This is a genomic window from Limnobacter olei (genome assembly GCF_029087225.1).
Lineage (GTDB): Bacteria > Pseudomonadota > Gammaproteobacteria > Burkholderiales > Burkholderiaceae_B > Limnobacter > Limnobacter olei.
Genome location: NZ_JARFJD010000002.1, coordinates 172,640 through 402,425, shown reverse-complemented (window position 1 = coordinate 402,425; position 229,786 = coordinate 172,640). Strand labels below are relative to the sequence as shown.

At 53.2% G+C, this 229,786-nt stretch carries 216 protein-coding genes, 2 tRNA genes, 1 other RNA gene, 1 pseudogene and 2 riboswitches (2 of these 222 cut by a window edge); of the genes and pseudogenes, 105 read left to right on the top strand and 115 right to left on the bottom strand.

Going from position 1 to position 229,786, the window contains the following annotated elements; translation table 11 throughout:
- The 4 genes from PY990_RS02020 to purB all read right to left on the bottom strand — a co-directional run.
- A protein-coding gene (locus PY990_RS02020) for a PulJ/GspJ family protein (protein ID WP_275270188.1) crosses the window boundary here: on the bottom strand, positions 1 to 33 show its beginning. The gene continues 687 nt to the left of window position 1, outside the view; the window shows 33 of its 720 coding nt (coding positions 1-33); it begins with the start codon at positions 31 to 33; its stop codon lies beyond the left edge, outside the window.
- Positions 26 to 514: a pilus assembly FimT family protein gene (locus PY990_RS02015; protein ID WP_275270187.1), complete on the bottom strand. Its 489-nt coding sequence runs from the start codon at positions 512 to 514 to the stop codon at positions 26 to 28. The genes PY990_RS02020 and PY990_RS02015 overlap by 8 nt, the downstream gene beginning before the upstream one ends.
- Entirely contained in the window at positions 507 to 953 is a 447-nt protein-coding gene (locus PY990_RS02010; protein WP_275270186.1) for a type IV pilin protein, read from the bottom strand. Before PY990_RS02010 ends, PY990_RS02015 begins: the two co-directional genes overlap by 8 nt.
- Before the next feature lie 113 nt (positions 954 to 1,066).
- Complete coding sequence (purB, locus tag PY990_RS02005) at positions 1,067 to 2,443, bottom strand: adenylosuccinate lyase (RefSeq protein ID WP_275270185.1); 1,377 nt, start codon at positions 2,441 to 2,443, stop codon at positions 1,067 to 1,069.
- A gap of 191 nt (positions 2,444 to 2,634) precedes the next feature.
- Between purB and PY990_RS02000 the strand changes: the two genes are divergently transcribed.
- Entirely contained in the window at positions 2,635 to 3,246 is a 612-nt protein-coding gene (locus tag PY990_RS02000; protein ID WP_275270184.1) for a glutathione S-transferase C-terminal domain-containing protein, read from the top strand.
- Positions 3,247 to 3,338: 92 nt separating this feature from the next.
- Here PY990_RS02000 and mnmA read toward each other — a convergent pair whose 3' ends face one another.
- Positions 3,339 to 4,406: a tRNA 2-thiouridine(34) synthase MnmA gene (mnmA, locus tag PY990_RS01995; RefSeq protein ID WP_413789482.1), complete on the bottom strand. Its 1,068-nt coding sequence runs from the start codon at positions 4,404 to 4,406 to the stop codon at positions 3,339 to 3,341.
- A gap of 5 nt (positions 4,407 to 4,411) precedes the next feature.
- On the bottom strand, positions 4,412 to 4,927 hold the full coding sequence (locus PY990_RS01990) for an NUDIX hydrolase (RefSeq protein ID WP_275270183.1): 516 nt from the start codon (positions 4,925 to 4,927) through the stop codon (positions 4,412 to 4,414).
- Between the two features lie 58 nt (positions 4,928 to 4,985).
- Positions 4,986 to 5,194, top strand: a riboswitch (cobalamin riboswitch).
- 195 nt (positions 5,195 to 5,389) lie between these two features.
- Between PY990_RS01990 and PY990_RS01985 the strand changes: the two genes are divergently transcribed.
- The 4 genes from PY990_RS01985 to PY990_RS01970 all read left to right on the top strand — a co-directional run bounded on the left by PY990_RS01985 (position 5,390) and on the right by PY990_RS01970 (position 10,553).
- A complete protein-coding gene (locus tag PY990_RS01985) occupies positions 5,390 to 7,408 on the top strand; it encodes a TonB-dependent receptor (RefSeq protein ID WP_275270182.1) in 2,019 nt (672 codons plus the stop codon).
- Between the two features lie 240 nt (positions 7,409 to 7,648).
- Positions 7,649 to 8,776, top strand: a complete 1,128-nt coding sequence (locus PY990_RS01980; RefSeq protein ID WP_275270181.1) for a Re/Si-specific NAD(P)(+) transhydrogenase subunit alpha — start codon at positions 7,649 to 7,651, stop codon at positions 8,774 to 8,776.
- Between the two features lie 13 nt (positions 8,777 to 8,789).
- The gene (locus PY990_RS01975; protein ID WP_008249635.1) at positions 8,790 to 9,083 is read left to right on the top strand and encodes an NAD(P) transhydrogenase subunit alpha part 2; all 294 of its coding nucleotides are present in this window, start codon (positions 8,790 to 8,792) and stop codon (positions 9,081 to 9,083) included.
- Positions 9,084 to 9,107: 24 nt separating this feature from the next.
- A complete protein-coding gene (locus tag PY990_RS01970; RefSeq protein ID WP_275270180.1) occupies positions 9,108 to 10,553 on the top strand; it encodes an NAD(P)(+) transhydrogenase (Re/Si-specific) subunit beta in 1,446 nt (481 codons plus the stop codon).
- 52 nt (positions 10,554 to 10,605) lie between these two features.
- Here PY990_RS01970 and PY990_RS01965 read toward each other — a convergent pair whose 3' ends face one another.
- The 3 genes from PY990_RS01965 to PY990_RS01955 form a co-directional block, all read right to left on the bottom strand.
- On the bottom strand, positions 10,606 to 11,481 hold the full coding sequence (locus tag PY990_RS01965; RefSeq protein ID WP_275270179.1) for an alpha/beta fold hydrolase: 876 nt from the start codon (positions 11,479 to 11,481) through the stop codon (positions 10,606 to 10,608).
- Positions 11,478 to 12,554, bottom strand: coding sequence for a tRNA preQ1(34) S-adenosylmethionine ribosyltransferase-isomerase QueA (gene queA / locus PY990_RS01960; protein WP_413789481.1), 1,077 nt, complete (start codon positions 12,552 to 12,554; stop codon positions 11,478 to 11,480). The genes PY990_RS01965 and queA overlap by 4 nt, the downstream gene beginning before the upstream one ends.
- Before the next feature lie 26 nt (positions 12,555 to 12,580).
- Positions 12,581 to 12,667: transfer RNA gene (locus tag PY990_RS01955), tRNA-Leu, on the bottom strand.
- Positions 12,668 to 12,831: 164 nt separating this feature from the next.
- On the opposite strand from PY990_RS01955, the gene PY990_RS01950 reads away from it, so the two are divergent.
- From PY990_RS01950 to PY990_RS01940, 3 genes are all read left to right on the top strand, one after another.
- On the top strand, positions 12,832 to 14,412 hold the full coding sequence (locus PY990_RS01950) for a GGDEF domain-containing protein (protein WP_275270177.1): 1,581 nt from the start codon (positions 12,832 to 12,834) through the stop codon (positions 14,410 to 14,412).
- An 89-nt stretch (positions 14,413 to 14,501) separates the two neighbouring features.
- Complete coding sequence (locus PY990_RS01945; RefSeq protein WP_275270176.1) at positions 14,502 to 15,431, top strand: NAD(P)-dependent oxidoreductase; 930 nt, start codon at positions 14,502 to 14,504, stop codon at positions 15,429 to 15,431.
- Between the two features lie 119 nt (positions 15,432 to 15,550).
- A complete protein-coding gene (locus PY990_RS01940) occupies positions 15,551 to 17,170 on the top strand; it encodes a DEAD/DEAH box helicase (RefSeq protein ID WP_275270175.1) in 1,620 nt (539 codons plus the stop codon).
- Between the two features lie 29 nt (positions 17,171 to 17,199).
- Here PY990_RS01940 and gluQRS read toward each other — a convergent pair whose 3' ends face one another.
- Positions 17,200 to 18,120, bottom strand: a complete 921-nt coding sequence (gluQRS, locus tag PY990_RS01935; protein WP_275270174.1) for a tRNA glutamyl-Q(34) synthetase GluQRS — start codon at positions 18,118 to 18,120, stop codon at positions 17,200 to 17,202.
- Between the two features lie 3 nt (positions 18,121 to 18,123).
- On the bottom strand, positions 18,124 to 19,065 hold the full coding sequence (locus PY990_RS01930) for a LysR substrate-binding domain-containing protein (RefSeq protein ID WP_343075061.1): 942 nt from the start codon (positions 19,063 to 19,065) through the stop codon (positions 18,124 to 18,126).
- 67 nt (positions 19,066 to 19,132) lie between these two features.
- On the opposite strand from PY990_RS01930, the gene PY990_RS01925 reads away from it, so the two are divergent.
- From PY990_RS01925 to msbA, 4 genes are all read left to right on the top strand, one after another.
- Positions 19,133 to 19,843, top strand: a complete 711-nt coding sequence (locus tag PY990_RS01925) for a pirin family protein (RefSeq protein WP_275270173.1) — start codon at positions 19,133 to 19,135, stop codon at positions 19,841 to 19,843.
- A 26-nt stretch (positions 19,844 to 19,869) separates the two neighbouring features.
- Positions 19,870 to 20,430 (top strand): flavodoxin family protein, encoded by a 561-nt coding sequence (locus PY990_RS01920; RefSeq protein WP_275270172.1) that lies wholly within the window; start codon positions 19,870 to 19,872, stop codon positions 20,428 to 20,430.
- A 61-nt stretch (positions 20,431 to 20,491) separates the two neighbouring features.
- Positions 20,492 to 24,022: a DNA polymerase III subunit alpha gene (gene dnaE / locus PY990_RS01915; protein WP_275270171.1), complete on the top strand. Its 3,531-nt coding sequence runs from the start codon at positions 20,492 to 20,494 to the stop codon at positions 24,020 to 24,022.
- A gap of 392 nt (positions 24,023 to 24,414) precedes the next feature.
- On the top strand, positions 24,415 to 26,178 hold the full coding sequence (gene msbA / locus PY990_RS01910; protein WP_275270170.1) for a lipid A export permease/ATP-binding protein MsbA: 1,764 nt from the start codon (positions 24,415 to 24,417) through the stop codon (positions 26,176 to 26,178).
- 62 nt (positions 26,179 to 26,240) lie between these two features.
- Here the strand turns inward: msbA and rfaQ are convergent, their stop codons facing one another.
- A complete protein-coding gene (gene rfaQ, locus PY990_RS01905) occupies positions 26,241 to 27,299 on the bottom strand; it encodes a putative lipopolysaccharide heptosyltransferase III (RefSeq protein WP_275270169.1) in 1,059 nt (352 codons plus the stop codon).
- A gap of 148 nt (positions 27,300 to 27,447) precedes the next feature.
- On the opposite strand from rfaQ, the gene PY990_RS01900 reads away from it, so the two are divergent.
- The 3 genes from PY990_RS01900 (at position 27,448) to PY990_RS01890 (ending at position 30,798) form a co-directional block, all read left to right on the top strand.
- Positions 27,448 to 28,581 (top strand): glycosyltransferase family 4 protein, encoded by a 1,134-nt coding sequence (locus PY990_RS01900; protein ID WP_275270168.1) that lies wholly within the window; start codon positions 27,448 to 27,450, stop codon positions 28,579 to 28,581.
- Positions 28,582 to 28,598: 17 nt separating this feature from the next.
- Positions 28,599 to 29,405: a hypothetical protein gene (locus tag PY990_RS01895; RefSeq protein ID WP_275270167.1), complete on the top strand. Its 807-nt coding sequence runs from the start codon at positions 28,599 to 28,601 to the stop codon at positions 29,403 to 29,405.
- A gap of 292 nt (positions 29,406 to 29,697) precedes the next feature.
- Positions 29,698 to 30,798 carry a porin gene (locus PY990_RS01890; protein ID WP_275270166.1) on the top strand — a complete coding sequence of 367 codons (1,101 nt, stop codon included), beginning with the start codon at positions 29,698 to 29,700 and terminating at the stop codon, positions 30,796 to 30,798.
- Positions 30,799 to 31,002: 204 nt separating this feature from the next.
- Here the strand turns inward: PY990_RS01890 and PY990_RS01885 are convergent, their stop codons facing one another.
- Entirely contained in the window at positions 31,003 to 31,404 is a 402-nt protein-coding gene (locus PY990_RS01885) for a hypothetical protein (RefSeq protein WP_275270165.1), read from the bottom strand.
- On the opposite strand from PY990_RS01885, the gene PY990_RS01880 reads away from it, so the two are divergent.
- Positions 31,392 to 31,619 carry a hypothetical protein gene (locus PY990_RS01880; RefSeq protein WP_275270164.1) on the top strand — a complete coding sequence of 76 codons (228 nt, stop codon included), beginning with the start codon at positions 31,392 to 31,394 and terminating at the stop codon, positions 31,617 to 31,619. The genes PY990_RS01885 and PY990_RS01880 overlap by 13 nt on opposite strands.
- Here PY990_RS01880 and bioB read toward each other — a convergent pair.
- The 17 genes and pseudogenes from bioB to PY990_RS01795 all read right to left on the bottom strand — a co-directional run.
- Positions 31,614 to 32,594: pseudogene (gene bioB, locus PY990_RS01875) on the bottom strand (biotin synthase BioB); the annotation flags it as partial. The gene PY990_RS01880 and the pseudogene bioB sit on opposite strands and share 6 nt — an antisense overlap.
- 9 nt (positions 32,595 to 32,603) lie before the next feature.
- Positions 32,604 to 33,950, bottom strand: coding sequence for an adenosylmethionine--8-amino-7-oxononanoate transaminase (gene bioA / locus PY990_RS01870; protein WP_275270162.1), 1,347 nt, complete (start codon positions 33,948 to 33,950; stop codon positions 32,604 to 32,606).
- A 13-nt stretch (positions 33,951 to 33,963) separates the two neighbouring features.
- Positions 33,964 to 34,581 carry a dethiobiotin synthase gene (gene bioD, locus PY990_RS01865; protein WP_275270161.1) on the bottom strand — a complete coding sequence of 206 codons (618 nt, stop codon included), beginning with the start codon at positions 34,579 to 34,581 and terminating at the stop codon, positions 33,964 to 33,966.
- On the bottom strand, positions 34,578 to 35,378 hold the full coding sequence (locus tag PY990_RS01860) for a methyltransferase domain-containing protein (protein ID WP_275270160.1): 801 nt from the start codon (positions 35,376 to 35,378) through the stop codon (positions 34,578 to 34,580). The genes bioD and PY990_RS01860 overlap by 4 nt, the downstream gene beginning before the upstream one ends.
- Before the next feature lie 17 nt (positions 35,379 to 35,395).
- Positions 35,396 to 36,166, bottom strand: a complete 771-nt coding sequence (locus PY990_RS01855; protein WP_275270159.1) for a hypothetical protein — start codon at positions 36,164 to 36,166, stop codon at positions 35,396 to 35,398.
- The gene (locus PY990_RS01850; RefSeq protein WP_275270158.1) at positions 36,163 to 37,353 is read right to left on the bottom strand and encodes an aminotransferase class I/II-fold pyridoxal phosphate-dependent enzyme; all 1,191 of its coding nucleotides are present in this window, start codon (positions 37,351 to 37,353) and stop codon (positions 36,163 to 36,165) included. Before PY990_RS01850 ends, PY990_RS01855 begins: the two co-directional genes overlap by 4 nt.
- A 10-nt stretch (positions 37,354 to 37,363) precedes the next feature.
- Positions 37,364 to 38,839: a ribonuclease G gene (gene rng, locus PY990_RS01845; protein WP_275270289.1), complete on the bottom strand. Its 1,476-nt coding sequence runs from the start codon at positions 38,837 to 38,839 to the stop codon at positions 37,364 to 37,366.
- Positions 38,840 to 38,880: 41 nt separating this feature from the next.
- Complete coding sequence (locus PY990_RS01840) at positions 38,881 to 39,546, bottom strand: Maf family protein (protein ID WP_275270157.1); 666 nt, start codon at positions 39,544 to 39,546, stop codon at positions 38,881 to 38,883.
- Positions 39,547 to 39,554: 8 nt separating this feature from the next.
- On the bottom strand, positions 39,555 to 40,025 hold the full coding sequence (gene rlmH / locus PY990_RS01835) for a 23S rRNA (pseudouridine(1915)-N(3))-methyltransferase RlmH (RefSeq protein ID WP_275270156.1): 471 nt from the start codon (positions 40,023 to 40,025) through the stop codon (positions 39,555 to 39,557).
- A 15-nt stretch (positions 40,026 to 40,040) separates the two neighbouring features.
- Entirely contained in the window at positions 40,041 to 40,463 is a 423-nt protein-coding gene (rsfS, locus tag PY990_RS01830; protein ID WP_008249689.1) for a ribosome silencing factor, read from the bottom strand.
- Between the two features lie 42 nt (positions 40,464 to 40,505).
- Complete coding sequence (gene nadD, locus PY990_RS01825) at positions 40,506 to 41,156, bottom strand: nicotinate-nucleotide adenylyltransferase (RefSeq protein WP_275270155.1); 651 nt, start codon at positions 41,154 to 41,156, stop codon at positions 40,506 to 40,508.
- A gap of 217 nt (positions 41,157 to 41,373) precedes the next feature.
- Positions 41,374 to 42,000 (bottom strand): hypothetical protein, encoded by a 627-nt coding sequence (locus tag PY990_RS01820; RefSeq protein ID WP_275270154.1) that lies wholly within the window; start codon positions 41,998 to 42,000, stop codon positions 41,374 to 41,376.
- Positions 41,997 to 43,088 carry a DUF2515 family protein gene (locus PY990_RS01815; protein ID WP_275270153.1) on the bottom strand — a complete coding sequence of 364 codons (1,092 nt, stop codon included), beginning with the start codon at positions 43,086 to 43,088 and terminating at the stop codon, positions 41,997 to 41,999. Before PY990_RS01815 ends, PY990_RS01820 begins: the two co-directional genes overlap by 4 nt.
- Positions 43,085 to 43,600: a PAAR domain-containing protein gene (locus tag PY990_RS01810; protein WP_275270152.1), complete on the bottom strand. Its 516-nt coding sequence runs from the start codon at positions 43,598 to 43,600 to the stop codon at positions 43,085 to 43,087. Before PY990_RS01810 ends, PY990_RS01815 begins: the two co-directional genes overlap by 4 nt.
- A 100-nt stretch (positions 43,601 to 43,700) precedes the next feature.
- Positions 43,701 to 44,609: an oxygen-dependent coproporphyrinogen oxidase gene (gene hemF, locus PY990_RS01805; RefSeq protein ID WP_275270151.1), complete on the bottom strand. Its 909-nt coding sequence runs from the start codon at positions 44,607 to 44,609 to the stop codon at positions 43,701 to 43,703.
- Positions 44,610 to 44,623: 14 nt separating this feature from the next.
- Positions 44,624 to 45,895 carry a phosphoribosylamine--glycine ligase gene (gene purD / locus PY990_RS01800; RefSeq protein WP_275270150.1) on the bottom strand — a complete coding sequence of 424 codons (1,272 nt, stop codon included), beginning with the start codon at positions 45,893 to 45,895 and terminating at the stop codon, positions 44,624 to 44,626.
- 21 nt (positions 45,896 to 45,916) lie between these two features.
- Complete coding sequence (locus PY990_RS01795) at positions 45,917 to 46,642, bottom strand: YebC/PmpR family DNA-binding transcriptional regulator (protein WP_275270149.1); 726 nt, start codon at positions 46,640 to 46,642, stop codon at positions 45,917 to 45,919.
- Between the two features lie 142 nt (positions 46,643 to 46,784).
- On the opposite strand from PY990_RS01795, the gene mscL reads away from it, so the two are divergent.
- The 4 genes from mscL to PY990_RS01775 all read left to right on the top strand — a co-directional run bounded on the left by mscL (position 46,785) and on the right by PY990_RS01775 (position 52,784).
- Entirely contained in the window at positions 46,785 to 47,225 is a 441-nt protein-coding gene (mscL, locus tag PY990_RS01790; RefSeq protein WP_105029795.1) for a large conductance mechanosensitive channel protein MscL, read from the top strand.
- Positions 47,226 to 47,355: 130 nt separating this feature from the next.
- Positions 47,356 to 47,471: riboswitch (glycine riboswitch) on the top strand.
- Positions 47,472 to 47,525: 54 nt separating this feature from the next.
- Positions 47,526 to 48,815 carry a D-amino acid dehydrogenase gene (locus PY990_RS01785; RefSeq protein WP_275270147.1) on the top strand — a complete coding sequence of 430 codons (1,290 nt, stop codon included), beginning with the start codon at positions 47,526 to 47,528 and terminating at the stop codon, positions 48,813 to 48,815.
- 46 nt (positions 48,816 to 48,861) lie between these two features.
- A complete protein-coding gene (locus PY990_RS01780; protein ID WP_275270146.1) occupies positions 48,862 to 50,679 on the top strand; it encodes a glutamine--tRNA ligase/YqeY domain fusion protein in 1,818 nt (605 codons plus the stop codon).
- Between the two features lie 44 nt (positions 50,680 to 50,723).
- Positions 50,724 to 52,784, top strand: a complete 2,061-nt coding sequence (locus tag PY990_RS01775) for a site-specific recombinase (RefSeq protein WP_275270145.1) — start codon at positions 50,724 to 50,726, stop codon at positions 52,782 to 52,784.
- Between the two features lie 25 nt (positions 52,785 to 52,809).
- Here PY990_RS01775 and PY990_RS01770 read toward each other — a convergent pair whose 3' ends face one another.
- Positions 52,810 to 53,370, bottom strand: a complete 561-nt coding sequence (locus PY990_RS01770; RefSeq protein WP_105028216.1) for a cob(I)yrinic acid a,c-diamide adenosyltransferase — start codon at positions 53,368 to 53,370, stop codon at positions 52,810 to 52,812.
- 267 nt (positions 53,371 to 53,637) lie between these two features.
- Here PY990_RS01770 and thiC point away from each other — a divergent pair, with 267 nt between their 5' ends.
- Both thiC and PY990_RS01760 read left to right on the top strand, forming a co-directional pair.
- Positions 53,638 to 55,554 (top strand): phosphomethylpyrimidine synthase ThiC, encoded by a 1,917-nt coding sequence (gene thiC, locus PY990_RS01765; RefSeq protein ID WP_105028217.1) that lies wholly within the window; start codon positions 53,638 to 53,640, stop codon positions 55,552 to 55,554.
- 264 nt (positions 55,555 to 55,818) lie between these two features.
- Positions 55,819 to 57,129 (top strand): hemolysin family protein, encoded by a 1,311-nt coding sequence (locus tag PY990_RS01760; RefSeq protein ID WP_275270144.1) that lies wholly within the window; start codon positions 55,819 to 55,821, stop codon positions 57,127 to 57,129.
- 112 nt (positions 57,130 to 57,241) lie between these two features.
- Here the strand turns inward: PY990_RS01760 and PY990_RS01755 are convergent, their stop codons facing one another.
- From PY990_RS01755 to PY990_RS01745, 3 genes are all read right to left on the bottom strand, one after another.
- Positions 57,242 to 58,357, bottom strand: a complete 1,116-nt coding sequence (locus tag PY990_RS01755) for a CsgG/HfaB family protein (RefSeq protein ID WP_275270143.1) — start codon at positions 58,355 to 58,357, stop codon at positions 57,242 to 57,244.
- An 80-nt stretch (positions 58,358 to 58,437) separates the two neighbouring features.
- Positions 58,438 to 58,758, bottom strand: coding sequence for a hypothetical protein (locus PY990_RS01750; RefSeq protein ID WP_275270142.1), 321 nt, complete (start codon positions 58,756 to 58,758; stop codon positions 58,438 to 58,440).
- Between the two features lie 99 nt (positions 58,759 to 58,857).
- Positions 58,858 to 59,445 (bottom strand): hypothetical protein, encoded by a 588-nt coding sequence (locus tag PY990_RS01745; RefSeq protein ID WP_275270141.1) that lies wholly within the window; start codon positions 59,443 to 59,445, stop codon positions 58,858 to 58,860.
- A 209-nt stretch (positions 59,446 to 59,654) separates the two neighbouring features.
- On the opposite strand from PY990_RS01745, the gene nadA reads away from it, so the two are divergent.
- A complete protein-coding gene (gene nadA, locus PY990_RS01740) occupies positions 59,655 to 60,806 on the top strand; it encodes a quinolinate synthase NadA (RefSeq protein WP_413789478.1) in 1,152 nt (383 codons plus the stop codon).
- The gene (nadC, locus tag PY990_RS01735; RefSeq protein ID WP_275270140.1) at positions 60,803 to 61,669 is read left to right on the top strand and encodes a carboxylating nicotinate-nucleotide diphosphorylase; all 867 of its coding nucleotides are present in this window, start codon (positions 60,803 to 60,805) and stop codon (positions 61,667 to 61,669) included. The genes nadA and nadC overlap by 4 nt, the downstream gene beginning before the upstream one ends.
- 57 nt (positions 61,670 to 61,726) lie before the next feature.
- Here nadC and nadB read toward each other — a convergent pair whose 3' ends face one another.
- The 5 genes from nadB to thiS all read right to left on the bottom strand — a co-directional run bounded on the left by nadB (position 61,727) and on the right by thiS (position 67,265).
- Complete coding sequence (nadB, locus tag PY990_RS01730; RefSeq protein WP_275270139.1) at positions 61,727 to 63,328, bottom strand: L-aspartate oxidase; 1,602 nt, start codon at positions 63,326 to 63,328, stop codon at positions 61,727 to 61,729.
- A 105-nt stretch (positions 63,329 to 63,433) separates the two neighbouring features.
- On the bottom strand, positions 63,434 to 65,437 hold the full coding sequence (locus tag PY990_RS01725) for a bifunctional diguanylate cyclase/phosphodiesterase (protein ID WP_275270138.1): 2,004 nt from the start codon (positions 65,435 to 65,437) through the stop codon (positions 63,434 to 63,436).
- 90 nt (positions 65,438 to 65,527) lie between these two features.
- Complete coding sequence (gene trmB / locus PY990_RS01720) at positions 65,528 to 66,232, bottom strand: tRNA (guanosine(46)-N7)-methyltransferase TrmB (protein WP_275270137.1); 705 nt, start codon at positions 66,230 to 66,232, stop codon at positions 65,528 to 65,530.
- Positions 66,229 to 67,044 carry a thiazole synthase gene (locus PY990_RS01715; RefSeq protein ID WP_275270136.1) on the bottom strand — a complete coding sequence of 272 codons (816 nt, stop codon included), beginning with the start codon at positions 67,042 to 67,044 and terminating at the stop codon, positions 66,229 to 66,231. The genes trmB and PY990_RS01715 overlap by 4 nt, the downstream gene beginning before the upstream one ends.
- A gap of 20 nt (positions 67,045 to 67,064) precedes the next feature.
- Complete coding sequence (thiS, locus tag PY990_RS01710) at positions 67,065 to 67,265, bottom strand: sulfur carrier protein ThiS (protein ID WP_198006816.1); 201 nt, start codon at positions 67,263 to 67,265, stop codon at positions 67,065 to 67,067.
- A gap of 144 nt (positions 67,266 to 67,409) precedes the next feature.
- Here thiS and arsS point away from each other — a divergent pair, with 144 nt between their 5' ends.
- Positions 67,410 to 68,366: an arsenosugar biosynthesis radical SAM (seleno)protein ArsS gene (gene arsS, locus PY990_RS01705; protein ID WP_275270135.1), complete on the top strand. Its 957-nt coding sequence runs from the start codon at positions 67,410 to 67,412 to the stop codon at positions 68,364 to 68,366.
- On the opposite strand, the gene PY990_RS01700 is transcribed toward arsS, so the two are convergent.
- Together PY990_RS01700 and PY990_RS01695 are read right to left on the bottom strand one after the other, a co-directional pair.
- Positions 68,330 to 69,697: a hypothetical protein gene (locus PY990_RS01700; protein ID WP_275270134.1), complete on the bottom strand. Its 1,368-nt coding sequence runs from the start codon at positions 69,695 to 69,697 to the stop codon at positions 68,330 to 68,332. The two genes, arsS and PY990_RS01700, sit on opposite strands and share 37 nt — an antisense overlap.
- Before the next feature lie 23 nt (positions 69,698 to 69,720).
- A complete protein-coding gene (locus tag PY990_RS01695) occupies positions 69,721 to 69,885 on the bottom strand; it encodes a rubredoxin (RefSeq protein ID WP_008249735.1) in 165 nt (54 codons plus the stop codon).
- A gap of 92 nt (positions 69,886 to 69,977) precedes the next feature.
- On the opposite strand from PY990_RS01695, the gene thiD reads away from it, so the two are divergent.
- The 3 genes from thiD to hemL are packed head-to-tail and all read left to right on the top strand — an operon-like array spanning position 69,978 to position 72,794.
- The gene (gene thiD / locus PY990_RS01690; protein WP_275270133.1) at positions 69,978 to 70,808 is read left to right on the top strand and encodes a bifunctional hydroxymethylpyrimidine kinase/phosphomethylpyrimidine kinase; all 831 of its coding nucleotides are present in this window, start codon (positions 69,978 to 69,980) and stop codon (positions 70,806 to 70,808) included.
- Positions 70,789 to 71,484, top strand: a complete 696-nt coding sequence (gene thiE, locus PY990_RS01685; protein ID WP_275270132.1) for a thiamine phosphate synthase — start codon at positions 70,789 to 70,791, stop codon at positions 71,482 to 71,484. Before thiD ends, thiE begins: the two co-directional genes overlap by 20 nt.
- 14 nt (positions 71,485 to 71,498) lie before the next feature.
- The gene (gene hemL / locus PY990_RS01680) at positions 71,499 to 72,794 is read left to right on the top strand and encodes a glutamate-1-semialdehyde 2,1-aminomutase (RefSeq protein WP_275270131.1); all 1,296 of its coding nucleotides are present in this window, start codon (positions 71,499 to 71,501) and stop codon (positions 72,792 to 72,794) included.
- A gap of 57 nt (positions 72,795 to 72,851) precedes the next feature.
- On the opposite strand, the gene PY990_RS01675 is transcribed toward hemL, so the two are convergent.
- Both PY990_RS01675 and PY990_RS01670 read right to left on the bottom strand, forming a co-directional pair.
- Positions 72,852 to 73,256, bottom strand: a complete 405-nt coding sequence (locus PY990_RS01675; protein ID WP_275270130.1) for an MAPEG family protein — start codon at positions 73,254 to 73,256, stop codon at positions 72,852 to 72,854.
- 96 nt (positions 73,257 to 73,352) lie between these two features.
- Positions 73,353 to 74,855, bottom strand: coding sequence for a cryptochrome/photolyase family protein (locus PY990_RS01670; protein WP_275270129.1), 1,503 nt, complete (start codon positions 74,853 to 74,855; stop codon positions 73,353 to 73,355).
- Positions 74,856 to 74,951: 96 nt separating this feature from the next.
- Between PY990_RS01670 and PY990_RS01665 the strand changes: the two genes are divergently transcribed.
- The 6 genes from PY990_RS01665 to PY990_RS01640 are packed head-to-tail and all read left to right on the top strand — an operon-like array spanning position 74,952 to position 79,576.
- Positions 74,952 to 75,536: a YqgE/AlgH family protein gene (locus PY990_RS01665; protein WP_275270128.1), complete on the top strand. Its 585-nt coding sequence runs from the start codon at positions 74,952 to 74,954 to the stop codon at positions 75,534 to 75,536.
- Positions 75,537 to 75,539: 3 nt separating this feature from the next.
- Complete coding sequence (ruvX, locus tag PY990_RS01660) at positions 75,540 to 75,974, top strand: Holliday junction resolvase RuvX (protein ID WP_275270127.1); 435 nt, start codon at positions 75,540 to 75,542, stop codon at positions 75,972 to 75,974.
- The gene (pyrR, locus tag PY990_RS01655) at positions 75,971 to 76,477 is read left to right on the top strand and encodes a bifunctional pyr operon transcriptional regulator/uracil phosphoribosyltransferase PyrR (protein WP_275270126.1); all 507 of its coding nucleotides are present in this window, start codon (positions 75,971 to 75,973) and stop codon (positions 76,475 to 76,477) included. Before ruvX ends, pyrR begins: the two co-directional genes overlap by 4 nt.
- The gene (locus PY990_RS01650; protein ID WP_275270125.1) at positions 76,474 to 77,445 is read left to right on the top strand and encodes an aspartate carbamoyltransferase catalytic subunit; all 972 of its coding nucleotides are present in this window, start codon (positions 76,474 to 76,476) and stop codon (positions 77,443 to 77,445) included. The genes pyrR and PY990_RS01650 overlap by 4 nt, the downstream gene beginning before the upstream one ends.
- Positions 77,446 to 77,472: 27 nt before the next feature.
- Positions 77,473 to 78,789 carry a dihydroorotase gene (locus tag PY990_RS01645; RefSeq protein ID WP_275270124.1) on the top strand — a complete coding sequence of 439 codons (1,317 nt, stop codon included), beginning with the start codon at positions 77,473 to 77,475 and terminating at the stop codon, positions 78,787 to 78,789.
- Between the two features lie 28 nt (positions 78,790 to 78,817).
- The gene (locus tag PY990_RS01640; RefSeq protein WP_275270123.1) at positions 78,818 to 79,576 is read left to right on the top strand and encodes a lysophospholipid acyltransferase family protein; all 759 of its coding nucleotides are present in this window, start codon (positions 78,818 to 78,820) and stop codon (positions 79,574 to 79,576) included.
- Positions 79,577 to 79,578: 2 nt separating this feature from the next.
- Here PY990_RS01640 and PY990_RS01635 read toward each other — a convergent pair whose 3' ends face one another.
- Positions 79,579 to 80,424, bottom strand: coding sequence for a symmetrical bis(5'-nucleosyl)-tetraphosphatase (locus PY990_RS01635; protein ID WP_275270122.1), 846 nt, complete (start codon positions 80,422 to 80,424; stop codon positions 79,579 to 79,581).
- Between the two features lie 123 nt (positions 80,425 to 80,547).
- Here PY990_RS01635 and PY990_RS01630 point away from each other — a divergent pair, with 123 nt between their 5' ends.
- The 4 genes from PY990_RS01630 (at position 80,548) to PY990_RS01615 (ending at position 83,857) form a co-directional block, all read left to right on the top strand.
- Positions 80,548 to 81,939, top strand: coding sequence for a phosphomannomutase/phosphoglucomutase (locus PY990_RS01630; RefSeq protein WP_275270121.1), 1,392 nt, complete (start codon positions 80,548 to 80,550; stop codon positions 81,937 to 81,939).
- Positions 81,940 to 82,506 carry a DUF1415 domain-containing protein gene (locus tag PY990_RS01625; RefSeq protein ID WP_275270120.1) on the top strand — a complete coding sequence of 189 codons (567 nt, stop codon included), beginning with the start codon at positions 81,940 to 81,942 and terminating at the stop codon, positions 82,504 to 82,506.
- 353 nt (positions 82,507 to 82,859) lie between these two features.
- Positions 82,860 to 83,510 carry a 7-carboxy-7-deazaguanine synthase gene (gene queE, locus PY990_RS01620; protein WP_275270119.1) on the top strand — a complete coding sequence of 217 codons (651 nt, stop codon included), beginning with the start codon at positions 82,860 to 82,862 and terminating at the stop codon, positions 83,508 to 83,510.
- Positions 83,507 to 83,857, top strand: a complete 351-nt coding sequence (locus PY990_RS01615; protein ID WP_275270118.1) for a 6-pyruvoyl trahydropterin synthase family protein — start codon at positions 83,507 to 83,509, stop codon at positions 83,855 to 83,857. The genes queE and PY990_RS01615 overlap by 4 nt, the downstream gene beginning before the upstream one ends.
- Positions 83,858 to 84,358: 501 nt before the next feature.
- On the opposite strand, the gene PY990_RS01610 is transcribed toward PY990_RS01615, so the two are convergent.
- From PY990_RS01610 to PY990_RS01580, 7 genes are all read right to left on the bottom strand, one after another.
- Positions 84,359 to 86,755 (bottom strand): sensor domain-containing protein, encoded by a 2,397-nt coding sequence (locus PY990_RS01610; RefSeq protein ID WP_275270117.1) that lies wholly within the window; start codon positions 86,753 to 86,755, stop codon positions 84,359 to 84,361.
- On the bottom strand, positions 86,752 to 88,176 hold the full coding sequence (locus PY990_RS01605) for a methyl-accepting chemotaxis protein (protein WP_275270116.1): 1,425 nt from the start codon (positions 88,174 to 88,176) through the stop codon (positions 86,752 to 86,754). Before PY990_RS01605 ends, PY990_RS01610 begins: the two co-directional genes overlap by 4 nt.
- Positions 88,177 to 88,273: 97 nt before the next feature.
- A complete protein-coding gene (locus PY990_RS01600) occupies positions 88,274 to 89,014 on the bottom strand; it encodes a pseudouridine synthase (RefSeq protein WP_205882534.1) in 741 nt (246 codons plus the stop codon).
- Between the two features lie 349 nt (positions 89,015 to 89,363).
- Positions 89,364 to 92,420, bottom strand: coding sequence for an efflux RND transporter permease subunit (locus PY990_RS01595; RefSeq protein ID WP_275270115.1), 3,057 nt, complete (start codon positions 92,418 to 92,420; stop codon positions 89,364 to 89,366).
- A gap of 5 nt (positions 92,421 to 92,425) precedes the next feature.
- Entirely contained in the window at positions 92,426 to 93,472 is a 1,047-nt protein-coding gene (locus tag PY990_RS01590) for an efflux RND transporter periplasmic adaptor subunit (protein WP_275270114.1), read from the bottom strand.
- The gene (locus PY990_RS01585; RefSeq protein ID WP_275270113.1) at positions 93,469 to 94,860 is read right to left on the bottom strand and encodes a TolC family protein; all 1,392 of its coding nucleotides are present in this window, start codon (positions 94,858 to 94,860) and stop codon (positions 93,469 to 93,471) included. Before PY990_RS01585 ends, PY990_RS01590 begins: the two co-directional genes overlap by 4 nt.
- A 68-nt stretch (positions 94,861 to 94,928) precedes the next feature.
- Positions 94,929 to 95,594, bottom strand: a complete 666-nt coding sequence (locus PY990_RS01580; protein ID WP_275270112.1) for a TetR/AcrR family transcriptional regulator — start codon at positions 95,592 to 95,594, stop codon at positions 94,929 to 94,931.
- Positions 95,595 to 95,756: 162 nt separating this feature from the next.
- Here PY990_RS01580 and PY990_RS01575 point away from each other — a divergent pair, with 162 nt between their 5' ends.
- The 3 genes from PY990_RS01575 (at position 95,757) to PY990_RS01565 (ending at position 98,741) form a co-directional block, all read left to right on the top strand.
- The gene (locus tag PY990_RS01575; RefSeq protein WP_275270111.1) at positions 95,757 to 96,410 is read left to right on the top strand and encodes a response regulator transcription factor; all 654 of its coding nucleotides are present in this window, start codon (positions 95,757 to 95,759) and stop codon (positions 96,408 to 96,410) included.
- Between the two features lie 176 nt (positions 96,411 to 96,586).
- On the top strand, positions 96,587 to 97,936 hold the full coding sequence (gdhA, locus tag PY990_RS01570; protein WP_275270110.1) for an NADP-specific glutamate dehydrogenase: 1,350 nt from the start codon (positions 96,587 to 96,589) through the stop codon (positions 97,934 to 97,936).
- A gap of 100 nt (positions 97,937 to 98,036) precedes the next feature.
- Entirely contained in the window at positions 98,037 to 98,741 is a 705-nt protein-coding gene (locus PY990_RS01565) for an NAD(P)H-dependent oxidoreductase (protein WP_275270109.1), read from the top strand.
- 102 nt (positions 98,742 to 98,843) lie between these two features.
- Here the strand turns inward: PY990_RS01565 and PY990_RS01560 are convergent, their stop codons facing one another.
- The gene (locus PY990_RS01560) at positions 98,844 to 99,407 is read right to left on the bottom strand and encodes a hypothetical protein (RefSeq protein WP_275270108.1); all 564 of its coding nucleotides are present in this window, start codon (positions 99,405 to 99,407) and stop codon (positions 98,844 to 98,846) included.
- 229 nt (positions 99,408 to 99,636) lie between these two features.
- On the opposite strand from PY990_RS01560, the gene PY990_RS01555 reads away from it, so the two are divergent.
- From PY990_RS01555 to PY990_RS01520, 8 genes are all read left to right on the top strand, one after another.
- Positions 99,637 to 100,782 (top strand): sensor histidine kinase, encoded by a 1,146-nt coding sequence (locus tag PY990_RS01555; protein ID WP_171097703.1) that lies wholly within the window; start codon positions 99,637 to 99,639, stop codon positions 100,780 to 100,782.
- Positions 100,779 to 101,402 (top strand): response regulator, encoded by a 624-nt coding sequence (locus PY990_RS01550; RefSeq protein ID WP_275270107.1) that lies wholly within the window; start codon positions 100,779 to 100,781, stop codon positions 101,400 to 101,402. The genes PY990_RS01555 and PY990_RS01550 overlap by 4 nt, the downstream gene beginning before the upstream one ends.
- Positions 101,403 to 101,513: 111 nt before the next feature.
- On the top strand, positions 101,514 to 102,194 hold the full coding sequence (locus tag PY990_RS01545; protein WP_275270106.1) for a DJ-1/PfpI family protein: 681 nt from the start codon (positions 101,514 to 101,516) through the stop codon (positions 102,192 to 102,194).
- A 28-nt stretch (positions 102,195 to 102,222) separates the two neighbouring features.
- A complete protein-coding gene (locus PY990_RS01540; RefSeq protein WP_275270105.1) occupies positions 102,223 to 103,584 on the top strand; it encodes a CmpA/NrtA family ABC transporter substrate-binding protein in 1,362 nt (453 codons plus the stop codon).
- 5 nt (positions 103,585 to 103,589) lie between these two features.
- The gene (ntrB, locus tag PY990_RS01535) at positions 103,590 to 104,438 is read left to right on the top strand and encodes a nitrate ABC transporter permease (RefSeq protein WP_206018565.1); all 849 of its coding nucleotides are present in this window, start codon (positions 103,590 to 103,592) and stop codon (positions 104,436 to 104,438) included.
- 6 nt (positions 104,439 to 104,444) lie between these two features.
- Positions 104,445 to 105,428, top strand: a complete 984-nt coding sequence (locus tag PY990_RS01530; protein ID WP_275270104.1) for an ABC transporter ATP-binding protein — start codon at positions 104,445 to 104,447, stop codon at positions 105,426 to 105,428.
- The gene (cynS, locus tag PY990_RS01525; RefSeq protein WP_275270103.1) at positions 105,425 to 105,868 is read left to right on the top strand and encodes a cyanase; all 444 of its coding nucleotides are present in this window, start codon (positions 105,425 to 105,427) and stop codon (positions 105,866 to 105,868) included. Before PY990_RS01530 ends, cynS begins: the two co-directional genes overlap by 4 nt.
- Before the next feature lie 80 nt (positions 105,869 to 105,948).
- Entirely contained in the window at positions 105,949 to 106,317 is a 369-nt protein-coding gene (locus tag PY990_RS01520; protein WP_008250135.1) for an FKBP-type peptidyl-prolyl cis-trans isomerase, read from the top strand.
- 676 nt (positions 106,318 to 106,993) lie between these two features.
- Here the strand turns inward: PY990_RS01520 and PY990_RS01515 are convergent.
- From PY990_RS01515 to senB, 3 genes are read right to left on the bottom strand one after another with little or no spacing between them, the layout of a single operon-like run.
- Entirely contained in the window at positions 106,994 to 107,695 is a 702-nt protein-coding gene (locus PY990_RS01515) for a TVP38/TMEM64 family protein (RefSeq protein WP_275270102.1), read from the bottom strand.
- A gap of 11 nt (positions 107,696 to 107,706) precedes the next feature.
- Positions 107,707 to 109,995, bottom strand: a complete 2,289-nt coding sequence (gene selD, locus PY990_RS01510; RefSeq protein WP_275270101.1) for a selenide, water dikinase SelD — start codon at positions 109,993 to 109,995, stop codon at positions 107,707 to 107,709.
- Entirely contained in the window at positions 109,982 to 111,043 is a 1,062-nt protein-coding gene (gene senB / locus PY990_RS01505) for a selenoneine biosynthesis selenosugar synthase SenB (RefSeq protein ID WP_275270100.1), read from the bottom strand. Before senB ends, selD begins: the two co-directional genes overlap by 14 nt.
- Before the next feature lie 117 nt (positions 111,044 to 111,160).
- Between senB and PY990_RS01500 the strand changes: the two genes are divergently transcribed.
- Positions 111,161 to 112,354: a class I SAM-dependent methyltransferase gene (locus PY990_RS01500; RefSeq protein WP_275270099.1), complete on the top strand. Its 1,194-nt coding sequence runs from the start codon at positions 111,161 to 111,163 to the stop codon at positions 112,352 to 112,354.
- Positions 112,355 to 112,658: 304 nt separating this feature from the next.
- On the opposite strand, the gene egtD is transcribed toward PY990_RS01500, so the two are convergent.
- The 8 genes from egtD to PY990_RS01460 all read right to left on the bottom strand — a co-directional run bounded on the left by egtD (position 112,659) and on the right by PY990_RS01460 (position 119,991).
- Positions 112,659 to 113,630, bottom strand: coding sequence for an L-histidine N(alpha)-methyltransferase (gene egtD, locus PY990_RS01495; RefSeq protein ID WP_275270098.1), 972 nt, complete (start codon positions 113,628 to 113,630; stop codon positions 112,659 to 112,661).
- A gap of 22 nt (positions 113,631 to 113,652) precedes the next feature.
- Positions 113,653 to 114,471, bottom strand: coding sequence for a phosphonate ABC transporter, permease protein PhnE (phnE, locus tag PY990_RS01490; protein ID WP_413789477.1), 819 nt, complete (start codon positions 114,469 to 114,471; stop codon positions 113,653 to 113,655).
- Positions 114,468 to 115,322 (bottom strand): PhnE/PtxC family ABC transporter permease, encoded by an 855-nt coding sequence (locus PY990_RS01485; protein WP_275270097.1) that lies wholly within the window; start codon positions 115,320 to 115,322, stop codon positions 114,468 to 114,470. The genes phnE and PY990_RS01485 overlap by 4 nt, the downstream gene beginning before the upstream one ends.
- Positions 115,319 to 116,161, bottom strand: a complete 843-nt coding sequence (locus PY990_RS01480) for a phosphonate ABC transporter ATP-binding protein (RefSeq protein ID WP_275270096.1) — start codon at positions 116,159 to 116,161, stop codon at positions 115,319 to 115,321. The genes PY990_RS01485 and PY990_RS01480 overlap by 4 nt, the downstream gene beginning before the upstream one ends.
- Before the next feature lie 60 nt (positions 116,162 to 116,221).
- Positions 116,222 to 117,097: a putative selenate ABC transporter substrate-binding protein gene (locus tag PY990_RS01475; RefSeq protein WP_275270095.1), complete on the bottom strand. Its 876-nt coding sequence runs from the start codon at positions 117,095 to 117,097 to the stop codon at positions 116,222 to 116,224.
- Between the two features lie 119 nt (positions 117,098 to 117,216).
- Positions 117,217 to 117,813 (bottom strand): YHS domain-containing (seleno)protein, encoded by a 597-nt coding sequence (locus PY990_RS01470; RefSeq protein WP_275270094.1) that lies wholly within the window; start codon positions 117,811 to 117,813, stop codon positions 117,217 to 117,219.
- The gene (locus PY990_RS01465; RefSeq protein WP_275270093.1) at positions 117,813 to 119,168 is read right to left on the bottom strand and encodes an ATP-grasp domain-containing protein; all 1,356 of its coding nucleotides are present in this window, start codon (positions 119,166 to 119,168) and stop codon (positions 117,813 to 117,815) included. Before PY990_RS01465 ends, PY990_RS01470 begins: the two co-directional genes overlap by 1 nt.
- A 16-nt stretch (positions 119,169 to 119,184) precedes the next feature.
- A complete protein-coding gene (locus tag PY990_RS01460) occupies positions 119,185 to 119,991 on the bottom strand; it encodes a DUF547 domain-containing protein (protein ID WP_275270092.1) in 807 nt (268 codons plus the stop codon).
- 121 nt (positions 119,992 to 120,112) lie between these two features.
- Between PY990_RS01460 and PY990_RS01455 the strand changes: the two genes are divergently transcribed.
- Entirely contained in the window at positions 120,113 to 120,460 is a 348-nt protein-coding gene (locus PY990_RS01455; RefSeq protein ID WP_008250158.1) for a DMT family protein, read from the top strand.
- Between the two features lie 17 nt (positions 120,461 to 120,477).
- On the opposite strand, the gene PY990_RS01450 is transcribed toward PY990_RS01455, so the two are convergent.
- Complete coding sequence (locus PY990_RS01450; protein ID WP_275270091.1) at positions 120,478 to 120,825, bottom strand: hypothetical protein; 348 nt, start codon at positions 120,823 to 120,825, stop codon at positions 120,478 to 120,480.
- Positions 120,826 to 120,974: 149 nt separating this feature from the next.
- Between PY990_RS01450 and PY990_RS01445 the strand changes: the two genes are divergently transcribed.
- The 4 genes from PY990_RS01445 (at position 120,975) to PY990_RS01430 (ending at position 125,526) form a co-directional block, all read left to right on the top strand.
- A complete protein-coding gene (locus PY990_RS01445) occupies positions 120,975 to 122,072 on the top strand; it encodes a calcium/sodium antiporter (RefSeq protein ID WP_275270090.1) in 1,098 nt (365 codons plus the stop codon).
- 115 nt (positions 122,073 to 122,187) lie between these two features.
- Complete coding sequence (locus PY990_RS01440; RefSeq protein WP_275270089.1) at positions 122,188 to 123,177, top strand: hypothetical protein; 990 nt, start codon at positions 122,188 to 122,190, stop codon at positions 123,175 to 123,177.
- Between the two features lie 326 nt (positions 123,178 to 123,503).
- A complete protein-coding gene (locus tag PY990_RS01435) occupies positions 123,504 to 125,177 on the top strand; it encodes an MFS transporter (RefSeq protein WP_275270088.1) in 1,674 nt (557 codons plus the stop codon).
- A gap of 103 nt (positions 125,178 to 125,280) precedes the next feature.
- Complete coding sequence (locus tag PY990_RS01430; protein ID WP_275270087.1) at positions 125,281 to 125,526, top strand: hypothetical protein; 246 nt, start codon at positions 125,281 to 125,283, stop codon at positions 125,524 to 125,526.
- Between the two features lie 11 nt (positions 125,527 to 125,537).
- Here the strand turns inward: PY990_RS01430 and PY990_RS01425 are convergent, their stop codons facing one another.
- Together PY990_RS01425 and PY990_RS01420 are read right to left on the bottom strand one after the other, a co-directional pair.
- On the bottom strand, positions 125,538 to 127,055 hold the full coding sequence (locus PY990_RS01425; protein WP_275270086.1) for a bifunctional serine/threonine-protein kinase/universal stress protein: 1,518 nt from the start codon (positions 127,053 to 127,055) through the stop codon (positions 125,538 to 125,540).
- Positions 127,052 to 127,804 carry a metallophosphoesterase family protein gene (locus PY990_RS01420; protein ID WP_275270085.1) on the bottom strand — a complete coding sequence of 251 codons (753 nt, stop codon included), beginning with the start codon at positions 127,802 to 127,804 and terminating at the stop codon, positions 127,052 to 127,054. Before PY990_RS01420 ends, PY990_RS01425 begins: the two co-directional genes overlap by 4 nt.
- 86 nt (positions 127,805 to 127,890) lie before the next feature.
- On the opposite strand from PY990_RS01420, the gene PY990_RS01415 reads away from it, so the two are divergent.
- Genes PY990_RS01415 through PY990_RS01400 form a run of 4 tightly spaced genes read left to right on the top strand, consistent with a single transcriptional unit; the run spans position 127,891 to position 133,787 of the window.
- Positions 127,891 to 128,790 (top strand): alpha/beta fold hydrolase, encoded by a 900-nt coding sequence (locus tag PY990_RS01415; protein ID WP_275270084.1) that lies wholly within the window; start codon positions 127,891 to 127,893, stop codon positions 128,788 to 128,790.
- Between the two features lie 23 nt (positions 128,791 to 128,813).
- Positions 128,814 to 131,423 carry a glycosyltransferase family 2 protein gene (locus PY990_RS01410; RefSeq protein ID WP_275270083.1) on the top strand — a complete coding sequence of 870 codons (2,610 nt, stop codon included), beginning with the start codon at positions 128,814 to 128,816 and terminating at the stop codon, positions 131,421 to 131,423.
- Positions 131,420 to 133,102 carry a sulfatase-like hydrolase/transferase gene (locus PY990_RS01405; protein ID WP_275270082.1) on the top strand — a complete coding sequence of 561 codons (1,683 nt, stop codon included), beginning with the start codon at positions 131,420 to 131,422 and terminating at the stop codon, positions 133,100 to 133,102. The genes PY990_RS01410 and PY990_RS01405 overlap by 4 nt, the downstream gene beginning before the upstream one ends.
- A 31-nt stretch (positions 133,103 to 133,133) precedes the next feature.
- Positions 133,134 to 133,787, top strand: coding sequence for a peroxiredoxin (locus PY990_RS01400; RefSeq protein WP_275270081.1), 654 nt, complete (start codon positions 133,134 to 133,136; stop codon positions 133,785 to 133,787).
- Positions 133,788 to 133,791: 4 nt separating this feature from the next.
- On the opposite strand, the gene PY990_RS01395 is transcribed toward PY990_RS01400, so the two are convergent.
- From PY990_RS01395 to pyrF, 12 genes are all read right to left on the bottom strand, one after another.
- Positions 133,792 to 135,225 (bottom strand): hypothetical protein, encoded by a 1,434-nt coding sequence (locus tag PY990_RS01395; RefSeq protein WP_275270080.1) that lies wholly within the window; start codon positions 135,223 to 135,225, stop codon positions 133,792 to 133,794.
- The gene (locus PY990_RS01390) at positions 135,222 to 137,435 is read right to left on the bottom strand and encodes a peptidase M19 (RefSeq protein WP_275270079.1); all 2,214 of its coding nucleotides are present in this window, start codon (positions 137,433 to 137,435) and stop codon (positions 135,222 to 135,224) included. The genes PY990_RS01395 and PY990_RS01390 overlap by 4 nt, the downstream gene beginning before the upstream one ends.
- A 127-nt stretch (positions 137,436 to 137,562) precedes the next feature.
- Complete coding sequence (locus tag PY990_RS01385) at positions 137,563 to 137,826, bottom strand: Txe/YoeB family addiction module toxin (protein WP_275270078.1); 264 nt, start codon at positions 137,824 to 137,826, stop codon at positions 137,563 to 137,565.
- Positions 137,823 to 138,065 carry a type II toxin-antitoxin system Phd/YefM family antitoxin gene (locus PY990_RS01380; protein ID WP_275270077.1) on the bottom strand — a complete coding sequence of 81 codons (243 nt, stop codon included), beginning with the start codon at positions 138,063 to 138,065 and terminating at the stop codon, positions 137,823 to 137,825. Before PY990_RS01380 ends, PY990_RS01385 begins: the two co-directional genes overlap by 4 nt.
- A 68-nt stretch (positions 138,066 to 138,133) precedes the next feature.
- Positions 138,134 to 139,015 (bottom strand): hypothetical protein, encoded by an 882-nt coding sequence (locus tag PY990_RS01375; protein WP_275270076.1) that lies wholly within the window; start codon positions 139,013 to 139,015, stop codon positions 138,134 to 138,136.
- 33 nt (positions 139,016 to 139,048) lie between these two features.
- Entirely contained in the window at positions 139,049 to 140,077 is a 1,029-nt protein-coding gene (locus PY990_RS01370; RefSeq protein ID WP_275270075.1) for a hypothetical protein, read from the bottom strand.
- A gap of 179 nt (positions 140,078 to 140,256) precedes the next feature.
- Positions 140,257 to 140,332: transfer RNA gene (locus PY990_RS01365), tRNA-Lys, on the bottom strand.
- Between the two features lie 92 nt (positions 140,333 to 140,424).
- Positions 140,425 to 140,922, bottom strand: coding sequence for an rRNA maturation RNase YbeY (gene ybeY / locus PY990_RS01360; protein ID WP_275270074.1), 498 nt, complete (start codon positions 140,920 to 140,922; stop codon positions 140,425 to 140,427).
- The gene (locus PY990_RS01355) at positions 140,912 to 141,928 is read right to left on the bottom strand and encodes a PhoH family protein (RefSeq protein ID WP_275270073.1); all 1,017 of its coding nucleotides are present in this window, start codon (positions 141,926 to 141,928) and stop codon (positions 140,912 to 140,914) included. Before PY990_RS01355 ends, ybeY begins: the two co-directional genes overlap by 11 nt.
- 39 nt (positions 141,929 to 141,967) lie before the next feature.
- Positions 141,968 to 143,425 carry a sensor histidine kinase gene (locus PY990_RS01350; protein ID WP_275270072.1) on the bottom strand — a complete coding sequence of 486 codons (1,458 nt, stop codon included), beginning with the start codon at positions 143,423 to 143,425 and terminating at the stop codon, positions 141,968 to 141,970.
- A 13-nt stretch (positions 143,426 to 143,438) separates the two neighbouring features.
- Positions 143,439 to 144,143 (bottom strand): response regulator, encoded by a 705-nt coding sequence (locus PY990_RS01345; protein WP_105028283.1) that lies wholly within the window; start codon positions 144,141 to 144,143, stop codon positions 143,439 to 143,441.
- A gap of 73 nt (positions 144,144 to 144,216) precedes the next feature.
- On the bottom strand, positions 144,217 to 145,077 hold the full coding sequence (pyrF, locus tag PY990_RS01340) for an orotidine-5'-phosphate decarboxylase (RefSeq protein WP_275270071.1): 861 nt from the start codon (positions 145,075 to 145,077) through the stop codon (positions 144,217 to 144,219).
- A gap of 117 nt (positions 145,078 to 145,194) precedes the next feature.
- Here pyrF and PY990_RS01335 point away from each other — a divergent pair, with 117 nt between their 5' ends.
- Entirely contained in the window at positions 145,195 to 146,094 is a 900-nt protein-coding gene (locus PY990_RS01335) for a DMT family transporter (protein ID WP_275270070.1), read from the top strand.
- Between the two features lie 441 nt (positions 146,095 to 146,535).
- On the opposite strand, the gene PY990_RS01330 is transcribed toward PY990_RS01335, so the two are convergent.
- Positions 146,536 to 146,859, bottom strand: a complete 324-nt coding sequence (locus tag PY990_RS01330; RefSeq protein WP_275270069.1) for a hypothetical protein — start codon at positions 146,857 to 146,859, stop codon at positions 146,536 to 146,538.
- A 110-nt stretch (positions 146,860 to 146,969) separates the two neighbouring features.
- On the opposite strand from PY990_RS01330, the gene PY990_RS01325 reads away from it, so the two are divergent.
- From PY990_RS01325 to PY990_RS01300, 6 genes are all read left to right on the top strand, one after another.
- Positions 146,970 to 147,983 carry a sulfate ABC transporter substrate-binding protein gene (locus tag PY990_RS01325; protein ID WP_275270068.1) on the top strand — a complete coding sequence of 338 codons (1,014 nt, stop codon included), beginning with the start codon at positions 146,970 to 146,972 and terminating at the stop codon, positions 147,981 to 147,983.
- 18 nt (positions 147,984 to 148,001) lie between these two features.
- A complete protein-coding gene (locus tag PY990_RS01320) occupies positions 148,002 to 148,673 on the top strand; it encodes an RBBP9/YdeN family alpha/beta hydrolase (RefSeq protein ID WP_275270067.1) in 672 nt (223 codons plus the stop codon).
- Between the two features lie 102 nt (positions 148,674 to 148,775).
- The gene (cysT, locus tag PY990_RS01315; protein WP_206018567.1) at positions 148,776 to 149,630 is read left to right on the top strand and encodes a sulfate ABC transporter permease subunit CysT; all 855 of its coding nucleotides are present in this window, start codon (positions 148,776 to 148,778) and stop codon (positions 149,628 to 149,630) included.
- The gene (gene cysW / locus PY990_RS01310) at positions 149,630 to 150,511 is read left to right on the top strand and encodes a sulfate ABC transporter permease subunit CysW (protein WP_275270066.1); all 882 of its coding nucleotides are present in this window, start codon (positions 149,630 to 149,632) and stop codon (positions 150,509 to 150,511) included. The genes cysT and cysW overlap by 1 nt, the downstream gene beginning before the upstream one ends.
- A gap of 12 nt (positions 150,512 to 150,523) precedes the next feature.
- Positions 150,524 to 151,618, top strand: coding sequence for a sulfate/molybdate ABC transporter ATP-binding protein (locus tag PY990_RS01305; RefSeq protein ID WP_275270065.1), 1,095 nt, complete (start codon positions 150,524 to 150,526; stop codon positions 151,616 to 151,618).
- Positions 151,615 to 152,544: a CysB family HTH-type transcriptional regulator gene (locus PY990_RS01300; RefSeq protein WP_275270064.1), complete on the top strand. Its 930-nt coding sequence runs from the start codon at positions 151,615 to 151,617 to the stop codon at positions 152,542 to 152,544. Before PY990_RS01305 ends, PY990_RS01300 begins: the two co-directional genes overlap by 4 nt.
- Before the next feature lie 387 nt (positions 152,545 to 152,931).
- Here PY990_RS01300 and PY990_RS01295 read toward each other — a convergent pair whose 3' ends face one another.
- Positions 152,932 to 153,456: a flavin reductase family protein gene (locus PY990_RS01295; protein ID WP_275270063.1), complete on the bottom strand. Its 525-nt coding sequence runs from the start codon at positions 153,454 to 153,456 to the stop codon at positions 152,932 to 152,934.
- Positions 153,457 to 153,596: 140 nt separating this feature from the next.
- On the opposite strand from PY990_RS01295, the gene tgt reads away from it, so the two are divergent.
- Positions 153,597 to 154,751, top strand: coding sequence for a tRNA guanosine(34) transglycosylase Tgt (gene tgt, locus PY990_RS01290; protein ID WP_275270062.1), 1,155 nt, complete (start codon positions 153,597 to 153,599; stop codon positions 154,749 to 154,751).
- Here tgt and PY990_RS01285 read toward each other — a convergent pair.
- Together PY990_RS01285 and PY990_RS01280 are read right to left on the bottom strand one after the other, a co-directional pair.
- On the bottom strand, positions 154,687 to 156,279 hold the full coding sequence (locus tag PY990_RS01285) for a chemotaxis protein CheW (protein ID WP_275270061.1): 1,593 nt from the start codon (positions 156,277 to 156,279) through the stop codon (positions 154,687 to 154,689). The two genes, tgt and PY990_RS01285, sit on opposite strands and share 65 nt — an antisense overlap.
- Entirely contained in the window at positions 156,276 to 159,095 is a 2,820-nt protein-coding gene (locus PY990_RS01280) for a methyl-accepting chemotaxis protein (RefSeq protein WP_275270060.1), read from the bottom strand. The genes PY990_RS01285 and PY990_RS01280 overlap by 4 nt, the downstream gene beginning before the upstream one ends.
- A 318-nt stretch (positions 159,096 to 159,413) precedes the next feature.
- Here PY990_RS01280 and PY990_RS01275 point away from each other — a divergent pair, with 318 nt between their 5' ends.
- Together PY990_RS01275 and PY990_RS01270 are read left to right on the top strand one after the other, a co-directional pair.
- Entirely contained in the window at positions 159,414 to 159,674 is a 261-nt protein-coding gene (locus PY990_RS01275; protein WP_105028294.1) for a DUF4212 domain-containing protein, read from the top strand.
- An 11-nt stretch (positions 159,675 to 159,685) separates the two neighbouring features.
- A complete protein-coding gene (locus tag PY990_RS01270; RefSeq protein WP_275270059.1) occupies positions 159,686 to 161,491 on the top strand; it encodes a sodium:solute symporter family protein in 1,806 nt (601 codons plus the stop codon).
- A gap of 118 nt (positions 161,492 to 161,609) precedes the next feature.
- Here PY990_RS01270 and PY990_RS01265 read toward each other — a convergent pair whose 3' ends face one another.
- Positions 161,610 to 162,092: a YkvA family protein gene (locus PY990_RS01265; protein WP_275270058.1), complete on the bottom strand. Its 483-nt coding sequence runs from the start codon at positions 162,090 to 162,092 to the stop codon at positions 161,610 to 161,612.
- A 33-nt stretch (positions 162,093 to 162,125) separates the two neighbouring features.
- On the opposite strand from PY990_RS01265, the gene PY990_RS01260 reads away from it, so the two are divergent.
- Together PY990_RS01260 and PY990_RS01255 are read left to right on the top strand one after the other, a co-directional pair.
- The gene (locus PY990_RS01260; RefSeq protein ID WP_275270057.1) at positions 162,126 to 162,644 is read left to right on the top strand and encodes an SRPBCC family protein; all 519 of its coding nucleotides are present in this window, start codon (positions 162,126 to 162,128) and stop codon (positions 162,642 to 162,644) included.
- Positions 162,641 to 163,720: a putative solute-binding protein gene (locus tag PY990_RS01255; protein WP_275270056.1), complete on the top strand. Its 1,080-nt coding sequence runs from the start codon at positions 162,641 to 162,643 to the stop codon at positions 163,718 to 163,720. Before PY990_RS01260 ends, PY990_RS01255 begins: the two co-directional genes overlap by 4 nt.
- A 15-nt stretch (positions 163,721 to 163,735) precedes the next feature.
- Here PY990_RS01255 and PY990_RS01250 read toward each other — a convergent pair whose 3' ends face one another.
- The 5 genes from PY990_RS01250 to trxA form a co-directional block, all read right to left on the bottom strand.
- Positions 163,736 to 164,236 carry a TPM domain-containing protein gene (locus PY990_RS01250; protein ID WP_275270055.1) on the bottom strand — a complete coding sequence of 167 codons (501 nt, stop codon included), beginning with the start codon at positions 164,234 to 164,236 and terminating at the stop codon, positions 163,736 to 163,738.
- A gap of 2 nt (positions 164,237 to 164,238) precedes the next feature.
- A complete protein-coding gene (locus PY990_RS01245; protein WP_275270286.1) occupies positions 164,239 to 165,120 on the bottom strand; it encodes a TPM domain-containing protein in 882 nt (293 codons plus the stop codon).
- Entirely contained in the window at positions 165,120 to 165,713 is a 594-nt protein-coding gene (locus PY990_RS01240) for a LemA family protein (RefSeq protein ID WP_171097791.1), read from the bottom strand. Before PY990_RS01240 ends, PY990_RS01245 begins: the two co-directional genes overlap by 1 nt.
- Before the next feature lie 96 nt (positions 165,714 to 165,809).
- Positions 165,810 to 167,066 carry a transcription termination factor Rho gene (rho, locus tag PY990_RS01235; RefSeq protein WP_008250210.1) on the bottom strand — a complete coding sequence of 419 codons (1,257 nt, stop codon included), beginning with the start codon at positions 167,064 to 167,066 and terminating at the stop codon, positions 165,810 to 165,812.
- Positions 167,067 to 167,188: 122 nt separating this feature from the next.
- Positions 167,189 to 167,518: a thioredoxin TrxA gene (gene trxA / locus PY990_RS01230; RefSeq protein WP_105028303.1), complete on the bottom strand. Its 330-nt coding sequence runs from the start codon at positions 167,516 to 167,518 to the stop codon at positions 167,189 to 167,191.
- A 193-nt stretch (positions 167,519 to 167,711) separates the two neighbouring features.
- Here trxA and PY990_RS01225 point away from each other — a divergent pair, with 193 nt between their 5' ends.
- The 7 genes from PY990_RS01225 to PY990_RS01195 all read left to right on the top strand — a co-directional run bounded on the left by PY990_RS01225 (position 167,712) and on the right by PY990_RS01195 (position 177,696).
- On the top strand, positions 167,712 to 170,228 hold the full coding sequence (locus PY990_RS01225) for a PD-(D/E)XK nuclease family protein (protein WP_275270054.1): 2,517 nt from the start codon (positions 167,712 to 167,714) through the stop codon (positions 170,226 to 170,228).
- Positions 170,221 to 173,478 carry a UvrD-helicase domain-containing protein gene (locus PY990_RS01220; RefSeq protein WP_275270053.1) on the top strand — a complete coding sequence of 1,086 codons (3,258 nt, stop codon included), beginning with the start codon at positions 170,221 to 170,223 and terminating at the stop codon, positions 173,476 to 173,478. The genes PY990_RS01225 and PY990_RS01220 overlap by 8 nt, the downstream gene beginning before the upstream one ends.
- A gap of 10 nt (positions 173,479 to 173,488) precedes the next feature.
- An RNA gene (gene ffs, locus PY990_RS01215) (signal recognition particle sRNA small type) lies at positions 173,489 to 173,585 on the top strand.
- Between the two features lie 57 nt (positions 173,586 to 173,642).
- The gene (gene dnaX, locus PY990_RS01210; protein ID WP_275270052.1) at positions 173,643 to 175,454 is read left to right on the top strand and encodes a DNA polymerase III subunit gamma/tau; all 1,812 of its coding nucleotides are present in this window, start codon (positions 173,643 to 173,645) and stop codon (positions 175,452 to 175,454) included.
- 22 nt (positions 175,455 to 175,476) lie between these two features.
- A complete protein-coding gene (locus PY990_RS01205; RefSeq protein WP_040512993.1) occupies positions 175,477 to 175,803 on the top strand; it encodes a YbaB/EbfC family nucleoid-associated protein in 327 nt (108 codons plus the stop codon).
- A 9-nt stretch (positions 175,804 to 175,812) separates the two neighbouring features.
- Complete coding sequence (gene recR / locus PY990_RS01200) at positions 175,813 to 176,448, top strand: recombination mediator RecR (protein WP_008250216.1); 636 nt, start codon at positions 175,813 to 175,815, stop codon at positions 176,446 to 176,448.
- A 27-nt stretch (positions 176,449 to 176,475) separates the two neighbouring features.
- Positions 176,476 to 177,696: a CaiB/BaiF CoA transferase family protein gene (locus PY990_RS01195; protein WP_275270051.1), complete on the top strand. Its 1,221-nt coding sequence runs from the start codon at positions 176,476 to 176,478 to the stop codon at positions 177,694 to 177,696.
- Positions 177,697 to 177,747: 51 nt separating this feature from the next.
- Here the strand turns inward: PY990_RS01195 and tal are convergent, their stop codons facing one another.
- Positions 177,748 to 178,698, bottom strand: a complete 951-nt coding sequence (gene tal / locus PY990_RS01190; protein ID WP_105028312.1) for a transaldolase — start codon at positions 178,696 to 178,698, stop codon at positions 177,748 to 177,750.
- A 128-nt stretch (positions 178,699 to 178,826) separates the two neighbouring features.
- On the opposite strand from tal, the gene PY990_RS01185 reads away from it, so the two are divergent.
- A complete protein-coding gene (locus tag PY990_RS01185; RefSeq protein WP_275270050.1) occupies positions 178,827 to 179,180 on the top strand; it encodes a hypothetical protein in 354 nt (117 codons plus the stop codon).
- A gap of 3 nt (positions 179,181 to 179,183) precedes the next feature.
- Positions 179,184 to 179,687 (top strand): disulfide bond formation protein B, encoded by a 504-nt coding sequence (locus PY990_RS01180; RefSeq protein WP_275270049.1) that lies wholly within the window; start codon positions 179,184 to 179,186, stop codon positions 179,685 to 179,687.
- Here the strand turns inward: PY990_RS01180 and PY990_RS01175 are convergent.
- On the bottom strand, positions 179,671 to 179,949 hold the full coding sequence (locus PY990_RS01175) for a hypothetical protein (RefSeq protein ID WP_275270048.1): 279 nt from the start codon (positions 179,947 to 179,949) through the stop codon (positions 179,671 to 179,673). The genes PY990_RS01180 and PY990_RS01175 overlap by 17 nt on opposite strands.
- Positions 179,950 to 180,127: 178 nt before the next feature.
- Between PY990_RS01175 and PY990_RS01170 the strand changes: the two genes are divergently transcribed.
- On the top strand, positions 180,128 to 181,213 hold the full coding sequence (locus PY990_RS01170; protein ID WP_275270047.1) for an HD-GYP domain-containing protein: 1,086 nt from the start codon (positions 180,128 to 180,130) through the stop codon (positions 181,211 to 181,213).
- On the opposite strand, the gene PY990_RS01165 is transcribed toward PY990_RS01170, so the two are convergent.
- From PY990_RS01165 to PY990_RS01115, 11 genes are all read right to left on the bottom strand, one after another.
- Positions 181,210 to 182,193, bottom strand: coding sequence for a sensor histidine kinase (locus tag PY990_RS01165; RefSeq protein ID WP_275270046.1), 984 nt, complete (start codon positions 182,191 to 182,193; stop codon positions 181,210 to 181,212). The genes PY990_RS01170 and PY990_RS01165 overlap by 4 nt on opposite strands.
- Before the next feature lie 8 nt (positions 182,194 to 182,201).
- Positions 182,202 to 182,507, bottom strand: coding sequence for a hypothetical protein (locus tag PY990_RS01160; RefSeq protein WP_275270045.1), 306 nt, complete (start codon positions 182,505 to 182,507; stop codon positions 182,202 to 182,204).
- Positions 182,504 to 183,340: a hypothetical protein gene (locus PY990_RS01155; protein ID WP_275270044.1), complete on the bottom strand. Its 837-nt coding sequence runs from the start codon at positions 183,338 to 183,340 to the stop codon at positions 182,504 to 182,506. The genes PY990_RS01160 and PY990_RS01155 overlap by 4 nt, the downstream gene beginning before the upstream one ends.
- 5 nt (positions 183,341 to 183,345) lie before the next feature.
- Positions 183,346 to 184,299, bottom strand: a complete 954-nt coding sequence (locus PY990_RS01150) for a type II secretion system F family protein (RefSeq protein ID WP_275270043.1) — start codon at positions 184,297 to 184,299, stop codon at positions 183,346 to 183,348.
- Positions 184,300 to 184,310: 11 nt separating this feature from the next.
- Positions 184,311 to 185,219: a type II secretion system F family protein gene (locus PY990_RS01145; protein WP_275270042.1), complete on the bottom strand. Its 909-nt coding sequence runs from the start codon at positions 185,217 to 185,219 to the stop codon at positions 184,311 to 184,313.
- A complete protein-coding gene (locus PY990_RS01140; RefSeq protein ID WP_105029804.1) occupies positions 185,216 to 186,457 on the bottom strand; it encodes a CpaF family protein in 1,242 nt (413 codons plus the stop codon). Before PY990_RS01140 ends, PY990_RS01145 begins: the two co-directional genes overlap by 4 nt.
- Before the next feature lie 128 nt (positions 186,458 to 186,585).
- A complete protein-coding gene (locus PY990_RS01135; protein WP_275270041.1) occupies positions 186,586 to 187,773 on the bottom strand; it encodes an AAA family ATPase in 1,188 nt (395 codons plus the stop codon).
- Between the two features lie 24 nt (positions 187,774 to 187,797).
- Positions 187,798 to 189,219, bottom strand: coding sequence for a type II and III secretion system protein family protein (locus tag PY990_RS01130; RefSeq protein WP_275270040.1), 1,422 nt, complete (start codon positions 189,217 to 189,219; stop codon positions 187,798 to 187,800).
- Positions 189,216 to 190,181 (bottom strand): Flp pilus assembly protein CpaB, encoded by a 966-nt coding sequence (gene cpaB, locus PY990_RS01125; protein WP_275270039.1) that lies wholly within the window; start codon positions 190,179 to 190,181, stop codon positions 189,216 to 189,218. The genes PY990_RS01130 and cpaB overlap by 4 nt, the downstream gene beginning before the upstream one ends.
- A 24-nt stretch (positions 190,182 to 190,205) precedes the next feature.
- Positions 190,206 to 190,700: a TadE/TadG family type IV pilus assembly protein gene (locus PY990_RS01120; RefSeq protein WP_275270038.1), complete on the bottom strand. Its 495-nt coding sequence runs from the start codon at positions 190,698 to 190,700 to the stop codon at positions 190,206 to 190,208.
- Positions 190,701 to 190,721: 21 nt separating this feature from the next.
- Complete coding sequence (locus PY990_RS01115; RefSeq protein WP_275270037.1) at positions 190,722 to 190,907, bottom strand: Flp family type IVb pilin; 186 nt, start codon at positions 190,905 to 190,907, stop codon at positions 190,722 to 190,724.
- Between the two features lie 250 nt (positions 190,908 to 191,157).
- Between PY990_RS01115 and PY990_RS01110 the strand changes: the two genes are divergently transcribed.
- The 4 genes from PY990_RS01110 to PY990_RS01095 all read left to right on the top strand — a co-directional run bounded on the left by PY990_RS01110 (position 191,158) and on the right by PY990_RS01095 (position 196,924).
- On the top strand, positions 191,158 to 191,874 hold the full coding sequence (locus tag PY990_RS01110; RefSeq protein ID WP_275270036.1) for an EcsC family protein: 717 nt from the start codon (positions 191,158 to 191,160) through the stop codon (positions 191,872 to 191,874).
- Between the two features lie 111 nt (positions 191,875 to 191,985).
- A complete protein-coding gene (locus tag PY990_RS01105) occupies positions 191,986 to 195,576 on the top strand; it encodes an indolepyruvate ferredoxin oxidoreductase family protein (RefSeq protein WP_275270035.1) in 3,591 nt (1,196 codons plus the stop codon).
- Entirely contained in the window at positions 195,551 to 196,486 is a 936-nt protein-coding gene (locus PY990_RS01100; RefSeq protein WP_275270034.1) for a PPK2 family polyphosphate kinase, read from the top strand. Before PY990_RS01105 ends, PY990_RS01100 begins: the two co-directional genes overlap by 26 nt.
- A gap of 45 nt (positions 196,487 to 196,531) precedes the next feature.
- Positions 196,532 to 196,924, top strand: coding sequence for a hypothetical protein (locus tag PY990_RS01095; RefSeq protein ID WP_275270033.1), 393 nt, complete (start codon positions 196,532 to 196,534; stop codon positions 196,922 to 196,924).
- On the opposite strand, the gene rfaE2 is transcribed toward PY990_RS01095, so the two are convergent.
- The 12 genes from rfaE2 to PY990_RS01035 all read right to left on the bottom strand — a co-directional run bounded on the left by rfaE2 (position 196,925) and on the right by PY990_RS01035 (position 207,115).
- The gene (gene rfaE2, locus PY990_RS01090) at positions 196,925 to 197,419 is read right to left on the bottom strand and encodes a D-glycero-beta-D-manno-heptose 1-phosphate adenylyltransferase (RefSeq protein WP_171097834.1); all 495 of its coding nucleotides are present in this window, start codon (positions 197,417 to 197,419) and stop codon (positions 196,925 to 196,927) included.
- A 12-nt stretch (positions 197,420 to 197,431) separates the two neighbouring features.
- Positions 197,432 to 198,295: a ferritin family protein gene (locus tag PY990_RS01085; protein WP_040512948.1), complete on the bottom strand. Its 864-nt coding sequence runs from the start codon at positions 198,293 to 198,295 to the stop codon at positions 197,432 to 197,434.
- Positions 198,296 to 198,426: 131 nt separating this feature from the next.
- On the bottom strand, positions 198,427 to 198,915 hold the full coding sequence (locus tag PY990_RS01080) for a nuclear transport factor 2 family protein (RefSeq protein WP_275270032.1): 489 nt from the start codon (positions 198,913 to 198,915) through the stop codon (positions 198,427 to 198,429).
- Complete coding sequence (locus tag PY990_RS01075; protein WP_275270031.1) at positions 198,899 to 199,708, bottom strand: SDR family NAD(P)-dependent oxidoreductase; 810 nt, start codon at positions 199,706 to 199,708, stop codon at positions 198,899 to 198,901. The genes PY990_RS01080 and PY990_RS01075 overlap by 17 nt, the downstream gene beginning before the upstream one ends.
- Before the next feature lie 12 nt (positions 199,709 to 199,720).
- Positions 199,721 to 200,299, bottom strand: a complete 579-nt coding sequence (locus PY990_RS01070; protein ID WP_275270030.1) for a DUF3833 domain-containing protein — start codon at positions 200,297 to 200,299, stop codon at positions 199,721 to 199,723.
- On the bottom strand, positions 200,296 to 201,681 hold the full coding sequence (locus PY990_RS01065) for an MFS transporter (protein WP_275270029.1): 1,386 nt from the start codon (positions 201,679 to 201,681) through the stop codon (positions 200,296 to 200,298). The genes PY990_RS01070 and PY990_RS01065 overlap by 4 nt, the downstream gene beginning before the upstream one ends.
- 15 nt (positions 201,682 to 201,696) lie before the next feature.
- A complete protein-coding gene (locus PY990_RS01060) occupies positions 201,697 to 202,266 on the bottom strand; it encodes a chalcone isomerase family protein (protein ID WP_275270028.1) in 570 nt (189 codons plus the stop codon).
- On the bottom strand, positions 202,263 to 203,489 hold the full coding sequence (locus PY990_RS01055; protein ID WP_275270027.1) for an SAM-dependent methyltransferase: 1,227 nt from the start codon (positions 203,487 to 203,489) through the stop codon (positions 202,263 to 202,265). The genes PY990_RS01060 and PY990_RS01055 overlap by 4 nt, the downstream gene beginning before the upstream one ends.
- The gene (locus tag PY990_RS01050) at positions 203,486 to 204,304 is read right to left on the bottom strand and encodes a DUF1365 domain-containing protein (protein WP_275270026.1); all 819 of its coding nucleotides are present in this window, start codon (positions 204,302 to 204,304) and stop codon (positions 203,486 to 203,488) included. Before PY990_RS01050 ends, PY990_RS01055 begins: the two co-directional genes overlap by 4 nt.
- Complete coding sequence (locus PY990_RS01045) at positions 204,304 to 205,617, bottom strand: NAD(P)/FAD-dependent oxidoreductase (protein ID WP_275270025.1); 1,314 nt, start codon at positions 205,615 to 205,617, stop codon at positions 204,304 to 204,306. The genes PY990_RS01050 and PY990_RS01045 overlap by 1 nt, the downstream gene beginning before the upstream one ends.
- Positions 205,618 to 205,723: 106 nt before the next feature.
- Complete coding sequence (folE2, locus tag PY990_RS01040) at positions 205,724 to 206,527, bottom strand: GTP cyclohydrolase FolE2 (protein ID WP_275270024.1); 804 nt, start codon at positions 206,525 to 206,527, stop codon at positions 205,724 to 205,726.
- 21 nt (positions 206,528 to 206,548) lie between these two features.
- Positions 206,549 to 207,115, bottom strand: coding sequence for a glutathione peroxidase (locus PY990_RS01035; RefSeq protein ID WP_413789476.1), 567 nt, complete (start codon positions 207,113 to 207,115; stop codon positions 206,549 to 206,551).
- 224 nt (positions 207,116 to 207,339) lie between these two features.
- Here PY990_RS01035 and PY990_RS01030 point away from each other — a divergent pair, with 224 nt between their 5' ends.
- The 14 genes from PY990_RS01030 (at position 207,340) to PY990_RS00965 (ending at position 222,315) form a co-directional block, all read left to right on the top strand.
- Positions 207,340 to 208,281 (top strand): MerR family transcriptional regulator, encoded by a 942-nt coding sequence (locus tag PY990_RS01030; protein WP_105028343.1) that lies wholly within the window; start codon positions 207,340 to 207,342, stop codon positions 208,279 to 208,281.
- A 5-nt stretch (positions 208,282 to 208,286) separates the two neighbouring features.
- Positions 208,287 to 208,463 (top strand): DUF2256 domain-containing protein, encoded by a 177-nt coding sequence (locus tag PY990_RS01025; protein ID WP_275270023.1) that lies wholly within the window; start codon positions 208,287 to 208,289, stop codon positions 208,461 to 208,463.
- 16 nt (positions 208,464 to 208,479) lie between these two features.
- Positions 208,480 to 210,021: a cryptochrome/photolyase family protein gene (locus PY990_RS01020; RefSeq protein WP_275270022.1), complete on the top strand. Its 1,542-nt coding sequence runs from the start codon at positions 208,480 to 208,482 to the stop codon at positions 210,019 to 210,021.
- 53 nt (positions 210,022 to 210,074) lie between these two features.
- Positions 210,075 to 211,070: a glutathione S-transferase family protein gene (locus PY990_RS01015; protein WP_275270021.1), complete on the top strand. Its 996-nt coding sequence runs from the start codon at positions 210,075 to 210,077 to the stop codon at positions 211,068 to 211,070.
- Between the two features lie 41 nt (positions 211,071 to 211,111).
- Entirely contained in the window at positions 211,112 to 212,284 is a 1,173-nt protein-coding gene (locus PY990_RS01010; RefSeq protein WP_275270020.1) for a multifunctional CCA tRNA nucleotidyl transferase/2'3'-cyclic phosphodiesterase/2'nucleotidase/phosphatase, read from the top strand.
- 73 nt (positions 212,285 to 212,357) lie between these two features.
- Positions 212,358 to 212,669 carry a quaternary ammonium compound efflux SMR transporter SugE gene (gene sugE, locus PY990_RS01005; protein ID WP_275270019.1) on the top strand — a complete coding sequence of 104 codons (312 nt, stop codon included), beginning with the start codon at positions 212,358 to 212,360 and terminating at the stop codon, positions 212,667 to 212,669.
- Positions 212,666 to 213,232: an LOG family protein gene (locus PY990_RS01000; protein ID WP_275270018.1), complete on the top strand. Its 567-nt coding sequence runs from the start codon at positions 212,666 to 212,668 to the stop codon at positions 213,230 to 213,232. Before sugE ends, PY990_RS01000 begins: the two co-directional genes overlap by 4 nt.
- A gap of 6 nt (positions 213,233 to 213,238) precedes the next feature.
- Positions 213,239 to 213,787, top strand: a complete 549-nt coding sequence (locus tag PY990_RS00995; RefSeq protein ID WP_275270017.1) for a GNAT family N-acetyltransferase — start codon at positions 213,239 to 213,241, stop codon at positions 213,785 to 213,787.
- A gap of 4 nt (positions 213,788 to 213,791) precedes the next feature.
- Positions 213,792 to 214,544, top strand: coding sequence for a sulfite exporter TauE/SafE family protein (locus PY990_RS00990; protein WP_275270016.1), 753 nt, complete (start codon positions 213,792 to 213,794; stop codon positions 214,542 to 214,544).
- 41 nt (positions 214,545 to 214,585) lie between these two features.
- Positions 214,586 to 214,975: a hypothetical protein gene (locus PY990_RS00985; protein WP_275270015.1), complete on the top strand. Its 390-nt coding sequence runs from the start codon at positions 214,586 to 214,588 to the stop codon at positions 214,973 to 214,975.
- A gap of 4 nt (positions 214,976 to 214,979) precedes the next feature.
- Complete coding sequence (locus tag PY990_RS00980; RefSeq protein WP_275270014.1) at positions 214,980 to 215,612, top strand: FMN-binding negative transcriptional regulator; 633 nt, start codon at positions 214,980 to 214,982, stop codon at positions 215,610 to 215,612.
- 401 nt (positions 215,613 to 216,013) lie between these two features.
- A complete protein-coding gene (gene argS / locus PY990_RS00975) occupies positions 216,014 to 217,753 on the top strand; it encodes an arginine--tRNA ligase (RefSeq protein ID WP_275270013.1) in 1,740 nt (579 codons plus the stop codon).
- Positions 217,754 to 217,883: 130 nt separating this feature from the next.
- A complete protein-coding gene (locus PY990_RS00970) occupies positions 217,884 to 221,864 on the top strand; it encodes an FAD/FMN-binding oxidoreductase (RefSeq protein ID WP_275270012.1) in 3,981 nt (1,326 codons plus the stop codon).
- Entirely contained in the window at positions 221,836 to 222,315 is a 480-nt protein-coding gene (locus PY990_RS00965; RefSeq protein WP_275270011.1) for an HIT family protein, read from the top strand. Before PY990_RS00970 ends, PY990_RS00965 begins: the two co-directional genes overlap by 29 nt.
- Positions 222,316 to 222,590: 275 nt before the next feature.
- On the opposite strand, the gene phoR is transcribed toward PY990_RS00965, so the two are convergent.
- On the bottom strand, positions 222,591 to 223,937 hold the full coding sequence (gene phoR, locus PY990_RS00960) for a phosphate regulon sensor histidine kinase PhoR (protein ID WP_275270010.1): 1,347 nt from the start codon (positions 223,935 to 223,937) through the stop codon (positions 222,591 to 222,593).
- A 40-nt stretch (positions 223,938 to 223,977) separates the two neighbouring features.
- On the bottom strand, positions 223,978 to 224,685 hold the full coding sequence (phoB, locus tag PY990_RS00955) for a phosphate regulon transcriptional regulator PhoB (RefSeq protein WP_008250307.1): 708 nt from the start codon (positions 224,683 to 224,685) through the stop codon (positions 223,978 to 223,980).
- A gap of 184 nt (positions 224,686 to 224,869) precedes the next feature.
- Here phoB and PY990_RS00950 point away from each other — a divergent pair, with 184 nt between their 5' ends.
- The 6 genes from PY990_RS00950 to PY990_RS00925 all read left to right on the top strand — a co-directional run.
- A complete protein-coding gene (locus PY990_RS00950; protein WP_008250308.1) occupies positions 224,870 to 225,295 on the top strand; it encodes a gamma-butyrobetaine hydroxylase family protein in 426 nt (141 codons plus the stop codon).
- A gap of 18 nt (positions 225,296 to 225,313) precedes the next feature.
- Entirely contained in the window at positions 225,314 to 226,054 is a 741-nt protein-coding gene (gene ubiE, locus PY990_RS00945; RefSeq protein WP_275270009.1) for a bifunctional demethylmenaquinone methyltransferase/2-methoxy-6-polyprenyl-1,4-benzoquinol methylase UbiE, read from the top strand.
- 50 nt (positions 226,055 to 226,104) lie between these two features.
- Positions 226,105 to 227,118 carry a Tim44 domain-containing protein gene (locus PY990_RS00940; RefSeq protein WP_275270008.1) on the top strand — a complete coding sequence of 338 codons (1,014 nt, stop codon included), beginning with the start codon at positions 226,105 to 226,107 and terminating at the stop codon, positions 227,116 to 227,118.
- Positions 227,119 to 227,196: 78 nt separating this feature from the next.
- Positions 227,197 to 227,925 carry a ubiquinone biosynthesis accessory factor UbiJ gene (locus PY990_RS00935; RefSeq protein ID WP_275270007.1) on the top strand — a complete coding sequence of 243 codons (729 nt, stop codon included), beginning with the start codon at positions 227,197 to 227,199 and terminating at the stop codon, positions 227,923 to 227,925.
- Positions 227,922 to 229,517 (top strand): ubiquinone biosynthesis regulatory protein kinase UbiB, encoded by a 1,596-nt coding sequence (gene ubiB / locus PY990_RS00930; protein ID WP_275270006.1) that lies wholly within the window; start codon positions 227,922 to 227,924, stop codon positions 229,515 to 229,517. The genes PY990_RS00935 and ubiB overlap by 4 nt, the downstream gene beginning before the upstream one ends.
- 61 nt (positions 229,518 to 229,578) lie before the next feature.
- Positions 229,579 to 229,786, top strand: partial view of a high affinity choline transporter 1 gene (locus PY990_RS00925; RefSeq protein WP_275270005.1) — the beginning only. 1,238 nt of this gene lie beyond the right edge of the window; only the first 208 of its 1,446 coding nucleotides appear in the window; its start codon is at positions 229,579 to 229,581; its stop codon lies beyond the right edge, outside the window.

The following is a 229,786-nucleotide window of genomic DNA, read 5'->3' as shown; positions in this document are numbered from 1 at the left end:
TGCGCCATGACAACGCCGGGTTTTGTCAGTCATAGCTCACCACCCCGTTGCCGATACCCAAGAAGGTAATCTGTGCGCGCCTGTCACGGTAATTCAGGGTCAGGCGAGTTTGGCTTTGTGTGTCGAGCACACCCGACACCGCATTGAAATTCAGGCGCACCGCACCTGCCAAGGTGACATCATTCAAGGTGGCTGAAAATCCGCGATTGTTTTGGCTGCTGGTTTGTGCGTACCATGCGCTGCAACCCTTCAGGAACGGATCGTGTTGAACTGTTACATTCAGATTCACCGCCGCGCTGGCGGGTTGCAGGTTCATTTGAACCGGGCATTCGGTGATTGCAGCCAAATTGCGCGCTTGGTCCACATACGTGTCCAGCCGGGATACCTTGACCTTCAGCGTTTGTTTGTTCAACACCGAGTTCATACTCGGGATTACAGAAACGGCCAATATACCCACCACGGCCAAGCCAACCACTATTTCGATTAAGGTGAAACCGTTGTCTGCCTTAGCCATGTGGAACACACCTTTCAGATGTGTTTTGATTAGAGGCAGACTTGGCGCCGAAACGTTGAATGCCCATATCACTTTCAACAATCAGAATTCGGCAGTCCTCGGGCAGCTTCAGTGGTGCACCCGCGCTGGGGGTAACTTCTGCGCGATAACCCCGAAAATTGGAGTTCGAGACCACCACGCTGTAGTTGGCTGATGAAGGCAGAACCAAGCGGTTCGCATTCGGTGTGCCGTTGCTTGAAACACCCTGCGCGTAGCGGCCGTAACGCTGCCGGTGCAGTTGCTGGCTTAATGCAAGCTCAACGCCAAATTCTCGCATGGTGCGAAAATTCGATTTTTCCCAAGATGATTCATACCCCGCATAGCCTAGCGTTGCGAGCACACCAACAATTGCAATTGCAAATGTCAGTTCAATCAAGGTAAATCCGAGGCCCGCACGCATGGTCAAACACCAAAAATGACTCTATGGTCTTGAGTATGCGTGGGTATTTTGAGTTGATCATCCCCGAGGCAGGGTACTTACAAACGGTGGTCGTTTGCCCCGGGGTGTGATTGTTAAATGCGCTTGGCCAGCTCGGCAGCCTTGCCAATGTAGCTTGCGGGAGTCATGGTCAGCAGGCGTGTTTTTTCCGCTTCGGGCAGGTCAAGCTGGGCGATGAATTGCTTCAATCCTTCTTGGGTAATGCCCTTGCCGCGGGTCAGTTCTTTCAACTGTTCGTATGGGTTGGGCAAACCATAGCGGCGCATCACGGTTTGTACTGGTTCTGCGAGCAATTCCCAGGCGTTGTCGATGTCGGCGGCGATGGCTGCTTCATTCACCTCCAGTTTACCCAGGCCGCGCAGGCAGCTTTCGTAAGCCAACACCGCATAGCCTATGCCGACACCCAAGTTGCGCAGCACGGTAGAGTCGGTCAAATCCCGCTGCCAGCGGGAAACAGGCAGTTTTTCGGCCAGGTGTTTCAATACCGCGTTGGCCATGCCCAGGTTGCCCTCGGCATTTTCGAAGTCGATGGGGTTCACCTTGTGCGGCATGGTGGATGACCCCACTTCACCCGCTTTCAGTTTCTGTTTGAAGTAGCCCAGGGAAATGTAGCCCCAAATGTCGCGGCTCAGGTCAATCAGAATAGTGTTGGTGCGGGCGATGGCATCCATCAGGGCAGCAATACCGTCGTGTGGTTCAATTTGAATGGTGTAAGGGTTGAAGGTAAGCCCCAGGCTTTCAATCAAATCGCGGCTGAGCTTTTCCCAGTCAAAATCAGGGTAAGCAGACAGGTGGGCATTGAAGTTGCCCACGGCGCCGTTCATTTTGGCGGGCAGTTCCACTGCCTTGATTGCAGCAGTGGCACGCTCAAGGCGATGTACCACGTTGGCAAATTCTTTGCCCATGGTGCTGGGGCTGGCTGGCTGGCCATGGGTGCGGCACATCATGGGCAGGTCGGCAAACTGGTGGGCGTAATTGCGCAGCGTGGTCACCATGCGGTCCAGTGTCGGCAAAATTACCTGTTCACGCGTTGCTTTCAACATCAGGGCATGGCTCATGTTGTTGATGTCTTCAGAAGTGCAGGCGAAGTGAACGAACTCCGCTGATTTTTTTAGTTCTTCATCGGCTTGAAACTTTTCTTTAATAAAGTATTCAACGGCCTTCACGTCGTGGTTGGTGGTTGCTTCAAATTCCTTGATGCGTTGGGCATCCGCTTCAGAAAATTGGGTTTTGATGGCGTCAAGTTTTGCCAAGGCTGTTGCGGAGAAGGCAGGGAGCTCAGAAAACCCTGCATTGGCCAGTGCCTTGAGCCATTCGATTTCTACGATCACGCGGTGGTGCATGAACCCGGCTTCAGAGAGCAAGGGGCGCAAATTGGCCACTTTGGACTGATAACGGCCGTCAAGCGGGCTGATTGCGGTTAAGGTGCTTAAAGAGTCTGAGGAGATCATGCGGGTGGTAAAAATTGAGGTTTTTCAAAGCCTTGTATTGTAACCTGTCCCGAAGGTTGCTGCTTGGGACGAATGATGTCCTCGGCGGTATTTTGGAATACTGCTTGTTCAATTTGTAAAACTGTTAGACACTTTTAGGTCGTAAAAAACAAGACGCAATCTCATCCAGGATTGTATTTAGGAGAACTGTGATGAAACTAGTGGGATCCCTGACTAGCCCCTTCGTGCGCAAAATTCGCGTTCAGCTTCAAGAAAAAGAAATTCCATACGAGTTTGTTCTGGAAAATGTGTGGGATGAAAAAACCCGCATTACCGAGCACAATCCACTGGGCAAAGTACCTTGCCTGATTCTGGACGGCGGCCAGACCGTGTTCGATTCACTTGTGATTTCCGGCATGCTGGAATACATGATGCCAACAGTGCCCTTGTTGCCCACCAATCCCAACAACCGCGCTTTGGTACGCACCATGGAATCGCTGGGGCAGGGCATGAGCCAGGCGGCTGTAGACATAATTCTGGAAAAGAAATTCCATGAGGGCGATGCTGTCAGCCAGCCCTGGATTAATCGCCAGACCCAGAAAATTCACAATGGCCTGGCTTGGGTGTCACACCGGGTAAAAACCACCCCTGGTTTTTATTTGACTGAGCAATTCAGCTTGGCGGATATCACCGTGGGCTGTGCGCTGTTTTACCTTGATTTCCGCATGCCAGAACTGAAGTGGCGTGAACTGTATCCGGAGTTGAATGAGTATTCTGAGCGCCTGGCTTGCCGTCCAAGTTTCGAGGACACCAAGCCCGAGTAACGCTGCATAGTGATTCTGTTTTGAATCAAAAAAGCCCCGACTGGTTTGTAACCAGGTCGGGGCTTTTTTATGCACGGCGCTGCCGAGGCAGATCAGGCAATGACGCCGCCACCCAGGCACACTTCGCCTTGGTACAGCACAGCGCTTTGCCCCGGTGTCACTGCAAACTGGCTTTCGGCGAAATTCAACTCGAAACCTTGATTGGTCAATTTGAAGTCGCATGCTGAATCTTCTTGTCTGTATCGGGCCTTGCAAGCCATGTGCGCATCGGACGGCGCGTAGCCTGAAATGTAGTGTGCTTGCTCGGCCAGCAGGGTTTTTTGGTGCAGCCAAGGGTGGTCATGCCCTTGCACCACATACAGCGTGTTGTTTTTCAGATCCTTGCGGGCCACAAACCAGGGTTCGCCGTTGCCTTCTTTCTGGCCGCCAATACCAATGCCTTTGCGCTGTCCCAGTGTGTAGAAGCTTAAGCCCACATGCTCGCCAATTTGATGGTCCTCGTCATTCAGAATGGGGCCAGGCGCGGTGGGTAGGTAGCGGTTTAAAAACTCACGGAAAGGCCGCTCGCCAATGAAGCAAATGCCAGTGCTGTCCTTTTTGGTGGCATTGGCCAAACCCAGTTCAAGCGCTATTTTCCGCACTTCGGTTTTCTGGATCTCACCGAGCGGAAACAGGGTTTTACTCAGCTGCGCTTGGTTCAGCCGGTGCAAAAAGTACGATTGATCTTTGCTGTGGTCCACCGCTTTCAGAAGCTGGAATTCACCGTTGACTTCCCGTACGCGGGCATAGTGGCCGGTTGCGATGTAATCGGCGCCCAGGCTGTAGGCATGATCCAGGAAGGCTTTGAACTTGATCTCGCTGTTGCAGAGAATGTCCGGGTTTGGGGTGCGGCCTGCCGAGTACTCGCTGAGAAACACCGAGAAAACCCGGTCTTTGTATTCGCTGGCGAAGTTCACGGCTTCAATGTCCACGCCCACTACGTCAGCCACACTTGCAGCGTCTAGCCAGTCTTGGCGGCTGGAACAGTATTCCGAGTCGTCATCGTCTTCCCAGTTTTTCATGAAAAGACCGATCACGTTGTAACCCTGCTGCTTGAGCAGCCACGCCGACACCGAGGAATCCACCCCGCCCGACATGCCGATAACCACTGTTTTAGCCATGATGTTTACGATACGCCGGGGGGCATGGGCCCTGCAAGCACGCTGGGGTGCGTATACACATGCTCAAGCGGCATGATGGGTTGCTTGCCTGCTTTCCAGTTCAGGAAGTCTTCAACGCAGCGCATAACCAACGGGCTGCGGTGTTGGTCTTGGCTGGCGCGCAGTTCTTCAACAGTCATCCACAGCGTGCGGATAATGCCCTCGTCCAAAGCGCGGTCGGTGTGGTGTTTCACCACTTCAGCTGCAAATGCAAAGCGTAGGTAGGTAACGTCTTCAAGAGTGCGGGAGCTGGTGTAGCGGCTCATGTAAATACCCAACAAACCCACAGGGTTTACTTCCCATGCAGATTCTTCCAGCGCCTCGCGGGCAGCACCAAATTGTGGCGTTTCACCTGGGTCCAGGTGGCCTGCGGGTTGGTTCAGCTTGATGCCATCGGTGGTGTGCTCTTCCACGATCAGGAATTTGCCCTGATGTTCAACGATGGCGGCTACTGTAACGCTGGGTTTCCAGACTTCTGACATGGCTTTCAATCGCACTACTTAAACAGGGTGCGCCGAGGGTTGGGAGTTAAAAAACACGTTAGAATAGCAGGGTTAAGGTGCTTGTGCTCATTTTTTGAGCGCAGTTAAACGGGAAGCAGGTTCAAGCCTGCGCTGCCCCCGCAACGGTAAGTAAGTGCGGGTGTGTCATTTTGCCACTGGTAGTAAAGCTGCTCTAAACGCAGCAACTGGGAAGGCGACACATCAAAACTTACAAGCCCGGATACCGGCCTTGACCGTTCAGCCTGTCCCATTCAGGCGAGCGACTGGTGCTGCGGGGAGGCAGTGCGCAGGCGGCTAATTGCTTCTAATCGAACTTTTTTCCGTAACTGACCTTGGCGTGTTGCTCGTGGTTTTGTTGCGCGCACTGTTCTTTCGCCTGTTCTTGGTCTTCTCCAGTGAATTTATTGCCGCACGGTGGGTGTGGCTCACTTCCTGGAAGTCATGAAAAAAAATCTGGTTTTTCTTGCGTGCGCATTGGCGTGTGTTTCGTCTCGTGCCGAACAGTCTTCGTTTATCCACTTGTCTGAATCGGACAAGACGCATTCCCGCGATCTGCCCTCAGTTGTTGTTACGTCTAGTCGAACAATTGACACCAAAGCGGAGGCCCCACCCTCTGCAACTTTAATTACTCGGGACGACATCGAAAAGTCGGGCTACAACTCGGTGGCAGAACTTGTTCAAAAGCTTGGATTTGTGAATACGCGACCAGGATTGATCGGCAGGCGTGACGCGACTTTTGATCTACGTGGTTTTGGTGGGTCTGATGCCTACACGAACGTCGCCGTCATTGTGGATGGTGTTCGGTACAGCGAAAAAGAACTGGCAACTGCCCGTATATCAAACATTCCAGTTGCTAGCATCGAGTCGATTGAAATTGTTCGCGGTGGCGCTTCAGTGGCTTACGGGGATGGTGCATCCGCCGGCGTAATTAGAATTACCACAATTCAGCCCACAGGCGATGCCCCACCTTCTGGGACTGCCACTTTGTCCGTGGGGTCTTTTGGTACTCAAGATGCGTCGGTTGCGCTGAAGGGTGGTGCCAATGGATTTGGTTTGGCGCTGGATGCAACAGAGGCCAGCACCGACGGATACCGTGAGCGCAGCGGAGAAGACTTCGGTAGCGCTGCTGCAACATTGAGCTGGACCGGGCAGCATGTTCATACCGGCGTACGTTTTGGCACAGAGAGTAGTGATGCGCGGTTACCCGGCGCTTTGGGTTTGGCCGAGTTCAATGAAAATCCACGTCAAGCCGTTCCAACGGTCAACAATCGAGGCGATTTTTCCCTGTTTAAGCGCGATTTCGTTACTGCATTTTTTCGCACGAATGGTTTGGATCGTGACTATGGTCTTGATCTTTCCCAACGAGATCAACGACGTTCATTCAAGGATGGAAATCCCACAGGTCAGCGTGAGGTTATTCAAGACCAGTTTTCTGGATTCGTGAGCGATTCTTTGAATGTTGCTGGCATGAATCACCGTTGGACCATGGGGCTCGCTTCTGAACGTGCCGAGCTTGACGCGCGGTCGCAATTCTCATTTGGAAACTTCGCAGCCAAGGGCACGCAAAGTTCTTATGCGGCTTATTTGACAGATGACGTGGCAGTGACCGACTCCTTGAGAGTGAACGCCGGTTACCGGGTGGAGCGCTTCTACCAGTACCGATATGACTCAGGCCCGTTTGCACCCACCGAGACAAGCACCCGCCGCGACTTCAACCTAGAGGCTTTTGAGTTGGGCTTCGCCAAGGTATTGACCGAGGAGTTCACGGCGTTTGGCAAGTACAACAGCGGATATCGCGTGCCCAATGTGGATGAGAACGATCCGTCTGCCCGCCCACCCACCGGCACCTTTCTCGATCCGCAGCTGTCCAAAGAACTAGAAATGGGGGTTCGCCGCCGGGTGGCTGAAAGCGAGCAGGTGATTCGTCTTTTCAAGATCATGCTGGACGACGAAATTGCCAATATCAATTTCACCAACATCAATCTGGATAAAACCCAGCGACTGGGTGTTGAGCTGGAGCATTCAGCCCGGCTTATCGATCGACTGGATTTGCGTGCGGCCTACACTTACACCGATTCGGAATTTCGAACGGGCAATTTGATCGATACGCGCGTACCACTTGTGCCTGCACACCGCGGCTTGCTTGCCTTGGCTTATGATCTCAGTGACAAAGCACAAGCCGAGTTGCTGTTGCAGGCGCAGTCCGATCAAAGGCTTGGCGGTGATCTGGATGAACCTGTCGAAAAAGGAAAAGTACCTGGGTATGCTGTGGCAGACCTTAATTTTCGGTATCAGCTAGAGCGCGTCAAGTTGATATTTTCTGTAAACAATTTGTTCGACCGAGATTATTTTAGCCAAGCTTATTACAACGCATTTGCAGTTTTTAACAACAGGCCGGCTGTTGGCGTTTATCCAGACCCCGGTCGTAATTTCAAACTGACAGCCCAGTTTGATTTTTAATTGAACAAGGGGTGGGCAGAACCACCCCTTCGCTTCCCACTATTCAAAATTGGTGTTTAGATCACGCACTGAATGCAAGGGGTGAGCCCACGGTTCAGCTTGTGACATGAATAATTGTCAGATACCGGGTTGTGGTTATCCCTTAGATTGAGGGATACTACCGTGCTATAGTCCGCACCAGCAGTGTATTTGCAGTTCTTAAACATCAAATAAAAGCGCTTTCCCACAAGGAGAAGTTCCATGAAAATCGGAATCCCGGCCGAGACAAGGTCCGGAGAAACGCGTGTAGCCGCTACACCTGAAACGGTGAAGAAGCTCATTTCTCAAAAACACGAGGTGTTTGTTCAAGCAGGCGCAGGTATTGCTAGCTCGATCACCGATCAGGCCTACAGCGATGTGGGTGCAACAATTGTTGATCGTGCCATGGATGTGATCAGCAACTGCGACATGATCCTGAAGGTGCGCGCACCCGCGGAAAACGAACTGTCTGCTTACCGTGCAGGTCAGGTAGTGGTTGGCATGCTGAACCCCTTTGACAATGCATCACTGGAAGCCATGAACAAGGCTGGCCTGACCGCATTTGCACTGGAAGCCGCGCCACGCACCACGCGCGCGCAAAGCATGGACGTGTTGTCTTCACAAGCCAACATTGCAGGTTACAAAGCTGTGATGATAGCGGCCAACGTTTACCAGCGTTTCATGCCCATGCTGATGACCGCCGCCGGTACAGTAAAAGCCGCCCGTGTACTTATTCTGGGCGTGGGTGTTGCGGGCTTGCAAGCCATTGCAACTGCCAAGCGTTTGGGTGCGGTTATTGAGGCATCTGATGTACGCCCTGCCACGAAAGAGCAGGTCGAATCGCTGGGTGCAAAATTTGTTGATGTACCTTTTGAGTCAGACGAAGAACGTGAAATTGCCCAAGGTGTGGGTGGCTATGCCCGCCCAATGCCTGAAAGCTGGATGAAGCGTCAGGCTGCTGCCGTTCACGACAAAGCGATCAAAAGCGACATCGTGATTACCACGGCCTTGATTCCTGGTCGCAAGGCGCCCACATTGCTGCATGAAGACACTGTGCGAGCAATGAAGCCCGGTTCCGTGGTTATAGACTTGGCTGTTGAGCAGGGCGGCAATTGCCCCTTGTCCAAATTGAACGAGATTGTCGACGTAAATGGCGTGAAAATTGTGGGCTATGCCAACCTGGCCGCCATGGTGGCAGCAGATGCATCCGCACTGTACGCCCGCAACGTGATTGATTTCTTGAAGCTTGTTTTCGACAAGGAAGGCGCCTTCAAGATCGACATGGAAGACGACATTGTTGCTGCGTGCCTGATGTGCACTGGCGGCGAACTCAAACGCAAAAACGCTTAAGGAAGGAGCCAACATGGACGCAATCAGCCCTACCGTGGTCAACCTGATTATTTTTGTACTGGCCATTTACGTGGGTTACCACGTGGTTTGGAACGTAACCCCCGCGCTGCACACACCCTTGATGGCTGTGACCAATGCTATTTCAGCAATCGTGATTGTGGGTGCCATGCTGGCAGCTGCGCTGACCGTAACGCCTTTGGGCAAATTCATGGGTGTGCTGGCTGTGGCCTTGGCCGCTGTGAATGTGTTTGGTGGCTTTTTGGTCACCCGTCGCATGCTTGAAATGTTCAAGAAAAAGAACAAATAAACCAACAGCGATCTGGAGAAATTTATGGAATTGAGTTTCAACGCAGTGACGCTGTTGTACTTGGTGGCGTCAATCTGTTTCATTCAGGCCTTGAAGGGCCTTTCACACCCCACAACTTCTCGTTTGGGTAACACCTTCGGTATGGTGGGTATGGCAATTGCAATTGCCACCACAATCGCCTTGGTATTCAAGCTGGCAGGCATTGCAGGGCAGTCAGCCGTCACAGGCATGGGCTGGGTATTGGCTGGTTTGGTGGTGGGCGGTGGTTTGGGCACTGTCATGGCCAAGCGTGTCGAAATGACGAAAATGCCTGAGCTTGTCGCTTTCATGCACAGCATGATTGGTTTGGCTGCTGTGGCCATTGCCATTGCGGCGGTCGCCGAGCCCGACGCATTTGGTATCACGGCCAAGGGCAACTTCGACATTCCGCTGGGTAACAAAATTGAGCTGTTCATCGGTACCTTTGTGGGTGCAATTACCTTCTCGGGTTCTGTAATTGCCTTCGGTAAGTTGAGCGGCAAATACAAGTTCCGCTTGTTCCAGGGCGCACCTGTGCGTTTCACCGGTCAGCATCAGCTGAACGCAATTCTTGGCATCGTGATGATTGGTTGCGGTGTCTGGTTTGCTATTACGCAAGACTGGACGCCCTTTGTCATCATGACGATTGCCGCGTTTATTCTGGGCGTAACCTTGATCATCCCGATCGGCGGTGCCGACATGCCAGTGGTGGTGTCCATGCTGAACAGCTACTCTGGCTGGGCGGCAGCAGGTATTGGTTTCTCGCTGAACAACAGCATGTTGATCGTGGCGGGTTCGCTGGTGGGTTCTTCCGGTGCGATCCTTTCATACATCATGTGCAAGGCCATGAACCGCTCCTTCTTCAACGTGATTCTGGGTGGTTTTGGCGGCGAAGCCGATGCAGGCGCGGCAGGTGGTGGCCAGCAGCGCACCGTGAAAAGCGGTTCATCAGACGACGTGGCTTTCTTGCTGACCAACGCAGAAACCGTGGTGATTGTGCCTGGTTACGGTTTGGCCGTGGCCCGTGCGCAGCACGCCCTGAAAGAGCTGAGCGAGAAGCTGACTCACATGGGCGTTACCGTAAAGTACGCGATTCACCCGGTTGCAGGCCGTATGCCTGGCCACATGAACGTGCTGCTGGCAGAGGCTGAAGTGCCCTACGACCAGGTGTTTGAGATGGAAGACATCAACAGTGAATTTGCACAAACCGATGTGGTGTTGGTGTTGGGTGCGAACGATGTGGTGAACCCCGCTGCGAAAGACCCCAAGAGCCCGATCGCAGGCATGCCAATTCTGGAAGCCTACAAGGCAAAAACCATTATCGTGAACAAGCGCTCCATGAATGCCGGCTATGCTGGTTTGGACAACGAGTTGTTCTACATGGACAAAACTATGATGGTGTTTGGCGATGCCAAGAAAGTGATTGAAGACATGGTGAAAGCGGTCGAGTAAATTTGACGCAATTGCTTTGTTTTGCAGAGGCCCGGTGAGAAATCACCGGGCTTTATTTTTTCACGATGTCGCAGATGCGTTGCACCACCAGCCCAGTGTGTTCCATCGGCAAGAAGTGCGTGGCATCAGCAATCACCTCGATATGGGCCTTGGGCAAACGCTTCTGAATGCGCGCGTGTGCGGTGGTGGGAAATGTAGATCCTCGACCTGCTGCCAGAATATGGATTGGGCAGCCCGGGTCACGAATCCAGCGAGCAGCATTGGGCTCTGTGTGTTGAAAGGTGAGTGATTCCCAGCTGGGGGGGCAGGCCAGTTCAACTTCATTGTTGTGGCTGGGCACAAAACCATGTTCCACATAGGCGTGCAGCCATTCATCGCTCCATGTTCCGAAAGCTTTTTTGCTGCGGTAATTCTCAAAAGCGTCTTGGTGTGTCGGGAAACTTGCACGCCTGCGGGCTGCCGCTGCAGCCATGGCAATTCGGTCAGCAAAACCAAACCAATTCGCAAGGCGTAGTGCAAAACCTTGCCTGGGGTCCAGCAACACTGGTTCTACCAATACAAGGCCTTTTACTTTGTGGGGGCGTTGGGCTGCTGCCGCAAGGCTGGTGGTGGCACCGATTGAATGCCCGGCGAGCCACATGGGTTCGCTGGCCTGGTCAAGCACGGCGATCAGGTCTTGATAGTAAGTGGACCAGCTGCGAAATGTTTTTGGGTTGCCCGCTGACCGGCTTTCGCCGTGTCCGCGCATGTCCCAGGTGTGTACGTCAAAGTGCGGCAATAACTCGCGTAGCAATGGGGTGTAGGTTTTGGCGTTGAACCCGGTGGCGTGTGCCCAATGCAGCTTGGGTTTGTTTCCGGAGTTGGACCAGCGCATCATTTGTATAACGCTGCCATCGTGAGAAACAACGGGGTATGCAGATTCGATCATTCGGAGCGTTCAAGCCACATGGCGTCGCCGTAACTGAAGAACCTGTATTGTTGCGCAATTGCATGCGCATATGCGTTGAGTATGCTGGTTTTTCCGGCAAAAGCAGACACCAGCATCAGCAAGGTGCTTTTGGGCAAGTGGAAATTGGTGATCAGCCTGTCGACCACCTTGAAGCCATAGCCGGGTTTGATAAAAATCTGCGTATCGCCGGCATGGCCGTTGTGCGCAAATTCTGCTGCTTTATTCAAACCTTCGGTGGTGCTTAAATTGCAGCCTGTTTCTGTGGCCCAGGCCTCCAATGCCCGCAGGGAGGTGGTGCCCACTGCAACCACTTTGCCACCATTTTGTTTGGCTTTGATCATGGCTTCGATTAGCGAACCCGAAATGGCATAGCGCTCGCTGTGCATCACGTGTTCGTCGACATTGTCGGTTTTAACCGGCAGGAAAGTACCAGCGCCGACATGCAATGTCAGGTTCAACAGCTTTACGCCGCGCGCCTGTGCGTCTTGTAGCAGCTTTTCGGTGAAATGCAGGCCCGCCGTGGGGGCAGCCACAGCGCCCGGCTCACGCGCAAACACGGTTTGGTAGCGTTCATCGTCTTGAGCATTGGCGCTGTGTTCAATGTAGGGGGGCAGGGGCAGGGCGCCATATGTATCCAGCAGATCGGGCAGGCTCAGGCTGCTTTCCAGCAACTCCAGCTCGTACATCATGTCGTGTTTGGTCAGCACACGGGCTGTGGCCGCGCCAGCCAATACAATTTCACTGCCCGGTTTGGGTGACTTGCTGGCCCGAATCATGGCGGTAAAACGCCGGTCGTCGAGAATGCGCTCCAGCATCACTTCGATTTTTCCGCCACTGGCTTTGTGGCCTTCAAGTCGGGCCTTCAGCACTTTGGTGTCGTTAACCACCAGCACATCATTGGGCTGAAGCAAGTTCAGCACATGCGCAAACAGGTGATCTTCAATGGGTTTGTTGTTGTTGCAAACAAGCAAGCGCGACTCACCACGGTGTTCCGGGGGGTGTTGGGCGATAAGCTGTTCAGGAAGATCAAAATCGAATTCGGACAGTTTCATGGTTGCTCTCATGTTGTCCTGGGGGCTGGTGCCGAGGGCGGGAATCGAACCCGCACGATATCTCTACCACTGGATTTTGAGTCCAGCGCGTCTACCAATTCCGCCACCTCGGCAAGCCCGCAATTATGGCAAAAAACAATATTGAACACAACACCCCTTTGCAGAAATAAGTCATTTTTTTGCGATTGCTGAAAATGTGCCCCTCTCGTGGGATTACCGCTTGCGCAGCGAACCCACATACTGGCTGTGTACCTTGTCCAAAACGGGTTTGTTCACAATGTCTTTCAAGTGGAAATGGTTGCTTACTACGTTTGTAGCCCAGTTGCTGCTGGGGGGCATTTTCACGACCATTCAATACATACACATGGGCAAATTGGCCGAGCAAGATCTGCTTCGCATTCAGGAAAGTTTTAAATCCGAACTAACCAAGGCTCATTTGGCCAACAACAGCCATTCGCTGAACGTACTTTCTTCAATCGTTAGGGATTTCTACTCGCGCCACAAACCCGCAGCCGTGTGGGTGAACGAGGGCAGCGAGGTGACTTATGCCATGGGCGACGTGCCCGACGACCAGACTCAGGCGGCAACCCCATTGTTGTCGATTTTTGATTTACCAAATTCCGGTCAACAACTGAAGGTGTTGTTTGATGAAAACGAAGTGTATCGCAGCCGCAATGACATGCTGTTTTACCTGGCCGGTGTGTTTTTATTGAGTGCGCTGGCCTGCTCCATGATTCTGTTGGGCTTGAGCAATACCCTGTCTGCCCGGCTCGAGGACCTTCGCAGCAAGGCCATGGAATTGCAGTCTGGAAAAATTCAGTCCCGAATCGAGGTGACCGGGCGTGATGAAATTTCCTGTCTGGGTGCGGCCTTCAACAGCATGGCCCAGGCCATTGAATTGCAAATGAAGGCCATGGAGGAAAGCCACGCTCGGTCTGTGTCTGAGAAAAACCGACTCGACATGCTGTTGTCGTCTCTGGCCAGTGGCGTTGCTTATCTGGATGAGCATTTCAACTTGCTTTACTTGAACAAAGCCCTGGCAAAAATGCTGAAAATCGAAACACTCAATCCCGAGTCGGCAAAGCTTGAGTCGGTATTGATTCAAGCTGGGGTGGTTCGAGAGCAGCGAATTCGTTTGAAAGACCTGGTGACTGATTATTTTGGGAACCATGAGATGCCTGTTGAGCTGAATTTCACGGATGGCCGGGTGCTGCAATTCCGGTTTGCGGTGTACAACGACAAAATTCAGGGTGCCCATGCGGTGTTGATTGTAGACGACGTGAGTATTCGCAAAAATGTGGAGGACTTGCGCAATGAGGTAGAGCGCGATCCACTGACCGGCGTGCTGAACCGACGGGGGTTCGACATGACCTTGGAGGCTCGGCTTTCACGGTTGTTGCCAGGCGAAACACTGGGGCTGATGTTTCTCGACCTTGACGGGTTTAAGGCCGTGAATGACACCCTGGGCCACAAAGCGGGTGATCAAATTTTGAAGACCAGCGCCACTTTGTTGAAGGGGGCAACCCGCAATGTCGACCACGTGGCTCGCTTGGGGGGCGACGAATTTGCGATCATCGTGGCCCGTTGTAATATTCAATTGCTGAAAAACATTGCCGAGCGAATTATTGAATCATTTGCCTGCGACAAGCTACTGGTGCGAGTTCGGCAAAACCATGGCTTGACGGTGTCGTGCAGCATTGGCGCGGCCATGCACCCACTGCATGGGCATTCCATTCAACAGCTGCTTGAAATTAGCGATGAGCAAATGTATCAAGCCAAGAAGGCGGGTAAAAACTGCTATCGAATTGCCGGAGTAGCCACTGAACTTTTGCTTGGTGATGCAGCAGTCAAGGTCTAAGTTGGTCAAATGTTTTCATGGTTAGCCCCAGTGTCGAAGCCAGCGATTAGCCGGTAGCCTTCTAGCAACTGAACTGGAGACACAAGACCATGAACATTGTTTGGCTGGAAAGCGAAACCGTACGTACCCCGTTGCCTCGCCCAGAGTGCGCGCACACGTGGACTGAATACCCTTTCACCACTGCAGACACGCTGAAAGAGCGCATCAAGGAAGCGGAAATTCTGATTATCAACAAGGTGAAAATTGGCCCTGCCGAGCTGGACGCGGCACCTAAACTGAAAATGATTCAATTGGTGGCCACGGGTACCGACAACGTGGACAAAGCGGCTTGTGCTGAGCGCGGCGTCAAGGTAAGCAATGTGGTGAATTACGGCCCCGAATCCGTGGCTGAGCACGCCATGGCGTGTATTTTGCAGTTGACCCGCCGTGTACCCGAGTGGGAAACGTTGGTGCATGATGGCAGTTGGAGCGCGTCGCGCTTTTTCTGCTTGCACACACTGCCCATGCGTGGCCTGCACACCCAAACACTGGGCGTGCTGGGTAGCGGTGCGATTGGCGGCAAGTTGATTGAATTCGCCAAAGCTTTTGGCATGACTATTTTGCACATTGAACGCCAAGGCGTTGAAAAACCTCGTGAGGGGTATGTGACTTTCGAGCACGGACTGGCCCACAGCGATGTGCTTAGCCTTCATTGCCCCTTGAATGAGCAAACCAAAGGTTTGATCGGACCAGACACCATTCCCAAAATGAAAAAGGGCGCGATACTGATTAACACTGCACGCGGTGGTTTGGTGCAGTTTGATGCGTTGAAACAAGCCATAGAAAGTGGGCACTTGGGCGGTGCTGCACTCGATGTGCTGGAAGTAGAGCCGCCGCCTCGCGATCACCTGATGGTGCAATGGCAGCACCCGCGCTGTATCATCACGCCACACGTGGCTTGGGGCACCGAAAGTTCGCAGGCCAACGCTGGGCGTTTGGCCATTAAATACGTGGACGAGTTTATTGCTGAAAACCTGTAAGCAGACTGGGTCGATTGGCTGTTGTATGAAAAGTACATTTGCTGCACCCAGCCGGTGCAGCAAGTAAATTTAAAGCGATTGCACAAATAATAAGCACCAAATAGGCTTAGAATGCGTGCATGACACAAACTGAACCGTATACCACCAGCGCAGCTGAAGAAGCTGCACTCGCGAACGTAACCTTTGCAGACTTCGCGCTGCACCCCGACATCCAGAAAGCAATTGATGCCCAGGGGTACACCCAACCTACACCCATTCAAGCCAAAGCCATTCCAGTGGTGCTGACTGGCGTAGACGTGATGGGCGCGGCCCAAACCGGTACGGGCAAAACCGCCGGGTTTTCGTTACCAATTCTGAACCGCCTGATGCCCTTGGCCACGGAAAATACGTCGCCTGCCCGCCACCCGGTTCGTGCGCTTATTTTGACGCCCACTCGTGAGTTGGCTGATCAGGTTGCTGCAAACGTGCACACCTACGCCAAGTTCACACCCCTGCGTTCCACCGTGGTGTACGGCGGTGTAGACATCAACCCTCAAATTCAGGCTTTGCGCCGTGGTGCCGAATTGGTGATTGCCACGCCAGGCCGCTTGCTGGACCACGTTCAGCAAAAAAGCATTAACTTGGGCCAAGTGCAGGTGCTGGTGCTGGACGAGGCCGACCGTATGCTGGACATGGGCTTTTTGCCTGACCTGCAACGAATAATCAATTTGTTGCCCAAAACGCGCCAGAACCTGTTGTTCTCCGCTACGTTTTCGCCTGAAATTCAGAAGCTGGCCAAAAGCTTCATGGTGTCGCCCACATTGATTGAAGTGGCGCGCCGAAACGCAACTTCCGAGAACATCAAGCAGGTCATTTTCGCGCTCGACAGCGAAGAAGACAAACGCATGGCGGTTTGCCACCTGATTCAAAGCAAAGCGCTAAGCCAGGTCATTGTGTTTTCAAATACCAAGCTGGGCACTGCCCGTTTGGCGCGTCACCTTGAAAAAGAAGGTGTATCGAGCACAGCTATTCACGGTGACAAAACCCAGATTGAGCGAACCAAGTCGCTGGAAGCCTTCAAGGCGGGTGAAGTGACAGTGCTTGTGGCCACCGATGTAGCAGCGCGCGGTTTGGACATTGCTGATTTGCCTTGCGTGATCAACTACGATCTGCCCACCACGCCTGAAGATTATGTGCACCGCATTGGCCGCACTGGCCGTGCTGGCGCAAAAGGAACTGCATATTCATTCGTGGTCAAACGCGATGAACGTGCCTTGAAAGACATTGAAAAGCTGATTGGCAAAGCCTTTGTGCGCGAAGAGCTTGAGGGCTTTGTGCCTGGGGTACGTGCGCCAAGGGAAGAGCGAGGCGGTCGCGAAGGTCGTAGCGAGGGACGCGGCGAAGGCCGCAATGAGGGCCGCACTTACGAGGGTCGTTCCGACCGTCGCCCTGCACGAAGTGGTGATGAGGCTGCACCGGCCCGTGAACGCCGCCCTTCACGTGATATGTCTTATCAGGGGGCCCGTTTCAACGACAACGCGCCAATTCACCGCGACGCCGAATACGAACGCCTGCGCGCCAAACTGGCCCAAACACGTGTGAAAGACTCATTGTTCAATCAGCCTTATCAGGAATCCAAGGAAGATAAGGCCGCCGCTGAAGCTGCTGCTTCAGGTCAGTCTTCCTCGGGCATGAACAAACCCAAAAGCAAGAATGCCGCGCCTGTGGCGTTTTTGCTGGGTGGCAGTCCGAGAAACTAAGCCCAGAAATTGAGCCACGCAATTAAGACTTATTGCGCAGCTTGCGCGGCCCGATAACTGGCCCAAACAGGAGTCGCCAATTCAAGCCACTGAGTCACTTCAGTGGCTTTTATTTTGCCTAAACCAAAGTGTTGCCACACGCTGTTCAAGTTCAGCACAGGGTCGTGTTCGGGCACAGCCAAAGCACCGGTTTGTTTGGAAAGCTTTTGCCCGTCTTCGGCCAAGATCACAGGCAAGTGCCAGTAGGCAGGGGGCTTTATAACCACTTGTGTCTCAAGCCCGCTTTGCAGTGCGTTCCACACTGCAATTTGTCGGGCGGTGGTGTCGGTCAGGTCTTCACCGCGCACAATGTGCGTTACCTTGCTGGCCAAATCATCGACAACCACGACTAGGTGGTAGGCCCAAAATCCATCGCCCCGTTTCAATACAAAATCACCACTGCTGGTATTCAAGTCGTCTTCAAACCGCCCTAGCCTGTGGTCTTGCCATTGCACAGGTTCAACTGGGCAGCGAAAACGAATGGCTCGGGCTTTCCGGCCAGCGGGCATGCCATGTCTGCAGGTTCCCGGGTAAATGCGGTTTTCGCCGGGTGCCCGAAGTGAATTGGCGTCCTCAATTTCTTTGCGCGTACAGGCACAGGGGTAGGTCAGGTTTCCCGTTTTTAAGCGTTTCAAAGCGGCTTCATACGCCGCGTGCCGTTTTGATTGCACCCACACTTCTCCTTGCCATTGAAGGCCGTGGCGTTCCAAAGTGTGAAGAATGTGTTTAACAGAGGCGGCGTCGCAGCGCCCCTCGTCGATGTCTTCAATGCGCAAAAGCCACTGCCCTTGATGCACTCTCGCATCCAGAAAACTGCCCAGCGCAGTAGCGAGCGAGCCCAAATGCAGGGGGCCGGTGGGCGAGGGGGCAAAGCGGCCAACGTAGGGCGTTTGTGCAGGTATGTTCGGCACTGTTTATTGGGGTGGTTGAAAGTTAAGCTGCACTGTGGCCAGGTGTTGGGTCCACCAGTCCAGCGCCTTGCCCTGGCTACCGCGCTGCCAGGCGAAACACAAACTGCTTTGGCGTGTAGCATCTTCCGTTTTTTTCACGATCAAATCGCCGTTGGCTACCTCCTGCTCTATCAAATTCCAAGGCAGCCAGCCGCAACCCAAGCCTGCCAGTTGGGCTTTTACTTTTGCTTGCAGATTGGGCACCGTCAGCACAGCCTGCCCGCTTTGCAAACCAAAAGTAAGCGGTTTGAAGTTGCGGGACGTGTCGCCAACGGCTACTGCACGGTATTGGCGAATGGTGTCGATGCAAAGCGGTTCCTCTGCATTGGCCAGTGGGTGGTTCGGCGCCACTGCAAACACAAACAGTGATTGCCCAAAACTTTGAATGTGCAGGCCTGTGGCACTGGCGAACTGGTTTTGATCCAGCCTGCTGCCAATCAACAGGTCAGCCCGGCCTGAATACAGCGCCTCCCAGGTGCCCGACAACACCTCGCTTGAAAAACGCAGCCGCGTTGGGCTTTCCAGCGCATCAAATGCCTGAATCCAGGGTATGGCTTTTTCGAACGGCACCACGGAATCCAGCACAATTCGGAGTTCGGCCTCCCAACCACTGGCCACGGCTTTCACGCGCTTGGTGAGTGCATCGGTGCTTTCCAGTAACTTGCGGCCTTCATCCAGAAGCGCTTTCCCTGCGGGGGTCAGCTTCGCCTTGTGTCCTGAGCGATCGTAGATCAGAACATCCAGCGTTTCCTCAAGCTGACGAAGCTGGTAGGTGATGGCCGAAGGTGCCTTGTTTAAGGCCACTGCGGCGGCGGCAAAACTGCCCCGTGCTTCAATCAATTCAAGCAGGGCAAGGCTGTCGAGGTTGATGGTCATGGGTTCAATTTTTTTGAATGAGTTCGTCAAATTCTACGCCTTGTTTGGCCGCGTGGCACCACCTACACTGAATTCATCATTCAACAGGAGGTTGAACATGTTCCAGATCAGAAAATCCAATGAACGCGGTTATGCCAACCACGGTTGGTTGGAGAGCTATCACAGCTTTTCTTTTTCCAGCTATTACGATCCCAAGCACATGGGTTTCGGCCCACTGCGCGTAATCAATGAAGACTGGGTTCAGCCGCAAACCGGTTTTGGCACGCACGGGCACTGCGACATGGAAATCATTACTTACATGTTGGGCGGTGAGCTTAGCCACCGGGACAGTTTGGGTGGTGGTTCGGCCATCAAGCCCAATCAGATCCAGCGTATGAGTGCAGGCACCGGTATTCGACATTCAGAAATGAATGCGCACAAAACCGATGTGGCTCACTTGCTGCAAATCTGGATTGAGCCTGCCGTGAATGGCGTGGAGCCTGGTTACAAGGATCACGATCTGGATGTAGCCACAATCACCGGCCAGCTTGGCTTGATCGTGACGGGCGACAGGGCCGAGGCCGAGGCGAAAAAAATCGCCTTTATTCACCAGGACGCAAAAATGTACGCAGGCCGCTTGAGCAATCAAAGCGTACATCGTGAGCTGGACCCCGCACGCAAAGGCTATTTGCATGTGGCCAAAGGTTCACTGAGCGTGGGCAATGTGTTGCTGCAAACCGGGGATGCACTGTTGATTGAAGGTGAGCGGGAACTGAATTTTGATGTGAGCGAACAGGCCGAGGTACTTTTCTTCGACTTGCCCGCTTGATTGTTAAAACAACGAGGGAGTAAAAAATGACACAAGTAGCAATTGTTTATCACAGTGGTTATGGTCACACAGCCAAAGTGGCGCAGGCCGTTGAACAAGGTGCAGCGGGCGTGGCGGGTGTACAAACCCACCTCATTTCAGTCAATGACGTGAACGACGCCACTTGGGACGTATTGGCCAAGGCTGATGCCATCATTTTCGGCTCACCCACCTACATGGGCGGTGCCTCGGCGGACTTCAAAAAGTTTGCTGACGCCTCCAGCAAAGTGTGGTTCAGCCAGGGCTGGAAGAACAAGGTGGCGGGTGGTTTTACCAACTCCATGTCCATGAGTGGCGACAAACTCAGCACCCTTCAGTACTTCGTCACCTTTGCCATGCAACACGGCATGATCTGGGTGGGTAGTGCCACCCCGGGTGCCCAAAAGCCAGGTGATGTGAATGAACTGAACCGCGTGGGTTCTTGGGTGGGTGTGATGACTCAATCGGACAATGCCCCGGCGGATGTTACGCCGCCTGCCTCCGACCTGGAAACTGCCAAAATTTATGGGGCACGGGTGGCTGAGTTTGCCAAAAAGTTATCGGTCTAATAGTTTGCCCAAGACGTAAATCGACTGTAATCAAATATCCGTTTGCGGATAAAATGGGAGGATGACAAATTCATCCCCCACATTGCCTTCCACGTTTGTTCACCTCCGCATGCACACAGAATTCTCGGTGCTCGACGGCATGGTGCGCGTGGGCGAGGCTGTCAAGGCCGCTGCTGGCTGCGGCATGCCTGCCTTGGCTATTTCCGACCTGTCCAACCTGTTTGGTCTGATCAAGTTTTATGGCAAGGCTCGGGGTGCGGGCCTTAAACCCATCGCGGCTTGCGATGTATGGATTGAAAGCGACCGTGACGAGGAACAACCCGCACGTGTGCTGTTGCTGGTGCAAAACCACAAAGGCTATTTGCAGCTTTGCGAGTTATTAAGCCGTGCATTTTTGCGCAATCAGAAACGCGGCAAAGCCACGCTGAAATTCGAGTGGTTTGATGAAGTAGGCTGTGATGGCTTGATCGCCGTATCAGGCTTTGCAAATTCCGATGTCGGTCAGTTTTTGCTGGGTGGCAACATGGCCCGCGCCGAAGATTCAGCCCGCAAATTCCTGAAGCACTTCGACGGCCGCTATTACATTGAACTTCAACGCGACGGGTCTACCGAAGCCGAGAATCTGGTGAACCTGAGTTGCCAGTTGGCCGCCAAGTTGCAGTTGCCTGTGGTCGCCACTCACCCCATCCAGTTTTTGAAGCCTGAAGATTTCCGCGCGCATGAAGCGCGGGTGTGTATTGCACAGGGCGAAATTTTGTCGAACCCGCGCAGGCCGCGTCGTTTTACCGAGCAGCAGTATTTCAAAACCGCACAGGAAATGGCAGAGCTGTTCGCCGACATTCCCAGTGCTGTTCGAAACAGCATTCGAATTGCCCAGCGGTGTAATTTAACGCTTGAATTGGGCAAGCCCAAGTTGCCCGCATTCCCCACGCCCGATGGCATGACATTGGACGATTACTTGGTGCATTTGTCGAAGGAGGGTTTGGAGAAGCGTTTGGCACACCTGTTCCCGAATATTGAGGAACGGGAAAAGATGCGCCCGGAATATGAAGCGCGTTTGAAAATTGAATGCGACACCATCATTGGCATGGGCTTTCCCGGTTACTTCCTGATTGTTCAGGACTTCATTAACTGGGGCAAAAGCAATGGTGTGCCTGTGGGCCCTGGACGTGGTTCTGGTGCAGGCTCGCTGGTGGCTTATGCTTTGGGTATTACCGATCTTGATCCCTTGCGGTACGACTTGCTGTTCGAGCGTTTCCTGAACCCCGAGCGGGTTTCCATGCCCGACTTTGACATCGACTTTTGCCAGGACAACCGCGACCGAGTCATCGATTACGTGAAGCAAAACTACGGGCGCGATGCGGTTAGTCAAATTGCGACCTTCGGTACCTTGGGAGCAAAGGCTGTTATTCGCGATGCGGGCCGTGTGCTCGACATGCCTTACATGTATTGCGACGGCCTGTCGAAGCTGATTCCGCAAACACCCACCGATCCTTGGGACCTTGAGCGCGCGTTGAATGAAGAACCCACTTTCAAAGAGCGGGTAGAAAATGAAGACGAAGCCAAGGAAATCATCGCAGTGGCAAGGCCTTTGGAGGGCTTGACCCGCAACGTTGGCATGCACGCGGGTGGTGTGTTGATCGCACCGGGCAAACTGACCGATTTCTGCCCCTTGTATTGTGCTGATGGTTCTACCGATTCTGTGGTGTCGCAGTACGACAAAGACGACGTGGAAGCTGTGGGTTTGGTGAAGTTCGACTTCTTGGGTTTGCGCAACCTAACCATTCTGGACTGGGCTGTGCGCTGGGTGCGCGAGAACTACGAAGACCAGCGCGACTTTCGCCTCGAAGACCTGCCGCTGGACGACCCTGCGGTGTATCAGTTATTTTCAGAGGGCAACACGACTGCAGTGTTCCAGTCTGAATCGCGTTCCGCGAAAGACCTTGAAAAGAAGCTCAAGCCGGACAACTTCGAAGACATCATTGCCTTGATGGCGCTGAACCGCCCTGGCCCTTTGGGCTCCGGCATGGTGGACGACTTCATTGCGCGTAAAAAGGAAACCTCCAAAACCGGCAAAGGGCGCGCGGAGTGGTACTTCCACCCCAAGCTGGAAGGCATCCTGAAAAGCACCTACGGTGTGATTGTTTACCAAGAGCAGGTGATGCTGGTTGCCCAGATTCTGGCCGGCTACAGCTTGGGCGGCGCTGACCTGTTGCGGCGAGCCATGGGTAAAAAGAAGCCCGAGGAAATGGCCAAGCAGCGTGAAATTTTCACGACTGGTGCCACCGAGCGTGGTGTGGACCCGGCCGTGGCTAAGCAGCTTTTCGACTTGATGGAAAAGTTTGCGGAATATGGTTTCAACAAATCGCACTCGGCCGCTTATGCGCTAATTGCGTACCACACAGCCTGGTTGAAAGCGCATTACCCAGCGGAATTCATGGCTGCATCCATGAGTTCAGACATGGATGATACTGACAAGGTCAAGGTATTTGTCGAAGACGCCATGGCCATGTGTCAGGTGCCTGGCAAAAAAGCGGGCACAACCGTCACCATGCTAGGCCCGGACGTGAACGAATCCAATTTCCGTTTCACGGCGGTTCGCATTGATGGTGAGAAGCGTGCAAGCGCCATTCGCTATGGTTTGGGTGCTGTAAAAGGAACTGGCCAAGCTGCCTGCGAGGCGATTGTGGCCGAACGCACTGCGAACGGCCCTTTCACCAGCCTGTTCGATTTCGTGAAACGGGTGGACAGCAAGCAAATTAACCGCAGGGTGATTGAGGCGCTGATTCGCGCAGGTGCATTCGATTCGCTGAATTCTGATCGTGCCAAGTTGTTGGCCAGTTCGGGTCAGGCTATGGAATGGGCTGCCCAACAAGCCGCCACCGCTGCACAGGTGAGTTTGTTTGGTGAAGACCTGGGAGGCGATGCACCACCGGAATTGGTGGATGTGCCCACCTGGAGCGAACGCGAAAAGTTGCAGCAGGAAAAAGCGGCTTTGGGTTATTACTTCAGCGGGCATTTGTTCAAGGCCGATGAAGACAAAGTGCGCCAGTTCGTCAAACTGAAGTTGAAAGACCTGTCGCCGGGCCGGGATTTGGTGTGGATGGCGGGTGTGATTGCCTCGCTACGGACCATGATGACCAAGCGCGGGAAAATGGCGGTTGTGTTGCTGGATGACTCTACTGCGCAAGTTGAATTGTCTATTTTCAATGAGCAGTTTGAGGCCAACCGCAACCTGCTCAAAGAAGATTCGCTACTCGTGCTGCAAGGCAAGGTTTCTGAAGATTCTTACACCGGGGGCTTGCGAATTTCTGCCGAGAACCTGTATTCACTGGCCAGTGCCCGGGCCCACTTTGTCAGCCGCTTGAGGCTGAGCATGAACGGGCAATCGGATGCTGAAAAGCTGCGCGCCATGCTGGAGCCTTTCCGCGATCCCGAGCAGGGTTGTTTGGTCGAAATTGACTATCACAATGGGCAGGCTGCCTGCGTGGCGCAACTGAGCAGCGACTGGAAGGTGCGCCCGGAGGAAGACCTGCTGATTGAAATGCAGGGCTGGCTGGGTGAGGGCAATGCCAAGTGGGTGTTTGGCTAATTGATCAGCCAGTTTGGCGGAAACTATGGCGCTGTCGCCAACTCGTCGGGGTTGCTGAGCTAGCCCAATCAGCAGCGATGTCCCGATCGCCTCGCCTTCAAGAAAACCTGCCCTTGCGTGCCGAGCAGGGCCGGTGTTGCCCAGCATGGGCGACAGAGAACGGACCCGACCCGCAGTTTAGGAGGGTCGTTCTCAGGCATCGCAAGGCTCAGCAAGGGATCAACAGGTTTTCTGGCGAGAGATTGGGATTCGCGCTGATTGTGCAAGCGAACACGCGCTGACTGGGCAGCATGCACAGGCTGATTGCGCGACGAGCACATGCCGCTTGAGTCGAACTCGCTTGCCACTCACAACCGTGTAAACTTCGACCATCCAACCCACGTTCACCTTTCATGCCTGAAAACCTCGACTACACCGCCAAAGGCCTCTACAAACGCTTATTGTCCTACAGCCTTCGCTATTGGCCGCTGTTTGCCACTTCATTGGTGGCCTTGGTTTTTGCCGCTGTCACCGAGCCTTTGTTTGCCAGCTTGATGAAACCGCTGATCGACGAAAACTTCTCCGGTGAACGAACCGAAATGGCGAAGTGGCTTCCAGTCATTATTATTGTGTTGTTCCTCATCCGCGGTTTGGCCACCTACATCAACGAGTATTGCAGTGCCAAGCTGGCTGGATTGGTAGTTCATGATTTGCGGTTTGACATGCTGTCTCGCATTTTGCGTTTTCCCAATTCGTATTTTGTAGAACAGCCCGCCGGTAAAATTATCTCCACCGTGTCAACCAACGTGGATGCGGTCACTGAAGCGGGTTTCAACATCATCACGGTGCTAATCCGAGACGGGGCAATCGTGATCGGCCTTATGGCCATTTTGCTTTACACCAACTGGCAGCTCACCCTGATCTGCTTTGCAATTCTTCCCTTGATTGCCATTGGTGTGTCGGTGGCAGCCAAGCGTTTGAACCGCTTTGCACACAGCGCACAAACCTCGCATGCAGATTTGGTGCAAAGTATTTCCGAGGTAATTGGCGCGCAAAAAATCATCAAGATTTACGGTGCGCAGCAGGTTGAAACCGATCGCTTCATGAAAAGCGCTGATGAAATCATGAAGTCGCGCGTGAAGCTGGTGGCGACCAGCGCCGCCAACTCCGCAATTGTTCAGTGGATACTTGCTGCTGCTGTGGCAGCCGTGGTGTACTTCGCCGGTATTTTGGCTGAAAGCGACAGCATGACTGCGGGCGATTTCGCCTCTTTCATGACCGCGATGATGATGTTGTTGGCCCCGGTGAAGCGCTTGACCAACATCAACCAGCAGCTTCAAAAGGGCTTGGCGGCTGCTGACAACGTATTCCGGGTTGTCGACCGCTCGGTTGAGAATTCCAGCGGCACCCACACCACCGATCGAGCTCTGGGCTATATAGAATTCAACAAAGTGGGCCTTAGCTTTCCTGGTGCCGAAGCGCCTACATTGATGGACATCAATTTGTGGGTCAAACCCGGGCAAACGGTGGGTATCGTCGGTGTGTCGGGCGGTGGCAAGTCAACATTGATCAACTTGCTGCCTCGTTTTCTGGACCCCACAAGCGGCGTGGTGAAGCTGGACAGTGTGGATTTGAAACTATGGGATTTGCAGTGCCTTCGTCGCCAAATTGCAGTGGTAACCCAGGAAAGCCATTTGCTGAATGACACGGTGCGCAACAACATAGCTTACGGCGAAATGCGTGGTGCCAGCGATGAAGCCATTTTAAATGCCGCACGCATGGCCAACGCCCTGCCTTTTATTGAAAAACTGGAAAATGGGCTTGATACGATGCTGGGCGACAACGGACTGAGATTATCTGGCGGTCAGCGCCAGCGTATTTCAATTGCTAGGGCATTTCTCAAGAATGCGCCCATTCTTATTCTCGATGAGGCCACTTCTGCACTCGATTCCGAAGCCGAGCGTGAGGTTCAAGAAGACATGGAGCGACTGCGCCATGGTCGAACCACTTTGGTGATTGCACATCGATTGTCCACGCTGACCACGGCCGATTTCATTATCGTGCTGGACCAGGGCAAGTTGATTGAGCAGGGCACCCACCAGGAACTGCTGGCCAGGCAGGGCAAATACCATTACCTGCATTCCATTCAGAACCAAATGACCGAAATCAAGCCTTGATTGAACCGGCCGGCTGGGCTTGCTCATTGTGTACGTTCAGTGTGTGGGCGCAGTACGCGAGCTCAGTCAATTAGTTTGTTCACCGCCTGAATCACTACATCCGTGGGGATTGCGCTCAGAAGTCGTGTGGTGTCGTCGGTGTTGATGCTGTCCGGGTGGGGAAGTGGCCCAAAGTCGCCCGCGTAAATGACCGTGGCTTTGTCGGACCACGGCCGCCATTCCTGTACCCATGAAGGGCCAAACAGCGCCACCTGCGGCACATTCAATGCAGCAGCCATGTGCATGGGTGCGGAATCCACGCCCACATAAAACTTGCTTAACTTCAGCAAAGCCGCCAACAGGGGCAGGCTCATTTTGCCGCCCACATTCACCAACTGGCTTGAACCCTTTGAAAACTTTGCGCGCGCCAAGCGTTCTATTTCGGCTGTCATCGCCAACTCCACTGGGTCAGGGCTACAGGTGAGTACCACGTGCAAACCTTGGCTCAGCAAATGCACCACCACGTCGGCAAACTTCTCGTCTTCCCAGCACTTAAAAGGCCAACGGGCAGCGGGGTGAATCAATACGAATGGTCCGTTCACTTTGTGCCCGGCCAAGAGTTGGTCGGCTTTGTCCAGGTTTTCAGGGCTGGGGCGCAACACCATTTCACCGCGCAGGCTGCGGGGGTTCACGCCCAAGGCTTGCAGGCACAGCAGGTTTAGCTCCACGGCGTGTGCTTGCCCGCGGGGTGGGGGTACTACGCGGTGTGTAAAGCAGGCATGCCACAGGGCCTTGTCGCGTTTCGCGTAGGCCATTTGTACACGTACAGGCGCATTTGAAAAGCGCGCCACCAACGCACCAATCCATTGGTCGGTCAAATGCACCACGGCATCGTAGCGGGTACGCCTTACCTGAAACACTAGGCCAAGTTCGGCCTTCAGCCTCGCAAAACCTTTCAGCTTCCGGTCGATACACAGCACCCGGTTTAAGTGTGGATTGTTTTGCAACAGGGGCGTGGTTTCTTTGTAAATCAGGGTGTCCACCTGCACGCCGGGAAATTGGTCGTACAAAGCATGGTACAAGGCGGTAGTTAACAGTACATCCCCGTGGTGCCTTAATTTAATCACCAAAATTTTTTGCAAAGTATTTCAACCCGGTATTGATTAGAGTGAATTCACGCCCATGCGCGCGCGGTGGCACATTAAACTGTTAAGTAGACCTGCGCAAACGTTGAGCAAACACAGAGCGAATATAGACCGTGATTTCAACCAATTTTGTTTTTCAATTCAAATGACCAGTATTTTCTTCTCAGAAAGTTCCAAAAATATCGGTGGTCAAGAACTGCAATTGCTCGAGCAGGCGGTGGGCTTGAAAGCCAAAGGTTACACCCCCTACATATTGTGCCGGCCAGGCAGTCGAATTTCTCAGGAAGCCTACAAGCTGGGTTTGAATGTTGAATTTGTAGCCTTTCGAAATGCCATTCACCCGCCCAGTGTTTTAAGACTGGCCAATTTGGTTCGGCAACACAAGCCGGTTGCGGTGGTGTGCCACAGCAGTCACGATGCCAATTTGTGCTCTATTACCATTCATACCCTGGCAAAACTTGGCTTGCTCAAGCCCCGGCCTACCTTGATTCGTATGCGCACCTACCAACCCGGCCCGGCCAAAGCATTCACTTACAACCAAATGTTTGACCAAACCTTCACGCCCAGCCAGGCTTTGAAAGACCAATTGCTGCAAAACAGTGGGGTACTGCCCGAGAAAATTGGTGTTTTGTACCCCGGCATTGATTTTGAAAGCATCGCCGCCGCTGCGGCGCTGGGCTTGCCCGCTGAACTCGATGACCGCCTGAGCGATTTGCAGCAGCGACCTGTGATTGCCCATGCAGCCATGTTCAGGGTTGAAAAGGGGCACAGTTTCATGTTGCAGGTGGTGAAAGCCCTGCTCCCACAGTTTCCGAACCTGTTGTATGTAGCAGCTGGCGAGGGTGAAACCCGCCAGGCTATCGAAACCGAAGCGCGGCGTTTGAGCCTGAGCAGGCATGTGGTGCTGCCGGGCATGTTGAACCCCGTGGCACCGCTCATCAAGCGTGCGGATGTGTTGGTCATGCCTTCCAGTTACGAGCCTTTGGGCATGAGCCAAATTGAAGCTCTGGGCTTGGGCGTGCCTGTGGTTGTCAGCAATGTGGGTGGCCTGCCCGAGACTGTACAAAGTGGTGTAACAGGTTATGTGTGCCCAGCGCCCCATGCGCCCGGTGCGCTCGATGCCTGGGTTCAAGCCCTGGGCGCTGTGCTGGCTGAACCCCACAAAGCCCGAGACATGGCAGCACTGGGCCGGCAAACCGTGTTGGCCCAGTTTGGCAAACAAAGCAATATTGACGGCTTGGTGGGCACCATTCAAACACCAAGGTTGGGTCGCTCTTGATGTCTGGATGTTTGCCAGTGAGTCAGCGAATTGGCGTTTGGTTTGGCCAAGGGCTGCACAGTGCCCTTGCAGCAAGAGCCACACTTGGCCCATTGCAGGCTGAGCATCCCGGAGCAGATTGGGTCTTGTTTGGCCCACGAGGCAGCTTGTTTTTGTTTGAAATGGATGAGCGGGTGCCCGTGTACATCCCATTGCGTGCCCTTGAACCTCGCCGCCCCGCCCAACCTCGCCTTTCTTATTACCTTGAAAAACGCGCGCAGTTTAAAAAGCTGCGCGGTTTGAAGCTCAACCTTTGCATTGGGGTCTCCGCTTTGGCGGATTTGCCAGAGCAAAATCAGCAAGCCGCTGCACAATTTCAGCATGTTCAAAAAATGTTGAATGTTGGCGGGCGGTTTACTCAACAGGATTTATCTGCTTTCCTGCACGCTGAGCGGCCTTTGTTACAGGCTGGGCCTCAAGCATTGGCTTACGCAACCCAGCTGTATCGCAAAACATCGCCGAGTCTGACCAAGGTCGTGGCCTTGCTCTATGCCGAAGAAAATGAATCCACGAGTCTGGATTTGCAATGGCAAGCACTGCAAGCCAGCCTGGCCCAGCTTGGGGGTAATGCGCATTTAACCGTGGCTGCGGTGGTAGGTGACAATCGCTTGTTGGCCCGCCAGTTAAGTACTCACCATCCACATTGGTTACAACTGGGCTTGCCCCAGGCCATGGGCCTGATTGCATACGCGGATCGGGTGATCTGTGCTTCAGAGGTTATCACCCTGGTTTGCGAAGAAATGGGTCGTTCAGACCGCCTCTTGTTGGTTAAAAGTCACAGTTAAGGTGTTGCCTCCAGCCCCTCCTGCTTTGGTGTCTCGTTTGACCGGTTCTGAAATTCTAAGTTTTTCATTCACAAGGCTTTTTGAGGCTCTCAGGGCGATTTTGGCGAATTGTTGATGTCATAAAACTATGGGTTTGATCAATTTCTCCTGTTGCACGTCAGCGACAAAAACACCGATTTCCCCATTCTCACACCACGATTTGGTTGGTCGGCCTAAGGGACCCCGTGTACATTGTCTCTCGTGCCGCTAGAAATGGCGGCAAAGATTCAACCAACACTAATAAGGGTGAAATATGAACAAGAAGCTAGTAGCTGCTGCTCTGGGCCTGGCATTTGCCGCTCCAGTATTTGCTGATTCATCAAACGTAACTTTGTACGGTCGTATCCACCAAACTCTGGATCACCAGTCTACTGAGGCTGGCGGCGTAGATCGCGGCGGTAACTTCGTAGTTGAAGATGCATCCTCACGCTTGGGCGTTCGCGGTGTAGAAGATCTGGGCGGTGGCTTGAGCGCCATTTTCGCCTACGAATTCGGTGTTAACACTGATGAAGTGACTACAGGCAACGCTGGTGAAGCAGGTCCTATGTCCACACGTCACGCTTACCTTGGCCTGAAGGGTGCCTACGGTTTGGCAGTGATCGGTTCACAAGACGGTGGTAACGATTCACAGGCTCCCTTGTATAACCAGGCGTCATTGGTTGGTTCTGTATCAAACAATGGTGGTCCTTTGACAACTGTTGGTTCAACAACCGCCGGTGTTGCTCAGGCAATTACCCGTGAACAGCGCGTTGGTAACTCATTTGGTTATGCCGGCACATTCGCTGGCGTGCAAATTAATGCACGTCACGCCTTGGGTGGTGGTGTAAATGATGCCGCAAACAATACAGCGACAACAGACAAAGAAAACGATGTACGTTCAACTGAAATCGCTGCAACTTACAAACTGGGCGCGTTGACTATTGGTGGTGGTCTGCAAAACATCGAAGCTCAGCAACGTACTCAAGACGCGCTAGACGTGTCAGCGAACGTTGAACGCGTAGTTCAGGGTGTTGCAACTTACAACTTTGGCTCATTCACATTGGGCGGCCTGGTTGCTCAGAAGAGCCTGTTTGCTTCTAACGCAAACGGTGAAGACAGCAACACCGAATACGCAATCTCTGGCACATTGCCAATCAGCGCAAACAGCGGTGTATTTGGTATGTACGCTGACGCAGAGCGCAACGACTTGGTAGCTGCAGAAGATATTACACAGACTCAGGTTGCCTACTACTACGATTTCAGCAAGCGTACTCGCACATACGTGGGTTACAACCGTCTGAACCGCGAAGTGAAAGCAACTGGTGTAGAGTCCGATCAGGACAACTTCACAATCGGTCTGCGTCACAACTTCTAATTCAACGCCAAGCTAAAGCTTGGTTTGAATGCAAAGTTTGAGAAAGCCACCTTCGGGTGGCTTTTTCTATTTCTGTCAACACAACAATATTCACTCGCATGCGAAGCGGAAAAATCAGGCGAAAAAAAAGCACCCGTATACAGGTGCTTTTCAATTTAAGCCTTCGCGGGCTCAGTTTAATAAACGAATTACCGCGTTACTGCATTACTGCAAATTCATATCCAATTGCACGCCGCACAAGGTGCTGCTGTAGCGTGTAGCGCTGCCACTGTTGCTCATGCAACCCAGCGAGGTGGTTTGAAGTTGGTTCTCGGATACTTTCAAGCCAAAAAACAAATCGGGGTACTTGTTGCCTTCTTCACGGCTTAGTTTGAATACCCAATCTCCGGTGCCCCATTGCGCACCCATGGGGGCTTTGTTGCGGTCTTGGTTCAATCTGAACCCGTAGCCTAGCCCACCATTTTCCGAACTGGTCCAGCGGCCCCATTTGCTCAAGGGGTTTTGCCCATCGATATTCAAGGTGACGCCGCCAGCTTGGGCACTGGCCAAAGTGGGTGCCAGCAAAGGTGTTAGCACTAAGCAGGCGCAAATCAATGTTTTTTTCATGTTCTTATTCCCTTCAACAGCAGCAATTCAAGCAATTTGCGCTGTTTCGCATGCAAGGCTTTAATTATGCGCGTAATTCTGGTGTGGATAAAGCGGGAGAAGGCCTGCCTTCACCCCGCCAAACCATTGATTTGACTCAGGTATTTGAACCTGCTGGTTGGAATTTCTTGATTAAAAACAATGGGTTTAGCTGCTTAATTCTCAAGTCGCTTTAAGCCCAGTTTCTCAAACAACTTGGTGTCACGTTCCAATTCCGGGTTGTCTGTTACCAACAGTTTTTCGCCGTAGAAAATTGAATTGGCACCCGCCAAGAAACAAAGCGCTTGGGTGCTCTCATTCATGCTCTCGCGGCCGGCTGACAAACGTACAAAACTGGTGGGCATGGTAATGCGGGCCACGGCGATGGTGCGCACAAAATCAAGCGGATCGATTTCTTCGTTGTCGGCCAATGGTGTGCCTTCAACTTTCACCAAATTGTTGATAGGCACGCTTTCCGGTGGTTCAGCCATATTGGCCAGTTGGGCAATCAGCCCGGCGCGTTGGTTTACCGTTTCACCCAAGCCCACAATACCGCCGCAGCACACTTTGATACCTGCGTCGCGAACATGCTCTAGTGTGTCTAGTCGGTCTTGGTAGGTGCGGGTGCTGATGATATCCCCGTAAAAATCAGGCGAGGTGTCCAGATTGTGGTTGTAATAATCCAGGCCGGCCTCTTGCAGCTGTTTGGCTTGGTGTTCTTTCAGCATGCCAAGGGTGACGCAGGTTTCCAGGCCCATAGCCTTGACTGCGGCAACCATCTCGCCCACAGCTTCAACCTGGTGGTCTTTGGGGCTGCGCCATGCGGCACCCATGCAAAAACGCGTGGCACCTTTGTCCTTCGCGGCCTGTGCGGCTTTCAATACTTCATCGATGGGCATCAGCTTTTCAGCCTCCACGCCGGTGTTGTACTTGGCCGATTGGGGGCAGTAGCCGCAGTCTTCAGGGCAGCCGCCGGTTTTAATGGAAAGTAGGGTTGAAAGTTGCACGGTGTTCGCATCGAAATGCTCGCGGTGCACCTGCTGCGCCTTGAAAATGAGGTCGTTGAACGGCAGTGCGAACAGGGCCTCGATGGCCGCCACGCTCCAGCGCTGTGTATCAAGGGTGGGAGGGGCTGCTTTTTTGTTTTCAACCCAGGTAATTTGGCTTTCCATGTGCATCCTTCAGAACAATTCGCTTCCGGGGCCGGGTGCAATTAGTCTGCCCCAGCGTTGTAATACTTGCATCAGTGTTTGGTAGGCGTTTTCCAGTGTCTCGGGCTCGGTGCAATAAGGCGGCACCCAATACACGGTGTTGCCCAAGGGTCGCACCACAATGCCCAATTCGAGAAACGTTTGGCGTATCCATTGACTCGCGCTTGAACCGTACTGACTGTGACTGGATTTTAGCTCAAAGGCCGCCACGGTGCCGCACACGCGCGGATTTTCAATCAGGGGGTGGCAGGCCAAGGCAGGCAGCCACCGCTGGTGGGTGGCTTCAATGCGGCGAATGTTCGTCCACGTATGTTCTGCGTCGAACAAGGCGAGGCTGGCCAGGGCTGCAGCGCAACCCAATGGGTTTGCGGTGTAGGAGTGGCCGTGCAGCAGGGCATGGCCAACCTGGTCGCTTAAAAACGCGTCGTACACCGCTTGGCTGGTGAGTGTGGCTGCCATGGGCATGAAGCCGCCAGTAAGCCCTTTTGAAATGCAAATGATGTCGGCTTGCCCCCCAAACTGTGCCACTTGTTCGGCGGCAAAAAGGGTGCCGGTTCGGGCAAAGCCCGTGAAGACCTCATCAAATATCACCAGCACGCCTGCGGCTTCACAGCGTTTGCACAGTTCAGCCACATGGGCCGCACGCATGAATCGCATGCCACTAGCGCCTTGAATCAGGGGTTCCAGAACCATTGCAGCGATTTCCCCGGCACCGCTGGTCAATAGTTGATCCAAGGCAGCCAGGGCCTCTTCTTCAGTGCAGGCGCAAACACCGGTGGGTATGAAATCAACCTGAAACAGCCAAGGCGCGAAGGGGTCGTAAAAACCGCTGGACTTACCAGTGGCCATGGCGCCGAAGGTGTCACCATGGTATCCACCTTCCAACGCAACAATTCGATTTTTACCGGCCACGCCCTTGTTTTGCCAATATTGAAAGGCCATTTTCAGGGCCACTTCAATGGCGGTGGACCCATTGTCGGAGTAAAACACCTTGGCCATGGGGGCTGGGGCTTTGTGCACCAGGCGTTCGGCCAACTGCACAGCAGGCGGGTGGGTTACACCCGCGAACATCACATGTTCAAGCTCAAGCGCTTGTCGCGCAATGGCCTTTGCAATGGTGGGGTTACTGTGACCATGAATATTCACCCACCAACTTGAAACAGCATCAAAGTACTTGTTGCCTTGGGCATCGACCAAAAACTCGCCCTCACCACGCACCACTGTCAAAGGTGGCGCGGCAGTTTGCATTTGCGTGAAGGGGTGCCAGCAGTATTGCGCATCCAGTTCAAGCAATTGGGTGTGGGAAAGTTGTGTCATGAGGGCTGTGCGATCACAAGCTGTCAAGCGCCCGAACAAGGCGTTCGGGCATGCCAAATTCAGCCAGTGCCTGCGGGCTTAATTCAGTGAAAACCGGCAATTCAGCCAACACCGGCACTTCACCAAAATGTTCGATCGCCTCACGGTTGGCAGGGTTGGTCTCACCCACCATCACCACGCCCAGTACAGGCATGCCAGCGAATTTCAAGGCCTGCAGTGAAAGGCAAGTGTGGTTGATGGTGCCAAGCCCGCTGCGGGCTACCAGCAAAGCGCAGCTGCCCAGGTGTTTCATCAGGTCGAGCATGGTGTCCCGCCAGTTCAAGGGCACCATGCAACCGCCCGCGCCCTCCACTACGAGTCGTTCGGCGTTGGGAAGTGTAAAATCGGTCAGTTGAATTTTGACTCCATCGATGTCGGCAGCCTGATGAGGCGACAAAGGCTGAGTCAGGCGGTATGTCTCCGGGTGCACTGCACAGCCACTCAGGCGGGCAATCCACTCGCTGTCGCTACCACCTTCAAGCCCGCTTTGTACCGGCTTCCAGTAATCTGCTTGCCAGTGTTTGCAAAGCCATGCACTGGTGATTGTTTTGCCGATGCCGGTGTCGGTGCCAGTCACAAACAAATGTTTCACGGCCGTTCCAGGTAGTAAAAACCAATGTGGTAGTTCATGGTGCAGGCTTCGCCCAAGGCGGATATCACCTTGCGCAAATTAACCGGTGTGTGGTTTACGCGGGGCTGGTCCGCACCAATGGCACGCAGGCTGCGTGCAAATGAAAGCCCATCAGGATGGTGGTCCAGAAAGTTTTTGGTGTGGTGTGCAGTGCTTGCTGCAATGCCTTCGGCCACCAATGCGTTCATGATGTCCTGCAAGTCATCGTCGCGGGGCAGGGGACGCAGACCACTGGTTTGCCCGGTGTCCTCGTGTGCCACTTCCCAGGCTTGAAAAGAGCCATCCAGCAACACGCTGAAAGCCACGGTGTTCGATACTGAAAGCCAGCGTCGAATGGCTTCTTCAATGTTGCTGAACCATTGCGCGCACATGCCAGAAATAAGCAGGGAATGATTGGGAATCCACAAGTGCTCTACCGCCAACTCCTCGCCATTGAGCAAGTGGGTGTTCAGGCGTTCAGTGGGATACTTGCGTGTTAATTCGGTCAGCATACCTTGCGCCAAATCGACAGCATGCACTGCACTTTCGGGAAACTTGTTCAGCAAATGCTCGGTTAAAAACCCGGTACCGCTGCCCACATCCACACAAGCCTTGGGGTTGAAGTCGACAGGCAGCATCTGATCCAGCCACTGACACAGGTGTTGGGCTGAGTGTTTTTGCACGCGCGCGTGGTGATCGTAATCGCGGGCAGCATCGGAAAAGCGGCGTGAGGCAGCCTGGGCTGAATTCAATTTTCGCGGCAAGGCGTTTTCAGACATTTCAATGCGGCTTGAAATTAATGCTGGCTGAGAAGGGGCAACAAAGTGTCAGTATACCGCGCAGGGGCGGTGGCAATGCCTGCGTGCTCGGAAGCCAGTGTATGCAACACGCGGTTTTGCTCTTTCAGTGTGTGCTCAAAGCATTGCAGTGCCAAAGCCAGTGGCACTATTTCATCCGTGTTGCTGGCCCAGGCATGTAATTCGGCACCCTGTGAAAGGGTCTGTTGCAATGCCTGTGCTGTGTTCAAATCTTGCAAGCTGCGAAGGTCGGTCAACAAGGTTTGTTCATCCAGGGTGGCCCACTGCGCATGGTGCCCACAACGGTTGTGAAAATCGCGCAGTACCTCCGGCATGTTGTGTTCTGCTTTCTGGATCATGCGTGACAGCAAACGCGGAGGATTACCTTGGGTGTTGGAATCGCTTTTCACGAAGTGAGTAAAGCCATGAATACTCAACAGGCTGTGCCATCGCACTGAAAATTCCAGAAGTTTCGAAAAGCCCAGCGAGTGCCCCAGGCCCAGCCAAGGTACTTCGGCGTAGGCCAGTACCAGGTTGTGCAGTACTTCGGTAGCGTAGTGTATCCATTGGCCTTGCGTGCGGATACCCGGGGTATGAATCATCAAACCTTGTTTGGCTTGCTCTGGAAAGTAGCCCGCTTCCATGCAAACAAACAAGGTGGTGTTGCGTGTGCTTTCGGGAAGCGTTGTCAACAAGGCATTGAAGAAACGGTGGTTGTAACCCCAGCCGTGGGCCATTAACAGCACCTGCGTAATTTCGGGCCGCTTCATGCGCTCACCTTCCAGCTGGCCAGTGCGTGGAGCAGTTGCTCATACACGGCAAGAGTGTGGCCAGTGTTCAGTGCAAGCCGAACCCGTGCGGCATTGGGGGGCACGGTGGGAGGGCGTACGGCAGAGGTTCGAATGCCTGCTTGTTGTAAATGGGCCTTGAGTTCGAGGCAGGCAACGTTACTGCCCACCACCAAGGGAACAATGTGGGTGTTCGACAAGCCCGTGTCGAAGCCCAACTCATGCACTCGCTCTCGCAGTGTGTCGGCGGCGGTGTGCAGCGCGGAACGTTCGGTATTCATCCCCAGAATAATTTCCAATGCTTTGCCAACCGCGCCAATCACAAAAGGCGAGGGCGCGGTGGAATACACAAAGCCGGTGCAACGGTTGACCAGGTATTGTTTGAATATTTCACTGCACGCGATGTAAGCACCGCTTACCCCCACAGCCTTGCTGAAGGTGCCCATGATTACCCAGTGCCCCAAGGTTTTCAGCGCATCTATGGCGGGGTGTTGAATCGCTCCAAGGCCTCGACCTTCCGGTCCCCAAATTCCCGTGGCATGGGCTTCGTCCAGGTACACCACAGCCTTGTGTTGCAGGGCAATTTCCGCAAGCTGTTCGATTGGCAGCAAATCCCCTTCCATGCCGAACACGGTTTCCGAAACTATGATTTTCGGCTGAGTTGATTCTTGGTGTTTACTCAGCAATTCTGCCAAATGTGCCATGTCGTTGTGGCGAAACCGAATCTGCTTAACCCCCGCGAGTTGGCAGGCATGGTGCAAGCTCGCGTGGTTCAGGCGGTCGGTGAACACAAGGGGCTCAGTGCCACCAACCATGCCACCCCACAGGCTTTTGTCCAATAGTGCGGCCAACCCGCTGGCATTGGCTTGGTAGCCACTGGAAAATACAAGTGCGGCTTCGGCGTTTTTGAATTGTGCAACTTGCGACTCCAGTTCTTCAAAGCAATCGAGGTTGCCAGACAACAAACGTGAACCGGTTGCACCTGCACCGTATTTTTTCGCGCATTCATGGCCTGCCTCTACAATGTCGCAGCGCTGGGCCAAGCACAAATAATCGTTGCTGGAAAAGTCGAGTGCACGCTGGTTCAAAGGGCAGGGCAGCAACACCCGCTTGCCGCTGTCTTGGGCCAAAAGGTCAAGGCGTTGCTGGCTGGCTTGGCTCAGGTTCATCGCGCTTAGGTCAGGTCAAAATAATGTCGTAGTGTTCCTGCACAAACAGGTTGTCTACTTGCAGGGTAATTGGCTTTCCCACAAATTCTTCCAGCATGCCAAGGTGCTGCGCTTCTTCTTCCAGAAACAGGTCGATCACGGCTGGGCTGGCCAGTATGCGAAATTCTTTGGGGTTGAACTGGCGGCTTTCCCGCACAATTTCCCGCATTATTTCATAGGCCACGGTTTGCGCAGTTTTAACCTGCCCCTTGCCCTGGCAGCTTGGGCAGGGTTCGCACAACAAATGGGCCAGGCTTTCGCGGGTGCGCTTGCGGGTCATTTCAACCAGGCCCAGCGCGGAAAAGTCGGTCACGCTGGTGCGTGCGCGATCGCGGTCCAACGCCTTTTGAAGTTCCGCCAGCACCGCTTTTTTGTGTTCCTCAGTGCCCATGTCGATGAAGTCGATCACGATAATGCCACCCAGGTTGCGCAAGCGCAGTTGGCGTGCAATGGCGTGCGCCGCTTCCAGGTTGGTTTTAAACACCGTTTCTTCAAAATTGCGGGCACCAATAAAACCGCCCGTGTTCACATCGATGGTGGTGAGCGCTTCAGTTTGGTCAATGATTACATAACCGCCCGACTTCAATTCCACCCGGCGACCCAAGGCTTTCTGCAACTCGTCTTCAATGTTGTACAGCTCGAAAAGAGGCCGCTCTCCTTGATGCAGTTGAAGGCGATCTTTGGTTTCCTGCGCATAGGTTTCAGCAAAGGTCAGCAGGTTTTTCAGGGTTTCTTTTGAATCAATCAGAATGGCCTGGGTGTCTGCACTAACCAAATCGCGCACCACGCGCTGCGCCATGGTCAGGTCTTCGTAAATCAGGCTGGGTGCGGGTTTGGTGCGAGTCAATTCCAGCATCTCGCGCCAGCGGGTTCGCAGGTAATTTACATCGGCGGTTAATTCCTCGTCGGTGGCTTCTTCGGCGTGGGTGCGAATAATAAAGCCACCCGTGTTCTCGGGCAGAAGGCGCGTTAGTTTTGCGCGCAGTTCTTCACGCTCGCCTTCATTCTCTATGCGCTGTGAAACACCAATGTGTGGGTCTTGCGGCAGGTGGACCAGCATGCGGCCAGCCAGGCTGATCTGCGTGGTGAGCCTTGCGCCTTTGGTGCCCAGCGGGTCTTTGCTCACCTGCACAATAATGGTTTGTCCTTCAAACACCATTTTTTCGATGGCGGGCGGCGGGTTTCCGTTTTGCTTCGATTGATGGTGGTTGTACGTGCGGTGTTCCCACAGGTCGGCCACATGCAGAAATGCGGCACGTTCCAGCCCGATATCGACAAACGCGGACTGCATGCCGGGCAGCACGCGCACCACTTTGCCCAGGTACACATTGCCCACAATGCCACGTGTGGATGTGCGTTCAATGTGAAGTTCTTGCACAGCACCGTGCTGAACAATGGCCACGCGCGTTTCCTGCGGTGTCACGTTCACCAGTATTTGTTCATTGATCATCTTTTGCTTCTTGGGTATTAATCGATTCTTTTTGCAGCTCAGTTTCTTTTTTGGGCCGCTGTTTGGAGTTGGCGTATCAATTCGCTGGTTTCAAACAGTGGTAAACCCATAATGCCAGAATGACTGCCGGAAATGTGACGAACGTATTGCCCTGCGATCCCCTGAATGCCGTAGGCACCCGCTTTGTCGAAGGGCTCGCCGCTGTCGATATAGGCATGGAGGAAGGTTTCAGGAAGCGTTGCAAATTCGACATGTGAGGTTTGCACCGTGTTTTGGGCGGCAGCAGTGATGTAGCCATTGTTGTTAAGCCAAGCGCCAGCTATTGCGGTATGCACCTCGTGGGTGGTGTTGGACAGGCTTTGCAGCATTTGAAAGGCCTGAGCTGCATGTTGCGGTTTGCCCAAAATATTGCCATTCAGTGCCACTGTGGTGTCAGCTGCCAGTACCAGCCCGCTTAATTGTTGCGTACGCATGGCTTCAAGCGCTGCATTCAGTTTCAGCTGGGTAACTCGCTGCACGTACAGCAAGGGGTCTTCGTGCTCAAAAGGCGCTTCAAGCGCTTCGGCCTCTGGGCTGCTCTGGGCCAGAAAAACCTGTACTTTTAATCCGAGTGTTTCAAGTAATTCAAGCCTGCGCGGGCTGCGCGAAGCAAGCCAAACCTGGGCAGGCAGGCCACTGTGCTCGGGGCGAACAGGTGTTTTCATGGTGGGGTTTATTCGCGGTGGTACGGATGCCCAATGGTAATGGAAAATGCGCGGTACAGCGCTTCCACCAACAGCACGCGCGCCAGTGCATGGGGCAAGGTAAGGTCGGAAAGCCGCCACATGCCTTGGCATTGTTGTTTCAGGAGGTCGTCCAGGCCATCGGCGCTGCCAATTAACAGGCACAGGGTTTCGCTGCTGTTGTGCCACTTCTGAAGTTGCTCGGCCAGGGCCTTGCTGGTGTGGCGTTCGCCCCTTTCGTCTAGTGCAACCACGCGTGCGCCGCTGGGTATGGCTGCACGAATGCGCTCGGCTTCTTTGGCGAGAATTTGGTCCACGGGTTTGCCCGCAGACCGGTCTTCAGGTTTCAGTTCTTTGATGGTCAGTTTCCAGTCGTTCGGGAAACGTTTCTGGAACTGATCAACCGCTTGTTGCGCCCAAGGCTCGATTTTGTGAGACAGGGCGATGACATGGATTTTCAAAGCGAAGAGAAAAACTTAGTTGTACTGGCTTGAATAGGCTTCGGCCTGTTGCGGGAAATAATCCACACCAGGCATGGGTTTGCTCAGGCTGTGCGGGTTCAATTTCACGCGCACGGGCTTGCCACCCCAAATTTCTTCCAGGTTGTAATACTCGCGAATGGCGGGCTGCATCAAATGCACCACCACGTCGCCCAAGTCGACCAGTACCCATTCGCCCGTGTCTTCTCCTTCGGTGCTGAATACTTCACCGCCAGCTTCTTTGGTTTTCTCGCGAACGTTGTTGGCCAAAGCGCGGGTTTGGCGGTTTGAAGAGGCTGAGGCAATGATGACTCGGTCAAAAACACCGGTAAGGTGGGTCGTGTCGAAGATGGCGATGTCTTGTGCCTTGATGTCTTCGAGGGCGTCAATCACGACGCGCTGCAGTTTACGCAATTCCATGCAATTCCAAAGGTTTGTTAATTGCCTGAATTCTAACAACTTTCAGGGCTGGGCGCGACCATAAACTGGGTGCTGTGTCAGGTGCTTGAACACGGCGGTAGGCAGGCAGGCCTCAAGTTTGAAGCGGGCGGTTTCCCGAACTTCGGCGTTGCCAGACTGTAACAGCTGGAATTGCCTTCGAATTTGGGTTGAGCTGATGTTCACGCTGGGCATGGGTATTCGAAACAGGCGATCTTGGAGCAAATGTCGTTTTAAAGCCTCGGGTACCTGAAAATCTCCCCACTGGGTGCGGTCCACCACGCCAATACGAGCGTAATCAAACAGGCTTTGCCAATGTTTCCAGCTGGTCAGGTTGGCCAATTGGTCAGCCCCAATCACAAAGGAAAGTTTGTGGTCGGGGTGCTGTTCGCTTAGCTTCTCAAGCGTAGCCACAGTGTAGGTGGGCCCAACATGTTCAATTTCAAAGGGCTCTACGCGCCAGGAGTGCACGCCGTCAATGGCGAGTTCAACGAGTTTTTTGCGAACATCGGCAGGTGCAAGCTCGGCATTCGGTTTTTGCCAAGGTTGGCCAGCTGGCATGAACCACACTTCATCGGCCATGCATTGAGCTTGGGCCGAACGTGCCATTTGCAGATGCCCCATGTGAATTGGGTTGAAAGTGCCGCCGATGATGCAGATTTGCCGTGTTGGCATGGAATTGGGTTTACTAGTGGGGGACGGTTAGAAGTCTAACTGACTACGTGCATTGCATGTGCACACTTAGTTGCACATTTCAGGGCGTGTTGCTGCCAACACCGCCAAAATCTTGTGGCGTTTAATCCACTGAATCAAGTTGCTGTGCGTCGTCATTGATTGGCACTTCCAGTTGATATTTCACCAAGGATATAGGCGAGCAAATCAATGCCGATATTCACTCTCGGTATTTACCCATAGAAATAGTGACCAAGTACCCTTTGTTGTCTGGATATCGGTTGTCTTCGTAGCAGGTAATCACCACCATAAGTTGATACAACTTCCCTGCGTTCCAGTGGGTACTTAGGGCCGCGCATTTTTTTAGCGCTTCATGCCAAACAGGAGTGTTGTCGTAAGCAGGAAACTCCTCAGGTTCATCCAGATCCCAGCCCGATTTTCTCCACTGATTTTGCAGATCCAAAACAATGTCCAAGGCTTCCTGAAGCGGCAGCGGTTCAACTTGGGGGGACATTCTTACCCCGTCAATATTTCCTTTGTCATCGAATCCAACAGTAAAGAATTTTGCAGGGGGCGTGATGAATCCATATTGGTGATCTGCAAAACGCATGTAAGACAACTGTTTGGGTTGGCGATACCAATGACGGCCCTCATAAACAGGACCAATCTCAGCAGTTGATCTGGCCTGCATGTCTTTCCAAGGCTCACCAATAACTAGGGCGATTTCCTTGGCTGGCGTAAGCAGTTCGGCTGCTTTGCAAGCGCCAATCACAAGCAGCGTTGCCACCAACACCGCTAGCATTTTGTGGTGTCGAATCCACTGAATCAGCTTGCTGTGTGTTGTCATCGAATGGCACTTCCATGTGAAATTTCGCCAATGCTTTGTTCAATCATGTGGCGGTTACCGCTTCTTAGCAGGTTGTGAAATTGCCGTGCCGCACGCAACACGAAGGGCATGCGTTCATCCAGGTTGGCAAGGTTTGCAAAAGCACTGGTGCTGAATTCAATGCTGCGGCCATCTTGCAAAGGGGCACATTGATTGGCCAGTGTCAGTTGAACGGGTTGTTCAAGCCCGGTTGAAATGTTGGTGACATAAGCCAGTGAACTAGCTGCCTGGTTGCTTTGCAACAACCCATGCATCAAAAAATCTTCATAAATGGCGGGTTGAAGAATATTCGCTTGTTCATGACGAGCCAACAGGTCAACACTTTTGAAAACATCCCCTGCTTCAATCGCTTCGAATGCGGGGATGATTTCATCAAATGGAAGACCAAACTTAACTTTGTTCGCGATTGGCCAAAGAATTGGAAACTTCGGGTTTTGATCAATCTTCTGGCGTGCGTTCATGCATTTTTTCATGTCCGCTATCCCCCGCTTTTTGTAAAACATGTGCAGCGGATAAATGTCCAGAAACAAGGCAGTGTTGCCCAAGGCCAGCGTGTCAAACACATATTGCATCGACACTTCTGCGCCTTCCATGCCGCCGCGTACACCGGCAGATCCAATTTTAGCGCCGGGCGGTATCCAGGGCTTTCGTTCAATATTCTCCAGTTCGCGCTGGGTGCGGTTGATCTGTTCCATGCCAGTGGCTGCGTGCAGCAGGCCGCAGCCCACTTGTTTGGAGGCAAACGCAGCAAGCCCAGCCCATTCAAAGCGGTTGTCGGTTTTCCACAGTGCGGCATAGGCGGTGTTGATTCGCCTGTTGCGGGCAATGGGGTCGGCAATCAACACGCCGCCTGGTGCAACTATGTGCTGGGCTTCGCGCTGGTAAATGCGCCACAGGCAGTCGCAGGTTAATACCTCTACCTCTGCAATCAGTTTTTCGGTGTGGTCGTAGCGGTCAGTGCTGTAACACTTGCATTTTTCCAGTGTACGGGTGCCTTTGTGCAGAACAAGCTCGTCACTGGGAAAATAGGGAAAGCAGTTGTTGGTCATGGTATGGCGTGAACAACCAATTCGGCTTGCACTGTTTTCTCGATCACCAGTTTGCGGGTTAGGCCCTCTGCGTTCGAATGGCCCGATTCTGCCGCGCCAGTGGACAAATTGATGGTGTAAGGCACACCAGCCACAGGTTCTCGCGTTTCATGGTGTCGAATCACGAATTGCACTTCTTTGTCCTCAGTTTGATTGCCCAAGGGGTTGTCGGGAATTCGCTGTTCGGCTACCCGGGCCATTGCACCCGTTGGCGAGGCATGGGTTGTGCTGGATTGGGATGCAATCAAGCTGGCACCACATGCGGTTTTCATGCCCTCAAAGGCCAGGGGTACGCCATTGCAGGTGTGGGTGGGGTTACCCTGCGCAATCGGGAACACTCCCTTGCACAAAGGGCAGGCCACCTTGTGGCCCATGGCGGCCACAGCCCGACCTTCGACGGTGTAAAAGGGAAAGCCTTCAAGCACAGTGCCGCCGTGGCTGGTGGTGTCGCCTTGGCGAATCATCAATGGCATGGTTTAACTCTTGTTCAGTCAACAACCGAGCAAGCTAACATGTGGCGTTTTGGATTGGAAAAAGCATCACCACAAGTGGTCAAAGAGGGTTGGGTCTGGGTTAACTCACCCAATTCTTGTCCACCAAAAACTCGGTGTAAAGCCGTGCTTCAGCGCTTCCCGCCTCGGGTTTCCAGTCGTAGCGCCATTTCACTTGTGGGGGCATGCTCATCAAGATGGATTCGGTGCGGCCACCGCTTTGCAAGCCAAAAAGAGTACCCCGGTCGAAGACCAAATTGAATTCCACATAGCGGCCACGGCGGTAAGCCTGGAAATCGCGCTCACGTTCGCCATAGGCCATGTTCATGCGACGCTCAACAATGGGCAGGTAGCCTTTCAAAAAGGCATCGCCTACGCTGCGGGTCATTGCGAAGCTTTGCTCGAAACCCAGCTCGGAAAAATCATCGAAGAACACGCCACCCACACCGCGGGGTTCTTTGCGGTGCTTCAGATAAAAATATTCGTCGCACCATTTCTTGAACTTGGCGTGGTAGTGCACACCGAAGGGATCCAGCGCATTTTTGCAGCTTTGGTGGAAATGCTTCGCGTCTTCTTCAAAGCCGTAATAGGGGGTCAAATCCATGCCACCACCAAACCACCACACTGATTCGCCTTCCACGGTGGTGGCTGCAAACAGGCGCACATTCATATGCACTGTGGGTACATAAGGGTTGCGGGGGTGAAATACCAGTGATACACCCATGGCTTCGAAACTGGCACCAGCAAGGCCTTGGCGGCTGGCGGTGGCTGAGCCGGGTAACTTGTCGCCCATCACATGGCTGAAATTGACACCGCCACGCTCCAGCAAGCTGCCTTCTTCCAGCACGCGGCTGCAACCGCCGCCTCCTTCTGCACGCTCCCAGGAATCGTTCAAAAAAGGTTTGCTTTCGAACTGACCAATGCCCTCAATGATGTTGCTTTGAAGCCCTTGAAGGTACTGCTTGACCTGGTTCAGTTCAGAAGGTGTCATGTTGGGTAAACCTTTTATTTTCTATTAATGGCGCGGTAGCCAATGTCGCTTCTGAATTGCATGCCATCAAAGCTGATGGTGTCGATCAATTCGTAGGCTTTGGCCTGTGCCTGGCGCACGGTGTCGCCCAAGGCGGTGGCGCACAGAACCCGGCCGCCCGCGGTGACAGCCTTGCCATTTTTTTCAACAGTTCCGGCATGAAATACAACCGCTTCGTCGCTGGCTTCGGCGCGCAGGGTAATTTCATCGCCCGTGCGCGGGGTTTGTGGGTAGTTGTGCGCGGCAATCACTACACCTAAAGCGGTGCGGCGGTCCCATTCTGCTTCAACCTTGTCCAGCGTGCCATCAATGGCGTGGTCCAACAAATTCACGAAGTCGCTTTTCAGGCGCATCATGATGGGCTGGGTTTCCGGGTCGCCCATGCGGCAGTTGAACTCCAGCACCTTGATGTCGCCCTTGTCGTCGATCATTAAGCCCGCATACAAAAAGCCGGTGTACACCAGGCCGTCTTTTTTCATGCCGGCAATCGTGGGGTAAATCACTTCGCGCATCACGCGGGCATGCATGGTGGGCGTAACAACCGGGGCAGGGCTATACGCACCCATGCCGCCTGTGTTGGGACCCTGGTCGCCGTCGAGAAGGCGTTTGTGGTCCTGGCTGCTGGCCATGGCCAGGGCGTTTACACCATCGACCATCACGATGAAACTGGCTTCCTCGCCTTCCAGAAATTCTTCAACCACCACACGCGAACCCGCGCTGCCCATGCTGTTACCTACCAACATGTCGTCAATGGCCTGGTGGGCTTCTTCCAGGCTCATGGCCACGACCACGCCCTTGCCAGCGGCCAGGCCGTCGGCCTTGATCACAATCGGCGCGCCTTTGGCATTTACGTAATCGTGTGCTTTGGCCGCATCGGTGAAGGTTTCGTATTCGGCGGTGGGGATTTTGTGCCGCTTCATGAAGGCCTTGGCGTAGTCCTTCGAGCTTTCCAGTTGGGCAGCCAGTTTGGCTGGGCCAAAAATACGCAGATCGCGCTGGCGGAACAGGTCAACCACCCCTGCAGCCAATGGGGCTTCCGGCCCAACCACAGTCAGGTGCACTTGTTCTTTGGCTGCAAAATCGGCCAGCTCGCTGAGGTCGGTGATGGGCACATTTTCCATTTTGGCTTCCAGGGCCGTACCGCCATTGCCAGGAGCAACAAATACCTTTGTTACGCCCGGGGTTTGGCAAATACGCCATGCCATGGCATGTTCGCGGCCGCCTGATCCAATCACCAAAATTTTCATGTTTGCAGTGCTCCGTACTTTTTATTCGTTGATGATCACGTTGGTGTAAACCTGCTGCACATCGTCTAGGTCTTCCAGCATGTCAATAATTTTTTGCATTCGAATGGCGTCGTCGCCTTCCAGTTCGGTCTCGCTGGCAGGTTTCATGGTCAGTTCCGCGTTTTCGAATTTCATGTTCGCAGCTTCAAAAGCTGTTTTCAGGGTATGAAATTCAGGTACAGGGCAGGTGACTTCGATTACACCGTCGTCAGATGTCAAAACATCTTCAGCCCCATTCTCCAGCGCCACTTCCATGATTGCATCTTCGCTGTGGCCTGGTGCAAAAATAAACTGACCACAATGCTTGAACATAAAAGAAACAGAACCGTCGGTGCCCAAATTGCCACCGTGCTTGGTCAGCGCATGGCGAACTTCAGCCACAGTGCGCACTTTGTTGTCTGTCATGCAGTCGATGATTACGGCTGCGCCGCCCACGCCATAGCCTTCGTATCGAATTTCTTCGTAATTCACACCTTCGGCTTCACCGGTGGCCTTGGCAATGGCGCGTTGCACGTTGTCTTTGGGCATGTTGGCCGCAGCGGCCTTTTCCATGGCCAAGCGCAAGCGTGGGTTCGTGGCCACATCGCCACCGCCCACTCGGGCCGCCACGCTGACTTCACGAATGATTTTCGTCCACACCTTGCCGCGTTTTTCATCCTGCCGGTTTTTGCGGTGCTGAATGTTGGCCCATTTACTGTGTCCTGCCATGGCTCACTTTCTGTTGTTGAATCAAAGAGGTGCGATTTTATCACCACCGGGCACTCGCCGTATTGCCCTGAAAGGATTCCACAGCGATAATCTGCGCGGGTATTGGACTTTTACATTGGTATACATTCAACAAGGAGGCAGCGTGAGTTTGCTCAAAGACTTCAAGGCGTTCGCAGTAAAAGGCAATGTGGTTGATTTGGCTGTGGCGGTGATCATTGGTGGCGCGTTCAGCGGCATCGTTAAAAGCCTGGTCGACGATGTGATCATGCCGATTGTGGGTCGTATTTTTGGCAGTCTCGATTTCTCCAATCTGTATTTGCCTTTGGCAGAGATTCCGGCTGGCGTGGCCCCCACGCTGGCCGCTGTCAAGGCCGCTGGCGTGCCTGTGTTGGCCTATGGCAGCTTTATCTCGGTCCTGATTAATTTCATTATTTTGGCTTTCATTATTTTCATGATGGTTCGTCAGGTCAGCAAATTGACCAAAGCCCTGATCAAGGAAGAGGAGGCCGCACCAGCTGCGCCAGCGCCCACTCCTGAAGATATTCTGTTGCTTCGTGAAATTCGTGATTCTTTGAAGAAGTAATTTAGACTGGCTTCTCCAGATCGGCGGTAGTACAATTGAAGGCTGAATCTGGAGAGTGGCTAGCGCGTATCTGTGCTGGTCCGCCGAAGGCGCAATCCCCATGAACGCTCAGGCTTCAGTACAGGTTCAAGAATTCAAATCTGGAGAGCGCTGTGCGCGGCCAATCGCTGCGTAAGTACAGCCGCCGAAGAGGCAAGCAACGCAACCCGTTGTGAATCTTTCAGGCAAACGGACAGAGAGGGGCTACAAGGCAAATTGTTTGCCGAAAGCCCTTTTTACTGTTTGTGGAGCCTTATCCTCATGAAAGCTATTGTTCTCGGTGCTGGTGTTACCGGCATTACTTCCGCCTGGTTTTTGAAAAAAGAAGGTTTTGATGTCACCGTGGTAGACCGTCAGCCTGCCGCAGGCATGGAAACTTCGTTTGCCAACGGTGGCCAAATTTCTGTGTCTCACGCTGAACCCTGGGCCAACCCCGGCGCACCCAAGAAAGTGCTGAAGTGGCTGATGAAAGAAGACGCGCCTTTGCTGTTCCGTTTGCGCGCCGATGCCCGCCAGTGGCGCTGGGGTATGCAGTTTTTGCGTGAATGCACCCCCGAGCGCACACGCCACAACATCATTCAAATGGTGAACCTGGGCACATTCAGCCGCAGCACCCTGCAAGAACTGCGTGCCGAGACCGGTATTCAGTACAACTGCCTCACCAAAGGCATTTTGCACTTCTACACCAACCAGCAAGAATTTGACGATGCACTGGAGCCCGCCGAGATCATGCGCGAGTTTGGTTGCGACCGAAAAGTAATCAGCGCCGAAGAAGCAGTTCGCCTTGAACCGGCCTTGGCCACTGTGAAAGACAAAATTGCCGGGGCCACCTACACCGAAGCAGATGAAAGCGGCGATGCGCATGTGTTTACACAAAACCTGTCGAAGCTGTGCGCGGAAAAAGGCGTTGAATTCAAGTACGACACCGCCATTCTGGGGCTGGATACCGAGGGTGGCCAGATTAGCGGTGTGCGTGTGCGTGGTGCGGATGGCCAGGTACAAGTGCTGAAAGCAGATAAATACCTATTGTGCATGGGCAGCTACAGCCCAATGCTGGTAAAAGACCTGGGCGTGGACCTGCTGATTTACCCAGCCAAGGGTTACTCTGCAACCTTGCAAATTGACGATGCCAGCAAGGCCCCACAAGTGAGCCTGACGGATGACGAGTACAAGCTGGTGTTCAGCCGCTTGGGTGACAAGCTGCGTATTGCAGGCACCGCTGAACTGAACGGTTACAGCACCAACCTGAACCACGTGCGTTGCCAGGCGATTACCCGCCGCGTCATGGAGCTGTTCCCCGGCATGGCCGACCCAGAGCAGGCTGTGTACTGGACTGGTTTGCGTCCTGCCACGCCGTCGAATGTGCCCTACATTGGCGTGTCCAAAATTTCGAACCTGTACCTGAACACAGGCCATGGCACTTTGGGTTGGACCCATTCTTGTGGTTCAGGCCGATCAATCGCGTCCATCATGAATGGCAAGCAGCCTGAACTGGATTTCGCATTTACTGGAATTTCTTCCAAGAAGGGCGAGGCTTTGGCCGTTGCCTAAGGCTTGTTTTTGCTAACATCAGCGCATTCGCCAACAGGATGTGCTGATGTCTGATTCTGCAAACAAAAATACCCATGCCGGGGCCGACAACGCCCCAGCCTCGAATTTCCTTCGCAACATCATTGATGCGGACTTGAAAAAGCCCGAGTATCAGGTGCGCCCGTGGGCCGGCAAACCCGGTGGGGCCGATGTGCACGACGGTGCGCCCGCTGATCCCGCGAATATTCGCCTGCGTTTTCCGCCCGAGCCGAATGGCTACTTGCATGTGGGCCATGCCAAGGCCATTTGTGTGAATTTCGGCTTGGCCAAAGAATACGGTGGCGCGTGCCACATGCGCTTTGATGACACCAACCCCGAGAAAGAAAGCGAGGAATTCGCGGATTCCATTCTGGATGCCGTACATTGGCTGGGTTTTCGCTGGGAAAATTTTGGTGACGACAACCTGTATTACGCCAGCGATTACTTCGACTTCATGTACCAAGCCGCGGAGTTTTTGATTCAGGCAGGTTTGGCTTACGTTGATGAGCAGAATGCCGACGACATGCGCGCCAATCGCGGCACCCTGACCCAAGCTGGCGTGGATTCTCCATTTCGCAATCGTCCAGCTGCCGAGAGCTTGGCGCGTTTTCGCGCCATGAGGGCAGGTGAGCTGCCGGATGGCGCTGCCGTGCTGCGAGCCAAAATCGACATGGCCAGCCCCAACATGAACATGCGCGACCCGGCCATTTACCGCATTCGCCGGGCATTTCACCACCGCACTGGCGATGACTGGTGCATTTACCCCATGTACACCTTCGCGCACCCAATCGAAGATGCGCTGGAACGCATAACCCATTCATTTTGTACGCTTGAATTCGAAGACCAGCGCCCGCTCTACGACTGGCTTCTGGACAATCTTGCTTCCGAACACAAAACGGCGGATGGCGGTGTGTTAAAGCCCCTTCTAAGCCACCCCTTGCCCAAGCAAATTGAGTTCGCCCGTCTGAACCTAAGCTATGTGGTGACCAGCAAGCGCAAATTGCAGCAACTGGTGACTGAAAATAAACTCAATGGGTGGGACGACCCCCGCATGCCGACCATTGTCGGTTTGCGCCGTCGCGGCTACACACCTGAGGCAATTCAGTTGTTTTGTGCCCGCATTGGCGTGTCCAAATCCGATTCCTGGATTGATTATTCGGTGCTGGAAGGCGCTTTACGTGACACGCTTGACCCGATTGCCCACCGTGCGGTGGCAGTGCTCGACCCAATTCCATTGATCCTGGACAACGTGGATGACGATTGGGCCGACATGTGCACCGCGCCGGTTCATCCGCACCACCCGCACTGGGGTATGCGCCAGTTCACCATCGGCAAACGCCTGTGGATTGAAGCGGAAGATTTTCAGGAAAACCCGGAGAAAAAGTTTTTCCGCCTGTTCCCTGGAAACAAAGTACGCCTGCGCTACGGCTATGTGATTGAATGCACGGGCTGCGATAAAGATGAAAACGGCAAGGTAATCGCCGTGCACGCCCAGGTGTTTCTGGACAGTAAATCGGGCACGCCAGGTGCCGACAACTACAAGGTGAAAGGCAATATTCACTGGGTGGATGCAGAGGATTGCTTGCCTGCCACTGTGCGCCTTTATGATCGCCTGTTTACCGAAGAGCACCCCGACTCTGGTGGCAAAAACTTCATGGACAGCCTGAACCCCAATTCACTGACCGAAGTGAAGGCTTATCTGGAGGCAGGGCTGAAGGATGCCTGGTCTGGTACGGTGTACCAGTTTGAGCGCCATGGCTATTTTGTGCCTGATTTGAAGGACCATACTCTGGAAAACCCGGTGTTCAATCGGGCCACCACGCTGAAAGACGGTTGGGGTAAATAGCCAATTCATCGGGTACACTAGCCCTCGGACTAGGTATTCAGAATATGGCAACGAACCCAAACTACAATATTCGAGGTGCGCTGCTGACCATCCTGAACGGGATGGGTCCAGACACCGAGCATGAGGCGGACATTGCCCACCTGTGCCACCTCATGGAATGGTTTCGAGAAGGGGCCCCAGGCTCCGACTTTGAAATCGAGCGGCGATTTTCCATGCTAGTGGAAGCGCTTGAACAGTCCAACGACCTGCGTGTGCAGGTCAAGGGCTATCTTGAACAATTCCTGAAAGAGTCACGTTACCGATATACCTTTGCCGAGCTTGGCATTCTGGGTAACGAAACATTTGGTCAGGCCATGAAAAACCGGATTTTTCAGCGCCTCTTGCCCGCCACGGTGGAAGACAAAACCGTGCGTGAATCGCTCAGCCTGATGTTCACCAAACCAGATGATCATGAATGGCTTGAATCAATCAGTGTGGCCAGCTGGACCCGCCTGTTTCATGTGCTGGAATGGCTAGACCCTGCCATGCCTTTGTGGAAGCGCATTCAGCACGAAATGCTTGAGGCCATGGAAATGCTGGCGGTAAGAATTGCGGCCCTTGGTATTGATTCGGAAGTGGTTCGATGCCTGGGTATTTCAGAGAGGCACACTTCCCCCTTTGTTGAGCAGCACTTGGAGTTGCGCAACATGATTGGGCAAGCCCATGAAAAGCTTAGCAACATGGAGCCACTGCACGATTTGGGCGACCACCTAGATGTGTTGCTGGACCAGTGTCAGAGCCAAATCAAGAAAGCCTATGCGCAGGCACGCGTGCAAGGTATTTCGGTCACCTTGAGTATGCAGCTGATTCGGTTGGAACAATCGATCAACCGCATGCGGCGATTGTTGCAACTGTTGGGTGCCTTGCCCACTGACAATCGGGTGGGTACCTGCGTACAGTTTTTCTGCACATTGACCAAAGAGGAAAACCGCAAGCATTCCATTACCGATTTGTGGCGTGGCTTGACTGACAAGCTGGCTTTGCGGATTACTGAACATGCCAGCCAGTCGGGTGAGAAGTACGCCACAGAAACCCGCGCCGAGTATTGGAAAATGGCCAAGGCGGCCATGGGCGCGGGCGTTATTATCGCGCTTCTTTCTTTGTTCAAAGCCAGCATTTCAAGTTGGCATTTGCCCCCATTTTGGGAGGCCGTATTTTTCAGCCTGAATTACGGCATTGGCTTTGTGATCATTCACTTGTTGGGTTTCACCATTGCCACCAAGCAGCCAGCCATGACCGCAGCGCGAATCGCAGCGGCCATTGATGCTGCAAACGGGCGCTTAAGCTCGGCCGACCGGGTGGCTGATTTGATTACCCAGGTTGCACGCACCCAATTCATCTCGATTTGGGGCAATGTGTTGCCAGCATTTGCCACTGCCACAGTGGTGGCTGTGGGGCTTACGTTCTTGCTCGGAGAGTCTCCTGTGGCAATCGAGAAGGGCGAAAAAATGTTGCTGGAGCTCAATCCCTTGTTGTCTGCAGCTTTGCCCCATGCGGCAATCGCCGGAGTTTTTCTGTTTTTGGCGGGTGTTATTGCGGGTTACTACGATAACTTGTCGATTTACCACCGCATTCCAGACAGAATTCGGAAGGTGCTTTGGTTGCGCAAGCGCTTGGGTGTGGTGCGTGCCAACAAACTGGCCGATTATTTGAGCAAAAACACAGGGGCCCTGGCGGGTAACTTTTTCTTTGGTTGCATGTTGGGTTCAGCGGGTTTTATTGGGCTCATTCTTGGTTTGCCAATCGACATTCGGCACATTACCTTTGCCGCAGCAAACATGGCTTACGGAATTCAGGCCCATGAATTCATGTTGAGCGGGCTTGAGGTGGCGATTGCCGCCGTGGGAGTGTTCCTGATCGGTATGGTGAACTTGGGCGTCAGCTTTAGCCTGGCGTTTTTTACCGCCTTACGTGCACGTGGTGTTCGAAGATTGGAAAGCCTGTCTTTGGCGGGGCGTATTTTCAAGCGGTTTTTCAAGAGTCCTGGCGAGTTTTTCTATCCACCCAAAGAAGCGGGCGCAGCGGTCAGCAATGCCGTGAGCCCAGCCAAAACCGAGTCGAAGTAGCGATTAATCAAGCCTGCAAGCGAACTTATTCTTGTGGGCGGTTGAACCCTTTCTTCCACTGCACATCGCGAACGCCTTTCTTGTGGTGAATCCAGCGGGAAGCCACAAACAGGAAATCGGAAAGACGGTTCATATACAAAAGCAAGTCTTCTGGCAGTTTTTGCTGCTGGTTCAAATCCACCAGCACCCGCTCCGCCCTGCGGCAAACAGTGCGCGCAATGTGGGTGTAAGCAGAGGCTTTACTGCCGCCAGGCAAAATAAATTCTTCCAGACGTGGCAGGGGTTCATTGAATTCCTTGATCAAGTCTTCCAGCCGCGCCACCGCTTGGGGTGGAAACACATCAAAACCCGGCATGCACAGGGCTGCGCCCAGATCAAACAGGTCGTGCTGAATGCGGGTGAGTTCGGTGGCGAGGCGCTCAGGCAACGCTTCAGTCAATATCAGGCCGATGTGGCTGTTCAACTCATCGACATCGCCCATGGCATGAACACGAAGATCGTTTTTCGCCAAACGGCTGCCATCAGCCAAGCCAGTGGTGCCATCGTCGCCAGTGCGGGTGGTGATTGAACTGAGTCTGTTGCCCATTGAATTGCGTGATCCGAGAAAGTTGAACAAAAAGAGCGCCTTGTGCAAACCGCGTATTGAGGTAGCGCGCAGGCGGGCCTATACTTTGAGCTTATTGAAGTTTAACGCAGGGGTCCTGGCAAATTGTTGCCGGGTGAGAAAAACCCTCACACCTGTGCAGATAATGCTGTTTGCAGGAAGCGTTTCACTGGCTTTGCTCCTTGGGCTTGGCTGGGTGGAATGTTCATGCACCCGGCACAACACGATTCACGCCCAACAGGAGTACACATGAGCGCCAATCCCGATTTCCTCGCAGCCACCGCGAAGGTGGATGAAGCTGCAGTTAAGCCGCTTCCCAATTCCCGCAAGGTCTATGTGCAGGGCTCACGGCCCGACATTCAGGTGCCGATGCGTGAAATTTCGCAAGACGACACACCCACTTCATTCGGTGGCGAGAAAAACCCGCCGATTTATGTGTACGACTGCTCTGGCATTTACACAGACCCCACTGCAAAAATCGACATTCGTTCAGGCTTGCCTGCCATTCGCAATGCCTGGATTGAAGAACGCAATGACACCGAGCTGCTGAGTGGCCCCAGTTCCGAATACGGCATTGAGCGCTTGAATGACCCGAAGCTGACAGAACTGCGTTTCAACTTGCAGCGTAAACCGCGCAAGGCGAAGGCCGGCAAAAACGTGACGCAAATGCATTACGCACGCCAGGGTATTGTTACGCCAGAAATGGAGTATGTGGCCATTCGCGAAAACCTGCGCCGCCAGGAATACATTGAAAGCCTGAAAAATGCAGGTGGAAAAATTGGGGCCAAAATGGTGGATTTGCTGACCCGTCAGCACCCAGGCCAGTCTTTCGGGGCGTCCATTCCCGAGCAAATTACACCAGAGTTTGTGCGGGATGAAATTGCCCGTGGTCGGGCCATCATTCCCGCCAACATCAACCACCCTGAAATTGAACCGATGATCATTGGTCGCAATTTTCTGGTGAAAATCAACGCCAACATCGGCAACTCGGCTGTGTCATCTTCAATCGGTGAAGAAGTCGAGAAAATGACCTGGGCCATTCGTTGGGGTGGCGACACGGTGATGGACTTGTCCACCGGCAAGCACATTCATGAAACCCGCGAATGGATTTTGCGAAACAGCCCTGTACCCATTGGTACAGTGCCTATTTACCAGGCCCTGGAAAAGGTCAATGGCAAGGCTGAAGACCTGACCTGGGAAATTTTCCGCGACACGCTGATTGAGCAAGCTGAGCAGGGCGTGGACTACTTCACCATTCATGCCGGTGTGCGCCTGGCTTATGTGCCACTTACCGCAAGCCGCATGACAGGTATTGTGTCTCGTGGTGGTTCAATCATGGCGAAGTGGTGCCTGGCCCACCACAAAGAAAGCTTTTTGTATGAGCATTTCGAAGACATTTGCGAAATCATGAAGGCTTACGACGTCAGCTTCTCGCTGGGCGATGGCTTGCGCCCCGGTTCGGTTTGGGATGCCAATGATGAGGCGCAGCTGAGCGAACTTCGCACCTTGGGCGAACTGACCCAGATTGCCTGGAAGCACGATGTGCAGGTAATGATCGAGGGCCCGGGCCATGTGCCGATGCAATTGATTAAAGAGAACATGGACATTCAGTTGAAGGAATGTCATGAGGCGCCTTTTTATACCCTTGGCCCACTGACCACTGACATTGCCCCTGGTTACGACCACATTACCAGTGGCATTGGTGCTGCACAAATTGGATGGTACGGCTGTGCCATGCTTTGTTATGTAACCCCAAAAGAACATTTGGGCTTACCGAACAAAAAAGACGTGAAAGACGGCATCATCACCTACAAAATTGCAGCCCACGCCGCCGATTTGGCCAAAGGGCACCCTGGCGCTCAAATTCGCGACAATGCCTTATCCAAGGCCCGTTTCGAGTTCCGGTGGGAAGATCAGTTTAATTTGGGGCTTGACCCCGACACGGCCCGTGAATTCCACGACGAAACCCTGCCCAAGCAAAGCATGAAAGTGGCTCACTTCTGCTCAATGTGTGGTCCGCACTTCTGCTCCATGAAAATTACTCAGGATGTGCGTGAATACGCAGAAAAGCTGGGTGTTTCTGAAAAAGATGCCTTGAGCAAGGGAATGGAAGAAAAATCCATCGAGTTCATCAAGAAAGGGTCTGAGATTTACCACAAGACCTGATTTTTAAAAGAAAAATTGACACCGCCCCTTCGTCTTTGTACGATTAGGCGGTGTTTTTTTCTGATAGGAGTGCTCGGGCCTTTCCCGACCGTATATGGATAGTTCCAGTTGTCGAAGTTGCTCAAACTTCACCGCGCCGTCATTGGCAACCCCCTTCAAAGCGCTCGTGGCGCGTCGTTTTTCCAAGTCCTTCCTGCTTGACAATGCTCTTTTAAGCCTTGCGCTTGACACCCTTGTTTCGCCCTTGAAAAGAGGAGGGCTGACGTGGAAGTGCTGATTCTGATTGGTCTTATTGTGACCAATGGCTTGTTTGCCATGTCTGAAATTGCCCTGGTTACCGCCAGAAAGGCGCGTTTAGTAAAGTTGGCCGCAGAAGGCGACAAATCCGCTGCGGTTGCCCTCAAGTTGTCTGAAGATCCCACCAAGTTTTTGTCAACAGTACAAATTGGCATTACATCGATTGGTGTGTTGAGCGGTATTGTGGGTGAGGCGGTATTGGCCAAGCCACTGGCGCTTTGGTTGCAAACCTTCGGCCTGGAAGTGGCAATGACAGACATTGTGTCCACAGCCATTGTGGTTGTTGGTGTTACCTATGTGTCAATTGTGGTCGGTGAACTGGTACCCAAGCGTTTGGGGCAAATCAGCCCGGAGGTTATCGCCCGCTTGGTGGCAAGGCCCATGCAAATTCTCGCAATTGCCACGCGCCCGTTCGTCATGTTCTTGTCCTTTTCCACACGTGGTTTGTTGCGCATCATGGGTGTGAAAGAAAACACCGACAACGGTGTGACCGAGGAAGAAATTCACGCCATGTTGGACGAGGGTTCGGTATCGGGCGTGATTGAAAGCAGCGAGCACACCATGCTGCGCAATGTGTTCCGCTTGGACGATCGTCAGCTGGGTTCACTCATGATTCCCCGTTCCGATGTGTTGTATCTCGATATTCGACTGCCTCAGGAAGAAAACCTGAAGCGTGTGATTGAATCGGAATATTCACGCTTTCCGGTGGTCGATGGCAACCTTGACAACTTGATCGGTGTAATTCATGCCAAGCAGGCTTTGGCCTATGCCGCACAGGGCAAGATGCCCGACTTTTCAACCAACTTGCAGCAGTGTGTGTTTGTGCCGGAAACCCTGACGGGCATGGAGCTGTTAACCCAGTTCCGCAGCAACAACATGGACATTGCCTTTGTGATCGACGAGTATGGCGAACTTGAAGGCATTGTGACTCTGCACGATTTAATGGAAGCTTTGACTGGTGAATTCACCCCGCACAACAAGGAAGATTCCTGGGCGGTGCAGCGTGAAGATGGTTCGTGGTTGCTGGATGGTGCCATTGCCATTCTGGAACTGAAAGACACTTTGAATATCAAGAGTGTGCCGGAAGAAGAAAAAGGCCGTTACCACACCCTGAGTGGCATGGTGATGTTGTTGACTGGACGCCTGCCAGCCACCGGGGATATGGTGGATTGGGAGGGTTGGCGATTTGAAGTGGTGGATATGGACCAAAAGCGAATTGACAAAATCCTGGCCTCGCCGATCAAGGAAGATGGTGCTCAGTCGGATGAGTCTGCTTAAGACCCTATAAACCGGTAAAAAAAGCCCATTAAAAAAAGCCTCAAGGAAACTTGAGGCTTTTTTGTTGGTGCGTTGCGTGTTGCTTACTCCGCAACCGTTGTTACCCAGTTGCTTATCGAATCTGTGGGCGACTGCCCCACAGCAGTTTTTCCTGCATTTCACGGGTGGTGTTGCTTGTCGATTCCTGCGGTGCGGTTTGCGAGTTGCTGCCACTGCCAAACAAGCCTTTCAACTCAGTTACCTCGCTTTGTGGTGACGCGGTGGCGGCGTTCTCAATGCTTGCTTCGCGAATGATTTCTCCAGTGTAGGGGTCGATCACAATGCTGGAGTCTTGCCCTGCCGAGGTTGAAGCGGGTGGAGGGGTTAGCACGATGGAATTGTTGCTGCGCTGTTTGGCTGGCGTATTCATGGCGGCTTGATTGCTGCGCAATTCGCCGGGTTTGGTAGTGCTTAATCTTGCACAGCTTTGTGCTGACAAATTGTTCATCTCGGTCAGCATATTAAACACTGCATGTTCAATCACCATGCGAACACCTTTTTGAATTGGCTCTTGCGTTCGTTCAGCGGCATTCACATCGACCAGGCCATCGCTGAACAGGCGGAAGTAACCACCATTCAATTCAGTACCAATAATCTGTTTTTGAAGGCTTTGTATGTTCACCACTTCAAGTGTTTTGGTGTTCACTACACGCAGATCAACTGCCACGTTCATGACAAAGTAGCGGGCTGCCGCGCCGATGAAGCGAATGGATGACTCCAGGCTGCCACTGCGAATGTTGTAGTTCACCTCGGTGATGCCACCCACGATGTGATAGTCAGAGCCTGGCAGCGAACCTGAAAAAATTTGTCGATGCGCTTTGCTGTCCGGGTTGTCGGTGATCAACTTGTTGTCGGAGTACTTCAATTCCATGTCGGCAATCGAGGTGTCGAACCGCTCAACCATAGGCACCCCGGTTTTTGCCAAAGCAGAAATGACCATCAAGGCTGCACCTTGGGTGATTCGTTTTCCGTTGACCAGATCTTCTTTTCCCGTGAAATCACTGACCCGCCCGACTGCAAACCGTTTTGCATTGGGACCTCGGCCGCCTACCATGGGTTTCAGGCACTCCAGTGCCGGGCTGTAGCGGGTTGTATTTTCTACCACGCTTGCTCCGTCGAAGGGGCTGACGTACTCCGCTTCACTGAAGGAGGGTAGCGTTGTACATGCACTGGCCGATGCGGCAAGCATCGAAATGAATGCAAATTTTGGAAGCGGATAGCGGGACATAATGGGCCTTTGTGTATTCAAGAGCTGTGAGTGACTTTGGATCAGAAGCCGCCATCAATCGTGGCGTTTTGAGCGCCGTTGTTGATTTGTGTGGCATTAATGACAACGGTGTTGTTGTTGCCGTCGGTTTGTACATTGATCAAGTTACCGATTGCGGTGGCGGCGAACCCCCAGCCTGGAGAGTCAACTTGGGTGCGGTTAAAGTTCGCGTCGCGGCGTGTGCCTGCGGGTGAGTCGATGTCGGTGACGCTGCGCATGCCAAAAGGGGTTTCGAATGAACTGACATTGCCTTCAAAGGTTTGTGCGTGTGCGTTGCCGAGGCCCAGTGCAAGAGTGGCAATACAAAGCTTGAGTAATTTCATTCGATGGTTTCCTTGGTGTTTCCGGATGGGATTTGCGGGGGTGGCTTTGCCCCAAGCGACCTTTGGCTGTAGGTTGTCGCCTGAGGCAAAAAAGTTCAATTAAGGACGTGCGCCGCCAATTGAAATATTGTTGCCAACTGCGGTGGCAGATGCGGTCAGGCGGGTTGGATCCCAACGGTATTCGGCCACAGCCACGTTGTCGCTGACGTTGCACTGAGCCACTGACAATTCGGCCAGGCTTGTGTTGTCTAGATTCAGGCTGAAGTTGTTGCCAATTGAAACGGCTTCAATGAGAACTTCGCCAGTTTTTGATGTGCTGCGCTGGGACAGGTTGACTGACGCCAGTTGATCGCCATAGTTGCTTTGGGACACATGGCGAACAGGCACTTTGGACGATGAACTTAGGGAGATGGCAATGTTGTTGCCCACGGCCTGGGCTGAGCCAGTGATATCGCCGTTGTCGCGCATGACCACGTTTTTCAGATCAACGATTGCGGCATTGGTGCCGGTGTTGCTTTGAATGAAAATGCCGTTGTGGTTCGGGCTTAGGTAATAGCTGCTGTCAAATTCAACATTGGCATCGATTTCAACTTGACAGTCATTGCCTTGACAGGTGGCCTGTGCAACTGAGTGCATGGACAACAATGCAGCCAGAATGGACAAGGATTTAAGGGATTGCTTCAACATGTGGAGTGCTCCAAGAGTATTGATGAGGGCTAAAAAGACAACGTGCTTCGGGCATTTGGGCAACGAGCGCTGTCGCATTAATGAAAATGCTCCCTTTGAGTGACGGGGAGCACTCAAAAGTTCAGATAGTTCTTCGTTCTGGATTCCCGGGATTTTCTGGGGCCAAGGGAGTAAAATGCGTGTTTTCCTTGTCACCAACCGAGCGTTCCGTGAATCAAGTAGACATCAAGCCTGTTGAGTTCGATTTGCCCTCACAGGCCAGCCCCTCCACCAGTTGTAAACCCTCCCAGGCTTGGGCCCGAGTGCCTCAGCAGCCAGGGCCCGATGAAAGGGCCGCCTTGAAATCGGAAATCAGGGATTTGCTGAAGGCCCGTGATGCTGTGTTGGTGGCGCATTATTACGTGGACTCTGAATTGCAAGACCTTGCTGAGGAAACCGGCGGTTGTGTTTCCGATTCCCTTGAAATGGCGCGTTTTGGGCGCGAAAGCAAGCAGCAGAACCTGGTGGTGGCGGGCGTGCGATTCATGGGTGAAACAAGCAAGATTTTGAATCCCGAGAAACGCGTGTTCATGCCAGACCTGGATGCCACATGTTCACTGGACCTGGGGTGCCCCTCGGAGGAGTTCAATGCGTTTTGTGATCAACACCCCGATCGCACCGTGGTGGTGTATGCCAACACAAGTGCTGCCGTGAAGGCGCGCGCAGACTGGATGGTGACTTCCAGCATTGCCTTGGACATTGTGGGCCATTTGCACGCACAGGGGCAAAAGCTGATTTGGGCACCCGATCGGCACTTGGGGCAATACATCCAAAAACAGACTGGTGCCGATATGTTGCTGTGGCAGGGCTCATGCCTGGTACACGACGAGTTCAAGGCCGAAGAACTCAAGATTCTGAAAGCCCAGCACCCGCAGGCCATGGTGTTGGTGCACCCGGAATCGCCAGCCGATGTGGTGGCATTGGCCGATGTGGTGGGTTCGACCACTCAGCTGATCAAGGCCACGCAAACTCCGGGTGTTGACACCTACATTGTGGCCACTGACAACGGCATTTTGCACAAAATGCGCCAGTTTGCACCGGGTAAAACCTTGATTGAGGCGCCTACCGCGGGCAATTCAGCCACTTGCAAAAGCTGCGCCCATTGCCCCTGGATGGCCATGAATGGTTTGAAAAACCTGCGCGATGTGTTGAAGACCGGGTTTGATACTGGCTTGGGCGAGGTGCATGTGGACGCCGCGCTGGGCAAACAGGCTTACCGTTGCATCGACCGAATGCTGGATTTCGCGAAAACACATGGTATTTCCGGGCCGCGTGGCCAGGGTCGCCTGGAACAGGCACACAAGGGAGTGGGTCCAGCATGAGCCGTTCAGAACTGTTTCAATCGTTTGGGCCGGCGCTTGAGCTGGCCTTGCTGAAAAATGTGCATGATGCGATTGCCGAAGACATGGGCAATACAGACTGGACCGGTCTGCTAGTGCCTGAGGGCAAGCGCTGCAAGGCGCAGCTGCTGTGCCGCGACAAGGCGGTGGTGTGTGGACAGGACTGGTTCAACGGGGTGTTCAATGCACTGTGCCCGGATGCTTTGGTGCGTTGGCAAGTGCCTGAGGGGTACGAGGTTCAGCCTGGCACTGTGGTGTGTGAGATTGATGCCCATGCCCGGCCTTTGCTGACGGCTGAGCGTTCAGCGATGAATTATTTGCAGTTACTTTCTGCGGTGGCTACCCGAACACGCCATTTCGTACACCTGATTGAAGGCACTAAAGCATCTATTCTGGATACCCGAAAAACCTTGCCCGGCATGCGTCTGGCGCAGAAGTACGCTGTGCGGGTTGGGGGCGGTTTGAATCAGCGCTTGGCGTTGTACGACGGTATTTTGATCAAGGAAAACCATATTGCAGCCGCGGGAGGAATTGCCCCGGTGCTGGCCAATGCGGATGCCTTGGGTGCGCCACATGTGAGTGTGCAAATTGAAGTTGAAAGTTTGGTTCAACTTGAAGAGGCGCTGCAATCGGGCGCCAAGTCGGTGCTGCTGGATAACTTTGGTCTTGAAGCCATGCGTGTGGCGGTCGAGCTGAACAAGGGCAGGGCCATTCTGGAAGCCTCAGGCGGGGTAAACGAGCACACGGTGCGTGCCATTGCCGAGACCGGTGTTGATCGTATTTCGATCGGGTCGCTTACGAAAGACGTTACAGCGGTGGATTATTCGCTTCGAGTGCTGGACTGAGCGCGTTTGATTAGTCAACCCGACGGCGTTGTCCGATTCCCTTGAAATCACGCATGTTCATTTTTTCTTGGGTCGTTGCAACACCGTGGGGAATGCTTTGGGCAGAGTGCCCGGGTAGTCGGCACTGAAATGCAAACCACGGCTTTCCTTGCGGCTTAGTGCACTGGTCACGATCAAATCGGCCACGTCCACCAGGTTGCGTAATTCGAGCAAATCGCGGCTAACACGGAAGTTGCTGTAGAACTCCAGAATTTCGGCACGAAGCAATTGGATACGGTGCTGAGCGCGTTCCAAGCGTTTGTCGGTTCGCACAATGCCCACGTAGTTCCACATGGTTTGGCGAAGTTCAGCCCAGTTGTGGGAAATTACCACTTCTTCGTCTGGGTCGGTGACCCGGCTTTCGTCCCAATCCGGCAGACCCATGGTTTCGCGGTGGGGTTTGGTCAAAATGTGGTTGGCGGCAGCTTGCCCCAGCACCACGCACTCCAGCAGGCTGTTGCTGGCCAAGCGGTTTGCACCGTGCAGGCCGGTGTAGGCGGTTTCGCCCACGGCATACAGGCCGGGAATGTCGGTGCGGGCATTGTGATCGGTCACCACACCACCGCAGGTGTAATGCGCAGCGGGCACGACTGGAATGCCTTGCTTGGTGATGTCGATGCCCAGTTCAAGGCAACGTTTGTAAATGGTAGGGAAATGTTTTTTCAGTTTCTCTGCCGGTTCATGGCTGATGTCCAGGTACACGCAATCCAGGCCGCGTTTTTTCATTTCAAAGTCGATGGCGCGCGCCACTACATCCCGAGGTGCCAGTTCTGCCCGTTCGTCGTGCTCGGGCATGAAGCGTGTGCCATCGGGCAGTTTCAGCAAACCACCTTCGCCGCGCACTGCTTCGGTGATCAAAAAGCTTTTGGCATAGGGGTGGTACAGGCAGGTGGGGTGGAACTGGATGAATTCCATATTGGAAATTCGGCATCCTGCGCGCCAGGCCATGGCAATGCCGTCGCCCGTGGCTGTGTCGGGGTTGGTGGTGTAGTTGTACACTTTGCCCGCGCCGCCGCAAGCCAGCACAATGTAAGGGCAGGTCAGGGTGAGTACGCGTTGCGATTGTTCATCCAGAATGTAAGCACCCAAAATACCGGCCTTTTTCTCGCTCAGACGGTCGCCGGTGATCAGGTCGATCACCATGTGGTGTTCAAACAATTGAATATTGGGGTGGCTGCGGGCTTTGGCTTCCAGCGTGGTTTGTACAGCATCGCCCGTGGCATCGGCCACGTGCAGAATTCGCCTGCGGCTGTGCCCGCCTTCCCGGGTCAGGTGAAAACCATTGGGCTCGGTATTGCTTGGGCCTTCTTCGTCTTCGCGAGAAAACGGCACACCTTGTTCCACCAACCAGTCGATGGATTTGGATGCGTTTTCCAGAATGAATTGCACTGCATCACGTTCGCAAAGGCCGCCACCCGCTACCAGGGTGTCTTGCACATGTTCGGCCACGCTGTCGGCAGGGTCGCGCACAGCGGCAATGCCACCTTGGGCCCAACGGCTTGCCGAGTCGGAAACCGAGCGTTTGCAAATAATGGCCACTTTGAGCTTGTCGGCCAATTGCAGGGCGGTGGTCAATCCCGCCAAACCACTGCCAATGATGGCGACATCGAACTGTTTCATTTTCACGGTGATGCTTTCAATGTGTGAATTGTCATGCTCACATGATATCGAAGCCGAGGGTGCCCGGGTCAAATACGACCAATTTTGATGTGCTATTTGAGCCGTTTAGAGGTGCTGGACCAGCTGGTCGTGGTTGCCAACCAGGTGTTTCAGTTTGAATTCGTCAAACGGCATGGGTTTGGACAGCCAGAAGCCTTGAACATAGTCGGCCCCCAGCTTTTTAACGAGTTCGTATTCGGACTGGGTTTCCACACCCTCGGTGGTGACCAGCAAGCCCATGATGTGGCCCATTTCGATGGTTGATTCGAGAATGATCTGACCATCCGTGTCCAGGTCTGCGCCCTGTACCAGTGAGCGGTCAATTTTCAATTCGGTGACCGGGAAGCGCTTCAAGTAGGCCAGAGAGGAGTAGCCCGTGCCAAAGTCATCCACCGCGATTTGAAAATGCATGGCAGCCAGTTGATTAAGTATGTCCAACGCTTGCTCTGGGTCTCGCATGGCTGCACTTTCTGTAATTTCCAGCACAATGTGGCGCGAGGCATCCGGTTGCTGGCAGTGTAGGTGCTGCATGAAATCAATCAGGCTGAAATCTTCCAGATCCATTGCGGAAAGATTAACCGACAACCTGATGTTTTGATTCGCACAGAGGTTGATGATGGCGTAGGTTTGCTTGAGCACCAGGCGTGTAATGTCGCGGATCATGCCGGTTTGCTCGGCAAGTTCAATGAAGGCGCCCGGCGCAATCAATCCATGTACAGGGTGGTTCCAGCGCAAGAGCACTTCCGCCTGATTAATACTGTTGGTGCGCAGGTTTAATTTGGGTTGAAAAAACAGGCAGAATTCGTTGTCTGTAATGGCTTTGCGCAGCTGGGCAATCAGTTCAAGCCGATTGGCTGAGCGATGTTCAAGCCGCGCTTCGAAAACAATGCTGGTTTGGCGTGTTTTTTTGGCCAGTTGGCGAGCAATTTCAGCCCGGCGCATCAGCGTTTCGGGGCATTGACCGTGCTCGGGATAGTGCGCAAGGCCAGCATGGCTTTGAATATCCAGTTGATAGTTCTGTACCCGCAGTGAACCATGCAACATGCGTTTCAGGGTGTGTTTTTTCAGCATGCTTTCCAGCAATTCTCGTGGCAAAAGCATGCAGAAAATATTGCCCTCAAGACGCGCAATCACCAGGTTTTCCTGGCAAATGCGACTGGCTTTGCGTGCCACTTTGATCAACACTTTGTCAGCAACATCATGCCCCAGCACTTCATTGATATTGTCCAGGTTGTCGATTCCCCAAATAACAATACTCAATGGTTCGCGGGCGCTTTGCGTACGTTCTCGCAGGGCGAGAGTTAAATATGCCCGGTTGTCCAGCCCGGTCAATTGATCTTTGTAGGCGGTGCGTCGAATCACCTTGTCGCGTTCTTGCAGGCTTTTCGCCATGTGGTTGAAGGTGAACGCCAACTGGTTGATTTCGCCAATGGAACTTTCAGGAAGTCGCCAATCGTAATTTCCCTCGGCCATGAGTTGCGCGCTGGTGGTAATTTCTCCAAGGGGCTGGGTGATGGATTGACTGATCCAGCGACTGCACAAGGTGCTGATGACGAGTACCAAGGCGGTAAGTCCAAGAATGTCTTCAACTTGCATGTTGAGCAGTGAGGCATTTGGAATGTGCGTGGCCCACAGGGTGATTGTTTGATTCGCCGAGTCTTCCAGGGGCAGCATGGTTTGAAGTGCATGCAGGCGAACGCCGTTTTCGCACGTGAATCGGTGAATTTTTGATCCTGATGGGGCTTGGGAAAGTTCACAATCTTTGGGCCAGTGCAATGTGCCTTGTGCACCCTCAATGTTGCCGGAATGGTAATACACCGGCGTCATGGCCATCGCGTGGTTGTGCCCAGAGTGGTCCTTGTGGTCAATGGCTTGGGCTTTGGCGATGAGCAGTTGATCTATGCGTTCGGCATGTTGTGCAGTGAACTGATTATTCAAAATGGCGTAAATGCTAAGTGACAGGGCCAACAGCGCTGTGACGCAAACCAGTAACGTGCGTGAGTTAAGCGAGATGACGGTACTGTTGGCGATCAATGCACGCAGCAGCCCGTTTTTTTGCGATGAAAGCATGCCGTATCGAATTTGCGAGGTTAAGCCTGATTAAAGCAAATTCAGGCGCAGCAAGGCATACCGCAAGAGGGGAGGTCTGTTTGAACCGTGTCAGCGAACACGGTAGAGAAGGTCCCAAACGCCGTGGCCAAGCTTCAATCCTCGATTCTCAAACTTGGTCAGTGGCCGATCATCGGGTCGTGGCGCAAAGGGTGTTGGCATCATGTTTTGCCAGTCGGGCGCCACGCTGAGTACATCATGCATGTGGTGGGCGTAATTTTCCCAGTCCGTGGCACAGTGCAGCACCCCGGCAGGCTTCATCTTTTTCGCCAGCTTGGCCACGAATTCCGGTTGAATCAAGCGGCGCTTGTGGTGGCGGGCCTTGCGCCAAGGGTCGGGAAAATACAGCAACACTTTGTCAAGGCTGGCATCGGGAATCATGTCGCGAAGTACATCGACCACATCATGGGAAATGATTCGAATGTTTTCTATGCCCTCTTCTTCAATCTTATTGATCAGCGAACCCACACCTGCTGTATAAATTTCAACACCCAGGTAGTTCACATGGGGGTGTGCCTTGGCAATTTTTGCCGTGGTTTCGCCCATGCCAAAGCCGATTTCAAGCCAATTGGCTTGGCCTTGTGTGCCCCATTGCTTGTCGAAATCAATGTGGGTTTGCGCACTGTAGGCGATACCCCATTTGGGCATGCCTTCTTCAACTGCTCGTTCCTGGGCGCGTGAAATATGCCCCCGACGCTTCACAAAACTTTTGATATGCTGATCGCGAAACGGATTGTCGGGGGTTTGGTCTGTCATTTTGATCTGGAGGAAATAACGCCTTCCACAGGGGAAGAGGGGCTGGCCGTGTAAAACTTTTTCGGCATTCTACCTGCAAGAAAGGCCTCGCGACCGGCCTGTGTGGCCAAACGCATGGCACGTGCCATTTGCACAGGGTTTTGTGCCTTGGCGATTGCGGTGTTCATCAATACGCCAGCACAGCCCAGTTCCATGGCGATGGCTGCATCGGAGGCTGTGCCCACACCGGCATCCACAATCACGGGTACCTGTGCGTTTTCCAGAATCAGATTGATGTTCCAGGGGTTCAAAATACCCATGCCAGAACCAATGAGTGAGGCCAAAGGCATGATGGCTAAACAGCCAGCATCCTCAAGTTTGCGGGCATAAATTGGGTCGTCAGAGCAATACACCATCACGTCGAAACCATCGGCCACCAGTTCTTTGGCTGCCACCAGGGTTTCTTCCATGTCGGGATACAAGTTGGTGGGGTCGCCTAGCACCTCAAGTTTGCATAGGTTGTGACCGTCCAGCAGTTCGCGGCCAAGCCGCAAGGTGCGCACCGCATCTTTGGCGGTGTAGCACCCAGCTGAGTTGGGTAGGTAAGTGAACTTGCTGGGAGGGATGTAATCGAGCAGGCTGGCTTCTCCGGCGTTCTGGCCAATGTTGGTGCGACGAATGGCTACCGTCACAATTTCTGCGCCGCTTTCAGTAATCGCTTCACGGGTTTCATCCAGGCTGGCGTATTTGCCGGTGCCCACCAGCAAACGGCTGGTGAATTCGCGACTGCCAACTTTCCAGGTGTCGTTGTTCTTCTCGATTGGGGTATTCATGGGGTACTGCTCCTGATTGTTTAACCGCCGCCTACAGCAACCACAATTTCAAGGCTGGCCCCGGCGTTCAGTGGTGTGGTGGCGTGCTGGCTTTTGGGCACAATTTCGCCGTTCAGTTCGACAGCGATGCGCTTGCCGGTCAGTTTGAGGCTTTCCACAAGGTGCGCCACAGTGCTGTTCTCGGGCATTTCACGATTTTCACCGTTGACTGTAACTTGAATCATGGCTTGAGCGAATGAGCTTGTGTAAGTTTGTTACTATCGATTAACGCGATAAATAAACTGCATCAATCTTGCTTCCGAGCATTGATTCTCTCATTATCTGAAAACGAAATAACCGCGCGGCGCACAGAAACCGGAGCCTACATGCACTCAGTAGTTCATTTGTTGAAAAGTACCACCTTCCCTAGCGTGAAGCGCTTGAACCTGGAAACCATTCAGGTCAACCTGGGTTATCTTTGTAATCAAAGCTGTACACACTGCCATGTGAATGCCGGCCCCAACCGCACCGAGCTGATGCAAGACGAGCAAATTGACCAGTTGATTTCCCTGATGAATCAGGGCTGGGTGAAAAAGCTTGATTTGACCGGTGGCGCACCCGAGATGAACCCACGCTTTAAGCGCTTGGTGGTGGCGGCCCGCAAGGCCGGTGTGCATGTGATAGACCGGTGCAATCTGACCATTTTGAGTGAACCGGGCTATGAAGATTTGGCTGAGTTTCTTGCTGATAACGAAGTGGAAATTTTCGCATCCTTGCCTTGCTACCTTGAGGACAATGTGGACAAGCAACGCGGCAAAGGCGTATTCGATGCCAGCATTGCAGGCCTGCAAAAGCTGAATGCCTTGGGCTATGGCGACAAGCTGCGCTTAACACTGGTGTTCAATCCGCAGGGTCCTTCTTTGCCACCCCCGCAAGAAGCGCTGGAAGCCGATTACAAGGCTGTGTTATTCGAGAAATTTGGCATTCGCTTTACCGGTTTGGTGACGATTACCAACATGCCGATTGCCCGTTTTGGCAGCACTTTGATCAGCAAGGGCACGTTCGAGACTTACATGAATACGCTGAAAGGGGCATACCGGGAAAGCAATTTGGCAGCCGTGATGTGTCGCAGTCTGGTGTCGGTTGACTACGAAGGTACGCTGTACGATTGCGACTTCAACCAGCAATTGGGTTGGCCGGTTCGCGATTCACAGGGCAGGGCGCTCACATTGGCTGATTTAACGCAAACCGCGCTGGATTCAATTGATGTGGTAGTGGGCGACCATTGCTACGGCTGTACGGCGGGTCAGGGCAGCAGTTGCGGTGGTGCTTTGGCGGCTTGAATGTTCGGTGAAGCCAGCGCAGTATGCTGGCTTTTTTCCATCAGGCGTTTGGCCAGGCGCAAGGCGCTTTCAGATTCTTGCGATGCAGATTCTGCCACCTGCTCAACCTGACTGAGCAGGTTGGACCAAGCTGTTTGATTCACCGCCATGTATTCGGCCAGTTTGTTCGATTCATACTGACCCGCATTGATTTTCTGGCTGGCCAACACCAATCCTTCAATAGATTCCTTCAAAGCCTGTTGGCTTTGTTCGACCAGTTGCTGCAATTGCCGACTGTTCTCGGGTTCAGTCAGGGTGAGTTCCATTTGCGAGGCATCCAACCTGCCCAGTAGCTGTCGGCTCACTTCTCCAGCCTTTCGCAAGCCTTGTGCAGCACTTCGAATGTCAGATCGCAAACCCTCAAGCTGGGTTTGCATGATCTCCATGTGGCTTTCGGCTTTGGCATTGCGATGTTCGCTGTTCAAGGTTGACTTAACAACTTGGGTGCCTTGGGTGGACAACTGGTGAAATGATTTCGCAAACTGCAACACAGCCCGTCCACTGTTGTTCAGCTCTTCAAGTTGCTGGCCAATTTGCATTAGCGTGCCACGGTGCTCTAGTTGCTGGTTGCTGTTCAGTGCTTTCAGCACACCTTCTAGGGCTGCATGGGCGCCTTCCCGTTTCTGGTCGTTTTCCTGTTGACTGTGCAGGGCGCGACTTAACATCTGCACACGCCGACCCAGGGCAAGCGTTTTTCGGTGGGTAGTCCATTGAATGCCCAAGGCAAGGCCGATTGTAGCCAGCAAGGTGGCCAGGCCAAACAGCAACACCAGATAACCGTTGGTGGCTTGGGCAATGTGTGTTTTGAGTTGGGCAAGCTTGGGCAGTGTATCAAGTCGAAGCTGGGTTTCAAGCTGGCGCTGGGTGTCCAGATCCGAGTTGACACCCGCCACTGGGCGCGAGAGTGCTTCAATGCTTTGAGTCAACAACACTTGCAAGGTTTGGCTGTGCAAGGCACCAAACCACTGTACCCCTTTGTTTTGTTGACTGACTTGTTGCCCCAAACCCAGCAGAGCCTTCAACCCTTGGGGTTGAATGGTCTCGCTGCCGGGGCCATTTAAGGCCAGCAATTCTTGCTGTATGCGGCCTTCCACCAAATTAATTTGGGCTAGCTGCGCATTGCGAATGTTGTCGGATTGGTTTTTGGCGAACAGACCCGCCGCAAATAAAACCAGCGCTGCGATCAACAGACCAACTGAAAACTGCCCCAATTGCCGAACAAACTTGGGCCTGACCGGCGTTGGGGCGTGGTCTTCAAACGCTTTGGCGGGGTCGGCTTGTGGTTCGGTCATTGATCCATGGGTTTTGGTTTTTTTTAGATTTGAGTCATCTCAAAATCTTCTTTGCGGGCGCCGCACTCCGGGCAAACCCAATTGGGCGGAACATCCTCCCATTTTGTGCCGGGGGCAATGCCCTCGTCGGGCACACCCGCTGCTTCATCGTATACCCAACCACAAATCAAACAAATCCAAGTATTCATTCTGAGCTACATCCAGAAAAAAAATTGCAACGGGTGGATAATACTAGGTTGGCAGCCCGCTACCAAGGCTGTTGGTCTTTTTTGGGTTTTGAATGACACTGACTGTACCCTTGGTGCTGACCTTCTCAGCATCAGATCCTACTGCTGGCGCGGGTTTGCAAGCCGACGCACTAACTGTTTCCGCGCTGGGCGCACATCCTTTGACCATTCTTACCGGGCTGACAGCCCAGAACACGGTGGGTGTGGCGCGCTTCGAGGCGTGTACTCGTGACTGGATTGATAATCAATTAAATGCTTTGCTGGATGACGGTATTGCGCCAAGTGCAATCAAAACCGGGGTATTGGGTAGCGAAGGCGCTGTGGCGGCAGTGTTGAGAGTGAAAAGTCTCTGGCCCTCGGTGCCGCTGGTGGTAGACCCTGTGCGGGCTTCTGGCCGGGGCGATGCTTTTGGCGGGCAGGCGCTGTTCGACTGTTACAGAAACCAGCTATTCCCGGTGGTTGATTTGCTCACCCCCAACTGGCCTGAGGCACAGGCATTTACCGGCGCACAAAGTGTGGATGAGGCGGGTGAACGCTTGTTGCAAATGGGTTGCAAGGCTGTGTTGTTGAAAGGCGAACACCTTGATTCGGGCGATGTTGTGAACCGTTTGTATGTGACTGGCAAAAAAGTTGTTGAATTCCCTTGTGAGCGCCTGCCGGGGCAATTTCATGGTTCGGGTTGCACCCTGGCCAGTGCCTGTGCTGTGGGGCTTGGGCAGGGTTTAAGCGTGCAGGAGGCCGTTGAACTGGCCCTTGAGTACACCTGGCAAGCCCTGAGTTGTGGTTTTGCCATCGGCAAGGGCCAGTTGATTCCGGACCGAATGCACCTGATGCAATATTTGGAAGACGATGGCGATGATGGTGATGAAAACCAGATTGAATAATCAATTGAGCAAGCAACTCATCAAGGGCGTCTACGCCATTACACCCGAGCGTTCGGCGGTATGGACTCCTGACGCTATTGTGGATTGTGTGGCTGCCGCCTTGGATGGCGGTGTGCGCTTGTTTCAGTGCAGGCAAAAGAATTGGGATCAAGCCGAGTTGATTGATTTTGCCGGGCAGCTTGATGCCCTGTGCGAGAAGTACGATGCGGCGCTGATTTTGAATGACGTGCCCTCGGTGGAGTTTTCAAAATTCGAGGGGGGCGCCGTGGCTGGCGTGCATTTGGGTAGAACCGATGAGTCCATTGCGCAGGCCCGAAGCAGGCTTGGCAGCGGATGGGTGGTGGGTGCTTCTTGTTACAATCAGTTTGAATTGGCCAAACAAGCCGTGCGCGATGGCGCCAGTTATGTGGCCTTTGGTGCAATGTACCCCAGCAGTACCAAGCCCAATGCTGTGCGCGCTGAGCTTGAATTGTTTGCCCAGGCCGGCAATTTGGGTGTACCCACGGTAGCGATTGGCGGAATTACGATTGAGCGCGTGCCTGAATTGATGAAAGCAGGTGCAAACGCAGTGGCTGTGGTCAATGGTTTGTTTGGAACGGAACCCGATGCTGAGCAGGTTTGCTGTGCGGCGCAGCAGTGGGTGGATGCAGTGAATGGATGCAGTCAAGTTAATTAAGCGGAGTCCTGAGAATGAGTAGTCAAGAAGTGAGCCAGAACGAAGTGCTGTTTGAGCGCGCACAAAAAACAATTCCCGGTGGTGTGAATTCGCCCGTTCGGGCATTTCGTTCTGTGGGCGGTACACCGCGTTTTTTCAAGCGTGCCAACGGTCCCTATGTGTGGGACGCGGATGACAAGCGCTACATCGACTACATTGGTTCGTGGGGCCCAGCCGTGTTGGGCCACGCACACCCTGAAGTGATCAAGGCTGTACAGGAAGCCGCAGTAGGTGGATTGAGCTTTGGTGCGCCTACCGAAGGCGAAATCGTGATGGCAGAAACATTGTGCGAAATGTTGCCTTCACTGGAACAGGTTCGCTTGGTGAGTTCCGGTACCGAAGCGACCATGAGCGCGATTCGTCTTGCCCGGGGCTTCACCGGCCGTGACACCATTGTAAAATTCGAAGGCTGTTACCACGGCCATGCGGATAGCTTGCTGGTGAAAGCGGGTTCCGGTTTGCTAACCTTCGGCAACCCAACTTCGGCCGGTGTGCCCGAGGACTTTGCCAAGCACACCCGTGTGCTGGACTACAACAATGTGGAGCAACTGCACGAATTGTTCAAAGCCAGTGGCAGCAGCATTGCCTGTGTAATCGTAGAGCCTGTTGCCGGCAACATGAACCTCATCAAACCCACCCGCGAGTTTTTGAATACCTTGCGCGAGTTGTGCACCCAGCATGGTGCGGTGTTGATTTTCGATGAAGTGATGACCGGATTCCGTGTGGGTCCCCAGGGCGTGCAGGGCGTGTATGGCATTACCCCTGATTTGACCACCCTTGGGAAAATCATCGGCGGGGGCATGCCCATGGGCGCTTTTGGTGGTCGCAAAGACATTATGGCGTGCATCGCACCCCTTGGCCCGGTGTACCAGGCTGGCACATTGAGTGGCAACCCGGTGGCAGTGGCGGCAGGCTTGACCACGATGTGTTTGTTGAAGCAAGAAGGTTTTTACGAGAAGCTGGAAACCCAAACCCGCAAGTTGGTGGAAGCCTTTAACCAGGTTGCGTATGCTCACGGCGAAACTTTTTGTGCAGACAGCATTGGTGGCATGTTCGGTATTTATTTCAGCGAGAAAGTACCGAGCAGTTTTGCCGAAGTAAGTGCATCAAACCGCGACCGCTTCAACAAGTTTTTCCATGCCATGTTGGATGCAGGCGTGTACCTGGCACCTTCGGCCTACGAGGCTGGGTTTGTGTCTGTAACGCACGACGATGCCGTGATCGAAGCCACCAAGGTGGCGATTGACAAGGCGTTTGCGGCAATTCAGTGAAAAAAAACCGCCCGGGTTTGCACCCAAGGCGGTTTTCCTGGAGGTCGCTAAGCTGTTTCAGCAGACCAGCAAGTACACCATGTACAAGGTCATGAACACTTGGAGCAGGAAAAATGTGGCCCGCAAGAACACCTGAATGAACGAAGTGCCGCTGATGTGCACCACGCTTTGTGCAATACGTGCGTACAGCACAAAAGCGGCAATGCCGTTGATGGCTTCAACTTCTCCCATCAGGCCAGCCATGGCCACAACGCCCGCGAATACAGGAAAGTTTTCCAGGCAGTTCAGGTGCGCCGATTTTGCACGTTGCAAGAACATAGGGTCCGTAGATTCTTTGCCGCGCTCCCAGCTGTCAATGCGTTTTTGGCCCAGCAAGGCCTGGGGCACTCTGGGTAGCGCGTAGAACAATGCCAATATCAAAATCCAGCCTGCATAAAGCAACACGGTGGTGTAAGCGTTCACTGTTTTGTCTCCTTCTTGTAATGGGTTGTGTGATGCAAATTCACCGGTGATTATGGGTGAAGGCACCTGCACTGACCATCATAAGTTCGGACAAAATCAGTCTTCTTTGGTTTTCTTGACCACTGCATACCTTTCCAGCGTTTTCTTTCGCGCCTCATCGTGCTCAACCACGGGCCTGGGGTAGGTTTCACCCAGAATCACCCCAGCCATTTGCAGCTCGAACGGTGGGCATTCGGTGGGGTTATGAATGTATTTGTTGGAAAGTTTGGCCAGTTCCGGGCAGTACTTGCGTATGAACTTGCCGTCAGCGTCGAATTTTTCAGATTGACTGTACGGGTTGAAAATACGGAAGTAGGGCTGTGCGTCGCACCCACTGCTGGCAGCCCATTGCCAGCCACCGTTGTTGGCCGACAGGTCGAAATCGTTCAGGTGTTCGGCAAAGTATTTCTCACCCCAGCGCCAGTCAATACCAAGGTCTTTGGTCAAGAAGCTGGCTGTCACCATTCGCAGGCGGTTGTGTTGAAACCCGGTTTGGTTCAGTTGCCGTTGAGCAGCGTCCACCAAGGGGTAGCCGGTTTTGCCTTCGCACCAAGCTTTGAAAAGCTTTTTTGCTTTTTCATCGTCGTCCCATTGAATTTGGTCGTACTCAGGTTTGAAGGCCTTCTCGGCTGCATCTGGGCGGTGGTAAATAATCTGAAAGTAAAAGTCTCGCCAAATCAGTTCATTTAACCAACCCATGGCGCCTTCGCTGCCATCGAATTTAAACCGGTCATAGGCAGCTTTGGCCAACCTGCGAATGGAGATGGTGCCGAAGCGGTTGTGCACACTCAGGTAGCTCACACCTTTGATCGCCGGGAAGTCGCGCGCCACTTTGTATTTGTCCATGCGGTTGAGAAAGTCCTCAAAGGCGTCGAGCGCGCCTTCCTCGCCGGGCTTGATCATCTCCAGCAAATTGGTGCGTTTGAATCCCATGTCTTCCAGGCTTGGCATTTTCAGTCCGGAATCTTTGGCCAGAGAGGCCATTCTGGATTCGCTGGGGTAGGGCGTTAGATGGAACTCGTCCAGTTTTTTCAGGCAGGCGTTTTTAAACGGCGTGAATACGCTGAAAAACTTGCCTGCTTGAGTCAGTACTTCATCCTCTTCAAAAATGGCCTGGTCTTTGAAGCGGAACAATTCAACACCTTTGCTTTGAAGGGATTTTCCCACTGTGATGTCCCGGTGAATCGCAGCGGGTTCATAGTCTTTGTTGGTGAACACGGCCTGTATGCCCAGTTTCGTCGCCAATTCCGGAATTGCCGTTTCGGCGTGGTCGTGTACCAAGTGCAAATCGCCGCCAAAGCCTTGAAGCTTTGTCTTCAGCGCCATGCAGCTTTCCCAGATAAACTCCACACGGCGATCGGCTTTGTTGGCCAGGGCATCCAGAATGGTTTTGTCAAACACGAACACGCAATGCACTTGCTGGCAATGTTTCAGGGCATAAAAAAGGGCGGCATTGTCATGGGTTCGCAGGTCGCGCCGGAACCACATCAATCCTCTGGTGTACTGGCCCGGTTGGGGTTGGGTCGACAATGGGTGGTTTTCAAGAAGTGAAGCAGGCATGGGAACAACTTAAATTTGGGTTGATCTGTGCGCTTAAAGGCGGGTAGAGGAACGCCTACCCGCTTTTGCACAGTTAAAAGGCATTACAATTTTGGCATGAGCGAGACCGAAATTTCCACACCTACTGAATTTAGCTTGTCCGGTCAGTTGCTGATCGCCATGCCGAACATGCTTGACCCCAGTTTTGCCGGGTCCGTGGTGTATTTGTGTGAACATTCCGGCAAGGGAGCCATGGGTTTGGTGATTAACCGGCCCACCGACTTGGCCATCGAAAGTTTGTTGGAAAAAATCAATGTAGAAGTGGAGGGCTACATGCCAGCCCACTTCCCGGTGATGATGGGTGGCCCAGTTGCTGCCGAACGTGGTTTTGTGTTGCACACCGAGCCTTTGAACTGGAATTCTTCGCTGAAAGTGAACGATGAAATTTCCTTGACCACCTCCCGAGACATTCTTGAAGCCGTGGCCCGTGGCGAAGCGCCAGGCAAATGGTTGATCACCTTGGGTTATGCCGGCTGGGGCGAGGGGCAGCTTGAAGAAGAGCTTGCTCAAAATGCTTGGCTCACCGTGCCCGCCAATCACGAGATATTGTTCGACACGCCCCTGGAAGAACGCTTTGCAAGCGCCTACGCCATGCTGGGTATTGACCCCGCCCTGATGAGCGGTGCTGCGGGGCATGCTTAATCAATGACCAGGCCCGTACAATCGCCCAAACCGACACAGTACCTGGCATTTGATTTCGGTTTGAAGCGAATCGGCGTTGCATTTGGCAACTCCTTGACCAAAACTGCGAGTGGTGTGTCTGTGGTTGAAGCGCAAAATGATGAGCAGCGGTTCAACAAAATTGAAAAGCTGATCAAAGAGTGGCAGCCCGAAGGCCTGGTGGTTGGAGTGCCCCGGCAAGCCGATGGTGCCGACAATGAACTGACCGCGCGTTGTGAGCGTTTTGCCCGTCAATTGGAGGGGCGTTTTTCCCTGCCATGTACCCGGGTTGATGAGCGCTACACCAGTGCAATCATGGAAAGCTGTATGGGAGGCAAGGCCGCCCGCGAGAACAAGGGCCGAGTCGACATGGGCAGTGCCTGCCTGATTCTGGAACAATTTTTTCTGGAGGGACGATGAGCCTGCCAAACCCCGAAGCCCTGTACGCCCGCCTGCGTGATCAAATTGAAAAAGCCTTTCCCGACCGTTCTGAACTGGGACTGATTGGGGTGCACAGCGGAGGCGCCTGGATTGCCGAGCGCCTGCATGCAGATTTGGGTTTTGCCCTGCCATGCGGATTCCTTGACAGCGCATTTTATCGCGACGATTTTTCTGAGCGCGGCCTGAAAGAGGCCCCCAAACCCGCCGAGGTGCCTTTTGATGTACAAGGCCGCACCATATTGTTGGTGGATGATGTGTTGTACACAGGGCGAACCACACGGGCGATTGTGAACCATTTGTTTGACTTTGGCCGACCTGCAAAAATTGAGTTGGCCGTGTTGCTTGATCGTGGTGGCCGTGAATTGCCTATCGATGCGCAGTATGTGGGCAAGCACTTGCCTTTGAAGCCGAATGAAGCGTTTGTATTGACCCAAGATGATCAAGGTGCTTTCCGCCTGGAGCTGGAGGTAAAACCAAATTGAATAACCCTCAACTGAATGCCGCAGGTGAGTTGATTCACCTGCTGAGTATTGAAGGGCTGCCCAAAGCGATGATTCTTCGCATTCTGGACACTGCTGAATCGTTTTTGTCGGTGACCGATCGCGAAGTGAAGCAAGTGCCTTTGTTGCGAGGCAAGTCGGTGTTCAATGTGTTTTTTGAGAACTCTACCCGCACTCGCACCACATTCGAGATTGCAGCCAAGCGCTTGTCGGCCGATGTGGTGAATTTGAACATTGGTTCTTCGTCGACCAGCAAGGGTGAGTCGCTGATCGACACCATCGACAATCTGGCGGCCATGTCGGCCGACATGTTTGTCATGCGCCATTCTGAAAGTGGTGCTCCCACCTTCATGGCCCAGCATTTGAACCGCACCAGCGGTGGCACCATTCATGTGATCAACGCGGGCGACGGGCGGCATGCCCACCCCACACAAGCGCTGCTCGACATGTATACCATTCGCCACTACAAGCAAGACTTCACCAAGCTGCGTGTGGCCATTGTGGGCGATATTTTGCACAGCCGTGTGGCACGTTCCGACATCCATGCGCTGACCACCTTAGGTTGCCCCGAGGTACGTGCAGTGGGCCCAAGCACTTTGTTGCCCAGCCATCTGGATAACATGGGGGTGCGCGTTTACCACGACCTTGTTGAAGGCATCAAGGATTGCGATGTGATCATCATGCTGCGTTTGCAGAAGGAACGCATGACTGGTGCCCTGATTCCGTCGGCTCAAGAATATTTCAAGCACTTTGGGTTGACTGAAGAAAAACTGCGCCACGCCAAACCCGATGCCATCGTGATGCACCCCGGCCCCATGAACCGTGGCGTAGAAATTGATTCGGCTGTGGCCGACGGTCCGCAAAGCGTGATTTTGAATCAGGTGACATTTGGAATTGCCGTGCGCATGGCGGTGATGAGTATTCTGGCGTCGTCCAGCAAAAGTGCTTGACGTGAATTGGCCCATAAAGGAAAAACAATGCGAGTGTTGATTTCTGGCGGACATGTGATAGACCCCAGCATCGGTGCCGATGCAATCATGGATGTGGCTGTGGCTGCTGGTCGCGTGGTGGCGGTGGCCCCCAAGGGCGAAATGCCAGCTGACTTTGCACCCAGCAAAACCATTGACGCCTCTGGCCTTTGGGTGTTGCCCGGCCTGGTGGATTTGTCGGCGCGCTTGCGAGAACCAGGCTATGAATACCGCGCCACCCTTGAAAGTGAAATGGAAGCAGCCATGGCTGGCGGCATTACCTCGCTGGTATGCCCACCCGACACAGAACCCGTGCTGGACGAGCCCGGCTTGATTGAAATGTTGAAGTTCAAGGCACGCCAGTTGAACCTGGCCAAGGTGTACCCGCTGGGCGCCCTGACCACGGGTTTGAATGGCGAAACGCTGACTGAAATGGCCGAACTGACCGAGGCAGGTTGTGTGGGCTTTAGCCAGGCTGAATCGCCCATTCGCGATTTGCGTGTGTTGCTGCAAGCCATGAAGTATGCCCGTAACTTTGGTTTCACCGTGTTTTTGCGGCCCACTGAGCCCAACTTCAGCAAGGGCGGCGTGGCCCATGCCGGTGCTTATGCTTCACGCATCGGTTTGAGCGGCATTCCGGTGATGGCCGAAACCATTGCCCTGCAGGCTTATTTTGAGCTGGTACGCACAACCGGCACGCGCATGCACATTTGCCGCATCAGTTCGGCCAAGGGCATTGAACTGGTTCGGCAAGCCAAAGCCGAAGGTTTGCCCGTGACTTGCGATGTGGCAATTCACCACGTGCACTTAACCGACCTGGACATTGGTTTCTTCGACCCCAACGCCCACCTGATCCCGCCCTTGCGCGAGCAACGCGACCGCGACGCCATTCGTGCCGGTTTGCTGGATGGCACCATTGATGCGATTTGCTCGGACCATACCCCGGTAGACGACGATGCCAAGTTGTTGCCTTTTGCGGAGAGCGAGGCGGGCGCAACCGGGCTGGAATTGCTGCTGACCTTGGCGGTGAAGTGGATGCGTGAGCAGAATGTGCCCCCCGCACGAATTGTTGAATTGTTGTGTGGCAACCCCGCCGACATCATCAAGGTACAAGCAGGCAGTTTGCGCACGGGCATGCCGGCCGACCTGTGCCTGTTCAACCCGGAAGTAGATTGGGTGGTGGGTGAGGCCAGTTTGATCAGCCAGGGCAAGCACACGCCGTTCAATGGTTTTCCCATGCAGGGCAAAGTGCAACTGACCATGGTGAATGGCAACGTGGGCTACAGCAGCCTTGAAAAAAGCAAAATGAAAGTGCTGGTGGCCTAAAGGCCCCCAAGTACAAGGACTTCAAGGCATGCGTAAAGTGTTCATGTTGCTTCGTCTGGTTATTCACCTGCTTTACGGTTTTGTGGTGGCTTTGGTCTTTTGGCCGATATTGGGCAAGGCCCTGAAAGAGGCAATCGAGAAGCGATGGGCCCGCCAATTGCTGGGTATTCTGAATGTGCAGGTGAAGGTGGTGTACGAATCGCCTGAATCGAATTACGCCATTCACAAACCGTGTTTGCTTTACAGCACGCACGTTTCCTGGCTGGATATTTTTGCGTTCAACAGCATTCACCCGGTGACTTTCATCGCCAAATCAGAAATATCCCAATGGCCCATTGGTGGTTTGCTGGCCAAGCGCAGCGGTACGCTTTTTATTGAGCGTGGCAAGCGGCATGCTGTTCGCGATGTGATTCACGCTGCCGTCAAGGTACTGGGTACAGGGCGTTGCGTGGCTGTATTCCCGGAAGGTACAACCGGGCCTGGGGATGCGCCCTTGCATTTTCACAGCAATTTTGTACAACCCGCGATACAAGCCAAGGTGCCTTTGTTGCCTGTCAGCTTGCAGTACTTCACTCCCGATGGCAAGTTTTCTGCGCAGCCTGCATTCATCGGCGAACAAACCTTGTTAGAGAACATTCAGGTATTGTTGAACAGTAAAACCGGGTATGTGGTCCAGCTGTATATTCACGCGCCGATCAATCCAGAGGGGCGCACACGGCATGAACTCAGCGATGAAGCGCATGAAAAAATACGCGCGCTGTGTGGCAATACCAGCGCGGCTGTTTGAATTCAGGCAATGGTAGGCAGGGGTGGCTCGACTGCGTCTACCTGAATAATGGCCTCGTCTTCCAAGCGAAGTGCAGTCAGTTGACCGCCCCACACGCAACCTGTGTCCAGGCAATATCCAGCCTTGTTTTTCAGCTGGCCCAGTGTGGACCAATGCCCGAACAAGATTGGGCCTTCTCCTGAAAATTCTCGCGCGAGTTCAAACCAGGGTTTCAGTTCGGGGGGGGCGTCGGCTGGCTCCAGTTTGTATTTGAGGTCGATTTTGCCGTCGTCGCGCACCATGCGCATGCGGGTAAATACATTCACAATCAAACGCAGGCGGTCGAACCCTTCCAGCGCAGGGTCCCAGCGATTGGGCTTGTTGCCGTACAGCTCGGCCATGAAGGTTTGCCAGTCCGGGCCAGACAACACATGCTGTACTTCTTCGGACAATGCCAAGGCATCTTCAAAACTCCATTCCGGCAACAGGCCTGCATGGGTCAGCAATCCGTTATCCAAGGTATTTTGTGTTGGTGGCAAGCGCAGGGCCAAGGGCTGGCTTCGCAGCCAGTTCACCAATGCTTCGCCATCGGGTGCATTCACCACTTCAGCAATGGTGTCGCTTTCATGGCTGCGGCCACTGTTGCACCACAGGGCCAGCAAGTGCAGGTCATGGTTGCCCAGCACGGTGTGGGCCCGTTCGCCAAGGCTTTGTACGAATCGCAGTGTGTCCAGCGAGCGGGGCCCGCGGTTGACCAGGTCGCCTGCAAACCAAAGCACATCGGCCTGTGGGTTGAACTGAAGTTTGTCCAGCAGTTTCAACAAAGAATCCAGACAACCTTGAACGTCGCCAATCACATAGTTGGCCATAATGAAAACAAACCAAAACGACGAAAGTAGTATTATGCCTTGAGTCCAAGTATTCAACGCATTCAGTAAGACAAGGCCTTAGCGTTTCCTTTTTCCTATTTTGACTATTTCAGGTATTCGACCATGAGCATCTCCTCCTCTATTTTCAAAGCCTATGACATTCGCGGCATCGTGGACGACACCTTGACCGAAGACGCTGCCTATTGCGTGGGCCGTGCCTTGGGGCAGTTGGCATTGAGCCGCGGCAAAAACGAGGCGGTGGTGGGGCGAGATGGGCGTTTGAGTGGTCCACGCCTGTGTGGCGCACTGGCCGATGGTTTTCGGGATGCGGGCGTGAATGTGGTGGATGTGGGCATGGTGGCAACCCCATTGGTTTATTTTGCAACCTTCTTGCTGGGCAACGGCACCGGTGTGCAGGTGACAGGCAGCCACAACCCCCCCCAATACAACGGCCTGAAAATGATGGTGGCTGGTGAAACCTTGTATGGCGATACCATTCAAGGCTTGTTGAAATGGATTCAAACCGAGAAGCCCGTGCGTGGCGTAGTACCTGGCGTACAGCGCGGTGGCTACCGTGAACTGAATGTGTGGCCCGATTACCTGGCCAATATTTTGGGGCACATCAAACTGGCACGTCCCATGAAAATTGCCGTCGATTGTGGCAACGGTGTAGCGGGTGCATTTGCAAAAACACTCTATGAAGCCTTGGGTTGTGAAGTAACAGAGCTGTTCTGTGAGGTGGATGGCAATTTTCCCAATCACCATCCCGACCCTGCACACCCGGAGAACCTGCAAGACCTGATTGCTTGTGTGAAAAACGGCGATGCTGAAATTGGCTTGGCCTTTGACGGCGACGGCGATCGCCTTGGCGTTGTGACCAAAGATGGTGAAATTATTTATCCCGACCGTCAGCTTATTTTGTTTGCCCGCGATGTGATTGCCCGCAACCCCGGTGCCATGGTGATTTATGACGTGAAGTGCACACGCCATGTGGCCAAGGCTGTAAAGGCCGCAGGTGGCGAGCCTTTGATGTGGAAAACAGGCCATTCCCTGATCAAGGCCAAGTTGAAGGAAACCGGTGCTCCACTGGCAGGCGAGATGAGCGGCCATGTGTTTTTCAAGGAACGCTGGTTTGGCTTTGACGATGGTTTGTACGCGGGCGTGCGTTTGCTGGAGATTTTGTCCCGTGGCATTAACCCCAGTGCTGAACTGAATGCTTTGCCCAATTCATCGAGCACACCCGAATTGCAGTTGCAAACTGCTGAAGGTGTGAACTTTGACATTGTGAAGCGCTTGCAGGCCGAGGGTAAGTTTCCAAGTTCGGAATCGGTAAACACCATTGACGGTGTGCGGGCCGAGTATGCCGATGGTTTCGGGCTGGCGCGCCCATCCAACACAACACCTGTCGTGGTGATGCGTTTTGAAGCCGACAGTGATGCTGCGCTGGCTCGTATTCAAGGCGAATTCAAGGCTGCCATTTTGGCGGTGGCTCCCGATGTGAAGTTGCCGTTTTAAATGACCCACGCAACAGATCTAGAGATTATTGATGCCACCCGCCGCTGGGTAGAGCAGGTGGTGGTAGCCTTTAATTTGTGCCCATTTGCCAAGCGCGAGTTGGTGAAAGACCGTGTGCGTTTTGTGGTGAGTAAGGCCAGGGATGAGGCTACGCTGCTGGACGAACTTGCCCACGAGCTGGCCTTGTTGAATGTGGACGAAGCCGTGGAAACAACACTTTTGATTCACCCGCAAGTGCTGCAGGATTTTTACCACTACAACGATTTTCTGGAAGCGGCCGATGAGTTGCTGGTCGATATGAATCTGGAAGGCGTTTACCAGGTGGCCAGTTTTCATCCGGATTACCAGTTTGGCGGTACCGAGCCTGATGATGTTGAAAATTACACCAACCGTTCGCCTTACCCCATGTTGCACCTGCTGCGCGAAGACAGCTTAAGCGAGGCCATCGACAATTATCCCGAGGTGGATTTGATCCCCGAGCGCAACATTGATTGCATGAATGAACAGGGTCTTGAGAAAATGCAGACGCTGTTGAATGCGTGTTTGAAGGGCGCTGGCGGGAAATAAACAACAGGGTGTTAAAAATAAAACAACACCGTGCATGAATTGGGTGTTTTGCTCTAATTGAGCACCTGGATTACAAGCGTTTACCGGAAAGCAAAGCGGCGATTATATTTCGCGGTTTTTGAGGTTTTACTCTAGTCCAAAACCTTGGATGTAACTTTGGAGTTTCGAGGAAAGCCTCGAAAAATGGGCTTGCAGGCAAATTGGAGTGCTTGCAAACTGTGGGTTCACATCCCTCCTCTTTTGCTTCTGAGGTTTGCCCGATTAACCATATCGGGCATTTTTTTTGCCCTTTTTCTGGGCACAATTTCTCAATTCAAGTAGCATTGCGCCTGTAACAAACAAGCGAAACTGCCGTGGCCACTTACACCGTCAAAGAGATGTTTTACACCCTGCAGGGCGAAGGTGCTCAGGCGGGTAGAGCGGCCGTGTTTTGTCGTTTTGCCGGGTGCAATTTGTGGACTGGTCGCGAAGAGGACAGGGCCACGGCCGTGTGCAAATTCTGTGACACCGATTTTGTGGGTGTCGATGGCGTGGGTGGTGGAAAATTCAAGGATGCTGTTGCCTTGGCCCAGGCGATTGCAAATACTTATCAAGGTGAGCAAGGCACAGGCAAGCCTTATGTGGTGTTTACTGGTGGCGAGCCCACCTTGCAACTTGACACTGCTTTGATTGACGCTGTGCACGCGAATGGGTTTGAAATTGCCGTCGAGACCAACGGTACCTTGCCCGTGCCTTCGGGTGTGGACTGGGTTTGCGTCAGCCCCAAGTTTGGCAGCGAGCTGGTACAAACCAGCGGCCATGAATTGAAGGTAGTGGTGCCACAGTTGGGGCAGGATTTGAATGCCTTGGGTCGATTGCAGTTTGAGCACTATTTTGTGCAAGCCATGGACGACTCCGACCCTGTCAAGAAATCCAGAAATTTGCAGGTGGCCATACAAACCTGCCTGAACAAACCTCAGTGGCGTTTGAGTGTACAAACCCACAAAGTTATTGGAATGCCATGAAAGTTTTCAAACAATTTACCTTCGATGTGGCACACCAGCTGCCTGACTGGCCAGGTTTGCACGGCCACAGCTATACCGCCGAGGTGTGGTTTGAAGGCCCTGCCATTGATGGCTATGTGGTGCCTGAAAGTCTTTTGACCCAACATGTGGCTGCGGTACACAAGCGACTTGATCATTCATATTTGAATGAGTTCATTGAGCTGCCCACATCAGAAAACATTGCCCGCTGGATTTGGGATCAGCTTCGCCCGGTGGGGCCTTTGATCAAAGTGAAGGTATTTCGCGGATCGATCGGGTTTGGGGTTGAGTTTGATCTTGAGGATGCGAAGGCGGAAGGCAGGGCGTAGGTAACGGGCTTGCTTGAGCCTGCACTAAGCCAAGCCCTCCAAAAGTAACGGTCGGGTCTTGGCTTTCGCGCCAGGGCGCGATCGTTGGTCTCGACGCGCCAAGCCGGCAAGTTTTCTGACTGATCATCGTGCGACCCATTGCAAGTTCAGCTCCTCGCACTCCCGTGCAGCGCCTCTCCACCTCCAAGCGACTCATGGCTGTGTTCAGAGGCCAATCGGCACTGGCGAGTTTCCCTCACCACGCAACTCACGGCTGATTTCATCGCCCAATTGGCGGCGGTGTTTCGATCGTCTCGCCGTCAAGAAAACCTGCCCTTGCGTGCCGAGCAGGGCCGGTGTTGCCCAGTATGGGCGACAGAGAACGGACCCGACCCGCAGTTTAGGAGGGTCGTTCTCAGGCATCGCAAGGCTCAGCAAGGGAGAAACAGGTTTTCTGGCGAAAGATCGGAACCCAAGCCAATTGGGCGGTTAAGAGGCTGCGAGAGATCGGAACCCAAGCTGTCACACCAGAATTTTCTTTGCCTTGTCGCTTGTAATTTGCTGGGCCCATACAAACTGGCGTGAATCATCCGCTGTCATCGGTCGAGCTAGGCCAAAACCTTGTAGCTCAAGCACACCCGACTCAATCAGGAAATCACGTTGCTCGGCGGTTTCAACGCCTTCGGCGACTACCCCCAAGCCCAGTGCCTGAGCCATCGCCAACACAGTGCGTGACAAAATTACACTGTCGGTTTTGTTGGGCAGGTTGCTGACAAATGATCGATCAAGCTTGATCGACTGAACCGGCATTCTGTGCAGTGTGGCCAGTGAGGAATATCCCGTGCCGAAGTCGTCGATCGACAAGGAAACCCCCAATTCATGCAAGCGGTTCAGGTCATGCAATACGGTTTCCTGATTCTGCATCAACACGGTTTCAGTCAGTTCAAGTTCCAGCAAATTCGCTGGCAGGCCTGTTAGTTTCAGCACCTTTTCAACGGTCCCGCACAGTTTGCCGTCCAGCAGCTGAATTCCCGATACATTTACTGAAACGCTAATGGGGTTCTTCAGTTTCTTGTTGGTGTCTTTCAGCCATTTGCAGGCTTTGCGCATTACCTGTTCTCCCATCGGAATGATCAAACCGGTCTCCTCGGCAATCGGAATGAACTGGGCCGGTGGAATCAATTCGCCTGTGCGGGAACGCATGCGTGCCAGCGCTTCAACTGAACAAATGGAACCGTTTGCGTTAAAGCGTGGCTGGTAATGCAATTCGATTCGATCGTGCAAAATTGCATCGTGTAAATCGTTCTCAAGATCCACTTTGGTCTGCAGGGTTGCGCTCATGTTGGCGTGGAATACGCGTACTGTATTTTTGCCGGCTTGTTTGGCCTGGTACATCGCAATGTCGGCATGTTTCAGAAGGCCTTCCACATCGGTAGCATCGGTGGGAAACAGGGCCACACCGACCGAGGCACCCACATAAATTTTCTTCTCACCCAACTCAAACGGTTTTTTGCTGACTGCGTCCACGACCTTGCGGCCCACATTGAATGCGGTGTCTTGGTCGGCAATGTAGGGCAGGGTGATTACAAATTCGTCGCCCGACAAACGGGCAACGATGTCTGAACTGCGCACCACGCTGCGCAAACGTTTGGACACCGCAATCAGCAAGTCGTCGCCGCGGTCATGCCCCAGCGTGTCATTCACCGCCTTAAAGCCATCCAGGTCGATGAAAAGCAGGCCCAGTTTGAAATCCTGAACCTGGTCATTGCCCAGCAGTTCTTGCAGTGTTTGCGACAGGGCCAAACGGTTGGGCAGACCCGTCAATGGATCATGCGTGGCCTGATGCCGCATTTTGCTTTCATTGCGCTTGATGGAGCTGATGTCGGTGAAGAAAATCGAAATCAGTTCATCGCTTGGGTAGGCTTTCACTTGGTACCACATTTCGTTGGCCGGGTCTTGCCACTGAAATGTCTCTGGTTGCATGCTGCCTTTGGCCTGGTTCACGTATTTGAACAAGGGTGTTTTCTTCAGGTGGGGTGCACGTTCCCACACCATGCGGCCCAACAACAGCGGTGCAGTTTTACCCAGAAGTTCTGCGCCTTTTTCATTCAGGTAGTTCACATAGCCATTCATATCGATGGCAAAGAATGCATCGTCCATCGATTCAAGAATGTTGTTGATTCGCTCTTCACTTTTCAACAATGCTTCTTCAAGATGAATATTGCTTGAGCGGCCGATCAGAAGAACATCTGCACCGATACAGGCAGCCGTCCAGTCAAAGTACACCACATCATTGAAGGTGTTGCGCAGGCGGAAGGAGCCATCTGTAGAACCCGTTTGATATTTCACTTGGTCGAGCAGTCGCTTGAATTGACCCACATCCGTGCGAAACACCAGGTTGGCCGCATCCAGGTTTTCCAGTTGTTCGCTGCTTTGTCCTAAAAACTCTTCCAGCGAAGGGCTTAGTTTTTTGATTCGTCCTTTGTCGTCAACGTTCAACAACACACTGGTGGGAATTTTCTTGTCGGTGCTGTCCAAGGTTTCTGGACGTTGTTCAGGTGTGTTAACCGCAGGTACCTGTGGTGACAATTGGGTGCGCTTCACCTCTTGTTCTTGAAGCACACCAAATTCGCCGTGCGCCAGCATTTGCAAACTCAGCCATTGTGCATTGACTTTGACATGGCCTGTCCAACCCTGTTGCCGGAGCAATGAATTGGACAATGCCCGATAAATGGACATGCCGTAACGGTTTACTATCAATTCGCTGCCCGATTTGAATCCAAGTTCTTGGCGGAACAGTTTGCTGGCGGCAATCAGGCTTAATTCGTCTGTGACATGGCCCAGCAGGGCGTAACGTGTGGTTCCGCTGTCCAGTAGTTCGTTGATCAGCGGGTCGTCAAGAACATTGCTCAGGTTCATACATCAAACCTCGAGAGCCGTTTTTCCATTTCGCGCATCATTTCATCTGAGCGCAAAATGGTTTGTACCGTGCTGGCCAACGTGCGGAAGGCGCTTTCCGTGCGCGCTTGCATGCCTTCCATGGCACCCAGCACTTCCCATCCCTGGCGTTGATTGCCATGGCCATTTTCCACCCACTGATGCGTGGCACGGTCAATGGATACCAACTGGTTTTCAATGGCACTCAAGCCGCTTTTTAGCACATCCATTCTGGCCATGAATCCGTTGGTACGTTCGTTCAGGTTGTCCAGTGTGCTCAGTGTGGTTTGTAGTTGTTGTGCCGCAGCGGGTGAAAATTCCTTCTGGAATTCTTTGTGCAGGGCCTGCATTTGCTGGCTAGAATCAAAGGCCTGTTTGCCGATGCGTTGCAATTGTTCCAGAGATTGATTCAGTTCATTGAGCAGATCAAAGCTGTCTTCGGTCGCCTTTTTGGACAACTCGGCAGTGCTTTGTCCTATGCGGGTTTGGTTACCCAGGCTTTGAACAAAGTCGCGCAGCTTTTTGGAAGCCTGTGAGCTCTCTTCCATTTGTTGTGTATTACCCGCACCCAGTTCTTTGGCAATTTGCGACAATTCGCGAATATCGGCGCGAAGCATTTTGAATGCAGCCACCACAAATGCCATGTTGTCTGCATAATCATTGAAGACCTGCCCCATCGGCGACATGCGGCCTTGTTCATCGGTTTGAGCACGCACACGCAGGTTGATGCCTTTTTCCTTGTCCAGATAAGCCAGCAGTTTGGTGCCCTCTTCTGCAGCCAAGGCATGTTGCCGAAGGGTTTGAGCAATCACCGACAGCAGCAATACAGCGATGGACACATAAAAGCCGTGTAGCGCCACGGCAGGCATACCCGAGAATGGGCCACGGAAGATATAGCATTCAAACCCTGCCTGCTGGAGCATGTCGAACACAATGTGATGAATCACGATCAACAAGCCCATGCTGAGCAGTGGGCGGGTGTCCCGATAAGCCAGCATCACTGGCAACAAGATGAAAAAGCTGAAGTGGTATTCCAGTAGTCCGCGTGCAATGTGGACATGCAAGGCACCCATGCCAACCAGCAGTGCTGCGTTGATGTGCATGGTCAGTGGCTGGCCGGAATGCCAGCGGGTGATCGCCAGGCTTCCCAGGAAAAGCGGGATACCCCAGCCCAGCGCTTGGGCAATGTTGTTGTAGGCCAGTCCTTCCAGGGTGGCAAACACCAGGCAGGCGAAGCTGACAAACACGCAAAGCCAGTCCGCATTGATCCGGATCGAAGTGAGGTCAGTGGCGTTGGGAGCTACGCCAGACAGCCTGCTTAAAAATGTAAAGAATCCGTGGGGGGGAAGCTGCACCGGGGCGTTGGAAGCTTGCTGGTTCAGGGCCGAGTGCTGGGCATGCATGATGAATTCTCGAATGTAACTTTGTCCAAATGTTAAATTCGAGAATACCGGAAGTCATTTGTAATCAATCACCTGAATAGAGTGGATTTTTACCCCTTCAGAATCGTTCTTCCGGCGTCAGCAAACGCCACTGCCCCACGGGCAGGTCGCCGAGCATCACGCGGCCAATTCGAACGCGTTTCAAACCCACCACTTTCAGGCCCACAATTTCGCACATTCGGCGAATTTGTCGCTTCTTGCCTTCATTCAAAATAAAGCGCAACTGGTCTTCGTTTTGCCAGCTGACGCGGGCTGGTTTTAACGCTTCGCCGTCCAGGCTCAGGCCATAACGCAGCATTTCAAGTCCACGGTCAGTCAATTCGCCTTCTACTCGCACCAGGTATTCTTTTTCCACTGTGCTGTTGGCGTCGATCAGTTGTTTGGCAATGCGACCATCTTGGGTCAGTACCAGCAAGCCCGTGGAATCAATGTCCAGGCGACCTGCTGGCGCGAGACCTTTCAGCATGGCGGGCTGGAAGGGGGTTGATGTTTTGCGGTCGGCCTGGTTTTCCAGGCCCAGGCATTCCATTGCAGCCTTGTAGCGGCCCTCGGGTTGACCCGACACCACACCAATCGGCTTGTGATACAGAATGGTGACCTGTTTGCCCAGCACATTTTTTGCGCGTGCATCCAGGTCGATGGTCACGGTTGGAAGTACTTTGGCGCCCAGTTCATCGACTACTTTGCCGTTCACGCGCACCCAGCCGTTTTCAATCAGGTAATCCGCTTCGCGGCGTGAGCACAGCCCTTTGGCTGCCATGATCTTGCTGAGGCGTTGTGGCTCGAAAGGGTCGAGCATGTCCAGTGTGTTTGTGCCGGTTACTTTGCTGCGGCGTGGCCGTGCAGCACCTGCAGCAGGGGCCACAGGGGCACTGCGCATGGCTGCGCGGTTGCGGTCGGGTTTTGCGGCGGGTGTTGCTGCCGCCGTTCCAGCCTTGCCAGTGGCGCTGCTGGGGCGGCCACGGCCAGGGGCTGCCGGCTTTGCCGGGGCTAATGTTTTGTTGCGGTTACTGGGGCGTGCCGGTGGGCCGGAACGCCCCGAGTCGCCAGTGCGGCCTGCGCTACTGTTGCGGCCTGCGGGTTTTTTCATGATTTCAGTGTGTCCTTGTGCATTGAGGCCGTATTGTAGGTGAAATCAATGGCTTAGGCTATGTTCTCTGCAAGTCGGGTGGCAACAGTTTGTACAGCACCGGAGTCACAAGGCGACCGATGAAAGTTGAAGAAATGAGGCCACCAATAATCACCCACGCCATTGGTGAATAAAGTCCGCCTCCCTGCAGCGCCAGTGGCAGCAGCCCGCCAACGGCAGTGGCACTGGTCAATAAAATTGGCAGGAAACGAATACGGCCCGCTTCTTCGATGGATTCATCCAGCCCCTTGCCTTCTTCGCGCAACTGGTTGGTAAAGTCCACCAGCAAAATCGAGTTTTTGATTTCAATGCCGATCAGCGCAATGAAGCCAATCATCGCGGTGAAGCTCAGTGAGTTCCCCGTGAGGAACAGCATGACCATGCCACCGGTTACACCCAGTGGGATCACGAACAGCACAATCAAGGTGCTTTTGAAACTGCCGAATTCCAGAACCAGAATCGCGAGAATCCCGAATACGGTGATCAGGATCGCAGTACCAAACCCGGCAAAGCTTTCCTGCCTGCTTTTTACTTCGCCGGCCATTTTGTAGCGGTAACCGGTGGGCAGACCCATCTCGTCGATCTGCTTGGCAATTTCGTTGGCAACTTTCTCGGTGTTGTAACCAGTGCGTGTATAAGCGGTCAGCAACACGGCGCGTTCGCGGTCAAAGCGGTAAATGCTGTTCAGGTTGTCATCCAGTTCAAGCGTGGTGAGTTGGGTCAACGGTACAGCCTGACCAGTGCGTGAAATCACATGGAAGTCGTCCAGCGCGCTCAGATTACTCCGCACACCCGCAGGGCCGCGTACACTGATGGTGTAGGCGTCTCCATCGCTTTGGCGAATTTCACCAGCAAACGCGCCTGCAATGGCAAGCCGCACTGCCTGGTCTAGCTCCGCTGAATTCACCCCCAGCAAACCTGCTTTCTCGAAATTCACTCTCAGGCGCAAGTCGCTACGCCCGGTGCGCTGGGGGTTGTCCACGTTTTGTGTGCCAGGATTGGCCAGCATGATGCGCTCCACCTGTGCAGATAATTCACGCAGTGTTTCGATCTCGGGGCCTACCAAACGAATGCCAATCGGCGCATCGACAGGTGGACCGTTTTCGAATTCGCGCACAATCAGGTTGGCACCGGCAATCGTTTTTAGTTCATTGCGAATGTTATCCAGCAACTTGGGTGTGTCGTCGTTGTACTCCTTGAGCTGAACGAAAAGCTCACCCACGTTCGATTGTTTGTCTTGCTGAAATACGTTGTAATAAATTTGTGGGTTGCCTTCGCCCACGGTGGCCATGACCCCTGTAATTTCTTCAAAGTTTGCCAGCTTGTTTTCCACCTGTTTCACCACAGTGTCGGTGGCCGTCAGGCTGGAGCCAGGGGGCAATCCTACTTCGATCACAAACTGCGGTGTGTTCGCTTTGGGAAACAGTGACATGCCCATGAGTGGAGCCAAAGCCAGGCTGGCCACGAACAGCACCAGCGATGCGGCTACCACTGTTTTCGGGGTTTGTAAGGCTCGGTGCAGCAGTGGGGTGTAAATTTTGTCGATTAGTCCCATCAACTTTTGCAGCACAATATTGCCGTGTTCATTTTCGTCTTTTTTCAGCACACGGCTGGCCAAAAACGGAATGATGGTGAGCGCAACAAACAGCGATGCAAGCACCGTAAACACCACGGCCACGGGGAGTGATCGAATGAATTTTCCGGCGTTGTCAGGCAGCATCAACAGCGGCAGGAAGGCAAACAAAAGGGTGGCAGTACAGCCCAAAACAGCCAGCGAAATTTGCTTGGTGGCCAAGCGCGCAGCGTCGACTCGGTTATAACCCATGCGCAGGTAACGTGAAATGTTTTCGATCACCACGATGGAGTCGTCAACCAACAAGCCCAATGCAACCACAAGGCCTGCAATCGAAAGCTGGTTCAGCGAAAAGCCTGCATAGTACAAACAGGCCAAACCTGTGAGCAGCGAGAGCGGCACGCTGACCATCACAATGCCTGAGGCCCGCAAACCCAGCGGCAACAGGGTTATCAGCACCAGTGTTACAGCCAGGGCAAAATCGAAGGTCAAGCGATCAATCCGCTTTTCCACGTTTTTGTATTGTTCGAACCCGCGCTCCATTTTGATATTGGGGGGCAAGGTTTTCTCGAACTCGTCCGCGGTTTCCTGCAAGGCTTTTTGGGTTACAAAAATATTGCGCTCATCTTTCTGGTTGGCGGTAACAAACACCGCGCGCTGACCATTGAAGCGGGCCATCACCTCCTGATTTTCATAGTCCCATTGCACATCGGCGACATCGCCCACGCGAACAAGGCGACCACCCAAATCACCACCCGTACCCGTGCCTGCAATCACCGTGTTTCTGATTTCTTCAACGCTGCGGTACTGGCCCGACGTTTGTACATTTAAACGGCGTGCACCCTCTTCAACCGGGCCACCTGGAATGTTCAGCGACTCACCCTGAATAATGCGTGCCACATCGGCGGCTTGAATACCCAGCTCCGCCAGTTTTTTAAAGTTCAGGCTAACGCGTACCTGCTGCTCTGGGTAAGCCCAGCTTTCGCTTTCACGCACTGACGAAATACGCTCGAACGCCTCGGAGAGGTCTTCGGCGTAATTGGCCAAGTCGGCGTAGCTTGCTGTTTCAGACACCAGTGAATATTGAATGATGTTGGTAAACCCAGGGTTGATTCGTTCAATTTCCAGCTTTTGTATGCCTGCTGGTAGCTGGTCTCGAATGCTGTTGAGTTCACGGTTCACTTCGTCGAACTTTTTGTCAACGTCAACTTCCGCATTGAAGCGAACAAACACCACGCCACCGCTGTTGCGGGATGTTGAAAGCATTTCTTTCAAGTCATCCAGGCTGCGCAGGGCGTCTTCAATGGGCTTGGCCACCTGTTGTTCCATTTCGCGAGGGTCAGCACCTGGATAAATCACATTGATACGAAACGCGCTGATGTCGAAATATGGGTCTTCGGTTCTGGGTATGTTTTGATACGCGCTGATGCCAATTGCTGTCAGCAGAAAAAATATCACCAGCGTGAACTGGTAATTCTTGATGGAAAAGTCCGAGAGTTTCATCTGGATTACTCCTGAACTTTCACGGTTTCACCATCTTGCAGGTAGGCTGCACCTGTGCTCACCACGCGAGTGCCTTCGGGCAGGGCGTCGATTAATGCGATCCGGTCTGCTTGAATAAAGGCCACCGCCACAGTCTGGCGTTTCACGGTGTTGTCTGCTTGTACGGTGTAAATCCAGGCGGCTTTGTTGTCGCCCTCGACCACGGCCTCTATGGGTACATAGCTGCGCATGCCATTGAAGTTGGCGGGTTCAATGCGGGTACGCCCTTGCATGCCCGATAAAAGGTTGATGTTTTCATGGGCACGTGTGTCTACCTCAACCAGCACGCCGTAGGTGCCTGTGGCGGGGTCTGCTGCCTGGCTTAGTTCAATTACTTTTCCGGGCCACTTCACGCCGGGCAGGGCATCGAATTGCACTTCAGCTTTGGCGCCACGCTGAATGTGCACGGCTTGCCTGTCTGCAAGGCTTGCTTTCATTACAAAGCCGCTGCTTTTGCTGCCGAGTAGTAATATCGGCTGGCCCGGCGATACCACTTCACCGGTTTGCGCAAAACGCTTTAGTACCACGCCATTGGCTTGAGCCTGTATTTCAGCCGTTTGGCTTGCAAATTGGGCTTGGCTAAGTTGTGCACGTGCAGCTTGTGCGGCGGTTTCCAGGTTGTCGAGTTGCACTTTTGAAATGACTTCTTGATCACGCAGCAATTTGCCGCGTTGCAAGTCGCGTTGGGCTTTTTCAAAGCCAGCGCTGGCTTGGCTCACAGCGGCATTCACGTCTTGCTTGTTCAGCGCAGCAAGGCGTTGGCCTTTCTCAACTGTTTCGCCTTCGCGCACATTGATTCGTTCAATCACGCCGCCCACTTTGAAGCTCAATCGTGTTTCGTCGCGAAAGGCACCAATTCCAGCTACTTCGATCAAGCTTGCTGCTGGGCCGCTTTGTACCGTTTCGGTTTTCACCAATCGGTATTCCACTGCGGGTGCTTCCTCTGGGGTGGCTGGGCCACAGGCTGCCAAAACCAACAGGGAGAAAGTTGAAATTACGAGTATGGGTTTCATGGTTGAGCTCCTTCCTGCGGGCTTGGCTCGGGAATATTTCGGTTGTTGTACTGCCAAACAGCATGGTCAATTCGGGCCTGATAAACGGCAGTCACCAAGCCCAACCGTGCGCGTGTTGCACTTTGTTCGGCACTTAAAAATTCAACTTGAGTGGTCTCGCCAGCGTCGCGTTTGCGTTCATTGATTCGCAGGCTTTCCTCGGATGCAGCCTGTTGGGCCATGCGCGCCTGGATGCTGTCTAGCGACACCAGCAAATTTTCCCGGGCCTGCAATTTGGCCAATTGAAGTTGCCGGTTGACTTGCCGCGCGCGGGCCTCCAGTGCCCGCACCTGTGCTTGGCTGCGTGCCACTTCACTGCTGCGAATTCCGGCGTCTGCCAGAGTCCAGTTCAAAACCACCGATGCGCTGGCAAATCCAGTGTTGGGGCCGGTGTTGTAGTCGCGTCCCTGATAGCCGCCTTCGATCGAGTAGCCCAGTGTGGGCTTGTAAGTTGCGCGGCTGGCATCCAGTTGGGCGCGTTGGGCGGCCAGGCTGCGTTCAAGCCGGGTGAGGGCTGGCGCTGGAGTGTTGCCCTGCGTTTTCGGGGTGAGCTCATCCAGCAGTGTTTGAATGGCACTGGGGTTCAGCTCTTCTTGCGGCAGTTCAACTGCGCTGTCGTTTGGGGCATAGCGCAGCAGGTTGAAATACTCTTTGGCCAGCAAGGCCTGCGTTTGGGCCTGGCGCAAGGCCACCTGAATTTCAAGTGTTTCCGCTTCGGCACGTTTCGGTGCATCCAGGGTGGTTTCCCCGGCCTTGTACAGCACTGTGTTAATTCGTTCGTTTTCTTTCAGTGTTCGCAAGCTGGCCTCAAGAATGGTAATTCTGGCCTTGGCCTGTGCGTATTGCCAGTAGGCAGTGTGCAGGTCGCGAACCAACTCTTCTTTCACTTGCAGCTGTGCGGCCTCTTGGGCACCCACTGCTTGGGTTTGTGCTTGCAGTTGCTGGTCCAGAACAGGTTCGTAAATTGGGCCGCGCACAATTAGCCGGGTGTCTTGTTCAGTGGGACGTAGCAGCGGGATTGACTGGTTCTCCACTGTGGGAAAGCGTGGCGGTTGACCTGCGGCAACGGCCTGTGCATTCAATGTTGCGTACACAGGGTTGAGTAAATCGCCTGCCGGGAAATCGATGGTGCGACCACCTTCGGCCACACTTGCGCGCGCCTGCAATGCAAGGCTGGGATAAAAGCGCGCACGCAAATTTTCAAGTCGCTGACGTTCAGCCTCAACTTCAAAGCTGGCCTGCGCCAAGGCGGGGTTATTGGACATGGCTTGGCTCAAGTAGTCGTCAAGCGGGGTGCCTGCCTGACTGGGCTGCTGAACTTGAAGAGCCATCAACAGCAATGCAGCCATTAGACGACTGTCAAATAAAATGTAAAAAAAAGCGCCCCTATTGCGGGCGCCTGTTCGACTTTGCTTGATCATTTTTTGCCTCCGCCATTGCGGTTGATCAGGGATTGCATGACCAGCTCCACAGCCTGGTTCATGAAAGATTCTTTGCTGATGCCCATGGTGGTCATGAAGTTGGCCTTGGTTTGCGCCAGCTGAATAGTGCCGTGTGTGAAGCCCCACAAGGTGATCGAAATTTGCATCAAATTGTCTAGGTCGTCCCGCAAGGTTTTATCTGCCATGCCTTTGGCGAGAGCCAACACGGTTTGTTCATGAACCTGTTGCCCGGCCTGAATCATTTCCAGTGTTGCCGAGCAGGGATCGTCCAGCGCAATTTCATGGTGAGAGGCTTCAAACCTTGACATGGCGGCGAAATGCGTTGGGTACTCTTCTGAAAACTGCATATAAGCCTGACCAATTGCCCGAATTTGGTGATCACCAGTGGCATGCTGGTTTCGTGCGGCTTCGAACATTTCACGCAGTATTCGCAAACCCCGCAGGCAAATTGCCAAATGCAAGGCTGCCTTGTCTTTGAAGTACACATATACCAGTGCACGTGAAACCCTCGCTTTTCGTGCAACTTGATCCATGGTGGCTGCGTCAAAGCCCTTTTCAGAAAAAACAAGTTCAGCTGCGTCGAGAATTTCTTCCCGGCGGCGTTCCTTTTCTTCTTCGCGACGTTCGATGACATAGTTCATGAAATGGATCTTAGTTGAATGGTTGACACAATGTCAATGGTTTTTTCCTTCTGCCGTTTGAAACACTGATTTGAGTCGATTTACCGAGTTTATTTCCGGCACGGGTAGGTGGCTTCGTCAATTAAAGTTAAATCATGGTGAATTGTTTCTGTGAGAAGCGCGGTGGCTAAAAAACTGGAAGGTCTGGAACGGCAAGTGGTGTTTGTAATTGATGATCATCCCATCGTCAGTTTCGGCTTGGTCGAAATGGTGAAGGATGTGGCACCCCACGCCCGCATTCGCCAGTTTTCCACCTTGAAGGAAGCCGCACGGCATGCCATTGAAGAGTTTCCTGCGTTGATCATCACAGACTTTCATTTGCGCGATGTCCAAGCCGAGACTTTTATTGGCCTGTTTGAAACGCTGTTCCCCGAAATTCCGGTACTGATTACTGCAAACGACGAGAAAGTGATGGGGCAGTTAAAGCGTCATCAGCTTGAACGGTTTATTGCATTTTCAAAATTCACACCCTTTGCAAAAATGATCGACCTGATTCGTGTCGGTTTGAGCCAAGCCAATATTGAATTGTTGCAAATGCCGACTTTGTCAAAAGCGCTCACCCACAAACAAGTCGAGGTGCTTGAATTGATTGGGGCCGGGCATAGCAACAAGGAAATTGCCGTGCTACTGAAGATCAGCGTGGAAACTGTGAAGGGGCATGTGAAAGACATTCTGGAACGCCTGAAAGCCAAGAACCGGATGGAGGCTTCGATCATTTACCGGCACACCCAGATCCAAAAACACAGCCTGCCAGAACCGAGCTTGCACAATAATTAGTCAGTCCATCTAATTCCTTATGTAATGAATAGCTTGGACTACTTGTCCACATGCTATCCCCTAGGTTGTGCCCACTTTTTGGGGATATCCACAGAAATCCAGAGTGCTCTATCTCAGGCGATTCGGTAAACTGCTTACACGCAGTCCAACGTCGTCCTTCCATAGGAGAATAAGAGATGAGCAGCTCGCCAGAATTAGAAGAGTTCATGAATGGACTGATTCGCAGAAATCCCGGCGAACCAGAGTTTCACCAGGCAGTGCATGAAGTTGCACAACACATCATTCCTTTTGTTGCAAAAAATCCGAAGTACGAGGCTGCTCAAATTCTGCAGCGACTGACCGAGCCCGATCGAATCGTCAGTTTCCGGGTGTGTTGGGAAGACGATCAGGGCAATGTGCGCACTCAACGTGGCTACCGGGTTCAACACAGCAATGCGATTGGCCCTTATAAAGGGGGTATTCGATTTCACGACAACGTGACCCAAAGCATTTTGAAATTCCTCGCTTTTGAGCAAACTTTCAAGAACAGCCTGACAGGCTTGCCCATGGGTGGCGGCAAGGGTGGCTCAGACTTCAATCCCAAAGGCAAAAGCGATCGCGAGATCATGCGTTTTTGCCAGGCTTTCATGACCGAACTTTCCCGCCACATTGGTCCCTTCACCGATGTGCCAGCCGGCGACATCGGCGTTGGGGGGCGCGAGATTTCTTACATGTTTGGCCAATATAAAAGAATCCGTAATGAATTCACTGGTGTGCTCACTGGCAAGGGGTTGGCCTTTGGGGGCAGTGAAATCCGAGTAGAGGCAACTGGCTACGGTGTGGTCTATTTCATGGAAGACATGTTGAGCCACAAGGGTTTGAAGTTTGAGGGCAAGGTGTGTTCAGTCAGTGGCTCTGGCAACGTGGCGCAATATGCAGTCGAGAAAATTCTGGCGCTGGGCGGCAAAGTGATCACCATGTCCGATTCATCGGGAACGCTCCATGACAAAGACGGCATTACGATGGAGAAGCTGGCGCACATCAAAGAGCTGAAAGAAGTGAAGCGGGCCCGCATCAGCGAGTACTTGAACCAATATCCGAATGCGGAGTTTGTTGCTGGCAAACGTCCGTGGCACATACCCTGCGATCTTGCTTTTCCATGTGCGACGCAAAATGAAATCAATGCCGAAGAAGCTGCCATGTTGATCAAGAATGGTTGCATGGGTGTATCTGAAGGCGCGAACATGCCTTCTGAAAAAGGGGCAATTGATGTGTTCCAGAAGGCGCGTATTTTGTTTGCGCCATCCAAGGCGGCCAATGCGGGTGGGGTTGCGGTGTCTGGTTTGGAGATGACCCAGAACAGCATGCGCTTGTCGTGGTCTCGCGATGAGTTGAATCAGCGCTTGCGAACCATCATGAGCGACATCCACAAGCGATGCGTGAAGTATGGCGCGGAAGAAGACGGCCACATTGATTACCTCAAGGGCGCCAATGTGGGTGGCTTTGTGAAGGTGGCGGATGCGATGTTGGCTTACGGCGTCATTTAAAAGCCAGGGGGTTTGCGCTGAAAAGGGGTTGCCAATTGACTGGCGGCCCCTTTTCTTTTGGTAGCATGGCTGATCATTTTCCTGAAAAGAAGCCAACACCATGAACGTTCTGATTGTGCATGCACACCCCGAACCCCAATCATTTTGCACCGCAATGATGAAGCGCATGCAAAACCGTTTTGAGGAGCAGGGCCACACGGTGACCGTGTCAGATTTGTACGCCAAGCAATTCAACCCCGTAGCCAGTGCTGCCGACTTTGCTGAGCGTAGCAACCCGGATTACCTGGTGTATGCGCTGGAGCAGCGGCATGCACAGAAAACCAATTCATTGCCCGCAGACATTGCCTCCGAACTAGAGTTGCTGAAGCAGTGCGACTTGCTGGTGCTGAATTTTCCGCTGTACTGGTTTTCTTTGCCTGCAATTTTGAAGGGCTGGATCGACCGTGTCTTTTTGTCGGGCGCTGTTTACGGTGGTCGAAATTTCTACGACCGTGGTTTGATGAAGGGCAAACAGGCCTGGCTTACTTTCACACTGGGTGGGCGTGATCACATGTTTGGCGATGACGCCATTCACGGTGATTTGAATACCATGTTGCGCCCTGTGTTGCGCGGCAGTTTGGGCTATGCCGGCTTTGATGTGCTGGAACCCTTTGCCGCTTACCATGTGCCTTACATCACACAAGAAGCCCGTGTTGAAATGCTTGAGCAGCTGGATGTTGCAGTGAACACACTGGCTTCACGCCCGAAGGTGTCATATCCCAGTCTCGACAATTTCGATCCGCAAATGAATCCACTTGGTAAATAAAAAACCCGCAGTGCTCTCGCACAACGGGTTTCAATCAAGTCTACAGAAGACCTTTCGTACGAAAGGTCGTGTAGCGGTCTTATTGTTTTTGCTATTTCTGGATTACTTCATGCCCAGTTGCTTTTTGATCTTGGCGATCACGTCAGTTTGAACTGACTTGACCATGCCCTTGACTTGTTTCTCAAGGTCCTTGATCTGCTTCTGAACATCGCTCAACAATTTCTTGCGATCAGTTGCGCTGAACACTGACTTGGCTGCGGCGGCCTTGGCCTTGGCGGCTGGCTTTGCTTTGGCCACAGTTTTCTTCGCTTTGGCTGCAGCATTCGCTACGCTGGCAGTGGCTGCCTTGGCGCGTGATGTTGCTGGCTTTTTCGCTGCAGGTTTTGCTGCTGCCTTTTTGGCGGCAGGTTTTTTGGCTGCTGCTGGTTTGGCAGCGGCAGGCTTTTTGGCAGCAGCTGGTTTGGCGGCGGGTTTCTTCGCAGCGGCTGGTTTAGCAGCAGCTGGTTTTTTCGCGGCAGCGGGTTTTGCTGCTGCTGGTTTTTTCGCTGCTGCTGGTTTTGCAGCGGCTGGTTTTTTAGCAGCAGGTTTTTTTGCTGCTGGTTTTTTTGGAGCTGGGGTTGCTTTGCTTGCCTCGGCTTCGACTGGCTTTTGATCTGTTGTAACCATGTTTTGTAACCTTCCTTAAACGGTGTGGTGAGTTATGTGTACATCAAATTTTATTAACTGAAAAGCTTTTTTCATCAATACATGATCAACAACCCGTTTGTGTGTAAATTTCAATAAATTTTGTCGTTTTTTTTTCGCACCACTCGCGTGCAAATTTTCAAAAACTTTTTGAATTTTATTGGCATTGCTCTTGCTAGTTTGATGTTGATTCAACTTCAGGTGCACTGCCGTGTTCAAGCATCTTTCCAAACTTTCTCATCACGCTGCCTGGCGAAGGCAACTCGAATTGTTGCTCGACTCCACGGGTGAAGGCATCTATGGAATCGACCTCAAAGGGCGTTGCGTTTTCATCAACAAGGCAGGCGCGGAAATGTTGGGTTACTCGGCCGATGAAGTGCTTGGCAGGAATATGCATTACCTGATGCACCACTCCTACGCGAACAACGATTTGATGCCAGTGTGTCAGTGCCAAATCTTTCGCGCCTTTCAGGAAAACAAGGGTTGCCGTGTTGACAATGAAGTGTTGTGGCGCAGGGATGGCAGCTGTTTTCATGCTGAGTACGCTTCTTACCCGATTTTCGAAGAACAAGCAGTGGTGGGCGCTGTGGTCACATTCACAGACATCACCGAACGGGTTGAAGCGCAAAATATTCGTGCTGCTGCGCAGGTTGAACTGGAGCGTAGGGTAGTTGAGCGTACTGCACAATTGCAAAAAGCGCACGACCGAATGCGCAGACTTTCTGCACACCTGACCACCGTTCGAGAAGAAGAGCGCACCCGAATAGCGCGTGAGATGCACGACGACCTGGGTGCAAAGTTGACGGCGTTCGATCTGGAGTTGAAAGCGCTTTCCTACCGCTGTGCAAACGATGAAAAACTGACCCTGAGGATTGAGAGCATGCTGGACTTGGCCCAGGGTGCCATGGAAAGTTTGCGGCGAATACTTTCTGATCTTCGTCCGGGTGTGCTGGATCATCTTGGGCTTTGGGCGGCAGTGGAACATTTGCTGGGTGAGTTTTCCCAACGCACCAATGTGGTGAGTTCACTCGATATTGCCCCGGCACTGGAACATGTTCGTCTGAGCAAAGCCACCGAGACTGCCTTGTACCGAATTTTGCAAGAAGCGCTGAACAATGTCAGCAAGCACTCGGGCGCCAATAAGGTAGAGGTGCGCGTGCACACTGAAGGGCGGGCGGTGGTATTTCAGGTGAAAGACAACGGCCGTGGCATGGCGGTGCGCACTTTCAATGCCGGTTTTGGTTTGATGGGGATTGAGGAACGCGCTTGGGACATTGGTGCGCGTTGCTCGATTGATTCAATTTTGGGGCAGGGCGTGTGCATCAAGCTGCGCCTACCCGAGGTACTCGCCTTATGAAGATTTTGATTGTGGACGACCACATGATTATTCGGCGTGGCCTTGTTCAAATTCTGGATGAGTTTGATGGGCAGTACCAAAGCGAGCAGGCGGCTGACGGCGTAGAGGCTATGCAGAAACTTCGCAAGGGCAGCTTTGATGCCGTGTTGCTGGACGTTGCACTGGGCGAACGCGATGGTTTCGATGTACTGAAAAGCGTGCGCAGTGAATTTCCGAAACTGGGCGTGGTGATGTTGTCGGTGTACCCCGAAGCGCAGTTTGCTTTGCGTGCCATTCGCAGTGGTGCCAATGCGTACCTGAACAAAGGTTGCTCGCCCCAGGAGTTGACACAGGCCCTTCAAATGGCCTGCGCCGGGCAAGTCTACCTAACCCCTGCTACAGCCAACTTGATGGCCAACGATTTGCGCAAGCCAGCTGACAGGCTGCCTCACGAGCGACTGTCCAATCGTGAAATGCAGGTGCTGCGTTTGATGGCGCAGGGCGAAACAGTTCAACACATTGCACAGGCCTTGTGCTTGTCGGGCAACACGGTTTCAACTTATCGCGCGCGTGTGTTTGAAAAGCTGGAACTGAAAAACCTGGTGGACCTGGTGAACTACACCAAGCTGCATGGCTTGTAATTTTCTTGTAGGGCCAGCACTACAACACAATCACAAAAGGCGTGATACCCAGCCTTCAGCCCCCGCGGCACACTGAAAGCCTGTTGATGCAGTGTTGCCGGAGAAACGTGAATGGCCAGAATGCAAGGGTTCAGACTGGGTGTGTATGTGTTCAAGGAAGCCGAGGTGGTGGACTACGCAGCACCGTATGGGGTGTTCTCGGTTGCCAAACGTTTCGACCCAGAGTTGGAAGTGTTCCTGATTGCCGAGAGCATGCGGCCAGTACAAACTCAAGCTGGTTTCACTGTGTTGCCCAACTATTCGTTTTCTGACACACCTGCAATGGATGCATTTCTGATTCCGGGTGGTTTTGGTACCCGGCAGGAAATGAACAATGGCAACTTGCACCGCTACATTCGGGCGCTGCCCAACACTTGTTTGCTAACCAGCGTGTGCACGGGCTCGTGGATTTACGCTCGCATGGGTTTGCTCGATGGCTTGGCTGCCACCAACCGCAAAGAACCCGATCGCCTTGAAGCTTCGCACCTTGGAAAAACCCCAATCGACCGCTTGGCTGAAATAGCACCAGCCTGCCAGGTAAGCCATGCAAGGGTGGTGGATGCCGGCCGGATCGTAACAGGTGGCGGCATCGCAAGCGGCATGGAAGTGGGTTTTCACCTGTTGCGCCGCGCCGGTTACGACGAAGAATTTATTGCCGAGGTGGCCCGTGTGATGGAGTACACCAAGGCCTACCAGCAATACCAACACGACATTGATTATTTTCGCCCCGCATTGAACCGCGCCACAGCCTGATTGTTGCAACACTGCATAGGAGTTCACCATGTCTTTTTTCAAGAACCCGTTCGATCCCAATACCCGCCTGGGCATGCGCTGCGCCTGTGGCCAACACAACAGTCAGGCTGAACACGACCAACAACTGGCCGTGCAACAGATGGAAGAGCGTGCTGTTGAAAACGCGGTGATGCATGCACTGTTTCCCAACGACCAGTTACGCCGCAATTTCCTGCGCGCTGTGGGCAGTGGTACCGCCATGGCAGCCATCGGCAGCCTGTTCCCTTTGGCGGCAGCCAAGGAGGCGTTTGCCCAAAGTAACGGCCCTTTGGAAAAACAAAAGCTGAAAGTGGGCTTCATTCCAATCACCTGTGCAACGCCCATCATCATGGCGCAGCCTTTGGGTTTCTATGCCAAGCAAGGCTTGGATGTTGAAGTGGTGAAAACTGCTGGCTGGGCGGTGGTGCGCGACAAGTCGCTGGCCAAAGAATACGATGCGGCTCACATGTTGTCGCCCATGCCTTTGGCCATCTCCATGGGTGTAGGCTCGAACGCCATTCCATGGACTATGCCCGCTGTTGAAAACATCAATGGTCAGGCCATTACATTGGCCATGAAGCACAAGGACAAACGCAATCCGAAAGACTGGAAGGGTTTCAAGTTTGCAGTGCCGTTTGACTATTCCATGCACAACTACCTGTTGCGCTACTACCTGGCCGAGGCTGGCCTTGATCCCGATCGCGATGTGCAAATTCGTTCCGTGCCACCTCCCGAAATGGTGGCCAATATGCGCGCTGACAACATTGACGGCTTCCTGGCGCCCGACCCTGTGAACCAACGTGCCGTGTACGACGGCGTGGGCTTTATTCACATTTTGTCGAAGGAAATTTGGTCGGGCCACCCGTGCTGCGCGTTTGCAGCCAGCAAGGAATTCGTGACCCAAAACCCCAACAGTTACAAAGCCCTGTTGAAGGCGGTACTGGATGCCACGGCCTACGCACGCAAAGCCGAGAACCGCAAGGAAATTGCAGCAGCCATTGCCCCCACCAATTACTTGAACCAGCCATTGACAGTGGTTGAACAGGTGTTGACCGGCACCTATGCAGATGGCTTGGGCGGTATCAAGAAAGACCCGCAGCGCATCGACTTCGATCCGTTCCCTTACCAAAGTTTTGCGATTTGGATTTTGACCCAGATGAAACGCTGGGGACAAATCAAGGGCGATGTGGACTACAACAAAATTGCCAAAGATGTATTTTTGGCCACTGACGCGACTCGCTTGATGAAAGAAGTGGGCATGCAGCCACCGGCATCGCTGGATAAAAAGTTCAGTGTAATGGGCAAACCGTTCGATCCCAAGAAGCCTGAGGAATACATCAACAGTTTTGCAATTTCCAGAACCAAGGGCTAAGCGGCATGAAAGACTTTAGGAAGCAAAAGTGGGCCCCATGGGCTTTGTCGGGTTTGATCCTGGTGGTGTTGATTGCCATTTGGACCATTGCCACCTTGCCCGAGCAAGCCGAGGTGAATGTAGATCCTGAATATGCAGCACTGGTGGGTCAGGCTGCGTCCACGGGCAGTAAAACCCCATTGCCCACCCCGGGCGATGTGGGTGAGAAGTTGTGGGGGCACATCAGTGATCCGTTCTACGATCGTGGCACCAATGACAAAGGCATCGGCATTCAATTGGGCTATTCCATTTTCCGCGTGCTGGTGGGTTTTGGTTTGGCCGCTTTGGTGGCGATTCCATTGGGCTTTGTTATTGGCATGTCGCCTTTGCTGTACAAGGCGCTTGACCCCTTCATCCAGATTTTGAAACCGGTGTCGCCATTGGCCTGGATGCCGCTGGCACTGTACACGATCAAAGACAGCGACACCTCGGCTATTTTTGTGATTTTCATTTGCTCCATCTGGCCGATGTTGGTCAACACAGCGTTTGGTGTGGCGGGGGTTCGGCGTGATTGGTTGAACGTGGCCAAAACTTTGGAAGTCAGTTCACTGCGCACCGCATTTCAGGTGATTTTGCCGGCAGCGGCGCCCACCATCATGACAGGCATGCGTATTTCCGTTGGTATTGCCTGGCTGGTGATTGTGGCGGCTGAAATGCTGGTCGGCGGCACGGGCATCGGTTACTTCGTGTGGAACGAATGGAACAACCTGTCGATTGCCAACATCATCAGTGCGATTTTGTTCATCGGTTTGATCGGCATGTTGCTCGATACGCTGCTGGCCCGCATGGCCAAGCTGGTCAGCTACAAGGAGTAAAAAACAATGACGACTGAACACAAGATATTCAGCAAAGACCTCATACCCAATGAAAAAGCTGCCGCCTTCCTGCAAGTGGAAGGTTTGGTAAAAAGTTATGCGCCTGCTGACACCTCGGTTCCACCTGTGTTCGAGGCCGTGAACTTCGATATTCAGAAAGGTGAGTTTGTTTGCATCATCGGCCATTCCGGTTGCGGCAAAAGCACCATTCTGAACATTCTGGCGGGGCTGGATGAAGCCACACAGGGCTACGTGATCATGAACGACAAAGAAGTAGTAGGCCCATCGCTTGACCGTGGTGTGGTGTTTCAAAGCCACGCGCTGATGCCTTGGATGACAGCGTTGAAAAACGTGGAGTTTGGTGTGCGTTCACGTTGGCCTGAAAAGTCGCCGGAGGAAATCAGTGAACACGCCATGAAGTATCTGGATATGGTGGGTTTGGGTAAAGCCGCAAACAAAAAGCCGCATGAACTTTCTGGCGGCATGAAACAGCGGGTGGGCATTGCCCGTGCGTTTGCCATTCAACCGCAAATGCTGTTGCTGGACGAGCCCTTTGGCGCGCTGGATGCGCTGACCCGCGGCACGATTCAAGACGAGTTGCTGCAAATTGTGAAGGCCACAGGGCAAACCGTATTCATGATTACGCACGATGTGGATGAGGCCATTTTGCTGGCCGACAAAGTGATGTTGATGAGCCACGGCCCGCGCGCGCGCATTGCAGAAATTGTTGAAAACACCATGCCGCGCGAACGCACCCGGAGCACCGTGCATCACGACCCGCAGTACTACGCCATTCGCAACCATTTGGTTGATTTCCTGGTGAACCGTGCAGCACCCGTACCCAGCGCCGAACCCGATGGCAACAAATTGAATGCTGAATTGCACAAACAACCCACGGTGGTTCGCCCAGGCTTGAAAGCCCTGAGCAACACGAAAGTTGGCACCGAGACAACACCCCCACTAAATTTGATTCAAAGGAGTGCACCATGAAACGAACCGACGTCACCGAATTGATTGTATTGGCCAAGCGCAAGAAGAAATGCACTTGGGACGACTGTGCCAAAGTACTGGGCCAGTCCAAGGAATGGAGCACAGCGGCATTGCTGGGCCAGATGACCTTGACCGAAGAACAGGCCAAGAAAATTGGCGAGTATTTGGCCTTGCCACCCGAGGCAGTGGATTGCCTGCAAGTTGTGCCTTACAAGGGGTCGCTGCCCACCGCCGTGCCGACTGACCCTCTGATTTATCGCTTTTATGAATTGATCAGTGTGTACGGCACTACCTTCAAGGAACTGATTCATGAAGAGTTTGGTGACGGCATCATGAGTGCGATCGACTTCAAAATGGATTTGCAGCGCGAGCCTCACCCCATGGGTGACCGCGTCAGCATCAATATGAGCGGCAAATTCCTGCCCTACAAAACCTATTGATTTCAAGGCCGAATTTACGGCTGGCTGAACACCCCGGGTTAGAATAAGCGCTTGTCTTAATTCTTACCTGGGGTAATGCTGTGACTGATTCAACCAACAACGCCGCCGCTGGCGACGAACTCGTACTTCCTTCTGGCGTGAAGCTGACTTTCAAAAAGCGCGGCACCGGCACGCAAAAGCCCACACCGAATTCAATCGTGGAAGTGCACTATGAGGGCACTTTTCTGGATGGTCGCGTATTTGATAGTTCAATCAAACGCAACGAAAAAATCTCTTTTCCGCTGAACCGTGTGATTCCAGCCTGGACCCAGGCTTTGTGCGAAATGGTGGTGGGTGATCGGGCAATCGTGTTCTGCCCATCCGACACTGCATATGGCGCGCGTGGTGCAGGTCCGATTCCGGGCAACACCGACTTGGTGTTTGATGTGGAGTTGTTCGACATCCGCTGAGGTTTTTTGCTCGCTTGGCATGGGTTGTTTGTGTCGCACTGGACTAGCGGACTAGTGGGCTTGGGAGCAAAACTTGAAGGGTCACCGCTGCGGTTTTTGGCAAACTCGGCATGGGTTACTTGTTCCGCACAGAAAACCGCTTAGTCCCTTTTTGAATGGATTCTTGCTCACCTCGCTCGGCAAAAGGGCGGGCCGAGTCTCGGCGTCGGCTTGTAGCCGACCGCTGCGAATCCATTCAAACGGGGCGGTTTTCTTGAAGTGCGCCCCAAGCAATCCCACTGCCGTGTTGGCTTGAACCCGCAGAGTGCGCCCATCTGCAAGTTCGGCTCCCCGCACTCCCGTGCAGCGCTTCTCCACCTCCGAGCGACGCATGGCTGTGTTCAGAGCTCCATCGGCACTGGCGAATCTCCCTCTCCACGCAACTCACGGCTGATTTCATCGCCCAATCAGCGGCGGTGTTTCGATCGCCTCGCCTTCAACAAAACCTGCCCGTTTGAATTCACCCGCCACGGCCGGCCATGGGCCGGCACCGAGTCTCGGCCCGCCCTTTTGCCGAGCGAGGAGAGTCAGGGTGAACATCAAAAAGGGATATACAGGTTTTCTGGCGAGAGATAGGAACCCAAGCCAAGTGGGCTAATCAAGATCGACGCGTTATCAGAACCCAAGCCGAGTGGGCTCAAGCCGCCTTGCGCAGCTGAAATTGCCGCGTTCCCCACTGAATCAGGAATGGCACCAAGGCCAGCGCAGCCAGAGAAATGACCACTTCCAGTGAAATCAATTCTTCCAGCCGGTTTACTTTGGATAACTCGTTACCCGCATTTACATACAGCATGGTGCCGGGCAGCATACCCACAAAGCTTGTCCACAAGAATGTCCACAAGAATGTCCACGGCTTTACACGGCTCAGGCCAGCCAGCAAATTGAATGCGACAAAAGGAATGATGGGGGCCAGTCGAAGACTGAGCAGGTAGGCTACTTCGTTCTTTTCTATGCCCTTGTTGATCTCATCCAGCTTGTCGGCGAAGCGGGCCTCAACGGATGATCGAAAGAAGTGCCGCGCAAACAGCATCGTGAGCAGGGCACCCAAAGCCGATGCGGCGGTGGACACCACCATGCACAGGCCAAACCCCATGCAGCCCCCACCCACCAGCATCAATACACCTGCACCTGGCAGGCACAAGGCGGTAATTACTACAAATACACCGAAGTAAATCAAAGTGACCAACGTGGGGTTATCCACAAAGTGCATGGCCAACTCGCGCTGTGCGGCCAGCATGTCTTGAAGTGATACATCGGCATTCATCCACACGAAGAGCAACGCTGCTGCAATCAGCAGCAATGCTGTTTTCCTCCAGTGTTGTTGAACAGCCTGTGGCATTTGGTGCTTCCTTAACCCTTCAATACGATTGGCTCAATGGCCTCGCCTTGCGGCAGTATGCGGCCAATAATGGCGGTGTGTTCATAGCCCAGTTGCTTCAATGCAGCCACACAGGCCTCTGCTTTTTCGCCGGGCACGGTGGCCAGCAAACCACCTGCGGTTTGCGGATCAAATATCAATGGGTAGCGCGGGTCATTCACATACTCAGCCTGATTTCGAATGGCTCGGCGCAAGCGCACGTTCGCAGGTTGCAGAGAACTGACAATGCCTGCGCTGACCATGTCAAGCGCACCGTCCAGCAGGGGCAGGGCGCTTAAATCAAGTTCGGCATCCACTTCAGAGGGACGGGTCATTTCCACGAGGTGACCCAACAGGCCGAAACCAGTCAGGTCTGTACAAGCCTTCGATCCATATTCACGCAGGCACTGTGCGCCCAAGCGGTTGCTTTTCACCATCGATTCCAGCGCAGCATCTATCCAGCGGCCTTTGGTTTTCAACTGCGGCAGGGCGGCGAACAAGGTGCCAGTGCCAATGGGTTTGGTCAGCAAAATTGCATCGCCAGGCCGCATGCCGCCCTTGATCATCACGCCATCCAGGTTTTCATCCACCAAACCGTTGATGGCAAAACCCAGGGCCAGCTCGCGGCCTTCTCCGGTGTGGCCACCCACCAATGCGCAGCCTGCATCGTTCAAAACCTCCACTGCACCACTCATCATTTGAAACAGCAACTCTTCAACTTTCGATTCCAGCCCCGGCGGCACCGTGACCACGGCGGTGGCCGATTGTGCCTCGCCGCCCATGGCAAACACATCGCCCAGTGCATGGTTGGCTGCAACCTTGCCAAAAATATAGGGGTCGTCCACAAAGGCCCGGAAGAAGTCGACGGTGTGCACCATGGCTTTGCCAGGTGGTACTTTCACAATTGCAGCATCATCGGGTGCATGCAGGCCTACCAATACGTCTTCGCGATCCACCGGTTTTAGGTTACCGAGTGCGCGAGATAAAACTGTGGAACCCACTTTGGCACCGCAACCGCCGCAACGCATTGCAATGGCTGAAATGGCTTGCAGGCTTTCTTCCTGTGTCAGTGCCAAATTCGGTGTGCTGTTGCCACCAGCTGGTTTTGCGTTTGAATCCATGTCTGGAAAGTCACTGAATTTCGCCATGAAACGGCGATCAATCCAGTCTTTCCATTGCCAAACCCATGCGCCTGCGAAGCCCAGTGAACCCTTGGATGCCACTGCATATTTGTCGCCCGTACTGATCAGGGCCAACCATGTTTTTTGTGGACGGTATTCCAGCAGGTCGGCGCCTTGAACAAACAGGTGAAGGTTCTTGGTCAGTGGTTTGCCCATGCGCACCGCAAACACGCCTGCTTTCTCAAGCGGTGTGCTGGTCAGGTTTGCAATGTCGCCTGCTGCAAAAATTTTTGGATCTCGCGTGGTCTGTAAGGTAGGGCCCACATTGATGAAGCCACGGGAATCCAGTTCAAGGTCGGTGTTCGCAAGCCATGCGGCACCGCCTGCTTGCGTAACCCACATGATTTCGTCGGCATGCAAGTGCTCACCCCGCTTGGTTTGCAGGGTGTGGCCATCCAGTTGCACCACTTCGGCGTCACGGTGTAGCACCACACCACGTTCATTCAATACTTTCTCGAACCTCGCACGCACGCCTGGGTTGTGGGTGGGCAATACATCAGAATCTGCAGTGAACAGGTGAAATTCCAGTTCATCCGGGTTGCGCCCCATCGCAGTCAATTCATTGCGCAGGCGAAATTGCATGGCCAGCGCCAGTTCAACACCACCGGCACCGCCACCCACCACAGCAATGGTGGTTTTGCCTGCATGGATTTTTACACGGTCCAGCAAGTTAACCCAACGCTGGTTGAACCTTGCAATCGGCTTGACTGGCACTGCATTTTCCAGTGCGCCAGGCACCAATTGCACCTGGGGCGTGCTGCCAATGTTGATGGACAGCGCATCGTAAGCCACTGGCGGGCGATTCTTGCAAATTACCTTTTGATTGGCTCGGTCAATGCCAACTACTTCGTCTTTGAACAAGCGTGCACCTGCAAAGGCGCACAGGCGACCCAGGTCAATGTGCACGTCGTCATAGCTGTAGTGGCCTGCAATGTAGCCGGGCAGCATGCCGGAATAGGGGGTGTGAATATCCGTACAAATCAAGGTCAGGCGCACGCCGGGCCAAGGCTTCATGCCAAACATGCGCAGCACACCCACATGGCTGTGGCCGCCGCCTACCAGCACAATGTCACGAAGAATGGGTTGGTCAGATGTTTGCATGCTGTACTTCTTGTGGGTTGGCTTCGTTGTTGTTTTGAACTGCTCGTTGTACGAGTGCAATTAAACGGTTTTGTTCGTTTTCCGGGGCAAATAATTTGGCCCGCTCGGCGCATTGGCTTTTCAATTTGGTGTACATACTGGATTTACCCGGTGGCAAGGGTTTCGGATTCACAATGTCTTCTTGCAATTGGGTTAGCACATTGGCCAGGGCATGTGAGTTGCCCAAGGGGAAGTAACCGGGGTAAGTTGCACCCAGCATGCCGATGTTGCCGTCAATGTAGCTGGCGACCACTGGCGTGCCGCTGCACACAGCTTCCATGATCACATGCGCCCCACCTTCCATTTTGCTGGCGTGCACCAGCACATGGGCGCGTTGAATGCGCGTGCGGGTAGCACCGTGGGGCTGGTTGCCCAGCCAGCGGTAGTTGGGGCAAGCTTGCATCGTTTCTTCGGCGGCTTGTGCCAATTCAGGGTCTAATGGCCCGCCAATGTGATCGATGAAAATATCCGGGTAGCCACGCAGCAGCACCGCCGCTTCCATCAGGGTTTGTGGCATTTTTTCATCGCGCAAATGCCCCACCATCACCACCTTCAATCGGCGTTTGGCCTTGTTCAGGGTTTTGCGCGAAGTGGTCGATTGAAAAATCACCGATGTCTTCTTCTGCAGGTTTTCATTCAGCTTCTCGACACCCTTTTCCTGCAACACAATCAAATGTCGCGCCAATTCGAGTGATTTCTGTGCGGTTTCATCGGTTTCAATGTCTCGGTACAGGTCAGTGCCGGTCAGCGCCAGTATTAGCCCCAGGCTTCCTTGCGCATCGGTGCCGCGGCTTTGTGCCCATGCAGCAATAGAGTCGGCAGAACGGCGGGCATGCAGGGCGATCATGGCCACGTCCTGCTCTGTGGTTGCCGAATGCTCCCAGTGCTTCACAATGCGAACGTTGAAGTGTTCGGACAAAAACAGTTGCCAGCGGCGCGCTGTTTGCCAATTGCCGTTGTTGGCGTCGGCCAAGGCAGGGCTTACGATGACGATGGATGGTTTAATCAAGACAACAGCCACTCTATTTGGTATGGGATGGTTCGAAGTGTCAGCCACCCAAGGTGGTACACTGCGACCCAGAAGAAGTTTACACGAACCAACACGCCAATCACCGCGAGAACCCGCATGCAATCAGCCCAAGAAACCCCCGTGATCCAATGGACCAAAGGCGAGGAAACCTTCAGCGCGCGCTGGCAGTCGGAACGCAATTTGGCGGTGCCTGGCAAAGTAATGCTTGCCGACGATACTTTGACCGCCGACATGGCGTACCGCCTGGCTTGCGAAGGCAATGTGTTTTTGTGGCAAAGCGATTTTCAGAATGCCCGCCAGTTGATGCAAGCTTTGGTGCGCCGCGTAGACAAAAACGCAGAGCACAAGAAAAGCAAATCCGCGAAAGCAGGCAAGGCCGATGTGGACTACCCCCAGAAGTTTCACCTTTACCGCCAGGCCCAGGCTCAGCGTGCCCGAATTCTGGGTTCCATCCTCATCCCTTTCAATGCGGACTACAGCATTCCATTGCGTCGCGCACCCGATGTATTGGCGGCATGCACAGAAGCATGGGGCGAGCCACACGTAGACGGCCCGATGATTGTGACTTCGCTGCGCGAGATGATGGGTGTGGTAGGTGCGCATGAATGGCGCAAGAAGGGTGTGGATGTGCCAGCCCTGGGCGACCCGCCCAGTAACCGCATTCATCCGTATTACGGTGTGTTTTCACCAGTGCGTGGCGAATATGTTGATTTGGTGTTAAAAGCACCGATGCCCAAAGCCTGCGAAGTGAACGGCACTGCCATGGATGTGGGCACAGGTACTGGGGTGTTGGCCGCGGTGCTGGCGCAACGTTGGTTAAGCAATATTGTGGCCACCGACAATGACCCACGCGCACTGGAATGTGCGCAATTCAATATCCAGAATTTGGGCATGGGCAAGCAGGTGAAAGTGGTGCAAGCTGATATGTTTGCTGACGGCAAAGCGGATTTGATTGTGTGCAACCCGCCTTGGTTACCGGGCAAGCCCACTTCACCGATTGAACGTGCTATTTACGATGAAAACAGTGGCATGTTGAAAGCTTATCTGGCGGGCCTGGCTGCGCATTTGAATGCGGGCGGAGAAGGCTGGTTGATTCTGTCGGACTTGGCAGAGCATTTAAAGTTGCGCACGCGGGAAGAGTTGCTGGGCTGGATTGAGCTGGCGGGCTTGAAAGTATTGGGCCGCACAGATGCAAAGCCCAAGCATGGCAAGGCCTTTGATGCCAGTGATGCGCTGTTTGATGCACGGTCGAAGGAAATGACCAGTTTGTGGCGACTTGCTGCTGGCTAATTGGCATGCCTGTTGTCGCTATCGTTGCGCATTGCTTATCGCTTAATCAGCGCGAATCCCAATGCGTTCGCCTGAAAACCTGTATTTCCCTTTTTGATATTCACACTGACTCACCAAGCTTGGTAAAAAAGCTGGCCAAGCCTTGGTGTCAGCCTGAGGCTGACCGTGGCGTGTGAATTCAAACGGGCAGGTTTTCTTGAAGGCGAAACGATTGAGACATCGCTGCCGATTAAGCGACAAGACGGTGACGAATTAACCAGACAGTGATTGATCCCGCTGAGTTGGCGATACGAATTGTCAGCCTTCAAGCCTTTGCCCAAAACACCGCAAATTTCTGTTCGGGATCGGTGTAAGCTTTGCAAGCACCAAAACCTGCGCGTTTCAGCAAGTCTTCGAACCCGGTCAGCGTCCACTTGTAAGAATTTTCGGTGTGAATTCGCTCGCCTTCCACAAACTGGCGTTCACCACCTTCCCAGGTCACCACAACATCCCGCAGTGCTTCCAGGTGCATTTCAATGCGGCTCAGTTCGGTGTTGTACAGGCCGATGTGTTTCCAGTCTTCCAGTTGGAAGTTGGTGCCAGCCAGCATGTTGAAGTGCAGCAACATGTTGCGGTTAAATGCGGCGGTTACGCCCAATGCGTCGTCGTAGGCGGCTTCAAGCACAGATTTGCTTTTTACCAGGTCGACCCCAATCAGTAGGCCACCCCCTGTGGCCGTGGCACATACCGCATGCACCTGTTTTAAAAACAGCAGTGCTTCCTCGGGTGTGAAGTTGCCAATGCTGGACCCTGGGTAAAACATGATTCGCGGTTGCGAGGGGTTCAGGGCCAGGCCAGCGGGCAGGTTCAGTTCGCTGGAGAAATCGAGGCCCACACCTGCCATTTCCAGCTCAGGAAATTGCCGTTGCAGGCATTCCAGTGAGCCTTTTAAAAAGTCCACGGAAATGTCCACGGCCACATAACGTGCCGGGTGGAATACATTAAAAAGTCGGGCTGCTTTCTCGCAATTGCCTGCTCCCAGGTCGATGAACACCGAGCCCTTGGGTACCTGTCTTGCCATGTCGTGCCCGTGGCTGGCAAAAATCATAGCTTCAGTGCGGGTGGGGTAGTACTCGGGTATGCAGGTAATGGCTTCGAACAGTTTCGAGCCCAATTCGTCGTACAGGTATTTGGGCGAGGTGTGTGCTTTGCTGGCACGCAGGCCACTGAGCAATTCCTCTCGAATGTGCTCGGCCTGGCCTTGATAAATCTGTATGAATTGCGGTGTTGGGTTCATGGCTTTCTTGGGTTGAACGAATTCATCGGGTCAAGGTGCGGCGCAGGTGGTAGCTCATGCTGTCCACAATTGCGACCAAGAGCAACATGGCTGCCAGAATGGTGGCGGTTTTGCCCATCTGGAACAAACCCATGTGGAACGACAACAATTGCCCCAAACCGCCGGCACCTACCACGCCCAACACCGCAGCTGCGCGAATGTTGTTTTCCCAGCGGTACAGGGTGTAGCTCATGAGTTGGGGCAGTACTTGCGGCAAGGTGGTGAAATAAAATACTTTCAAGTTGCCAATGCCCTGCGTGCGCAATGCGTCGGCAGGCTCCGAAGGCGCATTTTCAATGGATTCAGCAAACAGCCTGCCCAGCACCCCTGTGGTGTGAAAGGCCAGCGCCAGCGTGCCTGCAAAAGGACCCAGGCCCGCAGAAATCAGCAGCAGCGCGGCCCACACCAACTCGGGAATCGAGCGTAAAGCATTGAGCACCCAGCGGGTAGGCGTGCGCATGTAGCCTTTGTCATTGCTGTGCAGCTTGCTTGCGGGTATGGCCAAAGCAAGGCCAGCCACAGCAGCCAGCGCTGTTCCCAACAGCGACATGGCCAGTGTTTCAAGCGTACCCCAACCCACTTTGGTCAGGAATGCTGGTTGGGTGTCCATCGGGAAAAATTCGGCGATGAATCGACCCATGGATTGAAACGCTTCCACGGATAAAAATTCACCCCATTTCAGGTTCAGTGTCCAGAAACTCGCCACGATCAGGGTGAGCATGCCCAACAGCAAAGCGGCCGTTCCCCCTTTCATGACTGGGGGCGCTTTGGTGGGGCAGGCCGTATTTTGCAAATTGCTCATACCAAACGCTTCCGGAAAAACGCGCTGACCGCGTCGGCCAAGGCCACCAGCAGGATGAAGACAATCAGCATGGTGGACACCTCACCTCCATTGAACATCTTCATGGAATTGTCGAGTTCCTGACCCAGGCCGCCAGCACCCACAAAACCCAGTACGACCGACGATCTAATGGCACATTCCCAGCGGTACACTGTGTAGGAGGTCAGCTCCATCACATTCTGGGGCAGCAGGCCGTAGAAGAATGCCTGTAAGCGCCCGGTGCCGTTTCTCAGCAATGTTTCTGTCGGCGTGGTCTCACCACTTTCCAGAATTTCACCATACACTTTGCCCAGCATGCCACCGTAAGTAAGCGCAATGGCCAATACGCCTGCGGTGGGGCCAAGCCCAACAACGCGAACAAACACCAGTGCCCACACCAGTTCGGGGATGCTGCGAAGGATAATCAGGGTCCAGCGAATGGTTTGACGAATCGCAAAGGGCAGGGCTGCCATTTTCCCCGAGATGGCCGACACTGACAAAACCCGGGTGGACAAAATGGTGAGCGGGAAAGCAATGATCAGGGCCAGCACCATACCTGCCGTTGCAATGGCAACGGTTTTCCAGGTTTCGCGCAGAATTCTGGCGAGCAAATCGGGTTCGAGTACGGGTGGAAAAAAGCTGCCAATAAATTCGGCGCTGATTTTCATGTTCTCGGCTTCAAACAAAACCGAAGGCCGAAATTCGGTGGCCTCAGTCAATGGCCACAGCAGCAGAACTGTAAAAATAATCCAGAACAGCCGTTGATGCCACGCCGGGTCGCGTGCGGGCACATCAAAACGCGGATTGTGTACTGGCAAGTGCAGGCTGTTCATCGGCAATTGTTGACCACAACTGCGGGCGTTACTCGCTCGAATTGTTTCTCGATCAATTCACGGTCTTGTTGGCCCAGAAGCTCATGCTCGTATTGGGAGTAGAGTGATTTCAGCATGGCCGGGGTTACTTGCTCGGTGGGCAAATCAAATTCGATTTGACCATGGCGCAGGCCCACGATGCGATTGAAGAATGCTAAAGCCATGTCCACCTGGTGCAAGGTGCACACCAAGGTAATCCCGTTTTCGCGTGCTGTTTCAGTGAGTGCTGACATGGCCAGCCGAGCCCGCGTGGGGTCAAGCGCTGACAGGGGTTCGTCCACCAGCCAGAGTTTGGCCGGGGAGACGAACAAGCGAGCCAAGCCAACGCGCTGGCGTTCACCCCCGGAAAGCCTGTCAACGCGTTCAAAAATTTTCTCGGGCAAATCAAGCTTGCTCAGCGCGTGGTGCGCAGCCGGAATGTCAACCGGGTAAAACAGTGATTTGATGCTTTGTGCCAGGTTCATGGCTGGCAAACGCCCTGCCAACACCGAGGTAATAACACGCTGCCTTGGTGGCAGCGGTGGCACCTGGGGTGCGACAATCAACTGGCCGCGCAGCTTTTGCAAATTGCGTTTGCTTAAAGTCCAAGGGCTCTGATCGTTTAAGGCAACCTTGCCATGCAAGGGTTTCAGGGTGCATGAAAGCACCTGAAGCAGCGTGGTTTTACCTGCGCCCGAAGGACCGATCAGGGCGATTTGTTCTCCACTGCCGACTTGCAGCGACATTTTTTTGATCGCCGGTACGCTGCTGGAGGGTGCGGAGGGATGGCAGGCATCAATGTCCTGAATTTGAAGCTTCACTGCGCTGCGTTCCCCATATTACTGCGAGGGCCCAAGTGCGGGCCCCCTTCTACTCTTTGATTATAACAAGCCAGCGCTGCGAGCGGCGCTTTCCAAACCTTTGTAGTTTTCAGGCTTGGTGTCAACGTACCGTGTGGCGCGGTTCAACTTCAGTATTTCTGCATGCTCAGGCACTGCCGGGTCCAGATCGAACAGGGCTTTCTGGATTTTCTTGCGCAAATCGGCTGGCATGTCTTGGTGTACTGTCCAGTTGTAATTGAAATAGGGTGGGGTGGTGTAGAACACGTCTACAGCTTTGGTGTCCACCTTGTTTTCGTTCACAAACTTTTTCCACACGGTGATGTCCAGGGCTGCTGCGTCTACCTTGCCGCTAACCACTGACGCAATGGTGGCATCGTGTGCGCCAGAATAAGCCACGCGCTTGAATGCCTTCTCTGGCTCAAGGCCTGCTTCGAGCAGGAAGCTGCGTGGCATCAAGTGGCCAGAGGTGCTGCTTTGTGAACCAAATGAAACTTGTTTGCCCTTCATGTCTTGCAGGGTTTTGATGCCTGAATCAGTTTTGGCAATGAACACGGATTGGAACTTGGTGTCTTCCACGCGTTGGGCGATTGGAATGACCTTGCCGTTGGAGCGCAAGTTGGCCTGTACATGGGTAAAGCCGCCAAACCAAACCAGGTCTACTTTCTTGTTGACCAAGGCTTCGACCGCGGCGGGATAGTCGCTTACAGGAGTGAATTCAACTTTCATGCCCACGGCTTTGGACAAATAGGCAGCCAGTGGTTCGAATTTGCGAATTTGCTCGGTCGCGGCTTCTTCGGGAATGGTGGTTACTCTCAACACTTGTTCAGCGTGTGCAGACACTGAAAAGCCAGCGGCTAGCGCAATGGCTGCCACAGAGAAGAGACGACGTGAAATGGAGATTGCTGAACTTTTCATGAGTACCTCGTTGTATAGAACGATTGAAAAAACTCGAAAATTGATAATCGCACAAACAATTTATGTTTTAACCGTAAAATGTTTGAGCGACGGTTTTTTTAACATTTAATTTTTAATCGTTAGCTGCCCAGCTTTCCGGCGGCCTGAACTTCAGCGGCCTGTTCTTCCCCTGTTTTGTAGTGTGGCACTCGAATCACCAAGCGCTTTGCACGTTGAATGAAGCTGTTGTTGTCCTTCACTTCTTTTTCCCAGTAGCTGTCGGCCAGGGCGATGTTTTTCTCCATTTCGAGTTCGAAGGCTGCCTGTGACACGGTGCCGCCGAAAATGTACAGTTTGTTGTTCACCACGCGGAAGTCGCTTGCATTGCCACCCCAGGGAATGCCAAACATGATGCCGTTGGCGCAGTAGCCGCCGTATTGGGGAATGTATTTGGTGGGTTCAGCATCAAACAGGGCCTTGTGTTCAGCGCTTGCAAAGTGAAAGTCCACTTCCTGATAGGTGCTGCTGAATTCGGGCTTGCCCTGTACGTAGGCGTTTTGTGTGAAATAGGCCACAACATCTGCGCCAAACAGCATCAGTCGGTCTGCACCTTCCATTTCGGCGGCGTTGACAGGTGTCAGTTCGCTGGCAGGGTTTTGAGCGGTCATGGCGCTGCATCCACTTAGGCCCAGCACCAGGCTGGCCGCGATCAATAGCTTGTGGGTGCGTGAAATCATCAAAATACTTCTCCTGTGCGTGGTTGAATCAAGTCAATGAACTGACCTGTTTCGCTGAAAACAGTTCCAGCCGGGTCTTCAAGGTAGGGCGCTGGCCAGCCAAGCAGCGCACTGGCGTGCTCGCAACGATGTCGCAGGTCGCGGGGGTTTTCGCCACCCAAATGGACAATGCCATAGCGGTAACTTCGCAACCATTTGAAATCCCGCTGCAATTCTTTGGCGTCTTTGGGGTATTCAAACAGCAAGGCATCGGGGAAAGCTTTCCGGAAAGCGGCCTTTTGCACAAAACTTGGAAAGGGCACCGTGGCTTTCTGGTCGAATGATCGGTAAACAAAGCTGGCGGTGGCGCCTGCCGTGGGCACCTTGCGTGCCAGCGTAGCCGGGTCTATGCCATGGGCCAGTGCAAAGGCAATTTCATGCAGGTCAATGCCATCCACGCGCAGGTACAAGTCGGAAAACTGCGAGGCCATACGCGGGTTGAATTCGATCACGGTGATTTTACCAGTGGCTTCGTCATGGAAAAATTCCATATTGAACAGGCCGTGATCAAAACCAACCGCATTCAGAAAACGCCTGGCAACATCGGCTGCGCGGGCTTGTACATCAGGGTGCAACTTGCTGGGGTACTCAAAGCGCATGAATGCATCGGTGTTGGGGTACATCACCTCGTCAACCACGCCCAGTGGCCGAACTTCGCCCTGCCACACATAGCCATCCAGGTTGTATTGCCGCCCGCGCATGGGTGCTTCCAGCATCATGCTGTGTGCAGTGCCGGCTTCAGGAAGTCGTTTTTTTGAAATTCGCTCGAAAGGTTCAACCAGGTGCTTGATCACCCACAGTTCCCAGGGGCCGAAGCGTGTGTGGTCGTGAAGTTCCTGAGCACTTTTAACTTGTCGTGACAGCACCGAGAATGCGGCCTTCACGGGTTTCACAAATTGCGGGTATTCAATGCCTTGGGGCACTGGGCCGCCATAGGCCGCATTTAACCGCGCAAAAGGCAGGTTCGCTTCTGGCGCAACTTGCTCCAGCACCTCACGGGCATGCAATTTGTGCTGGCAAGCCAGAATGGCTTGCACTGGTGTGCCAGGCCACCCCATTTTCTCTGCGAGCAAGGCTGCGCACAGTGCCCCGAATTGTTCGTGGTTGGATGCAACTGCCTTGGCGCCGTGCAGTTTGGCCAAAACAGCTGCCTTGGCCACAAAACGTTCTGTGTCGAACCAGGCCAAGCGTGCATTGCTCGGGAAAGTGAATAAATCAAAGCCTGAAACCACACTGGGCCATTGGGCGCGAAGCCGGTCAGCTCCCTGGGCGTCCCAGTCGTAGTTAAACAGCAGCAGCGTTTTTGGATGAGGCATGAAAAGGCAATTAGGATTAGCGTTGGATGTCGTTGAGCGACCAGTCGTACTCTGTATACGCAATCGGCAATGATTTGGATGCGATTTTATCGACTATTTCCGGCGTGGGGCCCATGTCTTTCGCCCATTTTGCAAATACATCCTTCACTTCTTTAAAACCTTGGTGGCCTTTTTCGAAGTCTTCAGCAAACCATTTGAAAATCGGACTAACCTGCAACTCGCCGTTCTTGACCCGATTGCGACTAGGGTCGCTTAAAAAGCTACGCATGCCATCGTCCAGCTGGGCATTCAATTTTGTGGCGGTAAATGCTTCGTTGCGCAAGGCAGGGCAACCAATGCTGGCACAGTTCACCGCGGCGTGAACGCGAGGCTCTTTGTACTTCGGGCGAAGTTGCTCGTGTTCAATCCAGTCCAGGTGGCGTTTTTCACCCAATAGCGTAAAAAATTCCTGCTTCCAGGGGCTGCTGAACACACCACCTATTTCCTTGATGGATTTGATTTTTGGATACCTGGTCAAAATCAATTCGATGGTAAAGCCGTTGTAGGCATTGATTAAAAATGCCATTTGCTGGTTTTTCGAGAAGCCATTGAAATCGGCTTGGCTAACTGAAGACCAATCATTCAATACCTTTTTCAATGACTGCCTGTCTTTCTGAAAACCAGCGTAATCCACGGCTGTTTGCTTGTTGTCGGGTAGCCACTTCACATGTTTGGCAAGCAGGCTGTTCCACGCGGTGTAGTTGTGATCAAACTCGGAAGCGAAGCTGGTTCCGCTGACCAACAAGGCCAAAGTCAGCATCAGTGTTTTGACAAATTTAAGCATGACGGATGAAGCAATAGGTAATTTGGAGTTGCATGTATTGAGCGTATTCGCCCGGTAAGGCAATTTGGTTACACTACCGCAGATTAATCGCCTCAGTTTCGCCAAATCATCTGGAGTTGCCATGCCTGCTGTTCCGGTCACCATAGCCATGCTGTTGATCAGCAATATTTTCATGACCTTTGCATGGTACGCCCATTTGAAAGACATGAGCCAGAAGCCCTGGATTATTGCGGCTTTGGTCAGTTGGGGCATTGCCCTGTTTGAATACCTGTTTCAGGTGCCTGCAAACCGGATCGGATACACCGTATTGTCGGTGGGGCAGTTAAAGGTGATGCAGGAAATCATCACGCTGACCGTGTTTGTACCGTTTGCGGTTTTCTATATGAAAGAGCCGTTGAAACTGGATTATTTGTGGGCTGGATTGTGCCTGGTGGGTGCGGCCTATTTTATTTTCAGAGACAAGCTTTAGCAGTGACCGCGCTTTGCCTAAACGACTTTTTGATCAAGTTGCGCCATGAAGTGTTCAATGGCCTGTGTAAACCGTTGGCCTTGGCCACCTTTTTCCGCAGCCTGAATTCGGCCAGCGGCTTGTTGTTCTAGTTGCCAAGGCAGTTCCTCTTCGGTGGACTGAACAATGACCGGGGTGTGTTTGCAATACTCGAGCAGAAAGCGGGCGGTGTTCTCCGCTTTAGAGTCAATCACATTCAGATCTGAAATAAGAAGCTGGCAGCCGCCGTTCGAGGCTTTCAGTTGGGCCAGGCTTCTAAAGTATCTCACCTCGACCCGATCCGCCAGCAGGCGAGTCAAATGCGTTTCGAGAACAAAACGATGCATTTCGAAGTCTTCGAGGCAGAAAATTACGGGTTTCATGCGTTTATAGAATTCAGGCGGTAACATTTGCATCGTAAGAGAAATACATCCGGGGTGAGAAATCGAGCGAATTCTTATCCCTCACAATGGGGTTGTTGCACAGGGGAAGTTCAATGTTGATCGACGTGTTGTTGTTCATAGCCGGCCTGGCTTTGCTGATTTTGGGGGCCAATGTACTGGTTCGTGGTGCATCCAACCTGGCCTTTTCATTTGGTATTTCACCCTTGGTGGTGGGCTTGACAGTGGTGGCGTTTGGCACCAGCGCGCCCGAGGTGGCCGTGTCGGTTGGCGCGGCGCTGGCGGGTACCACCGACATTGCGATTGGCAACGTGGTGGGCAGCAATATTTTCAATGTGCTGTTTATTTTGGGTCTAAGCGCCATGATCACACCTTTGGTGGTGAACCTTCAATTGATTCGCCAGGAGGTACCGATCATGATTGGTGCTTCAGTGTTGCTGCTCCTGTTAAGTCTGGATGGGCAACTGTCGTGGAGCGATGGCGGCATTCTTGTGGTGCTCATGGTGGCTTACACCGCTTTTCTTGTTATTCAATCCCGCTCGCAAGTCAAAGCCACGCAAACCGAATTTGATGAAGAATTGCACCCGGCTGAGCAAGGCAGTTGGGATTCCAAATTGCCAGTGCAGTTGGCCTTGATTGTATTGGGTTTGGGTTTGCTGGTGTTGGGCTCTGAGTGGCTTGTGGGTTCGGCTGTTGTGTTTGCGAAGGCCATGGGCGTTAGCGACGTGGTGATCGCCTTGACCATTGTGTCTGCGGGCACATCCATGCCCGAGGTGGCAACCTCGATTGCGGCGGCCCTCAAGGGCGAACGCGACATTGCCGTTGGAAATGTGGTGGGTAGTTGTACTTTCAACATTCTTGCGTGCCTGGGTGTGTCAAGCATTGTCGCGGTCCCGGCAGGTTTACAGGTCGCGTCTTCTCTGCTTGCATTTGACATGTGGGTGATGTTGGCGGTGGCGTTTGCTTGCCTGCCAATCTTTTTGACCGGACGCGAAATTGCACGTTGGGAGGGCGGTGTGTTTTTGGCCTATTACACCGCTTACGTGTTGTATTTGATTCTCGATGCCCAGGGGCATGACGCCTTGGATTTGTATTCGAACACCATGCTGAGTTTTGTCGTGCCAATCACAGTGATCACCTTGGTGGTCAGCTTGTTGCGCAGAAAAAGTGGGGAGGAAAATTCAAACGCTTGAACTCGACGTGTTTAGCAGCATTGATCACTGGATTCAGGGACTTACGCCCCCTTTCTTAAAGGCGTACATTGGTATCGTGTATTGACCTGCAGTACAGCTTGATCAGGAGAAGGCTTTGAAAATAGCCCCCACCGTTGTTGCCGTTGGTTTGTGCGTGTTTACTTTGGGCGGAGTTGCTCAAGCTGCAAACACTGAGAGTGATTTGCCCGTCTGGCTTCAAGAGCGTTTTGAGCCCGTGCATTACGATTTAACCCGAATGGTCGACAACACTGCCCGAAACATTGATCAGTTTTTTGGCACCGAAGACAGTTTGTTTGTTGAAAATCAATCCTTTCTTCGCGTTGCGCTGGACACACGGCTTCAGCCCGGCGATTCAAAGCTGGATCCCAGCGTTCGTTTTCGGGTGGACATGCCAACTACCAAAAAGCGATTGCGCCTGATTATTGAAAGCGACATTGAAGAACCCTTGGGTCGCCTTTCTGAACAAGGCATTCGGGAAGTGCGCGGCGGGGAGAGGTTTGACACCAACAATTCGGCTGTGGGGCTAGAGCAGCGTTCATCCAAAGACCCCACGAAAGCCTGGGTTCAGGGTTTGGGAGTTGGTGTTAAGTTCGGCGCTCCTCTGGATCCGTACCTTCGCTACTCGGCGCTGAGGCAGTGGAATTTCAGCGAGAGCAAATGGCAAATCAATTCATCGAGCCGGGTGACCCAATTCAACCAACGCGGCTTGCAAGTGCGCACGAATTTCGATTTGAATAAACCGCTTGATGAAGAAAAAACCCTGCGCTTTCAAACCTACGCAGAATATGAAGAAATGCGGGACTCCACAGTGTTTTCACAAACTGCGGAAATCAACCGTGTTTTGAATTCACGCACCGCACTGAGGTACGCAGTGATTGTGGTTGGCGAAGATCGGGGTGAGAAGACCATTAAGGACTATGTGCTCCAAGCTTACTACCGACGTGATATACACAAAAACATCCTGTTTGTTGACATTATTCCCGAGGTTCATTTTCCGACGGAGGGTGGTCGGGATCCCTACTTGGCTTTGACCTTCCGGTTAGAGGCGTTTTTTAGGGGGAATTTCAGCAAAGCCTTGCGGTGAAATTTTTTCGTTAATAAAGATGAATTGGTTTTCTTGTTTTGATTCTTTTGATAAATCGAATTCGGCGTTATTGTCCTAAAATTCAATCTTATCGTTTATTTTCGTTAAATGATATGAACGAATTTTCTGCATATTTATTCCTTCGATAAATTAAAAGTTGCCTGGGTTTTTCTGCCATTTTCTATCGTGGCAATTGCAAGAATTCAGAACGGAAATTATTTATTCAAGAACTCAAAACTTGTCAGAGATCTGTCAGCAACTCGTCTCATAGTCGCTCCATCATTCATCGGGAATGAATGAATCAATAAACATCTGGGGACATTAATATGGCGAGTACAAAAGAAGCAGCTCGTCCAATGACTGGTGAAGAGAAAAAGGTTATCTTCGCATCATCATTGGGTACGGTTTTTGAGTGGTACGATTTTTATCTTTACGGCTCTTTGGCCGCAATTATTGCCAAGCAGTTTTTTTCGGGGCTTGATCCCACGTCCGGTTTTATTTTTGCTTTACTTGCTTTCGCAGCAGGCTTCATTGTGCGTCCTTTTGGCGCTTTGGTATTTGGTCGTCTGGGCGATATGATTGGCCGTAAGTACACCTTCTTGGTCACGATTCTTTTGATGGGCGGCTCCACTTTCATTGTGGGTTTATTGCCAACGTACGCTACGATCGGTGTGGCTGCGCCAATCATCTTGATCGTGTTGCGCATGCTGCAGGGTCTTGCACTGGGTGGCGAATATGGCGGTGCTGCAACTTATGTTGCTGAACATGCGCCACAAGGCAAGCGTGGTGCTTACACCTCATGGATCCAAACCACCGCAACGCTGGGTCTGTTCCTTTCGTTGATCGTGATTTTGAGCACGAGAACAATTCTGGGCGAAGAGGCTTTCGCAGACTGGGGTTGGCGCATTCCTTTCCTGCTGTCGATTATCTTGTTGGGCGTGTCAGTCTGGATTCGACTGTCAATGAACGAATCGCCGGCTTTCAAGAAAATGAAAGAAGAGGGCAAAACATCCAAGGCACCATTGACTGAGTCCTTCGGTCAGTGGGGCAATTTGAAGGTTGTTTTGTTGGCGTTGTTTGGTCTTGTGGCCGGTCAAGCCGTGGTTTGGTATTCTGGTCAGTTCTATGCGCTGTTTTTCTTGACCAGTGTGTTGAAAGTCGATGGTGCCACCGCCAATATTTTGGTTGCTGCATCTTTGATTATCGGTACGCCATTTTTCCTGGTGTTCGGTACTTTGTCCGACAAAATTGGTCGCAAACCAATCATCCTGGCAGGTTTGTTGTTGGCATGCGTCACTTACTTCCCGCTGTTTAACGCTTTGACCAATGCAGCCAACCCTGCTTTGGCTGAGGCGCAGGCAAAGACGCAGATTATTGTGACCGCTGCCGAGGGCGATTGCTCCTTCCAGGGCAATCCGGTTGCTCGTGAAATCGACTTCAAGAAGTCTTGTGACATCGCCAAGCGATTCCTTGCCCAAAACTCGGTAAGTTACGAAAACCAAACCGCAGCCGCAGCAGGTCCAGCCACCGTAAAAATTGGCGAGACCGTAATTACTGCCCCAGTGGGTACGGTTGTGGGCGGTAAGTTTGACGATGCATCAAAGGCCGCGATCGATGGCTTCAAGGCCGAAGTCAAGGCTGCTTTGACTGCTGCAGGTTATCCAGCCAAGGCTGATCCTGCGCAAGTTAACAAGCCAATGATCATCGGTATTCTGACGATTCTGGTGATTTATGTGACCATGGTTTACGGCCCAATCGCAGCGATGCTGGTTGAGTTGTTCCCAACACGCATTCGCTACACGTCAATGAGCTTGCCTTACCACATCGGTAACGGCTGGTTCGGCGGATTGATGCCGACGATTGCGTTTGCGATGGTGGCCCAGAACGGCAACATGTTCTATGGCCTGTGGTACCCGATCGTGATTGCTGCGATTACTTTTGTGATTGGTCTGCTGTTTGTCCCAGAGACAAAAGACGTAGACATTTTCAAAGGTGATTAAGCCAGTGTTGTGAAGTGCTGCCGAGGCCATCCAAGCCTCGGCATTCAAAAAAGCAAGTTCTGACGAGCTTGCTTTTTTGAATTTTAACCAGGAGAAAATTGGAATGTGGAAAATTGTTTTAGGTTTTATTGTTTTTGCAGCACTGGCAATGTTTGTGATCATCAAAGGCGGTGACAACGTCGATATGAGTGGCGAGTCGCACAGCATCGAATCTCATGAAGACAAACCTGCTACTGTTGAACCTTCACCCGCTGCTGAGCCTGCACCTGCGGTAGAGCCTGCACCTGCTGCAGAGCCTGCACCTGCTGCAGAGCCAGCGCCAGCTCAAGCTGATCAGCCGGCGAAGTAAGCCACTACGAGTCACCAGTACTTGAACACGTCCATGTCTGTGTCGTCGAGGTTCGGTTTTGGTGGCTCGTAATCCGCAAGATGTTCAAATGGCAATTGCTGCTTGACCAGCATGACGGAGCAAGGTGCATACATTGCAACTTTAATGGGTATTGTGGCAACCAGCTTTTGCATCTGTAACCCGCGTGTTGCCGCACCCATCACGATCAGACTGACATGATTACCGGTGGCGTAAGTGAGCAACGCCCTGGCAATGTCATTGGATTCCAGCACATGAAATGAAATCTGATTGGGACCCAGGCTTAAAGGCGCTGCCCATTGCCGGAGTTGACTCAAGTGTTGGCGGTGAAAGTTCGCTTCGGTTTTTCCTGCATGCGTGTTGCCAATCAGGCTTGAGCCAACCACAGTAACCACAGCCAACCTTGCCCCGGGTCGAATCCCCAGGCTTCTCTGGACGCCCTCCCGCAAGGAATACAGGGTTGCATCGTCTGCGCCATGCGCCGGAATCGCCACCATCACAATTGGTGCTGCCTGAATTTGTTGTTGTGGCAAGGGGCTGGGTTGATAGTGCATTCCCGCAGCATGTAACCAGCGTTTGAAGTGGGTCCAGAACGGGGTGGTGTGGGTTTGCTGTCCTCGTTCGGTAATCGGTATTTGATCGGGATTGCTTAGATCAAATGCCAGATGCGCAGCCGAAGGGTAACGCCGGTCCGCCACTGGTTCGAGGCATTTCAGAATGATTTCCTGCATCCATTCCGGTGTTTGAGGATTTCGGCGTCTTGGGGGGATTGGGTCCATCCAGAGCCGTTGTCGAAGGCCGCCCTGTGTTGATGGTGCGCCAAACGGCAAGCGACCTGTGCACAGCTGGTACAACATCACACCGATTGAAAACACGTCACTTCGGGGATCGCCCCGCACGCCCACGATTTGTTCGGGCGATATCCAGGCTGGGGAGCCCACTGCCTTTCGCATTTCTTCGGCCATCAGGTCGGGGTAGTGCGCATGGCAGGACAAACCAAAGTCCAGAACTACGGCTTGATCCAGCCTGGTTTGATCGTCCACCTTTCTGAACAGCACATTGGCGGGTTTCAAATCCAGGTGACACACATTTTGCTGATGCAGGCTGTGGACCGCTTTGGCCATCGCGGCGCCAAGGGCGGCAATTTTGCCGGGATCATCCTGCAGGCCGCCACTTTCCATCAATTCTTCCAGCGTTGAGCCAACCACATATTCCATGACGAGGTAAGGAAGCTGGTCCAAATCTCCCGCCGCCACAAACTTCGGCACATAGGGACCTGACAGCGAAGGCAGTATTTGCTGCTCTATTTCAAAACTGATCAGGTTCTCAGCGCCATCCTCGTGGCGCATTCTTGGAATTTTCATGACCATCGGAAAGCCGGGATCCGGTTTGCCGTGTGAGAGTTGCTGGTCGTATTCAACCCGGTAGATCCGCGCCATGGCGCCGCTGTGAACGCAGTCCAGAACCTTAAACCCGTCTACCGTGTTGCTAATAGTCCCAATATTGATCATCGTCCGTGCTCAATCCTGTGGGCCAGTTTCTCGGGCAAACCTGCTGCTCGAATGCTTTGTGCTGCTTCAGCAAAATCGTATTGCACACGATGAAAAGTCAGTGTGTTTTGTTCGCTGTCGTAGCAAGCGTACATAGACCGCGTGTCACCATCCCGAGGTTGACCTACCGATCCAATCGTTGCAACAACAGGGCGTTGTTTTGACAGTGGAATGGGTATACCCGGGGTGGGAATGAATCGCATCATTTTTTGCACCGCTGTTTGATAGAACAGCACCTGATGGTGAACGTGACCAGTGAACACCCTGTTCACGCCCCACTCTTGGTCTGCAACCTCGACACACAGGCCGGCGCGCATTTCCGAGTCGATGTAAGTCCAGTCGCCCGGTTCTTTGGCACTGGCGTGCACTAACAGACAACCCTCACGGTTCAGCACGAGTGGTAGATTTTCCAGGAAATCCAGATGTGACTTGGACAGTTGCGTGCGTGTCCATTCGGCACCAATTGAACCTTCCATCTCGCTTGTGTTGTGCATGCCCAGTGCCATTTCGTCGTGATTGCCCTTGACCACCCATGCGCCCTTGCTGGCGTGAAACATGATCACGTCCATGACTTCTGCGGGTGCAGCACCATAGCCTACCAAATCGCCTAGAAAAGCCAATTGATCGGTGGATTGTTCCCTGGCGTGACTCAGGCAAGCGTTAAGTGCGTGAATATTGCTGTGAATGTCTGAGAATAGTGCGATTCTCATTGGACCTCCAAATGGTTGTGGTCAATGATAGCGCTGATTCATTCCATCTATGATCAACATCAGCCTGATTGCCGGTGAGTGTTGAGGTGAACAAAACAGATTCCATTCTTCAATTGCAGCGAGACAACTTGCAACTGAGTGCCATGGCAGAGGGGCCTGACCAAGGGCCTGTCGTCATGCTGGTGCATGGTTTTCCCGACACGCCACACAGTTGGAACGGTGTGGCCGATGGGCTGGCACAGGCGGGCTACCTTGTGGTGCGGCCGTGGCTTCGCGGGTACACCCCCGGTTCAATCAGCCCAAGCGCTACTTATGATCCGTTCAATGCCGGGCTTGACTTGTTGGCGTGGCGACATTTATTTCAAGGGCGTGAGGTTCACCTGGTGGGGCATGATTGGGGTGCCGTGGCTGGCATGGCCGCTGCGGCCACGGATCCACAGGCCTGGACAACCCTCAGCTTGCTGGCCATTCCACCTTTTCAAAAAGTGGAAAGGGCCTGGCGATTGTTGCCCAGGCAGCTGGTACTTTCTGCTTACATGCTCGAAATGCAATCCGCCTCTGCGCCAGCCAGGTTGGTGGCCAACCAGTTTGGTCGGATTCGCGCGTTCTGGAACAGTTGGTCTCCGGGGTGGAAGTATTCGGAGTCCGAAATTCAGCCGGTACTGGATGCGTTTTCAAATCCGGGTGTGGCCTGGGCAGCTACACGTTATTACCGTTCGCTGTTTACCTTGCACCGTGCGCCAACCCGTTCCATTTATGCCCTGTCCAGAAAACCATTGAAGGTACCCACGCTGGTACTGGCAGGTGAAAATGATGGCTGCATGCAGGCGGCCCTGCTTGAGCCCATGGTCGATGCCCGATATTTTCCGAAAGGGGTACGAAGTTGCACCTTGAGGGGCTGCGGGCATTTTCTTCAAGCTGAGCAACCAGGCGCAGTGCTGCAAGAACTTCTTGCGCATCTGCGTGGTCAAGATAGAATTCATTGAATCGATTTTAAAGCAGTACGCCCATGCCCTCCGTTTTTGCACTGTTTGCTTTTGTGTTGCTGGTTGTCGGGGGTTACGGTTATATCAACCAACCTGCTCAGGAGCCGCCCTGGAATCGGGTTATTCCAGGCTTCGCATTTTCGCCCTACCAAGCCGGACAAAGCCCAATTGATAACATCGAACCCAAGCTTGAAGACATCAACCGGGATTTGTCCCTGTTGGCCGGTAAAACGCTGGCCATTCGAACCTACACCGTGGCGGGTATTTTCGGAGAAATTCCCGCGCTGGCCAAAGCACACAACATCAATGTGGCCTTGGGTGCGTGGTTAAGCCCCGACCTGCAAGCCAACGAAAAAGAACTTGAGCGTTTGCTGAGTGTGGCCCACAGGCCGCCGTACAATGTGATTCGCTTGATTGTCGGCAACGAAGCCTTGCTGCGAGAAGACCTGAACCTGAAGCAAATGACTGCTTACCTGGACAAGGTGCGCGCTGAAACGGACATTCCTGTGAGCACTGCGGAACCTTGGCATGTGTGGCTGAAAAACCCGGAGCTGGCCGAGCATGTGGATTACCTTGCTGTGCATTTGCTGCCTTTCTGGGAAGGCATTGCATTGGATGATGCGGTCGATTTTTCAATCAACACCTACAAGCGATTGCAGTTGGCGTTTCCCGGAAAACCAATCGTGGTCACCGAAGTGGGTTGGCCCAGCAATGGGCGCACCATCAAACAGGCTGATGCATCCCAGGCCAATCAGGCTAAGTTTTTGCGTCGATTTATCCAGCGCGCAGAACAAGAGAACATGGTGTTCTACGTGATGGAAGCTTTCGATCAACCCTGGAAATCGGATATCGAAGGCAGTGTGGGCGGACACTGGGGCGTGTTCGATTCGTTCCGCGAACCAAAGTTTGAGCCCGATCGACCGATTATTGCCATACCGCAATGGAAGTTGCTAGCAGCCGCGTCCATTGTGGTGGCGTTGATGATGACCTTCCTGTTGCTCATTGACAGCAAAACCCTGCGCGACAGCGGGCGCACGTTTTTGATTTTCAACGCGTTTGTCATTTCATCCCTGATTATTTATGTGATTTACGACTTCACCTTGCAGTACCACACCTGGGCCAGTGTGGCGATCTCGGTATTTTTGCTGCTGGGCGTGGTGGGTGTGTTTGTGATTGTGATGTCGGAGGCCCATGAATGGGCTGAGGCGATGTGGTATAGCACCAGGCGCAGGCTGTTGACCTTACCCAAGGGTGCAGAAAACGACAGTGCGCTCGCCGCATGCCATCTGCCTTTCGTTTCCATACATGTGCCGGCGTATGAAGAGCCGCCCGAAATGCTGATCGATACGTTGAATGCACTGTGCCGGCTAGACTATCCCTACTTTGAAGTGATTGTGGTGGACAACAACACCAAAGACGAAGCCACCTGGCGGCCCGTGCAGGCGCATTGCCAATACTTGGGAGAGCGTTTCCGCTTTTTTCATGTAAGCCCCTTGAGTGGATACAAAGCAGGTGCCTTGAACTACGCTCTGGAGCGAACCTGCCCGCAAGCCGAGGTGGTGGCTGTGATTGATGCAGATTACAAAGTGTTGCCGCATTGGCTGAAAGACCTTGCCCCCGAGTTTAAAAAACCCGAGATTGCGATTGTGCAGGCCCCGCAAGACTATCGCGATGGTGTGGACAGCGCTTTCAAATCGGTGTGCTACGCCGAGTACAAAGGCTTTTTCCATTTGGGCATGGTGACCCGAAATGAGCGCAACGCAATTATTCAGCACGGCACCATGACCATGGTTCGCCGATCGGTGCTTGAACAGGTGGGGTGTTGGGGGGTCAGCACCATTACCGAGGACACCGAACTGGGGCTGCGAATTTTTGAGCAGGGCCATGAAGCGGTGTACATCGACCAAAGTTATGGGCACGGTTTAATTCCCGACACCTTCACCGATTACAAAAAACAGCGACACCGCTGGGCTTATGGTGCCATGCAAATTTTGCGCGAACACGCGGGCCAGTTGCTTGGTTTCAAACAAAGCAAGTTAACCGCAGGGCAACGCTACCACTTTGTGTCGGGCTGGTTGCCTTGGATCGCTGATGGCATCAATCTGGTTTTTACCTTGCTCGCCGTGCTGTGGTCGGGTTTGATGTTGTTCGATCCTTTGGCCTTCAATGCGCCGCCGCTATTGATTAGCGTAGTCCCCATCATGTTTTTTGCATTTAAGATCACCAAACTGTTTACGCTGTATCTGGTGCAGGTCAGGGCCAGTTTTCGCACCGCCATGGCAGCCACCTTGGCGGGCCTGTCGCTGAGTTATGCAATCGGGCGCGCCACCTTGTCGGGTTTGTTCGTGGGGCGAAAAATTCCGTTTATTCGCACCCCAAAAATGGCCAGTCGAATGGCTGTATTGCATGCGGTGAATGCAGCGCGTGATGAATCTGTTTTGGCTTTTGTGTTGTTGTGTGCTGTGGGGTTGATTTATTTTCGGTTGGGCTTTGATTCCAAAGAAAACCTGGCTTGGTGCCTTGTTCTGGTCTCTCAAAGCTTGCCCTTTGTCGCGGCGTTTGTCGTTTCCTTACTCAGTGCTGCGCCCACCAGGGCTGTGGTGCACAATGAAATTGGTGTAAAGCAGTCATGAGTTCTACAGATACAGCACTGCGAAGCAGTCTTGGCTTAGGCCTCGGTGGTACCAACGAAGTGTCGAAGTGGCGCTTCAGCGGTCAATTGTTGTTGGCCTTGATCTTTTTAAATTCCACTCTTTGCTTCTCGGCTATTTGGCCTACAGTGTATGTGCTGCCCGACCTGGGCGTATCGCCCGAGTTTGTGTGCCTGATCATGTTGCTTTCTGCATGGGTTGCAGTGTTTGGCAAGCCGTCCGTACGGGCACTGGGCGTTGTTTCTGCGCTGTATTTGCTGATGGCATTTGGTCATTATGCCGATGTGGTGGTGCCCAATTTATTGGGGCGTCCGGTCAATTTGTACTGGGATGTGCCACAGCTTCCGCGCTTTGTGTGGGTTACCGTGCAGGGCTTGCCTGTGTGGCTGACAGCCGTGGTTGTGCTGTTGGCTTGTGCTGCGGTGTGGGCTTATTACCGGCTGCTGCTTGTTGCCATGCACACCGTGAGCGATGCAGTGCAACCCGTTGCAAAAACGCTGTGGTTTTGGAGTGCCTTGCTGTTGGTTGGCATGGTGGTACTTGTTAATTATTCCGAAGACCCGGACAAGCCCACTTTTGTGTCCAAGGCTGTAGTACCGGTTTACTGGAAAGAGGCGATGAAACTGCGCGACATACTGGTGCCCTCGCGTGCGGCGCAGTTGTTGCCAGCCACCACGGTGATCGACGAGGCTTTGGCCAACCCGCACACACCTGCCTTGGCGGCGCTGAACAAGCGCGATGTGCACATGATTTTTCTGGAAACATATGGTGCTGTACTTTATGACCAGAAAGATTCTTCAGAGGCTGTTGCACAAACCCGCGCACAACTTGAAAAGTCCATTTTGGCCAGCGGCCGCAATGTGGTGTCTGCATTTTATGTGTCGCCGACGATTGGCGGTGCAAGCGACCTTGCGCACTTGTCGGTGTTGTCGGGCATTGATTTGAAAGACTCGCGCAAACACGATGTGCTGTTAACCACCCAGCGGCCCACTTTGCTGGATGTGTTCGAGCGAGAGGGTTACGAAACCTTTGGCCTTTATCATTCTGTGGGTTGGGAGTGGGTTGAGCGCGCCTTTTACAGCTTTGACCAATACATTGATGGTCCTGCCTTGAACTATGAAGGCCCGGCATTTGGTTTCTGGAAAATTCCAGACCAATATGCTGCGGCGCGCGTAGAGCAGTTGTACCCGCGCAATGAATCGGCCAAGCCCCGGTTCACTTTTTTCCCAACCATTTCAAGTCACTTTCCGTTTCATCAAGTGCCACCTTATCAGCCTGACTGGAAAAAGCTGTTAAGCCCCCAGCCATTCGATTCGGCAGCAGCAGCCCGCGCTCAAGCCGAGCCTGTGAATTGGGAATACATGAAACCCGATTACCTGCGTACGATCAACTACACCAATACGTGGCTTGCAGGATATTTCAGCCAGCCCGAGCCACGAGAAACCGTGTATGTAATGATTGGTGACCATCAGCCTACGGGCAGTGTGTCGCGAGAACCGACGCCATGGGATGTGCCTGTGTTTATTGTTTCAAAAGACAAGCGCCTGCTGGACCGTTTCAAAGCCATGGGCTTTACTGATGGATTGACGCCGAAGAAGCGAGTACCCTTAGGGACTTTGAATGAACTGACTGCCACGTTGCTGAAAGGCTTTGGCAACTAGTTCCGTGAAATTCCTCAACAAGGAGATATCAATGGGTTTGAGAATTAATGACGAGGTACCCAACCTCAGTCTGGAAACAGACCAAGGCAGTTTTATGTTGCACGATTTCATCGGCGACAGCTGGACGATTCTTTTCAGTCACCCCAAAGACTTCACCCCCGTGTGCACTACCGAGTTCGGTGCAGTGGCACAGCTGGCCGAGGAATGGAAAAAACGCAGTACGAAGGTCATTGGATTGTCTGTTGACGGTGTTGAAGAACACACCCAATGGAAAGGTGATATTGAGAAATTTTCCGGTGCGAAAGCAAACTTTCCAATCATCGCTGACAAGTCGCTTGAAGTGTCGAAGGCGCTGGACATGTTGCCCGCAAATGCCTACTTGCCTGATGGCCGCACGGCTGCCGATTCGGCCAGTGTGCGCGTGGTGTTCATTTTCAGTCCAGACAAAAAAATGCAGCTGTCGATGACTTATCCCATGTCAGTGGGAAGAAATTTTGCGGAAGTACTGCGTGCGCTGGATGCGCTTCAGGCCACGTATGGCAAGCCGATTGCAACGCCGGCGAACTGGGTTCAGGGGCAGGATGTGATTGTTGCCTTGTCGCTGAACAATGAACAGGCCACTGAGAAGTTCGGAAATATTGATATCAAGCTGCCTTACCTGCGCACCACCAAGATGCCGGGTTGATGGACTAACCCTGCAGCGGTTGGGCCAGTATCCAAAGCCCCACGCTGGTGAACACCACCATCAACAGCAGCATGGGCAGCTGGCTTAACGTGGCGAGCCTGTTGCTGCGTTCAAGTTGCAAAGCCTGCTGGTGGGCCAGCCAGACGGCAGCCACATGCCCAGCCAGAATCAGCACCACTTGGCTGGTCCAGATGTTGGCCATGTCGGGTAGCCACGGCAGACGACCTGTAATGGCATTGCCGAAAATATTCCAGCCCCAGCCGAAGGGATCGGACGCCAAACCCCGAATTTTCAAACCCTGGCTAAACAGCAAGGTGTAGTAGTGCGTCAAGTGGTAGACCACGGCGATGGGCACCAAGCTTGGCAAATAGCGGCGTAACAGCTGCCCAATACTTTGTTTGCCGCCAGTCAGCCTGCGCCCCAAGGCGAGAAACAACACGAACAGCAACAAGTAAAAAAACGGCGACATGATCAGCAAGACAATTTCCCAGGCAATAAACCAGGGGCGCACTTGCGGATAAATTTTCAGCGGGTGATCACCAAATGCGATGGTCAAAATACCAAGGGGGTCTTGCCAGAAAATATTGAAATACACAGCAGTTTCACGCAGACCATCGTAAGCTGTGGACGACAACAAAAACAACACGAACAGGCATTGAGCAGGGTGCCACAGGCGAAGGCGGCGAAGGTCGGAAAAGGGCAGGGCAATTCGCCAGCGGTATTTTCCATCGGTGCTGCGTATTTTGCGCAGTGGTGAACAGGCTGCAAATATTCGAAACAACACGGCGAACAATTCACCACGTTGCAACCAGCGCCGGGTGCCCCACAGCCACATGCCCGCCAGGTTAAACAGGCCAAACGCAATCAACAGCAAGGCAAGCTTGCGTGGTGTGCTGTGAAAGAACAGTTCAATGGCAACAAGGCAAACCAATTGCAGCAAGGCGGGCCAGTGGCCCAACCAGCTCGGGTATTTTCGAATTCCATTCCAGTTCCCAGGCAGCAAAAAGCGCCATGGGTGTTGGTACTTGTACCAGTCGCCAATCAGCATTGCAGCATAGGCACCACCCAGCACAAACAGAATCCAGAAGAAGGTCATGTTGAAGTTGCGGTGGCTGTCATTGCTGCCTACCAAACCCGTGACGATGCAAAACACCAGGGTACTTAACCAGAACAGTGAGCCTGCTGCGCGTGCCCGATGAACCCACTGTGCTGGCCAGGCAGGCCAGGGCAATATGCACTGCGCGTTCAGCCCCTGGAGTAATGTGTTACCAGGCCGACCACTGAAAGCCAGCAATGCGAACGACAACACCAGCGCCAACACCGAACCTGCGATGTACAGTCCATAAGGCATGGGCAGTTGAACCGGTTCACCAAATGCATGTGCCATGGCGGTGGCCGGTGCTGCCAGCAGCACCGAGCCCAGCAAATGCGCGATCATTTCGGGTTGTTGCGGTAGTACACGTTTTCCCACATGCGTACATAAGCTTCAGCGCTGTTGTACAGCGCATCGATGGCTTCGCCGCCGCCCTCGAGGCGTACTTCTTCCACGAAGTCGGCCACCATGCCATAGTGCGCCATGCCCACCTCATCGATATGCCAGAACTTGCCGCTTTCCGGAATGGTCAACATGTTCACTTTCATAGCGGGCAAGGACTGATAACGCGGCCCCCAGCCTTCACCGCGGAACAGAGTGAAGGGGTATTGAACCGGCACACTGTCGCCTCCCCGTGGGCCAGGGTGACCACCAAAGCCGTTGGCATCTGCACCGTAGCCCAAGCCCAGCAGGGTGTTGTTCAGGCCAGCCTTGTTGCGCCAGAACTTCAGCTTTTCCAGAAATTCCACATGTTTAATGCCGTTGCCTTTGTAGGGGTAAATCACACCACCGTGTTTCAACATGCGCACAGCCTGGTCGCTGGTCAAGCCACCGTGTGCATCGTGCGAGGAGGCCATGGGGTAGGGCGGGTTCATGCTCTCTGCCAAGTCCAGCATGATGTCTTTGCTGTGAAAGGCTGCATGGTCAATGTCGATCACAAAGCCGCGGTTCATCAGTGCAGTGAGCGCGTACTGGCCTAGGTCAGTCACCGTACGGGCATTACAACGCACGCCGTCGGGGTACAGGGGTGTAATACCGCCCACCGCTTCAAGCAACATTTTTGTGAGTGCATTGCTGCTGCTGCCGGGTACGGCGGTGGTCATGTTTGCACCAGGTTCACGCACCGAGGGTTCATTCCTCGGGAAGTCGCGACATTCCGTGGTTTTCCAGAAGGAGCCTGTGTCCAGAAAGTTCAGAAAGTTGATCACGTCGCCACTGAAAATACCGGCACCGCCCAAGGAGCTGTCAATGTCGTGGAAGGGGTACACATGGCGTGCGCCCAGTGCCCACAGCTTGTCGATTTCTTCGTCAATTTGCGCCTGGTCACATTTGCGAATTTCGCCACCACCGGGCAGAAAGGTGACACCGCAATTGAACACTTGCGCCACTTCTACGCCCAGCACTACGGCCAGCTTGCCTTCATTGGCCACTTTGCGGGCCTCGGCCGGGGTTTTTACAATTCGGTACCAGCCCTTGCCGGGGCCGCCAAATTGTGCATCTACATAGTCTTGCACGTCGTACAGGTATTCCACCTGTTTGCTGGCCACGCTCATGTCATCGCAGTCGGCTTCAGGTTTGCCAGCGTAGGTTTGGCCTACACGGCACAATGCTGCAATGTTGGTGCCGTGGTTCACCATGACGCGCAGGCCTGCCCGCCATGCCCGTTCAACCCAGGCGTGGTACATCACCTGGTGAGTCAGGAAGTTGCGGCGCGGCCAGTCTACAAAAGTGGGCCAACCTTGTGTGTCGTGCTGGGCGCCGGGTGTGGTTTCCAGAATATTGTTGGCATCCCGAATACCGTTTGGACCGTGGAAACCTTCACAACTGCCCAAGGCATGGGGAATACCAAAACGGTGAACCACCTCGCCATACAGCACGCCACCTGCGGATGGGCCTACGCTGCCATCAAGTGACATTTCGCTGGACATGCCCATGTGCGTGTGCGTATCAGCAAAGCCGATGATGGGCTGGTTTTCACCTTTGCCTTTATAAGGCGTACCTTCCATGGCGGTGGGCATTTCGGGGTAGGCCGCACAATCGCTGGCGGGGGCCAATTTGAACTGTGTACGTTCGGTTTGTTCACTGGTGGTGGTTAGCCCGGCGGTTTCATCCAGCGCCAAAAAGCGACCTGCTGCATCAGTGAAAGTAAATTGGCTTTTATCCTTGTCGAAACTGGCCTGCCACACAGCTGCATCCGTGGGCTCGGCGCTGGCCACCAGCGTGTTGCCTTGGGCCGTGACCATTTGCCGGTCGCTGCCGTAAATCAGGTACTTGCCCAATTCCGTGGGCCGAAGGGTGAAGTTTTCTGCCTGTGTGGCGGGGCCGGCAGCATAACGGGTGGCAGCGGGCTGTACAAACTGCCTGCTGAATGCCGATTGCAAACCGAAGCAGCCGTTGGCCACCGAGAATTCGGACAGTTTCAAGGGTGTTTCACTGGGGGTGACTGGTTGGCCTGCGCCACTGGTGCTCGAACTGGAGGTGGTCTCGCCGCTGGACAAGCAAGCGGAAAGGAGTGCTGCGGTTGCGCCAAGGGCGAGAATTGCTTTCACATTCATCAGGCAAACCCCATTGAAATATTGGTGGTGGTTTTCTGTTACTGAAGAGGTGGAAGATTTAGATGTGTTTGTGACACGGAGAATGCCAGTAATGTAAAAAGGCCGACACTTGCCCCTTCAGCCAATGCTATTCGTAGTGACTCCACAGGCGCAGCACCTTGACCACGTGGTCGCTGTCGAGTACCTGGTAGACCAAGCGATGTTGAATGTTGATTCGCCGCGAATAAGCCCCAACAAGGTCGCCGACCAGTTTCTCGAAGGGGGGTGGTTTGCGATAGGGGTCTTCAGCAATGATCGCAAGCAGTTCTTGAGCCTTCGGTTTTAAACCGCTTGCGACCAATTTTTTTGCATCTTTCTGGGCTTGTTTGGTGTAAACGACAGTCCAGGTCACCAGTCCAACTCCTGATCACATTCGTTCACTGGCGTGTCCATGCCTTCTCGAATTGACTCTCTCATTCCTGGAACCGAAAGCAGGTAGAGCGTCTCTTGGATGGCAGACCAGTCTTCTTCGGAAACAAGAACCGCGCTGTGACGTTTTCCGGTGATGACGATGGGTTGGTGAGACTCTGCGGTTTCGTCAATCAAGCGATAAAGATTGCTGCGAGCCTCGGTTGCAGTGATTCCAGCCATGTTGACCTCAAACTTGTGTAAGTAGACTAATTGTACGCTAAAACGAACGTACGTCAAAGCGTACATATTTAAAGGCTTGATTGTGAGCGACTTTGATATTTGGGTTTCTGGAGGTTTTCATACGCCTGTACATGCTGGTTGAACAAGCGCAGGTTTAGTTTGCGGATTGGGGCGGGTAGGTGGTACTTCACATAGTCGTGGCGCCAGCGTTTCAGATGTTCCAGACCGTCGATTTCGAATTTTCCTTTATTCAAATATCGTTCGATCTGAATAAGCCGAATACCCTCTCCAAATACCAGACCGCAGAGGTAACAAAGAATCATTGAGCACATTCCGAGTAGAGAAATAAGTTTTAGATCCTCTTTTAAATCTGCCACCTGGGCGTATTGGTTGGCAAACCACATGATGTAAAAACCACCCGCCAATACAAGTGGCCAGTAAAGTGTATGAATGATTGGAAAGTTTTTACGGCGACTGTACTTTCTGGTTCGAAGGTTGATTTGAAAAATGGTCCACTCAAGGCCAGAGTATGTTTCTAGAGATGATTTGTCAGATCTGGAATACGCAATCGCATAAGCGACAACAGTGGTGATGAGCAGCACACAGACACCAAAAACAAGATTGATGTTTTCCCACCAATGCGAGGTTTGAATTAGCTCACTGTGGTCAGTCAGCGGGGGCCAATGATGGATACCAAATACAAATGGATGAACCGCGACCAGCAGTGTAGCAAATTCAATGATGGTCGCTTTGATGGGTCTTTTGCTGACAAAGACCCATTGATAACACACGAAGGATGAGAAGAAAACAATGCTGATGAACAAGCACAGAAATATACCCGTGGTCATCCAGGTGGCTATGTAAAGTGGGGTCGCAGCAATCAGTAGCAAAAATGACAAGCTGAGAATTCCACCAAGGAAATAGAAGTGCAAAGGGGCTGGATTAATCATGGTCGATAAAAATAACAGTGCAGTCTGATTGTTTTATTGAAATAGCTTTTTGGCCTTGGCTTCGACAACATCATCCAATCCAAGGCGGTCGTAGCCAATCGAAACAGCAAACCCAATTCCCATTGAGAGCAGAATCAAGGGGGCGCCAGCAACAATTCCGCCAGTAAATAAAATAGCTACGCCAAAACCAGCAGCCATACCTAGCGCATTGCCAGTTTGATTCTTGGCGCTATCCACCGCGAATTGCTTGTAGTTGAATTTTTGATCCAGCTTTGCGTTGTGGTTGTAGTTGGTCATCACGTCGTTGATCAATGTGGGACCGAACGTTAGAACTCCGCCTACTTTTGCAGATCCCAGCCAAGATGACCCTGTAAGCCTGCGCAACTCCCACATTTCATCTGAGGCTTGCCTGCTCAAGCTGAGTACCTTGTCGTATTTGAATGCATTGGGTCCCAGTGATTTGGTGCTCAAGTTCTTGCTGATTTTTTCGAACTGGTTTTTCTCCAGCAAGGTAATTTGCTTGGCATTTGTTTGACGAACCCGAATAAGCACATCGGCGTGTTTGCCAAACTGGTTTGGGCCTTTAAGGCCAACGGCTTTCAATTCCACACCGTTGCCAAGCTTCACCGTGCGGGATTTACCGCTAGCCAGTGTGGCTCGCAATTCGGTTTTCATTTTAGAAGTAAAGCGGGCTTTGGCTGCAGCCTCGATCAAATTGGTCAGGCTACCCGGTAAGTTGGTGGGGCCAAACAACTGAGCAAGCAAGGCAGCGCTCACTGTGCCTTTCTCAAATGCACCTACTAGCGCACTGGTTTGCTGTGTGTTCAATTGCGATGTCATCAGCATGACCCCAGCCACTGGGTCTTGCTGCATTACCTCTGGCACCATCGCCAGGCTTACTTGGGCATCGGGTTCAAAGTGGCCCAGAAAATCCATTTCCTGATGCAGGTATAGCGGCGTTGAACCATCGTGGCTATTCAGCGCACGGGTGTAGGCGAGTTGTAGCGATTGCGCTTTGCGCTTTAGGTGATCTTCGTGAAATGTGCGGGCTTGGGCATTCATGCAGTTTTGAACGAAAGCAGATCGACCCATGAGTATGCGGAAAGGATCGCGAGGGGTATAAATTCCCTGTGTGTATTCATTGGATGGGGGATGGCTGTATCGAATTGCATTGGGTACCAGTTTGGTACCAGATCGCCAAAAATGAAAAAGGCCCGCACAAGTGCGAGCCTTTGAATTTGTGGTGGGTCGTGCGAGATTCGAACTCACGACCAAAGGATTAAAAGTCCTCTGCTCTACCAGCTGAGCTAACGACCCACATTTCGCTTTTGGGCGTTGGCCCTCAACCGAAGACCGCGATTATGGCCAAGTTTTCAAAAGTGGTCAAGCCCCGCGCGGGCAAAAAGCCACTATTTTTTGGCTGAAATCACGTAAGGGTTTGAAATCTTGAAACGTTTTAGAATTTCAATTTCGCGGTTTTCCATCAATTCAGCTTGATTGTCGCTTTCATGCACATAGCCTTGGGCGTGCAGGCAGCCATGAATAATCAGGTGGGCCAAGTGGTCAATCGGGTCTTTGCCCTGCTCGGCGGCTTCGCGCTCGACCACGGCTGGGCAAATCACGATGTCGGCCATGAACACAGGCAGGCCAGAATCGGCACCCAAGTCGGGCATGTCCATGGGAAAAGTCAGCACATTGGTGGCGTAGTCTTTGCCGCGGAAGTCGCGGTTCAATTGCCGGCCTTCTTCTTCGCCCACCAGGCGAATGGTAATTTCGGCCCTGTCCATGAAACAGGCTTTGGCCCAGCGGCGAATGCGGCTGTTGTCCACTTCCGAGAAGGGAGGGTGGTCGGCATGCACGGCCCATTGAATGGCGACGCTGACCGGCGCTGTGGTTTTACTCATCATTGGTTTCACCAGCAGTGCCGGTTCGTTCAGGGTTGTGGAAACGCTCGTAGGCTTCAACAATGCGGGCCACCAGTGGGTGGCGCACTACATCGGCGCTGGTGAAGTAGGTCATGGCAATGCCTTTTACATTGCGCAGCACATGCTGGGTTTGTACCAAACCACTTTGCTGCCCTCGTGGCAGGTCGATCTGCGTGACATCCCCGGTAATCACCGCCTTGCTGCCAAAGCCAATTCGGGTCAAAAACATTTTCATTTGCTCGGGCGTGGTGTTTTGCGCTTCATCCAGAATTACAAAGGCATGGCTCAAAGTACGGCCGCGCATGTAGGCCAGTGGCGCAATTTCAATCACGTTGCGCTCAAACCATTTTTGCACACGGTCGAAACCTGCCAAATCGTAAAGCGCATCGTACAGAGGGCGCAGGTAGGGGTCTACTTTCTGGTTCAGGTCACCCGGCAAAAATCCCAGGCGTTCGCCAGCTTCCACGGCGGGGCGAGTCAAAATAATTCGCTTTACGCTGTCGCGTTCCAGTGCATCCACGGCGCAAGCCACGGCCAGGTAGGTTTTGCCGGTACCCGCCGGGCCAATACCAAAGGTCAGGTCGTGCTCCAGCACTGCCTTCAGGTAATCTTTCTGGCGCTCGGTTCGCGGTTGCAGATCGCCTTTTTTGGTACGCAGCACCACAGGTTCATCCGCTCCGGCAATCACCGGAATTTCTTTCTTGGTGCTGGCCACGGTGCTGGTGTTTTTCAGTTCAACCAAGGCCAGTTGAATTTCGTCGGCAGTAACCGGTTTGTCACTTTTCTCGAAAAAATGATTGATCAGGATAAAAGCCTGCTTGGCATTTTCCTTGTCGCCCACCACATTCAAGGTGCCGTTGCGTCGCGCAATTTTTACATTCAACGCGGCTTCAATTTGCCGAAGGTTGGCATCCACTGGGCCACACAGGTTGGCCAGTTTGTGGTTGTCGTCTTCCGGGGCGTGCCATTCACTGCCTTTTGCTTTCATTGGGTGCTTCTAGAAAAGTTGACTTTGTATTTTAAGCATTCAATCTTCCATTTGCCGGTGGCGAGGCTGGAAACTGACACGCATCAAGGTGCCAGGTCTGTCGGGGTGGCTGGATTTCGGATTCTCATGAATACTCACGTTGGCATCGTGTTGGTGTGCAGTTTCCTGCACAATAGCCAGCCCCAGGCCCGAGCCGTCTTCGCTGGTGCCCAGAACGCGGTAAAAACGGTCGAATACCAGGTTGCGTTCGCCTTCCGGAATGCCAGGGCCGTCGTCCTCCACTTCAAGCACAATGGCTTCGCGTTGGGGGCTGTCGTCCACCCGCACGGTCACGCAGCCTTCCTCTGGGGTGTAGCGCAAAGCGTTTTCCACCAGGTTTTTCATCATCTCGGTCAGCATCAGAGTTTGACCGTTCACGTACACCGGGTGATCGGGCACTTCAACGCCCAGGTCGATGCGTTTGTTCATGGCCTCGGGCACGAAGTCGCGGGTAACGGTTCGCGCAATGTGAGTCAAGTCGAGTTTTTCAAACTGCAATACCGAAGGTGCCTCGGTGCGGGCCAGCGCCAGCAGTTGGTTGACCAGGCGGGTTGACCGTTCGGTGCCCACTTTCAGGCGGCGCAGGCTGCGCAGTCTTGCAGCCTCGTCGGTTTCATCGCTCAGCAATTCCACTTGCATGCGCAGGCCTGCCAAGGGTGTTTTAAGCTGGTGGGCCGCATCGGCCACAAAGCGTTTTTGGGTATCGATGGTTTGTTCAAGCCTTTCCAGTTGCTCGTTCAAGGCGGTAATAACCGGCAGCAATTCTTCGGGTGTGTCTTTGGTTTGAAGGGCACTGAGGTCGTCGGGTTTGCGGTTGCGGATAATGTCCAGCAGGCTGTTCAAGGGGGCAATACCCCGCGACAGGCCAAACCACACCAGCAATACAGCCAGGGGCAGAATAACGAACTGCGGCAGAATCACGCCTTTGATGATTTCGTTGGCCAAGCCATCGCGTTTGCCCAATGTTTCCGCGATTTGAATCAGCATGAACCGGTTTTCGCCCACGGTGGGCAGTTCAATCCACAGGTGGCCTGCGCGAAAGTCTTCGCCATTGACCACAATGTCCCGAAAGTTCACCACGCCAATTTGCCGGGCCTCGCGTTGCGGAATGGGCAGTGTTCGTTCGTCGCCCAATAAAAATTCGCCACCTTTGCCCAACACTTGAACGCGCAACTGGTCGGTGCCATCGGCCATTAAAATTTCCAGTGCTTCTTTGGGAATGGAAAACTGGTCGCTGGGTGCTTGCGCAGCCACTTCTTGGGCCAGCGCAGTGATTTTGTCGTCAAGAATGTGGTCGAAGGGATCGTTGGCAATTGACTTGGCGACCAGGTAGGTAACACCAATACTCATGGGCCACAAAATAAGCAGGGGCGCCAGCATCCAGTCCAGAATTTCGCCAAACAGCGAGCGGCGTTGTTGTCGCCCCGAGGCCAGTGGATTGCGTTTGTACCAAGCCAATCAGGCACCCGCCTTATGTGTTGGCGTTGGCATCGGGTGTGGCTTCTTTCTCGACAAATTTTTCAAGGCAATAACCCAAGCCACGTACCGTGGCAATTCGAACACCGTTGACTTCAATTTTTTTGCGCAGGCGGTGTATGTAAACCTCAATGGCGTTGTTACTCACCTCTTCGCCCCATTCGCACAGGTGGTCTACAAATTGTTCTTTGCTGACCAAGCGGCCCACGCGTTGAAGCAATACCTCCAGCAAACCCACTTCACGTGCCGAAAGGTCGAGCATGTCGTCGTTGATGTAGGCAATGCGCCCCACCTGGTCGAAGGTGAGTGGTCCGTGTTTCCAGATGCTGGCGCCGCCACCTGTGCCACGTCGCGCCAATGCGCGCACCCGGGCCTCGAGTTCTTTCAGGTCGAAAGGCTTGGCCATGTAATCGTCAGCACCGGCGTCCAGTCCTTGCACACGTTGTTCGACGCTGTCGGCCGCAGTCAGGATTAGAACAGGCATGTTGTTGCCGCGTGCGCGCAAGCGGCGCAACACCTCCAAGCCACTCATTTTTGGCAGGCCCAAATCGAGTATCAAAATGTCGTAATTCATGGTGGTCAGCGCGGTGTCAGCGTCGCTGCCTTTGAACATGCAGTCCACGGCGTAGCCAGCCTGTCGCAACGACTGCGACAAACCTTCAGACAACAAGCTGTCGTCTTCGGCCAGAAGTATTTTCATCCTTGTCTCCTCAGTGCAGGCCGGCCGGTGGGGCTCTTTTTACCTGAACATGAATATGTGTATTGCTTTGATTCTAGCCTGAAAGTGCCGTGGCTTTTGCGGCTTGAATTGCGTCACGGGTGTTTCGCGCTTCAAGTGCGGCAGCGCTTGCAAAACTGGCTGTGCTGTTGGCGTACAAAATGGCGCGTGATGAATTGATCAACAGGCCCCAGCCTTGGCTGCACAGGCCATTTTTTACCGTGTTCAGCAAGTCGCCGCCTTGTGCGCCAATGCCAGGCACCAGCAGGGGCGAATCGCCCACCAGTGCACGCACGGTTCTAATTTCTTCGGGGTAGGTTGCACCCACCACCAAGCCCACTTGCTGGTGGGGGTTCCAGGCCGTGGTGGCCAGTTTGGCGACTGTTTGGTACAGCGGTTCGCTTTTTTCAGTGTTTAAAAATTGCAGGTCGTTGCCTCCTGGGTTGGAGGTGCGGCACAGCAGAAAAAGCCCCCGGTCAGAATAGGCATGGTAGGGCTCAACGGAATCGCTGCCCATGTAAGGGCTCAGTGTTACGCTGTCGGCCTTGTAACGCTCGAACGCTTCAATCGCGTATTGCTTGGCTGTGGCGCCGATGTCGCCGCGTTTTGCATCCAGAATAGTGGTGGCGTGTGGCGCAATTTCATTGGCATACGCCAGAACATTTTCCAGCGCGGCCTCGGCCCGGTTGGCTGCAAAGTAGGCAATTTGAGGTTTAAAGGCGCAAGCGAACTCGGCAGTGGCTTTCACAATTTCGATGCAAAAGCGTTCAATTTCTGCGGGGCTTGTGCCATAGCCTTCGGGCATGCGGGAAATGTCGGGGTCCAGGCCCACGCACAACATGGAGTTGCTGTGTTGCCAACTGTGTGCAAGGCGTTTCGGGAACGATGAGAATTGCGAAAAACGATTGCTGGCCATTGCATGCGAGAACAGTTGGAAGGTGTCGCTATTGTACAGGATCAGGGCAAGCCCCTAGGGGCAAGAGTGGGCCAATGCACTACACTGGGGCACTTTACTGAATGATCGTTCACTTACGTGCCAGCTGCAAAATTATCCCTGCCTCAAATCCAGTTACTCCTTGGCATTACCGCCATTTGGGGTTTGAACTGGCCTGTCATGAAGTACGCGGTAACGCAGTACCCACCTTTGCATTTCCGCACCCTTTGCATGGTGTTTGGTATGGTGGCTATGTGGTTTGTGGCTCGGCAAATGAAGGTGTCGCTCAAAGTTCCCCGCGAAATGTGGGGCAGGCTTGCTTTGCTTTGCATTCCGAACATGATTGGTTGGCACCTGTTTTGTATTCTGGCTGTGAAGGAACTGAGCTCGGGCCGCGCGGCTATTTTGGGCTACACCATGCCTGTGTGGGCGGTGTTGTCGGGCCTTGCGTTTGCGCACCCGGTGGGGCGCCGTGGCTGGATCGGTTTAACCCTGGCAATGGTGGCAGCCATGTTGCTGCTCTCCTCTGAGTTTGCAGCCATTGCAGGCAGCCCATTGGGCGTTGTGCTAATGCTGGTGGCTGCCGCGTGTTGGGGGTTTGGTACCACGCTGATTCGGCATTACCCCACTGGTTTGCATTCCCTCACCTTCACCCATGCCATGATGCCGCCGACCATTGTAGCCATGGGTTTGGCTGGTTTTTGGTTTGAGGGAACCGATGTGGGTGCGCCGCAAGGTTGGTCGCAGTGGTGGCCAATTTTCTACAACGCTTTCGGTGTATTTGCATTTTGCCAAGTGGCATGGTTTAGCCTGGCCAAATCGCTACCACCCATTGTGTCGAGCTTGTCCATCATGATTATTCCGGTGGTGGGTGTGATGGCAGGGAGTTTTTTCCTGGGTGAGGTACCGCATTGGCCTGACTTTGCAGCATTGGTTTTGATTCTTGGTGCGATGGCTGTGATTCTCGTGCCGGGTAGAAAGAAAGCAGCGGTCGGCTGAAGCGTGGGTTGCGTGTGCCGCACCTGAGTGGTTTATTGGGAGCGGAACTTGAAGGGTCACCGCTGCCCGAAAACTTGGCATTTCGGCTTGTTGTCTTGCGCCTGCACTAAGCCGAGCCGGCAAGTTTTCTGACTCGTCATCGTGCGACCCATTGCAAGTTCAGCTCCCCAGTCACCTGGCCAACGTTTATCCGCACAGCCGAATCTGCACCACTTCGCGGCTCACGTACGGATATGTTGCCCAATCGGCGGCGGTGTTTCGATCGCCTCGCCTTCAAGAAAACCTGCCCTTGTGTGCCGAGCAGGCCGGTGTTGCCCAGCATGGGCAACAGAGAACGAACCCGACCCGCAGTTTAGGAGGGGCGTTCTCAGGCATCGCAAGGCTCAGCAAGGGAGAAACAGGTTTTCTGGCGAGGGAGCGGAACCCAAGCCGATCGGGCAATTAACCGGCCGGCGAGAGATCGGAACCCAAGCCAAGTGGGCGATTAAGAAGCGCCGAGAGATCAGAACCCAAGCCAAGTGGGCGATTAAGAAGCGCCGAGAGATCAGAACCCAAGCCAAGTGGGCGATTAAGAAGCGCCGAGAGATCAGAACCCAAGCCAAGTGGGCGATTAAGAAGCGCCGAGAGATCAGAACCCAAGCCAAGTGGGCGATTAAGAAGCGCCGAGAGATCAGAACCCAAGCCAATCGGGCGATTAAGAAGCTCCGAGAGATCAGAACCCAAGCCAATTGGGCGATTAAGAAGCTCCGAGAGATCAGAACCCAAGCCGAGTGGTCGAGAAGAATCTGATAAGCAAAGAAGTTTTTCTTCGTTCACAGCGCAAAGCCCGATCCCTAAGATGTGTCCACATCAAGAACACTCTGAAGGATTACACAATGAATTTTGCCGCTCTGATCAAAAAAACCTTGGGGCTGACTGCGGCCCTGGCGATCTCCTCCACCGCATGGGCCAACGTTGAATTGCTCAACGTGTCCTATGATCCGACTCGCGAGTTGTACCAGGAGTTCAATCCTGCATTTGCCAAATACTGGAAAGAAAAAACTGGTGAAACCGTGACCATCAAGCAAAGTCATGGCGGCGCAGGCAAGCAGGCCCGCGCAGTGATTGATGGTTTGGAGGCGGATGTGGTCACGCTGGCCTTGGCCTACGACATTGATGCGATTGCTGAAAAAACAGGCAAGATTCCGGCGGACTGGCAAAAGAAGCTGTCCAATAACAGTTCGCCTTACACCTCCACAATTGTGTTCCTGGTTCGCAAAGGGAACCCCAAGAAAATCAAGGATTGGGATGATTTGGTCAAACCAGGTATTCAAGTGATTACGCCCAACCCAAAAACGTCGGGCGGTGCACGCTGGAACTACTTGGCTGCTTGGGGCTATGCCTTGAAAAAGCCAGGTGGTACTGAAGCCAAAGCCAAGGATTTCGTGACGACACTCTACAAAAATGTACCCGTGCTGGATTCCGGTGCGCGTGGTTCAACGAATACTTTTGTTCAACGAAATATTGGGGACGTGTTTATTTCTTGGGAAAATGAGGCCTTCTTGGCTATTAATGAATTGGGTAAGGACAAGTTCGAAATTATTGTGCCCTCGGTCTCGATTTTGGCAGAACCTCCTGTTGCCTTGGTGAAGGGCAATGCCGACAGGAAAGGCACGACTGTGGTTGCGCAGGCCTACCTCGATTACCTCTACTCTCCCGTCGGGCAACAAATTGCAGCAGCAAACTATTACCGCCCCAACAAGCCTGAACTGGTGGCCAATAAAGCCGACTTGAATCGTTTCCCCAAAGTGAAGCTGTTCACCATTGACGAAGTGTTTGGTGGTTGGCAGAAAGCCCAGAAAACCCACTTTGAGGACGGTGGTGTTTTCGATCAAATCTTTAAGCGTTAATGGTCGGGAGTATTGACCGTGCTTGCGCCCACTTGCATCACCGTGCCCGGCTTGAATGGCAGTGGCCCAGACCACTGGCAAACCTGGGCAGAGAAGGAAATTCCAAATTGCCGAAGGGTAAGCGGGATTGACTTCAACAAACCGGTGGTCGCAGCATGGGCTGATGCAATTCGAAACAACATTCGAGACGAGGCGGGTAGCGTGATCCTGATCGCCCACAGTTTTGGCTGTCTGGCCAGCGTGGTTGCGATTGCGGACAACGAAACCAAGGTGGCTGGGGTCATTTTGGTGGCGCCAGCATCTCCCCAGCGATTCAGTGCGACGGGTTTGATCGGTTTTGGGCATGGTGTGTCAACAACATTACTCAGCGCAATTCCATCCAGACCCTTGGGTGTTCCCGGTATGCTAATTGCGAGTTCAGATGACCCCTGGATGAAGATGACACACGCTCGATTTTGGGCTGAAAACTGGGGTTTGCGCTTTTCCTGTTTGCGCAAGGCGGGGCATATCAATGTGGAGTCGGGATTTGGAGGCTGGCCCGCCTTACCTCGTTTGGTGGACAAATTTAGAGAGCAGGTTCAGGCCATCCCGCTCGGCCAAATTCAGGTACAAAGTCAATCCAGCAAAAATAGATTCTCGGCCTTGTCGAAGATCAGACTACTAACGCGCAATTCCATCGACCTTCTGTAGCTGAATATTGATCATAAGTTTTTCTTATATCGATCCAACTTTTTAATCGTTCAGTATCTAAAGCCACTCCAATAGACTGCTTGCTTCGCATTTAAATCGAACTTGTCAAGGTCTATTGTGGCTTCGTCTTCATCCACCAAACGCGTGCTGCCCGGGTTTCATCTCACCCTGGGCTATGCCATCGTCTATCTCTCTTTGCTCATCCTGATTCCGCTGTCCGCGGTGTTCATCAAAACATTCGAGATGAGCTTTGCCGATTTCTGGAGCACGGTGACCGATCCCCGAATCGTTGCAACTTACCGGGTTTCATTTGGAATCTCCTTGTTGGCAGCCGGCATCAATGCGGTGTTTGGCCTGTTATTGGCCTGGATACTGGTTCGCTACACCTTCCCTGGTCGAAAAATTGTGGATGCTTTGGTGGACCTTCCATTTGCCCTTCCCACGGCGGTGGCTGGTATTGCACTGACTGCCTTGTATGCCGGCAACGGATGGGTGGGGCAATACCTGGAGCCATTGGGCATCAAAGTGGCTTTTGCACCCCCGGGTATTTTGGTGGCCCTGGTATTTATTGGTTTGCCCTTTGTGGTGCGCACGGTGCAGCCCGTGCTGGAAGACATGGAAAGTGAATTGGAGGAGGCCGCAAGCAGCCTCGGGGCGAACCGTTGGCAAACCTTTTTTCATGTCATTTTGCCCATTGTGTTTCCAGCTTTGCTCACCGGCTTCGCCTTGGCCTTTGCGAGGGCAGTGGGTGAATATGGTTCGGTTATTTTCATCGCCGGCAACATTCCCTATGTGTCTGAAATTACTCCGTTGATGATCATCACCAAGCTCGAGCAATACGACTACACCGGCGCGACCGCCATCGCATCGGTCATGTTGATCATTTCATTCATCTTGTTGCTGGCCATCAACGGCCTGCAAGCCTGGACTGCCAAACGCACAGGGAGAACTCAATAATGTCGGGCGCTGTTGCATTGCATATTCACACCTCGCGCGCCGAGAAGCTTCAAAGCTCGTCGGCCACGCGGGAAACGCCATGGGTCAAGTGGGCCCTTATTCTCACCGGAGTGGCTTTCTTTGGTTTCTTTTTGCTGCTGCCTCTGTTTGCAGTTTTTGTCGAGGCATTCAGGCAGGGTGTAGGCGTGTATTGGGAGTCTCTCAAAGAGCCCGATGCTGTATATGCCTTAAAGCTGACTTTGTTGGCCGCAGCGATTGCGGTGCCCTTGAACCTGGTGTTTGGCGTGGCCGCAGCATGGGCCATTGCGAAGTTCGAGTTTCGAGGCAAGCAGGTGCTCATCACCTTGATTGATTTGCCTTTCTCTGTGAGCCCCGTGATTGCTGGCCTGGTGTATGTGTTGTTGTTTGGCGCGCAGGGCTGGTTTGCACCCTTGTTGGCCGAGTATGAGATCCGCATTATCTTCGCGGTACCTGGCATTGTGCTGGCCACAGTGTTTGTCACCGTACCTTTTATCGCTCGCGAGCTGATTCCGCTGATGGAAGCACAGGGCAAAGAGGAAGAAGAGGCCGCTGTGGTGTTGGGTGCGCGGGGCTGGCAAACCTTCTGGCATGTCACCCTGCCTAACATCAAGTGGGGTTTGTTGTACGGCGTTATTTTGTGTAACGCCCGAGCCATGGGCGAGTTTGGTGCGGTGTCAGTCGTGTCGGGGCACATTCGCGGCGAGACCAACACGCTGCCCTTGCACGTCGAAATTCTATACAACGAATACCAGTTTTCGGCTGCGTTCGCCGTGGCTTCGATTCTCGCGTTTCTAGCCTTGATCACCTTGGGCATTAAAACCTGGGTTGAGCATCAAGCCGCCAAACAGGGCGTGCACTAAGAAGGAATTATCATGAGCATTCAAGTTAAAAACATTCACAAGCAGTTTGGCGATTTCACAGCCCTGAACAACGTCAGCCTGGATTTCAACAGCGGCGAACTGGTTGCCCTGCTAGGGCCATCGGGCTGCGGTAAAACTACGTTGCTGCGCATCATCGCTGGCCTTGAACAGGCCGACAGCGGCACTGTGATTCTGGATGGAGAAGACACCTCCGACACGCACGTGCGAGACCGAAATGTAGGCTTTGTGTTTCAGCATTACGCGCTGTTCAAGCACATGACTGTGTTTGACAATGTGGCATTCGGCATGCGCATGAAGCCTCACAGTGAAAGGCCCAGCAAGGCGGAAATCGCGGAAAAAGTCCACAGCCTTCTGAAATTGGTTCAACTGGATTGGCTGGCGGATCGGTTTCCTTCACAACTCAGTGGCGGGCAACGTCAGCGAATTGCATTGGCCCGCGCATTGGCCGTTGAGCCCAAGGTACTGCTGCTGGATGAACCGTTTGGCGCGCTGGATGCCAAGGTACGGAAAGAGTTGCGTCGCTGGTTGCGCCGCCTGCACGATGAATTGCACATCACCTCAATTTTTGTGACGCACGACCAGGAAGAAGCGTTGGAAGTGGCTGACCGGGTTGTATTGATGAACCAGGGCAATGTGGAGCAAATCGGTACACCTGAGGAAGTCTATCAACACCCAGCCACGCCCTTTGTGTATGGTTTTTTGGGCTCGGTCAATCTGTTCAAGGCACGTCACTTGGGCGATGGTATTCAGGTGGGCGAGTCGAACCTGGCACATTCCGGTACAGTGTTGAACAGATCGGGCGAGGCAGTGCAGGGTGCCGATGTGCTGGCGTTTGCGCGTCCGCATGAAATAGACATTCACACTGAACCTGATTTTTCTTTGGGTGTACCCGCCAAAGTGGTGCGAGTGCTGCGCTTTGGGTTGAATACCCGTGTTGAACTGGATTCCGTTGATTTGCAACCTGCACAGCATTTTGATGTGGAAATTAGCGCTGAGCGTGCAGTGGAATTGAACTTGCAGGAAGGCCAGTTGGTGCGGCTTTCAGCCAAAGCTTTGAAAGTGTTTGACGTGGTGGGGGCCGCATGAATTTCCAGCAGTTGCGCATTATTCGCGAAACGGTTCGTCAGGGTTACAACCTGACTGAAGTGGCCAACAGTTTGTACACCTCGCAGCCCGGCGTCTCGAAACACATTCGTGACCTCGAAGAAGAACTGGGTGTGGAATTGTTCATTCGCAAAGGCAAACGCCTGATGGGTTTGACAGACCCAGGCAAGGAGTTGCTGGTGCTGGTTGAACGCATGTTGCTGGATGCGAAAAACATCAAGAACCTGGCTGAGCAATACAGCAGTCGAGACGTGGGTCAGCTGACCGTGGTCACCACGCACACGCAGGCCCGCTATTCATTGCCCACGGTGGTCAATGAGTTCAAAAAGGTTTTCCCGAAAGTACACTTGCGCATGCACCAAGGCAGCCCCAAAGAAATTACTCAGATGTTGCTGGACGGGCAGGCCGATATTGGCATCGCAACGGAAGTGCTGGGCAATGTCGATGATCTTGTTTCGTTTCCTTATTACCAGTGGAAGCACCAGGTGGTGGTGCAGCAAGGCCACCCCTTGTTGAAACTGGCCAAGCCCACTTTGCAGGATGTGGCTGAATATCCGATTGTGACCTATCAAGAGGGTTTCACCGGACGAATCAAGATTGACGAAACTTTCCGCAAGCTGGGTTTAACACTGGATGTGGCCATTTCTGCACTGGATGCGGATGTGATCAAAACCTATGTGGAATTGGGCTTGGGGGTTGGCATTATTGCCAGCATGGCCTACAACCCGGTGAAAGACACTGGCCTGGCGGTGCTTGATGTTGAATCGGATTTGCCAATGAACACCACCAGCATAGCGATTCGCAAAGGACACTACCTGCGTTCGTTTGCGTACAAGTTCATCGAGCTGTGTAATGCTGATTTGACAGAGGCCAGGTTGTTGGCGGCGTTGAATGACTCGGTGAGTTGAGCGCACGCGATCGGGATGCCGATTCGTTCGCCAACTCGGCGTGGGTCCCTTGTGTCGCACTTGAATGGTCGCCGCTGCTTTAAACGCCCAATCGGCGGCGGTGTTTCGATCGCTTCGCCTTCAAGAAAACCTGCCCTTGCGTGCCGAGCAGGGCCGGTGTTGCCCAGCATGGGCGACAGAGAACAGACCCGACCCGCAGTTTAGGAGGGTCGTTCGCAGGCATCGCAAGGCTCAGCAAGGGCTAAACAGGTTTTCTGGCGAGAGATCGGAACCCAAGTCGAGTGGGCGGTTAAGAAGCGCCGAGAGATCCGCACCCAAGCCGAGTGGGCGATTAATAACCGCCAAGAGATAGGAACCCAAGCCAATTCGGCAATGAATATTCGCCGATTAGTTCCGGAAGTACTTCCTCGACCGATACACCAACGCCTCACCTTCCCGGAAGTCGCAGCGCAACACCTCGCCCACCATGATGAAGTGATCGCCCTCATCGTAGCGGCTGCGTACTTTGCACTCAAAATGCGCCAAAGCATGTGGAATCAAAGGCGCACCGCCCAAGCCCTCAATCACTTCGACACCCGCAAACCGATCGCCTTTGAAGGTCGAGAAATGGTGTGACAAATCTTCCTGGTCAGCCGACAACACGCTCACGCCATAATGCGTGGCGGCTGCAAATGCATCGTGGCTGCTGGCTTTTTTGGACAAACTCCACAGCACCAATGGTGGGTGTAGCGATACCGAGTTGAAGGAATTGGCCGTCACCCCCACGTATTTGCCCTCGGCATTCTTGGTGGTGATGATGGTGATGCCAGTGGCAAACTGGGCCAGCGCTTGCCGAAACATGTGCGCGTCCAGCTCGGCGTCGCCTTCGCGTTTTTCGGCGCGAATGAATTCAGGTTCAACAGGTTGTTGCATGGGGTACTTCTAATTTTGTGAATGACTCCATTGTGCCAAACAAGCGCTTGAATTGCTGGAATGGCCACTCAAAACGTGGTTTTCAGGCCCATGTGCTTGAAATGATTTAAAATACGGCCAATTCTAAAAAGGCATTTTCCTTGAGCGCACTGTCCTTCAAACTCAAAACCACGTCAGGCCAGGCCCGCCGCGGTGAAATTACCACCGCACACGGTGTCATTCAAACCCCGATTTTCATGCCCGTGGGCACCTATGGCACCGTCAAGGGCATGACACCGCGCGATCTGACGGAAATCAATGCACAAATTATTCTCGGCAACACCTTCCATTTGTGGATGCGGCCTGGTCTGGACATCATGGAAAAATTCGGTGGTCTACACCGGTTTATGGGTTGGAAAGGTCCTATTTTGACCGATTCAGGTGGCTTCCAGGTATTTAGCCTTGGGGCCATGCGAAAAATCAAGGAAGAGGGGGTTCACTTTCGCAGCCCGGTGAATGGCGACAAGTTGTTCCTTACCCCTGAGGAAAGCATGCGCATTCAAACCGTCCTGAATTCTGACATCGTCATGATTTTCGATGAATGCACGCCGTACCCGGCCACGCACACCGAGGCGCGCCTGTCGATGGAAATGTCCATGCGTTGGGCACGCCGTTCACGTGACTCCTTTGATGCGCTGGGCAACAACAATGGCTTGTTTGGCATTGTTCAGGGCGGCATGTATGAAGACCTTCGCGATATTTCACTCCAGGGCCTCGAAGAAATCGGTTTTGACGGGTACGCCATCGGTGGCTTGTCAGTGGGTGAGCCCAAAGACGACATGCAGCGTATTCTTGCGCACACTGCGCCGAAATTACCACAGAACAAGCCCCGTTATTTGATGGGTGTAGGTACTCCCGAAGATCTGGTGAATGCTGTGGGGCAGGGTATCGATATGTTTGACTGCGTGATGCCCACGCGTAACGCACGAAACGGCTGGCTTTTCACGCGCACGGGCGACATCCGTATTCGCAATGCGAAATTTCGAAACGATGAAAGCCCGCTTGATGCCACCTGCACTTGCTACACCTGCAAAAATTTCTCACGCGCCTACCTACACCACCTGGACCGCAGCAAAGAAATTTTGGGTGCGCAACTTAATACCATGCACAATCTGCATTACTACCTTGAATTGATGCGGGAAATGCGCGAAGCGATCGAGCAAGACCGCTTCGATGAATTTGTGAAAGAGTTCAATGCGCTGCGTGCTGAGAATGCCCTAGCGGGTCAACAACAGGTGCAGCAACAGCCTCAATAGCAGTAGGTACAGCCAAACCAAATTGATCGAGAATCAATAGTACTTGCTGTTGCAAATCGATCACCTCCACCATGCGTTGGTGTTTGTTTTCTCCAATTTGTGCAAGTCGCTGTGTGGTTTTTAGCTTGCCATGCAACAGTTGTCTTTGATCGCCCAGCACTGGCACATTGGGTTCCCACTGCGCATTCTCAATCGCTGTCAGTGAGGTCACGGCAAAGCCGACGCTGGCGCCATGGGCATTCACCACCAAAATGCTGGATTCATGATCAAGGCTTTGGCGTTCTGCGCCCAGCCACTGGGCCAGGTCAAAAACCGGAATGGATTCATTGCGATGAGTCAGAATACCCAGCATTGGATTGCTGCGCTCGAACATTTCAATGTCTGCCCGATAGGGGAGTACTTCCCGCACTTGCTCAATCGGCGTAGAAAACTCGGTACCCAATCGGTACACCATCAAGCGGTCCAGCCCATGCGCGGCTTTGCCCAGCTGGTTTTGGGCATCCAGTTGTGCGCTAGCGCTGGCCTTGGCCAAAATGCAGGCCAGTTCAATCAACTCCTGGTCTTCGCTGATTCGCTGGCAAGACAGCACAAAATATTGTGGGCCGCGTTGTGAATGTGGGTCCTCTTTTGTAAACGTGGTGCAGGGCAGAGCACCTTCAAGTTGCGCTGGTTTGGACAGGCCAAAGCCGGGCAGTGGAATGACTGAGTTATGTGGTACATGCACAATATCCAGCACCCGGTCGATCAGCAAGGCCAGCGGGTTTCCATCAATTCGTATGACAAAGGCTTGCTGCGTGGCATGTTGCAGTGGCTTGTGCGTACCAAGGTCGAGATAACTCGCCAGGTCAATTGCCGGAATGGTTTGCTCCCTGTAATCCAGGTTGCCTTTGTAGAACCCGCCAGCGTATTCACTGGGTAATAGCACGGGGTTGACCACGGTGGTTTCAATGTCTTTCGGGTTCACCGCAAACAGGGTCGACATGCTTTGCATCAACATCAGCGGTGTGCGGGTGTTCAGGGCGGTGTCTTCGTTCGAGGTTTGCAATTCAAGCGATTGGCGATGCGGTTCCGGGTCTTCAGCTTTGGGCAGCCCGGGCAGGTCGAACAAGGCTTGCGTTGAAAGCACTTGAACCAGTTGGTTCAATTCGCTGTTCATCAGGCTGCCTGCAAAAATGCTGCCTACGGCGTCTGCTGAGCTGACCATGTGCATGGCCCCCGGGTCCGCAAAGAACAAGGCTTTGACTTGATCGGCGATCAGGCCCAGCAAATTATTTTCATGGGCGATCAGCAAAATACAGCCCGGCGTGTACTGGTGTCCGGGGCGGTTCAGCAAACATTCCAGGTCGAGCACAGGGATGGTCACCCCGCGCAAATTCAAGCCACCCTTGATCCAGGGCTGTGGGCAGGGTAGCGCCATCAAGGGATGAAATGGCACCACTTCCCTGACCGATTTCATCGGCAGGGCCAGCGTCATTTCGCCAATTCGAAATGAACCAAAGCCCTGTTCGTATTGGCTTAGGTCATTCATGCGGTTTTGCTGCCCGTGTGTTTTTCAAGGCCACCAGTGAGCTCTTCAATCAGGCGGTTCACGGCAATGGCCAGGTCGCGCTGCTGTTCTGCCGAACTGGTAATTTGCTTCACGCTTTCACCTGTTTCAGTCACACTGCTCAAAATTCCTTCAAAGCTTTGTGCGGCGTTCTGGCTCACCTCAACGCCTTCCTCAACCTGTGCAACCGATTCCTCAATCAGTGTTGCAATTTCGCGAGCTGCGCTTGAGCTGCTCTCTGCCAGCTTGCGCACTTCGGCTGCTACCACCGAGAACCCAACGCCATGTTGCCCGGCGCGTGCGGCTTCAATGGCTGCATTGAATGACCGCAAGTTGGTTTGGTTAGCAATATCGCCAATAACCCGCACAATTTCCGACACTTTGCTCGAGCTGTTCTGGATGGCATGGATTGCAGCGATGGATCGCTTCAATTCGCGGCTTCCCTGGTGGGCCGCTTCCACGCCTTTTTCTGCCAGTTGTGTGGCGGCTGCTGAGTTGCCCGAAATGTCGGTGATGCTCTCGACCAGCTTGGACACACGTTCCCGCATTTCGCCCGACTTCTTGTTGATACCCTGTTCCAGCATCACTTCTTTGGTTACATCGTAGGCATATTTCACCACTTTAACCACGTTGCCATTCAAGTCCAGAATGGGGTTGTAGGTGGCTTGAATCCATACATCGCGGTTGAACTTGCCCACGCGGTGAAAGCGGCCGCTCACAAATTTTCCTTCATTCAGCTTCAACCAGAAGTCGCGGTATTCTTCGCTTTGCGTGTATTCCAGCGTACAGAAAATGCTGTGGTGTTGTCCCTGAATTTCACGCGAGGTGTAACCCATGGCATTGAGGAAATTCCGGTTGGCTATTAACACATGGCCGTCGAGATCGAATTCAATCACGGCTTGCCCCAGGTTAATGGCTTCGACCTTGGCTTCAAACTCCGAATTTTTCAGCTTGCTTTGGGTCACGTCGCTGGCAAACTTCACCACCTTGACCAGGTTGCCGCGCGGGTCGTAAATTGGGTTGTAGGTGGCTTGAATCCATACTTCTCGACCACCTTTCGCAACCCGTTTGTATTCACCTGATTCAAACTGACCACGGCCCAGGCTTTCCCAAAATGCCTGGTATTGAGGGGTGGCAGCATAGGCGGCATCCACAAACATGCGGTGGTGGCGACCTAAAATTTCCTCTGCGGAATATTCCATCAGTTTCAAAAAGTTGCCGTTGGCTGCAAGTACTTTGCCCTGCATGTCAAATTCAATCACCGCTTGAGAGCGATCAATCGCCCCCAGTTTGCCTTCGGCGTCCAGCCGCGACAGCTTCGATTCTGTAATGTCCTGCAGTATCAACACCACTTTGATCAATTTCCCGTCAAGGCCAATGACAGGGCTGCGTGTACCTGAAAGCCAGATCTCCTTTCCGCCCACACCCTTGTAACGGAACTCACCCGCAAGGTTTTTGCCTTCGCGCAATTCATTCCAGGTTTTGAAGTGATTGCTGTCATTGCGTTCTTCATCGAACATCAAAAAGCTTTCGGATTTGTCCGACAGGTCGGTTTGGCTGTAACCCAGCGATTTTTGCATCAGCTCATTGCTATTGAGAATTTTCCCCTCTGCATTGAACTCCAGAATGCAGCTGGTATTGGAGACAGAATCCATTCGCGCCTGGGTTTCAATCCCTTGCAATTTGGATTGGGTGATGTCGCTGCAGAATTTGATAACTTTGACCGGGTTGCCTTCGAGGTCAAGAATCGGGTTGTAGCTGGCCTGAATCCAGATTCGCTTGCCGTGATTGCCAACACGCAGGTACTCACCTGAATCAAATTCGCCTTGGCCCAATTTGCGCCAGAACGCGCGGTAAGCACCGCTGCTGGCCTCCTCCTTGTCCACAAACATGCTGTGGTGCTGACCCACAATGTCACTTAGTGAATAGCCTGTCAGGGAGAGGAAATTCTCGTTGGCGTGCAAGATATGACCACCGAGATCAAACTCGATGATGCCCTGCGAGCGATTCATCGCATTGACCTTGCCGTCGTCTTCAATCGCCTTTAATTTGGCGGCAGTGATGTCGCTCGCAAATTTAATGACTTTCACAGGCTTGCCGTTCACACCCAAAATTGGCGTGTAAGTGGCCTGCAGCCACACGGGGCGACCGTGCCGGTTCAAGCGCATGAATTCGCCTGATTTGAACTCGCCAGCGGCAAGGTCTTTCCAGAATTGGCTGTATTCCTCAGATTCTGCATGGTCTTTTTCGCAAAACTGGCGGTGGTGTTGCCCGACAATTTCTTGCAGGCGATAACCCATGGTGTTCAGAAAGTTGTCGTTGGCCGTCAAAATACGGCCAGTGGTGTCAAATTCAATCACGGCTTGAGTTTTGTCGATCGCAGCCACCTTGCCTTCATTTTCAAGTGACTTGCCTTTTACATCGGTTATGTTCGATGCAATCTTGATGACCGAGATCAAATTGCCGTCATCATCCCGAACCGGGTTGTAGCTCGCCTGGATATACACCTCTTGACCTTGCGAATTCAGACGCAAAAATTCACCAGTTTGAAACTCGCCCTCGCGCAATTTGCTCCAGAACAGCCGGTATTCGTCCGACTCTGCGGTACTCGCTGTGCAAAAAAGGCTGTGGTGTTTCCCCAGCACATCCTCTTCCGAGTAGCCGAAAACATTTAAGAAGTTCTCGTTGGCATACAGCACATGGCCGCTCAGGTCGAATTCAATACAGGCCTGGCTTTTCGCCAGCGCGTTGAACAAGTGGGTGCGGTGCTTGCCAGGTTGCTCGATATTGGGTGTCATGGGTCGCCTTGTTAATCAGAATGAGTTGGCTTGATTGGGGTAAATACCATTGTGTGGGGCCTTGTTCAGCTCAATCACTTGATAAAACAGGTAATCACCGACCAGTTTGCAGTTTTTCCAGCTTTGGGAATCGCATGTTTGGGTAGGGGGGTAATGCTGGGGGAGGTCTTTTTTTAGTTTATTAAGTAAATTATTTATTTGATTCAGTTAAGTTTGACGTAAGTTTACATTTCAATACTTGCAGTAGCTTGGCGCGAAACCATGTGACCTCTTTTCTCGTGCCTGCGGTTAACAACAACCTTAAAAAGGAGACAAGCGATGAGCAACCCAAAGGGCGGTGAAGCCTACTGGAAAGCGACACTCGGCCTGTTGACCAAGATCATGATTGTGTGGTTTTTGGTTTCTTACGGCGCCGGTATTCTGTTTGTTGAGCAACTCAATCAATTCAGCATCGGTGGTTACCCACTGGGCTTCTGGTTTGCCCAACAAGGTTCTATTTACATGTTTATTATCCTCATTTTCTACTACGCGAAGAAGATGGGTCAGATCGACCGCGAACACGACGTCCACGAAAACTAAGGAGATTGCCAATGGATTTGCAAACAATCACCTACGTCATCGTGGGTTTGAGTTTTGCGCTGTACCTCGGTATTGCGTTTTGGGCTCGTGCTGGCAGCACGGGTGAATTTTATGTGGCTGGCGGTGGCGTTCACCCCGTGGCCAACGGCATGGCGACTGCCGCAGACTGGATGTCTGCCGCTTCGTTCATTTCAATGGCGGGTTTGATTGCCAACATGGGTTACGGTGGTTCCGTATTCCTGATGGGCTGGACCGGCGGCTATGTGTTGTTGGCGATGTTGCTGGCTCCGTACCTGCGCAAGTTCGGCAAGTTCACGGTGCCCCAGTTTATTGGTGACCGTTACTACTCCAACACAGCGCGCACAGTGGCTGTGATCTGTTTGCTGGTGGCTTCCATTACTTATGTAATCGGCCAGATGACAGGTGTGGGTGTAGCGTTCTCCCGATTCCTGGGTGTGTCCGCTGAAGTGGGTATTTATGTGGGTATGGGTATTGTGTTTATGTACGCAGTGTTTGGCGGCATGAAGGGCATTACCTACACGCAAATTGCACAGTACATCGTGTTGATTTTCGCTTACACCATTCCAGCAATCTTCATTTCCTTGAACCTGACAGGCAATCCATTGCCGCAGTTGGGTCTGGGTTCTGACATGTTGGCCAACGGCCAGCCCATGCTGGCCACCCTGGACAAGGTGGTGACCGACCTCGGCTTTAGCCAGTACACAACAACACCTGCTGGTGGTAGCTACCTGAACACCTTCTTCTACACCGTTAGTTTGATGATTGGTACCGCGGGCCTGCCCCACGTTATTATTCGCTTCTTCACTGTACCCACAGTGGCTGATGCACGTTCATCTGCCGGTTGGGCACTGGTGTTCATTGCAATTCTGTACACCACTGCACCTGCTGTTGGCGCAATGGCCCGTTACAACCTGCATGCCACGGTGAATTCCAATGTGGCCACCGGTGGCGACTTGTTCGCTGCTGACGCAGCTTTGGAAAACGACAAGAAGCCTGACTGGATGGGTCGTTGGGAAACAACAGGCTTGCTCAAGTTTGAAGACAAGAATGGTGATGGTCGTATTCAGTACTACAACGATGCAAGCAAGAACCCCGAGTTCTTGGCCAAAGCGGAAGCTGCAGGCTGGAAAGGCAATGAAATGACAGTGAACGCTGACATTATGGTGTTGGCCAACCCTGAAATTGCATTGCTGCCCAACTGGGTGATCGCCCTGGTGGCTGCCGGCGGTTTGGCTGCTGCGCTGTCGACTGCGGCTGGTTTGCTGCTGGCGATTTCGTCTGCGGTTTCGCACGACTTGATCAAGGGCGTGTTCAACCCAAGTATTTCTGAAAAGAACGAACTGCTGGCCGGTAAAATTTCCATGGCAGGTGCGATTGTTCTGGCCGGTTATCTGGGCTTGAACCCGCCAGGCTTCGCGGCGGGTACTGTGGCCTTGGCCTTCGGTATTGCAGCATCAAGCTTGTTCCCGGTAATCATGATGGGTATTTTCTCCAAAACCATGAACTCCACAGGCGCAATTGTGGGTATGTTGAGTGGCTTGGCAGTCACCCTGTTCTATGTGTTCGCACACAAGGGTATTTTGTTTATCAACGGTACTGAGTACTTGCATTTGGTTGGCGGTGCCAACGGCTTCTTCGGCATCACGCCAGAAGCCTTTGGTACAGTGGGCGCTATTGTTAACTTTGTCGTGGCCTACCTGGTCAGCAAAGTGACAGCACCACCCCCAGAGCACATTCAGCACCTGGTTGAAGATGTACGCACCCCGCGTGGTGCCGGCATGGCAACTGGTCACTGATTGACTGTTCAACAATAACCACTGCCTTCACTGAAAGGCAGGGCTGAAGAAGCTTGAAAGCCCGGTGAGAAATCACCGGGCTTTTTGTTTTTCTAGAGTAAAACTGTTACTTCCACACTCAAAAAAATGCTCCAATGCTTTGAAATTGGGCATGTATCCATGGGTGGCTTGCCAAAGCGGCAATCAGCAACCCCACGAGCAAAACAATTCCGAAAGGCTTGAGAGGGCTTGTTTTTGTGGGTGTAGCAGGCAATGCAGTGGGCGCTTTGACCGTGTTTTTTTGCACTTGCTGTGTGTTGTCTGTCGAGGTTGCTTGGCTGCCTGCCTGGTCCATGGGCAGGCTGTTTTTGACCTTTTCCGGAACAACTTTGCCTAAAAACCACATGGCGGCGCTAATCACGACCAAATCGTCGGTAATGCCAAACAGCACCAAAAAGTCAGGGATGAGGTCAATGGGGCTAAACAGATAAACCACCACGGCCAGCATGAAGCCTTTGATCCATTTCGGTGTGTCGGCATGCCGAAAAGCGTGCCACAGCATGCGGCCATGAGTTTTCAGTGCTTTCAGTTTGCTAAGAATCGGAAAGAAACGTGTGATCATGCGCAGTACCCAACAACTAAAAGAGGATTCATTGTGACCCAAGCACCCTTGATGATCCAGCGTTCATGCCGAATCCCCGTGCCTCTGGCCGATTGCTTTGCCTTGTACACCCGTTTAAAGGCGGATGAATACATTCACAGTGACGCATTGATTGCGCCGATTACTCGTATAGAAATGATTCAGGGCCAATCGTTCAATGAAGTGGGCGATATTCAGCGAATTACATTCAAGGGCGGCGCTGTTATTGATGAAGAAGTATTGGCCTTTGTGCCAAATCGCCAGTTTGTATACAAGGGTACGGGCTTTAGCCAACCCCTGTTGAACTGGCTTGATCACGCCAAAGGTTCATTTGAATTTGAGCGGGATGGCGACGGTACCTTGGTGACCTGGCGCTACCTGTTTTATTTAAAACCAGGCTTGGGCATTGGGCCCAAGCGACTCGTATTCAAGGCTGTGGTAGTGGATTTGATCTGGAACCGGATGATGACTAAAACTTTGGTTAATCTCACCCAAATCATCACGCTTCGCGCCTTGCAGGCAGGAAAAAGATGATGAATCCATGTGTAAAAAACAGTCTTCGAATTGTGGCTGTTTTCAGTTTGATGATGTTGGTTTTTCTGGGTTTCCAGAACACCGCACGTGCCCAGACAGTTAGCGGCCAAGAGCCCTACATTTGTGTGTTTGATTTGTTGGGTGCCAAGGGGCCAATTTTTGGTTTGGCACAGGAATACGCACTGGAAGGCCGAAAAAACGGCTATGGCTTTAAACCGGTGGTGTATACCAATGAATCGGTCGCCGCCAAAGACTTTGAAATTGGTGCGTGCGATGGCCTGGTGGCCACAGGTATTCGAACCCGAAAATACAACAGCTTCACCGGCAGCCTGGATGCGATTGGTGGCTTGCCCAACTACGATGCAGTGTTGCTGGCTTTGAAGTCGATGGGCAGCCCGCAGTTGCAAAGTGTGATGCAGCAAAGTGACTTTGAGGTGGGTGGTGTATTGCCCTTCGGCACAGCTTATGTGTTTGTGCGCGATCGCGAAATCAATTCACTGGCCAAGGCTGCGGGCAAGCGGGTTGCGGCTTTGTCGCACGATGAATCGCAGCGCAGGCTGATTGAGCAGGTTGGTGCACAACCGATCGCTGCAGACGTATCCAATTACGGTTCCATGTTCAACAACGGCGCCGTGGATATTATTGTGGCCCCCTCGATTGCCTACTCACCTCTTGAGCTTTACAAGGGCCTGGGCAGGCGTGGCGCAATTATTCAGTTGCCTGTGGCCATGGTCACTTATCAAATCATTTTGCGAAAGTCGAAGTTTCAGTCGGGTTCAGGCCAGAAATTGCGGGCATTTGTGGCGAAGGAAATGCCCAAGGCCTTGGAAGCAGTGAAAAAAATCGACCGACAAATTCCAGACAAAGCCTGGCTGAAAATGACGGATGCAGACAAGGCGGAATACACCACCATGATGCGCGAAGCCCGAATCAGCTTGAGTAAAGACGGCGTGTACGATGGTTGTGCCTTGCGTCTGCTAAAAAAGGTGCGCTGCTCAATAGACGGCAAAGCGTCGGAGTGCAGTTTGCCCGAGGGCTACACAGTGCCCAAAAGTTGCCCGATTCAGGTCATGTAAGCTGGCGCTTCTCGTTTAGCCAATCACCACCGGGGTGTCGGGAAGTTCATTCTTGCCACCCCCCTTGTGTGGAAAGTGTGTAATCAGTTGTTTGCTCACGGCCTCAATACTGTTCATCACCCCAGCCTCGAATTGTCCCTGGCCAAACGCCTGCTCAATTTGGTGGCACAGCGCTTCCCAGTAAGTGCTGCCTACCTTGGCGTGAATGCCTCGGTCGGCCACAATTTCGATGGCATGGTCCGCCAGCAGCACATAAATGAGCACTCCGTTGTTAAGCTCGGTGTCCCACACAAGCAATTCACTGAACACCTCAATGGCGCGTTGACGGGGCGTTTGCGCCCGCAACAGGGGCTGTAGTTCGAGCGCGCTTTCCACTGCGAAACGAATTTCGCCGGAATGCTGACTTTCGCTGGCACTTATGGCTTGCGCGATGTGTTGCAGATGTGCTGGCGAGAATGTTTTCCGCACATCGCGTTCGGTGGTTATCAGGTGTTTTACTACACGTTTGAAATTCATGCTTACCACCTACCCGAAGCGCCACCGCCTCCAAAACCGCCGCCTCCACCACTGAAGCCGCCACCTCCGCCAAAACCGCCACCACCGCGACCGAAGCCACCACGGCCGCCACCCATGCCACCCATCGAATTGCCAAACAGGGTGAGCAGTGCAGCCACTACAGCAGCAAGCACGGCAAAAACCACGGCGCCAGCGAATAACCAAGCCACCACGAATACCAAACCGCCAGTGGCCAATGCTGCGGGCAATTTGCCGATGGTTTTGCGCAGAAACCCACCCACGAAAAGCGAGAGCATGAACAGCACAGGTGCAATGTCTTCAATCGTGCTTGGGTTGTTTGCCGTTTGCTGCGCAACCGGCTCTGGCAGGGGTTCGCCTTCAATTACCTTGATCATTTGGTCCACGCCGGCTGCCACCCCACCTGCAAAATTGCCCTGGCGAAACTGCGGCACAATAATCTCTTCAATAATTCGTTTGGAGGTAATGTCGGTAAGCGCACCTTCAAGGCCGTAGCCCACTTCGATGCGCAGTGTACGGTCCTGCAGGGCCACCACCAAAATTGCGCCATCGTCCACATTTTTGCGGCCAATTTTCGAATTCTCGGCCACACGCAATGCATATTGCTCAATGGTTTCTGGCTGGGTGCTTGGCACCAGCAAAACAGCAATCTGGCTGCCTTTGGCGGCTTCAAATGCCTGCAATTTTTGAATCAGTGCAGCTTGCTGTTCCTGGCTTAGCGTGCCCGTTGTGTCGACCACTTGGGCGTTCAAGGGGGGCACAGGTACTTCTTGAGCCAACAACATGCCAGGCACTGGAATCAGTAGCACCAGCGCCAGCAGCTTACTTAGCCAAAACCGAGCAATTGAATTGCACACGGTGTGCATCACTTGGTGCCAAAGTCCACGGTGGGTGGTTTGGAAATCGCGGCTTCGTTTTCAACCGTGAAGCTGGGCTTCACTTCGTAGCCCATCACCATCGCGGTCAGGTTGTTGGGAAATGAACGCACTGTCACGTTGTACTCCTGAACCGATTTGATGTAACGGTTGCGTGCCACGGTAATTCTGTTTTCTGTGCCCTCAAGCTGCGTTTGCAAATCACGAAAACCTTGATTGGCTTTCAGATTGGGGTAGTTCTCGGTAATCAACAAGAGCCGCGACAAAGCGCCACTCAGCTCACCTTGCGCCTGCTGAAATTTGTTGAATGCTTCCGGGTCGTTGATCAGTTCCGGGGTGGCCTGAATTGAAGTTGCTTTTGAGCGCGCTTCAACCACCTGCGTCAGTGTCTCCTGCTCAAAATTGGCTTCGGCCTTCACCACATTCACCAAATTGGGCACAAGGTCGGCCCGGCGCTGGTACTGGTTTAACACCTCGGCCCAGGCCGCTTTCACTTGTTCATCCGTGGTTTGAATGGTGTTATACCCGCAGCCGCTGAGTAGCAGCGCAAACATGAGTGTGAGCAGGGAAAAAACGCGATTCATTGGGGCGCTCCTAGGTGGGTTGTTGACTGATTGTGCAATTAAAAAAGCCCACGGTGCAACTGCAGCATGGGCTTTGATCAGGAAAAATGATCTGATTTACTTCTTCATCATTTCGAAGAACTCTGCGTTGTTCTTGGTCTGGCGGATCTTGTCCATCAGGAATTCCATCGCAGCAATTTCGTCCATGTCGTGCAGCAAGCGGCGCAGCACCCAAATCTTTTGCAGCAAATCGGGCTTGATCAGCAGTTCTTCGCGACGTGTTGAAGAACGGTTGATGTTGATGGCCGGGTACACACGCTTTTCCGCCATGCGGCGTTCCATGTGAATTTCCATGTTGCCGGTGCCCTTGAATTCTTCGTAAATCACTTCATCCATGCGGCTGCCGGTGTCGACCAGTGCAGTTGCGATAATGGTGAGCGATCCACCTTCTTCAATGTTACGGGCGGCACCGAAGAAGCGCTTGGGGCGGTGCAGGGCGTTGGCGTCTACACCACCTGTCAGCACCTTGCCGGAGGAAGGCACCACGGTGTTGTATGCACGAGCCAAACGGGTAATGGAGTCGAGCAGAATGACCACGTCGCGTTTGTGCTCAACCAGGCGCTTGGCCTTTTCAATCACCATTTCAGCCACCTGCACGTGGCGGGTTGCAGGTTCATCGAATGTGGAGGCAATCACTTCGCCACGCACGGAACGCATCATTTCTGTTACTTCTTCGGGGCGTTCATCAATCAGCAACACAATCAAGGTGATGTCGGGGTGGTTGGCTGTAATGGCATGCGCAATGTGCTGCAGCATCACGGTTTTACCCGATTTTGGTGGGGCCACCAGCAAGCCACGCTGGCCTTTACCGATCGGGGCCACGAGGTCGATGATACGGCCAGTGTTGTTTTCTTCGCCGCGCATGTCGCGTTCCAGCTTCAAAGGCTGGTTCGGGTGCAGCGGTGTCAGGTTTTCAAACAGAATTTTGTGTTTGCTGGCTTCAGGCGCTTCGCCGTTTACCTTGTCTACTTTCACTAGCGCAAAATAACGCTCACCGTCTTTGGGGGTGCGTACCTCACCTTCAATGCTGTCACCCGTGTGCAGGTTAAAGCGGCGAATCTGGCTGGGAGAAATGTAAATATCGTCCGGGCTGGCCAGGTACGAGGTTTCTGGTGAGCGCAGGAAGCCAAAGCCATCAGGCAGTACTTCGAGCACACCATCACCAAAAATTTGCTCACCGTTTTTGGCGCGTTTCTTCAGGATTGCGAACATCAATTCCTGTTTGCGCATGCGGTTGGCGTTTTCAATTTCAAGGCCACCAGCCACTTCAAGCAGGGCAGAGACGTGTTGCGTTTTTAGTTCAGATAGATACATGTTTGGCTATTTGTGTAGGTGGCGAACGCCGCGAGGTAAACAGGTTAACAAAGGGTGGGGGTTGTACTGCAGTGAGGGGGTTCGATGCCCGGCACACGCCGGGCGACTCAATCAATATTGTATTACAGGTGGCTGTCGATAAAGGCTGCCAGCTGTGATTTGGACAACGCGCCCACTTTCGTGGCTACTACGGCACCGTTCTTGAACAACATCAAGGTTGGAATGCCGCGAATGCCATACTTGGCAGGCGTTTCAGAATTCTCGTCCACGTTCATCTTGGCGATTTGCAGCTTGCCGTTGTATTCAGAGGACAAGTCATCAAGAATCGGCGCAATCATTTTGCAAGGACCACACCATTCAGCCCAGTAATCCACCAGCACAGGGCCGTCGGTTTTCAAAACATCGCTGTCGAAAGATGCGTCACTGACGTGTTTGATCAGGTCACTGCTCATTTAAATCCTCAAGTGGGTAATTGCTTTGGAGGGTATTCACAAAGCGTGTCCGGGTGATTAAAGCACACGCGCAGACCATGAAAGTCCTTCATTTAAGAAAATGCTATTCTGAATGTTACAGCGAAATTGAACTGAAACACAAACCCGCGCACGTTTTAATCGACTTAACAACATACATTCGCCCATACACGTTTTGACCCAACACTCTGTTTCTGTCGATCTTTTTCAAGCCAACCCATTTGCGGCTGCATTTGACTGGCTAGGCCAATCGGGGCTGGATGCCCGCCAGGTGTTGTGGGTGATGCCCCGCATAGAAACCGTGGGCAGCTTCAAGCGGCATTGGGCGCAGCACCACGCGGGCCTTGCCACGCTGGGGCCTTGGCTTCAAACAGCGGACCGTTTAAGCCAGCCGGCCGCCATGGGCCCCTGGTTGGCCCTGCAAGCCGATTTGGTGGGTGTGTTGCGGCAATTGCCTTTGTTGGGCGGTGGTTCATCGCCCTCTCAATTGTGGGGTTTGGCTCAGGAATACCTGGAGTTGGCCTTGAGGCAGGTATTGGTGCAAAAACGCAACACAAGTGCGCTGACCCAGTATTGTGAGAACAACACTTTTGCTGCTGAAGAGGCTCAAGTGGTGGCCACACTGGCCCAAACCTATGCGACCGAGCTCATGGACCTGTTACCCAAGCCAGCCGAACCTGCGGGCCATCCGCCCGCGCAGGTGGTGTGGTTTGATGACGGCGAAACTGTGCCAGGCCTTTGGCTGGATCTGTTTTACCCCGAGGTGCCGGTGCAGGTGTTCAGGCTTCCTGCCATTGAGGGGCCGCAACCCTGGCAACAATTGGGCGCGAAGCGTTTTAACACCCAGCCCAGCCCTGTGGTGTTGCAGGTGGCGCCCGACGAAACCACGCAGGCCCAACAGGCCGCACACCAAATTCTGGAATGGTTGCGAGAAGACCCCGTGACCGAAATTGCTGTGGCTGTACTTGATCGCTTGGCTGCGCGCCGTATGGTGGGGCTGCTTGCTGATATGGGTGTGTTGGTAGATGACCGCACGGGGTGGCGTTTGTCCACATCGAATGTGGCGGGCTGGTTTGACCACCTGTTGCAACAGTTTGTAGAGCAGGGCCAGCTTACTGCCCTGGTTCAGCCCTTTACCGGCTTGCCGCTTGAACACCTTGAGCCTTGGGCTTTCGGTAAAACCGGGAACCGTTACACGCTGGCGCAGTGGGCAGGCGCTTTTGTGGCCTTGTTTGAAAAACATGGTCTGGATACAGCCTTGCAGCCTGACGAGGCGGGGCAGCAGTTGCTGACCGTGCTGGGTTTGATGCGGCAGGTGCCTGCGCAAACCGAATTTGATGCACACGAATTTTTAGCGGCCTGGCGTAGCTGGGCCGAGTCGCAACGTTTTCGGCCGCTTGATATTGAAAGCCCAGTGCGCATGGTGCCGCTGTTAAGCACCCGCATGCGGCAATTCAAGCGTGTGTTGGTGTTGGGTTGTGCACAGTCCCATTTTCAGGAAAGCCCACCCGGTTTGTTGCCACCTGCCGTGGCGCAGGAATTGGGTTTCCCCGGCCCGCGTCTGGCTCGCATTCAAAAAATATCTGCGTTGTACGAGTTGTTGTTGCACAGCGACAAAGTAACGTTGGTGCACAGCGCACAGGTGGCAGGCAAACCCGAAATGTTGTTGCCTGAATTGATGTGGCTGGACATTGTGTTGCGAGATTCCGAAAACCACACCCAACATTGGGCCAGCTTCTGGCACCGCACGCCTTCCAATCTTGAAATTGAAGTGCGTGAATCACCCGAGCAGGCCTTGCAACTGACCGCCTTGAGCGATTCGGGTTCAATGCCTGATTCTTTAAGAGTGACAGCGCTTGACGACTGGAAGGCCTGTCGCCTTCGCTTCGGCTTGAAACACGCTTTGCCCTGGCCACCTCAACGTGATGAGGGTGCCATGCGTTATGAGCAACTGCGCGGAGTGTTTGTGCACAAGGTGCTGGAAAAAACAGCACAGCACATGGCCTTGCCTGGCCAGCCCGTGAATCAGTTGCAAGCCTGGAAACAAACACTGCTGGACCAGGCCCAGCTTGTGTGGAACACGCTAGAGTTGGACGATCGCGCAACTGTTTACCCCTTCCTGAAGTTTTTTGATCAAATTGTGCCGCGGCTGGCCGGTAAACTAATGGAACGTCAAATTCAGGGTTGGCAGTTCAAGGGTGCAGAGCAGCAGGTTGAACACACACTTGTATTGCAACCCAGCGGTGCCTCGCTTGCATTGAAAGGCCGCGTGGACAGGTTGGATACCCGGGGTGATGCACTGGCGATTTCAGACATTAAATTTACCAACCCTTCCCTCTTGAAAAAAAGACTGGCCGACCCTTTGAGCCAGCCTCAATTGCCCGCCTATCAGGCCATGTTGAACAGCCCTCGTGCGCAGCTTGATTTCCTGGGCTTGCACAAAGACAAAGTGGATTGGGTGAGTTTTCCGCCCTTGAGCGATGAGTATCGCGAACAGGGTTTTCAGTCCTGGGGGGAGGTGTTGCTGAGTGAACTGGTCAGTGAACTGAATTCGTTTTTTGAAGGCAAGGCGGTGTGGCAAGCCAACCCCGGTGACGCCTGTGAATACTGCGCCGTGCGTGGCGTGTGCAGGCCCGAAACCCACCCTGCTTTTCACGAAGGCATGAACGGCGAGGAGGGCGATGATGAGTAGCTTCACCTCGATTGCCTGCAACCCGGCCAACAGCGTTGTTGTGGAGGCTTGCGCAGGCAGTGGCAAAACCTGGTTGCTCACCGCACGCCTGTTTCGTTTGCTGTTAAGTGGTGCAAGGCCTGATCAAATTTTGGCGATTACCTTCACACGCAAAGCCGCGCAAGAAATGCAGGAACGCCTGTTTGGTTTGTTGCGTGAATGCGCTTTGTTGAGTGACGACAAGCTGAGCGCTTTGTTGACCGAACGCGGTGCCGTGGCCAATGAGACCAACCTGAGCAAGGCGCGTGCGCTTGCGGGCGAGGTGCTGACGAATTCACGTGGGGTGACCATCGACACGTTCCATGGCTGGTTCGCGTCTTTGTGCCAAATGGCACCCTTGGCCAGTGGCTTTTCAAGGCAAAGCGAACCCACCGATCAAACCGGGTTCTGGATGGACATGGCCATTGATGTGTTCACAGCCAATTTGCTGAACGATCAATCGGAATTGCTGCCAGCCTTTGACACGCTGGCCTCACAAATGGACCGTGCCGTGGTGCGCCAGGTGTTGCAGCATGCGTTGACCAATCGCGTGGCTTGCAGCCTGTGGTTGCACAATAGCGAAGCACCACCGTTGAACACGGTGTTTGGCATTGATGAAGGCGAACAATGGCCTGTCGAAGTGTTGAACAACAAGCATTATCTGGAGCAATGGCAACAAGCTGCACGCTGGCTGGCCTTGGGCACGGCGAAGCAACAGGGCCATGCTGTGGAAATTGAAAAGGCACTGACTGCATTGCGGGAAGGTGGCGATGCAGGGGATGTTTTTGAGCAGCTGAAAGCGGTTTGTTTGACCGCAAAAAATGAACCGAGCAAAAACTTTTTCAAGATCACTGCGGGCCAGAAAACAGCGGTGGATGAAACAGACTATGTTCAAACCTTGGAGGGCTTGGCCCTGCAAACAGCACAGGCCTTGCAACTTGAAAAAGACCAGCTCGACATGCAGGCCACAGCTGCTTTGGCGCAATTGATTGCGCCCTTGTTTGACACGTATAAATCAATCAAGCTTGAGCAGGGTTTGTGCGATTTCGATGACCTTGAAGCCACCGCATTGCGCATGTTGATGAATGATGAACAGCGCGCTTACATGCAGCAAAAACTGGACACGCGCGTGCGTCATTTGTTGGTGGATGAATTTCAAGACACCAACCCGGTGCAATGGAATATCTTGAAACTTTGGTTGCAAGACTACAGCGGTGATGACAAGCCCAGCGTGTTTTTGGTGGGCGATCCGAAACAATCAATCTACCGTTTTCGACGGGCTGAGGCACGCTTGTTCAACCATGCGCGCACTTGGCTGGTTGAAAATTTTGCAGCCAAAACTTTGGAATCGGATTCAACACGGCGTTGTGCGCAGTCTGTGGTTGATGTGGTCAACACCGTGTTCGAGCCGGGGCAAACGCGGGGGCAAACTGCCTTTCGCACACACACCAGTTTGGCTGGAAAAAGTGAATCAACGCTGAGCGGCTTGAATGTTTATCCCAAACTGCTCAAAGAAGAGGAAGGCCCCGACGAAGCGCAGCGTGTGGTGCACACCCTGCAACAGTGGCTGGCCAATGGCAGCATCCAGAATTTGAGTGAAGTGATGGTGCTGGTGCGCGCCCACAAAAGTGGCGTGCCCCTCATGGCTGCTCTGCGTGAAGCCGGTTTGGCTTACACCATCAAAGACAAAGGCGAGCGTTACACCTCGCAGGTATGGGGTGACACCATTGCACTACTGGGTTTTCTGAATAACCCACATGCCAATTTGCATCTGCTGCAATTGTTGCGTTGCCCCCTCATTGGCCTTTCTTCGTCGCAATTTCAGGTGCTGATACAAGCTGGCAAAACAACCCAGAACACCACTGGGGCCAACACCGTGTGGAGTACGCTGGAGGCCTTGGCCGGGCAACATGAGAGGCCATGGGCTGCGTTGTATGCACAGTTGTTGGAATGGCTGCGCATGGCGCGCGCCTTGCCGCTGTTTGAAACCCTGTCCAAAGTTGTTAGCGATACAAAGGCTTCTGAAAAATATTTGAATTCAGCATCGCCGCGCCAGCGGGTCATGATGGCTGAGCACTGGGATTGGTTAAAAGCTTGGGCACTGGGTTTGAACAAGGGTCGTTTTCCAAGCTTGCAGCACGCTTTGTATGAAGCGGTGAAACTGCAAACCTATGCCAGCTCTGACAGTGAAGGCGCAGCCAATAACCCGGATGTATTGCGCATCATGACAGTGCATTCCGCCAAGGGTTTGGAGGCAAACCACGTTTGGCTGTTCGATGCAAATTCGTCGCCCAAACCCGGTGGCAGCAATGCGGGTTTGCTGATCGATTGGGCTTTGGGTGAATCGCACCCCAACTCAGTCACTGTAATGGGTAATTTAAGCAACCCAAGCCCTGGCCGCGCCGCAGCGCAAGCCATTGAACAACAAGCCTATGCCGATGAAGAAGACCACTTGCTGTATGTGGCGCTAACCCGCGCCCGGTATTCCATTCACTTAAGTGGCAGTGAAAAGCGTGGGGCCAGCAAGGGTTGGTATGAACGCTTACTGCCTTTTGCCTCGCTAGTGCACAACACTTGGCCAACTTTTGAAAGTGCAATAAATGCATCCGATGAAGCCAGGCAAGGGCCCGCCCAAATTGAATTGGCTGGGCTGTTCGATCCCCCCGCCGTGTGGGTACGCCCGCAGTTTCCGGTACTGAAAGCATTGAATGCGCCTGTGGGCAAGGTGGTGCCTCGTATTACCACGCCCGAATTGCGAAAAGGTACAGCCTGGCATGCAGCGCTTGAATGGGTTGACGAGCTGTTTGATGTGCCTTTCGACACCTGGTGGGCGCGGGTGTTGGTGCGCTGCGAGGCGGTGTTTCGACCCCTGCGGGACGATGAATTGTTGCAGGTGGAGCAAGCCTGCCGTTTGTTGGTGGATAAGGCTGATTTGCAGCCGTGGTTGCAAGGTGCTGTGGTCAGCAACCACCGTGTGTTCAATGAACTGGAATGGGTGCTGGGCGATGGCCGATCGCTGCGGGCTGACCGGGTGCTTGAGTTGCCCGACCGTTTTCTGGTGCTGGACTACAAATGGGCAGTAAATTCAGGCAATTTGCAGGGCTATACTCAGCAAGTACTTGAATACGTGGGTTTAGTTGACCTTACCCTGAACAAGGGCAATAAACTGGCGCCCACACAAGCTGCACTGATTGACCGGCATGGCGAAGTTCACTGGCTGACTTCGGTGTAGAATTCAGTCTGGCGGGCCTCCCCGCATGGCGTAGCGGCCAACCTGGTCAGGTCCGGAAGGAAGCAGCCACAACCGTGAAGTCAGTGCCGGGGTTCTGGCTCGCCTCTTAATTTGTTGGACCCAGCGCGGAATCAACCGTGGACACAAACGTGGACCCAATCTGAATGAATCAAACTGTATCTCAGGCTTTGGCTCGAAAATGGCGACCGCGAGACTTTGATTCGCTGGTGGGTCAGGCCCATGTGGTCAAAGCCCTTTCCCACGCTCTCGACAATCAACGCCTGCACCACGCCTATTTGTTCACCGGCACCCGCGGTGTAGGCAAAACCACCATTGCCCGAATTCTGGCCCGCGCCGTGAACTGCGAGCAGGGAATCAGCCGCACGCCTTGTGGCAAGTGCCAGGCTTGTGTCGAAATCAGCCAGGGCCGGTTTGTCGATTTGCTGGAAGTGGATGCAGCCACCAACACGCGCGTGGATGAAATGCGTGCCCTGCTTGAAAACGCCATGTACGCCCCCACGGCAGGCCGCTACAAGGTGTATGTCATCGATGAAGTGCACATGCTGTCGACCAGCGCCTTCAATGCGATGCTGAAAACGCTGGAAGAACCACCGGGCCATGTGCTGTTTATTTTGGCTACCACCGATCCACAAAAAATTCCAGCCACGGTGTTGTCGCGTTGCCTGCAATTTGCCTTGCGCCAATTGCCGCCCGACCAGCTTGCAGACCACCTGGCCCACATTCTGACGGAAGAGAAAATTGCCTTCGAGCCCGGTGCACTGCGCCTGTTGGCCAAGGCTGCACGCGGCAGTGTGCGTGATGCACTTTCACTGACTGACCAGGCCATTGCCTACAGCGCAGGCCATGTGGGTGAAGAAACCGTACGAACCATGCTGGGCGCAGTCGACCAGCAGGTGGTGCACCAGTTGCTACAAGCATTGGCCCAAGGCGATGGAAAAGCTTTGCTTGAATTGAGCAATGCGCTGGCCACAGCCAGTGCGCCTTTTGGCGCCATTCTCGATGAACTGGCCGCCATTGCGTACCGGCTTTCGGTTGCGCATTTTGCGGGCGGGCTTGATGCCGATGACCCCGACCAGGCGGCGCTACAAAACCTGCAAGGTGCTTTTGGTGCCGAAGACCTTCAACTGATTTATCAAATTGCCACTCACGCCCGCGCCGAATTGCATTTGGCCCCAGAGGAACACATTGGATTCTCCATGGCGCTGGTGCGCATGTTGGCCTTCAAGCCAGGCGGGCAAGTTGCGGTGGGCCGTACCATGCCCTTGGCCCCCGCGACCGTAAAAGCCACTGTGCCTGTCCCCGTGCCCAAACCAGCCGCCGCTGCTGCGCCAACGGTGCCCACCGCTTTGCCTGTTGTGCCAGTTGGTCAGTTGCCTACGCCCAAGACAGCGGCCTCCGCAGTTGCAGATGAATTCGACGAATCACCACCCTGGGACACCGCCGATGATTTGCCTGTGGCGCAATCGAAGCCCGTTGTGCCTGCATCTGCACCAGCGTCGGAATTTAAACCGCAACCGGCTTATACCCAATCAGCCAATGGCCATTTGCCCAGTGCGGCCAACTGGCCGCAGGTGTCTCAAGAAGTGCCCGCCAAGGGTTTGACCCGCCAGGCTTTGGTACAGGCCGAACTGGTTGAGGCCAATCGGGATGGCGAGGTGCTGCACATTGTTTTGCGCACAGCAATCAAAGCCTACACCGAACCCAGCATGGCGACCCGTCTTGAGAGCGCACTGGGCCAGTACTATGGATGCACAGTTCGTTTACAAATGCAGTTTGGTGAGGCGCAGCAAACCGCACATGCGGTGCAAAGTGAAACCCGCAGGCAAGCCCTTGAAGGCGCCAAGCAAGCCTTGCAGGAAGACCCGTTTTTAAAAGACATTCAGAACTTGATGGGCGCAACTGTGGTCTCAGGTTCAGAACGCACGCTGAGCAACACAGGCCCAGCCGATATTTGACAGGAGAGATTTCGACATGAACATGATGAAAGGCCAACTGGCCGGCTTGATGAAACAAGCCCAGCAAATGCAGGAAAAGATGGCCAAGATGCAGGCCGAAATTGGTGCGCTTGAAGTGGAAGGGCAATCGGGCGGCGGCATGGTGAAAGTGGTGATGACCTGCAAGCACGACTGCAAGCGCATTACCATTGACCCGTCGCTGTTGGGCGAAGACAAGGATATGCTGGAAGACCTGGTGGCTGCTGCATTCAATGACGCTGTAAGAAAGGCCGAAGCCACTATGACTGAAAAAATGTCCTCAGTCACAGCCGGTTTCCCAATGCCACCCGGCTTCAAAATGCCATTCTAAGCAACACCCATGAGCCGTTCCGCGTTTGACGCCTTTGATGGCCTCGACCCCTTGGTTGATCTGGTGCAGGCGCTCAAGCGCTTACCCGGCGTGGGGCCGAAGTCGGCGCAACGCCTGGCTTTTCATTTGCTGCAAAACGATCGCCAAGCAGCCACAGCACTTGGCGAATCGCTGCTGAAAGCCGTGGCTGAAATACGCCATTGCAGCATGTGCAACAATTTTTGCCATGCCGATGTGTGCTCTATTTGCAGCGACACCCGCCGTAACCCAGGTTTGCTGTGTGTGGTTGAAACCCCAGCCGACTTGGCTGCGATTGAGGCCACTCAAACTTATCGAGGCTATTACTACGTGTTGATGGGCAGGGCATCGCCTTTGGATGGTGTGCGCCCCGAGTCGCTGGATTGGCCCAAATTAAGCCAGCGCCTGGATGACAGCGAAGTGAAGGAAGTCATTTTGGCCACCAACTTCACCAACGAGGGCGAGGCCACAGCCGTGTTTCTCACCGACCGAATTCGCCGTATGGCACTGAAGGTTAGTCGTCTCGCCCGTGGCGTGCCTATAGGTGGCGAGCTTGAATACACCGACCCCAGCACCGTGGCGCGGGCTTTGCTGGATCGTCGCCAGTTGGGCTCTGACCCGGAATAACTCTTTTATTTTTGCCAGCGGCTTTCCATGACCAATCCTTCTGAGCAATCCTCCACCACCAACCTTGGTCCTTTGGCGGGCATCCGTGTGCTTGAATTGGGTTCACTGATTGCCGGGCCGTTTGCCAGCCGAATGCTCGGCGAATTCGGTGCCGAAGTCATCAAGGTTGAAACCCCAGGCAGTGGCGATCCGATTCGCAAATGGCGTGTGCTGCACGAGGGCAATTCCCTGTGGTGGGCTGTGCAGGCCCGCAACAAAAAATCAATCACGCTGAATTTAAAAGCCGAGAAAGGGCTGGCTGTATTGCGCAAGCTGATTGAAAGCGCTGACATGCTGGTGGAAAATTTTCGCCCTGGTCAGCTTGAAAAGTGGGGCTTAAGCCCCGAACAACTGCAAGCGATGAATCCTGGTTTGATTGTGGTGCGATTGAGCGGTTATGGCCAAACCGGCCCATATAAAGACCGCCCCGGTTTTGGTGCCATTGCGGAATCGATTGGTGGCATGCGGTTTTTAAGTGGAGACACCGACCGCCCGCCTGTGCGTGTGGGTATTTCGATTGGCGATTCTTTGGCTGGTTTGCATGCGGTAATCGGTGCGTTGATGGCCTTGCAGCACCGTCACAAAACCGGTAAGGGGCAGGTGGTGGACGTGGCGCTGTATGAATCGGTGTTCAACATGATGGAAAGCCTGTTGCCCGAATATGACTTCGCCGGTGTGGTGCGCAAACGTTCCGGTGCAAGTTTGCCGGGCATTGTGCCATCGAACACCTACACCTGCGGTTGCGGCGGATTCATTGTGATTGGTGGCAATGGTGACGCTATTTTCAAGCGCCTGATGGTGGCAATTGGTCGAAGCGATTTCTCAGAAAACCCCGACATGGCCAGCAACGATGGCAGAGTTCGCCACACCGAGTTGATTGACAGCACCATTGCCCAGTGGTGCAAGGAACGCAGCATTGACGAGGCGCTTGAAGTGCTCGAAAAAGCCGATGTGCCTGCCAGCAAAATTTACAGCATTGAAGACATTGTGGGCGACCCGCAATTCGCTGCACGCGGCATGATTGAAGAACATGCCTTTGGCGACGACCGTACTTTGAAAGTGCCGGGTATTGTGCCCAAGTTAAGCGACACGCCGGGGCAAACACGTTGGCTTGGGCCCAAGCTGGGGGAGCACAACGTGCAAGTGTTGGCGGGGCTTGGTTATTCGGCTGAAGAGATTCAGCAGATGAAAGATGGTGGGGTGATTTGAATTGTGGGGAGTTGAAGCGATGCTGCTGCAAATCTGCGCCTCACCAACACCTCACGCTTTCAACAACCCATCCAGCGTTATCGAATCTTTCACAAACGCCCGAATGCCTTCCGCAAGTTTTTCAGTGCCCATGGCATCGGCATTCAGTTCAAAGCGAAAAGCTGCTTCGCCGTCGGGGAATGTTTCACGTGGCTGCGCAAGTGCCCAATCAATGCCCAAGTCAACCTTCAGTGGCGCATCGTCCGCCCGCAATTCAGCCAACAATTCAGGGCTGATGGTGAGCAGGTCGCAACCCGCAAGCGCCTTGATTTGTCCGGCATTGCGAAAGCTGGCCCCCATCACTTCCGTGCGAATTTCATTTTGTTTGTAGTAGGCGTAAATGCGGCGCACCGATTGCACGCCAGGGTCGTTCACGCCCGCATTGGCGGCTTCATCCCAATTGCTGCCGGCCGATTTTTTGTACCAGTCATAAATTCGACCTACAAAAGGTGAAATCAATTGAACACCAGCTTTGGCGCAAGCATGCGCTTGAATGGGCGAGAACAGCAGTGTGAGGTTGCAATGAATACCCTCTGCTTCCAGGGCTTTCGCTGCTTGAATGCCTTCCCAGGTGGAGGCAATTTTGATCAACAGGCGTTTTTCTGTCGCAATGCCTTCAGCCCGGTACAGGGAAACGATTCGCTTGGCGCGGGCAATGGTGGCCTCTGTGTCAAAGCTAAGCCTCGCATCCACTTCGGTGGAAACACGACCAGGAATAATTTTCAGAATTTCAGTGCCAAAAGCCACCAACAGGCGATCGGTTTGCAGCTCAAGCGGCTCATGGCCATATGCAACCTTGATTTGCTCCAGCAGGGGCAAATATTGTGGTTTTTGAACTGCTTTTAAAATCAGCGATGGGTTGGTGGTGGCGTCTTGGGGAAGAAAGGCGGCAATCGCCTGAAAGTCACCCGTGTCAGCCACCACAGTGGTGGCTTGTTTCAGTTGTTCTAATGCGTTGCTCATGGCTTGATGGTGGCGAAAATTCAACGAAGTACGCTTCAGTATAGGCTTTTAAGGCATTTATTTGATCAATGAAATAGTATCCTTTGAGCAGGAATTAAAAAAAACACAACAAACAATGAGTACTCGCCATGTATTCTGAACAAGAATTGGAACAACAACCCTTGATTGATGATGATCAATGGGGACGCCTCGAGAGTGAACTGGGGCTTGAAATGCTGCAGGAATTTGCACAGGAATTTTTCGAAGAAACGCGTGAAATCTGGTTTGTGCCTGGTTTTGATCCTTTCTCTATCGAGGAAAAAGCGTTTAAATCCATGGCGCACCGAAGCGCGGGCGCGGCGGGCACCATCGGTTTCAAAAAACTCAGGTTCGCTTTTTTGTGCATGGAGCACAACCCGCTGGGGGAGGCAACTCTGCGTTACATGTCGGCCATGGGTGCCGTTTTTCAATCGACCCAGGACTGGGTTAAAAGCAAACAATAAATCATGCAATATTCTTCGGCACGGCCCTGGGCAAGCCTGGGCTTGGCAATTAGTCTTGGTGCGTTGGGTTTGGCACTGTTCTTTCAAATCAGCAAAGAATGGTTTCCATGCCCGTTGTGCATTATTCAGCGTTATGCCTACCTTGCAACTGCCTTGGGATTTTTAGGCATTGGTTTGACCAGTCGAAAAAGTATGTGGTCAGCGGTGTTCGTGTTGTTGGCACTGCTTGGCTTTGTGGCTGGTGCGGGCGTGGCTTTCTACCACGTGTGGGTGTTGTCGAATCCGGCTCAAACCTGCGGCGTTGACCCCCTGCAAAACACTTTGAATGCTTTACCTTGGGTTCAGTATTGGCCCGATATGTTCGTTGCCGATGGTTTGTGTAGCGATGAATACCCACCCTTGTGGGGTTTGTCATTGCCCATGTGGAGCGGGCTTGGTTTTCTGGCGCAAGGCCTGGTGTTGTTGATTGCCGTTCGTACCCGGCAGTACGTCAAAGGCTCATGGTAATTGGGTTGGCCAGGGTCACCCAGTTCTGGGTGCTTTGGCTGGCCATTTGCTTTCTTTCCAGGGTTTCCATGTAGCCCAGCAAGGCACCCAGTGCGTCCATGGCATGCGGGTTTTTGCTCTGCCGAACAGCGTTTAAAACCACGGCAAGTGCATCGTCAAGATTGGCGTCGCTGTCCTGCAAAGGAGCAGCCATTTGAAGCTCAACAGTTTCCGGGAAACGGAAGTCGTGTTTGGGTGTGGCGTGCAGTTGTATGGTTTGCATGGTGGTGAACCTGGATCTGACTTGATGCAAGAATCTCATCTTTGCCGCTTTCCCCACTTTCTGAATAAACCACTTTTTTTGATCCAGTTCAGCAGATCCCCGAAACGGACCCCACCGATCGGGCGATCATTTTTTTGGCAGTCCGCTCGTTATGTATTAGACGAATAGGAGTCTGCCCATGTTGATCAATATTTCAGATGCCCAGGTGGTGCAACCTTTGTTGCAACGCAAATCCCTGTCGCCCGAGCATTTGTATCTTTATTCCGGCAAGCATTACAACCCGGGCGCGCGCGTGGCCGGGGAAAGCCTGGTGGCGCTGGAAACTGAACTGACCCAGTCCACTTTGCTGTACCTTCAGGCGCAGGATCTGTTTGAAGAACTGGATTGTTGTTACAAGGTGCTGTCCAAAGCATTGGTTGATGAAGAACCAGAGACCTTTGTGCTGGTGATGGACGAGCTTGCAGGGCGGTTCAAGCACATTGCCATTCATCACTTCGACCTGGCTTATGCCTACCTGGCCTGGCACACAGCAGACGATTACCCGGTGATGCACCACATGCTGGTCGCTTTGACCCTGTTTCGGGTGGGCTTGTGCAGCAATCGGTTTTCCGATGAAGAACTGACCTCGCATTTGAAAGCCGCATTGACCATGAACATCAGTATGTTGACCTTGCAGGCACGTTTGCGGGCCCAAACCGAACCGCTGTCCCGCGATCAGCGGGAAACCATTCGCAAGCACCCGGAGCAAAGTGCCAACAAGCTGAAGTTGCTGGGTGTGAAAGATGAAATCTGGATTGAATCGGTGCGCATGCACCACGAGTTGCCCGACGGTTCGGGGTATCCAAACCAGGTGCCGAACAACAATGTGGGCTCTGTGCTGTTGAGTGTGTGCGATTCGTTCAATGCAAGAATGGCCCAGCGTGACTACCGCAGCAATTTCACGGCGGAGCAGGCTGTGAAAGACCTGTTTGCCCATGCCGATCACTTGTACAGCTGCTTCACGGCCATCATTCTTGAAGAGTTGGGAATTTACCCGGCTGGCAGTTTGGTGCAGTTAACAGGCAGTCAAATTGGCTGCAGCCTGATACGCGGTGAAACCGCAATCAGTCCTGTGGTGCTGGTGTTTCGCAATTTGCCCAGCCCGGGCCCTGGGGCCGCCTTGGTGGATACCTCCACCGATGGTAACAAAGTGCGCAATGCACTGCCCAGGCGAGACCTTGGCAAATTGCCAGGCTTGCTGGAGCTTCTGTCCAAGGTGGTTTAGAACGATCCGCGTTCAGGCAATTGAAGGCTGGCGACCGTTTGATTGCCCACGCGGTTTAATTTCAGGGTGATGTGGTGGCGAGAGGCAATGCGCTCGGCGGTGGCCAGGCCAATGCCTTCGCCTTCAAATTCATCGTTACCGTGCATGCGGTGAAACAGCTGAAATTTTTGAGCATCGTGAGTTTCTGAGAAGCCCACGCCATTGTCGACAATTTCAAGATTGCTCGGGCTGCTCTGCCGAACAATGATTTTTGGAGATTCAACCGGTTTGGAGAATTTCACGGCATTGTCGAGCAACTCTTTGAATGCTTTCATCATCATTGGCTTGTCAAAACGCCATTTACCCTGCACCTGAATTTCAATCGGTACGGGCGAAAAGTCGAAGTGCTCGTTCACCACTTGCAGCAGTGTCTCGTTCAGGTCGTGCAGTTGAACATTCAACGGGCAAACACCCAGACGTAGGTATTCAATCAGGGCGTCCAGCAACACACCCATGCGCTTGCCGTTTCGGCGAATTTCTTCAAGTGATTTGCTGGCCTCGGGGGGGGCATTTTCGCCGAGGTCGTCGGCGAGGAAAAAGGAGTAGGCATCAATGGCGCGAAGCGGTGCCCTGAAGTCGTGTGCAATGGTTCCGGACAGCCAGTTTAACTGGCTGAGCAAATCATTGTTCTCTTTCATTTGTCGCTGTGTTTCTATGTCGACACTCAGATTGAGTTGGCCCAATGCCTCTTTCAGGCTGTCAATTTCAGACTGCTGGGCAAGCAGCATTTGTTCATGTGATTTTTGGATTTCTTTCAACTGCTCGCGCGCCAGGGCCTGTTGGCGTTTCATTTCGCTGCGCAATTGGCTGGACAGCGATTCCAGCGCAGCCTGTTTGCTGCGAAGGTCGTTGAGTTCAAGTTGTTGACTGATGGCCTGCTCGGGTGTCAGCAGCCGTTGGCCGGTGACAAAAGACAGCAGTTTAAGCAGCAGGCGCAGCACGTGAAAATTTAGTTGGTCTTGATGGTTGAAACTTGAGACACGGGCGCTTTCTGGTCTTTGGCACCAATGGAGTCGGTGTAAGCCCGGTAGGCTTTGCCTGCCGATTCAGCCCTGTAGGCTTCGACCTCACCCCGGTTAATGCCCTCGGCCTGCTCTTTTAGCCAGGTACGGGTGCTCAAGCCAGTTTCAGCATCGGTTGTGCCGGAAATGTCTGATGAGCCCTGATTCGTGTTGGCAGTGCTATCTTGGGCGCTAGCCAGCAGGGGAGAGGCGCACAACAAAGCGGCCACTATCCATGGAGTGTTTGAGTTCATTGGGTATTTCCTTTGGCGTCAAAACGCCTTTTGATGGAATTGGCTTGCGACATTACCTGGTTGCGGGTGTTGTCAGACCACTGCAGGCGATCTGCGATGTCCATGGCCATGTTGAAATCATCAAATACCAAGCCCCACAAGGCGAGGTTGGCCATGATCTTCGAATCGCCACTGGCCAGCTGATTGGCTTTCATCAGTGTGTTGTAGGCGGGTTCTTTCTGACCTTCCAGCAAGTACACCAAACCCAGGTCGGAGTAGGCATTGATATTCAAGGGGTCTGCCTGAATGGATTTTTCCAGTCGGGTTGCCGCGGTTTTCAGATCACCGCGTTCGATGGCCACTTTGCCCAAACCGTACCAAACTGGCCCGCTTTTTTGTTGGCCTTGTCCGCTAAGTAATGATTTGTACACAAGCTCGGCCTGGTCCAACTGGCTGGTTTTTCGCAGCGAATCGGCGCGCAATTGCTTGCTTTGCCGGTCCGATCCCCATTTCTGGTCATAAGCATCCAGGTGAGCCAGAGCGGCGTAAGCGTTGTCTTGTTCAATCATGGTTTGAACAAGTTTCAGGTGCAGGTTCTTCTCGCGTTCAGCGCGGGCTTTTCGGGTTTGTTCGTCTTCCCGATCAAGTTCTTTGCGCTCGGCTTCGATCAGCGCGTCTTGGGTAGGGCTTGTGGCACTGATATTGGACGCACTGGGCGTAGTAGCGGGTTCGGGGGTTGGTGCAGGTGCATTGGGTGCCCGCTGTGGTGGTGTTGCACACGCAGCCAGAACCAAGGGCAAGGCCAAGATGGCCAGTTGCCGACTGAATTGCCCTGAAATAAGACGACTGCTCAACACGCTTAACCTCCAACCCGTTCAAATGCACGAATAATGGAGATGATACCGGGGCCGCCGGTCATGATCAGCAGGGCCGGCAGCATGGTAATCACCATCACACCAGTCAGTTTAACAGTCAGTTTGCCCATTGTTTCTTTGGCGTTGGCTCTTTCTTTTTCGACGAGTCGGTCTGAGAACTGTTTCAATGGCTCTTGAACGGCACCACCAAACTTCTCAATTTGCTCCAAAACCTGTACGAATGATTTGAATTCGTCACTTGAATACATGTTGCTCATTCGTTTCAACATGACAATCCAGGGCACACCAGACTTCACTTGAGCGCGAGATCGGCGCAACATGCGGCCCGTGATGGGTACAAGGTCGTACAGTTGCGAGGTCATGACTTCAATGGATTGATCAACGCTCAAGCCCACGCCTTGCAACAAACGCATCACGTCAACCACAGCCACCAGTTCTCGCTCGAAAGCGGCTTCACGGCCTTCTCCAACCGTTTTCAGGTACCACTTGGGTGCCATGAAACCGATGCCGGTCACTGCAATGACCTGAATCATGGGAATGGCACCAAAGCCTGCATCCCGGTTCAGGAAAAGCCCGATGGCCAAACCAAGAAGCCCAAGTGCAATGCGGATGAGCACAAACCGGCTCAGGTCTTCTTCGCGCCCGAAACCGGCACGGCCCAACAGTTTTTTGTCTTCTTCTTCTACAAAATAGGTGAATGCCTTGGTTTTGCTGAATTGTTGGCCAAGCCGCTCAATGCGGCCTGTCAGCACGCTGGTTGGAACCTGGTTTCGCATGTTCGCTGAGCTTTGTACCTTGCGGCGAAGTTCAGTGTATTCATCAATCCGCGCCAGCGCTTTTTCTTTGCGGCTGGTTTGGCTCAGAAGGCTCCACGCCAGACCGACAAAACCCAGACCCAACAGGAAGATGCCGATTGCCAGTAACGTGTTCATGTCCATGATGGCGCCCTTTAAATGCTCTTGACCATGCGATAGATGATCGCAGCGCCAGCAATTTGCAAGATACCTGCGACAAACAGCAGCATGCGGCCGGTGTCGTCATTCCACATGGTGCCCAGGTATGCCGGGTTCAGCGTCAAGATAATGCCGGCCAGTGCGGGTGTTAAGCAGCACATGAACACGGCCGACATACGGGCTTCGGATGACATTGCCAGCATTTCCTGATGGTGTTGCTCTCGATCGCGCAGGTACTGTGCAAGGCGACCCAGCAAAATATCGCTCTTGCCACCGTAGTTCAGTGCCAGTGCCACAACGGATGCAATCAATTTGAATTCGCTCAGCCCATACACCCGCGCAAGGCGGTGCATGGCCTGGTCCAGTTCCAGGCCTGCATACTGCATTTGAACAGCCAAGCCAAGCGCCTCTTTCAAGGGTTGTTCGGCATTTTCAAGCGCGGTATTGAATGACACGGTCAGGCTGTAGCCCACAGCACTGACACGTACCACGCCATCTAGAAAGTTGGGCAACTGCCCCAGCATCTGCAGCCTGCGTTTGCGTTGGCGATACAGCACATAAGCGGCAATGCCCAGAATGGCGAGAATAAGTGCGCCGGCGGCGCTGGCTGAACCCCGAAAAACGAAGGCTGCAAGTGAAGGTATCAAGGTAACCATTGCCACGCGAATGCCCAAGGTGCGGTCAATCGTGAGGCCCGCTGAAATCAGGCTGTCTGTGATCCATTGCGGAATATATTTTTTGCGCAGTGGGTCTTTTTCTAGCGCCAGTGGATCTCGGGACTTGCTCAGCGCTACATCGAGCCGGCTTTCCGCCAATTTGCGGTTTTGTTCTTCAGCACCCCGGCCCAGCAACAGCAGGGCCAGGGAAATGAATACCAAGGCAGCGGCGATCAGTCCGAATGTCATGTCAGGCGGATATGCGAGATTTTCGGGTTTTTGGGGTAGGGCACTACAGGCACCCAATTGTCCAGTTCCTGACCATCGGGGCCGAGTCGGCTTTCATGGCGATACAGGTCTTGAAGCAAAATATTGTCGTCCACAATGCCCGCCACTTCCGTGATGCTGTAAATGCGGCGCTTGCCCGAGGGCAGGCGAACAATTTGAACAATCAGGTCGAGCGCCGAGGCAATTTGCCGTCGCAAACTCATTTCATTGCCGGTGAAGCCAGCAAAGCCTGACAACATTTCAAGCCGGTGCAAACAATCGCGAGGCGTCGAGGCGTGAATGGTTCCCATAGAACCATCGTGGCCTGTGCTCATGGCTTGCAGCATGTCGAGCACTTCAGCGCCGCGTACCTCACCCACCACCACGCGGTCGGGACGCATACGCAAGCTGTTCTTGACCAGGTCGCGAATTGAAATTGCACCGGCCCCTTCGTGACCGCCCGGGCGGCTTTCAAGCCGAACCACATGGTGGTGGTTCAGTTGTAATTCAGCAGTGTCTTCAATGGTAATCAAACGTTCACCAGCTGGAATAAATTCAGCCAGCACGTTGAGCATGGATGTTTTTCCGGTGGATGTTGCACCGCTCACCACCAGGTTGCAGCGTTTGCGAACGGCTTCCTGCATCAATTCATACACGCGGGCATCAAAGGTGCCCAGGCCCATGAGGTCTTCGGCGCGCAGTGGTGTGCTTCTGAATTTGCGAATGGAGACCACCACGCCATCGCGAGCCAGTGGGGAAATGATGACGTTGATCCGGCTGCCATCGGGCAGGCGGGCATCCACCATGGGGCTTGATTCATCCAGCCTGCGGCCCAGCGGTGCCAGAATGCGTCGAACAATTCTCAAGAGGTGAGCGTTGTCGACAAAGCGGGCCTGCACACGTTCCATACGGCCCATTTTTGAGACATACACGTCCTTGTAGCCGTTAATCATCACGTCTTCAACATTGGGGTCAGCCAGCAAGTCTTCAAGAGGGCCAAAGCCCGCAATTTCCTTGTACAGCGAGTCGGCCACGAAGGCCACTTCAGAATCGTTCAGGGGAATTTGCTTGCCATAGATCAGGCTTTGCACTTCGCCCTGAATAAATTTTTCAAGGGCGCTATTGTCCATTTTGGCGAAGGTAGCGCCTTTCTTTTCGATAATGGCCAAAATATGTTCATGGGCCATTTCTTTCACGTCGGCCAGCACCGCAGAGTCCATGTCGCTGACTTTGGCAGTGGCAAACTGCAAGTCCTCTACGGCGTTTGCGGCATTGGACACCGAGTTTGCAAGACGCTCGGGTTCTTTGGGTATTGGGAGTGGCGCTTCCTGGCCGAAAATGATTTCACTCATTTGTTAAACCATTTCTTGAATGTACCTGCAAGGCCGCCCTGGCCGTCAAGGTGTTTGCGGTTCGCATTCACTTTGTCGAGCAACTGGGCCACTGCTTTGGCGTACGGGTCTTTCGAGTCAGCAGCAGACAACACCTGGCCGCCATTGACTGCATTAATCAGCGGCGCTCGTCGGTCGGGCAGGGTGTGTACTGTTTCAATGTTCAGTTTCTTGGCTATCGATTCAGCGTCGAGTGCAACATCTTTGTGATAGGGCGTGACCACCAGGTCGAATGTCTGGGTTGCAATGCCTTTGTCGTTCAGGCTTTTGATCAACTCGGCGGCAGTCACAATGCCCGGCACCGACTGTGGTGTAAGCACCATGGTGGCATCGGCGCTTCTCAACAGGCTGGCCACAAATTCAATGTTCGAGAACCCGCACAAATCAATCACGATATTCTCGAAAAAGGATTTGATCAGGTTCAAAAATTTCAACGCATCGGAGGCGGAAATGTCCCGAAGGTCCGCCAGGTTTCGCGGCAGTGAAAGTATCGCCACGCCAGTGGCATTGTTGCGGCGAAAGGCGGTTTTTGCCAAGGTGGCGTCAAAGCGTTTCAGATTGCGCACGCATTCTACAAAGTCCATTGCGCCTTGCTTGTCTTCGGCAGGCAAGTGCACCAGGCCGTCGCCCAAAGGCAAACCAAAATCAAGCAGCAAGGTGCTGTCCTTGTTTTGTTTGGCCAGTTGCACGGCCAGGTTGACCGCCAGTGTGGTGGAGCCCACACCTTGCCGTCCACCCAGCACTACCAAGGCGTAGCCCTTGCGTTCATTGCTTTGCTTGGGCGCTTTTTCAACCACGCCTGTCAGAATTTTTGTAACTTCCCCTGCGCTGGAATCCAGGCTTAAAAAGTCTTTTACACCCGAGCGCAAGGCATTGACCACGTCTTCCGTGGAGTCTTTCGAACCCATGGCCACCACGGGCAAGTCGGGTGCCAGTTCGCGCAATTCTTTGACGATCAGGCTGGCGTCCAGGCCCACTTGAGGCGAGTAATCCACCACGGCCATGCTGGGCGATACCAAGCCCACGCGTTTGGTAATTTCGCTGAACGTGCCTGATTCGCGCACCAGCATGAAGCGGTCACCCACCGCGTCTGACAGCCAAAGCCAATTGGCGTCAGACCCACTGATGAATAATATTCGGGGCATGCTTTGTTGCATCGCTAATTCCCCTTAATTGGTGGTGAAGCCAGGAACAGGCTCTTTTGCGGAAGGCAGGAAGAGTTGGCCCCACACGCTGCGCGGGCGCATGCCCACATTTTGACCGGGAAGGGCCAAAGCGGGTGCGTCTGCTGCACGGGGTTTTACAAATCGCGGTGTCACAATAATCAGCAATTCCTTGTCTTCCCGGCTGTAGGTGTTGCCTTTGAAGAAGGCACCCAGAATCGGAATTTCAGACAACCAAGGCACACGGTTGGCGTTTGCAATAATGTTTCGGCTGATCAAGCCGCCGATGACAAAGCTTTGGTTTTCGCCCAGTTCAACCGTGGTGCTTGCACGGCGGGTCAAAATGGCGGGAACCAGCACACCTTGAATGGAGGTACCGCGAGAGAAGTCGAGATCGCTGACTTCGGGCGACACTTTCAAGGCAATTGTTTTGTTCGACAAAATGGTGGGTGTGAAACTTAAACCCACACCAAACTTCTTGTACTCAATGCCAATGGTGCCGTTGCCGGAAGGCACGGGAATTGGAATTTCGCCACCCGCTAGAAACGATGCATCCTGGCCAGATTGAGCAATCAATGAAGGTTCGGCGAGAACTTTGGCATAGCCGTCGGCTTGAAGGATGTTCAGACCCGAAACCAGATCGCAGGTGCGTGGACCAACAGGCGTCGGGTTAAGCGCGCCAATTACTGCCTCTCCAACGCACCCCGCACCATTAAAAGCCAAAGAGAATGCATTCGATACACCGCCCGAACCGCTCACACTTGCCGGCCCCGCAATTGAGTATGTGAATCCACCACCATTAACTTGGCCTGTCAGGTTAATCCCCAAGCGTTGCAATTCACTGCGTGTGAATTCAACCACCTTCACATCCACTTGCACTGTGCCTGATGTTTGGATGGTGGCTTGGTCAATTAGTTCTGCAGGTTTGCCGTCACTACCGGGCTTGATCAAACTCTCGCGCGCTTGCTGATAGGTGCTTACATTGGGCGTGGAGCCTGACAGTTTCAACACCTGCCCTTCGGTTTCAAGGTTCAAGTCTTTCAAGGTAGAAATGGTTTCAGCGGCCTTGCCGGTGACTGCCACAGTGATCACCCGGGCCATGCTGGCACCGCGGTCCCAAATCAGCAGCGACGTGGAACCTGTTTTCAAACCAGTGACCAGCACACCCGCATTTTTGCCACCGCGGTCGGTGGGTTTAAGCACCGTCACGGAAGCAATCGTGGGATCGCCAATCGACACCCGTGCAGGAATGCCGGGCAAGCTGATCACTTTCTGAAAACCTGTACTCAAGGTGAGTACAAAAGGCGCTGCGCTGCTGGGTGCCGCGGGGGTTTGCCCCACTGCAATTTGGGGGCTGATCAGCCCTGCGCAGGCTACCAATGAAATTGCTGCGACCACGCTTTTCAATGTGATGTTGTTGTTCTTCATCGCGCTGTTTCCCGGGTTGTTTCACCACCGCGAATGACTTCAACGGTTGCCGGTTCTGCCGGGCGTTGCGTAGTTTGCGCGGGTTTCTTGTTCTCTTTTGTATTGCCGCTACCGGGCAACATGGCATTGTTCAGCGATGTGCCCGCAAAGGCTTTGTCGCTTGGGCTGAGTTCAATCGGTGGCTGTACCTTCAATACCTTGCCATCCGGACCTTTGACTGGAACAGGCTTCAATACTGTGTCCGGTTGAGGATACTTGCTCGTGTCAGGCAGTTCTTCTTCTTCGGGGCTGCGCAACACCACAAACAATTCGCCTTGGGTTTGTGCAATGGCCAGCGCGTTAATGTCTGCGGTAGGCACTTCCACCATCATGGCTTTCAAGCGCACGGGGCGATTGTTCACGTCTTTTTCATTTGCCGCATTCGTAGTTTCTGGTGCATTGACCAGTTGAGAGCCCACAGACAGAACACGCAGCTTGGGCATGATCAGTCTTGAAATTGTTTCTTCAATATCGCGGCTGTTGGATTTGAAAATCGAGAACACATCAACATAATCACCAGCCTTGATTTTGGCGGTGGCCACGTTGTTCTCATCCAGACGCAAGGCAAAAGCGCGGTAACCTTCACGCACTTCAGCAGCCACTGCGCCAGATTCAAAATACTGATTGGTCACTGGCAAGCCTTTGCCAATATTGAACAAAGGTTTTTTGCCGATTACATCGCCGATGTCCGTGAAAGCGCCGCTGGGTGCGATTGCAAATTTTTCAACCTTCAGCATTTCGGGGGTGACGGGCTTACCGAATTGAATTTCAACAGTGCTCACCACCACCGGGAATCGCTCAAGTTCGGTTTTGATGGTTTCTCCACCCTTCTTCACGTTTTGGCCCGATAAAAAGGCCATGACCATGAAAATCAATCCGATTCCCAATAGCAGCAGTGCGAGTATTTTTGTTTTTCCTGACATGTCGCGAAGGGCTCCCGGAAGAAATTACAATGCGTCGGTGTTCTGGTAAAGAACCACAGCGCTGGCGCTGAGTTGTTCTGGAAAAAAAGTGTCTGAAAAAGGAATGTTGGACAAAAACGGATTCTCGGAAGTATTAAAAAACCCCCGAAACTCCAGGCAACTCAAGGCCGGGTTGGTGCCGGCGCCCAAGGCGTTGCCACAATCTGCTGCACCAGCCAATTGGTCGGTTGAAAAACTAAAGCCAGCCGGGTACATCGCACTGGGCAGGGAATTCAACAACAATTGCCTGGCCGCAGCTTCCGGGTCGGCAGTGCTTCCCGCAACAGCCACGCTTCGCGCAGCTTGAGATACGGCTGAGCTAAGCGTATGTTGCACCATGAACAGAAGGCTGTATCCCACAATCGCAAAAATGACAGTGAGCACAACCGGCAACATCAAAGCCAGCTCCACGAGCTGGGCACCGCGCTGTTTGAAAGTGCGGTGGCCGAGTGCAGAGCCGACTTTAAATGAGAGCTTCATGCCTGATTAGTCTCGCGGGTGTTAGCCGCCGCTACCAGTAAGGGTGTTCACGATGTTTGTGAATGCAGTATCCAAACCATCACCCAAAGTTGCAAAACCAGCCACTGCTAGTGCTACCACCAAGGCCGCGATTACTGCGTACTCGATCAAGGAGGCACCTTCTTCCTTGCGTTTCAAAACCAACTGCTTATTTGCTGCTTTGCTCATGACATTCACTCCTTTGTGAAAACATCGAACTCTAGGTCGAATTCCCCCATATTAGGGGTACTCCAAATGGATCAAAACCAAGATCAGACTGTGAATTGCACCGTCTATTCACAATTTTGATCCCAAGGACCACAGCAATCTTAGGGAATTACACCCAAACTGATTACCCCTTGTGAGTTACGATAGTAAACCAAGTCTGTGACTTGTTGATTAGTACCATTAGAAACAATTTGCCTTTGATGAATTATTCATGCAAAAGACCAATCTACCCAGAGCCCTTATGGGGCCCCTCCATGCTGTAATCGGTCTGGTCACCGGCGGGGTGCCTGTTTCCAAAGAGCCTGGCAAGGCCAAACGTCCATATGAGCGCTCGAAAGAGATTACGCAAAAAGCCTGCGCGAAGGCGGCTGCTGTGTCGGGCAGCCTGGCTTTGCCCGTGGGTCCGTTGGGAATGCTCACCGTGCTTCCCGACCTTGTTATTGTGTGGCGGATTCAGGCGCAAATGGTTGCCGACATTGCGGTGGCATTTGGCCACAAAAAACCTTTGACCGAGCAAGACCTGATGACCTGTCTTTTTAGCCATGTGGCGGGCACAGCCCTGCGCGAATATGAAAGATCAATTCCACTGGAGCATGAGGAGAAAACCGGAAAATCGGTACTTGATTTGATCGACCGCTTCACCCGAAGTGGCAGCCGGGATGTTGCAGTAAGGGTCACCAAGCAGATTGGGCAGGTGGTGTTTGAGCGGGTGGCCAAACGCACTGCGTCGCGAATTGTGCCTTTGGCTGGGGCTGCAGTGGTGTCGGCCTACGCAGCGCTGGATACCAAAGAGGTGGCGCGCACCGCGGTGGAAATGTTTTCAGGCGAAAAATTACCAGCTCGCAAAAACAAAAAAAGTTATCCACGGCCTGAGGAAATGTTCAATGTGGACAATGTAAAGGACATTCAACCCGACCAAGGGGCTTGAACGCCCGCGGGCTCTGTGTAACACTCAAGCAGAGCCTCGTGTTGCTCACAAGGCAGTTACAAGGCACCTCGCACTCGCAGAAACGCATCCGTTTCGTGGAGGAAAGTGGTCATGAATGCCCCTCAGTATCCGCTGTACCGCGCAGTCACACTCAGTGACAAATACACCCTCTCCCAAGGAAAAATTTACCTGACAGGCACGCAAGCGCTGGTTCGACTCATGTTGCTTCAGTCTGAACTGGATCGCATGAATGGTTTGAACACCGGTGGATTTGTGTCGGGTTATCGCGGCTCGCCGCTGGGTGGCGTAGACCAGGCTTTTTGGGCGGCAAAACAGTTTCTTAAGCCTGCGAATATTCATTTTCAGGCGGGCGTGAATGAAGACCTGGCTGCAACTGCAGTGTGGGGCAGCCAGCAACTTAACCTGTTTCAGGGCGCAACAGTCGACGGTGTGTTTGGCCTTTGGTATGGGAAAGGGCCGGGCGTTGATCGAAGCCTGGACGTGTTCAAGCATGCCAATGCAGCAGGCACATCCAAACACGGCGGTGTATTGCTGGTGGCTGGTGATGACCACGCCGCGAAAAGCTCTACCCTGCCGCACCAGTCTGACCATGTGCTGAAAGCGGCCATGATTCCGGTGCTGTTTCCAAGCAATGTGCAGGAAATTCTCGACTTCGGTGTGCTTGGTTATGCAATGAGTCGCTACGCCGGTGTATGGGTTGGCATGAAGGCGGTGGCCGATGTGGTGGAGTGTTCTGCCACTGTAGATATTGACCCCAACCGACACCAGTTTGTGTTGCCCACCGATTTTGATATGCCTGAGGGCGGTTTGAATATTCGCTGGCCCGATACAGCCCTGGACCAGGAGGCGCGTTTGATTGATCACAAGTTGTATGCCGCGCTGGCTTTTTGCAGGGCCAATGGCATTAACAAAACCGTGATTGATTCGCCCTCGGCGCGTTTTGGCATTGTGGCCACGGGTAAAGCATTTCAAGACACTTTGCAGGCCTTGAATGATTTGGGTTTGAACCCGCAACGTTGCGCAGAAATAGGTTTGCGGGTGTACAAGGTCGGCATGGTGTGGCCGCTAGATGCAGTAGGCATAAGGGAATTCGCCAAGGGTTTGCAAGAAATTCTCGTGATTGAAGAAAAGCGCCAGTTGGTGGAATACCAAATTAAAGAGGAGCTTTACGCATGGCGCGAGGATGTACGCCCCAAGGTGTACGGCAAGTTTGATGAAAGGCTTTCGGAGGACGGTCGCGAAGGCGGGGAGTGGTCTCTGCCACAAGGCAATTGGTTGTTGCCCAGTCACTACGAGCTAGACCCCGCATTGATTGCCCAGGCCATTGCCAAACGCCTGCGGCACGTGCAGTTGCCTGCCGATATCAAAACCAGAATTGACCAGCGGATCGCCGCCATTGCGCACAGCCATGACGTGGGTCACTCGACGCATTTACCCGTGGAACGCAAACCCTATTTTTGTTCGGGGTGCCCGCACAACACCTCGACGAAAGTACCTGAGGGCAGCCGTGCCATGGCTGGCATTGGGTGCCATTACATGGCCGTGTGGATGGACCGTAATACCCAAACCTACACACAAATGGGCGGCGAGGGTGTGCCCTGGATAGGGCAGGCGCCTTTTACACAAACCCAACATGTGTTTGCCAACCTGGGTGATGGCACCTATTTTCACTCCGGTATTCTGGCCATTCGGGCCAGCGTTTCAGCAGGCGTGAATATCACCTACAAGTTGCTTTATAACGATGCCGTGGCAATGACTGGCGGACAACATCTGGATGGCACGCTCACCGTGCCACAACTAACCCGCCAGCTGGCTGCCGAAGGCGTTGCCAAAATTGTAATTGTCAGTGACAACCCCGCGCCACACCTGCGCAATGTGCCGGACGATCCAAAGGCCGAGGGCATTGAAGTGTTTCACCGCCGGGACATGGACACAGTTCAAAAATTGCTGCGCGACATCAAAGGCACTACAGTGCTTGTGTATGAGCAAACCTGTGCTTCGGAAAAACGCCGCAGGCGCAAGCGCACCGACCCGGTTACAGGCCAAGTGCAGTTCCCGAACCCTGCAAAGCGCGTGTTGATTAACCCGCGAGTGTGCGAGGGCTGCGGTGACTGCTCCAAACATTCCAATTGTTTGTCGATCGAGCCCGTATCAACGCCCTGGGGTGTTAAACGCACTATTAACCAATCCACCTGTAATAAAGACTACAGTTGCCTTGAAGGCATTTGCCCAAGCCTGGTGACGGTAGAAGGTGGTGAGTTGCGAAAGCCCGATACTTCAGCGCAGCACAGCGCGCTGGCCAAAGCTTGCGCCAGTCTTGTTGAGCCTCAATTTCACATTCATCCTGATGAACTGACTCAACGCCATGCCGTGCTGATCAATGGCGTAGGTGGCACAGGCGTGGTCACCATTGGCGCATGGCTGGGCATGGCCGCCCATTTGCAGGGCATGGAGGCCTTGGCACTGGACATGGCCGGGTTGGCGCAAAAGGGCGGTGCCGTGTTTTCGCATGTGCAGTTTGCCCCGGCGGGCAACGCTTTGGCATCTTCCAAAATTCCCGTGGGCGAGGCTGATTTGATGATCGGCGGCGACCTGATCGTGTCTGCGCATGAAAGAACACTGGAACTACTGAATGGCACCGCATTTGCGGTGGTGAATACCGACACGCCACCCACAGCCGATTTTATCGCCCAGCGCGACTGGTGCGCACCCGTTGAACAAATGCACACCGATATTGCACGGGCCTTGAATAACCCCGAGCAACGTTACACGCCGATTCGCGCCCAGTGGCTGGCCGAGAGGCTGTTTGGCGACACCGTGTATGCCAATGCACTGCTGCTGGGCGCCGCCTGGCAACGCGGTTGTTTGCCCTTGCACCTGGCTGCCCTGCGCCAAGCCATTGAATTGAATGGCGTGAAGGTGAATGAAAACCTGCTTGCCTTTGATGCCGGCCGTGTGGCGGTGTCAAAGCCTGGGTTGCTTGAACAGATGTTGGAAAAGAACTTTGCACCCACCCGTCAGTTTGAAAGCGATGACGAGAAGCTGATGCGTTATCAAGCTGAATTGACGCGGTATCAAAACAGTCAACTGGCAGAGCGCTTCAAAGCCAGGGTGTTGCCCTTGCGTACCGGCTTTGAGGCGCTTGGTTTGAAGCACCAGTGGATGCGCCTGTGCAGCACCTATTTCAAATTACTGGCCTTCAAAGACGAGTTTGAGGTGGCCCGTTTGCACACTAATTCCGAGTGGAAACGGCAGACCATGGCGCAATTTGAACCGGGTGCGAAGTTGTATTTTCATTTCGCCCCCACTTGGTTGGCTGGGCACGGCCACCGGCCGCGGAAAATAAAACTGGGCCCCTGGATTGACCCGGTACTCAGGGTTTTGGCGGGCATGCGTCGCTTGCGAAACACGATATTTGATCCATTTAGAGGAAGTTTAGAGCGTAAAAACCAGACTTTACTGATAGGTTGGTTTGAAACCTGGTTGGAACTGATGCACAATAATCCTTCAATGTTGCAGCACAGCAAACAGACCGATCATCTTCTTGACCTGTTTAATCAGGTGAAAGGATTCGGTCAGGTTCGTGCCCAATCGTTTGAACAAGTGCGGTTCGAGATTCAAAAGTCCGTCGAAAACAAGCACAACCTGGATCAGCATGACCAAAGCAGACAACAAACCTGAAACCAAAGTCACCAAACGCAAGGAAACCAAGCGCTCTGAAAAAGTTTTACCCGATGCCTTGGTACCCGAGAGTCAGTGGGAAATTTTAGGCCAGGCCTGCATGGTCAACGGCAAGGCAGTTCGCTTGCGACAATGGCCAACGCGTTATGGCGACATGCCTTCCAAAGAAGACATGCACGAGCGCGTCGATCAATTGTCGGAGCGATTGAATCACCTGCTGACCTGTCTGTATGCACAAGGCGAACACAAACTGCTTGTCATTTTGCAGGGTATGGACACTGCAGGAAAAGACGGCGCAGCTCGAGCCATCATGCGTTCAGTGCACCCCATGGCATTGCGTATGGTGTCATTCAAAGAGCCCTCCGAGCAGGAAGCAGCGCATGATTTTTTGTGGCGGGTTCACCCCCATGTGCCCGGCGCAGGCCAGTCGGTCATTTTCAACCGTTCACATTACGATGGCATCATCATGCCGATTATTCACGACAATGTATCGGCCACCTGGCTTGACGAACGCATTCGCCAGGCCAATGACTTTGAGCGCTTATTGGTCGAGACTGGCACCACAGTCTTGAAAATATTTCTGAATATTTCCCGTGAAGAACAACACCAGCGCATGATCGAACGTTGGGAAACACCCGACAAGCGCTGGAAGTTGACCGAAAAAGATCTTCACTGTGGCGAAAACTACAGCATGTATGCCAATGCCTATGAACAGGTGCTGGAAAAAACCTGCACCAAGCAGGCACCCTGGTGGATTATCCCCGCCGATCACAAAGGATTCCGGAACATGCTGGTGGCCGAAATTTTGGTTGGCACGTTAGAGCGCATGGGCCTGGCTTGGCCCGAGCCTGACCCGGCTGTGGCCAAAAGCGAGTTCTGGAAAAAGCCGTCAACCGGCCAGGGAGCATAACCGTTATCTGGATTCCCAAACAACATTCGATAGGGGACTTTAACCATGAATAAAAATACATTGAAACTTGCCGTTCTTAGCAGTGCCCTAATGTTTTCTGCCTCAGCTATGGCAGTGGGCCTAGGTGTTAACACAGGTGTTGGCGTGAAAGCCGAAGTGCCGGGAGTGTCTTTGAATGCAGACGCCAAGGCCAAAGCAGATGCCAAAGCAGATGCAAACGCAAATGCCGACTTGAAAGGCAAGTCCAGCGCGGCCGTGAAAGGCGCGAAGTCTCAAGGCGATGAAATGCGCAGTGAAGCTGGCGCTTTGCATTCTGAGGCCAAAGGCGAAGTGGGCAAGCGTACAGGTCAACTGGAATCCGCTGCAGATGTGAAAGCCAAAGCTGACGTGAAAGCCGATGTCAAGGCTGGCGGCAAGCTGAAAGCCGACAAAAAATAATCAGAGCTTGCGTATTTTCTCGAGCGTGGCGGTGGTGCTGCGCTCGTGTTCAAACGCGATGGACAGCGCTGTGCCGCCCCAACTTTGAACTTCTTTGGCACCCACCATTTTTTCAACAGGCCAATCACCACCTTTCACCAGCACGTCCGGGCGTGCCGCCAGAATGGCGTTCAAAGGCGTGTCTTCTTCGAAGTAAGTAACCAAGGCTACGCATTCCAGTGCGGCAAGCACATGCATGCGGTCAACTTGGGTGTTGATCGGGCGGTCTGGTCCTTTGCCCAGGCGTTTGACTGATTCGTCGGAATTGACTGCCACGATCAGGCTTTGGCCCTCTTGTGCTGCCTGGTCAAGGTAAGTGACGTGTCCACGGTGCAACAAATCAAAAACCCCGTTGGTAAACACCACGGGGCCTTTGAGTTGTTTTGCACGCTCAGCAAGCTCGCTGGGGTGGCACACTTTTTTTTCAAAGCGAGCCGGTTTTCCGGTTGTTGTCATGGTGCAATCAAATCAGGCTGCGTTGCCAACGGGCGGCTCGGTTGCGCCCAAGCGCGCCATCACTTCCTTGCGGTAGCGGTTCAGGTCTTGCACCGATTCAAAAGTGCGTTCAAACAGCAAGCTCATGTTGTGCAAAATACGGTCAACCACTTTCTTTTCCCAATCGGCATCAAAACGAATTTGACCATCCAGCCAGTTTTCCAGCCAGTCGGGATCTGGCAGGCGGCTTTGCACCGTGTCGTTGGGGAACAGGTCTTTGTTCACATGCAGATTGGTGGGGTGCAAAGGCTTTTGGGTGCGGCGTGCCGAAGCCATAAGCACACCAATTTTGCTGAATGCCGCACGTGCACCATCGCCCACTTCCACCAAGGCTTTTTTCATGTACCGCAGGTAAGCGCCGCCGTGGCGTGCTTCATCGTGGGAAATAATCTTGTAAATTTGCTTGATCACAGGCTCCGTGTGCCAATCGGAGGCGCAGCGATACCAGTGGTTCAAACGAATTTCGCCGCAGAAGTGCAGCATCAGTGTTTCAAGGGGGGGCGCCGGGTCAAATTCAAAGCGCACGGCGTGCAACTCTTCTTCGGTGGGCAGCAAATCGGGGCGGAAGCGGCGCAAATATTCCATCAAGACCAGCGAGTGCTTTTGCTCTTCAAAAAACCAGATTGACATGAAGGCCGAGAAGTCGCTGTCGTGTTTGTTGTCACGCAAGAACATTTCTGTGGCGGGCAAGGCCGACCACTCGGTAATTGCGTTCATTTTGATGGTTTGGGCCTGCTCTTCAGACAACTTGGAGGCATCAAACTGATCCCAGTTGATGTCCTTTTCCATGTTCCAACGAACGGACTCCAATGACCTGAATAACTCTGGATACAACATGTTGCTCCACCTTCACTGAATAGATTTGATTTTGTGATTTTAACAAGACATGTCATGAAGCGCATGAAGATTTGGTGACACGGGGCGTTTATGTGCACATGTGTACGCCGAAACAGGTCTGATTCCCGCTTTTAGCCTGCCTGTTTTTTCAACCAGCGCATCAGTCCCCCCAGCATCGGGATCTTCTCGTACAACTCCTCAGCCGTGTCCCAATAGTCTCTATGTGACTGTACAAGGCCGTTTTGGTTCAACTGCAGGTGCGAAGACCCTTTGATGCACTGCACTTGTCCTACCTTGAAACGCTTCATCTCGAACAGGAAGTCCCAAGCCATAAACACTTGTTGCCCCGATTGGAATGCAGTGTGCACCACAAAGCGCGGGTTATTAACCTGATGAAACATCTCTCCAAAAATACGGGCGATGTCCTCTACCCGGTGCACTTCGTTGAACGGGTCTTTGAAATAAGCGTCACCGGCATAAAACCTGGGCATGTCAGCCACGGTTTGTTCGGTCAGGTGCTCAAAAAAATCGATTAGTCTGCGCAAAGGTTCAGACAATTGCTGACGATCCAGCGGTGCAAGGCCGCCTGTTTTCCCGGTGCTGTTACTTGCTTTGTTCATGGCCCAGTTCCGCTTTGTTTTTGTTGGCGGTCAGTTTTCGCACTGCAGCAAAGTACAGTGAATAAGGCAGTATGCGCAGGGTGCGCAGGGTGCGCGTGAATGCCTTGGGGAAATGGATTTCAAACTCTCCCTTCTCAAGGCCTGTAATAATTTCCTGCGCCGCTTTTTCTGCGGTGATTAAAAACGGCATTGGAAAAGTGTTTTTGCGGGTCAGTGGTGTGTCTACAAAGCCCGGGTTCACCACGCTTACGCCCACGTGGTGGGGCTGTAACTCCACATGCAAAGCCTCTGCCAGGTTGATCAAGGCCGCCTTGGTGGGGCCATAGGCCAGCGAATTTGGCAAACCCCGATAACCCGCCACGCTCGAAACAATCGCCAAGTGCCCCGACTTTTGTTCAAGCAGTTTGGGCAGTGCATTGGCCAGCACATACATGGTGCCGTTCAGGTTCACATCGATTTGTTGTTTTACTTTTTCAATGTCGAATTCTGCAACCGACATTTCCGAGTAAGTGCCTGCCATCAGCACGATCAAATCCACGCCACCCCAAGCGGCGATTACATTGTCGAAAGCCGTTTGCACAGCAGTTTGTTGGGTGATGTCCAGGGGCAGGGCGGTGGCATGTTGTAACTCACCAGCCAGTGTGGTCAGTTTGTCTGCACTGCGCGCCGACAACATTTGTTTGCAGCCGAGTTGGTCTAGCTGACGGGCCAAGGCTTCACCAATGCCGGTGGAAGCGCCCACCAGCCACACCCGCTTGTTTTGCCACTGGGTCAGTTTCGGGTTAAAGCTCATGCGGATTCCTTCTTAATCTCGTTTGCGAAAGCTCAAGAGTACCTCGCCCAATTCAATTCCGAATTTGCTCATGGTGGCACGGTTGAGCATCACCTTGTCATCCATCTGGTACATCCAGTCATCGAACTGCACTTCATAGGTGGTGCCGTCGACTGGCAGCAGCATGGTGTATTTCCATTGAAATGCATTGCCTGAAGTTTCACCATTGGCTTGCCCCAGCACATCGCCGGCGGTGCCAGTGTACTTGTTGCCGTCTTTTTTCAATGTCCACACCCGTTTTTGGGTGGTGCCATCGGAGTAAGTAAAGTCTTCATCCAGCACGCCGGTGTTGCCATCCCAGGTGCACTTCATGACCACGGTGAAGCGCTTCACCACTTTACCCGAGCGGTCTTGAAACACACCCCATGCATCAATGGTGCCATTGAAATATTCTTTCAAGTCCAACACCGGTTTTTCCTGTGCATAGTCTGCTGGTTGCGGGCTTGCGCAAGCGGTTAAAACCAACGCACCTGCCAGGGCTAAAAATGCCAGTTGCAGCTTACTAGCCCATTGCTGTGCCCATTGTTTTACCCATTGCTTTGCGATAGTCATGCTGTACTCCCAATTGCGGTGTTGCTTGTTGTTCGGTTCAGGCTGGCCAGGCCACTGCGGCCCAATAGCACAATGGCCAGCAACTTCAAGGCGCAGGGCACCAAGGCATAAACCCACAGCAGTGGGTCGTTGGCCAGTTGTTGCAGCAAGCCCATGTTTTGGTAAGACTCGGTTTTTGCCATGTCGGCTGAATAGCTGAACCACTGCAAGGTGCCCAGTGCAAAGCTGGGTGCCAAGGCCAGGTTGAATTTGTTGATCCAGTTCCAAAGCCCAAAGTAAGTGCCTTCGGTTTTGCCTCGCTCACCGTTTTCTTCAATCAGGCGGGCTACCAGGGCTGCGGGTAGTGACAAATCGGCACCCAAGGCAAAGCCGGTGACTATGCATACCAACAGGTAGCCTGCCAAGTCGCCTTCACCCAGCACAACTACAATGATGAAGGCGGGTATGGACAACACCATGCCTAATAACCATGAGCGCGCCAGACCAATTTTACTGGCCAGCCATACCCAAAATACTGTGGATGCAGCACCCACTAAAAAGTACACAGCCAGCACCCATTGATCCGAATCGCCCAAGCCAAGGCGATCGCGCATGTAAAAAGGCACCAACGTGGCAGGCAGTGCAGCGGCCAGACCGTTGCACAGAAACACACCCATTAACTTGCGAAAGTTTCGTCGACGCAAGGGTTGCACGATGTCGGCAAAGCCTTTGCGAATCGCAGCAGCCGCGCTGGCCTGCGCGTTGTTGAAAGTTTCAGCAAATGGGCTCGCGGCTTGTTGTGCCGTTCGATCGGGTTGGGGCGAAAATTTCAGCAACAAAAACATGCCCAGTATCAGCATGATCGCGAACACTGTGAATATCAACCCAGCATTCGTCTCTAGTGCCAGCGATACTGCGAACACAACGCCCAGAATGCCCACGCCCTCGCGCACCGCGACATAGGTTGAGCGCTCTTTGTCAGTATGGCCAAGCTCAGCTCCCCAAGCCTGGTAAGCGATGCTGGCAAAGCTGTAGCCAAGGTGCACCACGATCAAGCTCACCATCAGGCTGGCTGCATATTCAGTGGGTGTACCGCCCACAGGGAAAAACACACCTGCCATGCCCAGCAACAACAAAGGCACAGCCAGCAGCAAGGGCAGGGCGTAGCGGTTTCCCTGCCCGCTGCGTCGGTCAACCCACAAGCCGATGGCGGGGTCAAGCACTGCATCGAGCAGGCGCGATAACAGCAAAATGATACCCACCCAAGCGGAAGGTACTTCGTAAATGCGGGAGTACAGGTAGGGTACCTGAATGTAAATGGGCACGGCCACCGCGCCCAGGGCCCAGCCCAGAAGGCCGTAGTTAAGCAGGTCTTTGGCGCTGGTGCGGGGCAGTTGGTTCATGTCGGCGAGGCCGTATCAGCGCTTCAAACCAATCAATTCGCGGCGCATTTCAGGCGCAGAAGTTTTTGGGTCCAGCCAAATACCCATGAAAGCCTCGGCAAGTTCTGGGTCGTCCACTTTGGCCAGCGGCAAACCATTGCGGAAAAATTGAACTCCCTTGCCCGGTGTAAAAAGGGCACTCAAGGTGTGGCCTTTTTTTACGTCCGGAAAAATCTCGTTCAGTTTCACCAGCCAGCCTTGGCGCTGTACTTCGGTGCCCGCACCAATTTCTTCCATTTCATCAATGCTGCGTTCGGCAATGTCGCTGCCTTCAAAATCGCGTGCGTATTTCAGTTCAAGCCAGGAGGGGTCACGCTTGTAGTTAAATCCTTCGGGGTCGGCGTTCGACCACAATTGCCCGTCATACACCCGTAAACCGAACCAGCGCAGTGTACCGTAGCCCATCAGCTTTGCATTCTCAATGGTTTGCGTGACCTGTTTGGGCGGGTCATTCAAGTTGCTGTTGGCCAGCGCCAAGGGTGCAGTGCCCAGCAGTACCAGGCACAGCAATGCGCGTTGAATGAACTGAACCGAAAACAACTTCATTGATTCTCCACTTTCTCGAGATAAAACTGAATGACATCGGTGCTTTCATATTCAAAGCCGGCTTCACAGTAAGCCAGGTAAAACTCCCAGGTGCGAATGAACGGATCATCAAAGCCCTGGTTTTTCACCTGTTCCAGTGTTTTCATGAATTGCACTCGCCACCGGCGCAATGTTTCAGCATAGTCTTTTCCAAAGGCTTTTTCCGACACCACGCGCAAACCGTGCTTTTCTGCCATGGCTCTGAACTTGGCGGGCGAAGGCAACATGCCACCCGGGAAAATATACTGCTGAATAAAATCGGTGCCTTTGCGGTAACGGTCAAACAGTTCGTCTTGAATCACGATGGTTTGAATGGCCGCTTTGCCGCCCGTCTTCAGAAGGCGATTCACCGACTGAAAATACGCTGGCCAGTATTCTTCGCCCACGGCTTCAAACATTTCAATCGATGCAATGTGGTCAAACTGGCCACGGCAATCCCGGTAATCTTGCAGGCGGAAGTCGGCTTGTTCCGCAAAACCCTGTTTGGCCAAGCGCGTTTTGGCGTAAGCCAGTTGCTCCGTTGACAAGGTCAGGCCCACCAGGTTGGCGCCTGCAGCACATGCTTTCTCGGCAAAACCACCCCATCCGCATCCAATTTCCAGAACCTGCTCACCGGCCTTGGGGCTCAGGTAGTTGAGCATGGCTTGGTATTTGGCGTGCTGGGCTTGTTCCAAACTCAAGCTGCTGTCACCGTCAAACAGTGCACTGGAGTAAGTCATTGTGGGGTCTAGCCACAACTGGTAAAACGGATTGCCCAAATCGTAATGGGCATGAATATTTTTCTTGGCTTGTGCTTTGGTATTGCGGTTTAGCAGGTGTTTGATTTTGTAGGCAATGCCACCCAGAAAACTGCCATAAATAACGGTTTCTACTGCTTTGCGGTTTTCCAGAAACACACCAAGAACAGAGGCAATATCGTGTGTTTCCCATTCGCCTGCAATGTAGGCCTCGGCAAAACCAATATCGCCTGCCTTCAAAGCCCGCTGGCACACAGCCCACGAGTTCAGCTTGATTTTCGCGCTGGGTTGGTCTTCTTCGCCACCAAACAACAGGTGTACGCCTTCAGGAGTCACAATCTCCAGGCGGCCTTTTTTCAGTTTGGTCAGCAATTTCAGGGTCCACTGGGCCGACGAGGGTGCGTGGCTAGGCAGTTGGAACTGGGAAAAAGTAATGGCTTGAGTCATGCTTCGAGTTCAGTCTGCGTAATAGTTTGACGGGGTGGTGCGGGCTTGCCGTGAAACTTTGCGCCTTTGAGCAGGAGTTTCACCGCTTGCCAATGAATTTTCGCGATCACGGCCAATGTAAACCAACCGTATTTCAATAAGGTTTTACCCCAAAGCAGGGTGCTTGGATGCATCAGTTCTCCGCTCACGCTGGTGCTGAGCTGTTGAACTTGTTCTTCAAAATAGTTAATGCGCGCCAGTGAGTGGTCTGCACTGCTGACAAACCGAAACTCATAACGACCCGACACCGGGAAAAAAGGTGACACATGAAATTCTTTCCTGGCATGCAGCAGCATGCCTTTGTTCAATGGGGCCTTGCTTTCCGGGGCCGTCAGCAAATAGAAGTGTCGTTCACCAAAGGTATTGTTCACCTCGCACATTACGGCACGGCACTGTTGCGCGTCATCGTGGAAATACCAAAAACTGACCGGGTTGAATACGTAGCCCAGCACCTTGGGGAAGGTGTGCAAATGCACAGGGCCTTGAAGTGCCAAGCCTGTTTCCAATTCAACCTTGCGCACTAAATTACAAACAAACTCGGGAAACTTCAGCGTGTGCGCCTCGAACCCGTAATTGTGTGCCGACACCGACACCAAACCCTTGCCGTCAATTACCGGGTAAGCATGTGTGGGTTTTGAATCGGATTGAGTCGAAAAAACAAGACGAACAAAGCAGGCGCCCGTAGTAAAACCATTTGCTTTGGGAAGCGCCCGGTGATGTTTCACCATGCCCCAAGCCAGTTTCACTTCATTGAGTTGAAAACGCCCTCGCGCCATCAAGCCGCCTTTTGTGTGGTTTTTGTCAACTTGTCGATCACCGCGCGCGCGGCATTCAAGCCAGACGTATGTCCATCTTCGTGAAAACCATATTTCATCCACGCACCTGCCAGATAGACATGGTTCAAGCCCTGAAGTTCGGCCAATGCTTGTTGGGCCTGAACCGCAGACACATCAAAAACGGGGTGCGAATAATGAATTTCCCTGAATACCTGCATTGGGTCGGGCTGAATAATTGGGTTCAGTGTCACGAAAATTGGCGTTTTCACTGGCAGTGGTTGAAGCAGATTGCTCCAGTAGGTAACCGACACACTGGGTTGAGGATTCAGCACATCACTCAAATAATTCCAGGATGACCATGTGCTGCGGGTTTTGGGCATCAGTTTTACATCGGTGTGCAAGTACGCCACGTTGGCTTGGTACTTGATGTGTTGTAACTGGTTTTTCTGGGCCTCGTTGCCTTTGAGCATGCCCAGTGTTTCATCGCTGTGGCAGGCCAAAATCACATAATCAAATTCCTGCTCGCCCAATTTCGTTTTTACAGTCGGTTTTGTACCTGTGGAATTTACTTCCAGCACGGGGGTGCTCTGGTGTACCTCGTCGACAAAAGGCAATATTTTTTGCACGTAATTGCGCGCGCCGTTCTTAACAGTGAACCACTTGGGTCTGTCGTTCACCTGCAACAAACCGTGGTTGTGGCAAAACTGAATGAATGTGGCCAAAGGGAAGGCAAGCATTTGTTCGCTGGGGCAAGACCAAATTGCAGCGGCCATCGGGATCAAATACCAGTCTCGGAATTCTGCGCTGTATTTTTCCTCGATCAGGTAGTCGCCCAAATGCATTTTCGCCTTGCTTTGGAACAGGGCCGCACGCCCTGCATCGGCCACCATTGCGGTGGCCTCTTTGTTAAATCGCAAAATATCCAGCAGCATGCGAATAAAACGGGGGCGCAACAAATTGCGGCGTTGCGCAAACACCGTGTTCAGGTTTGTGCCTGCCCATTCAATATTCAATTCAGGCAAGCACACTGAGAAGGACATATCCGATTCCACGGTTTCAACCGAAAGTTCATCGAACAGGCGAATCAGGTTGGGGTAGGTGCGTTCGTTGTACACCAGAAAGCCGGTGTCCACCGCCACTTGCTTGCCTTCCACTTCGATGTCCACCGTGTTGGTATGGCCCCCAATGTAATCGTTGGCTTCGAACAGTGTGGTGTGCGCGTGGTCGCGCAGAGCATGGGCGGCGGTCAGGCCGGAAATTCCGCCACCCACAATGGCAACTTTGGGCAGTAATTCTTTTGAATTCTTGATCATGTGTACTCAAAATAGAAAAAGCGAGGGTATACCAGCATCCTAACCTTTTATTTACTGCAGTAAGTGAAGTTGGTCCTGGCTTTTTGAGCCAGAACCAGCTTACTTATTAATTTTGTTTGCGTTTATCTTCTTCAATCCAGGCCACGGCAGAGTGGTTGTGGATCGATTCAAAGTTTTCGCTTTCAATGCGGTATGCCAAAACTTTCTTGCTGGCCCTAAGGCGAATGGCGACATCACGCACCAGGTCTTCAACAAACTTGGGGTTGTCATAAGCGCGCTCTGTCACATATTTTTCGTCAGGGCGCTTCAGCAAGCCCCACAGTTCACAAGAGGCCGATTCTTCCGCCATGCGGATCAGTTCTTCCACGGCAATACTGTCTGCCACCAGTGCTCGAATCGTGATGTGACTGCGTTGGTTGTGGGCGCCATACTCGGAAATTTTCTTGGAGCAGGGGCACAGGCTGGTCACGGGCACCACCACCGTCATGAACACGTCTGTGTTTGCGCCATTGTTGTCGGCTTCCAAAGTCACTTCATAGTCCAGCAGGCTGGCTACACCCGATACGGGTGCAACCTTCCGCACGAAATAAGGAAATTTCATGGTGATGGTGCCAGCGTTTGAATCCAGACGTTGAAGCATGTCGCGCATCATTTGCTTCATACCCGCAGGCGTCAATGCACTTTCCTGGGTTTGAAGAATTTCAAGGAAACGCGACATGTGCGTTCCTTTCACGTCGCCGGGCAGGAACACCGACATGTCGATGGTGGCCACTGAAGGTTGTGGGCCTTCCAGTGTTTCCACAATGATAGGGTGCTTGATCGCGCGCACCCCCACTCGTTGAATGGCGATGTTGCGTTTGTCTGCACGTGATTGTTCGTCAGGTAAAAAAAGTCCGTCCGGTGCATTCATGATGAAGCGCTCCAATAATAGTTACTGCTTTGTGATTGGATGTGCATCGAGTGCACGGCGAATTGCCTGGGTAATCTGAGGGCTTGTGGGTGAGACACCGCTTTTGAAGGTGCCGACCACTTCGCCCTTGCGATTGATCAGGTATTTATGAAAATTCCAGCCGGGTTGTTCTCCGCTGGCATTGGCCAATTGTTTGTACAAAGGGTTGGCCTCATCCCCTTTCACCACGGTTTTTGCAAACATTGGAAACTTTACTCCGAATGTGTTGTTGCAAAAAGCCGCAATTTCCTTGTTCGATTTGTATTCTTGATTGCCGAAGTCGCTTGATGGAAAACCCACCACACTAAAACCTTCGGATTTGTATTGGCTATGCACTTTTTCGAGTTCTTCATACTGGCTGGTAAAACCGCAGAAGCTCGCAGTATTCACCACCAACAAGACCTGTCCCTTGAAGTTGCAAAGTGAAATCGACTTCTCGTCTTGAAGTCTGGGAAATTCATGGTTCAGCAAGGCTGGGCATTGCTGGCCGGGCTTGGCCTGGGCAGAGTTCCACAGCAGCAAGCCAAACACCGCAATCATGCCAGCCATAACCCACTGCCCAAGGTTTACCCGGACTGGACTAGACAGATGCTTGTCTTTACAATGCACATTATCCACTTGAATGTCTCTATATGTGTGGTTAAATCTCAGCCAATGTGCTAATTTGATTGGCAATCAGGCTCTGAGTTCCATTATTATTCGTTCAGTGTGGCAAGTCAATTTGTCTAGGACAAAACAAAGATGTTGAAGTTTCACCGTGGTCAGGTTCAGGTATGAATGAGCGTGCAGATTTAAGCCAACCCTCATTTTCAATTGCAGCAGTTGAGCGAGACACCGGCTTGCCCAAAGACACGCTGCGCGTCTGGGAAAAACGCTACAACTTTCCACAACCTGGTCGGGATTCTTTCGGTGAGCGTATTTACTCCATCGATCAAGTGGAGAAATTGCGAGTCATCAAAAGGCTTCTCGATGGCGGTCACCGCCCAGGGAAAATCATTGGTTTGAGTATCGACGAACTCGTCAAGTTGGCAGAGGTCAGTAGCGCGGGTTCGAGAATGAACGTGGCGCCAGACAGCCTGGACGAATTGAATGGCTACATGGAGCTCATCAAGCGCCATGATGCAGAAGAATTCCGTCAAGCCATGTCACGCCTGGCGCTAACCATGGGTCTGCGCCGTTTTGTGGTTGAAATTGTGGCGCCCATGAATGCAATGGTCGGCGATGCCTGGGCACGTGGCTACTTTGAAATTTTTGAAGAGCATATTTACACCGAAACTATTCAGGTGGTGTTGCGCAATGCCTTGAATACCATTCCTTCCACCCGAAAGGGTCCACGCGTACTGCTCACTACACTTCCCAACGAGTTGCATGGTTTGGGTTTGCTGATGGCCGAATGCATTTTTTCAATGGAAGGTGCTCAGTGCGTATCACTGGGTACCCAAACGCCCATCTATGACATTGTGTTGGCTGCCCGCGCGCAGAATATCAATATTGTGGCCTTGTCATTCTCGGTGATACAAAGTTCGCCTGCTGTGCTTGAAGCGGTTGCCGAGTTGCGCGAGAAATTGCCTCCCATGGTTGAAATTTGGTGTGGAGGTTCCTCCACAGCCCTGCGCAAAAAGCCTTCCGAAGACTTCGTGCTGCTCTCCAGCCTTGAGTCGATCAGCGAGTCTATTGCCGATTGGCGACTGCGCAACAAATTCAATCAGCAGTAACTCCAGTGTCGGGCAAGCAGCAAACTTTCAAAGGCAACAAGTCTTATTTGCCCAGCAAGCCGTGTACCGTTTGCGGCAAAGACATGACCTGGCGCAAAAGCTGGGCCAAGAACTGGGATGATGTGAAGTACTGCTCAGACGCATGCCGCAAGGCTGCGCCACGAAGAACGAGCGGCAAATAAACTGGCAGCAAACAACATGGGCAGTGACACAAAAGCAGTAGTGGTGTTGGGCGACCAACTCGATATGAACAACCCCGCGCTTCGACTCAATCCCCCGGAAAACACACACATCATCATGGTGGAGTCCGCCACCGAATCCACTGTAGTTTGGGTTCATAAGGTTCGCATTGCTTTGTTTCTCAGTGCTATGCGACATTTCGCCGATGAGTTGCGCCATGCAGGTTACACGGTGCACTACCGCACTTTGGCAGACACGGGTCGACGCAGTCTTGTGCAGGAAGTCGCTGCACTGTGCAAGCAACACGGATACACCAGCATCGACATGGCCGAGCCCGGTGAATGGCGTTTGGAGCAAGACTTCCTAACGCTTGCCAAATCGGACAATCTCAAGTTGCGTCTTCTCGAAGACTCGCATTATTTGTGCAGCCGTGCTGAATTCGCAAAGTGGGCCAGTGGCTACAAACAGATGCGCATGGAGTATTTTTATCGCGAAATGCGCAAGCGCACCGGTGTGTTGATGGAGGGTGCTGAACCTGCTGGCGGTAAATGGAATTTTGATGCGGACAATCGCAGTGCCTTTCCCAAGGCTGGTCCTGGAGACATTACACCCCCTGCATTTTTTGAACCCGATGAAATAACACAAACGGTATTTGCCGAGGTTGAAGCGAATTTTCCCGGTCACCCGGGCACATTGAAAAATTTCGCATGGCCAGTTACACGTCAACAGGCTCTGCAGGCGCTCGATGCCTTCATTGAAAACCGATTCGTCAACTTTGGCACCTATCAGGATGCGATGTGGACTGATACACCGTTCGGTTGGCATTCATTGGTTTCGAGCGCAATCAATCTGCATTTGCTCCATCCTCTCGAGGTGATTGAAAAAGCCGAAGCCGCGTACCGCGCGGGCAAGGTGGATGTAGCCAGTGCAGAAGGGTTTATTCGCCAAATTCTGGGCTGGCGTGAATTCATGCGCGGGGTGTATTGGCTCGACATGCCGAAGATGCGCGAAGACAACCATTTGCAAGCCAAACTTGATTTGCCCAAATGGTTTTGGACCGGCAATACCCAGATGAACTGCCTGAAAGATTCGATTGGCCAAACGCTCGATTACGGCTATGCACATCACATTCAACGCCTCATGGTGATTGGCAATTTTGCCTTGTTGGCCGGGCTGGTGCCACAGCAGGTGGAAGACTGGTTCTTGGCCGTGTACGTAGATGCGGTTGAATGGGTTGAGCTGCCCAATGTGGCTGGCATGGCCTTGTTTGCAAATGGCGGGCGCTTTACCAGCAAGCCCTACATTGCATCGGGTGCCTACATCAAGCGCATGAGCAACTATTGCAGCGGTTGCAAATACAACCCGGCCGAAAAAACAGGCGACAAGGCTTGCCCATTCACCACGCTGTATTGGGGATTTCTGGACCAGCATGAAAAAATGCTATCCGCCAACCCGCGAACCGGCCTGATGGCCAAAAACATTGCGCGACTGGATGAGGCCCAACGCCAGGCCCTTCGGCAAAAAGTGGCCGACACCTTCAAGAATATTGAACAACTGTAAGCCTTTGCTTTGTTAAGGTGAGGCTTTGTTGTTGCAATTCAAGGAGTAATCGCATGGGTTTGTTGGTCGATGGGCAGTGGCAAGACAAGTGGTACGACACCAGTTCAAGCGGTGGCAAATTTCAGCGAGAAAGTGCCAAGCTTCGCAACTGGGTGACTGCCGATGGCAACGCCGGGCCCAGCGGTGTGGGTGGATTCAAGGCAGAAAGTGGCCGCTACCATTTGTATGTGTCGCTTGCCTGCCCATGGGCACACCGTACCCTTGTTTTTCGCAAGTTGAAGAATCTGGAGCAGCACATAGATGTGTCGGTCGTTAGCCCGGACATGCTGAGCAATGGCTGGACCTTCAACACAGATGCGGGCAGCACTGGTGACCAATTGTTCAACAGCGAATTCATGCACCAAATTTACACGCGCAACAAAAGCGACTACTCCGGGCGGGTCACTGTGCCGGTGCTTTGGTGTAAAAAAACCAATCAAATTGTCAGCAATGAATCGTCTGAAATCATTCGCATGTTTAATTCAGCGTTCAATGAAATCACTGGCAATCACGATGATTACTACCCCGAAAACCTGGGTGCCATGATCGATCGGGTCAATGGCCTGGTTTACGACAACATTAACAACGGTGTATACCGGGCTGGCTTTGCCACTGCGCAGGGCGCTTACGAAGAAGCCTACAACGCCGTGTTCATGGCGCTTGATTCTGTCGAAAAAATCCTGGAGAACAACCGCTATTTGGTGGGGCCAAGAATGACAGAAGCGGATTGGCGCTTGTTCACCACCTTGATTCGGTTTGATGCGGTCTACCACGGCCATTTCAAGTGCAATCGCCAAAGGCTTGAAGACTTTCCAAATATATCCAACTATGTGCGCGAGTTGTATCAGTGGCCTGGCGTGGCAGAAACCGTCGATTTTTATCACATCAAACGTCATTATTACTACAGCCACGACATGATCAACCCCACACGGGTTGTGCCCGCAGGCCCAGCCATCGACTTCACCCGTGAGCACAACCGCACGCGTTTGCCTGCAAGCCACGCCGCATAATTCGGTGGTAATCTTGGGCAACATTCATTCTCGTGTTGCCCATGGCCCGTCACCCTGAACTGCAAGGTTTTCAAGTCGATTCCGCCATTGAACGATTGCCCGCCCGTGCCAAAGTGTATGTGGTGGGCGGTGCAGTTCGTGATGCGCTGATGGGTCGCACCAGCAGCGATAGGGACTGGGTGGTGGTCGGTGCGACCGTGGACAACATGCTGGCTGCTGGTTTTACTCCGGTGGGTTTAGACTTCCCTGTGTTTTTGCACCCGTGCACCCACGAAGAATATGCCCTGGCCCGCACCGAGCGCAAAAGCGGGCACGGCTACAAGGGTTTTACTTTTCATGCAGATCCTTCGGTTACCCTCGAAGAAGACTTGGCTCGCCGTGATTTCACCGTGAATGCCATGGCCATGAATGCGAAAGGTGATTTAATCGACCCATTTCAGGGGTTCGCCGACCTTCAAAACAAATGCATGCGCCATGTTAGCCCCGCTTTTTCTGAAGACCCGCTGCGAGTGCTTCGCTTGGCGCGCTTTCTGGCCCGTTTTCTCGATTTTTCAGTGGCCGAGGAAACCATGGACTTGTGCCGGGAATTGCGGGCAAGCGGCGAGTTAAAACACCTTGTGGCCGAGCGTATATACGCCGAGTTGAACAAAGGCATGGGCGAGGTGAAGCCTTCCCGCATGATCAAATTGATCAGCAAGCTCGATGCCTGGGGTGAGTTGGCACCGAGCTGCCCTGTGCCGTTTTCTGGTTTTGACAAGCCCGAATACGATCGTCTGAACGGTCTTTCCGCTACTGAAGCGCGCTGGGTTTATTGCCTTGGATTTTTCCTGGATGTTGCACAGATCAAGGCTTTGGCCAAGTCATGGCGTTTGCCGCGCAACACCGAAGATTTGGCGATCGTCACGCGTCAGTGCCTTGATTTTCTGGCGCAGTGCACGACCGATTCCAGCAGTTTTGGCAGGTTTTTCAATCAGGTCGATCTCTACAGAAAGCCAGCCCGTTTGCGGCAGATTAACCAGCTTGTGGTCCAGCTAAGTGGTACGGGGCCGGTACACGAATTTGTCGAGAAGGTTGTGGCGGAATTGGAACAAGGGCATTACAAAACTTTTGTTGGTGATAAAATTGTCAACGCCTCGCCAAGCGAACAGGTGGCCCAAGTGGCCTCGGAAGCGCGACAGGCTTGGGTCAGTGAATTACATTCCAGATACTTTTGATTCTTGAAGTGAGGACGACCTCACCGCTCAACCTTCGATCGGGGACGGCCCCATTTGCTTGATGGGAGTTGTCATGTCCTGGTTAATTCTGTTTGTAGCGGGTCTCTTTGAAATCGTTTGGGCCATTGGCCTGAAATACACCGATGGTTTCACCCGCCTAGTTCCCTCTGCCATCACCTTGATTGCCGCTGCCATCAGCTTTGGGCTGTTGGGCCTGGCCATGAAAACCCTGCCTGTTGGCACCGCGTACAGTGTCTGGGTCGGTATTGGCGCGGCTGGTACAGTGCTCATGGGTATTGTCTTGTTCAATGAGCCTGTCAATGCACTGCGCATTGGCAGCGTGGTACTGATTGTGTTGGGTGTATTGGGCTTGAAGCTGTCATGAAAAATATTTGTGTGTACTGCGGCTCCAGTGCGGGCAACCGGGTTGAATACACCGAGGGTGCGAAAGCCTTGGCCCGTGCATTGGTCGACAATAGTTTCGGCCTGGTGTACGGCGGGTCTAACTTGGGTTTGATGGGCGTGGTGGCGGAAGAGGTATTGGCTTTGGGCGGCAATGTCACTGGCATTATTCCCGAATCGCTGGTGACCAAGGAACTGGCCCACCCTGCCTTGACTGAGTTGATCGTAACTCGCAACATGCACGAGCGCAAAGCCCTCATGGCCGAGCGTTCTGATGGCTTTGTTGCTTTGCCCGGTGGTTTGGGAACTTTCGAAGAACTCTTTGAAATCCTGACCTGGGCGCAACTCAGTTTTCATCACAAGCCAGTGGGTGTGTTGAATGTGAGTGGCTATTACGACGGTTTGCTCGCCTTTCTGGATCATGCTCATCAGGAGGCATTCATTCGGCCCCAGCACCGCAATATGTTGATGGCCAATACCTGTGCATTCTCGCTGCTCGAAGCTTTCAAAACGTACAGCGCGCCCGCGGTCGTAAAGTGGGTTTAAGCGGCCATGCAACACGCTACACGATCAGCTTTTCAAATCCGGGATGCCTGCCTGGCCGACATGCCTGCTGTGCAGGCTTTGTATGCGCATTATGTACTTCATGAGCTGGCCACATTTGAGCTGGTTCCGCCGACAGTGGAAGAAATGTGTGCCCGACGGCAAGCCATACTCGAGTCCGGTCTGCCTTATCTGGTTGCACAAATCGATCAGGAGATTGTTGGTTACGCCTATGCAGCCAGTTACAGGCCCAGGCCCGCTTACCGCTACACCGTTGAAGATTCAGTGTATTTGTCACCAAACCACAAAGGCATGGGCTTGGGTGCGGCTTTGCTTGGAGAGGTCATTCGCAGGTGCGAGCAGGGCCCCTGGCGGCAAATGGTGGCAGTAATTACGCAGGGAGGCATCGCAGGTTCCGCGGAATTACACCGAAAACTGGGCTTTCTGGAAGTTGGGCGCATGCCCAACGTAGGCTACAAATTCAATCGTTGGGTGGGCACGCTCATCATGCAACGTGCTTTGGGAGAGGGTGATAATTCTTCACCCGATCCTCTTTAAGGACATGGCTCTGGACATTAACGACTACACCCTGATCGTTGGCCTGGCATTTTTGGTGGCAGGTTTCGTCAAAGGCGTCACCGGCATGGGTTTGCCCCCAATCGCAATTGGTTTGATGGCGGTGGTGGTTGCGCCCGTGCAAGCAGCCGCGCTGATTGTTGTGCCCTCCATGGTCAGCAATGTCTGGCAAATGCTGATAGGCCCGGGATTTTGGATTGCCTTGCGCCGCTTTGCCGGTTTACTCGTCATGGTGTGTATCGGCGCTGCCTTCGGTGTGGGCGTTTTGACCGGTAGCACGCCTGCGTATGCCACCCTGGTTTTGGGTCTTGTCCTGTTTGTGTACGCCGTGTTGGGTCTGTTCAAGTTCAACATGCATGTGAACGCCAGCCAGGAACGCTGGGCTTCGCCCCTGGTGGGTGGGCTTACCGGGTTTCTGGCGGGTGCAACCGGCGTTTCATCGGTGCCTTCCGCACCGTACATGAATTCCTTGGGTATGGACAAAGACGAGTTGTTGCAGGCTTTGGGTTTGGTATTCACCGTGGGCACTTTTGCTCTGGCAGTGGGCCTGTACCTCAAGGGGCGGTTTGAATTGGCTGCGGCCTGGGAATCCACTTTGTGCCTGATACCCACCATGGCCGGGGTGCTGGCGGGGCAAAAATGCCGAGCCCTGTTGAGCGCAGAGACTTTCAAAACCGTGTTTTTCCTTGGCTTGCTGCTATTGGGCAGCTACATGATTGCCCGTGTGCTTTGGCTGTAGGCTGATATACACTGAGAACTCAAACACCCAGGGAGAAAAGCATGCGTCGCATGTGGGTAGCAGTGTGCATCATGGCGGGCGCAGCTGGTTTGCTCAATGCCGGTCAACTTCATGCCGCACCTATCACGGTCGAGAAAGCACTGGCCCGTTTGAATCAGGAAGTGCAGGTTCAAATGAAAGTCCGTTCCAGCAAATTGCGCACCGAACGCGATGAAGTCGACTTGAATTCACACACCAGTTTTCGGGATCCCGCCAATCTGGCTGTAGTCATTGATGGTCGCGTGGCGGCTTGGTATTCGTATCAAGGTATTCACGACTTGCCAAAATTCTTTTTTGGTAAAAATATTGTGGTGTCGGGTGTGGTTGAGCAATTTGGCGATCAAACCCGAATCCTTGTCGTCGACCCAGCCCAAATTCAAATCGTGAAGTAAGCCCATGTATTTGCCCAAGCAGTTTGAGGAAACCTCGATTCCGGTGTTGTTGAATTTGATCAAGGCTCACCCCTTGGCCACTGTCATTACGATGTCAACTTCGGGGCTGAACGCCAATCACATACCCATGGTAGTTGTGGAAAACATTGATGGAACAATGGTGTTACGTGGTCATGTGGCAAGGGCCAATCCAATCTTGGCTGATTTGGCGGTGTCATCACAAACTTTGCTGGTATTTCAAGGCGCAGAGCATTACATCACTCCCTCCTGGTATGCCACCAAGCAGGAAACAGAAAAGGTGGTGCCCACCTGGAATTACGCGGTGGTGCATGTCAAAGGTCAAATGCGGGTTGTGGATGATGCAGCATGGCTACATCAGCAACTGGAAGATTTGACTGCGCAGCAGGAAGGCACGCGAGATCAGCCTTGGTCTGTCAACGATGCACCTGCCGAATTTCTGGATCAAATCAAGCAGGCGATTGTGGGTTTTGAAGTTCAAATCGAGAGCATGGTTGGTAAATGGAAAGTCAGCCAGAACCAGCCGCCCAAAAACAGGGCGACCGTGGTCGAGGGGCTGGAACAGGAAGGCACCGAAAAAGCCCTTCTGATGCGTGATTTGGTGAAGAAAAACCTTTAGGCGAGTTGGGTACACGCAATGCCTTCTTCCCGGCTAAAAAGCGGTCAGTGTTTGTGTTGTGGGCGCGTTACTGCGCTGACCTTTCATCACCTCATTCCTAAAAAATTACATCGACGTGCTTTTTATCGGAAAAATTTTGACAAGGAAACCTTGAATCAAGGCGTCAATATTTGCAGGCTTTGCCACGATGGCATCCATGATTTGTATGATGAAATGAAATTGGCCAAGCAATTTTCCAGCGCTGAGACACTGCTGGCCGATGAGGCCCTTCAAAGGCATTTTGCCTGGGTGGCCAAAAAGAAATAGCACTCAGCCCCTGCCAGTGTTAAGCCATTCCAGGTTCCCGGCGGGAATACTTGGTACAATCAGGGGCTTAGCTCAAACCTGCCTGAACCGTCCCCATGCTTGCCCAACAACGAAATACGCTGATCGCCGCATTTGAAGCGGCCGCTGCTGCTGCCCTGAACCAGCCTTTTGAGGGGGTGGTTACGCTCGAAAAACCCAAAGACGCCAGCCATGGCGATGTGGCCTGTAACCTGGCCATGCAATTGGCCAAGCCCGCCAAGCGTAACCCCCGTGAGCTGGCCCAGCTGCTCGCCGAACATGTCAAAGCCAATGCCGACTGCGCGAATTTGGTCGACGCCATTGAAATTGCGGGCCCAGGCTTTATCAACATTCGTTTAAGCCAAACGGCCCGTGTTGCGGTCGTGGCCCAAGTGCTGGAGCAGGGCGCTGAGTTTGGAAAGTCTCAAGCCCATTCGGGCGAAACTGTCTTGATCGAGTTCGTGTCAGCCAACCCCACGGGGCCCTTGCATGTGGGGCATGGTCGGCAGGCTGCGCTGGGCGATGCCATGGCTGCTGTCATGCAAACCCAGGGCTGGGCAGTTCACAAAGAGTTTTACTACAACGACGCTGGTGTGCAAATTCAAACTTTGGCCACCTCCGTGCAGGCCCGCGCCAAAGGGCTTAAGCCAGGTGATACTGCATGGCCTGAAAGTGCCTACAACGGCGATTACATCGCCGACATCGCAGCCGACTTTCTGGCTGGCAAAGAAGTGAAAGCGGCCGATGGCGAACCCGTGAAAGGCAGTGGTAACGCGGATGATATTGAATCCATCCGAGCCTTTGCGGTGGCATACCTGCGCGCTGAGCAAGATCTGGATTTGAAGGCTTTTGGCGTCAATTTTGATCAGTTTTACCTGGAAAGCTCCCTGTACACCGAAGGCAAGGTCGAGGAGGCCGTTGCCCTCATGGTTGCGTCGGGTAAAACTTTTGAGGAAGGTGGGGCGTTGTGGCTGCGCTCAACCGATTACGGCGATGACAAAGACCGGGTCATGCGAAAATCCGAAGGCGGATATACCTACTTTGTGCCCGATGTGGCCTATCACATCCAGAAATTCAAGCGCGGCTTTGGCAAGGTCATCAACATTCAGGGCACCGACCACCATGGCACCATTGCGCGTGTACGGGCGGGTTTGCAGGCCTGCAATGTGGGCATTCCGCAGGGTTACCCCGATTACGTTCTGCACAAAATGGTCACGGTGATGAAAGGCGGGCAGGAAGTCAAAATTTCCAAGCGTGCGGGTAGTTACGTGACTGTGCGCGACCTGATTTGCTGGTCAGGTGGCGTCGATGAAAGCCAGCCCATGCTGAGCCAGCCCGAAGCCTTGACCAAAGGCCGTGATGCCGTGCGCTTCTTCCTGGTCAGCCGCAAGGCAGACACCGAATTTGTGTTCGATGTGGATTTGGCCTTGGCCCAGTCCGATGAAAACCCGGTGTATTACGTTCAGTATGCCCATGCCCGGATTCACTCCATTCTGGATCAGGCAGAAATCGACGTGGCAGGTTTGAACAATGCAGATTTGAGCCTGTTGGGCGCGCCTTCAGAGTTGGCTTTGCTCAGAACGTTGGTTTCTTACCCGGACATTTTGTCCAAGGCGGCTGAGGAGTTGGCGCCACACCACATCGCGTTTTACCTGCGTGAACTGGCCGGTGCTTTCCATACTTTTTACAATGCCGAGCGCGTCCGTATTGACGACACAGCCCTTAAAACCGCCCGTGTGGCCTTGCTGGTGGCTGTGGCCACGGTATTGGCCAATGGCTTGGCGGTGTTGGGTGTTTCTGCGCCGAAGCGCATGTAAAAGTTTGGTGTGAAATAAGTCAAAACCCTTGCGGTATAAGGGTTTTGGGCAAGAATTGAGGAGGCGCCACTCTAGGCGCAAGTGCCGTGTTTTTGGTACCATGAAAGGCTAAGCAGTCTAAAGGTTTTGCATGAACGCACCCGTCGAATTAAACACATTGAAACCCTCAGCCGGCGAAACCGCGCGCCTGAGGGAAATTCCATACAACTACACCTCGTTTTCGGACCGTGAAATCGTGATCCGCCTGCTGGGTGAGTCGGCTTGGAACATTCTTCAAGAGCTGCGCCAGGAGCGAAAAACCGGTCGGTCAGCCCGCATGTTGTTCGAAGTGTTGGGCGATATCTGGGTGGTTCGTCGCAATCCGTACTTGCAAGACGACTTGCTGGACAACCCCAAGCGCCTGACTGCGCTGATCGAGGCCTTGTTTCACCGCTTGAGTGAAATTGATGCCCGCCGGGTTGAGGTCAAAGAAGCTGCTGTGGAGACCGACTCTGAGGATCGCAGTGCCAAGGTTCGAGAATTGTTGACCGTGGCTGAAAAAGCCGTGTTCGAGTTTCAGCGTGAGCTGGAAGCCATGGCAATTCTGCGAGGTCATGCCCGCAAAGCACTGGGTGAGCACACCGCGAAAGACAACATCAAATACGATGGTTTGTCCCGTGTTTCACATGTAACCGATGCAACCGACTGGCGCGTTGAATACCCCTTCGTGGTGCTCACCCCCGATCGGGAATCTGAAATTCCCGGTTTGGTGAAAGCCTGTATCGATTTGGGGCTCACCATCATTCCACGTGGGGGCGGCACGGGTTACACCGGTGGTGCAGTGCCACTCACGGCCATGTCAGCCATCATCAACACCGAAAAGCTGGAAGAACTCGGCCAGGTGAAAATGGAAGTGCTGCCGGGCTTGAGCGAAGAGTATGCCACCGTGTTTTCTGGCGCAGGCGTGGTTACCAAACGCGTGTCCGAGGCGGCAGAGCATGCAGGCCGGGTGTTTGCGGTAGACCCTACATCAGCTGAAGCCAGCTGTATTGGCGGCAATATCGCCATGAATGCGGGCGGTAAAAAAGCAGTGCTGTGGGGTACTGCGCTGGACAACCTGGCCTGGTGGAGAATGGTCGACCCGCAGGGTGACTGGCTTGAAGTGACCCGCGTGAACCACAATCTGGGCAAAATTCACGACGCACCCTATGCCGAGTTCGACCTGGTGTGGTCCGATGGTCGCCAGGCGCCGAATGCCAAAATTCTGAAAACTGAACGCCTGAAAGTCGAAGGCGCGCGTTTCCGCAAGGTGGGTTTGGGCAAGGATGTCACCGACAAATTTCTGGCAGGCCTGCCTGGTATCCAGAAAGAAGGTTGCGACGGGCTTATTACGTCGGCCAAATGGATTTTGCATCGCATGCCCAAGCACACCCGCACGGTGTGTCTGGAGTTTTACGGTCAAGCCCGCGATGCCGTGCCCTCGATTGTTGAAATCAAAAATTACCTCGACGGTGAAGGCAAAGCCATGGGTGCCATTTTGGCGGGCCTTGAGCACCTGGACGAGCGCTACCTGCGCGCGGTGAAGTACAGCCCCAAATCCAAGCGCGGCGCTTTCCCGAAAATGGTGTTGTTTGGCGACATTGTGGGCGACGATGAGAACGCGGTGGCCCAAGCTGCATCTGAAGTCGTTCGCCTGTCCAACGGTCGCGCTGGTGAAGGTTTTGTGGCAGTCAGCCCTGAAGCCCGCAAGAAGTTCTGGCTCGACCGCGCACGCACGGCGGCCATTGCGCGCCACACCAATGCTTTCAAAATCAATGAAGACGTGGTCATCCCCTTGCCGCGCATGGGTGAATACACCGACGAAATTGAACGCATCAACATTGAACTGTCAATTCGCAACAAGCTGAAGCTGGTGGCTGAGTTGCGCTCGTTCTTCGAAAAGCCGCTGACTTTGGGCAAAACCGATGAAGTCGATTCTACCAAGTTGTCCGTTGAAGACCTCGTGGGTGATCGTGTGGGTCGCGCTGTTGAATTGCTTGAATCGGTACACGAGCGCTGGAGCTGGTTGCTGGCCAATATGAACATGCCTTTGGCACAAGCCAACCCGGTGATGAAAACGATTGGCCTGGGGCACTTGGATGCGGCGCTTGAAAAGCGCTTGGCTGAGCAGCCCGAAGCCACTGTATTTGATGTGCTGCAAGACCGCACCATTCGCGTTAGCTGGAAAACCGAGTTGCGCCACAACTTGAACCGCATTTTCGAAGGCGGTGTGTTTGTGCCTGTGATGGAAGAATGCAAAGCCATTCACAAGCAAGTGTTGCGTGGCCGCCTGTTCGTGGCACTGCACATGCATGCTGGCGATGGCAATGTACACACCAACATTCCGGTGAATTCCGACGACTATGAAATGCTGCATGAAGCGGAACACACTGTGGATCGAATCATGCAGATTGCCCGCAATCTCGATGGTGTTATTTCCGGCGAGCACGGCATTGGTATTACCAAATACCAATACCTGACCAAGGAAGAGTTGCAGCCTTTCCAGGACTACAAGCAGCGCATCGACCCGGAAGGTCGATTCAACAAGGGCAAATTGTTGCCTGGCGGCGATCTGACCAATGCTTACACGCCCAGCTTCAACCTGATGGGCCATGAAAGCCTGATCATGAGCCAAAGCGACATTGGCTCCATTGCCACCTCAGTGAAAGATTGTCTGCGTTGCGGCAAGTGCAAGCCCGTGTGTTCTACGCATGTGCCGCGCGCCAACTTGCTGTACAGTCCACGCAATAAAATCCTCGCCACTTCCTTGTTGGTTGAGGCTTTCCTGTACGAAGAACAAACCCGCCGTGGTGTGTCCATCAAGCATTGGGAAGAATTTGAAGATGTGGCTGACCACTGCACCGTGTGCCACAAGTGCTTGACCCCTTGCCCGGTCGACATTGACTTTGGCGATGTGTCCATGAACATGCGCGCCTTGTTGCGCAAGATGGACAAGAAAAGTTTTAACCCGGGCACAGCCTTGGCCATGACTTTCCTGAATGCGAAAGACCCGGCCACCATTAAGGCCATGCGTGTGGGCATGACCGGTATTGGTTACAAGCTGCAACGCGGTGCCTACAAAGTGGCCAAATCGCTGGGCATGTTGAACAAGCAAACTGCCAAGCCGCCTGCCACCGTGGGCAAGGCCCCAATTCGTGAGCAGGTGATTCACTTCATCAACAAGCCCATGCCCGGTGGTTTGCCCAAGAAGACTGCGCGCGCGCTGCTTGATATTGAAAACAGCGATTACGTACCGGTTATTCGAAACCCGAAAACCACACAGGCTGACACCGAAGCGGTGTTCTACTTCCCTGGTTGCGGCTCTGAGCGACTGTATAGCCAGGTGGGATTGGCTACGCAAGCCATGTTGTGGAATGTGGGTGTGCAAACCGTGTTGCCACCCGGCTACCTGTGTTGCGGCTACCCGCAGCGCGGGGCAGGGCAGTACGACAAAGCCGAGAAAATGATTACCGACAACCGTGTGCTGTTCCACCGCGTGGCCAACACACTGAACTACCTCGACATCAAAACCGTGGTGGTCAGCTGTGGCACGTGCTACGACCAGTTGCAGGGTTATGAATTCGAGAAAATTTTCCCAGGCTGCCGCATCATCGACATTCATGAATTCCTGATGGAAAAAGGCGTGAAGCTGGACAACGTGACGGGTACGCAATACATGTACCACGACCCTTGCCACACACCCATGAAGACCTATGACCCACTGAAGGTGGTGAACACCTTGATCAACAGCGAGTTGCAGGGGCAGAACATCACGAAAAATGACCGTTGCTGTGGTGAATCCGGTACCTTCGGCGTGTCGCGCCCCGATGTGGCCACGCAGGTTCGATTCCGCAAGGAAGAGGAAATGCGCAAGGGGGCTGACAAGTTGCGAGAAAAAGCGCCTCAGGCGGATGTCAAAATTCTGACCAGTTGCCCTTCTTGCCTGCAAGGCTTAAGCCGTTACAGCGACGATGCCAATGTGGATGCCGATTACATTGTGGTTGAAATTGCCAAGAATGTGCTGGGTCAAGACTGGTTGCAGAACTACGTGAAAGAAGCCAACGATGGCGGTATCGAGCGCATCCTTGTCTGATCAAGTGTCGCCGAATCCCAATTGCCCCCTGTGTGCGACACCGGGTGGTGATTGGGTTTTCAATTGCAGCAAATTCCGTGTTATCGAGGCTGTCGATGCGGACTACCCCGGCTTTCTTCGTCTGGTGTGGAATGACCATGTGCGTGAGTTTTCTGATTTAAGCCGAGAAGACCGCATGCTATGCATGGACGCTGTAGTGTTGCTCGAGCAGTTCGTACTTCGTGTTTTCAAAGCCGACAAGGCAAATATTGCAACGCTTGGCAATGTGGTGCCACATTTGCACTGGCACGTCATTCCGCGTTTCACTGACGACAAACATTTTCCCGCACCCGTGTGGGCGACTGCCAAACCCGGAGTCTCCTTATCGCCCCGCCAGCAGTTGGTGCTCGATTCGAAACCAAAATGGATGCTGGACTTGCGGGCTGAATTGCTGGCTGCGTTTCCTGGCTAAGTTGCTGCTTTTCTTTTGATTCGCTCGCTCAGTGCGTGAGATTTGGGTGCTGTGCCGCCTTGCCGGCTTTGCAATGCTTCCCGGCGGCTTCGAAGCGCGGGGCGACTCCGCAAGGAGTCGATGCGAAGACGCTTATGCGTTTCGCATGCCCCAAGCCAGAAGCATTAAGCCGGATCAAGAAGCATTGCTTAGGCACGGTGGCACAGCATCCAAGTCGAGCACCACGCTGAAATTCAAATCGAACTCTGCGAAACCAGTATCGTGCCTAGCAGCGCTCAAACAACCGTCGCTTCAGCAAGCGCAGGCTTGGAAGTCGCGCCAGCCTTCGCCAGCGGCATCAGAATGGTGAAGGTACTGCCTGCATTCGGCCTGCTTTGAATGTCCAGTTCACCATCGTGGCGTTGCACCACATGTTTCACAATGGCAAGGCCCAATCCCGTACCACCGCTTTCACGGGAACGGCTGCGGTCTACACGGTAAAACCGCTCGGTCAATCGCGGAATATGCTCTGCTGAAATGCCAATACCGGTGTCGCGTACCATAAAAGCAGCACAGGCTTTGCCAATTTCGTTTTCTGCGCGTCGCAGCGTGATCGTTATATTTCCCTTCTCGGGCGTGTAGCGCACTGCATTGGTCACAATGTTCGAGAAAGCACTGAAAATTTCGGCCGAGTTGCCAAAACCAATGAGACCTTTTTCCACATCTACAGAAATATGGTGTTTGCCTGCTGAGAGCTGCTGTGCTTCATCGCCTGTTTTTTGAGCAATTCCGCTCAAGTCAACTGGCTCGCCACCTTCGCCTGCATTGGGCGAAGACTCCAGCGCTGACAAGGCCAGCAAGTCTTCTACCAGGTTTTGCATGCGGTTGGCCTGGGTGTACATCAAATTCAGGTACTCGGTTTGCTGTTCCTTGCTCAACGGAAGGTCGCGGAAGGTTTCCAGAAAACCGCTTAACACCGTCAGCGGGGTTTTCAGTTCATGCGACACATTGGCAATGAAGTCGCGGCGCATGCGTTCAAGCTTTTCCACCTGCGTGACATCTCGGGAAAGCACCAGCATTTGCTGGTCACCATAGCTGACCAATTGCACCGACAAAACCTTGCTGCGGCTGCGTGGCGCAGTCATGATCAAGGGCTGTTCCCAAGAGCGGCTGCGAATGTACTTGGAGAAGTTCGGATTGCGAACCAGGTTAATCAATGGTTGCCCGATGTCACTGCCCAGTTTCAAGCCCAGGTGGTCCTGGGCTGTGTCGTTGCACCAGGAAATGTGGCCTTCCGAATCAAGCGTGACAACGCCGTCGGGCAGGGCTTGCGCAGCGGTGCGAAATGAAACCAGGGCATTGGTCAGCGCTTGTTGTTGGCGCTGGTGTAAACGCAAATAGCGAAACAGTTTTGCGGCCAGGTCATCCCACCAGCCTGAGACATCAGGCACATTCTCGACCTTGAAATCATCCAGCCACGCAATGATCCGCAGCCCCGAGCGCACATGCAGTGCATACACCACCAGCGAGGCCAGAATAGACCCCGCCACTGCGCCTTGGTGGCCAGCAACCATTTGGCCCACGATGGCGGCTGCACCCAGCACCATGGCCAACAGTATCAATCGAAAAAAGATGAACGCCATAGGTGCGTATTCTAGGGGAATATCCCTTCCAGGGGAGCCCTTAGTTTAGTGCACCTTCATTTTGCGTTGCAGTAAAACGGTAGCCGGCACCGCGAACTGTTTCAATCAGGCGGTCATGGCCAGAAATGGTCAAAGCCTGGCGCAAACGTCGAATGTGCACATCCACGGTACGTTCTTCAACAAAAACATGGTCCCCCCAAACTTGGTCCAGCAACTGGGTGCGGCTGTGTACGCGCTCTGGGTGGGTCATGAAGAAGTGCAGCAAGCGGAATTCAGTGGGGCCCATGTCGATGATCTTGTCATGGCCCATGATGCGATGCGTCACCGGGTCTAGTTTCAGACCATGTACTTCAACAATGTCGTCGGTCAACTGGGGCGCACGGCGGCGCAGCACGGCTTTGATTCGAGCCAGCAATTCCTTGGGCGAGAAGGGCTTGGTGATGTAATCGTCTGCTCCAGCTTCCAGGCCGTCTACCTTGTCTTGTTCTTCAGTGCGGGCAGTCAGCATGATCACTGGCACATGGCGCGTGCGCTCGTGGCCACGCAGTTCATGCGCGAACTGAATGCCGGTTTTGCCGGGTAACATCCAGTCCAGCAACACCAAATCAGGCAATTCCGCGGTAATCAATGTTTTTGCCTGGTCCGCATCGGCGGCTCGCAGCACTTTGTGCCCAGCAAAACTCAAGTTGACAGCAATCAGTTCTGCAATCGCGGGTTCATCTTCGACAACTAGGATGGTGCTGGACATCTCGTTTTTCCTCTTCTCTGGCATATTTATGGTGTGCAATGCCACCTAAAGTAGTGGATTTCCATGACAGTAATATGACACTTGAATGAATCGTCATCAAATTAATCCCGCGCCGTGGTGTAAACCGCTGTTGGCCTTGATGAGATACACTTAAGGATTACGCATTCCAAAGACCCCAAGCAGCATGGAAACCACCAATATCCCCACCCCGACACGCATTGTTGTGCATCAAAAGTCCAAGGTACTCGAGATCGAGTTCGACACCGGTGCCTGTTTTAACCTGCCATTCGAGCTGTTGCGGGTGTATTCACCTTCTGCAGAAGTTCGAGGTCATGGCCCCGGGCAGGAAACTCTGCAAGTGGGTAAAAAAGAAGTAACCATCAACAATCTGGAGCCCGTGGGCATGTATGCCATCAAGCCGTTTTTCTCGGATGGCCATGATTCAGGCCTTTTTAGCTGGCAATACCTGCTGTGGATGGGCGAGAACCAGGAAGGTTTGTGGGAAGACTACCTAGAGCGCATGAAGGCAGCTGGCGCAAGCCGCGAACCGAATGCGCCTGAAAATATTCCTTTTGAACAGAAGAAGGGCGGCGCCTGCGCAAGCCATTAATCAACGCCACACATTAACATGAACGATAAAATTACCGATTTCGGCTTTGAGAAGGTTCCCGAGGATCAAAAAGCCAAGAAAGTAGCTGAGGTATTTGACTCGGTGGCGGCGAAATACGACATTATGAACGACCTGATGTCGGGTGGTATGCACCGCCTCTGGAAGGCAAGCACAGTGCGTGCTGCGGGTGTTCGCCCCGGCATGAAAGTGCTCGATATTGCGGGTGGTACGGGCGATCTGAGCAAGGCCTTTCTGGACAAAGTGGGTCCTAGCGGAGAAGTGTGGCTGACCGACATCAATGAAAGCATGTTGCGTGTGGGCCGAAATCGCATGATCGATCATGGGTATTTGCCAAAAATGACCCTGTGCGACGCTGAAAAGCTGCCATTTCCCGACAATTACTTTGATGTGGTGACCGTGGCGTTTGGTTTGCGCAATATGACCCACAAGGATGTGGCCTTGAGCGAAATGCGCCGGGTAATCAAGCCGGGTGGCAAAGTGCTGGTGCTTGAATTCTCGAAGGTGAACCCCTTGTTGGCCCCGGCCTATGATCTGTATTCATTTCAGGTGTTGCCAAAAATTGGTCAAATCGTGGCTCAGGACAGTGCCAGCTACCAGTATTTGGCCGAGAGCATTCGCATGCACCCGGATCAGGAAACCCTGAAAAGCATCATGCTTGAAAGTGGGTTCGATCAGGTGAAGTACACCAACTTCACTGCGGGTGTGGTCGCGCTGCACCAAGGAACCAAATTCGCCTGAGTTTGTCTACTGGCTACACGCGAAAAATTAATATTCTGGAGGCTTTTGCTTTGAAAACCCGTGTTTGGTCTGTTCGATTGTCTGTCTTGGCTGTAGTAGCAGCCTTTCTGAGTTTGGGTGCTTTGCCTACCGATGCCGAGGCTAAGCGCTTGGGTGGCGGTGGCAGTTTTGGCCGCTCTGCGCCTTCCCAATTCCAGAAATCACCATCCACTGCACCGTCTGGCACCACTTCCACCGCCCCCAGCAAGCAGCAGGCGACCAGTCCCGCAACTGCGGGTACCGCTGGTGCGGCCGCGCCGCGTAACCGCTTTTTGGGCCCCTTGGGTGGCCTGGCGGCAGGGTTGGGCTTGGCAGCCTTGTTTGGTTACCTGGGTTTCGGCGCTGGTATGGCTGAGTTCCTCGGCACCCTGCTGATGATTGGTTTGGCGGTTTTTGCGGTGATGTTCCTGGTGCGTATGTTGCGTGGCCAGCAGGCTACAAAGCAGCGTCCAGCCTACAGTGCGCCGGGCGCAGCAGGTTCACCCAACAACAGTTATCGCGAGGCGCCACAAACACCGCGTTACAGTGCGCCTTCGAATCCAATCAACGATCCTGTCCCTGGCATGGGGGCACCACGCAACGATCAAGGTTTCGGCCAGTTTGGCAACGCGTCTGCTTTTGATGCACCGATGCCGGCGGCTACACCTGTGAAAGACCTGCCAGCCGGGTTCGATGAAGTGAATTTTGTGAACAGTGCCAAGAAATTTTTTGTGACCATGCAAGGCGTTTTTGACAAAGGCGATGTGGCAGGTCTGCGCGAATACTGCAGCGACGAGGTGGTCGATCATCTTCAGGCTGAAATCGAAGCCCGTGGCAACGCGGTCAACCGAACCGACGTGGTTACCCTGGATGCCCAGTTGATTGGCTTTGAAACGGATGTGGACGAGCAAATTGCGACAGTTGCGTTCACCGGTATGTTACGGGAAGAGCAGGACGCTGCTGCTCAGGAAATCAACGAGCTGTGGATCATGTCCCGCCCCGTGTCCGGCGGTGGCTGGGTGCTGTCTGGTATTCACAATCTGTAATTTTTGAACTGACCCGCCGGGCTTGGCCTGCCCGGCTGGGTTACACTCAAACAAATTTTTATTGTTTGGAAGTGTGTCTTGGCCAGTCCCCCCGTCTTGTTCTTTCAATTTGCCTCCAAACTGCTTTCCTCTGGTTCATCCAAAGGTGCAGCGGGTCAATTGTTCTCAGCGCCCTTGAGTTTGATGTCAAACACGGTGACTCAGATGGTGTGTCTGGTGCTGAACCATTTGCTGGATCAGCAGCGTAGCAGCAAGACCAAATTGCAAAAAGAGGCGGGAAAAGTGCTGGTGCTTGGCATTTCGCCCATGCAGCTCCGGTTGCGTGTGAGTGACCAGGGATACTTTCAGGCCAGTTTGCCAATCAACGGTGTGTTGGCACCGGCTGACACCTCCATTTCCATGCAATGGGCTGATTTGATTGGTTCGGTCAGCAATCCAAACAGCATGTCGAGAAAAGCCGCCATTGAAGGCGACATGGATTTTGCTCAAACCGTGTCCACTGTCATTAACGACTTGAGCTGGGATCCTGAGCGTGACCTGGCGAGGGTAGTAGGCGATGCACAGGCCGTTTGGGTCATGAATACCCTGTCTGCTTTGGGCACCAATGCACGTGATGTGGTGCAGCGTTTCAAAAGCAACTTGCGAGAGTATGTGGTGCATGAAAAAGCCATGGCGCCCACGGCATCCGAGTTTGATGCGTTTCGTGATGAAGTCAATCAACTTCGTGACGAGTTGGCTCGTCTCGAAAAGCGTTTGGCGAAACTCGACCCTCTCAGGCCTGATCAAACACCGGGTGCACCCAAATGAAGTTTCGCCGTCTGGCACGCATCGCTTTGGTGGCCCGAAAGTATGGCCTGTTTCTGATTGCAGCCGATTCAATCAATAACGGCTTTGCAAAGTGGTTTCTCACCTTGATTTCTTCCCGCTCTCATGTGCAGGCTCCGCGTGGCGAACGCATGCGGCGTGCACTGGAAGACTTGGGCCCGTTGTTTGTGAAGTTTGGCCAACTGCTATCAACCCGGCGCGATTTGTTGCCCGAGGACGTGGCCGACGAGTTGGCCAAATTGCAGGATCAGGTACCTGCGTTTTCCTCTGAGAAAGCCCGTGAATTGATTGAAGCCAGCTTGGGACGTCAAATTGACGACATGTTTCTGGATTTCCAGAATATCCCGGTGGCCAGTGCCTCGATCGCCCAGGTTCACTTTGCTGTGATCAGGGCGGGTGCGCATGAGGGTAAAAAGGTCGCGGTGAAAGTGCTGCGCCCCGGTATGATCGAGGTGATTGACAAAGACTTGGCCTTGATGAAAACCGCGGCCCGCTGGGTTGAAAAAATTTCATCCGATGGCAAACGCCTCAAGCCTCGGGAAGTGGTGGCCGAGTTCAACAAATACTTGCACGATGAACTGGATTTAATGCGCGAAGCGGCCAATGCCTCGCAGTTGCGCCGTAATTTCTCGTCCACCTCGGGTAGCGGGCACCTGCTTCGCGTGCCTGAGATGTATTGGGACTATTGCTGTAGCACCGTGATCACCATGGAGCGAATGCACGGCATTCCAATTTCGCAAATCGAGCGGCTGCGCGAGAACAACATTGATTTGAAAAAACTGTCCCGCGAGGGGGTTGAAATTTTCTTCACCCAGGTGTTTCGCGATGGTTTTTTCCATGCAGACATGCACCCCGGTAACATTTATGTGGGGGATCAACCTGAGGATTTCGGTCGTTACATCGCGCTTGATTTCGGTATTGTCGGTACGCTCAGCGATGTGGATAAGCAATACCTGGCCCAAAACTTCCTTGCGTTTTTCCGGCAGGACTACAAACGTGTGGCCGAGTTACACGTGCAATCCGGTTGGGTGCCCAAGGGCACCCGAATCGACGAACTTGAGTCGGCGATTCGAGCCTGTATTGAACCTTTCTTCGGCAAACCCCTGAAAGAAATCTCCTTGGGGCAGGCCTTGATGCGTCTGTTTCAAACCTCTCGCCGTTTCAACGTGGAAATTCAACCCCAACTGGTGCTGTTGCAAAAAACCTTGCTGAACGTCGAGGGGCTGGGGCGTCAACTCGATCCGGATCTTGATCTTTGGAAAACTGCAAAGCCGTACCTCGAGAACTGGATGCACCAGCAAATCGGTTTGAAAGGTTTTCAGTCCAGCCTGCAATGGGAAGCTGCGCAGTGGTCACAAATTCTGCCTGCCTTGCCGCGTTTGTTGCACCAAACCCTGACGCATTCGAATGGGCGGGTTGACGATCAAATCGAACAATTGGTGAAGCAGCAAAAGCGTTTGAACCGGGCATTGTTCTGGATGGTATTGATGTTGGCTGTGCTTTTCGGAGTGGTCGCGCTCGATTTGCTTTGGCCATTTTTAATCGGCTATTCCGGTCCAAAAGGTCTGTTCTAGCAGTGCGCATGTTTCTTGCCTATAATCCGAAATCATTTTTTATTTCTGGTGGGTTTTCAAGATGTTGCTTGCCTCCGTAGTAGCGTATTTGCTGGTTTCTGTACTCATTGGCCTTTATGTGGCCCGAAATGTAAGTAGCGCGGCGGATTATGCCGTGGCTGGCCGACATCTTTCCCTGCCGATTGTAACCGCCACGGTGTTTGCCACCTGGTTTGGCTCGGAAACCGTGCTGGGCATTTCCTCGACGTTTGTGGAAGAGGGCCTGGGTG

Bases quoted from the DNA above. Each gene is read 5' to 3' on its own strand.
- PY990_RS02015 (WP_275270187.1), bottom strand. From the start codon at position 514: ATGGCTAAGGCAGACAACGGTTTCACCTTAATCGAAATAGTGGTTGGC.
- PY990_RS02010 (WP_275270186.1), bottom strand. From the start codon at position 953: ATGCGTGCGGGCCTCGGATTTACCTTGATTGAACTGACATTTGCAATT.
- purB (WP_275270185.1), bottom strand. From the start codon at position 2,443: ATGATCTCCTCAGACTCTTTAAGCACCTTAACCGCAATCAGCCCGCTT.
- PY990_RS02000 (WP_275270184.1), top strand. From the start codon at position 2,635: ATGAAACTAGTGGGATCCCTGACTAGCCCCTTCGTGCGCAAAATTCGC.
- mnmA (WP_413789482.1), bottom strand. From the start codon at position 4,406: ATGGCTAAAACAGTGGTTATCGGCATGTCGGGCGGGGTGGATTCCTCG.
- PY990_RS01990 (WP_275270183.1), bottom strand. From the start codon at position 4,927: ATGTCAGAAGTCTGGAAACCCAGCGTTACAGTAGCCGCCATCGTTGAA.
- PY990_RS01985 (WP_275270182.1), top strand. From the start codon at position 5,390: ATGAAAAAAAATCTGGTTTTTCTTGCGTGCGCATTGGCGTGTGTTTCG.
- PY990_RS01980 (WP_275270181.1), top strand. From the start codon at position 7,649: ATGAAAATCGGAATCCCGGCCGAGACAAGGTCCGGAGAAACGCGTGTA.
- PY990_RS01975 (WP_008249635.1), top strand. From the start codon at position 8,790: ATGGACGCAATCAGCCCTACCGTGGTCAACCTGATTATTTTTGTACTG.
- PY990_RS01970 (WP_275270180.1), top strand. From the start codon at position 9,108: ATGGAATTGAGTTTCAACGCAGTGACGCTGTTGTACTTGGTGGCGTCA.
- PY990_RS01965 (WP_275270179.1), bottom strand. From the start codon at position 11,481: ATGATCGAATCTGCATACCCCGTTGTTTCTCACGATGGCAGCGTTATA.
- queA (WP_413789481.1), bottom strand. From the start codon at position 12,554: ATGAAACTGTCCGAATTCGATTTTGATCTTCCTGAACAGCTTATCGCC.
- PY990_RS01950 (WP_275270177.1), top strand. From the start codon at position 12,832: ATGTCTTTCAAGTGGAAATGGTTGCTTACTACGTTTGTAGCCCAGTTG.
- PY990_RS01945 (WP_275270176.1), top strand. From the start codon at position 14,502: ATGAACATTGTTTGGCTGGAAAGCGAAACCGTACGTACCCCGTTGCCT.
- PY990_RS01940 (WP_275270175.1), top strand. From the start codon at position 15,551: ATGACACAAACTGAACCGTATACCACCAGCGCAGCTGAAGAAGCTGCA.
- PY990_RS01925 (WP_275270173.1), top strand. From the start codon at position 19,133: ATGTTCCAGATCAGAAAATCCAATGAACGCGGTTATGCCAACCACGGT.
- PY990_RS01920 (WP_275270172.1), top strand. From the start codon at position 19,870: ATGACACAAGTAGCAATTGTTTATCACAGTGGTTATGGTCACACAGCC.
- dnaE (WP_275270171.1), top strand. From the start codon at position 20,492: ATGACAAATTCATCCCCCACATTGCCTTCCACGTTTGTTCACCTCCGC.
- msbA (WP_275270170.1), top strand. From the start codon at position 24,415: ATGCCTGAAAACCTCGACTACACCGCCAAAGGCCTCTACAAACGCTTA.
- PY990_RS01900 (WP_275270168.1), top strand. From the start codon at position 27,448: ATGACCAGTATTTTCTTCTCAGAAAGTTCCAAAAATATCGGTGGTCAA.
- PY990_RS01890 (WP_275270166.1), top strand. From the start codon at position 29,698: ATGAACAAGAAGCTAGTAGCTGCTGCTCTGGGCCTGGCATTTGCCGCT.
- PY990_RS01880 (WP_275270164.1), top strand. From the start codon at position 31,392: ATGTTTTTTTCATGTTCTTATTCCCTTCAACAGCAGCAATTCAAGCAA.
- PY990_RS01885 (WP_275270165.1), bottom strand. From the start codon at position 31,404: ATGAAAAAAACATTGATTTGCGCCTGCTTAGTGCTAACACCTTTGCTG.
- bioA (WP_275270162.1), bottom strand. From the start codon at position 33,950: ATGACACAACTTTCCCACACCCAATTGCTTGAACTGGATGCGCAATAC.
- PY990_RS01860 (WP_275270160.1), bottom strand. From the start codon at position 35,378: ATGTCTGAAAACGCCTTGCCGCGAAAATTGAATTCAGCCCAGGCTGCC.
- PY990_RS01855 (WP_275270159.1), bottom strand. From the start codon at position 36,166: ATGAAGCGGCCCGAAATTACGCAGGTGCTGTTAATGGCCCACGGCTGG.
- PY990_RS01850 (WP_275270158.1), bottom strand. From the start codon at position 37,353: ATGAACCTGAGCCAAGCCAGCCAGCAACGCCTTGACCTTTTGGCCCAA.
- PY990_RS01840 (WP_275270157.1), bottom strand. From the start codon at position 39,546: ATGAAAACACCTGTTCGCCCCGAGCACAGTGGCCTGCCTGCCCAGGTT.
- rsfS (WP_008249689.1), bottom strand. From the start codon at position 40,463: ATGGAATTGCGTAAACTGCAGCGCGTCGTGATTGACGCCCTCGAAGAC.
- nadD (WP_275270155.1), bottom strand. From the start codon at position 41,156: ATGCCAACACGGCAAATCTGCATCATCGGCGGCACTTTCAACCCAATT.
- PY990_RS01820 (WP_275270154.1), bottom strand. From the start codon at position 42,000: ATGACAACACACAGCAAGCTGATTCAGTGGATTCGACACCACAAAATG.
- PY990_RS01815 (WP_275270153.1), bottom strand. From the start codon at position 43,088: ATGACCAACAACTGCTTTCCCTATTTTCCCAGTGACGAGCTTGTTCTG.
- PY990_RS01810 (WP_275270152.1), bottom strand. From the start codon at position 43,600: ATGCCATTGATGATTCGCCAAGGCGACACCACCAGCCACGGCGGCACT.
- hemF (WP_275270151.1), bottom strand. From the start codon at position 44,609: ATGACACCTTCTGAACTGAACCAGGTCAAGCAGTACCTTCAAGGGCTT.
- purD (WP_275270150.1), bottom strand. From the start codon at position 45,895: ATGAAAATTTTGGTGATTGGATCAGGCGGCCGCGAACATGCCATGGCA.
- PY990_RS01795 (WP_275270149.1), bottom strand. From the start codon at position 46,642: ATGGCAGGACACAGTAAATGGGCCAACATTCAGCACCGCAAAAACCGG.
- PY990_RS01785 (WP_275270147.1), top strand. From the start codon at position 47,526: ATGAAAGCTATTGTTCTCGGTGCTGGTGTTACCGGCATTACTTCCGCC.
- PY990_RS01780 (WP_275270146.1), top strand. From the start codon at position 48,862: ATGTCTGATTCTGCAAACAAAAATACCCATGCCGGGGCCGACAACGCC.
- PY990_RS01775 (WP_275270145.1), top strand. From the start codon at position 50,724: ATGGCAACGAACCCAAACTACAATATTCGAGGTGCGCTGCTGACCATC.
- PY990_RS01770 (WP_105028216.1), bottom strand. From the start codon at position 53,370: ATGGGCAACAGACTCAGTTCAATCACCACCCGCACTGGCGACGATGGC.
- thiC (WP_105028217.1), top strand. From the start codon at position 53,638: ATGAGCGCCAATCCCGATTTCCTCGCAGCCACCGCGAAGGTGGATGAA.
- PY990_RS01755 (WP_275270143.1), bottom strand. From the start codon at position 58,357: ATGCTTGCCGCATCGGCCAGTGCATGTACAACGCTACCCTCCTTCAGT.
- PY990_RS01750 (WP_275270142.1), bottom strand. From the start codon at position 58,758: ATGAAATTACTCAAGCTTTGTATTGCCACTCTTGCACTGGGCCTCGGC.
- PY990_RS01745 (WP_275270141.1), bottom strand. From the start codon at position 59,445: ATGTTGAAGCAATCCCTTAAATCCTTGTCCATTCTGGCTGCATTGTTG.
- nadC (WP_275270140.1), top strand. From the start codon at position 60,803: ATGAGCCGTTCAGAACTGTTTCAATCGTTTGGGCCGGCGCTTGAGCTG.
- nadB (WP_275270139.1), bottom strand. From the start codon at position 63,328: ATGAAACAGTTCGATGTCGCCATCATTGGCAGTGGTTTGGCGGGATTG.
- PY990_RS01725 (WP_275270138.1), bottom strand. From the start codon at position 65,437: ATGCTTTCATCGCAAAAAAACGGGCTGCTGCGTGCATTGATCGCCAAC.
- trmB (WP_275270137.1), bottom strand. From the start codon at position 66,232: ATGACAGACCAAACCCCCGACAATCCGTTTCGCGATCAGCATATCAAA.
- PY990_RS01715 (WP_275270136.1), bottom strand. From the start codon at position 67,044: ATGAATACCCCAATCGAGAAGAACAACGACACCTGGAAAGTTGGCAGT.
- arsS (WP_275270135.1), top strand. From the start codon at position 67,410: ATGCACTCAGTAGTTCATTTGTTGAAAAGTACCACCTTCCCTAGCGTG.
- PY990_RS01700 (WP_275270134.1), bottom strand. From the start codon at position 69,697: ATGACCGAACCACAAGCCGACCCCGCCAAAGCGTTTGAAGACCACGCC.
- PY990_RS01695 (WP_008249735.1), bottom strand. From the start codon at position 69,885: ATGAATACTTGGATTTGTTTGATTTGTGGTTGGGTATACGATGAAGCA.
- thiD (WP_275270133.1), top strand. From the start codon at position 69,978: ATGACACTGACTGTACCCTTGGTGCTGACCTTCTCAGCATCAGATCCT.
- thiE (WP_275270132.1), top strand. From the start codon at position 70,789: ATGAAAACCAGATTGAATAATCAATTGAGCAAGCAACTCATCAAGGGC.
- hemL (WP_275270131.1), top strand. From the start codon at position 71,499: ATGAGTAGTCAAGAAGTGAGCCAGAACGAAGTGCTGTTTGAGCGCGCA.
- PY990_RS01670 (WP_275270129.1), bottom strand. From the start codon at position 74,855: ATGCCTGCTTCACTTCTTGAAAACCACCCATTGTCGACCCAACCCCAA.
- PY990_RS01665 (WP_275270128.1), top strand. From the start codon at position 74,952: ATGAGCGAGACCGAAATTTCCACACCTACTGAATTTAGCTTGTCCGGT.
- ruvX (WP_275270127.1), top strand. From the start codon at position 75,540: ATGACCAGGCCCGTACAATCGCCCAAACCGACACAGTACCTGGCATTT.
- pyrR (WP_275270126.1), top strand. From the start codon at position 75,971: ATGAGCCTGCCAAACCCCGAAGCCCTGTACGCCCGCCTGCGTGATCAA.
- PY990_RS01645 (WP_275270124.1), top strand. From the start codon at position 77,473: ATGCGAGTGTTGATTTCTGGCGGACATGTGATAGACCCCAGCATCGGT.
- PY990_RS01640 (WP_275270123.1), top strand. From the start codon at position 78,818: ATGCGTAAAGTGTTCATGTTGCTTCGTCTGGTTATTCACCTGCTTTAC.
- PY990_RS01635 (WP_275270122.1), bottom strand. From the start codon at position 80,424: ATGGCCAACTATGTGATTGGCGACGTTCAAGGTTGTCTGGATTCTTTG.
- PY990_RS01630 (WP_275270121.1), top strand. From the start codon at position 80,548: ATGAGCATCTCCTCCTCTATTTTCAAAGCCTATGACATTCGCGGCATC.
- PY990_RS01625 (WP_275270120.1), top strand. From the start codon at position 81,940: ATGACCCACGCAACAGATCTAGAGATTATTGATGCCACCCGCCGCTGG.
- PY990_RS01615 (WP_275270118.1), top strand. From the start codon at position 83,507: ATGAAAGTTTTCAAACAATTTACCTTCGATGTGGCACACCAGCTGCCT.
- PY990_RS01610 (WP_275270117.1), bottom strand. From the start codon at position 86,755: ATGAACCTGAGCAATGTTCTTGACGACCCGCTGATCAACGAACTACTG.
- PY990_RS01605 (WP_275270116.1), bottom strand. From the start codon at position 88,176: ATGCATGCCCAGCACTCGGCCCTGAACCAGCAAGCTTCCAACGCCCCG.
- PY990_RS01600 (WP_205882534.1), bottom strand. From the start codon at position 89,014: ATGCTCGACCCTTTCGAGCCACAACGCCTCAGCAAGATCATGGCAGCC.
- PY990_RS01595 (WP_275270115.1), bottom strand. From the start codon at position 92,420: ATGAAACTCTCGGACTTTTCCATCAAGAATTACCAGTTCACGCTGGTG.
- PY990_RS01590 (WP_275270114.1), bottom strand. From the start codon at position 93,472: ATGAAACCCATACTCGTAATTTCAACTTTCTCCCTGTTGGTTTTGGCA.
- PY990_RS01585 (WP_275270113.1), bottom strand. From the start codon at position 94,860: ATGGCTGCATTGCTGTTGATGGCTCTTCAAGTTCAGCAGCCCAGTCAG.
- PY990_RS01580 (WP_275270112.1), bottom strand. From the start codon at position 95,594: ATGAACTATGTCATCGAACGTCGCGAAGAAGAAAAGGAACGCCGCCGG.
- gdhA (WP_275270110.1), top strand. From the start codon at position 96,587: ATGAGCAGCTCGCCAGAATTAGAAGAGTTCATGAATGGACTGATTCGC.
- PY990_RS01565 (WP_275270109.1), top strand. From the start codon at position 98,037: ATGAACGTTCTGATTGTGCATGCACACCCCGAACCCCAATCATTTTGC.
- PY990_RS01560 (WP_275270108.1), bottom strand. From the start codon at position 99,407: ATGGTTACAACAGATCAAAAGCCAGTCGAAGCCGAGGCAAGCAAAGCA.
- PY990_RS01550 (WP_275270107.1), top strand. From the start codon at position 100,779: ATGAAGATTTTGATTGTGGACGACCACATGATTATTCGGCGTGGCCTT.
- PY990_RS01545 (WP_275270106.1), top strand. From the start codon at position 101,514: ATGGCCAGAATGCAAGGGTTCAGACTGGGTGTGTATGTGTTCAAGGAA.
- PY990_RS01540 (WP_275270105.1), top strand. From the start codon at position 102,223: ATGTCTTTTTTCAAGAACCCGTTCGATCCCAATACCCGCCTGGGCATG.
- ntrB (WP_206018565.1), top strand. From the start codon at position 103,590: ATGAAAGACTTTAGGAAGCAAAAGTGGGCCCCATGGGCTTTGTCGGGT.
- PY990_RS01530 (WP_275270104.1), top strand. From the start codon at position 104,445: ATGACGACTGAACACAAGATATTCAGCAAAGACCTCATACCCAATGAA.
- cynS (WP_275270103.1), top strand. From the start codon at position 105,425: ATGAAACGAACCGACGTCACCGAATTGATTGTATTGGCCAAGCGCAAG.
- PY990_RS01515 (WP_275270102.1), bottom strand. From the start codon at position 107,695: ATGCCACAGGCTGTTCAACAACACTGGAGGAAAACAGCATTGCTGCTG.
- selD (WP_275270101.1), bottom strand. From the start codon at position 109,995: ATGCAAACATCTGACCAACCCATTCTTCGTGACATTGTGCTGGTAGGC.
- PY990_RS01500 (WP_275270099.1), top strand. From the start codon at position 111,161: ATGCAATCAGCCCAAGAAACCCCCGTGATCCAATGGACCAAAGGCGAG.
- egtD (WP_275270098.1), bottom strand. From the start codon at position 113,630: ATGAACCCAACACCGCAATTCATACAGATTTATCAAGGCCAGGCCGAG.
- phnE (WP_413789477.1), bottom strand. From the start codon at position 114,471: ATGAGCAATTTGCAAAATACGGCCTGCCCCACCAAAGCGCCCCCAGTC.
- PY990_RS01485 (WP_275270097.1), bottom strand. From the start codon at position 115,322: ATGAACAGCCTGCACTTGCCAGTACACAATCCGCGTTTTGATGTGCCC.
- PY990_RS01475 (WP_275270095.1), bottom strand. From the start codon at position 117,097: ATGAAAAGTTCAGCAATCTCCATTTCACGTCGTCTCTTCTCTGTGGCA.
- PY990_RS01470 (WP_275270094.1), bottom strand. From the start codon at position 117,813: ATGATTTCACGCACCCACAAGCTATTGATCGCGGCCAGCCTGGTGCTG.
- PY990_RS01465 (WP_275270093.1), bottom strand. From the start codon at position 119,168: ATGCCTCATCCAAAAACGCTGCTGCTGTTTAACTACGACTGGGACGCC.
- PY990_RS01460 (WP_275270092.1), bottom strand. From the start codon at position 119,991: ATGCTTAAATTTGTCAAAACACTGATGCTGACTTTGGCCTTGTTGGTC.
- PY990_RS01455 (WP_008250158.1), top strand. From the start codon at position 120,113: ATGCCTGCTGTTCCGGTCACCATAGCCATGCTGTTGATCAGCAATATT.
- PY990_RS01450 (WP_275270091.1), bottom strand. From the start codon at position 120,825: ATGCATCGTTTTGTTCTCGAAACGCATTTGACTCGCCTGCTGGCGGAT.
- PY990_RS01445 (WP_275270090.1), top strand. From the start codon at position 120,975: ATGTTGATCGACGTGTTGTTGTTCATAGCCGGCCTGGCTTTGCTGATT.
- PY990_RS01435 (WP_275270088.1), top strand. From the start codon at position 123,504: ATGGCGAGTACAAAAGAAGCAGCTCGTCCAATGACTGGTGAAGAGAAA.
- PY990_RS01430 (WP_275270087.1), top strand. From the start codon at position 125,281: ATGTGGAAAATTGTTTTAGGTTTTATTGTTTTTGCAGCACTGGCAATG.
- PY990_RS01425 (WP_275270086.1), bottom strand. From the start codon at position 127,055: ATGATCAATATTGGGACTATTAGCAACACGGTAGACGGGTTTAAGGTT.
- PY990_RS01420 (WP_275270085.1), bottom strand. From the start codon at position 127,804: ATGAGAATCGCACTATTCTCAGACATTCACAGCAATATTCACGCACTT.
- PY990_RS01410 (WP_275270083.1), top strand. From the start codon at position 128,814: ATGCCCTCCGTTTTTGCACTGTTTGCTTTTGTGTTGCTGGTTGTCGGG.
- PY990_RS01405 (WP_275270082.1), top strand. From the start codon at position 131,420: ATGAGTTCTACAGATACAGCACTGCGAAGCAGTCTTGGCTTAGGCCTC.
- PY990_RS01400 (WP_275270081.1), top strand. From the start codon at position 133,134: ATGGGTTTGAGAATTAATGACGAGGTACCCAACCTCAGTCTGGAAACA.
- PY990_RS01395 (WP_275270080.1), bottom strand. From the start codon at position 135,225: ATGATCGCGCATTTGCTGGGCTCGGTGCTGCTGGCAGCACCGGCCACC.
- PY990_RS01390 (WP_275270079.1), bottom strand. From the start codon at position 137,435: ATGAATGTGAAAGCAATTCTCGCCCTTGGCGCAACCGCAGCACTCCTT.
- PY990_RS01380 (WP_275270077.1), bottom strand. From the start codon at position 138,065: ATGGCTGGAATCACTGCAACCGAGGCTCGCAGCAATCTTTATCGCTTG.
- PY990_RS01375 (WP_275270076.1), bottom strand. From the start codon at position 139,015: ATGATTAATCCAGCCCCTTTGCACTTCTATTTCCTTGGTGGAATTCTC.
- PY990_RS01370 (WP_275270075.1), bottom strand. From the start codon at position 140,077: ATGAATGCCCAAGCCCGCACATTTCACGAAGATCACCTAAAGCGCAAA.
- ybeY (WP_275270074.1), bottom strand. From the start codon at position 140,922: ATGATGAGTAAAACCACAGCGCCGGTCAGCGTCGCCATTCAATGGGCC.
- PY990_RS01355 (WP_275270073.1), bottom strand. From the start codon at position 141,928: ATGAAAGCAAAAGGCAGTGAATGGCACGCCCCGGAAGACGACAACCAC.
- PY990_RS01345 (WP_105028283.1), bottom strand. From the start codon at position 144,143: ATGAAAATACTTCTGGCCGAAGACGACAGCTTGTTGTCTGAAGGTTTG.
- pyrF (WP_275270071.1), bottom strand. From the start codon at position 145,077: ATGGCCAGCAATCGTTTTTCGCAATTCTCATCGTTCCCGAAACGCCTT.
- PY990_RS01325 (WP_275270068.1), top strand. From the start codon at position 146,970: ATGAATTTTGCCGCTCTGATCAAAAAAACCTTGGGGCTGACTGCGGCC.
- cysW (WP_275270066.1), top strand. From the start codon at position 149,630: ATGTCGGGCGCTGTTGCATTGCATATTCACACCTCGCGCGCCGAGAAG.
- PY990_RS01305 (WP_275270065.1), top strand. From the start codon at position 150,524: ATGAGCATTCAAGTTAAAAACATTCACAAGCAGTTTGGCGATTTCACA.
- PY990_RS01300 (WP_275270064.1), top strand. From the start codon at position 151,615: ATGAATTTCCAGCAGTTGCGCATTATTCGCGAAACGGTTCGTCAGGGT.
- PY990_RS01295 (WP_275270063.1), bottom strand. From the start codon at position 153,456: ATGCAACAACCTGTTGAACCTGAATTCATTCGCGCCGAAAAACGCGAA.
- PY990_RS01285 (WP_275270061.1), bottom strand. From the start codon at position 156,279: ATGAATGACCTAAGCCAATACGAACAGGGCTTTGGTTCATTTCGAATT.
- PY990_RS01280 (WP_275270060.1), bottom strand. From the start codon at position 159,095: ATGACACCCAATATCGAGCAACCTGGCAAGCACCGCACCCACTTGTTC.
- PY990_RS01275 (WP_105028294.1), top strand. From the start codon at position 159,414: ATGAGCAACCCAAAGGGCGGTGAAGCCTACTGGAAAGCGACACTCGGC.
- PY990_RS01270 (WP_275270059.1), top strand. From the start codon at position 159,686: ATGGATTTGCAAACAATCACCTACGTCATCGTGGGTTTGAGTTTTGCG.
- PY990_RS01265 (WP_275270058.1), bottom strand. From the start codon at position 162,092: ATGATCACACGTTTCTTTCCGATTCTTAGCAAACTGAAAGCACTGAAA.
- PY990_RS01255 (WP_275270056.1), top strand. From the start codon at position 162,641: ATGATGAATCCATGTGTAAAAAACAGTCTTCGAATTGTGGCTGTTTTC.
- PY990_RS01250 (WP_275270055.1), bottom strand. From the start codon at position 164,236: ATGAATTTCAAACGTGTAGTAAAACACCTGATAACCACCGAACGCGAT.
- PY990_RS01245 (WP_275270286.1), bottom strand. From the start codon at position 165,120: ATGCACACCGTGTGCAATTCAATTGCTCGGTTTTGGCTAAGTAAGCTG.
- PY990_RS01240 (WP_171097791.1), bottom strand. From the start codon at position 165,713: ATGAATCGCGTTTTTTCCCTGCTCACACTCATGTTTGCGCTGCTACTC.
- rho (WP_008250210.1), bottom strand. From the start codon at position 167,066: ATGTATCTATCTGAACTAAAAACGCAACACGTCTCTGCCCTGCTTGAA.
- trxA (WP_105028303.1), bottom strand. From the start codon at position 167,518: ATGAGCAGTGACCTGATCAAACACGTCAGTGACGCATCTTTCGACAGC.
- PY990_RS01220 (WP_275270053.1), top strand. From the start codon at position 170,221: ATGAGTAGCTTCACCTCGATTGCCTGCAACCCGGCCAACAGCGTTGTT.
- dnaX (WP_275270052.1), top strand. From the start codon at position 173,643: ATGAATCAAACTGTATCTCAGGCTTTGGCTCGAAAATGGCGACCGCGA.
- PY990_RS01205 (WP_040512993.1), top strand. From the start codon at position 175,477: ATGATGAAAGGCCAACTGGCCGGCTTGATGAAACAAGCCCAGCAAATG.
- recR (WP_008250216.1), top strand. From the start codon at position 175,813: ATGAGCCGTTCCGCGTTTGACGCCTTTGATGGCCTCGACCCCTTGGTT.
- PY990_RS01195 (WP_275270051.1), top strand. From the start codon at position 176,476: ATGACCAATCCTTCTGAGCAATCCTCCACCACCAACCTTGGTCCTTTG.
- tal (WP_105028312.1), bottom strand. From the start codon at position 178,698: ATGAGCAACGCATTAGAACAACTGAAACAAGCCACCACTGTGGTGGCT.
- PY990_RS01185 (WP_275270050.1), top strand. From the start codon at position 178,827: ATGTATTCTGAACAAGAATTGGAACAACAACCCTTGATTGATGATGAT.
- PY990_RS01180 (WP_275270049.1), top strand. From the start codon at position 179,184: ATGCAATATTCTTCGGCACGGCCCTGGGCAAGCCTGGGCTTGGCAATT.
- PY990_RS01175 (WP_275270048.1), bottom strand. From the start codon at position 179,949: ATGCAAACCATACAACTGCACGCCACACCCAAACACGACTTCCGTTTC.
- PY990_RS01170 (WP_275270047.1), top strand. From the start codon at position 180,128: ATGTTGATCAATATTTCAGATGCCCAGGTGGTGCAACCTTTGTTGCAA.
- PY990_RS01160 (WP_275270045.1), bottom strand. From the start codon at position 182,507: ATGAACTCAAACACTCCATGGATAGTGGCCGCTTTGTTGTGCGCCTCT.
- PY990_RS01150 (WP_275270043.1), bottom strand. From the start codon at position 184,299: ATGGACATGAACACGTTACTGGCAATCGGCATCTTCCTGTTGGGTCTG.
- PY990_RS01145 (WP_275270042.1), bottom strand. From the start codon at position 185,219: ATGACATTCGGACTGATCGCCGCTGCCTTGGTATTCATTTCCCTGGCC.
- PY990_RS01140 (WP_105029804.1), bottom strand. From the start codon at position 186,457: ATGGACTCTGCGGTGCTGGCCGACGTGAAAGAAATGGCCCATGAACAT.
- PY990_RS01135 (WP_275270041.1), bottom strand. From the start codon at position 187,773: ATGCCCCGAATATTATTCATCAGTGGGTCTGACGCCAATTGGCTTTGG.
- PY990_RS01130 (WP_275270040.1), bottom strand. From the start codon at position 189,219: ATGAAGAACAACAACATCACATTGAAAAGCGTGGTCGCAGCAATTTCA.
- cpaB (WP_275270039.1), bottom strand. From the start codon at position 190,181: ATGTCAGGAAAAACAAAAATACTCGCACTGCTGCTATTGGGAATCGGA.
- PY990_RS01120 (WP_275270038.1), bottom strand. From the start codon at position 190,700: ATGAAGCTCTCATTTAAAGTCGGCTCTGCACTCGGCCACCGCACTTTC.
- PY990_RS01115 (WP_275270037.1), bottom strand. From the start codon at position 190,907: ATGAGCAAAGCAGCAAATAAGCAGTTGGTTTTGAAACGCAAGGAAGAA.
- PY990_RS01110 (WP_275270036.1), top strand. From the start codon at position 191,158: ATGCAAAAGACCAATCTACCCAGAGCCCTTATGGGGCCCCTCCATGCT.
- PY990_RS01105 (WP_275270035.1), top strand. From the start codon at position 191,986: ATGAATGCCCCTCAGTATCCGCTGTACCGCGCAGTCACACTCAGTGAC.
- PY990_RS01100 (WP_275270034.1), top strand. From the start codon at position 195,551: ATGACCAAAGCAGACAACAAACCTGAAACCAAAGTCACCAAACGCAAG.
- PY990_RS01095 (WP_275270033.1), top strand. From the start codon at position 196,532: ATGAATAAAAATACATTGAAACTTGCCGTTCTTAGCAGTGCCCTAATG.
- rfaE2 (WP_171097834.1), bottom strand. From the start codon at position 197,419: ATGACAACAACCGGAAAACCGGCTCGCTTTGAAAAAAAAGTGTGCCAC.
- PY990_RS01085 (WP_040512948.1), bottom strand. From the start codon at position 198,295: ATGTTGTATCCAGAGTTATTCAGGTCATTGGAGTCCGTTCGTTGGAAC.
- PY990_RS01080 (WP_275270032.1), bottom strand. From the start codon at position 198,915: ATGAACAAAGCAAGTAACAGCACCGGGAAAACAGGCGGCCTTGCACCG.
- PY990_RS01075 (WP_275270031.1), bottom strand. From the start codon at position 199,708: ATGAGCTTTAACCCGAAACTGACCCAGTGGCAAAACAAGCGGGTGTGG.
- PY990_RS01070 (WP_275270030.1), bottom strand. From the start codon at position 200,299: ATGACTATCGCAAAGCAATGGGTAAAACAATGGGCACAGCAATGGGCT.
- PY990_RS01065 (WP_275270029.1), bottom strand. From the start codon at position 201,681: ATGAACCAACTGCCCCGCACCAGCGCCAAAGACCTGCTTAACTACGGC.
- PY990_RS01060 (WP_275270028.1), bottom strand. From the start codon at position 202,266: ATGAAGTTGTTTTCGGTTCAGTTCATTCAACGCGCATTGCTGTGCCTG.
- PY990_RS01055 (WP_275270027.1), bottom strand. From the start codon at position 203,489: ATGACTCAAGCCATTACTTTTTCCCAGTTCCAACTGCCTAGCCACGCA.
- PY990_RS01050 (WP_275270026.1), bottom strand. From the start codon at position 204,304: ATGGCGCGAGGGCGTTTTCAACTCAATGAAGTGAAACTGGCTTGGGGC.
- PY990_RS01045 (WP_275270025.1), bottom strand. From the start codon at position 205,617: ATGATCAAGAATTCAAAAGAATTACTGCCCAAAGTTGCCATTGTGGGT.
- folE2 (WP_275270024.1), bottom strand. From the start codon at position 206,527: ATGAATGCACCGGACGGACTTTTTTTACCTGACGAACAATCACGTGCA.
- PY990_RS01035 (WP_413789476.1), bottom strand. From the start codon at position 207,115: ATGGCTGGCATGATTGCGGTGTTTGGCTTGCTGCTGTGGAACTCTGCC.
- PY990_RS01030 (WP_105028343.1), top strand. From the start codon at position 207,340: ATGAATGAGCGTGCAGATTTAAGCCAACCCTCATTTTCAATTGCAGCA.
- PY990_RS01020 (WP_275270022.1), top strand. From the start codon at position 208,480: ATGGGCAGTGACACAAAAGCAGTAGTGGTGTTGGGCGACCAACTCGAT.
- PY990_RS01015 (WP_275270021.1), top strand. From the start codon at position 210,075: ATGGGTTTGTTGGTCGATGGGCAGTGGCAAGACAAGTGGTACGACACC.
- PY990_RS01010 (WP_275270020.1), top strand. From the start codon at position 211,112: ATGGCCCGTCACCCTGAACTGCAAGGTTTTCAAGTCGATTCCGCCATT.
- sugE (WP_275270019.1), top strand. From the start codon at position 212,358: ATGTCCTGGTTAATTCTGTTTGTAGCGGGTCTCTTTGAAATCGTTTGG.
- PY990_RS01000 (WP_275270018.1), top strand. From the start codon at position 212,666: ATGAAAAATATTTGTGTGTACTGCGGCTCCAGTGCGGGCAACCGGGTT.
- PY990_RS00995 (WP_275270017.1), top strand. From the start codon at position 213,239: ATGCAACACGCTACACGATCAGCTTTTCAAATCCGGGATGCCTGCCTG.
- PY990_RS00990 (WP_275270016.1), top strand. From the start codon at position 213,792: ATGGCTCTGGACATTAACGACTACACCCTGATCGTTGGCCTGGCATTT.
- PY990_RS00985 (WP_275270015.1), top strand. From the start codon at position 214,586: ATGCGTCGCATGTGGGTAGCAGTGTGCATCATGGCGGGCGCAGCTGGT.
- PY990_RS00980 (WP_275270014.1), top strand. From the start codon at position 214,980: ATGTATTTGCCCAAGCAGTTTGAGGAAACCTCGATTCCGGTGTTGTTG.
- argS (WP_275270013.1), top strand. From the start codon at position 216,014: ATGCTTGCCCAACAACGAAATACGCTGATCGCCGCATTTGAAGCGGCC.
- PY990_RS00970 (WP_275270012.1), top strand. From the start codon at position 217,884: ATGAACGCACCCGTCGAATTAAACACATTGAAACCCTCAGCCGGCGAA.
- PY990_RS00965 (WP_275270011.1), top strand. From the start codon at position 221,836: ATGGCGGTATCGAGCGCATCCTTGTCTGATCAAGTGTCGCCGAATCCC.
- phoR (WP_275270010.1), bottom strand. From the start codon at position 223,937: ATGGCGTTCATCTTTTTTCGATTGATACTGTTGGCCATGGTGCTGGGT.
- phoB (WP_008250307.1), bottom strand. From the start codon at position 224,685: ATGTCCAGCACCATCCTAGTTGTCGAAGATGAACCCGCGATTGCAGAA.
- PY990_RS00950 (WP_008250308.1), top strand. From the start codon at position 224,870: ATGGAAACCACCAATATCCCCACCCCGACACGCATTGTTGTGCATCAA.
- ubiE (WP_275270009.1), top strand. From the start codon at position 225,314: ATGAACGATAAAATTACCGATTTCGGCTTTGAGAAGGTTCCCGAGGAT.
- ubiB (WP_275270006.1), top strand. From the start codon at position 227,922: ATGAAGTTTCGCCGTCTGGCACGCATCGCTTTGGTGGCCCGAAAGTAT.